Origin of the sequence: Thioclava sp. ES.031 (assembly GCF_002563775.1) — a bacterium.
Taxonomy (GTDB): Bacteria; Pseudomonadota; Alphaproteobacteria; order Rhodobacterales; family Rhodobacteraceae; genus Thioclava.
Genome location: NZ_PDJO01000001.1, coordinates 1,952,809 through 2,179,172, shown reverse-complemented (window position 1 = coordinate 2,179,172; position 226,364 = coordinate 1,952,809). Strand labels below are relative to the sequence as shown.

At 64.6% G+C, this 226,364-nt stretch carries 208 protein-coding genes and 1 tRNA gene (2 of these 209 only partly in view); 101 read left to right on the top strand and 108 right to left on the bottom strand.

What is annotated here, in order from left to right:
- A protein-coding gene (locus tag AXZ77_RS10445) for a VOC family protein (protein ID WP_098411100.1) crosses the window boundary here: on the top strand, positions 1-633 show its 3' portion. It extends 171 nt beyond the left edge of the window; only the last 633 of its 804 coding nucleotides appear in the window; its start codon lies off the left edge, out of view; its stop codon occupies positions 631-633.
- A gap of 246 nt (positions 634-879) precedes the next feature.
- On the opposite strand, the gene AXZ77_RS10440 is transcribed toward AXZ77_RS10445, so the two are convergent.
- From AXZ77_RS10440 to AXZ77_RS10430, 3 genes are all read right to left on the bottom strand, one after another.
- Positions 880-1,944, bottom strand: coding sequence for a 5-(carboxyamino)imidazole ribonucleotide synthase (locus AXZ77_RS10440; RefSeq protein WP_098411099.1), 1,065 nt, complete (start codon positions 1,942-1,944; stop codon positions 880-882).
- Positions 1,937-2,422, bottom strand: a complete 486-nt coding sequence (purE, locus tag AXZ77_RS10435; RefSeq protein WP_098411098.1) for a 5-(carboxyamino)imidazole ribonucleotide mutase — start codon at positions 2,420-2,422, stop codon at positions 1,937-1,939. The genes AXZ77_RS10440 and purE overlap by 8 nt, the downstream gene beginning before the upstream one ends.
- Positions 2,423-2,523: 101 nt before the next feature.
- Positions 2,524-2,742 carry a YdcH family protein gene (locus AXZ77_RS10430; protein ID WP_078520817.1) on the bottom strand — a complete coding sequence of 73 codons (219 nt, stop codon included), beginning with the start codon at positions 2,740-2,742 and terminating at the stop codon, positions 2,524-2,526.
- Between the two features lie 232 nt (positions 2,743-2,974).
- Here AXZ77_RS10430 and AXZ77_RS10425 point away from each other — a divergent pair, with 232 nt between their 5' ends.
- Together AXZ77_RS10425 and AXZ77_RS10420 are read left to right on the top strand one after the other, a co-directional pair.
- Entirely contained in the window at positions 2,975-3,385 is a 411-nt protein-coding gene (locus AXZ77_RS10425; RefSeq protein WP_078540722.1) for an Hsp20 family protein, read from the top strand.
- Positions 3,386-3,408: 23 nt separating this feature from the next.
- The gene (locus tag AXZ77_RS10420; RefSeq protein ID WP_078520815.1) at positions 3,409-3,636 is read left to right on the top strand and encodes a DUF1150 family protein; all 228 of its coding nucleotides are present in this window, start codon (positions 3,409-3,411) and stop codon (positions 3,634-3,636) included.
- Positions 3,637-3,669: 33 nt separating this feature from the next.
- On the opposite strand, the gene AXZ77_RS10415 is transcribed toward AXZ77_RS10420, so the two are convergent.
- The 6 genes from AXZ77_RS10415 to AXZ77_RS10390 form a co-directional block, all read right to left on the bottom strand.
- Positions 3,670-4,107, bottom strand: coding sequence for a paraquat-inducible protein A (locus tag AXZ77_RS10415; RefSeq protein WP_098411097.1), 438 nt, complete (start codon positions 4,105-4,107; stop codon positions 3,670-3,672).
- A gap of 62 nt (positions 4,108-4,169) precedes the next feature.
- Positions 4,170-4,916, bottom strand: a complete 747-nt coding sequence (locus tag AXZ77_RS10410) for an ABC transporter ATP-binding protein (protein ID WP_098411096.1) — start codon at positions 4,914-4,916, stop codon at positions 4,170-4,172.
- The gene (locus tag AXZ77_RS10405) at positions 4,913-5,704 is read right to left on the bottom strand and encodes an ABC transporter permease (RefSeq protein WP_078520812.1); all 792 of its coding nucleotides are present in this window, start codon (positions 5,702-5,704) and stop codon (positions 4,913-4,915) included. The genes AXZ77_RS10410 and AXZ77_RS10405 overlap by 4 nt, the downstream gene beginning before the upstream one ends.
- Entirely contained in the window at positions 5,701-6,750 is a 1,050-nt protein-coding gene (gene alr, locus AXZ77_RS10400) for an alanine racemase (RefSeq protein WP_098411095.1), read from the bottom strand. Before alr ends, AXZ77_RS10405 begins: the two co-directional genes overlap by 4 nt.
- A 69-nt stretch (positions 6,751-6,819) precedes the next feature.
- Positions 6,820-7,548 carry a hypothetical protein gene (locus AXZ77_RS10395; RefSeq protein ID WP_141536252.1) on the bottom strand — a complete coding sequence of 243 codons (729 nt, stop codon included), beginning with the start codon at positions 7,546-7,548 and terminating at the stop codon, positions 6,820-6,822.
- Positions 7,549-7,568: 20 nt separating this feature from the next.
- Positions 7,569-8,324 carry an RNA methyltransferase gene (locus AXZ77_RS10390; protein ID WP_078550164.1) on the bottom strand — a complete coding sequence of 252 codons (756 nt, stop codon included), beginning with the start codon at positions 8,322-8,324 and terminating at the stop codon, positions 7,569-7,571.
- 100 nt (positions 8,325-8,424) lie between these two features.
- On the opposite strand from AXZ77_RS10390, the gene AXZ77_RS10385 reads away from it, so the two are divergent.
- Positions 8,425-9,042 carry a thiamine phosphate synthase gene (locus AXZ77_RS10385; protein WP_098411093.1) on the top strand — a complete coding sequence of 206 codons (618 nt, stop codon included), beginning with the start codon at positions 8,425-8,427 and terminating at the stop codon, positions 9,040-9,042.
- Positions 9,042-9,716, top strand: coding sequence for an AAA family ATPase (locus tag AXZ77_RS10380; protein ID WP_098411092.1), 675 nt, complete (start codon positions 9,042-9,044; stop codon positions 9,714-9,716). Before AXZ77_RS10385 ends, AXZ77_RS10380 begins: the two co-directional genes overlap by 1 nt.
- 60 nt (positions 9,717-9,776) lie before the next feature.
- Here the strand turns inward: AXZ77_RS10380 and AXZ77_RS10375 are convergent, their stop codons facing one another.
- The 12 genes from AXZ77_RS10375 to AXZ77_RS10330 form a co-directional block, all read right to left on the bottom strand.
- Entirely contained in the window at positions 9,777-11,150 is a 1,374-nt protein-coding gene (locus tag AXZ77_RS10375; RefSeq protein ID WP_098411091.1) for a cytochrome P450, read from the bottom strand.
- Positions 11,147-12,424, bottom strand: coding sequence for a hypothetical protein (locus AXZ77_RS10370; RefSeq protein ID WP_098411090.1), 1,278 nt, complete (start codon positions 12,422-12,424; stop codon positions 11,147-11,149). The genes AXZ77_RS10375 and AXZ77_RS10370 overlap by 4 nt, the downstream gene beginning before the upstream one ends.
- Positions 12,425-12,480: 56 nt before the next feature.
- Positions 12,481-13,173, bottom strand: coding sequence for a M48 family metallopeptidase (locus tag AXZ77_RS10365; protein WP_083077553.1), 693 nt, complete (start codon positions 13,171-13,173; stop codon positions 12,481-12,483).
- 34 nt (positions 13,174-13,207) lie between these two features.
- The gene (locus AXZ77_RS10360) at positions 13,208-13,828 is read right to left on the bottom strand and encodes a DedA family protein (protein WP_078540758.1); all 621 of its coding nucleotides are present in this window, start codon (positions 13,826-13,828) and stop codon (positions 13,208-13,210) included.
- Positions 13,825-14,199, bottom strand: coding sequence for a hypothetical protein (locus AXZ77_RS19580; RefSeq protein WP_176536011.1), 375 nt, complete (start codon positions 14,197-14,199; stop codon positions 13,825-13,827). Before AXZ77_RS19580 ends, AXZ77_RS10360 begins: the two co-directional genes overlap by 4 nt.
- On the bottom strand, positions 14,196-15,377 hold the full coding sequence (locus AXZ77_RS10355) for a VWA domain-containing protein (protein WP_098411088.1): 1,182 nt from the start codon (positions 15,375-15,377) through the stop codon (positions 14,196-14,198). The genes AXZ77_RS19580 and AXZ77_RS10355 overlap by 4 nt, the downstream gene beginning before the upstream one ends.
- Positions 15,378-15,404: 27 nt before the next feature.
- Positions 15,405-15,572: a hypothetical protein gene (locus AXZ77_RS19575; RefSeq protein ID WP_165756950.1), complete on the bottom strand. Its 168-nt coding sequence runs from the start codon at positions 15,570-15,572 to the stop codon at positions 15,405-15,407.
- A gap of 52 nt (positions 15,573-15,624) precedes the next feature.
- A complete protein-coding gene (locus AXZ77_RS10350) occupies positions 15,625-17,115 on the bottom strand; it encodes a DUF2927 domain-containing protein (RefSeq protein ID WP_098411087.1) in 1,491 nt (496 codons plus the stop codon).
- A 374-nt stretch (positions 17,116-17,489) separates the two neighbouring features.
- The gene (locus AXZ77_RS10345; RefSeq protein ID WP_098411086.1) at positions 17,490-18,476 is read right to left on the bottom strand and encodes a methyltetrahydrofolate cobalamin methyltransferase; all 987 of its coding nucleotides are present in this window, start codon (positions 18,474-18,476) and stop codon (positions 17,490-17,492) included.
- On the bottom strand, positions 18,473-19,366 hold the full coding sequence (locus AXZ77_RS10340) for a 5,10-methylenetetrahydrofolate reductase (protein ID WP_098411085.1): 894 nt from the start codon (positions 19,364-19,366) through the stop codon (positions 18,473-18,475). Before AXZ77_RS10340 ends, AXZ77_RS10345 begins: the two co-directional genes overlap by 4 nt.
- 14 nt (positions 19,367-19,380) lie before the next feature.
- A complete protein-coding gene (locus tag AXZ77_RS10335) occupies positions 19,381-19,692 on the bottom strand; it encodes a virulence factor (protein WP_078520799.1) in 312 nt (103 codons plus the stop codon).
- Between the two features lie 221 nt (positions 19,693-19,913).
- The gene (locus tag AXZ77_RS10330; RefSeq protein WP_098411084.1) at positions 19,914-20,828 is read right to left on the bottom strand and encodes a LysR family transcriptional regulator; all 915 of its coding nucleotides are present in this window, start codon (positions 20,826-20,828) and stop codon (positions 19,914-19,916) included.
- A gap of 373 nt (positions 20,829-21,201) precedes the next feature.
- Here AXZ77_RS10330 and AXZ77_RS10325 point away from each other — a divergent pair, with 373 nt between their 5' ends.
- The 5 genes from AXZ77_RS10325 to AXZ77_RS10305 all read left to right on the top strand — a co-directional run bounded on the left by AXZ77_RS10325 (position 21,202) and on the right by AXZ77_RS10305 (position 25,959).
- The gene (locus AXZ77_RS10325; RefSeq protein WP_098411083.1) at positions 21,202-22,419 is read left to right on the top strand and encodes an ABC transporter substrate-binding protein; all 1,218 of its coding nucleotides are present in this window, start codon (positions 21,202-21,204) and stop codon (positions 22,417-22,419) included.
- 72 nt (positions 22,420-22,491) lie between these two features.
- Entirely contained in the window at positions 22,492-23,265 is a 774-nt protein-coding gene (locus AXZ77_RS10320; RefSeq protein WP_098411082.1) for an ABC transporter ATP-binding protein, read from the top strand.
- A gap of 11 nt (positions 23,266-23,276) precedes the next feature.
- On the top strand, positions 23,277-23,984 hold the full coding sequence (locus AXZ77_RS10315; protein WP_218000515.1) for an ABC transporter ATP-binding protein: 708 nt from the start codon (positions 23,277-23,279) through the stop codon (positions 23,982-23,984).
- 63 nt (positions 23,985-24,047) lie between these two features.
- Positions 24,048-24,944, top strand: coding sequence for a branched-chain amino acid ABC transporter permease (locus AXZ77_RS10310; protein ID WP_232621600.1), 897 nt, complete (start codon positions 24,048-24,050; stop codon positions 24,942-24,944).
- 94 nt (positions 24,945-25,038) lie between these two features.
- The gene (locus tag AXZ77_RS10305; protein WP_078521040.1) at positions 25,039-25,959 is read left to right on the top strand and encodes a branched-chain amino acid ABC transporter permease; all 921 of its coding nucleotides are present in this window, start codon (positions 25,039-25,041) and stop codon (positions 25,957-25,959) included.
- Positions 25,960-26,101: 142 nt separating this feature from the next.
- Here the strand turns inward: AXZ77_RS10305 and AXZ77_RS10300 are convergent, their stop codons facing one another.
- Together AXZ77_RS10300 and hpt are read right to left on the bottom strand one after the other, a co-directional pair.
- Entirely contained in the window at positions 26,102-26,284 is a 183-nt protein-coding gene (locus AXZ77_RS10300) for a hypothetical protein (protein ID WP_098411081.1), read from the bottom strand.
- Positions 26,281-26,829: a hypoxanthine phosphoribosyltransferase gene (gene hpt, locus AXZ77_RS10295; protein ID WP_078520791.1), complete on the bottom strand. Its 549-nt coding sequence runs from the start codon at positions 26,827-26,829 to the stop codon at positions 26,281-26,283. Before hpt ends, AXZ77_RS10300 begins: the two co-directional genes overlap by 4 nt.
- A gap of 84 nt (positions 26,830-26,913) precedes the next feature.
- On the opposite strand from hpt, the gene AXZ77_RS10290 reads away from it, so the two are divergent.
- A complete protein-coding gene (locus AXZ77_RS10290) occupies positions 26,914-27,372 on the top strand; it encodes a type II toxin-antitoxin system RatA family toxin (RefSeq protein WP_078520790.1) in 459 nt (152 codons plus the stop codon).
- Between the two features lie 77 nt (positions 27,373-27,449).
- On the opposite strand, the gene AXZ77_RS10285 is transcribed toward AXZ77_RS10290, so the two are convergent.
- The 4 genes from AXZ77_RS10285 to AXZ77_RS10270 all read right to left on the bottom strand — a co-directional run bounded on the left by AXZ77_RS10285 (position 27,450) and on the right by AXZ77_RS10270 (position 30,919).
- Positions 27,450-28,628: an ammonium transporter gene (locus tag AXZ77_RS10285; RefSeq protein WP_098412512.1), complete on the bottom strand. Its 1,179-nt coding sequence runs from the start codon at positions 28,626-28,628 to the stop codon at positions 27,450-27,452.
- Between the two features lie 179 nt (positions 28,629-28,807).
- Positions 28,808-29,281, bottom strand: coding sequence for a CinA family protein (locus AXZ77_RS10280; protein ID WP_098411080.1), 474 nt, complete (start codon positions 29,279-29,281; stop codon positions 28,808-28,810).
- Positions 29,278-29,787, bottom strand: coding sequence for a phosphatidylglycerophosphatase A (locus AXZ77_RS10275; protein WP_098411079.1), 510 nt, complete (start codon positions 29,785-29,787; stop codon positions 29,278-29,280). The genes AXZ77_RS10280 and AXZ77_RS10275 overlap by 4 nt, the downstream gene beginning before the upstream one ends.
- Before the next feature lie 4 nt (positions 29,788-29,791).
- The gene (locus AXZ77_RS10270) at positions 29,792-30,919 is read right to left on the bottom strand and encodes a bifunctional 2-C-methyl-D-erythritol 4-phosphate cytidylyltransferase/2-C-methyl-D-erythritol 2,4-cyclodiphosphate synthase (protein WP_098411078.1); all 1,128 of its coding nucleotides are present in this window, start codon (positions 30,917-30,919) and stop codon (positions 29,792-29,794) included.
- Positions 30,920-31,135: 216 nt separating this feature from the next.
- Between AXZ77_RS10270 and dusB the strand changes: the two genes are divergently transcribed.
- The 5 genes from dusB (at position 31,136) to AXZ77_RS10245 (ending at position 38,306) form a co-directional block, all read left to right on the top strand.
- A complete protein-coding gene (gene dusB, locus AXZ77_RS10265) occupies positions 31,136-32,116 on the top strand; it encodes a tRNA dihydrouridine synthase DusB (protein WP_255266467.1) in 981 nt (326 codons plus the stop codon).
- Positions 32,113-33,180, top strand: a complete 1,068-nt coding sequence (locus AXZ77_RS10260; RefSeq protein WP_098411076.1) for a nitrogen regulation protein NR(II) — start codon at positions 32,113-32,115, stop codon at positions 33,178-33,180. Before dusB ends, AXZ77_RS10260 begins: the two co-directional genes overlap by 4 nt.
- A gap of 3 nt (positions 33,181-33,183) precedes the next feature.
- Positions 33,184-34,554 (top strand): response regulator, encoded by a 1,371-nt coding sequence (locus tag AXZ77_RS10255; protein WP_078550200.1) that lies wholly within the window; start codon positions 33,184-33,186, stop codon positions 34,552-34,554.
- A gap of 111 nt (positions 34,555-34,665) precedes the next feature.
- The gene (locus tag AXZ77_RS10250) at positions 34,666-36,909 is read left to right on the top strand and encodes a PAS domain-containing sensor histidine kinase (RefSeq protein WP_098412511.1); all 2,244 of its coding nucleotides are present in this window, start codon (positions 34,666-34,668) and stop codon (positions 36,907-36,909) included.
- Positions 36,906-38,306, top strand: coding sequence for a sigma-54 dependent transcriptional regulator (locus AXZ77_RS10245; RefSeq protein ID WP_098411075.1), 1,401 nt, complete (start codon positions 36,906-36,908; stop codon positions 38,304-38,306). The genes AXZ77_RS10250 and AXZ77_RS10245 overlap by 4 nt, the downstream gene beginning before the upstream one ends.
- Before the next feature lie 103 nt (positions 38,307-38,409).
- Here the strand turns inward: AXZ77_RS10245 and AXZ77_RS10240 are convergent, their stop codons facing one another.
- From AXZ77_RS10240 to AXZ77_RS10215, 6 genes are all read right to left on the bottom strand, one after another.
- Positions 38,410-39,738 carry a branched-chain amino acid ABC transporter permease gene (locus tag AXZ77_RS10240; protein ID WP_098411074.1) on the bottom strand — a complete coding sequence of 443 codons (1,329 nt, stop codon included), beginning with the start codon at positions 39,736-39,738 and terminating at the stop codon, positions 38,410-38,412.
- Positions 39,735-40,742, bottom strand: a complete 1,008-nt coding sequence (locus tag AXZ77_RS10235; RefSeq protein WP_078540795.1) for a branched-chain amino acid ABC transporter permease — start codon at positions 40,740-40,742, stop codon at positions 39,735-39,737. The genes AXZ77_RS10240 and AXZ77_RS10235 overlap by 4 nt, the downstream gene beginning before the upstream one ends.
- 3 nt (positions 40,743-40,745) lie before the next feature.
- Positions 40,746-41,450, bottom strand: coding sequence for an ABC transporter ATP-binding protein (locus tag AXZ77_RS10230; protein ID WP_078540796.1), 705 nt, complete (start codon positions 41,448-41,450; stop codon positions 40,746-40,748).
- On the bottom strand, positions 41,447-42,307 hold the full coding sequence (locus AXZ77_RS10225) for an ABC transporter ATP-binding protein (protein ID WP_098411073.1): 861 nt from the start codon (positions 42,305-42,307) through the stop codon (positions 41,447-41,449). Before AXZ77_RS10225 ends, AXZ77_RS10230 begins: the two co-directional genes overlap by 4 nt.
- Before the next feature lie 104 nt (positions 42,308-42,411).
- Positions 42,412-43,596, bottom strand: a complete 1,185-nt coding sequence (locus AXZ77_RS10220) for an ABC transporter substrate-binding protein (protein ID WP_098411072.1) — start codon at positions 43,594-43,596, stop codon at positions 42,412-42,414.
- A 191-nt stretch (positions 43,597-43,787) separates the two neighbouring features.
- The gene (locus AXZ77_RS10215; RefSeq protein ID WP_098411071.1) at positions 43,788-44,816 is read right to left on the bottom strand and encodes a GlxA family transcriptional regulator; all 1,029 of its coding nucleotides are present in this window, start codon (positions 44,814-44,816) and stop codon (positions 43,788-43,790) included.
- A 222-nt stretch (positions 44,817-45,038) separates the two neighbouring features.
- Here AXZ77_RS10215 and AXZ77_RS10210 point away from each other — a divergent pair, with 222 nt between their 5' ends.
- The 3 genes from AXZ77_RS10210 (at position 45,039) to AXZ77_RS10200 (ending at position 50,569) form a co-directional block, all read left to right on the top strand.
- A complete protein-coding gene (locus AXZ77_RS10210) occupies positions 45,039-46,409 on the top strand; it encodes a class II 3-deoxy-7-phosphoheptulonate synthase (RefSeq protein ID WP_098411070.1) in 1,371 nt (456 codons plus the stop codon).
- A gap of 428 nt (positions 46,410-46,837) precedes the next feature.
- Positions 46,838-48,880, top strand: a complete 2,043-nt coding sequence (locus AXZ77_RS10205; protein ID WP_098411069.1) for an acyltransferase family protein — start codon at positions 46,838-46,840, stop codon at positions 48,878-48,880.
- Positions 48,881-48,910: 30 nt separating this feature from the next.
- Positions 48,911-50,569, top strand: coding sequence for a GMC oxidoreductase (locus AXZ77_RS10200; protein ID WP_098411068.1), 1,659 nt, complete (start codon positions 48,911-48,913; stop codon positions 50,567-50,569).
- A gap of 19 nt (positions 50,570-50,588) precedes the next feature.
- On the opposite strand, the gene AXZ77_RS10195 is transcribed toward AXZ77_RS10200, so the two are convergent.
- Positions 50,589-51,761 carry a glycosyltransferase family 1 protein gene (locus AXZ77_RS10195; RefSeq protein ID WP_098411067.1) on the bottom strand — a complete coding sequence of 391 codons (1,173 nt, stop codon included), beginning with the start codon at positions 51,759-51,761 and terminating at the stop codon, positions 50,589-50,591.
- Entirely contained in the window at positions 51,758-53,020 is a 1,263-nt protein-coding gene (locus AXZ77_RS10190) for an O-antigen ligase (protein ID WP_098411066.1), read from the bottom strand. The genes AXZ77_RS10195 and AXZ77_RS10190 overlap by 4 nt, the downstream gene beginning before the upstream one ends.
- Before the next feature lie 363 nt (positions 53,021-53,383).
- Here AXZ77_RS10190 and AXZ77_RS10185 point away from each other — a divergent pair, with 363 nt between their 5' ends.
- Positions 53,384-54,541, top strand: coding sequence for a glycosyltransferase family 4 protein (locus tag AXZ77_RS10185; RefSeq protein WP_098411065.1), 1,158 nt, complete (start codon positions 53,384-53,386; stop codon positions 54,539-54,541).
- Between the two features lie 6 nt (positions 54,542-54,547).
- Here the strand turns inward: AXZ77_RS10185 and AXZ77_RS10180 are convergent, their stop codons facing one another.
- Positions 54,548-56,011 carry a lipopolysaccharide biosynthesis protein gene (locus tag AXZ77_RS10180; protein ID WP_176536009.1) on the bottom strand — a complete coding sequence of 488 codons (1,464 nt, stop codon included), beginning with the start codon at positions 56,009-56,011 and terminating at the stop codon, positions 54,548-54,550.
- A gap of 130 nt (positions 56,012-56,141) precedes the next feature.
- Here AXZ77_RS10180 and AXZ77_RS10175 point away from each other — a divergent pair, with 130 nt between their 5' ends.
- The 3 genes from AXZ77_RS10175 (at position 56,142) to AXZ77_RS10165 (ending at position 59,478) form a co-directional block, all read left to right on the top strand.
- Positions 56,142-57,272 carry a glycosyltransferase family 2 protein gene (locus AXZ77_RS10175; protein WP_176536008.1) on the top strand — a complete coding sequence of 377 codons (1,131 nt, stop codon included), beginning with the start codon at positions 56,142-56,144 and terminating at the stop codon, positions 57,270-57,272.
- 408 nt (positions 57,273-57,680) lie between these two features.
- Positions 57,681-58,280 carry a sugar transferase gene (locus AXZ77_RS10170; protein WP_255266466.1) on the top strand — a complete coding sequence of 200 codons (600 nt, stop codon included), beginning with the start codon at positions 57,681-57,683 and terminating at the stop codon, positions 58,278-58,280.
- A 13-nt stretch (positions 58,281-58,293) separates the two neighbouring features.
- A complete protein-coding gene (locus tag AXZ77_RS10165) occupies positions 58,294-59,478 on the top strand; it encodes a polysaccharide biosynthesis/export family protein (RefSeq protein ID WP_141536251.1) in 1,185 nt (394 codons plus the stop codon).
- A gap of 52 nt (positions 59,479-59,530) precedes the next feature.
- On the opposite strand, the gene AXZ77_RS10160 is transcribed toward AXZ77_RS10165, so the two are convergent.
- Entirely contained in the window at positions 59,531-60,514 is a 984-nt protein-coding gene (locus tag AXZ77_RS10160; protein ID WP_098411061.1) for a glycosyltransferase family 2 protein, read from the bottom strand.
- 16 nt (positions 60,515-60,530) lie between these two features.
- On the bottom strand, positions 60,531-62,174 hold the full coding sequence (locus AXZ77_RS10155) for a GMC oxidoreductase (RefSeq protein WP_098411060.1): 1,644 nt from the start codon (positions 62,172-62,174) through the stop codon (positions 60,531-60,533).
- A gap of 118 nt (positions 62,175-62,292) precedes the next feature.
- Between AXZ77_RS10155 and AXZ77_RS10150 the strand changes: the two genes are divergently transcribed.
- Positions 62,293-63,213, top strand: a complete 921-nt coding sequence (locus AXZ77_RS10150; protein WP_098411059.1) for an aldo/keto reductase — start codon at positions 62,293-62,295, stop codon at positions 63,211-63,213.
- A 3-nt stretch (positions 63,214-63,216) separates the two neighbouring features.
- On the opposite strand, the gene AXZ77_RS10145 is transcribed toward AXZ77_RS10150, so the two are convergent.
- Both AXZ77_RS10145 and AXZ77_RS10140 read right to left on the bottom strand, forming a co-directional pair.
- Positions 63,217-64,113: a hypothetical protein gene (locus AXZ77_RS10145; protein WP_098411058.1), complete on the bottom strand. Its 897-nt coding sequence runs from the start codon at positions 64,111-64,113 to the stop codon at positions 63,217-63,219.
- A 182-nt stretch (positions 64,114-64,295) separates the two neighbouring features.
- Positions 64,296-65,441: a glycosyltransferase family 2 protein gene (locus AXZ77_RS10140; RefSeq protein WP_098411057.1), complete on the bottom strand. Its 1,146-nt coding sequence runs from the start codon at positions 65,439-65,441 to the stop codon at positions 64,296-64,298.
- 216 nt (positions 65,442-65,657) lie between these two features.
- On the opposite strand from AXZ77_RS10140, the gene AXZ77_RS10135 reads away from it, so the two are divergent.
- From AXZ77_RS10135 to AXZ77_RS10110, 6 genes are all read left to right on the top strand, one after another.
- The gene (locus AXZ77_RS10135) at positions 65,658-66,467 is read left to right on the top strand and encodes a family 16 glycosylhydrolase (RefSeq protein WP_176536007.1); all 810 of its coding nucleotides are present in this window, start codon (positions 65,658-65,660) and stop codon (positions 66,465-66,467) included.
- A gap of 18 nt (positions 66,468-66,485) precedes the next feature.
- Positions 66,486-67,625 carry a glycosyltransferase gene (locus tag AXZ77_RS10130; protein WP_098411055.1) on the top strand — a complete coding sequence of 380 codons (1,140 nt, stop codon included), beginning with the start codon at positions 66,486-66,488 and terminating at the stop codon, positions 67,623-67,625.
- Positions 67,626-67,640: 15 nt separating this feature from the next.
- Positions 67,641-68,645 (top strand): glycosyltransferase family 2 protein, encoded by a 1,005-nt coding sequence (locus AXZ77_RS10125; RefSeq protein WP_098411054.1) that lies wholly within the window; start codon positions 67,641-67,643, stop codon positions 68,643-68,645.
- Complete coding sequence (locus AXZ77_RS10120) at positions 68,642-69,589, top strand: glycosyltransferase family 2 protein (RefSeq protein WP_098411053.1); 948 nt, start codon at positions 68,642-68,644, stop codon at positions 69,587-69,589. Before AXZ77_RS10125 ends, AXZ77_RS10120 begins: the two co-directional genes overlap by 4 nt.
- Entirely contained in the window at positions 69,586-72,009 is a 2,424-nt protein-coding gene (locus AXZ77_RS10115) for an AAA family ATPase (protein WP_098411052.1), read from the top strand. The genes AXZ77_RS10120 and AXZ77_RS10115 overlap by 4 nt, the downstream gene beginning before the upstream one ends.
- A 113-nt stretch (positions 72,010-72,122) precedes the next feature.
- A complete protein-coding gene (locus AXZ77_RS10110; protein ID WP_098411051.1) occupies positions 72,123-72,386 on the top strand; it encodes a hypothetical protein in 264 nt (87 codons plus the stop codon).
- A gap of 53 nt (positions 72,387-72,439) precedes the next feature.
- Here the strand turns inward: AXZ77_RS10110 and AXZ77_RS10105 are convergent, their stop codons facing one another.
- The gene (locus AXZ77_RS10105; RefSeq protein ID WP_098411050.1) at positions 72,440-73,216 is read right to left on the bottom strand and encodes a PAS domain-containing protein; all 777 of its coding nucleotides are present in this window, start codon (positions 73,214-73,216) and stop codon (positions 72,440-72,442) included.
- Positions 73,217-73,390: 174 nt separating this feature from the next.
- Between AXZ77_RS10105 and AXZ77_RS10100 the strand changes: the two genes are divergently transcribed.
- From AXZ77_RS10100 to AXZ77_RS10090, 3 genes are read left to right on the top strand one after another with little or no spacing between them, the layout of a single operon-like run.
- Positions 73,391-74,326: a YicC/YloC family endoribonuclease gene (locus AXZ77_RS10100; RefSeq protein WP_255266465.1), complete on the top strand. Its 936-nt coding sequence runs from the start codon at positions 73,391-73,393 to the stop codon at positions 74,324-74,326.
- Between the two features lie 5 nt (positions 74,327-74,331).
- Positions 74,332-74,976: a guanylate kinase gene (gene gmk / locus AXZ77_RS10095; RefSeq protein ID WP_098411048.1), complete on the top strand. Its 645-nt coding sequence runs from the start codon at positions 74,332-74,334 to the stop codon at positions 74,974-74,976.
- Entirely contained in the window at positions 74,973-75,494 is a 522-nt protein-coding gene (locus tag AXZ77_RS10090; RefSeq protein WP_098411047.1) for a gamma carbonic anhydrase family protein, read from the top strand. The genes gmk and AXZ77_RS10090 overlap by 4 nt, the downstream gene beginning before the upstream one ends.
- Here the strand turns inward: AXZ77_RS10090 and AXZ77_RS10085 are convergent.
- A complete protein-coding gene (locus AXZ77_RS10085; RefSeq protein WP_098411046.1) occupies positions 75,491-75,844 on the bottom strand; it encodes a hypothetical protein in 354 nt (117 codons plus the stop codon). The two genes, AXZ77_RS10090 and AXZ77_RS10085, sit on opposite strands and share 4 nt — an antisense overlap.
- A gap of 297 nt (positions 75,845-76,141) precedes the next feature.
- Between AXZ77_RS10085 and AXZ77_RS10080 the strand changes: the two genes are divergently transcribed.
- The 5 genes from AXZ77_RS10080 (at position 76,142) to AXZ77_RS10060 (ending at position 80,760) form a co-directional block, all read left to right on the top strand.
- The gene (locus AXZ77_RS10080) at positions 76,142-77,200 is read left to right on the top strand and encodes a cell wall metabolism sensor histidine kinase WalK (protein ID WP_098411045.1); all 1,059 of its coding nucleotides are present in this window, start codon (positions 76,142-76,144) and stop codon (positions 77,198-77,200) included.
- A 131-nt stretch (positions 77,201-77,331) separates the two neighbouring features.
- Positions 77,332-78,477 carry a Ppx/GppA phosphatase family protein gene (locus AXZ77_RS10075; RefSeq protein WP_098411044.1) on the top strand — a complete coding sequence of 382 codons (1,146 nt, stop codon included), beginning with the start codon at positions 77,332-77,334 and terminating at the stop codon, positions 78,475-78,477.
- On the top strand, positions 78,477-79,211 hold the full coding sequence (locus AXZ77_RS10070) for an RlmE family RNA methyltransferase (protein WP_098412509.1): 735 nt from the start codon (positions 78,477-78,479) through the stop codon (positions 79,209-79,211). The genes AXZ77_RS10075 and AXZ77_RS10070 overlap by 1 nt, the downstream gene beginning before the upstream one ends.
- A gap of 125 nt (positions 79,212-79,336) precedes the next feature.
- Entirely contained in the window at positions 79,337-80,308 is a 972-nt protein-coding gene (locus AXZ77_RS10065; RefSeq protein WP_078520769.1) for a GAF domain-containing protein, read from the top strand.
- A gap of 209 nt (positions 80,309-80,517) precedes the next feature.
- Complete coding sequence (locus AXZ77_RS10060) at positions 80,518-80,760, top strand: hypothetical protein (protein WP_369679775.1); 243 nt, start codon at positions 80,518-80,520, stop codon at positions 80,758-80,760.
- Positions 80,761-80,902: 142 nt separating this feature from the next.
- Here AXZ77_RS10060 and AXZ77_RS10055 read toward each other — a convergent pair whose 3' ends face one another.
- The 3 genes from AXZ77_RS10055 to dctP all read right to left on the bottom strand — a co-directional run bounded on the left by AXZ77_RS10055 (position 80,903) and on the right by dctP (position 84,774).
- A complete protein-coding gene (locus tag AXZ77_RS10055) occupies positions 80,903-82,258 on the bottom strand; it encodes a TRAP transporter large permease subunit (RefSeq protein ID WP_098411042.1) in 1,356 nt (451 codons plus the stop codon).
- A gap of 3 nt (positions 82,259-82,261) precedes the next feature.
- Complete coding sequence (locus tag AXZ77_RS10050; protein WP_098411041.1) at positions 82,262-83,584, bottom strand: TRAP transporter small permease subunit; 1,323 nt, start codon at positions 83,582-83,584, stop codon at positions 82,262-82,264.
- Between the two features lie 92 nt (positions 83,585-83,676).
- Positions 83,677-84,774, bottom strand: a complete 1,098-nt coding sequence (gene dctP / locus AXZ77_RS10045) for a TRAP transporter substrate-binding protein DctP (protein ID WP_098411040.1) — start codon at positions 84,772-84,774, stop codon at positions 83,677-83,679.
- Positions 84,775-85,250: 476 nt separating this feature from the next.
- Between dctP and adh the strand changes: the two genes are divergently transcribed.
- Complete coding sequence (gene adh / locus AXZ77_RS10040) at positions 85,251-86,777, top strand: aldehyde dehydrogenase (protein WP_098411039.1); 1,527 nt, start codon at positions 85,251-85,253, stop codon at positions 86,775-86,777.
- A 104-nt stretch (positions 86,778-86,881) separates the two neighbouring features.
- On the opposite strand, the gene AXZ77_RS10035 is transcribed toward adh, so the two are convergent.
- On the bottom strand, positions 86,882-87,775 hold the full coding sequence (locus tag AXZ77_RS10035) for a helix-turn-helix domain-containing protein (protein WP_255266464.1): 894 nt from the start codon (positions 87,773-87,775) through the stop codon (positions 86,882-86,884).
- 108 nt (positions 87,776-87,883) lie between these two features.
- On the bottom strand, positions 87,884-88,768 hold the full coding sequence (gene miaA, locus AXZ77_RS10030; protein ID WP_255266463.1) for a tRNA (adenosine(37)-N6)-dimethylallyltransferase MiaA: 885 nt from the start codon (positions 88,766-88,768) through the stop codon (positions 87,884-87,886).
- Between the two features lie 118 nt (positions 88,769-88,886).
- Between miaA and pyrH the strand changes: the two genes are divergently transcribed.
- From pyrH to AXZ77_RS09965, 14 genes are all read left to right on the top strand, one after another.
- Positions 88,887-89,618: a UMP kinase gene (pyrH, locus tag AXZ77_RS10025; RefSeq protein WP_098411036.1), complete on the top strand. Its 732-nt coding sequence runs from the start codon at positions 88,887-88,889 to the stop codon at positions 89,616-89,618.
- Positions 89,619-89,707: 89 nt separating this feature from the next.
- Positions 89,708-90,271, top strand: coding sequence for a ribosome recycling factor (gene frr / locus AXZ77_RS10020; RefSeq protein WP_098411035.1), 564 nt, complete (start codon positions 89,708-89,710; stop codon positions 90,269-90,271).
- A gap of 51 nt (positions 90,272-90,322) precedes the next feature.
- The gene (gene uppS / locus AXZ77_RS10015) at positions 90,323-91,081 is read left to right on the top strand and encodes a polyprenyl diphosphate synthase (RefSeq protein WP_098411034.1); all 759 of its coding nucleotides are present in this window, start codon (positions 90,323-90,325) and stop codon (positions 91,079-91,081) included.
- Positions 91,078-91,875, top strand: a complete 798-nt coding sequence (locus AXZ77_RS10010) for a phosphatidate cytidylyltransferase (RefSeq protein WP_255266462.1) — start codon at positions 91,078-91,080, stop codon at positions 91,873-91,875. The genes uppS and AXZ77_RS10010 overlap by 4 nt, the downstream gene beginning before the upstream one ends.
- Positions 91,876-91,878: 3 nt before the next feature.
- Positions 91,879-93,057 (top strand): 1-deoxy-D-xylulose-5-phosphate reductoisomerase, encoded by a 1,179-nt coding sequence (gene dxr / locus AXZ77_RS10005; protein WP_255266461.1) that lies wholly within the window; start codon positions 91,879-91,881, stop codon positions 93,055-93,057.
- Between the two features lie 3 nt (positions 93,058-93,060).
- Positions 93,061-94,401: an RIP metalloprotease RseP gene (gene rseP / locus AXZ77_RS10000; protein ID WP_255266460.1), complete on the top strand. Its 1,341-nt coding sequence runs from the start codon at positions 93,061-93,063 to the stop codon at positions 94,399-94,401.
- A 111-nt stretch (positions 94,402-94,512) separates the two neighbouring features.
- Entirely contained in the window at positions 94,513-94,686 is a 174-nt protein-coding gene (locus AXZ77_RS19570; RefSeq protein WP_166741394.1) for a hypothetical protein, read from the top strand.
- Positions 94,687-94,975: 289 nt separating this feature from the next.
- A complete protein-coding gene (gene bamA / locus AXZ77_RS09995) occupies positions 94,976-97,228 on the top strand; it encodes an outer membrane protein assembly factor BamA (protein ID WP_098411033.1) in 2,253 nt (750 codons plus the stop codon).
- Between the two features lie 9 nt (positions 97,229-97,237).
- Positions 97,238-98,143: an OmpH family outer membrane protein gene (locus tag AXZ77_RS09990; RefSeq protein ID WP_098411032.1), complete on the top strand. Its 906-nt coding sequence runs from the start codon at positions 97,238-97,240 to the stop codon at positions 98,141-98,143.
- Between the two features lie 122 nt (positions 98,144-98,265).
- Entirely contained in the window at positions 98,266-98,727 is a 462-nt protein-coding gene (gene fabZ / locus AXZ77_RS09985; RefSeq protein ID WP_078520753.1) for a 3-hydroxyacyl-ACP dehydratase FabZ, read from the top strand.
- 4 nt (positions 98,728-98,731) lie between these two features.
- Complete coding sequence (lpxA, locus tag AXZ77_RS09980) at positions 98,732-99,529, top strand: acyl-ACP--UDP-N-acetylglucosamine O-acyltransferase (RefSeq protein WP_098411031.1); 798 nt, start codon at positions 98,732-98,734, stop codon at positions 99,527-99,529.
- The gene (locus tag AXZ77_RS09975; protein WP_098411030.1) at positions 99,526-100,341 is read left to right on the top strand and encodes an LpxI family protein; all 816 of its coding nucleotides are present in this window, start codon (positions 99,526-99,528) and stop codon (positions 100,339-100,341) included. Before lpxA ends, AXZ77_RS09975 begins: the two co-directional genes overlap by 4 nt.
- Complete coding sequence (gene lpxB / locus AXZ77_RS09970; protein WP_098411029.1) at positions 100,338-101,489, top strand: lipid-A-disaccharide synthase; 1,152 nt, start codon at positions 100,338-100,340, stop codon at positions 101,487-101,489. Before AXZ77_RS09975 ends, lpxB begins: the two co-directional genes overlap by 4 nt.
- Complete coding sequence (locus tag AXZ77_RS09965; protein ID WP_098411028.1) at positions 101,489-101,752, top strand: hypothetical protein; 264 nt, start codon at positions 101,489-101,491, stop codon at positions 101,750-101,752. The genes lpxB and AXZ77_RS09965 overlap by 1 nt, the downstream gene beginning before the upstream one ends.
- 21 nt (positions 101,753-101,773) lie before the next feature.
- Here AXZ77_RS09965 and AXZ77_RS09960 read toward each other — a convergent pair whose 3' ends face one another.
- The 4 genes from AXZ77_RS09960 to AXZ77_RS09945 all read right to left on the bottom strand — a co-directional run bounded on the left by AXZ77_RS09960 (position 101,774) and on the right by AXZ77_RS09945 (position 106,810).
- Complete coding sequence (locus AXZ77_RS09960) at positions 101,774-103,144, bottom strand: aspartate aminotransferase family protein (RefSeq protein WP_098411027.1); 1,371 nt, start codon at positions 103,142-103,144, stop codon at positions 101,774-101,776.
- Between the two features lie 47 nt (positions 103,145-103,191).
- Positions 103,192-104,667, bottom strand: a complete 1,476-nt coding sequence (locus AXZ77_RS09955) for an NAD-dependent succinate-semialdehyde dehydrogenase (RefSeq protein ID WP_098411026.1) — start codon at positions 104,665-104,667, stop codon at positions 103,192-103,194.
- 102 nt (positions 104,668-104,769) lie between these two features.
- The gene (locus tag AXZ77_RS09950) at positions 104,770-105,252 is read right to left on the bottom strand and encodes an Lrp/AsnC family transcriptional regulator (protein ID WP_075775114.1); all 483 of its coding nucleotides are present in this window, start codon (positions 105,250-105,252) and stop codon (positions 104,770-104,772) included.
- 82 nt (positions 105,253-105,334) lie between these two features.
- Positions 105,335-106,810, bottom strand: coding sequence for an MFS transporter (locus AXZ77_RS09945; RefSeq protein WP_098411025.1), 1,476 nt, complete (start codon positions 106,808-106,810; stop codon positions 105,335-105,337).
- Between the two features lie 500 nt (positions 106,811-107,310).
- Between AXZ77_RS09945 and AXZ77_RS09940 the strand changes: the two genes are divergently transcribed.
- Entirely contained in the window at positions 107,311-109,134 is a 1,824-nt protein-coding gene (locus AXZ77_RS09940) for an alpha/beta hydrolase (RefSeq protein ID WP_098411024.1), read from the top strand.
- On the opposite strand, the gene AXZ77_RS09935 is transcribed toward AXZ77_RS09940, so the two are convergent.
- Together AXZ77_RS09935 and AXZ77_RS09930 are read right to left on the bottom strand one after the other, a co-directional pair.
- Positions 109,131-110,705 (bottom strand): cisplatin damage response ATP-dependent DNA ligase, encoded by a 1,575-nt coding sequence (locus tag AXZ77_RS09935; protein ID WP_098411023.1) that lies wholly within the window; start codon positions 110,703-110,705, stop codon positions 109,131-109,133. The genes AXZ77_RS09940 and AXZ77_RS09935 overlap by 4 nt on opposite strands.
- Positions 110,702-111,703: a ligase-associated DNA damage response exonuclease gene (locus tag AXZ77_RS09930; protein ID WP_098411022.1), complete on the bottom strand. Its 1,002-nt coding sequence runs from the start codon at positions 111,701-111,703 to the stop codon at positions 110,702-110,704. Before AXZ77_RS09930 ends, AXZ77_RS09935 begins: the two co-directional genes overlap by 4 nt.
- A 171-nt stretch (positions 111,704-111,874) precedes the next feature.
- Here AXZ77_RS09930 and AXZ77_RS19565 point away from each other — a divergent pair, with 171 nt between their 5' ends.
- Positions 111,875-112,246: a phasin family protein gene (locus AXZ77_RS19565; protein ID WP_165756948.1), complete on the top strand. Its 372-nt coding sequence runs from the start codon at positions 111,875-111,877 to the stop codon at positions 112,244-112,246.
- Positions 112,247-112,376: 130 nt separating this feature from the next.
- Here the strand turns inward: AXZ77_RS19565 and mnmA are convergent, their stop codons facing one another.
- Positions 112,377-113,513 carry a tRNA 2-thiouridine(34) synthase MnmA gene (mnmA, locus tag AXZ77_RS09920; protein WP_078550271.1) on the bottom strand — a complete coding sequence of 379 codons (1,137 nt, stop codon included), beginning with the start codon at positions 113,511-113,513 and terminating at the stop codon, positions 112,377-112,379.
- 131 nt (positions 113,514-113,644) lie between these two features.
- Between mnmA and AXZ77_RS09915 the strand changes: the two genes are divergently transcribed.
- The 5 genes from AXZ77_RS09915 to AXZ77_RS19740 all read left to right on the top strand — a co-directional run bounded on the left by AXZ77_RS09915 (position 113,645) and on the right by AXZ77_RS19740 (position 119,267).
- A complete protein-coding gene (locus tag AXZ77_RS09915) occupies positions 113,645-113,923 on the top strand; it encodes a DUF1153 domain-containing protein (RefSeq protein ID WP_078520740.1) in 279 nt (92 codons plus the stop codon).
- 95 nt (positions 113,924-114,018) lie between these two features.
- Positions 114,019-114,732, top strand: coding sequence for a response regulator transcription factor CtrA (gene ctrA, locus AXZ77_RS09910; RefSeq protein WP_083076965.1), 714 nt, complete (start codon positions 114,019-114,021; stop codon positions 114,730-114,732).
- 90 nt (positions 114,733-114,822) lie between these two features.
- Positions 114,823-116,946, top strand: a complete 2,124-nt coding sequence (ligA, locus tag AXZ77_RS09905; RefSeq protein WP_098411021.1) for an NAD-dependent DNA ligase LigA — start codon at positions 114,823-114,825, stop codon at positions 116,944-116,946.
- Positions 116,943-119,033 carry an ATP-dependent DNA helicase RecG gene (recG, locus tag AXZ77_RS09900; protein WP_098412507.1) on the top strand — a complete coding sequence of 697 codons (2,091 nt, stop codon included), beginning with the start codon at positions 116,943-116,945 and terminating at the stop codon, positions 119,031-119,033. The genes ligA and recG overlap by 4 nt, the downstream gene beginning before the upstream one ends.
- A gap of 111 nt (positions 119,034-119,144) precedes the next feature.
- Positions 119,145-119,267: a hypothetical protein gene (locus AXZ77_RS19740; RefSeq protein WP_255266459.1), complete on the top strand. Its 123-nt coding sequence runs from the start codon at positions 119,145-119,147 to the stop codon at positions 119,265-119,267.
- A 168-nt stretch (positions 119,268-119,435) separates the two neighbouring features.
- Here AXZ77_RS19740 and AXZ77_RS09895 read toward each other — a convergent pair whose 3' ends face one another.
- A complete protein-coding gene (locus tag AXZ77_RS09895; RefSeq protein WP_098411020.1) occupies positions 119,436-119,864 on the bottom strand; it encodes an iron-sulfur cluster assembly scaffold protein in 429 nt (142 codons plus the stop codon).
- 61 nt (positions 119,865-119,925) lie between these two features.
- Between AXZ77_RS09895 and hisI the strand changes: the two genes are divergently transcribed.
- On the top strand, positions 119,926-120,288 hold the full coding sequence (gene hisI / locus AXZ77_RS09890) for a phosphoribosyl-AMP cyclohydrolase (protein WP_098411019.1): 363 nt from the start codon (positions 119,926-119,928) through the stop codon (positions 120,286-120,288).
- Positions 120,289-120,316: 28 nt separating this feature from the next.
- Here the strand turns inward: hisI and gluQRS are convergent, their stop codons facing one another.
- The 10 genes from gluQRS to AXZ77_RS09840 all read right to left on the bottom strand — a co-directional run bounded on the left by gluQRS (position 120,317) and on the right by AXZ77_RS09840 (position 132,299).
- Positions 120,317-121,165 carry a tRNA glutamyl-Q(34) synthetase GluQRS gene (gluQRS, locus tag AXZ77_RS09885; RefSeq protein ID WP_098411018.1) on the bottom strand — a complete coding sequence of 283 codons (849 nt, stop codon included), beginning with the start codon at positions 121,163-121,165 and terminating at the stop codon, positions 120,317-120,319.
- Between the two features lie 21 nt (positions 121,166-121,186).
- Complete coding sequence (locus AXZ77_RS09880) at positions 121,187-121,381, bottom strand: hypothetical protein (RefSeq protein WP_098411017.1); 195 nt, start codon at positions 121,379-121,381, stop codon at positions 121,187-121,189.
- On the bottom strand, positions 121,378-122,727 hold the full coding sequence (trmFO, locus tag AXZ77_RS09875) for a methylenetetrahydrofolate--tRNA-(uracil(54)-C(5))-methyltransferase (FADH(2)-oxidizing) TrmFO (protein ID WP_098411016.1): 1,350 nt from the start codon (positions 122,725-122,727) through the stop codon (positions 121,378-121,380). The genes AXZ77_RS09880 and trmFO overlap by 4 nt, the downstream gene beginning before the upstream one ends.
- Before the next feature lie 52 nt (positions 122,728-122,779).
- The gene (locus AXZ77_RS09870; protein ID WP_098411015.1) at positions 122,780-123,556 is read right to left on the bottom strand and encodes a hypothetical protein; all 777 of its coding nucleotides are present in this window, start codon (positions 123,554-123,556) and stop codon (positions 122,780-122,782) included.
- A 197-nt stretch (positions 123,557-123,753) separates the two neighbouring features.
- Positions 123,754-125,364 carry a BCCT family transporter gene (locus AXZ77_RS09865; protein ID WP_098411014.1) on the bottom strand — a complete coding sequence of 537 codons (1,611 nt, stop codon included), beginning with the start codon at positions 125,362-125,364 and terminating at the stop codon, positions 123,754-123,756.
- Between the two features lie 324 nt (positions 125,365-125,688).
- Positions 125,689-128,496 (bottom strand): DNA gyrase subunit A, encoded by a 2,808-nt coding sequence (gene gyrA / locus AXZ77_RS09860; RefSeq protein WP_098411013.1) that lies wholly within the window; start codon positions 128,494-128,496, stop codon positions 125,689-125,691.
- A gap of 148 nt (positions 128,497-128,644) precedes the next feature.
- Entirely contained in the window at positions 128,645-130,462 is a 1,818-nt protein-coding gene (typA, locus tag AXZ77_RS09855; protein ID WP_098411012.1) for a translational GTPase TypA, read from the bottom strand.
- A gap of 98 nt (positions 130,463-130,560) precedes the next feature.
- Positions 130,561-130,896 carry a multidrug efflux SMR transporter gene (locus tag AXZ77_RS09850; RefSeq protein WP_098411011.1) on the bottom strand — a complete coding sequence of 112 codons (336 nt, stop codon included), beginning with the start codon at positions 130,894-130,896 and terminating at the stop codon, positions 130,561-130,563.
- Between the two features lie 18 nt (positions 130,897-130,914).
- Complete coding sequence (locus AXZ77_RS09845) at positions 130,915-131,562, bottom strand: YitT family protein (RefSeq protein ID WP_078601379.1); 648 nt, start codon at positions 131,560-131,562, stop codon at positions 130,915-130,917.
- A 119-nt stretch (positions 131,563-131,681) separates the two neighbouring features.
- Positions 131,682-132,299, bottom strand: a complete 618-nt coding sequence (locus AXZ77_RS09840; RefSeq protein ID WP_078550287.1) for a YitT family protein — start codon at positions 132,297-132,299, stop codon at positions 131,682-131,684.
- 425 nt (positions 132,300-132,724) lie between these two features.
- Here AXZ77_RS09840 and AXZ77_RS09835 point away from each other — a divergent pair, with 425 nt between their 5' ends.
- Positions 132,725-132,946 carry a hypothetical protein gene (locus AXZ77_RS09835; RefSeq protein WP_098411010.1) on the top strand — a complete coding sequence of 74 codons (222 nt, stop codon included), beginning with the start codon at positions 132,725-132,727 and terminating at the stop codon, positions 132,944-132,946.
- Positions 132,947-133,198: 252 nt separating this feature from the next.
- Here AXZ77_RS09835 and AXZ77_RS09830 read toward each other — a convergent pair whose 3' ends face one another.
- The 6 genes from AXZ77_RS09830 to AXZ77_RS09805 form a co-directional block, all read right to left on the bottom strand.
- Positions 133,199-134,413: an NADP-dependent isocitrate dehydrogenase gene (locus AXZ77_RS09830; RefSeq protein WP_098411009.1), complete on the bottom strand. Its 1,215-nt coding sequence runs from the start codon at positions 134,411-134,413 to the stop codon at positions 133,199-133,201.
- A 129-nt stretch (positions 134,414-134,542) separates the two neighbouring features.
- Positions 134,543-136,747: an NADP-dependent isocitrate dehydrogenase gene (locus AXZ77_RS09825; RefSeq protein WP_098411008.1), complete on the bottom strand. Its 2,205-nt coding sequence runs from the start codon at positions 136,745-136,747 to the stop codon at positions 134,543-134,545.
- A gap of 149 nt (positions 136,748-136,896) precedes the next feature.
- A complete protein-coding gene (locus tag AXZ77_RS09820; protein WP_098411007.1) occupies positions 136,897-137,487 on the bottom strand; it encodes an HD family hydrolase in 591 nt (196 codons plus the stop codon).
- On the bottom strand, positions 137,484-137,921 hold the full coding sequence (locus AXZ77_RS09815) for a hypothetical protein (protein WP_078540871.1): 438 nt from the start codon (positions 137,919-137,921) through the stop codon (positions 137,484-137,486). Before AXZ77_RS09815 ends, AXZ77_RS09820 begins: the two co-directional genes overlap by 4 nt.
- The gene (locus AXZ77_RS09810; protein WP_176536006.1) at positions 137,918-138,181 is read right to left on the bottom strand and encodes a hypothetical protein; all 264 of its coding nucleotides are present in this window, start codon (positions 138,179-138,181) and stop codon (positions 137,918-137,920) included. The genes AXZ77_RS09815 and AXZ77_RS09810 overlap by 4 nt, the downstream gene beginning before the upstream one ends.
- Complete coding sequence (locus AXZ77_RS09805; RefSeq protein WP_078540872.1) at positions 138,181-138,858, bottom strand: alpha/beta hydrolase; 678 nt, start codon at positions 138,856-138,858, stop codon at positions 138,181-138,183. The genes AXZ77_RS09810 and AXZ77_RS09805 overlap by 1 nt, the downstream gene beginning before the upstream one ends.
- 255 nt (positions 138,859-139,113) lie before the next feature.
- On the opposite strand from AXZ77_RS09805, the gene AXZ77_RS09800 reads away from it, so the two are divergent.
- The 11 genes from AXZ77_RS09800 to AXZ77_RS09750 all read left to right on the top strand — a co-directional run bounded on the left by AXZ77_RS09800 (position 139,114) and on the right by AXZ77_RS09750 (position 148,805).
- Positions 139,114-139,572 (top strand): Rrf2 family transcriptional regulator, encoded by a 459-nt coding sequence (locus tag AXZ77_RS09800; protein ID WP_098411006.1) that lies wholly within the window; start codon positions 139,114-139,116, stop codon positions 139,570-139,572.
- 143 nt (positions 139,573-139,715) lie between these two features.
- Positions 139,716-140,759: a cysteine desulfurase family protein gene (locus AXZ77_RS09795; protein WP_098411005.1), complete on the top strand. Its 1,044-nt coding sequence runs from the start codon at positions 139,716-139,718 to the stop codon at positions 140,757-140,759.
- Between the two features lie 18 nt (positions 140,760-140,777).
- Complete coding sequence (sufB, locus tag AXZ77_RS09790; protein WP_078601385.1) at positions 140,778-142,298, top strand: Fe-S cluster assembly protein SufB; 1,521 nt, start codon at positions 140,778-140,780, stop codon at positions 142,296-142,298.
- Positions 142,299-142,397: 99 nt separating this feature from the next.
- Positions 142,398-142,931 (top strand): hypothetical protein, encoded by a 534-nt coding sequence (locus AXZ77_RS09785; protein ID WP_098411004.1) that lies wholly within the window; start codon positions 142,398-142,400, stop codon positions 142,929-142,931.
- A 52-nt stretch (positions 142,932-142,983) separates the two neighbouring features.
- Complete coding sequence (locus AXZ77_RS09780) at positions 142,984-143,298, top strand: heavy metal-binding domain-containing protein (protein ID WP_075774851.1); 315 nt, start codon at positions 142,984-142,986, stop codon at positions 143,296-143,298.
- Between the two features lie 9 nt (positions 143,299-143,307).
- Positions 143,308-144,081: a Fe-S cluster assembly ATPase SufC gene (sufC, locus tag AXZ77_RS09775; RefSeq protein WP_078540880.1), complete on the top strand. Its 774-nt coding sequence runs from the start codon at positions 143,308-143,310 to the stop codon at positions 144,079-144,081.
- Positions 144,081-145,358, top strand: coding sequence for a Fe-S cluster assembly protein SufD (gene sufD / locus AXZ77_RS09770; protein WP_098411003.1), 1,278 nt, complete (start codon positions 144,081-144,083; stop codon positions 145,356-145,358). Before sufC ends, sufD begins: the two co-directional genes overlap by 1 nt.
- A 9-nt stretch (positions 145,359-145,367) precedes the next feature.
- Positions 145,368-145,859, top strand: a complete 492-nt coding sequence (locus tag AXZ77_RS09765; protein ID WP_078571056.1) for a Yip1 family protein — start codon at positions 145,368-145,370, stop codon at positions 145,857-145,859.
- On the top strand, positions 145,859-146,452 hold the full coding sequence (locus tag AXZ77_RS09760; protein ID WP_158522163.1) for a YIP1 family protein: 594 nt from the start codon (positions 145,859-145,861) through the stop codon (positions 146,450-146,452). The genes AXZ77_RS09765 and AXZ77_RS09760 overlap by 1 nt, the downstream gene beginning before the upstream one ends.
- A gap of 8 nt (positions 146,453-146,460) precedes the next feature.
- A complete protein-coding gene (locus tag AXZ77_RS09755) occupies positions 146,461-147,681 on the top strand; it encodes a cysteine desulfurase (protein ID WP_098411001.1) in 1,221 nt (406 codons plus the stop codon).
- 86 nt (positions 147,682-147,767) lie between these two features.
- Entirely contained in the window at positions 147,768-148,805 is a 1,038-nt protein-coding gene (locus tag AXZ77_RS09750; protein ID WP_098411000.1) for a patatin-like phospholipase family protein, read from the top strand.
- Here the strand turns inward: AXZ77_RS09750 and AXZ77_RS09745 are convergent.
- The 5 genes from AXZ77_RS09745 to AXZ77_RS09725 form a co-directional block, all read right to left on the bottom strand.
- A complete protein-coding gene (locus AXZ77_RS09745; RefSeq protein ID WP_098410999.1) occupies positions 148,787-149,488 on the bottom strand; it encodes a DUF502 domain-containing protein in 702 nt (233 codons plus the stop codon). The two genes, AXZ77_RS09750 and AXZ77_RS09745, sit on opposite strands and share 19 nt — an antisense overlap.
- A gap of 78 nt (positions 149,489-149,566) precedes the next feature.
- Positions 149,567-150,487, bottom strand: a complete 921-nt coding sequence (locus AXZ77_RS09740; RefSeq protein WP_098410998.1) for a pseudouridine-5'-phosphate glycosidase — start codon at positions 150,485-150,487, stop codon at positions 149,567-149,569.
- Positions 150,484-151,386, bottom strand: coding sequence for a PfkB family carbohydrate kinase (locus tag AXZ77_RS09735; protein ID WP_098410997.1), 903 nt, complete (start codon positions 151,384-151,386; stop codon positions 150,484-150,486). Before AXZ77_RS09735 ends, AXZ77_RS09740 begins: the two co-directional genes overlap by 4 nt.
- Positions 151,387-151,463: 77 nt before the next feature.
- Positions 151,464-151,964 carry a disulfide bond formation protein B gene (locus AXZ77_RS09730; protein WP_255266458.1) on the bottom strand — a complete coding sequence of 167 codons (501 nt, stop codon included), beginning with the start codon at positions 151,962-151,964 and terminating at the stop codon, positions 151,464-151,466.
- 8 nt (positions 151,965-151,972) lie between these two features.
- Positions 151,973-152,551: a YqaA family protein gene (locus AXZ77_RS09725; protein WP_098410996.1), complete on the bottom strand. Its 579-nt coding sequence runs from the start codon at positions 152,549-152,551 to the stop codon at positions 151,973-151,975.
- 135 nt (positions 152,552-152,686) lie between these two features.
- On the opposite strand from AXZ77_RS09725, the gene AXZ77_RS09720 reads away from it, so the two are divergent.
- The 5 genes from AXZ77_RS09720 (at position 152,687) to AXZ77_RS09705 (ending at position 157,776) form a co-directional block, all read left to right on the top strand.
- Complete coding sequence (locus AXZ77_RS09720; protein ID WP_098410995.1) at positions 152,687-153,553, top strand: neutral zinc metallopeptidase; 867 nt, start codon at positions 152,687-152,689, stop codon at positions 153,551-153,553.
- 46 nt (positions 153,554-153,599) lie between these two features.
- Positions 153,600-153,683 (top strand) — tRNA-Leu (locus tag AXZ77_RS09715).
- Between the two features lie 12 nt (positions 153,684-153,695).
- On the top strand, positions 153,696-154,130 hold the full coding sequence (locus tag AXZ77_RS19340; RefSeq protein WP_141536249.1) for a hypothetical protein: 435 nt from the start codon (positions 153,696-153,698) through the stop codon (positions 154,128-154,130).
- Positions 154,131-154,552: 422 nt separating this feature from the next.
- The gene (locus tag AXZ77_RS09710; protein ID WP_176536005.1) at positions 154,553-156,829 is read left to right on the top strand and encodes a Hint domain-containing protein; all 2,277 of its coding nucleotides are present in this window, start codon (positions 154,553-154,555) and stop codon (positions 156,827-156,829) included.
- Between the two features lie 209 nt (positions 156,830-157,038).
- Positions 157,039-157,776 carry a Hint domain-containing protein gene (locus tag AXZ77_RS09705; RefSeq protein WP_098410994.1) on the top strand — a complete coding sequence of 246 codons (738 nt, stop codon included), beginning with the start codon at positions 157,039-157,041 and terminating at the stop codon, positions 157,774-157,776.
- A gap of 87 nt (positions 157,777-157,863) precedes the next feature.
- Here AXZ77_RS09705 and AXZ77_RS09700 read toward each other — a convergent pair whose 3' ends face one another.
- Positions 157,864-158,052, bottom strand: a complete 189-nt coding sequence (locus tag AXZ77_RS09700) for a DUF1127 domain-containing protein (protein ID WP_098410993.1) — start codon at positions 158,050-158,052, stop codon at positions 157,864-157,866.
- An 87-nt stretch (positions 158,053-158,139) separates the two neighbouring features.
- Here AXZ77_RS09700 and AXZ77_RS09695 point away from each other — a divergent pair, with 87 nt between their 5' ends.
- From AXZ77_RS09695 to AXZ77_RS09680, 4 genes are all read left to right on the top strand, one after another.
- On the top strand, positions 158,140-159,558 hold the full coding sequence (locus AXZ77_RS09695; RefSeq protein ID WP_098410992.1) for a PLP-dependent aminotransferase family protein: 1,419 nt from the start codon (positions 158,140-158,142) through the stop codon (positions 159,556-159,558).
- Between the two features lie 160 nt (positions 159,559-159,718).
- The gene (locus tag AXZ77_RS09690; protein WP_098410991.1) at positions 159,719-160,615 is read left to right on the top strand and encodes an ABC transporter permease; all 897 of its coding nucleotides are present in this window, start codon (positions 159,719-159,721) and stop codon (positions 160,613-160,615) included.
- Positions 160,616-160,622: 7 nt separating this feature from the next.
- Positions 160,623-161,432, top strand: a complete 810-nt coding sequence (locus AXZ77_RS09685; RefSeq protein WP_075774834.1) for an ABC transporter permease — start codon at positions 160,623-160,625, stop codon at positions 161,430-161,432.
- Positions 161,433-161,443: 11 nt separating this feature from the next.
- Complete coding sequence (locus AXZ77_RS09680) at positions 161,444-162,520, top strand: ABC transporter ATP-binding protein (RefSeq protein WP_098412503.1); 1,077 nt, start codon at positions 161,444-161,446, stop codon at positions 162,518-162,520.
- A gap of 81 nt (positions 162,521-162,601) precedes the next feature.
- Here AXZ77_RS09680 and AXZ77_RS09675 read toward each other — a convergent pair whose 3' ends face one another.
- Positions 162,602-163,981 (bottom strand): cytochrome-c peroxidase, encoded by a 1,380-nt coding sequence (locus AXZ77_RS09675; RefSeq protein WP_098410990.1) that lies wholly within the window; start codon positions 163,979-163,981, stop codon positions 162,602-162,604.
- A gap of 4 nt (positions 163,982-163,985) precedes the next feature.
- Entirely contained in the window at positions 163,986-165,620 is a 1,635-nt protein-coding gene (locus AXZ77_RS09670) for a phospholipase C (RefSeq protein WP_098410989.1), read from the bottom strand.
- Between the two features lie 397 nt (positions 165,621-166,017).
- On the opposite strand from AXZ77_RS09670, the gene trkA reads away from it, so the two are divergent.
- The 6 genes from trkA (at position 166,018) to tsf (ending at position 172,628) form a co-directional block, all read left to right on the top strand.
- Entirely contained in the window at positions 166,018-167,394 is a 1,377-nt protein-coding gene (gene trkA, locus AXZ77_RS09665) for a Trk system potassium transporter TrkA (RefSeq protein ID WP_098410988.1), read from the top strand.
- A 12-nt stretch (positions 167,395-167,406) separates the two neighbouring features.
- Positions 167,407-168,930, top strand: coding sequence for a TrkH family potassium uptake protein (locus tag AXZ77_RS09660; protein WP_083076861.1), 1,524 nt, complete (start codon positions 167,407-167,409; stop codon positions 168,928-168,930).
- Between the two features lie 149 nt (positions 168,931-169,079).
- Complete coding sequence (gene hfq, locus AXZ77_RS09655) at positions 169,080-169,313, top strand: RNA chaperone Hfq (protein ID WP_038060695.1); 234 nt, start codon at positions 169,080-169,082, stop codon at positions 169,311-169,313.
- Positions 169,314-169,346: 33 nt separating this feature from the next.
- Positions 169,347-170,633 carry a GTPase HflX gene (gene hflX, locus AXZ77_RS09650; RefSeq protein WP_255266457.1) on the top strand — a complete coding sequence of 429 codons (1,287 nt, stop codon included), beginning with the start codon at positions 169,347-169,349 and terminating at the stop codon, positions 170,631-170,633.
- 272 nt (positions 170,634-170,905) lie between these two features.
- Positions 170,906-171,673, top strand: a complete 768-nt coding sequence (gene rpsB, locus AXZ77_RS09645) for a 30S ribosomal protein S2 (RefSeq protein ID WP_098410987.1) — start codon at positions 170,906-170,908, stop codon at positions 171,671-171,673.
- A gap of 73 nt (positions 171,674-171,746) precedes the next feature.
- The gene (gene tsf / locus AXZ77_RS09640) at positions 171,747-172,628 is read left to right on the top strand and encodes a translation elongation factor Ts (RefSeq protein ID WP_098410986.1); all 882 of its coding nucleotides are present in this window, start codon (positions 171,747-171,749) and stop codon (positions 172,626-172,628) included.
- 86 nt (positions 172,629-172,714) lie between these two features.
- Here the strand turns inward: tsf and AXZ77_RS09635 are convergent, their stop codons facing one another.
- The 19 genes from AXZ77_RS09635 to AXZ77_RS09545 form a co-directional block, all read right to left on the bottom strand.
- On the bottom strand, positions 172,715-173,482 hold the full coding sequence (locus tag AXZ77_RS09635) for a LuxR family transcriptional regulator (protein ID WP_098410985.1): 768 nt from the start codon (positions 173,480-173,482) through the stop codon (positions 172,715-172,717).
- A 138-nt stretch (positions 173,483-173,620) separates the two neighbouring features.
- Positions 173,621-175,372, bottom strand: a complete 1,752-nt coding sequence (locus AXZ77_RS09630) for a SulP family inorganic anion transporter (RefSeq protein ID WP_098410984.1) — start codon at positions 175,370-175,372, stop codon at positions 173,621-173,623.
- A gap of 24 nt (positions 175,373-175,396) precedes the next feature.
- Complete coding sequence (locus AXZ77_RS09625) at positions 175,397-175,837, bottom strand: TIGR01244 family sulfur transferase (RefSeq protein ID WP_098410983.1); 441 nt, start codon at positions 175,835-175,837, stop codon at positions 175,397-175,399.
- A gap of 69 nt (positions 175,838-175,906) precedes the next feature.
- Positions 175,907-176,770, bottom strand: coding sequence for an MBL fold metallo-hydrolase (locus AXZ77_RS09620; protein ID WP_176536095.1), 864 nt, complete (start codon positions 176,768-176,770; stop codon positions 175,907-175,909).
- Between the two features lie 48 nt (positions 176,771-176,818).
- Complete coding sequence (locus AXZ77_RS09615; RefSeq protein WP_098410981.1) at positions 176,819-177,520, bottom strand: HAD family hydrolase; 702 nt, start codon at positions 177,518-177,520, stop codon at positions 176,819-176,821.
- Positions 177,514-178,176 (bottom strand): phosphoglycolate phosphatase, encoded by a 663-nt coding sequence (locus tag AXZ77_RS09610; RefSeq protein WP_078520689.1) that lies wholly within the window; start codon positions 178,174-178,176, stop codon positions 177,514-177,516. Before AXZ77_RS09610 ends, AXZ77_RS09615 begins: the two co-directional genes overlap by 7 nt.
- Positions 178,173-178,727, bottom strand: a complete 555-nt coding sequence (locus AXZ77_RS09605) for a thioredoxin family protein (protein ID WP_098410980.1) — start codon at positions 178,725-178,727, stop codon at positions 178,173-178,175. The genes AXZ77_RS09610 and AXZ77_RS09605 overlap by 4 nt, the downstream gene beginning before the upstream one ends.
- An 8-nt stretch (positions 178,728-178,735) precedes the next feature.
- Positions 178,736-179,692, bottom strand: coding sequence for an MBL fold metallo-hydrolase (locus AXZ77_RS09600; RefSeq protein WP_098410979.1), 957 nt, complete (start codon positions 179,690-179,692; stop codon positions 178,736-178,738).
- A gap of 2 nt (positions 179,693-179,694) precedes the next feature.
- On the bottom strand, positions 179,695-180,603 hold the full coding sequence (locus AXZ77_RS09595) for an MBL fold metallo-hydrolase (protein ID WP_098410978.1): 909 nt from the start codon (positions 180,601-180,603) through the stop codon (positions 179,695-179,697).
- 112 nt (positions 180,604-180,715) lie between these two features.
- Positions 180,716-181,417 carry a ribulose-phosphate 3-epimerase gene (gene rpe, locus AXZ77_RS09590; protein WP_098410977.1) on the bottom strand — a complete coding sequence of 234 codons (702 nt, stop codon included), beginning with the start codon at positions 181,415-181,417 and terminating at the stop codon, positions 180,716-180,718.
- A gap of 15 nt (positions 181,418-181,432) precedes the next feature.
- Positions 181,433-183,760: a nitric oxide reductase activation protein NorD gene (locus AXZ77_RS09585; protein ID WP_098410976.1), complete on the bottom strand. Its 2,328-nt coding sequence runs from the start codon at positions 183,758-183,760 to the stop codon at positions 181,433-181,435.
- A 12-nt stretch (positions 183,761-183,772) separates the two neighbouring features.
- Positions 183,773-184,609: a CbbQ/NirQ/NorQ/GpvN family protein gene (locus AXZ77_RS09580; RefSeq protein ID WP_078550355.1), complete on the bottom strand. Its 837-nt coding sequence runs from the start codon at positions 184,607-184,609 to the stop codon at positions 183,773-183,775.
- 84 nt (positions 184,610-184,693) lie between these two features.
- The gene (locus AXZ77_RS09575) at positions 184,694-185,059 is read right to left on the bottom strand and encodes a ribulose bisphosphate carboxylase small subunit (RefSeq protein ID WP_078520682.1); all 366 of its coding nucleotides are present in this window, start codon (positions 185,057-185,059) and stop codon (positions 184,694-184,696) included.
- A 41-nt stretch (positions 185,060-185,100) separates the two neighbouring features.
- Positions 185,101-186,534 carry a form I ribulose bisphosphate carboxylase large subunit gene (locus AXZ77_RS09570; protein ID WP_098410975.1) on the bottom strand — a complete coding sequence of 478 codons (1,434 nt, stop codon included), beginning with the start codon at positions 186,532-186,534 and terminating at the stop codon, positions 185,101-185,103.
- A gap of 70 nt (positions 186,535-186,604) precedes the next feature.
- Positions 186,605-187,684 carry a class II fructose-bisphosphate aldolase gene (fba, locus tag AXZ77_RS09565; RefSeq protein WP_098410974.1) on the bottom strand — a complete coding sequence of 360 codons (1,080 nt, stop codon included), beginning with the start codon at positions 187,682-187,684 and terminating at the stop codon, positions 186,605-186,607.
- Between the two features lie 58 nt (positions 187,685-187,742).
- Positions 187,743-188,744, bottom strand: a complete 1,002-nt coding sequence (gap, locus tag AXZ77_RS09560) for a type I glyceraldehyde-3-phosphate dehydrogenase (RefSeq protein WP_098410973.1) — start codon at positions 188,742-188,744, stop codon at positions 187,743-187,745.
- Positions 188,745-188,757: 13 nt separating this feature from the next.
- Positions 188,758-190,731 carry a transketolase gene (gene tkt, locus AXZ77_RS09555; protein ID WP_098412501.1) on the bottom strand — a complete coding sequence of 658 codons (1,974 nt, stop codon included), beginning with the start codon at positions 190,729-190,731 and terminating at the stop codon, positions 188,758-188,760.
- Positions 190,732-190,748: 17 nt separating this feature from the next.
- Positions 190,749-191,621, bottom strand: a complete 873-nt coding sequence (locus AXZ77_RS09550; RefSeq protein WP_098410972.1) for a phosphoribulokinase — start codon at positions 191,619-191,621, stop codon at positions 190,749-190,751.
- A gap of 3 nt (positions 191,622-191,624) precedes the next feature.
- Positions 191,625-192,620 (bottom strand): class 1 fructose-bisphosphatase, encoded by a 996-nt coding sequence (locus AXZ77_RS09545; protein ID WP_098410971.1) that lies wholly within the window; start codon positions 192,618-192,620, stop codon positions 191,625-191,627.
- Between the two features lie 101 nt (positions 192,621-192,721).
- On the opposite strand from AXZ77_RS09545, the gene cbbR reads away from it, so the two are divergent.
- The gene (cbbR, locus tag AXZ77_RS09540) at positions 192,722-193,657 is read left to right on the top strand and encodes a LysR family regulator CbbR (protein WP_255266456.1); all 936 of its coding nucleotides are present in this window, start codon (positions 192,722-192,724) and stop codon (positions 193,655-193,657) included.
- Between the two features lie 47 nt (positions 193,658-193,704).
- Positions 193,705-194,676, top strand: a complete 972-nt coding sequence (locus AXZ77_RS09535) for a quinone oxidoreductase (RefSeq protein WP_098410970.1) — start codon at positions 193,705-193,707, stop codon at positions 194,674-194,676.
- A gap of 122 nt (positions 194,677-194,798) precedes the next feature.
- Here the strand turns inward: AXZ77_RS09535 and AXZ77_RS09530 are convergent, their stop codons facing one another.
- Genes AXZ77_RS09530 through AXZ77_RS09505 form a run of 6 tightly spaced genes read right to left on the bottom strand, consistent with a single transcriptional unit; the run spans position 194,799 to position 205,768 of the window.
- Entirely contained in the window at positions 194,799-196,424 is a 1,626-nt protein-coding gene (locus tag AXZ77_RS09530) for an alpha-D-glucose phosphate-specific phosphoglucomutase (protein ID WP_098410969.1), read from the bottom strand.
- A complete protein-coding gene (gene glgX / locus AXZ77_RS09525) occupies positions 196,421-198,439 on the bottom strand; it encodes a glycogen debranching protein GlgX (RefSeq protein ID WP_098410968.1) in 2,019 nt (672 codons plus the stop codon). Before glgX ends, AXZ77_RS09530 begins: the two co-directional genes overlap by 4 nt.
- The gene (gene glgA, locus AXZ77_RS09520; protein WP_098410967.1) at positions 198,436-199,857 is read right to left on the bottom strand and encodes a glycogen synthase GlgA; all 1,422 of its coding nucleotides are present in this window, start codon (positions 199,855-199,857) and stop codon (positions 198,436-198,438) included. Before glgA ends, glgX begins: the two co-directional genes overlap by 4 nt.
- Positions 199,858-199,915: 58 nt before the next feature.
- The gene (gene glgC / locus AXZ77_RS09515; RefSeq protein WP_098410966.1) at positions 199,916-201,187 is read right to left on the bottom strand and encodes a glucose-1-phosphate adenylyltransferase; all 1,272 of its coding nucleotides are present in this window, start codon (positions 201,185-201,187) and stop codon (positions 199,916-199,918) included.
- 26 nt (positions 201,188-201,213) lie between these two features.
- Positions 201,214-203,358, bottom strand: a complete 2,145-nt coding sequence (gene glgB / locus AXZ77_RS09510) for a 1,4-alpha-glucan branching protein GlgB (protein WP_098410965.1) — start codon at positions 203,356-203,358, stop codon at positions 201,214-201,216.
- A gap of 13 nt (positions 203,359-203,371) precedes the next feature.
- A complete protein-coding gene (locus AXZ77_RS09505) occupies positions 203,372-205,768 on the bottom strand; it encodes a glycogen/starch/alpha-glucan phosphorylase (protein ID WP_218000483.1) in 2,397 nt (798 codons plus the stop codon).
- A 166-nt stretch (positions 205,769-205,934) separates the two neighbouring features.
- Between AXZ77_RS09505 and AXZ77_RS09500 the strand changes: the two genes are divergently transcribed.
- The 3 genes from AXZ77_RS09500 to AXZ77_RS09490 all read left to right on the top strand — a co-directional run bounded on the left by AXZ77_RS09500 (position 205,935) and on the right by AXZ77_RS09490 (position 212,405).
- Positions 205,935-207,521 (top strand): alpha-amylase family glycosyl hydrolase, encoded by a 1,587-nt coding sequence (locus tag AXZ77_RS09500; RefSeq protein ID WP_098410964.1) that lies wholly within the window; start codon positions 205,935-205,937, stop codon positions 207,519-207,521.
- 239 nt (positions 207,522-207,760) lie between these two features.
- The gene (gene mprF / locus AXZ77_RS09495) at positions 207,761-210,367 is read left to right on the top strand and encodes a bifunctional lysylphosphatidylglycerol flippase/synthetase MprF (RefSeq protein ID WP_098410963.1); all 2,607 of its coding nucleotides are present in this window, start codon (positions 207,761-207,763) and stop codon (positions 210,365-210,367) included.
- Between the two features lies 1 nt (position 210,368).
- Positions 210,369-212,405: a bifunctional DedA family/phosphatase PAP2 family protein gene (locus tag AXZ77_RS09490; RefSeq protein WP_098410962.1), complete on the top strand. Its 2,037-nt coding sequence runs from the start codon at positions 210,369-210,371 to the stop codon at positions 212,403-212,405.
- A 9-nt stretch (positions 212,406-212,414) separates the two neighbouring features.
- On the opposite strand, the gene AXZ77_RS09485 is transcribed toward AXZ77_RS09490, so the two are convergent.
- Both AXZ77_RS09485 and AXZ77_RS09480 read right to left on the bottom strand, forming a co-directional pair.
- The gene (locus AXZ77_RS09485; protein ID WP_078550384.1) at positions 212,415-212,771 is read right to left on the bottom strand and encodes a YigZ family protein; all 357 of its coding nucleotides are present in this window, start codon (positions 212,769-212,771) and stop codon (positions 212,415-212,417) included.
- 72 nt (positions 212,772-212,843) lie between these two features.
- Entirely contained in the window at positions 212,844-213,818 is a 975-nt protein-coding gene (locus AXZ77_RS09480) for an NAD(P)-dependent oxidoreductase (RefSeq protein WP_369679774.1), read from the bottom strand.
- Between the two features lie 48 nt (positions 213,819-213,866).
- On the opposite strand from AXZ77_RS09480, the gene AXZ77_RS09475 reads away from it, so the two are divergent.
- Positions 213,867-216,350, top strand: a complete 2,484-nt coding sequence (locus AXZ77_RS09475) for a penicillin acylase family protein (protein WP_098410960.1) — start codon at positions 213,867-213,869, stop codon at positions 216,348-216,350.
- 65 nt (positions 216,351-216,415) lie between these two features.
- Here the strand turns inward: AXZ77_RS09475 and AXZ77_RS09470 are convergent, their stop codons facing one another.
- Entirely contained in the window at positions 216,416-217,189 is a 774-nt protein-coding gene (locus AXZ77_RS09470; protein ID WP_098410959.1) for a 3-hydroxybutyrate dehydrogenase, read from the bottom strand.
- 319 nt (positions 217,190-217,508) lie between these two features.
- Here AXZ77_RS09470 and AXZ77_RS09465 point away from each other — a divergent pair, with 319 nt between their 5' ends.
- The 7 genes from AXZ77_RS09465 to AXZ77_RS09440 all read left to right on the top strand — a co-directional run bounded on the left by AXZ77_RS09465 (position 217,509) and on the right by AXZ77_RS09440 (position 224,364).
- Positions 217,509-219,335, top strand: a complete 1,827-nt coding sequence (locus AXZ77_RS09465; protein ID WP_098410958.1) for an extracellular solute-binding protein — start codon at positions 217,509-217,511, stop codon at positions 219,333-219,335.
- Entirely contained in the window at positions 219,332-219,451 is a 120-nt protein-coding gene (locus AXZ77_RS19835) for a lipoprotein (RefSeq protein ID WP_338113616.1), read from the top strand. The genes AXZ77_RS09465 and AXZ77_RS19835 overlap by 4 nt, the downstream gene beginning before the upstream one ends.
- Before the next feature lie 133 nt (positions 219,452-219,584).
- Positions 219,585-219,908, top strand: coding sequence for a hypothetical protein (locus AXZ77_RS09460; protein WP_098410957.1), 324 nt, complete (start codon positions 219,585-219,587; stop codon positions 219,906-219,908).
- A 189-nt stretch (positions 219,909-220,097) separates the two neighbouring features.
- Positions 220,098-221,618, top strand: a complete 1,521-nt coding sequence (locus AXZ77_RS09455; RefSeq protein WP_098410956.1) for a class I adenylate-forming enzyme family protein — start codon at positions 220,098-220,100, stop codon at positions 221,616-221,618.
- Positions 221,615-222,262 carry a DsbA family protein gene (locus AXZ77_RS09450; protein WP_098410955.1) on the top strand — a complete coding sequence of 216 codons (648 nt, stop codon included), beginning with the start codon at positions 221,615-221,617 and terminating at the stop codon, positions 222,260-222,262. Before AXZ77_RS09455 ends, AXZ77_RS09450 begins: the two co-directional genes overlap by 4 nt.
- Positions 222,263-222,400: 138 nt before the next feature.
- The gene (locus tag AXZ77_RS09445) at positions 222,401-223,621 is read left to right on the top strand and encodes a multidrug effflux MFS transporter (protein ID WP_098410954.1); all 1,221 of its coding nucleotides are present in this window, start codon (positions 222,401-222,403) and stop codon (positions 223,619-223,621) included.
- Positions 223,622-223,689: 68 nt separating this feature from the next.
- Positions 223,690-224,364: a class I SAM-dependent methyltransferase gene (locus AXZ77_RS09440; RefSeq protein WP_098410953.1), complete on the top strand. Its 675-nt coding sequence runs from the start codon at positions 223,690-223,692 to the stop codon at positions 224,362-224,364.
- Here AXZ77_RS09440 and mfd read toward each other — a convergent pair.
- Positions 224,336-226,364, bottom strand: the 3' portion of a protein-coding gene (gene mfd / locus AXZ77_RS09435; RefSeq protein ID WP_098410952.1) for a transcription-repair coupling factor. 1,415 nt of this gene lie beyond the right edge of the window; the window shows 2,029 of its 3,444 coding nt (coding positions 1,416-3,444); its start codon lies off the right edge, out of view; its stop codon occupies positions 224,336-224,338. The two genes, AXZ77_RS09440 and mfd, sit on opposite strands and share 29 nt — an antisense overlap.

Sequence of the window (226,364 nt, the reverse complement as noted above, 5' to 3'; positions counted from 1 at the left end):
GACGCATCGGCGCGCAAATCGAGCCGGTCGGAAGCGGGGCTGTTTCACACCGCCTTCCTGCTGCCCGAGCGGCCCGATCTGGGCGCGTGGCTGACCTACGCCGCAGAGGCTGGCATCCGGCTCGACGGGGCGTCCGATCACCTCGTGAGCGAGGCGGTCTACCTGCACGACCCCGAGGGCAACGGTATCGAGATCTACCGTGACCGCGCCCGCGAAGACTGGCCGCGCAAGGACGGGATGATCGCGATGGTGACCGATCCGATCGACCTGCGCGACGTGATGGCAGAGGCCCGTGGCCCGTGGCGCGGTGCGCCGAAAGGCACGGTGATCGGCCACGTTCACCTTCAGGTGGGCGCGCTCGATCCGGCGGAGCCGTTCTATGCCGAGACGCTCGGCGCGGATGTGATGGCGCGCTATCCGGGGGCGAACTTCCACGGCTGGGGCGGCTATCACCACCACCTCGCCACCAATGTCTGGAACAGCCGCGGGGCCAAGGCGCGTCATCAGCCCGCGACCGGTCTGGTCGAGGTGGGGCTGAAGGCTGACGCCGAACCTCTCGCCGCCTTCCGCGAGGCCTATGGCGACAGCGTGGCCGATCCGTGGGGCACGCGCTTCACATGGTCCGCGAAGTGAACGCGAGATAAGAGAAAGGCGCCGGGCGGGCTATAGAAGACCTCGCCCGGTGCGCGGCGAAGCCGCAGGGCGTGCGCCTGCCCGTTCCGGCGGGCTGGCGCATCGTCTCCCGCGCGCAACGCTCCCGCTTCGGAGGGGTTTGGCTGGCATTAAGCGCTGCCGCTCGAAGCGTCCGAGCGCCACCCCACGGGCAGGCGTGCGGTGACGACATAAGAAAAAGGCGCCCGCGATGGGCGCCTTTTTCACTTACAGGATGTGGTTCACATGGCCCATCTTGCGGCCCGGCTTCACCTCGGACTTGCCGTAGAGATGCACCTGATACCGCGCGAGCTTCGCCAGCCCCGGCACCCGGTCCATATCGTCGCCGATCAGGTTCTCCATCTCGACATCGCAATGGCGCGAGCCGTCGCCCAGCGGCCATCCGGTCACGGCGCGGATATGCTGCTCGAACTGATCGACCGCGCTGCCTGCCTGCGTCCAGTGGCCCGAATTATGCACGCGCGGGGCGATCTCGTTCACGATCAGCGCGTCGCGGGTGACGAAAAGCTCGACCCCCATCACGCCGACATAATCGAGCTTGTTCAGGATCTTGGCCGCCAGCAGAACCGCATCGGTGCGCTGGTTGTCGGTGATCGCGGCGGGCACCAGCGTGGTGCGCAGGATGCCGCCCTCATGCTTGTTCTGGCCCGGATCGTAGCAGGAGATCGCGCCATCCTCGGCGCGCGCGCCGATCACGGAGATCTCCTTGAAGAACTCCACGAAGCCTTCGAGGATCGCGGGCGCGCCCTTCATATCCTCCAGCGCGGCGGCGGCCTCTTCGGGCGCGTTGATCACCACCTGACCCTTGCCGTCATAGCCGAAGCGACGGGTTTTCAGGATCGCGGGGCAGCCGATCTCGGCAATTGCTTCCTGCAGGTCCTCGATATCGTCCACGGCGGCGAAAGGCGCGGTGGCGAGGCCCAGATCGTTGAGGAAGGCTTTCTCGACCAGACGGTCCTGACTGACGGCCAGCGCCTTGCGGTTCGGGCGGATCGGCTTGAGGCTTTCCAGCAGATCGAGCGCCGAGGTCGGCACGTTCTCGAACTCATAGGTGATGACGTCCACGGCCTCGGCGAAGGCGCGCAGCGCGGCCTCGTCCTCATAGGGCGCGGTGGTCACCGCATGGGCCACGTCGCCTGCGGGCGGGTTCGCGCCCGGCTCGAAGATATGGGTCTTGTAGCCCAGACGCGAGGCCGCGACCGAGAGCATTCGGCCCAGCTGACCGCCGCCGAGGATGCCGATCACCGATCCGTAGGGCAGGGGCTCACTCATCTTCCGGCTCCTCCTTGATCGAGGCCGAGAGCTTCTCACGCCAGTCATCGAGCCGCTTCGCCAGTTCCGCATCGGACACGGCCAAGATCCCCGCCGCCATAAGACCGGCATTGGCGGCCCCAGCCGCGCCGATCGCCATGGTCGCGACCGGGAAGCCCTTGGGCATCTGCACGATGGAATAGAGGCTGTCGACGCCCGAGAGCGCCCGGGTCTGCACCGGCACGCCGATCACCGGCACGCGCGTCTTCGAGGCCATCATGCCGGGCAGGTGCGCGGCACCGCCAGCGCCTGCGATGATGACGTGCAGCCCACGCTCCACAGCCGTCTTGCCATAGGACCAGAGCCTGTCGGGAGTGCGATGCGCCGAGACGATCTTCGCCTCGTATTCCACACCGAGTTCGTCGAGAATTTCCGCCGCCTCTTTCATCGTGGACCAGTCGGACTGGCTGCCCATGATGATTCCCACTTTCACGCTCATGACGCCCCCTTTTCAGATGGAGGGCGCACTATAGGAATCTGTGCCGTCGCGGCAAGCCCCGGAGGCGCGCAGGCGCCGATCCGATTGGTCGGAGGTCGGGTTCAGGCGATGATGTCGGGGGTGAGCTGGTCTTCGATCCGCGCGATCTCGTCTTTCAGGGCCAGCTTTTGCTTTTTCAGACGCACAAGGCGCAGCTGATCGGAATGCACCGCCTGCGTGAGCGCCAGGATCGCCTCGTCCAGATCGCGGTGTTCGCGGCGCAGCACTTCCAGTTTCACCCGCAGCACTTCTTCATGATCCATCTCGAGATGGGCGTTCATATCCGTATCGTCCGGTTCTGGTTGCGCAAAAGATCATCCGCCCGACTCGGCCTCGGCCGTCAGGTGGGAGGGTCAATATAACAGGTTTCGAACGGGTTAGGAGAAAATTTGCCGTCAGCGTAAATGGTCGGCGGGGTCTTGCAGGGGGCTTCCACGCCGCCCATATTTGAGTAGTGGGCTGCCGAAGATCGGGGCCCGAACTTGCAACGTCGCTTCATCAAGGGCTTGCCGAATGACGAAACTGAGTTTTGGCGCACATCCCTACCTGCTGGGCTTCGACCAGCTGGAACGGCTGGTGGAACGCACCGCCAAGGGATCGGATGCCTATCCGCCGTATAACATCGAACAACGCGGCGAGGATGCGTTCCGCATCACGCTCGCAGTGGCAGGCTTCCGCGAGGAAGACCTCGCGATCACGCTCGAAGACCGGGCTTTGGTGATCCGCGGCCGTCAGAGCGAAGAGGACAGCGAACGCCTGTTCCTACATCGCGGTATCGCTGCACGGGCCTTTCAGCGCAGCTTCGTGCTCGCAGAAGGGGTCGAGGTCGCAGCCGCCACGATCGAGAACGGTCTTCTGCATGTCGATCTGAACCGGGCCCCGCCCGAGACGATTGTGCAGACCATCCCGATCGAGCGGAAATGAACAGGCAGGAAAGGAAACGCGCAATGAATACGGAATATGATTTCGGCGACAATGCCGAGCATCCCATCGTCTATGTCCGCGAAGTCGCGGTCGTCGATCTGCCCGAGGAAATCCGGGCCGAGCTGGACGATGTCGATCACCTCTACGCGGTGCATGACAGCGATGGCGAACGGCTCGCGCTGGTGAAGGACCGCAAGCTGGCCTTCTCGCTCGCACGGCAGAACGATCTGGACCCGGTCTCGGTCCATTGATCGGCTGAAAGGACGCGAAAGGCGCCCGGGGGATCACCCTCGCGGCGCCTTTTTCATTTCCAGATGCGAGATCGCGAAGGAGGCCGCGACGCATCCGGTAAACAGGTAAAGTCCCCAGGCCGTCTCAAGGCGTCCGACGCCCACGCCCTTCGCCACCACGATATAGATCGCGATCAGGAAGATATCGGCCATCGCGAGTTTGCCGAGGATATTGAGCGCGGGTGTCAGTTTCGGCGAAGCGAGATCGAACTGAATCAGCGCGATCCCGATCACCTTCAGATAGGGGGCAAACAGGGCGAGGAAGCTGACGAGCAGGGCGAGGAACACATCCGTCCGCCACAACGTCTGCAATCCGCTGAGTACCGAGATTTCCTCCAGCCCGAAGAAGGGCAGAAGCCCCGCGCGCAGAAGCGGCGCGGCCCAGGCGAGGGGGAAGAGCAGCAAGAGCGCCAGATTGGCGAATTTCAGCATAGGGCCTCGCGCGACGGATATCCCTCCGGTCTAGCTGAAAGCCCCTGCAAAGTCGCCAATTTTCAGCGCAGCGTTTCGATCGGCCCTTCGGCGCGTCCGTGAATGAACTGTTGGACGTAAGGGTCGGAAGTCGCATCCATTTCCGCGATCGGGCCTTCCCAGCGAATTTTGCCCGCGTGAAGCATTGCCACGCGGTCGGCAATCGCCCGGACCGAGGTCATGTCATGGGTGATCGTCATCGCGGTCGCGCCCATCTCGGTCACGATTTCGCGGATCAGCTCGTTGATGACGCCCGCCATGATCGGGTCGAGCCCGGTCGTGGGCTCGTCGAAGAAGATGATCTCGGGCTCTGCGGCAATGGCGCGGGCAAGCCCCACGCGCTTTTGCATCCCGCCCGACAGTTCCGCCGGATACAGGTCCGCCACATCGGGCGACAGCCCCACGCGGCGCAGCTTCTCAATCGCGATCTCGCGCGCCTCCGCCTTGGGCCGCTTCAGTGCGCCGCGCAGCAGGCGGAAGGCCACGTTTTCCCAGACCGAGAAGCTGTCGAACAGCGCACCGCCCTGAAACAGCATCCCGAAGCGGGCGAGGAACGCGTCGCGCTCTCCCTCATGCACATCGACCCCGTCGAGGGTAATCTTGCCGCCGTCGGGCTCGATCAGCCCGAGGATGCATTTCAGAAGCACCGATTTGCCGGTGCCCGAGCCGCCGATGATGACGGTGGATTGCCCCGTCGGCACCACCAGATCGACGCCGCGCAGGACGTGTTTCGATCCGAAACTGCGGGTTATGGCGTCGAGGGTGATCATGCCGAGAAGAAGGCCTCCGTCAGCACGTAATTCGCGGCGAGGATCGCGACCGAGGCGGCGACCACTGCCGACTTCGTGGCCCGGCCCACGCCTTGCGCGCCGCGGCCCGAATTCATCCCGTGATAGCAGCCCATCGTGGCGACGATGAAGCCGAAGGCCGCGCCCTTCACGAGGCCCGATCCCACGTCCCAGAACTCAAGGAAATCCCATGTGTTCTTGAGATAGGTGGCCGAGTTGAAGCCGAGGCGGTTCACGCCGACCATCCAGCCGCCCATGATCCCGATCACGTCGCCCACGCCGACGAGCATCGGCACGCAAAGCGTCGCGGCCAGCACGCGCGGCACGGTGAGATATTTCATCGGGTTGGTCGAAAGCGTGGTGAGCGCGTCGATCTGCTCGGTCACTTTCATCGTGCCGATCTCGGCGGCGATGCTTGAGGCCACCCGCGCGGCCACCATCAAACCGCCCAGGACCGGGCCCAGCTCGCGGACCATGCCGATCGCGGTGATCGAGGGCACGACCTGTTCGGCCGAGAAGCGCGCGCCCCCCGCGTAGATCTGCAGCGCGAGCGCGGCGCCGGTGAACAGCGCGGTCATTCCCACGACCGGCAGCGACAGCCAGCCGATATTGAGGCAGGCAAGCCAGAATTCGCGCAGGTAGAACGGCGGGCGGAGCAGGTGGCTCAGCGTCTCGCCCACAAAGAGCGACAGCCGCCCCGTCGCCGCCATCAGCGCGAGCGTGGCCCGCCCCAGCGCGGCCAGCGGTCGGCTGAGCGCCGCTGCATTCATGCGGTGGGCTCCGCGTAATTCCGGGCGTAGCGGGGGCCGAGCGAGGTCAGGATCTCATAGCCGATCGTGCCTGCCAGATCGGCCAGCGTATCGACGCCCTGATGCGGGCCAAGCAGATCGAGCGTGTCGGGCACCGTATCGAGATCGGTCACATCGACGGTCAGCAGGTCCATCGAGACGCGGCCCCGCAGCGGACATGCCGTGTCGCCTGCGTAAAGCGCGGTGATGTTCGACAGCACGCGGTGGATCCCGTCGGCATAGCCCGCCGAGAGCGTCGCGATCTTGGTCTCGCGCTCGGCGGTCCAGGTGTTGCCGTAGCCCACGGTCTCGCCGGGCTGGACCAGGCGGGTCTGAATCACCGGCAGCGAAAGGGTCGCGACGTGGCGCGCCTCCTCGAAGGGGCGTCCGCCATAGAGCCCAATGCCGGGCCGCGTCACGTCGAAATGATAATCCGGGCCCAGCAGGATGCCGCCCGTCGCCGCGAGCGAGCGGCTCAGCCCCATGCCGTCGGTCATCCGTTTGAACTCGGCCAGCTGCTTGGCGTTCATCTCGTGGTCCGGCTCGTCGGAACAGGCGAGGTGGCTCATCACCAGCTCGATCCCGCGCTCCATCAGCTGCGGGGCGGTGGCCTGCCACTCGGCTGCCTCCATCCCGAGCCGGTTCATCCCGGTGTCGAGCTGCACGCCCACGGGGCTTTCGGGGATCGCCTGCAGATGCCGCTGCGCCTGTTCGGCGGAGTTGAGCATCGGGATCAGACGCGCGTCGCGCAGGAAACCCGCATCGCCCGCCATATGACCGCCGAGGATGAAGATCCGCGCGTCCTCGCCCAGATGCGGGCGCAGCCTTGCGCCTTCCTCGGCCAGCGCGACGAAGAAGTCCCGCGCCCCCGCCTGATACAAAGCCGGGGCCACGCGCCCTGCGCCCAAGCCGTAGCTGTCGGCTTTCACAACCGCCGCCGTGCGCGTCGCCGCGCCCGATTGCGCATCGAGAGCGCGCCAATTGCTGACCACTGCGTCGAGGTCGATATGAAGATTTGCCTGTGCCATGGCCCCTTTTTCTGCGCACACGGCCTCAGGTCAAGGGCAATCCGCGCAAGCCGCGCGCATGGCTGCGTTTCAGGGAAAGCTGCGCCCGGTTTCCAGCCGCGCGAGGATGGCCTCCGGCCCGCCCTGATGCGCCTCCCAGATCAGCACGGCGCAGGCGGCCTCGGCATAAAGCCCGTTGTCGCGCCCGGCCTGCGGCGCCCAGTCGAAAGGCGAGGAGGGCAGGTCGGCGCGCGGCAGCGCCTGACAGCGCTCGATGCCCGAGCCCGGCCCGAGATAGCGCGGATCGTTCGAGACCAGCACCGAGAGCCCCTCGTCGAACCACGCGGGCATGCGGCCGCGCACCTGACCCAACACGCCCAGCCGGGCATGGGTCTCGGTATGGGTCAGCTCATGGGCGAGGATCGTCTCGGTCAGCCCGCGCGGGGCCACGCGCACCACCGCCCAAGCCCCGAGCGAATAGGTCACTGCCGCCGCACCCCGTCCGCCCAGCCGCCGGTCGCAGGCGTCGCTCGTGCAGGCGAGAATACGGGTATGGGCTTCGCGCGTCGGGTAGAATTGGGCGACCGTATCGCGCGCCGCATCGACCGTCTCGACCAGATCGCGCCGCTCTGCGCGGCTCATCTCATGTTCGACGAAAATGCCCGGCGCGGCCCGGTCCATTCCGAAACAGCGCGGGCACAGCCCCGCCGCCAGCACCGGGTAGAACCACAACAGCGCGAGCAGACCCAAGAGCCCACCCGCCAGAACTGCCAATGCTGAGACCCGGATGACGCGCCACATGCTCTCAAGATGGCGCAAGCGGCGTCTTTGACCAAGCGTCAGTCGCGCGGGCGGAGAATTTGTCGCAGAGCGCCGTGCAGCGTCTGCACCTCCGAGCGCGTCATCGCGAAACGCGTCCACATGTTGCGCAGGTTGCGCTTCATCATCGGCGCCTTCGCGGGCGGGTGGAAGAAGCCCGCCTCCTCGAGCCGCTGCTCGAAGTGATCGCCCAGCTTCTCGACCTCGACCGCACTCGCCGGATCATGGCCCGCAAGACCGGGATCGACCGGAACCGAGTCGAGCGTGTGGCGCGAATATTCATAGGCCGACAGCAGCACCGCCTGCGCGAGGTTGAGCGAGAAGAACTCCGGGTTCACCGGCACGGTGATGATCGCGTTAGCGCGCAGGATGTCGTCATTCTCCAGCCCGGTGCGCTCGGGTCCGAAAAGCACGCCGACCTTCTGGCCCGCGACGATGCGTTTGCGCGCTTCCTCCATCGCCGCCTCGGGCGTGTAGATCGGTTTGGGCAATTCACGGCCCCGCGCGGTGGTGGCGAAGACGTAGTCGCAATCAGCCACCGCCTCGGCCACGCTGTCATAGACACCCGCGAAATCGAGCACCTGACCGGCCGCCCCCGAGGCCATCGCCACCGCTTTGGGGTTGGGCCAGCCGTCGCGCGGTTCCACCAACCGCATCTTGCGCAGCGAGAAGTTCAGCATCGCGCGCGCCGCCGCCCCGATATTCTCGCCCATCTGCGGACGCACGAGGATGAAGGCGGGCTGGGCGGGATCGGGAATTTCGGGCGTATTGGGCATGGGCGGTCCTTTCGCGCCTCTCCTAGTCGCGCAAGCTGGCACTGGCAAGGCCGCGCCGCTTGCGTTAATAGGCGGCCAAGACCCGCAAAGGAGCCTGCCCATGGCCGAAGACCGCCCGCAGATTTACCTGATCACGCCGCCCGCTTTCGACGCCGAGGAATTCGCGCCGAAACTGGCCTCGGTGCTCGACGCGCATGACATCGCCTGCATCCGCCTGTCGCTGGCCAGTCGCGACGAATACGAGATCGGTCGGATCGCCGATGCGATGCGCGAAGTGGCCCATGCCCGCGACGTGGCGCTGGTCATCGAATCCCATGTCGCTCTCGTCGAACGCCACGGGCTCGACGGGGTCCATTTCATCGATGGCGCGAAACAGATCCGCTATGGCCGCAAGGAGCTGGGTGACGATGCGATCGTCGGAAGCTACTGCGGTAATTCCCGCCATGAGGGGATGAACGCGGGCGAGGCGGGGGCCGACTATGTCTGCTTCGGCCCGATCGGCGAGACCAATCTGGGAACGGCCGAACCGGCCGAGCACGAGCTGTTCGCCTGGTGGTCCGAAGTGATCGAAGTGCCGGTGGTGGCCGAAGGTGCGCTCACCGAGGAATTGGTCACGAAATTCGCCCCCGTCACCGACTGGTTCGCCTTCGGCGACGAGGTCTGGCGCGAGGACGACCCGGCCGCAGCTCTGGGACGGTTCATCAAGGCGATGTCGTGATGCCGGATTGGCTCGGCGATAGCGACGGCCCGATGGGCGATCACGGTGCCTTCATGGAGAGCGAGCTGCAGGTGCCGCGCGCCGATCTGGCCTCGCATATCCGCCAGCTTCCGGGCGAGCGGCTGCTGATCGGGCTGGTCGGCGGCCCCGGTGCGGGCAAGTCGCATCTTGCGCATGAACTGGCCGAGGCGCTCGGGGAGCAATCGGCCATCGTCGCGATGGACGGCTTTCACCGCGACAATGACTGGCTCGACGCGCGCGGCTTGCGTAACGTGAAGGGCGCGCCCGAAACCTTTGATACTGAAGGATTTTCGCAGCTTCTTGCGCGGCTGAAATCGAGCCGTCAGGACGAGCCCGTGCCGACCTTCGACCGCGATCTGGACGCCACCGTTCCGGGCGGCGCAAGCGTGCCGGGATCGGCGAAATATCTGATCGTCGAAGGCAATTACCTGCTGCTGACGCGGCCCGGTTGGAGCGATCTCTACCCGCTCTTCGATCTCACGATCCGCATCGATTTGCCCGAAGAGGTGCTGCGCGAGCGGCTGACCCAACGCTGGCGCGATCAGGGCTGCGATCTGGCCGAGACGCGCCGCCGCGTCGAGGAAAACGACCTGCCCAATGGCCGCACCATCACGCGCGAGAGCCGCGCCGCCGATCTGGTCGTGCGCGATTGATCTCTTCGGCTTGGCCGAAATATCCCGGGGGCTGGCAGGGCCAGCGGGGGCGGAGCCCCCTCAACGCTTACAAATCCTGAGGTAAATCCCGTCCTTGCCGCGCACCGTCAGATGCGCGACGGGGACCGGTTCGCGGCGCTCGACAGCCTCGAACCGAAACGCCCGTAGCAGCATTGCCAGCACAAGCGGCCCTTCCGCCATCGCGAAGCCTGCGCCGGGGCAGACCCGCGCGCCGGAGGAGAAAGGGATATAGGCGCGCCGCTGGCAGGCCTTGCCGTTCTCGGTCTCCCAGCGGCTCGGGTCGAAGCCGTCGGGATTGTCCCAGAGCCGCTCGTGGCGATGCAGGTGCCACGGTGAGATCACCACCTGACTGCCCGGTTTGACCGCGCGCTTGCGGAAGGTTTCCGGGCAGGTCGTCTCGCGCACGAACATCGGCACGGGCGGGTAAAGCCGCATCGCCTCGCGGAAGGTCGCGCGGTTCAACTTCAGCTTGGAAAGCACGGAAAAGTCTTGGCTTTCTTCCAGCGCGCTCTCGGCCTCTTCGGCCAGCCGAACCTGCCATTCGGGATGCGTCGCCAGCAGATAGAGCGCCCATGCCAGCGCCGAGGCGGAGGTCTCGTGGCCCGCAAGAAAGAAGATCGCGACCTGATCGACCATCTCGGCGGTGTCGAAGGTCTCGCCAGTTTCGGGATCGGCGGTGGTCATGATCTTGGTCGCCAGATCGTCGGGCGCGGTGCCGGCGGCGATCCGGGCGGCGCGCTCCGTCGTCAGTCGCTCGATCAGCGCGCGGATATGGGCAGCGGTGCGCTTCGTCTCGCGGGAATGAAAGCGCGGAAACCAGCGCGGCAGCGGCAGCAGCGCACCGAGATTGACCACCGGAGAGGCGCGCTGATGGCGCTTGAAGGCGGCGAACACGGCGCTGGCGGTCGCATCCTCGATCGGGATCGAGAACAGGGTTCGGAAGATGATATCGGCGGCAACGTGAGAGGTTTCCGTTTCAATATCAATCGGTTCGGCGTCGGTCTTCACCTTCATTCGCTCGACGCAAGCCTCGCCCGCGGCCCACATCGCCGGGAAGGTCTCGCGCAGTTTTCCGCCCTCGAAGGCCGGGTCGATGATCCGGCGCTGGCGCTGCCACTGCGCGCCATTGGTGGTGAACACGCTCTCGCGCAGAAGCGGTTTCAGCCCCTCGCGGACGCGGTCGGATTTCGGGAAATCCATCGGGCGTTTGTTGAGCACCAGATCGACCAGATCGGGGTCGTTGCACATATAGGAGCGGAAGAACGGCGTGCGGAACTCGGCCATCCACGCGCGGTAGAGACGCGCGGGCTGGGCTGAGAGGATGTCGGATTTGAACAGCCGGAAATAGCGCCAGAGCGAGACGCGGTCCGGGCGCGGGGTCGGTTTCGGGGGCAGGCGGGACGGCTGGTTCATGTGACGCTCGTGAACCGGTTCGCGGGCGTCGTGATCCGGCTTTTCGACGGGGCGCGACCGTGGAAGCGCTCGGCCAGTGTCAGCGGCCCGGCGGTGACGCGGAAATAGTCGTAATCTCCGGGCCGGTCGAAGGCGCAAAGATACTGGAAATGCAGCCGGAAGAAGCGCCAGCGGAGGGTGCGCCAGCGCTCGGGGCTGAGTGTCTGGGTGAAAGCGGCGGAGATCACCAGCGGGTGGATCTGGCCCTCCGGTGCCACGCCCGACACGGCGACCGGATCGCAGAGCGCGAAGGCGCAGCCATCGCCCGGCGCGGTCACGTCGAGCCAGAACAGCTCGGGCCGAGTGGCGAGGTAGGCGAGATCGGCGCGCAGGCGGGTCGCGCGGGGCAGGTAGCTCACCATCGGGACGACCTGACCGAGCGAGAGAAAGGAGAGCGCCGGGGGCTGTCTGCCCCCCGGCCTGACGGCCTCCCCCCGAGGATATTTTTCCCAAGCCGAATTGGGGAGGCGGTTCTCGCGGATCAGGTCGGCGAGGATCGAGACGGCGAGATGGGCGCCCGAGGAATGGCCGACGATCAGTACCTCGTCCCAGTCCTCGCGCATCGTCTCTTCGATGCGGGCGGCGAACTCGGCCATGCGGGCTTCCAACTCGGGCGGGTTCGCGCCGCCCCAGCGCGCGGTGAAGGCGTAGTCATGCATCAGGTAATAGGCGAAGAGCTTGCCGTCCTTGGCCCGGAACCAGCGTAGGGTCAGGGTGAGGATCGCGGCGCCGAGGATGAGGCCTGCGAGCCCGTCGAGCGGGAAGCCGGGCAAGAGCGCCAATGCGAATGCCGCCGCCGCCCAGCCAAGGCCGATCCCGATCAGCGCCTGCACGATCAGCGCCACGATCGGATAGAGCGCGGCGATCACCGGGCCTTTGCGCAGCCGCATCAGCCGGAAGAGCGCGCCGGAGGCGACATAGGCCCAGGCGGTGCGGATCAGTTGCGCGTAGGTCGCAGGGATCGATTTGCCCATCGATGAGCGCACGATATCGGACCAGACCAGCACTTCGACATCTGCCTCGACCTCGGTGCCGTCCTGTGTGGAGGTGACATGCCAGCCATAGGGGCCGCCTGCGCGTTTCGGGGCCAGCGCGATCTCGTAGCCGGAAATGCGGGCCTGATCTGCGCCTTCCTTGCGGTAGAGCTCGCGGTAGCGGCGGGGATGAATCGGGTCGTAGCCGGGGATGTAGAACACCCGGCGCCTGTGCACCCGCGCTAGAGACCCGCTTGTCATTCACTGCCCTTCCTCGCGTGCAGACTAGCGGCCCTGCGCGGCGAAAGTAAGGAAAATCAGTGCTCTGCGCGCGACCAGCGCAGCTGGTTCGCCTCGATCGCGGCGATGCGCTTTTCGGTCTTGGGGTGGGTCAGCAGCCAGGCGGGCGTGGTCTGGCCCGCGTTCTTGGTCAACGCGTCGAGCTTGTGGAACAGCGTGACCTGCGGCTCGGTGCCGAAGCCCGCCTTGATCATCAGCGCGGAGGCAAATTCATCGGCCTCGAACTCGTCGCGCTGGCTGAGGCGGGCGGCGAGTGCGGCGGTGATCAGATTGGCGATCCACGGACCGATGAAGGGGATGAAGCGGCCAAGCACCGTCATCAGCACGGCGCGCAAGGCGTTCTGGCCCGAGAAGTCGATCATCCGGCGGCGCGAATGGCCCAAGGCGACATGGCCCAGCTCATGCGCGATTACCGAGGTCAGTTCTTCCGGGGACACCTCGCCCGCGCGATATTTGCGCATGAAGCCTTCGGTGATGAAGACGCGGCCATCGGGGGCGGCGAGGCCGTTCACCGGCTCGATCTGGTAGACATGGACCGGGATTTCCGAGACTTCGAGCGCGGCGGCGAGCCGGTCGAGATAGGGCTCCAGCTTGCTGTCGCGCAACCGGCGCGAATTCCCGTTCAGCTGGCGTTTGAGTTGCCAGGTCGAGAAATGCCACATGGCGAAGCCGTAGAGGACCAGCAGCAGGATCGGGAGAAGGCGGAACAACATGGGATGGATATGGCGGCTCGCGGGCCCGTGATCAAGCGTCGGATTGAGGGGCTTTCGGGGCGCGCTTGGCCGCGTGCCACAGCCACCAGCCGAAGGCGAAGGCGGCAGCACCCGCGCCCAGCAGCCCCAGCGCGTTGCCCGCAAGCTCGGCCGCGGCGTCCAGATTGGCTCCGAAGGTGATGCCGAGGCCCACATAGGTCGTGACCCAGACCGCTTCGCCCGCGAGATCGGCCAGAGTGAAGCGCCTATGCGCGAAGCCCGAGGCGCCGGCTGCGAGATTCACCCAAGGCCCGAGCGCGGAGAACATCCAGCGGGTGAAGAAGACGGTGACCGCGCCGCGTTTGCGCAGGGCTGCCATCGCTTTCGCGACCAGCGCGCCGCGTTTGGTGTCGGGATGGGGCAGGAAGCGCTCGGCCCGGCGGCCCAGCTGGAAGCCCACCTGATCGCCGATCACCGCGCCGGTGAAGGCCGCGCCGCCGACGGTCGCGAGGTCCAGATCGCCCGAGGCCACGAAGGCGCCGCTCGCGATCATCATCAGCGAGGAGGGGGCCGGGATCGCAAGGCAGCTCAGGAAGGTCGTGAGACCCAGCAGCCACGGCCCGTAGAGCGGCACCTGCGCGAGTAGCCAATCTGAGAGGTCGGAGAAGCTCATTGCTGTGGCTGCGCCTCTTTGTCGGCGATGGTCTTGGGCAGGCCGAGCGAGAGTTTGCGGATCAGGTCCTGCAGCGGCTCGCCCTTGGCCTTTGCGATACGTTCCAGCGTTGGGCGTCCGTTGCCGACCAAAGTGTGCCCGTCCTCGATGCCGAGGATCGCGTCGACCTCCTCGATCTCCAGATGCCAGCTGCGCGCGATATAGCCCGGCGTCATCCATTCCTCGGGGCTTTGATGCAGATGGGCTGGGTCGGACCAGTAGATCGCGCGCGAGACGAACCTTGCGCCGAAGAACAGCGACAGCGCGACCGCGAGGACGAAGCCCAGCGAGGCGATCTTGTGATGCCCCCAAAGGTAGCGCAGCCGGTTCATCCGAGCTCCTTCATTGCCGCGGTGATCCCTTCGAGGGTCAGCGGATGCATCCGACCTTCGAAGATCTCGCGAATGATCTGGATCGACTGCGTGTAGCCCCAGCCGCGTTCGGGAATCGGGTTGAGCCATGTGTGATCGGGCCATTGCTCGCGCGCACGGGTGAGCCAGACATGGCCCGCCTCGTCGTTCCAATGCTCGTTCGCGCCGCCGCGATGGGTGATCTCATAGGGGGACATCGACGCGTCGCCCACGAAAATGCATTTGTAATCGGGGCCATAGCGATGGAGCACGTCCCATGTCGGCGTCGCCTCGTTCCAGCGGCGCTTGTTCGATTTCCAGACGCCCTCGTAGAGGCAATTGTGGAAATACCAGTGCTCGAGATGCTTGAACTCGGACTTGGCCGCGGAGAATAGCTCCTCCACCAGCTGCACATGGGCGTCCATCGAGCCGCCGACATCGAGGAAGAGAACCACCTTCACCGCGTTGTGCCGCTCGGGCCGGGTTTTGACGTCGATATAGCCCGCTTCGGCCGAGGCGCGGATCGTGCCGGGCAGGTCCAGTTCCTCGTTCGCGCCATGCCGCGCCCATTGGCGCAGGCGTTTCAGCGCCACCTTGATGTTGCGGGTGCCCAGTTCCACCGTGTCGTCGAAATCGCGAAACTCGCGCTTGTCCCAGACCTTCACCGCGCGCTGGTGGCGGCTTTCCTTCTGGCCGATGCGGACGCCTTCGGGGTTGTAGCCGTAAGCGCCGAAGGGCGAGGTGCCCCCCGTTCCGATCCATTTATTGCCGCCCTGATGGCGGCCTTTCTGCTCCTCGAGCCGCTTTTTCAGCGTCTCCATCAGGTTGTCGAACCCGCCAAGCGCCTCGATCTGTGCTTTTTCTTCCTCGGTGAGATGTTTCTCCAGCTGTTTGCGCAGCCATTCCTCGGGCAGATCGACGGCATTGAGCACATCGTCCGGCGTGATCGCCTCCAGCCCCGAGAAGGCTTCGGAAAACGCCCGGTCGAACCGGTCGAGGAAGCGTTCGTCCTTCACCATCGCGGCGCGGGCGAAATAGTAGAAGCCGTCGATATCGTAGGTGCAAAGCCCCGCGGCCAGCCCTTCGAGGAAGCTCAGATATTCGCGTAAGGAGACGGGGACACCGCCGCGCCGCAGAGCATCGAAGAATGGCAGGAACATCGCCTCCCCCTAATCACGCCCAGACAGTCACGCCCAGATGCGGTTGATGATCACGGTGACGAAGAGGCCCACCAGCGCCAGCCCGATCGCATGGACGGCGGCATATTGCGCCCGGTCGAGCTTGTTGCCGCCGCGTTTGCGGGCCTTCCAGTCGCCCCAGATCAGCCCGATCACGACCCCTGCCAGAACATACATGCTGCGCCCCCTTACGGTCTTGGTCCGGGCGCGCCCGGTCCGCCTTTTGCGGTCAGTTCACGCGAGCGCCCGCATTGGCGAGGGCCGCCACCTCATCCGCGCGGCGTTTCACCGCCGCGTCAGAGCCAAAGCCATAGCGCGCCCATTGCTGCATGTCGAGACGGGCCTGATGTTCCTGCGCAGCGTCACCCAGTTGCCCATAGGCTTCGGCGCGGATCATGTAGAGCGTGGCCATCAGCGAGGCGTTCTCGGTCGACACGTCCGAGGCCAGCGCGCGGTTCACCAGCGTCACAGCCTCCTGCGCGCGGCCCGTGCCAAGCGCATAGGCCGCCAGCTGCATATCGATATGGGCGGCCTGAATTTCCGCGCCCGGTGTCGCGCGATAGATCCGGCCCGCTTTCTTGTAGGCGGCGACCGCTTTCTCGGGATCGGTCTTCATCGTCAGCCGCCCGACCGCGAACCACGCGAAGGCCGCGCGGCTATCATGCCAGCCGCGGCTCGTCGCGATCTTCGTGGCGCGTTCCGCGGCGGCGCGGCGGCGCTTGTCGCTCGCCCCGTGGCCGAGCGCGGTGGTGATCGCTTTGACATAGGCGCGCGGCGTCGGATCGGCGGGCAGGGCGTGCATCGAACCGCCCGAGGGGTGGATCTTCGACAGGATCGCGGGCAGGGCCGCGCGCACTTCGGCGGGGCTCATGCCGGTATGCAGCGCCGGATCGTAATAGGCGCGCAGGATCGTCATGTCGAACTTGGTCAGCACGGTGTGGAAATTGTCGTCGTTCCAGACCGTATCGGGCAAGCGGTAGAGATCGTTCACCGGCCCGAGCGCCTGGCTCACCTCCTCATGCAGGCAATCGCGGATTTCCTGCGGGGTGGAGTCGGCGGGGATGAACACGGTGGCGGATTGGCGCTGCGTCAGCTTGGCCCAATCGCTGGCCTCATCGGCATGCGAGTTGCGGTAATCCGTCCAGCTTTCGACATTGGGCACCACGAAACAGGCGACATTGGGAACCTCGCGGCGCATCTGTCGTTTGGGTACGAATTGCACGGAGATCGTGTTGGCATTGCCCAGCTCGGTCGAGACGTTCAGCCCCGCCTCGCGCTGCAGTCGGTGGACCAGATGACCAAGCTCGGTCTGCGCCACGGGCGGCGCGTTGCCCGCCAGCGTGATCGAGACCGGGCCTTCGAACCGGGTGAAACGCGGCAGGGCGCGACCGGATTCGAGGAAGAAGCTGAGCTCCATGAAGTCGGCGCCCAGATGGCTGTTATCGGGCAGCCGCTCAGACGGAGGGGCGTTTTTCAGCCCCGGCGCCAGATCGGGCGCGGACAGGTCGAGAAGCTGGGCCGTGCCGCGGGCCGTCGTCACTTCGGGGCCGTTGGTCGAGCAGGCGGCGAGGGCGCCCGCGATCGTCAGCGCGGCAAGCGTGCCCGCCCGTGCCGCAACACGTCCGGCGGACGCGCCTTTCAGCAGGCCTGAGCGCGGTGCCGTCCCGAGGCGCGTCGGCGCCGGAGCGGCCGCGCTGAGCGGTTTGAATGCTAAGCGCATGGCAGCGTGTGATCCCTGTTCGTTGCCGCAAAGGTACACATACGGGTTTAAGTCCGACCAGTAAATCTTTGCCTTATAATTGGAATTTTGAGCCTGCGCGCCCTGAAGCGGCGACATCCCGCCGGTCAGCTGCGCAGCTGAGGCCGCAAATCGCTGAACGAGAGGGTTTCTTTGCGCAGGGGCTCGGATTGATCACGGATCCGCGAATCGCGCCGTGATCATCGCCATTGTCGCGGATCTACGGACGTTTTGTGGCTGTTTGCGCAACAATCTCCGCTGAAAGGGCCGCGACTCCGGGCTGGAAGAAACGCGATGCGCAAAATGCGAAACGCCCGGAGCAAGCCCCGGGCGTTCGACTGTCTTCGTGGGTCGGATCAGGCGCGGCGACGGCGCCCGCCACGACGCCCACCGGCCGACGAGGTGGCCGCTGCGGCAGAGGCTTCGGCGAAGCTGATGCCGGATTCTTTCATCGCGTCGAGCGTCTTCGACAGGCGGATCCACTCCATCCCGTTCGGGTCGTGGTTCATCAGCAGGTTGGCGGCGCGGATCGCCTCCATCTCCTGATTGCGCACGGGGTTCATGATCGCCGAGGTCATGCCCGCGCCGATCGCCATCGGCAGGTAGGCCCCGTTGATCCCGTGGCGGTTCGGCAGGCCGAAGGAGATGTTCGACGCGCCGCAGGTGGTGTTCACGCCCAGCTCGTCGCGCAGGCGGTTGACCAGCGTGAAGACCTGACGGCCCGCGGAGGCCATCGCGCCCACCGGCATCACCAGCGGATCGACGACGATGTCATGCGCGGGGATGCCGAAATCGGCGGCGCGCTCGACGATCTTCTTGGCCACGGCGAAACGCACGTCCGGGTCTTCGGAAATCCCGGTGTCGTCGTTCGAGATCGCGACGACCGGCACGTTGTATTTCTTCACCAGCGGCAGAACCAGTTCCAGACGCTCTTCCTCGCCGGTGACGGAGTTCAGAAGCGGGCGGCCTTCGGCAGCTTCGAGACCCGCCTCGAGAGCCGCCGGAACCGAGCTGTCGATGCACAGCGGCACGTCGATCACGCCCTGCACGCAGTTGATCAGGTCGCGCATCAGCGAGGGTTCGACGAAGTTGTTATCCGCATAGCGCGGGTCTTCGGCCATCTTGTTCGAGAACACCGCACCCGAGTTGATGTCCAGAACCGTGGCGCCGCAGGCGACCTGCTCGAGCGCGTCTTTCTCGACGGTCGAGAAATCGCCTTGCTCCAGCTCGGCGGCCAGCTTCTTGCGGCCGGTGGGATTGATCCGCTCACCGATGACGCAGAAGGGCTCGTCAAAGCCGATCACGACGGTTTTGGTTTTGGACTCAAGGACGGTGCGGGTCATTCATGGCCTCTCTGTTCGGCGATCCAATTGGCTGTGGCGGTGATACCGCCCAGCGGGAAGAAATGCACGGCTTCGATATTCGACGGGCAATCGGCAGCCAGATCGGCCAGCAATTCGGTCGGCTCGAAGGGCATGAGCAGCTTGGTCACGTCGCGGGCGCGCTTTTGCAGCACTTTCAGCGAGGGGCCGACGCCGCAGGCGATGGCGAATTTCAGGAGCGTCTGCAGCTTCGCGGGGCCTGCGATGCCCAGATGGACCGGCATTTCGATGCCGTTGGCTTCCAGACGCGCGGCCCAGTCGCGGATCGGACCGGCCTCGAAGGCGAATTGCGTGGCGATCGCCATATCCGCATCGGTGCGGTTCGCGAAATCCTGCTTCAGCTTCAGCGCCGCCATCACCTCGGCCTCGCCGCCATTGGGGTCGATGTCGCGGTTGCCCTCGGGGTGGCCGGCGACATGGAGACGGGCGAAGCCGTCGAACGCGCCGGTTTCGATCATCTGCATCGCGCAGTGGAAGTCGCCTTTCGGCTCGGCCACGCCGCCACCCAGCAGCAGCGCCTGCTCGACGCCTGCCTCGCCACGGTAGCGCGCGACCCAGTCGTTGAGCTGCGCCTCGTCGCGGATGATGCGCGCGGGGAAGTGCGGCATCGGCTCGAAACCCTCTTCGCGCAGACGCTTGGCGGTGGCGAGCATCTCCTCGATCGGGGTGCCGTCGATATGGGCGATATAGACGCGGGAGCCCTTCGCGAACAAAGGCGCGAAGCTTTCCACCTTGGCGGCGGTGCGGGGCATCACCTCGACCGAGGCGCCCTCCAGCAGAGCCGTCATCTTGCCGTTGACCGGCGGACGGGCCGGGGTCTTGGCCTCGCGGCGGAAATTCACAAGAGCCATGCGCCTATTCTCCCTTACGCGTCGGGCTGGGTGTTCCAGCCGTCATTGGCAATCAACGCACGCAACCGCGCGTCGTCATAGTCAGAGAGAATACGCGCCAGCACGGCCTCGGCCGCCTCGGCATCGTCGCCGGGCTCTTCACCCGAAGCCACCTTGCGCCACTCGGCCAGATAGGCGTCGCTGTCGCGGGCGCCGATCTTCATGGCCGCGCGGTCGATCGCCTGCTCGAACCGTTCGGGCAGCGGTTTCTTGACGCCACGCCGTCCCTTGCCCGCAATGATCTGGGCCGGGATGTCGCGCCAATAGACCAAGGTGATCTGTGCCATGCGAATCTCTCCTCGTGGTGACAGAATTGCCCGAATGCGACGCCGGGCGCGGTGGATTTTCGACATTCCGTCGCGGCTGAGCGACGTGACGGTGACTGTGGGGCAGGTGATAGCAGCCGGGCAGGGGGCTGGGCCACCTCTGCGCATCGGAATAATCCGCGCCAAGATCATGAGCGTCGCTCAAGCGGCCAGACTCAATCAGTGGCGTCAATCGGCCCCGTTCAATCGGAGGGTGCGGTAACCTGTGGCAGGAACTCTGCGCGGTTCTTCGCGACCTCCTCGGCGATGAAGCGCATTGCGGCACGGACGCGGGCGATCTCGTGCAGGTCTTCATGGGTCACCAGCCAGAAGGTGCGGCGGATCTCGATCTCGTCGGGCAGGATCGGGACCAGCTTGGTCGAATGGCGGGCGAGGAAATCGGGCAGCACCGCGATCCCGCGTCCGGCCTCGGCGACATGCTTATGCGCGAAGAGGTTGGTCGAGGACAGGCGCGGCGTGTGATCGCCCAGCGTGACCGAGAGGTAGTCGAGTTCCGGCGTGTAGATCAGCTCGGGGATATAGCCGACCAGCGGGTGCTTCAGCAGATCCTCCTTGCGGCTGATCCCCGGATTGCGCGCGAGATAATCGGGGGAGGCGTAGAAATGCAGCGTGTATTCGGTCAGCTTGCGTGACACGAGCCGCCCCTTTTCGGGCCGCGACAGGGTGATCGCGATATCGGCCTCGCGCTTGGACAACGAGAAGAGGCGCGGCGTGGCGACCAGCTGCGCCTCCAGTTCGGGATTGGCCTTGATGAATTCCGCCAGACGCGGCGCGAGGAAGAACGCCCCGAACGCATCGGGCGCGCCGATCCGCACCGTGCCGGACAGCGCATAGAGCGTGCCCGACAATTCGTCCTGCACGCGGGCTGCGACATTCTCGATCTGCTCGGCCTTCGCCAGAAGCCGCTCGCCATGTTCCGAGAGCGCATAGCCGCGCGGGCTGCGCTCGAACAATTGCGCGCCAAGCTGGGTCTCCAGAGATTTGACCCGGCGTGATACCGTGGCATGATCGGTGCCCATCGCGCGGGCGGCGACGGTCAGGCGACCGGCCCGGGCCACCGAGAGAAAGAATCGAAGATCGTCCCAATCGAAGCTCATTGACGGTCCTTTTTGCGCTCTCGCGTCGGAAAAACGGGAGATATGGGCATTTTCGCACATGCGTTTGGCAATACGTGGCATGGTCGCGTGCATTTTCCCACCTAGCCTTTTGCACATGGCTGGTTTCTGCCTAAGGTGCGTGCACTGACGGGTAGTTTATCCAGCCAACGGGAACCGCGGCGGCGCAAGCACTTGAATGTCCGTCCGTTTCCACGCTGAATTCACTGGCGGCCGCGTTGAGGAGCAGGGACGGCCGCACGAGGAGAAACACAAGATCTTATTCCGGCAGGGACCGAACAGGCGTCCCGTCGGTGTGCTCTCATGGCGCCGCGCGCCGGGGAGCCAAATCTATCAACCAATGGGAGGAATGTTGATGAAATCAGCTATTTACGCAGGTGTGAGCGCCGCAGCGCTGAGCTTGGCCGCAGGCGGCGCGATGGCGCAGGACGCGATCTCGAACGGCTCCGTGAAAATCGGTGTGCTGGGCGATATGTCCGGCGTCTATTCGACCGGTTTCTCGGGCAAGGGCGCTGTCGACGCGGTCAAGATGGCCGTGCGCGACTTCGGCGGCGAAGTTCTCGGCAAGCCGATCGAAGTGATCTCGGCTGACCACCAGAACAAGGCGGATGTCGGTTCGGCCACCGCTCGCGAGTGGATCGACCAGGAACATGTCGACATGATCGCCGACCTGACCAACTCGGCCGTGGCGCTTGCCGTGCAGCAGCTCGCCTCCGAGAAGAAGACCATCACCTTCGCCACCGGCGCTGCCACCGCGGCCCTGACCGGCGAGAACTGCTCGAAATACGGTATCCACTACGGCTACGACACCCACGCGCTGCCGGTCGGCACCGCAACGGCCGTCGTGAAGAATGGCGGCGACAGCTGGTACTTCATCACCGCCGACTACGCCTTCGGTCACGCGCTGCAGGACAACACGTCCTCGGTCGTGGAAGATCTGGGCGGCTCGGTCGTGGGCAGCTCGGACGTGCCGCTGGCAACCACCGACTTCTCCTCCTACCTGCTGCAGGCGCAAAGCTCGGGCGCGAAGGTGATCGGTCTCGCGAATGCGGGTCAGGACACCGTCAACGCCATCAAGCAGGCGCATGAATTCGGCATCGTCGCAGGCGGCCAGCAGCTCGCTGGTATGCTCGTGCTGATCTCGGACGTGAAGTCGCTCGGCACCGACGTCGCCAAGGGCCTCCAGTTCACGAGCGGTTGGTACTGGAACATGGATGACGAGAGCCGGAAGTGGAAAGCGGAGTACGAGAAGTTCTCGGGCGGCGAAGCGCCGACCTTCGTGCACGCGGCCGACTACTCGCTGACCATGGCCTATCTCGAGGCGATCAAGGCGGCTGGCACCGACGACGCCGACAAGGTGCGTGAGCAGCTTGGCAAGATGAAGATCGACGACTTCTTCGCCAAGGGCGGCACGATCCGTCCCGACGGCCTGCTCGAGCATGACATGTATCTGCTCAAGGTGAAGGACGGCGGCGAAGATCCGTGGGACGTGGCCGATGTTGCGCGCACCATTCCGGGCAAAGAGGCCTATGCCTCGCTCGAAGCGGGCGGCTGCAAGCTGGTCAACAAGTGATCTGAACAAACCCTTGGCGCAGGGCGGCATTGCGACCGCCCTGCGCCTGCGTATCAGTCCGAAAGCGAGACCATGAGCGACGATATCATTCTCGAGGCCAAGAACCTGACCAAGAGTTTCGGCGGCTTCGTGGCCGTCAATGACGTGAACCTGCGCATCAAGCGCGGCGCGATCCACGCGATCATCGGCCCGAACGGCGCGGGTAAGACGACGATGTTCAACCTGCTGACGAAATTCATCACGCCCACATCGGGCAAGATCCTCTTCAACGACCGCGATATCACCAATCGCAAACCCGCAGAGATCGCCAATATGGGCATCGTGCGGTCGTTCCAGATTTCCGCCGTGTTCCCGCACCTGACGGCGCTGGAGAACGTGCGCCTCGCGCTGCAGCGCTCGCTGGGCGTGAGCTACCAGTTCTGGCGCTCCAAATCGGTGCTGCACGATCTCGACGCGAAAGCCATCGCGGCGCTCGATCAGGTGGGGCTGAAGGAGTTCGCCCATCTCAAGGCGGTGGAACTGCCCTACGGGCGCAAACGCGCGCTGGAGATCGCGACGACGCTGGGGCTGGAGCCGGAACTCATGCTGCTCGACGAGCCGACCCAAGGCATGGGCACCGAGGACGTGGGCGCCGTGACCGAGCTGATCGGCCGTGTCCGCGAGGGGCGCACCATCGTCATGGTGGAGCATAACCTCGGCGTCGTGGCCGAACTGGCCGACACGATCACCGTGCTGGCGCGCGGCGAAGTGCTGGCCGAAGGGCCCTATTCCGAAGTGTCGAAGAACCCGGCTGTCATGGAGGCCTATATGGGCGTCTCCGCCGACGAGCAGGAGGAGGTCGCATGAGCACCGAAACGATGACCAAACCGATGCTCAAGATCGAGAACCTGCATGCATGGTATGGCGAAAGCCACGTGCTGCACGGGATCAATCTCGAATTGGGCGAGGGGCAGCTGATCACCCTTCTGGGCCGCAACGGCGCGGGCCGGTCGACCACGCTGCGCTCGATCATGGGCATGGTCGATCGCCGCGAAGGCTCGATCAAGATCAATGGCGAGGAATATCTCAACAAGCCCACGCACAAGATCTCGCCCGATGCGCGGATCGGCTATTGCCCCGAGGAGCGTGGCATCTTCGCCTCGCTCAATGTCGAGGAAAACCTGATGCTTCCGCCGAATGTGGGCGAGGGCGGCATGTCGGTGGAGGAACTCTTCGAGATGTTCCCGAACCTCGCCAATGTCCGCAAGCGGATGGGCACGCGGCTTTCGGGCGGCGAACAGCAGATGCTGGCCATCGCGCGCATCCTGCGCACCGGCTCGCGGCTGCTGCTGCTCGACGAGATCACCGAGGGTCTTGCGCCCGTGATCGTGAAAACGCTGGGCCGCGTGATCCGCGACCTGAAATCGCGCGGCTATACGATCGTTCTGGTGGAGCAGAACTTCCGCTTCGCCGCCCCGCTCGCCGACCGCCATTACGTCATCGAACATGGCGAGGTGATCGACGTGATCGAAGCCGATCAGGTCGAAGCCTCGATGGACCGGCTGAACCATTACCTGAGCGTGTAACGAGAAACCGGGCCGGGCTCAGGCGCCCGAGACCCGACAGGGAGGACAACCCCGATGGATCCGATGATCCGACTTATTCTTGCCCAGGGGATGCTGGGCCTAAACAACGGCGTGTTCTACGCGATGCTGAGCCTCGGGCTCGCGGTTATCTTCGGCCTCTTGAACGTGGTCAATTTCGCGCATGGCGCGCTCTATATGCTTGGCGCGTTCCTCGCGCTGATCCTGTATTCCTATGTCGGTCAGTGGATCGGCATGGCGGACCTGCATATCGGCTTCTGGCCGGCGCTGATCCTCGCGCCGATCCTGGTGGCCTGTTTCGGGATGCTGATCGAGCGCTTCCTGCTGCGCAGGCTCTACAAGCTCGACCCGATCTATTCGCTGCTGCTGACCTTCGGGATCACGCTGGTGCTGCAGGGCCTGTTCATCAACTTCTTCAACGCGTCGGGCACGCCCTATCCGGGGATGCCCGAGAGCATGAAGGGCGTGACCAATCTCGGCTTCATGATGTTCCCGAAATACCGCCTCTTCGTGATCGTCTTCTCGATCGTGGTCTGTTTCGTGACCTGGTTCGTGATCGAGCGGACCCGGATCGGCGCGCGGCTGCGCGCGGGCACCGAGAACCCCGAGCTGGTGAAAGCCTTCGGGATCAACGTGCCGCTGATGGTGATGCTGACCTTCGGCTTCGGCACCGGCCTTGCGGGTCTCGCAGGCGTGCTGGCGGCGCCGATCTACTCGGTCAGCCCGCTGATGGGCGCGAACCTGATCATCGTGATCTTCGCGGTCGTCGTGATCGGCGGCATGGGCTCGATTGCGGGGGCGGTGATTACCGGCTTCTCTCTGGGGCTGATCGAGGGCGTGACCAAGGTCTTCTACGCGCCCGCCGCGAATACGGTGATCTTCCTGCTGATGGTGATCGTGCTTCTGGTGCGCCCGTCGGGCCTCTTCGGACGTCAAGGGTGAGGGTGAAGACATGAGCAATACGACAAGTACGACGAGCGACATCGGCGAATTCGAACAGGAAGACGTCAGCCCCGAGACCCATAAGCGCGGCCGCATGGTGCAGGCGGTGTTCTGGGTGGTGCTGCTGGGCTTCCTCGCAGTCGCCCCGTTCTTCCTCTACCCGGTCTTCGTGATGCAGCTGCTGTGCTTTGCGCTGTTCGCGGCGGCCTTCAACCTGCTGATCGGCTTCACCGGCCTTCTCAGCTTCGGCCATGCCGCCTTCTTCGGGGGCGCGGCCTATGTGGCGGGTCATGTGCTGAAGGTCTGGGGCTTCCCGCCGATCCTCGGCATCATCGCGGGCACGCTCGCAGCGGCTGCGATGGGCTGGGTCGTGGGCTCGCTCGCGATCCGCCGGCAGGGTATCTACTTCGCGATGATCACGCTGGCGCTCGCGCAGATCGTGTATTTCTTCGCGCTGCAAATGCCCTTCACCGGGGGCGAGGACGGGTTGCAAGGCATCCCGCGCGGCAACCTGCTGGGCATCTTCAACCTCAGCGATCCGATCACGATGTATTACTTCGTGGCGGCCGTCTTCATCGTCGGCTTCCTCGCGATCTACCGCATCGTGCATTCGCCCTTCGGGCAGGTGCTGCAGGCGATCCGCGAGAACGAGCCGCGCGCGCTGTCGCTGGGCTATAACGTCGACCGGTTCAAGCTGCTGGCCTTCGTGCTGTCGGCGGGTCTGGCGGGTCTTGCGGGCTCGACCAAGGCGCTGGTGTTCCAGTTCGCCTCGCTGACCGACGCGCATTGGCAGATGTCGGGCGAGGTGATCCTGATGACGCTTCTGGGCGGCATGGGCACGATCTTCGGCCCGGTCGTGGGCGCGTTCATCGTGGTCACGCTGCAGCACTTCCTGTCGGGCATCGGCTCGTGGGTGCAGGTCGTGATCGGCGGCACCTTCATTGCCTGCGTGCTGCTGTTCCGCCGCGGCATCGTCGGCGAGATCGCGCGTCTGCTGCGCATTTCGTCGCTGTAAAAACTGGCGTGGCGGGGGCTCTGCCCCCGCGCGTCACGGCCCGCCGCTTGCGCGTCGGGCGTTCGGCGGGGCGTCCTTCCACTGGAAGGTCGCCCTTCCCGCCTCACCCCCCGGGATATTTACGCCAAGAGGAAGAGGGGGCTCAGGGTCTGGGCGCGCGCAGGGCGCGCGGGTTCACCGTCGCCCAGTCCGGCCAATATCCCAGCTTTTCAATGACAACGATCGCGATCACGGCAAGCGCCACGATGGCCACGATCTTCACCTGCGTCATCGACGGCGGGCGACGTGCCCACCGCGCCATGCGCAGCAGCCACGTGTAATTCACGAAGCATCCTCGGTGAAACGCACCTTGCCGATGAAGGGCAGGTTGCGATTGCGCTGCGCGAAGTCGATGCCGTAGCCCACGACGAATTCATCGGGGATCTCGAAGCCGGTCCAGGTCGCGCGCACATCGACCTCGCGCCGCGACGGCTTGTCGAGCAGCGCACAGCATTCGATCCGCCCCGGTTTGCGCGCGCGCAGCATCCCCATGACGTGGTGCAGGGTGAAGCCGGTATCGACGATATCCTCGACCACCAGCACGTCGCGACCCTCGATTCCTGCCCGGAGGTCCTTGAGGATGCGCACCTCGCGCGAGCTGGTCATCGCGTCGCCGTAGCTCGAAGCCTCAAGAAAATCGACCTCCACCGGCAGGTCGATCTCGCGCACCAGATCGGCGATGAACACGAAAGAGCCGCGCAAGAGTCCCACCACGACCAGCTTGTCGGTGCCCTTGAATGTCCGGGTGATCTCGGCGGCCAATTCCTCGACCCGGGCCGCGATCTGCTTGGCCGAAATCATCTGGTCGATCACATAGGGGCGCTGCGTCATGATGTCGGGCCTCGAAACGGGTTGTAGGGCTTGAACTCGGGCTTAGCTTTAGCGCATCAAGAGGCGCAAGAAAACGGGAGAGACATGCCTAAGCATCACGAGAACCGGGTCATGCCCTATAGCGCGCAACAGATCTACGATCTGGTGGCCGATGTGGGGAGCTATCCGAAATTCCTGCCGTGGAATTCGGCAGCCCGCGTGCGCTCGCGCGAGGAACGCCCGGACGGCTCGATCCTGATGCTGGCCGATCTGGTGATCTCGTTCAAAGTGTTCCGCGAGAAGTTCGGCTCGCGCGTGGTGCTGCATCCCGATGAGCATCACATCGAGACCGAATATCTCGACGGGCCGTTCAAATACATGCACAGCCATTGGCGGATGAGCGATCGCGACGACGGCTCCTGCGAGGTCGATTTCCATGTCGATTTCGAGTTCAAGAACGCGATCCTGCAGGGCGTGATCGGGGTCGTCTTCAACGAGGCGATGCAGCGGATCGTGCGCGCCTTCGAGAAACGCGCCGAGGAATTGTACGGGCCGAAGGGCTGAGGGCATCTCGCCTCTGGTGCCACGAAAAAGGCCGCCCACAGGGGCGGCCTTTTCCATTTCGGGTCAAACCCCTGCGATCAGGAGTTCATGTCATAGGCACGCTCGCCATGGGTGGACAGGTCCAGCCCGTTGGTCTCGTGCTCGTCGCTCACCCGCAGCGGGAAGACGAGCCGCACCAGCATCGCCAGAACCCAGCTGCCCGCGACGGTGAAGACGCCGACCACGGCCAGCGCGCCAAGCTGCGCGACAAAGGAGCCATGGCCGAAGACCGCGATCATGATCGTGCCGAAGATGCCGCCCACGCCGTGGACTGCGAAGACGTCGAGGCTGTCGTCGACATGCAGCTTCTCGCGGATCAGCACGACGAATTCCTGACAGATGATCCCGGCGGCGAAGCCGATCACCAGCGCTTCGATCGGACCCACGAAGCCCGAGGCCGGGGTGATCGAGGCCAGACCCGCGATCGTGCCGGTCACGAGGCCCACCATCGAGGCGCGGCCGAACTTGATGCGCTCCCACAGCGCCCAGCTGAGCGAGGCGGCGGCGGCGGAGATATGGGTGACGGTGATCGCCATGCCGGCCACACCATCGGCGGCCAGCTCCGAACCGCCGTTGAAGCCGAACCAGCCGACCCACAGGAGCCCTGCGCCCATCGCGACCATGCCCGGGTTATGCGGCGGCGTGGTGCGCTTGGCGCGCGGGCCGATCATCAGCGCCAGCACGAGGGCCGCGAGACCCGCGGTTTCGTGCACCACGATGCCGCCCGCGAAATCCTTGGTGCCGACCGCGCCCCAGATGCCGCCATCAGCCATGATACCGCCGCCCCAGATCCAATGCGCGACGGGCGCGTAGATCAGCAGCATCCAAAGGCCGGTGAAGACCATCACGAAGCCGTAGTTGATCCGCTCCACGAAGGCGCCGACGATCAGCGCGGGGGTGATGATCGCGAAGGTCATCTGGAAGCCGAAGAAGACGATCTCGGGGATTGAGCCCGACAGCGTATCGGGCGTGATGCCCAGCAGCGCGAATTTACCCAAACCGCCCCAATAGCCATTGGCGTCCCCGAAGGCGATCGAATAGCCGAACAGCAGCCACAGCACGCTCATCAGCGCCGCGATCGAGAAACACTGCATGAAGATCGACAGCACGTTGCGCGCCCGCACGAGCCCGCCGTAAAACAGCGCCAGCCCCGGCAGCGTCATCAGCAAAACCAGCGCCGTCGCCACCATGATCCACGCGGTATCGGCCGCGTTCATCCCCGCTTCCATCTGGACAAATCCTCCTCGAAATTCCCTCTGGAGGGCAGGGGCCATAAGCACGGCGCGCAATAAAGAGACATTTGGTGCAAAACCCGCCTATTCGCGCGTCACTTTTGGAACTGCGCGAAAAATAAGCGATACGGGACGGGTATGCCCGATGCGTAGGCGAAAAAGAGTCAGGCTTGCGCCGCGGACAACAGCAGGGCGAGCGCGTGATCGCGGGCCGCTTCGCGCACCTTGTCGCGGCCGAGCGCACCGAATTCGACCGTCTCGACCCGGCTTTCGGTGCCCTCGCGGGCAAGGCCGAAACAGACGCGGCCCTCGGGTTTGAACACCGATCCACCGGGGCCCGCGATGCCGGTGATCGCGACCGCGATCTGGGCGTGGGAGTGGCTCAGCGCGCCCTCGGCCATCTCGCGCGCGACAGGCTCCGAGACCGCGCCATGGGTGTCGAGGCTTTCCGCGCTGACGCCCAGCATCTCGCGTTTGGCGTCATTGGTGTAGGTGACGAAGCCGCGCTCCACCACCGCCGAGGATCCCGGAATATCGGTGAGCGCTGCGGCGACCATGCCGCCGGTGCAGCTCTCAGCGGTCGCGACCATCAGGCCGCGCGCCTTGCAGGCATCGAGAACGTCCGACGCGCGGCTCATCCCATCATGCCCAGAAAGACGATGTGGTAGAGACCTGCGAGGATGATCGACACGATCCCGGCGAAGACCCCGGCCCAGATGTCGTCGAGCATCACGCCCGTCGCGTCATGGCGGCGATCGGCGCGACCCACGAGCCACGGCTTCCAGATGTCGAACAGCCGAAACAGCAGGAACGCCGCGACCGGGCCGGGCCAGACCATATGTAGATCGACCCCGGTGGAGAGACCTCGCTGCCAGAAGCCGAAGGCCGGGAATAGGAGCGCCACCCATTGGCCCGCCACCTCGTCGATCACGATCTCGGAGGGGTCGTCTTCGCTGTCGCCCAGCTGCGCGCGCACCGACCAGAAGCCAAGCGCGGTGACCGCAATGGTGGCGATCACCAGCGGGATGAAGCCCAGCCAATGCTCGATCGCCCAGCCGATCAGCACCGCGACCAGCGAGCCCCAGGTGCCCGGCGCGGGTTTCAGCAAGCCGACAAATCCGACCGTGTTGATGGCGCGCAGCATGGGGTTACTCCTTGATCAATGTGGCAGTGGCGATGGCGGCGATGCCTTCCTCGCGTCCGGTGAAACCCAGACGCTCCGAGGTAGTGGCCTTGACCGAGATCCGGCCCGGCTCGATCCCGATGATGCGGGCCAGAGCCTGCGCCATTTCAGCGGCATGCGGGCCGATCTTGGGGCGCTCGCAGATCAGCGTGACATCGGCATTGCCCAGACGAAAGCCCCGCGTCTCGGCCAGTTTCACCGCGTGATCGAGGAAAATCTCCGACGCGGCGCCTTTCCATTGCGGGTCCGATGGCGGGAAATGCCGCCCGATATCGCCCTCGGCCAGCGCGCCATAGATCGCATCGGTCAGCGCATGCATGCCCACATCGGCATCGGAATGACCCTTGAGCTTCTTGTCATGCGGCACCGCGACCCCGCAGAGCGTCACATGATCGCCCGGCTCGAACGCGTGCACGTCGTACCCATGGCCCAAACGGATATCCATCTTGTCTCCCAACAGTCTCTCGGCCCGGGCGAAATCCTCCGGGTAGGTGATCTTCAGATTGTCTTCCGAGCCGCGCGTGATCGCAACCGAAAGACCGGCGGCGCGGGCCACTTCCACGTCATCGGCAGCCCCGCCCGGATGAGCGCGATGGGCGCTCAGGATCGCGTCGAAATCGAAGCCCTGCGGGGTCTGCGCGCGGTAGAGCCCGCTGCGGTCCTGCGTGCCGGTGACCTGACCGTTCTCGCCGGTCCAGAGCGCATCCGACACGGGCAGGGCGGGCGCTGCCGCCTGTGCGCTGTCGAGCGCCTCGAGCACGCCATCGATCACCGCGCGGCTGACCAGCGGACGCGCGCCGTCATGGATCAGCACTTTCTCGACGCCCGAGCCCTCGAGCATTTCCAGCGCATTGCGCACCGAGGCATCGCGGCTCGCACCGCCCGCACAAAGCGCGACCTCGCCCTGAAACTGCGCGATGCCGCGTGTCATGTCTTCGGGATGCAGAACGACCACGATCCGCCCGATGCCTTTGAAAGCGGCAACGGTATGGGCCAGCACCGGCTGCCCCGCGAGGCTCTGCCATTGCTTCGGGGTTTCTCCGCCAGCGCGGGTGCCACGCCCGGCGGCGACGATGATGATGGCGTTGCTCATGGCGGCTCCCTGATCGCCCAAGGGCTTAGGCGAAGACGCGGCTCTGCGCAATCGGTGCCGCCGGACGCGATACGCTGCGGGATGTGACAACTGGCCACAGTTAAGTGATTAAAAATTAGGCGAGTGCTGATTTTCCCACCTAAAAAGGGGTGGACGCAATTGTGATTCTTTGGTCAAACGCCTAATTCGAAGGAAGACGAGTGACAGGACACCTCCGTGCCGCAGATTTTAGTTCTCGACGACATCACACTGACCCCACCGGTCTTTCTCGCGCCCATGGCCGGGATCACCGACCTTCCGTTCCGGCGGATGGTGGCGCGTTTCGGCGCGGGTCTTGTCGTGTCCGAGATGGTGGCCTCGGGAGAGATGCTGACCGCGAAACCCTCGGTGCGCGCGAAAGCACGGGTCGAGATGGGGCTGGAGCTGCCGACTTCGGTGCAGCTTGCCGGGCGCGAGCCCGGACCGATGGCGGAGGCCGCGAAGATGGTCGCCGACATGGGTGCGCGGATCATCGACATCAATATGGGCTGCCCGGCCAAGAAGGTGACGGGCGGGGCCTCGGGCTCGGCGCTAATGCGCGATCCCGATCATGCGCTGCGGCTGATCGAGGCGACAGTGGGCGCGGTCGACCTGCCGGTGACGCTGAAGATGCGGCTGGGCTGGTGCGACGATACGCATAACGCGGCCGAGATCGCGCGCCGGGCCGAGGCCGCGGGCGTGAAGATGATCGTCGTGCATGGGCGCACGCGGATGCAGTTCTACAAAGGCAGCGCCGATTGGGAAGCGATTGCCGAGACGGTCGATGCGGTCTCGATCCCGGTGATCGCCAATGGCGACGTGGTTGATGCGAATTCCGCGCGCGCAGCGCTTGCGCAATCGGGCGCGGCGGGGGTGATGATCGGTCGCGGGGCGCAGGGCGCGCCGTGGCGGCTGGCTGAAATCGGGCACGAAATCTTTGGATCGCCGAAGCCGCAGGTTCCTTATGGGAATGCGCTTTGCGATTACATTTCAGAGCATTACGAGGCGATCTTGAGTTTCTACGGACGTGATCTCGGGCTGCGTCTCGCGCGCAAACATCTGGGCTGGTATTGCGAGGCGGCGAATGCGCCGCTGCGCGCCGAGATGATGGTCAGCCAGACGCCGGAGGCGACCTTGTCGCTGATCGAGCGCGCTTTCGGGGAAAGGTGCGCCGCATGAACCTTCCGGCCCCCGGCATCATCTGGACCTCGCTTCCGACCCCGGCTTTGCTGATCGATGGCGACGATTTCGTCGACGAAGTGAACCCGGCCGCCGAACTGTTCCTTAACCTCTCCGCCAAGGCGCTGCGAGGGAAGGCGATCGGCGAAAGGCTTGCGATTTCCGCACCTTTGGAGGAAATCTTCTATCGGGTCCGGAAGAACCGCGCCTCGCTCTTCGTTAACGATGTCGAGCTGACGACGGGCGAGAAAGCCCCGGTGCAATGCAATCTGCAAGCCGCCCCCGTCGGCGAAGACCCCGACCGGGTGTTGCTGCTGATCGAGCCGCGCGAACTCGCTGATCGGCTGGGCCGCGCGAGTCTCGTGAAATCGGCGGCGCGCTCGGCCATCGGCATGGCGGAGATGCTGGCCCATGAGATCAAGAACCCGCTCGCCGGGATCGCTGGCGCGGCCCAGCTTCTGAGCATGAACTTGTCCGGCGAAGACCTTGAATTGACGGACCTAATCGTCGACGAGACGCGCCGGATCGTGAAGCTGCTCGAACAGGTCGAACAGTTCGGCAACGTCCGCGCGCCCGAGAAGAAGCCGGTCAATATCCATGACGTGCTCGACCGCGCGCGCAAATCCGCAGGCGTCGGCTTCGGTGCGCATATGACGATCAAGGAGGATTACGATCCCTCGCTGCCGCCGACGCTGGGCGATGCGGATCAATTGACTCAAGTCTTCCTGAACCTGTTGAAGAATGCCGCAGAAGCCTCTGAAGGGAATGGGAATATCAAGATCCGCACCTTCTACGAGCATAGCCTGCGTCTGCGTCGCGCCGATGGATCGGGGCAGCCGCTGCCGCTGCAGATCGAGATCATCGACGACGGCCCCGGCATCCCGCCGGAAATCTCCAACGAGATCTTCGAGCCCTTCGTTTCGGGCCGTGAAAATGGCACGGGGCTTGGCCTCGCGCTTGTCTCGAAGATCATCAATGATCACGACGGCTGGGTCACGCTCGACTCGGTCCCGGGCAAGACCCGGTTTCGCATTTCACTTCCCGTTGCGCCAAAGGAGGCCTGATCCATGGACGGCACCGTACTTGTCGCGGATGACGATCGCACAATCCGCACCGTTCTGACCCAGGCCCTGACCCGTGCGGGCTGCAAGGTTCATGCCACTGCCTCGCTCGTGACGCTGATGCGCTGGGTCGAAGAGGGCAAAGGCGATCTGGTGATCTCGGATGTGATCATGCCCGACGGAAACGGGCTCGAGGCGCTGCCGAAGATCTCCGAGGAACGCCCGGGCCTGCCGGTCATCGTGATCTCTGCGCAGAACACGATCATGACCGCGATCCAGGCGGCCGAGGCCGAGGCTTACGATTATCTGCCCAAACCGTTCGATCTGCCGGACCTGATGAAGCGCGCGCAAAAGGCGCTGGAGCAGAAGCGCCGCAGCCCGACCGCCCCGCGCGAGATCGAAGGCGGCGGCGATGCGGGCGATCTGCCTCTGGTCGGGCGGACGCCGGCGATGCAAGAGCTTTACCGGCTTGTCGCACGGGTGATGAATGCCGATCTCGCGGTGCTGATCGCGGGTGAGAGCGGAACGGGTAAGTCACTGATTGCGAAGGCCATTCACGACTTTTCCGACCGCCGGACGCTGCCCTTCGTAGTGGCGCAGGCGGGCGATCTGCAGGGCGCGGACGGCCCGGCGGCTCTGGTGGCGAAGGCCAAGGGCGGCTCGCTCGTCTTCGACGAGGTTGGCGATTACGACGACGACACGCAGGCGCGGATCGTGCGGATGCTCGACGCGCTGCCCGATCCCGCGCCGCGGATCATGGCGACGACGCAGATCGACCTCGCGGGGCTGATGGAGGCGGGCAAGTTCCGTCAGGACCTGTTCTACCGCCTCGGCGGTGTGACGCTGAACGTGCCGTCCTTACGCGAGCGGGTCGAGGATATCCCGCTTCTGGCCGAGCATTTCCTCGCCCGGGCCGAACGCGACGGGCTGGGTCTGCGCCGCTTCACGCCCGAGGCGCTGCAACTCGTGCGCGCCTATTCCTGGCCCGGCAACGTGCGCCAGCTGGAGAACACAATCCGCCGTCTCGCGGTGACCTCGCCCGAGGAAGAAATCACCCGCGCCGAGGCGGAATTCGTGCTGGGCAACCAGCCCGCGATCGAGCCGCTGCGCCAAGGCGGCGAGGGCGAGAAGCTCTCCGCCTCCATCGCGCGCCACCTGCGGCGCTATTTCGACCTTCACGGCGGGACGCTGCCGCCTCCGGGCCTTTACGACCGGATTTTGAAGGAAATGGAGGCGCCGCTGATCGAAATCGCGCTCGATGCGACCGGTGGCAATCAGGCCAGATGTGCCGATCTGCTCGGCATCAACCGCAATACGTTGCGTAAAAAGATCACCGATCTGGATATTCAGGTGACACGCCGTCGCAAACTGATGTAAACCCGCAACAGGGGCCTGTGGCTTTCCGTTCACACGGATTCGCGAGCCACGGTCTGGAATGAGGGGGCATTTGTGCAGGGCAGCACGGCATATCGCTCAGGCTGGGACCGTTTGGCGCGCTTTCGCCGCCAGAAGCGGGTGCGCAACCTGTTTACCTTCGGTCTGGTCGTGCTGGGCCCGGCGCTCGCGATTGCGACCTTTATAGTCCTCGGGCCCTTGGGACAGGGGGCGGACAGCACCGCGCTGCGCCTGATCCTGCTTGCCGATTTCGTCTATTTCCTGCTGCTCGCCGGTCTGATCCTGATGCGGCTGGTGCAGATCATCGCCGCAAGGCGTGCCCATTCCGCCGGATCGCGGCTGACCCTGCGCCTCACCGGCGTGTTCGCGGGCATCGCGCTGGTGCCGACGATCCTCGTCGCGGTCTTCGCGTTCCTCACGGTGAATATCGGTCTCGAGGGTTGGTTCTCGGATCGCGTGCGCTCGGTCGTGGGCACGTCGCTTCAGGCCGCCGAGGCCTATCAGTCCGAGCATAAGCGCGATCTGGTGCAGGACAGCCGGGCGCTCGCGAATTTCCTCAATCTGCGGCGGCAGGCCTCGACCTTCATGTCCGATGGCGAACTGCGCGAATTGCTGATCACCGGGCAGGCGGGCATCCAGCGCGGCGTGAAAGAGGCCTATGTAATCGATGGCACGGGTCGGATCGTGGCCCGCGGGGATCGCTCCTATCTCTTTGATTACGAAGAACCTTCTCCGCGCGACATCGTCGAGGCGCAGAAGGGCGAGACGGTGCTGATCGAGGATTGGCCGAACTCGGAATTGCGCGCGCTGATCCGGCTCGATGCCTTCGTGGACCGCTATCTCTATATCTCGCGCAAGGTGGATGGGCAGATCCTCGCGCTCTTGGACAAGACGCGCGAGACGGTGACGCTCTATCAGCAATTGGAAAGCGCGCGCGGTCGGGTGATCTTCGAATTCGGGCTCGTCTATTTCGGCTTCGCGCTGATTCTGATCCTCGCCGCGGTGTGGATGGGGCTGTGGTTCGCAGAACGCCTGTCGCGCCCCATCGGGCGGCTTGCCGCCGCGGCGGAGCGGGTCGGGTCGGGCGATCTGGATGCGCGGGTGATCGAAGCCGAGGGCGACGACGAGATCGCGACATTGGGCGAGGCGTTCAACCGGATGACTGGACAGTTGAAGGGCCAGCGTATGGCCCTGATCGAGAACCACCGCGAGACCGAGGAACGCCGACGGATGTTCGACTCCGTGCTGTCCTCTGTTACCTCGGGGGTGATCGGGCTGGACGCAGACGGGCGGATAGACTTCGTGAACCGGGCCGCGATGACCTTGCTGGCGCTCGATAGCACGCGTGACAATGCCCGCGACCTCTCGACCGCCGTTCCGGAATTCGTCGGGCTTTACAATCGCTTGCAGGACGGTCTTAACGAGGTCGCGCAAGAGGAGATCCGGGTCTCGCGCGGTGGGCGGCTGGAAAGTCTGCTGGTGCGCATGGCGGTGCGGCGCAACGATCTGGGCACGCCCGAGGGCTATGTGGTGGCTTTCGAGGATGTGACCGATCTGGTCTCGGCGCAGCGGATGGCGGCATGGGGCGATGTGGCGCGGCGCATCGCGCATGAGATCAAGAACCCGCTCACGCCGATCCAGCTTTCCGCCGAGCGGATCAAGCGCAAATTCGGCAAGATGACCGAGGGCGAAGATCTTGAAACGCTCAATCAGCTCACCGGCGTGATTGTGCGGCAAACCAATGACTTGCGGCGCATTGTTGATGAATTCTCGCGCTTCGCCCGGATGCCCGAGCCCGACCGCGCCGATCACGATCTGGCGCAACTCGTGCGCGACGCCGCGACCCTGCAGCAAGACAGCCTGCATGGCGCGAAACTGGTGACGGATGTCCCGACCGAGCCGGTGATCGTCGAGCTGGACGCGACGATGATTTCGCAAGCGGTGACGAACCTTGTGAAGAACGCTGGCGAAGCGATTGAATCCTATACGGAAAAAGGCAACGTGGAAGATGGCTTCGCGCCCGAGGTTCGCCTCGATATGCAGGTCGCGCCCGAGCATGTGACGATCCATATCGCGGATAACGGGATCGGCCTGCCGCCCGACCGCTCGCGGCTGTTCGAGCCTTACGTTACGACGCGCGAGAAAGGCACCGGGCTGGGCCTTCCCATCGTCAAGAAGATCATTGAGGAACATGGTGGAACGCTGACTCTGAGCGACGCGCCCGCCTTTGCAGAGGGTGCCCATCGCGGGGCGCTCGCCGAAATCAGGCTCCCACGCGCCCGAGCAGCGCTCAGAGCCATCAAGGAGAGGGGCGAAGCCCCCGGGGAAGTGACATGAGCGACATTCTGATCGTCGACGACGAGAAAGACATCCGCGAGCTGATCGCCGACATCCTGCGCGACGAAGGCTTCAAGACACGGCTCGCGGCGAATTCCAACGAGTGCATGGACGAGATCAACGCGCAGGAACCGGCGCTGATGATCCTCGATATCTGGCTGAAGGACAGCAAGATGGACGGGATCGACATCCTCAAGACGGTCAAGCGCGACAACCCGGACGTGCCGGTCATCATCATCTCGGGCCACGGCAATATCGAGATCGCGGTGGCGGCGATCAAGCAGGGCGCTTACGACTTCATCGAGAAGCCCTTCAATATCGACCAGCTGATGGTGGTGATTTCGCGCGCGATGGAGACGGCGCGGCTGCGGCGCGAGAACTCGACGCTGAAGCGCCGCGACATGTCCTCTGGCGAGATGATCGGCGACTCGGCGGCGTACCGGCGGCTGAAGGATCAGCTCGACAAGGTGACCAAGTCCAATGGCCGGGTGATGCTGACGGGCGAGCCGGGCTCGGGCAAGGAAATGGCCGCGCGCTATATCCACCAGTTCTCGACCCGCGCGGCGGGGCCGTTCATCACCGTGAATTCCGCCTCGATCGAACCCGACCGGATGGAAGAGGTGCTGTTCGGGCGCGAGACCCCCGAGCGCGGCGTCGAAAAGGGCCTTCTGGAGCAAGCCCATGGCGGGGTGATCTATTTCGACGAGGTGGCCGAGATGCCGCTCGGCACGCAGTCGAAAATCCTGCGGGTTTTGACCGAGCAGCAATTCCTGCGCGTGGGCGGGGCCGACAAGGTCCGTGTCGATCTGAGGGTGATCTCGTCGACGACCCGCGATCTGATGACGCAGATCCGCGAAGGGCATTTCCGGCAGGAGCTCTACGACCGGCTGAACGTCGTGCCGATCGAGGTGCCGCCGCTCTCGGAGCGGCGCGAGGACGTGCCGCTTCTGGCCGATCATTTCCTGCGCGGGTTCAACGAGACCCAGGGCCTGCCACTGCGGGAAATCTCGGAAGAGGCCGCGGCGCTGATGCAGACGATGGACTGGCCGGGCAATGTCCGCCAGCTGCGCAACGTGATCGAGCGGGTGCTGATCCTCGGCGAAGGCACGGGCGCGATCGAGGCGCGCGAGCTGCCCGGGCAGGAAGGCCCGGCTGACGAGGGGCGCATCGTTCTGGGCGGCGCGCTCGCCACGCTGCCTTTGCGCGAGGCGCGCGAGCTGTTCGAGCGCGAATACCTGCTCACCCAGATCAACCGCTTCGGGGGCAACATCTCGCGCACCGCGAATTTCGTCGGCATGGAGCGCTCGGCGCTGCACCGCAAACTCAAATCGCTCGGCGTCGTCACCACGAACAAGGCCGGCGCCCGCGTCGCCCAATTCGACGGCGGCGAGGAGTAACGAAAAACGCGCGCCTCCTTTTCGGGGCGCGCGTCTTGTCTTCGTTTTGGAAGAAATATCCCGGGGTGAGCCCGGAACGGGCGAGGGGCAGAGCCCCTCGTTTTTATTTCTCCGGCAAGAGCCCGCGCGGGCTGAAGCGCAGCACCATCAGCAGGATGATCCCCATCACCAGCATCCGCATATGCGGGGCCGACTGGATCAGGTGATCCTTGAAGCCGCCATCGGGGAAGGGTGCGGCCAGCGCGCCCATGATATCCGGGCCCCAGTCGCCTGCCTTGACCCAGACATACCAGATCAGCACGCCGCCGAGGATCGAGCCCCAGTTGTTGCCCGAACCACCCACGATCACCATCACGAGGATCAGGAAGGTGTAGCGCAGCGGGTTGTAGGAGGTCGGCGTCATCTGCCCGTCGAGCGAGATCATCATCGCGCCTGCAAGCCCGATCACCGCCGAGCCCAGCACGAAGATCTGCAGGTGGCGGCGGGTGACGTTCTTGCCCATTGCCGCGGCCGAGATCTCGTTGTCGCGGATCGCGCGCATCATCCGGCCCCAGGGCGATTTCAGCGACATTTCGGTCAGCCAGATCAGCGCGAGGATGACGATCACGAACAGGACGAGGAAGGCCAGCTTCACCGCGATGGTCGAGCCGAGCTGCGGGTCGAGACCCCAAGCCTGCATCTGTGCGACGAAATCGGGCGAGTTCTGCAGGTCGATCTCGTAGGGCACGGGCCAGGGGCGCGGGATGCCGTTGACGTTCAGCACGCCGCGGTCGAGCCATTGCTCGTTCTTCAGGATCGCGACGATGATCTCCGCGATGCCGAGCGTGGCAATCGCGAGGTAATCCGAGCGCAGGCCGAGGGCGGTCTTGCCGACCAGCCAGGCCGCGCCTGCGGCCAGAACCGCGCCCACGGGCCAGGAGATCAGCGTCGGAAGGCCCAGCCCGCCGAGGTTGCCCTGCGCCGAGGGGTTGATCGCCTCGATCACCTCGACCGCCGGATCGAACAGCCAGCGATAGGTGAAGAAGCCGACGACCAGCACGGCGGTCACGGCGAGGCCGCGCGTCTTGCCGCGCAGGTTGCGCCAGATCCAGACCGCCGCGAGCACCGCGACGATAGCCACGAAGAAGGCCGCCATGATGCCCGGACCGCCGCCCGAGAAGGCGCCGGGGGTGGGCGGCATGGAGATCAGCACCGGGGCGAGGCCGCCAAGCGCGAGGAAGCCCATCGCGCCCGCGTTGAACAGGCCCGCATAGCCCCATTGCATGTTCACGCCGAGCGCCATGATCGCCGACAAAAGCCCCATGTTGAGAATGCCGAGCGCCGAGTTCCAGCCCGAGGTGAAGCCCTCGAGCAGGATGAGCGCGGCCATGATGGCGAAGAAGAGGGGCGCGCGGAGACGGCTGGTCTCGCCAGCCTGACGATTGCTGCTCATACGATTTTCCCCTTGAAGAGGCCGGTCGGCTTGAAGATCAGGACGAGGATCAGGATCGTGAAGCTGACTGCGTATTTGTAATCGGTGGAGAGAAGCTGAACGAGACCGTCCGGCTCCCAGCTCGGGACCAGATAGGTCGCGACCTTCTTCCATGCGTAGGTGAGGCCCACTTCCGAGAAGGAGATCACGAAGCCGCCTGCGATCGCGCCCACCGGGTTGCCGATGCCGCCGACGATGGCCGAGGCGAAGATCGGTAGCAGAAGCTGGAAATAGGTGAAGGCTTTGAACGACTTGTCGAGCCCGTAGAGCGTGCCTGCGATGGTCGCGAGCGCACCGGTGATGATCCAGGTGACGGCCACGACCTTGTTCGGGTCGATGCCCGACAGCAGCGCCAAATCCTCGTTATCGGAAAACGCGCGCATGGATTTGCCGGTGCGCGTCTTGCCGAGGAACCAGAACAGCGCGGCCACGGTGATGATCGCGGTGACGACGGTGATCACCTGCGTCGAGCGCAGCGTCAGCGGCTCGTGCAGGCCCGTCATCTCGCGCCATTGCCGGGCGTTGATGACGAAGCGGGTGCCGTCGTCGAAATTGATCTGGTCGACGCCGATCAGGAAGCGCGTGAGCGCGTTCATCACGAACATCACGCCGACCGAGACCATGACCATCACGACGGGCGCGGCCCTGACTTTTCGGTAATATTGGTAAACGACCTTGTCCGTCCCGAGCATCAGCGCCGCGGTGACCGCGATGCCGAAGGGCAGGGCGAGAAGGGCGGTCGGCAGCGGGCCGAAGCTGATCCCCATCGCCTGAAAGCCCCAGGTGATCAGGATCACGACCCCGGTGCCGAAGGCCATCGTGTCGCCATGGGCGAAGTTGGAGAACCGCAGGATCGAGTAGATCAGCGTGACCCCGAGCGCCCCGAGCGCAAGCTGCGCGCCATAGGCGGTGGCGGGGATGATGACGTAATTGGTAACCGCGACAAGCGCGTTGATGAGTTCCATTGCTCAGCCCCCCAGGAAGGTGCGGCGGACTTCCGGGTCGGCCAGAAGGGCCTCGCCAGTGTCGGTGTATTTGTTCGCGCCTTGCACGAGGACATAGCCTTTATCCGCGATCTCAAGGGCTTGGCGGGCGTTCTGTTCGACCATCAGGATCGAGATGCCGCTGCGGGCGACCTCGATGATGCGATCGAACAGCTCGTCCATCACGATGGGCGAGACGCCCGCGGTGGGCTCGTCGAGCATCAGGAGCTTCGGCTGGGTCATCAGCGCGCGGCCCACGGCCACCTGCTGACGCTGCCCGCCCGACAGCTCGCCCGCATTCTGGCGACGCTTTTCCTTCAGGATCGGGAACAGGTCAAAGACCTGATCCATCGTGCCCCGGAAATCGTCGTCGCGGATGAAGGCGCCCATCTCAAGGTTTTCCTCGACCGTCATGGTCGGGAAGACGTTGTTCACCTGCGGAACGAAGCCCATACCTTTCTTAACGCGGTCCTGCGGCGAGAGGCCGGTAATGTCCTGCCCGTCGAGCGTGACCTTGCCTTCGCGCAGGCCGAGCATGCCGAAGACCGCCTTCATCGCGGTGGATTTACCCGCGCCGTTGGGGCCGACGATCACGGCGATCTCGCCCTTTTCGACGGTCAGCGTGCAGTCGTGCAGGATGTCGGCCTTGCCGTAGCCGCCGGTCATGTTGGAGGCGTTGAGATAGCTCATTGGGCACCCCCTTTGCCGGCTTCATCGCCCAGACCGGGCTGCGCGCCGTGATCTTCATGGGCGGCGGTCTCGGCGGTTTCCTCGGCCTTGACCTTGTTCTTCAGCCCGGTGCCCAGATAGGCCTCGATAACGGCCTCGTTTTCCATGATGTGATCGGCAGACCCCTGGGCCAGCACCTTGCCCTCGGCCATCACGATGACCGGGTCGCAGAGGCGGCCGATGAAATCCATGTCGTGTTCGATCACGCAGAAGGTGTAGCCGCGCTCTTTGTTGAGGCGCACGATGGCGTCGCCGATCGTGTTCAGAAGCGTCCGGTTCACGCCCGCGCCGACCTCGTCGAGGAAGACGATCTTGGCTTCGACCATCATCGTGCGGCCCAGCTCCAGAAGCTTCTTCTGACCGCCCGAGAGATTGCCCGCCTTCTCATCCTTGAGATGCGAAATCGTCAGGAAATCAAGAACTTCATCGGCTTTTTTTAGAAGCGCCGTTTCCTCGTCGCGGATGTGTTTTCGCCCGAACCATGTGTTCCAGAGCGTCTCGCCCGCCTGACCGGTGGGCACCATCATCAGGTTCTCGCGCACGGTGAGCGAAGGAAACTCATGCGCGATCTGGAAGGTGCGCAGCAGCCCCTTGTGGAACAGCTCGTGGGGCGCAAGCCCGGTGATGTCCTCGCCATCCATCGTGACACGGCCCGCGGTGGGTTCATGCACGCCTGCGATGACGTTGAAGAGCGTGGATTTGCCGGCGCCGTTCGGGCCGATCAGCCCGGTGATCGAGCCGGTCGCGATTTCGAGGCTCGCGCCATCGACCGCGCGGAATCCGCCGAAGGATTTGACTAGGTTTTCAACCCGGATCATAGGGTCCCCTGAGTTGTAGGCGTGTTAGCTTCACGCCGCATCTTGTTGTTTTATAATTGAAAACAGCCCGGATCGCTCCGGGCTGCCTCAGCTCTGATGACCGATTAGCGGTATTTCACCGTCTCGATCTTGTCATCCTTGATCGTGATTTCGCGGAAGGTACCCGCGGCTTCGCCATTGCCGATCAGGTTGACGGCGGTCGCGCCTTCATAGTCGACCGGCTTGCCTTCCTTGATCAGGTCGAGCGCCTTGCCCAGCTCGCCGGGATAGATCTTCTCGCCGGGGCCGTTCGCGACTTCCATGACCTTGTCCTTGTAGACTTTCGGGTCGGTGGAATCCGCCGCCTGCATCGCCAGCAGCATCAGAGCCGCCGCGTCATAGGCGCCGCCCGAATAGGCCGACGAGCCGTCGAAGCCGGCTTTCTCGGCCATGCCGAGATAGGTCTTCATGCCGTCGCCTGCCGAGTCGGGAAGCTGGCCGAAGGAGCCGTTGATTTCCGAGCCGAAATTGTCCTCAAGCGTCTGGCTGACCATGCCGTCGGGGAAGACGAACTTCTCGAAGGCGCCGGTGTCGAGCGCGCCGCGCAGGATGCCCGAGCCGCCCTGGTCGATATAGCCGACGATGACGAGCGCGTCGCCACCTGCGGAGGCGAGCGATGCGACTTCAGCGGAGTAGTCGCCCTTGCCGTCTTCGTGGGCTGCCGAGATGGTCACGGTGCCGCCCTTGGCTTTGTAGGCTTTCTCGAAGCTGTCCGCGAGACCCTTGCCGTAGTCGTTGTTGGTGTAGGTCACGGCGACGTTCTTGATGCCCTTCTCGAGGATCTCGTCGGCCATGACTTCGCCCTGACGCGCGTCCGACGGTGCGGTGCGGAAGAACAGGCCATCATCCTCGAGCGTCGAGAGTGCCGGCGAGGTCGCCGAGGGCGAGATCATCACGACGCCGTTCGGCATGGCGACGTTTTGCAGGACAGCGGTGGTCGCGCCCGAGCACATTGCGCCCATGATGCCAGCGACCTTGTCGGTGGTGACCAGCGTTTCGCCTGCCGCGGTCGCGGCTGCTGCGTCGACGCAGGTCGAGTCGCCGCGGACTGCGGTCACGGTGTCGCCACCCAGCAGCTTGCCGGAATCGGAGACTTCCTTGATCGCCATCTCGGCACCCTGCGCCATCGGCGGGGCGAGCGATTCAAGCGGACCGGTAAAGCCCAGCAGGACGCCCATCTTCACGTCATCGGCATATGCGCCAGTCGCGCCAAGCGCGATCGCAGCCGAAGCCAGAAGCAGTTTTTTCATGTGTTCACTCCCGTGTTGGAACTCGCGTTCTTGCGCGAGGTTAGTGCGCGGTTCGTCAAATGTGAAGAACCGCGAGTGGCGCGATGACGCGAAAAACCAACCGGAAGGTCAAGGCGCGCGCAACGCGACGTAACGGCAATTTGGGGTTATGTGCAAATTCGTGAAAGGTGCAGGCGCTGATTGCGCAATTTTCAGTCGAGCGCGTCTTCCGGCCCTAAATCGACGGTAGATCCGGGGGCTTCCTTTTCGCCCGCAGCGCTCGCGCCGCGTTCACGGTAAGGTGTGGTCTGGTAATGCGCGCGGTAGCATTTCGAGAAATGCGACGGGCTCGCGAAGCCGCAGGCCATGGCCACGTTGATCACGCTCATTTCCGTTTGCATCAACAGGTTACGCGCCTTTTGCAGCCGCAATTCCATGTAGTAGCGCTTCGGCGAGCGGTTGAGATAGCGGCGGAACAACCGCTCCAGCTGGCGCGCGGACATGCCCACTTCGGTGGCGAGCGTCGCGGGGCTGATCGGGTCTTCGATATTGCGCTCCATCCGGCCGATGACCTGTGCGAGCTTCGGGTGGCGCACGCCGATCCGGGTGGGAATCGACAGCCGCTGCGTGTCGCGATCCGAGCGGATCGAGGAATGGATCAGCTGATCGGCGACGGTATTGGCCAGTTCTTCGCCGTGATCGCGGGCGATCAGCCGCAGCATCAGGTCGATCGAGGCGGTGCCGCCTGCCGTCGTCACCCGGTTGCCGTCGATCACGAAGACGCCCTTGGTCAGCTCGATATCGGGGAAATCCTCGGCGAAAGCGTCGACATTCTCCCAGTGGATCGTCGCGCGCTTGCCATCGAGCAGCCCTGCGCGGGCCAGCGCATAAGAGCCGGTGCACAGGCCCCCGATAGTCGCGCCACGCCGTGCCTCGCGCCGGAGCCAGTTCAAAAGCGGCTTGGTGACCGCCTCGGCCACGTCGATGCCGCCGCAGACCAGCACCATCGTATCGCGGCCCAGTTCCTCCAGCCCGATATCGGTGCGGAAGGTCGTGCCGTTCGAACAGGTGACATCCGCGCCCGATTCCGAGGCCAGCTTCCACGTATAAAGCGTACGGCCCGAAACCTGATTGGCGAGGCGCAGCGGCTCGATCGCGCTGGCGAAGGCCATCATCGTGAACCGGTCGAGAAGCATGAAGACGACCGAACGCTGGCGCGCGTCCGGGGCGATCCGGATCATCCCCTGCGAAGGGGCTGGGCGACGGGTGGGGCGGGGATCAGGCATGTCGTCAATCCGTCATCTGTGGTGAATCACCGAAACAGGAAATTGGTGCCCGCCGCAAGAGGGGGAACTTACGGAGGGGCCCGCAGGCGTGCGGAAATGCAATTTCGGGTTTGTTTCCCTGACCCGCGCCGTCTATAAGCGGCGCCGAATGAAACGACCACGCTTTTGGAGGATCAGATGGGCAAGGGTTGGAGCAAATCGGACTGGCGCGCGAAACCGCGGGTTCAGATGCCCGACTATCCCGATCAGGGGGCGCTGAACGCTGTCGAGGCACAGCTGTCGCGGATGCCGCCGCTGGTCTTCGCGGGCGAGGTGCGCACGCTGAAGGCGGAGCTGGCGAAAGCCGCGCGCGGCGAGGCATTCCTGCTGCAGGGCGGCGATTGCGCCGAAGCCTTCGGGGAATTCTCGGCAGATAACATTCGCGACACCTTCAAGGTGATGCTGCAGATGGCGGTCGTGCTGACCTGGGGCGCGAAGGTTCCGGTCATCAAGGTCGGCCGCATGGCGGGCCAGTTCGCCAAGCCGCGTTCGGCGCCGACCGAGACCATCGAGGGCACCGAGCTGCCGAGCTACCGCGGCGACATCATCAACGGTTTCGAGTTCACCTCGGAGGCGCGTCTGCCCGATCCGAACCGGATGCTGCAGGCCTACACGCAGGCGGCGGCCTCGCTGAACCTGCTGCGCGCCTTCTCGACGGGTGGTTTCGCCGATATTCACCGCGTTCAAAGCTGGATCGCGGGCTTCACCGATGCCGACGAGGCCGAGAAATACCGTCAGGTCGCCGATCAGATTTCGGAGGCGATGGACTTCATGCGGGCCGCGGGCGTGACCTCGGAAACCGCGCATGAGCTGGGCTCGGTCGATTTCTACACCTCGCACGAGGCGCTGCTGCTGGAATATGAAGAGGCGCTCTGCCGCATCGATTCCACGACCGGCCTGCCGGTTGCGGGCACCGGCCACATGATCTGGATCGGCGACCGCACCCGTCAGCCCGACGGCGCGCATGTCGAATTCTGCCGCGGCGTGCAGAACCCGATCGGCCTGAAATGCGGCCCCACCACCACCGCGGACGACCTCAAGGTGCTGATGGAGAAGCTGAACCCGGAAAACGAGGCGGGCCGTCTGACCCTGATCGCGCGCTTCGGCGCGGGCAATGTCGGCGATCACCTGCCGCGCCTGATCCGCACGGTCGAGGCCGAGGGCGCGAATGTCGTCTGGTCCTGCGATCCGATGCACGGCAACACGATCAAATCGGCCTCGGGCTTCAAGACCCGTCCGTTCGATTCCGTGCTGCGCGAGGTGAAGGAATTCTTCGCGATCCACAAAGCCGAGGGCACGATCCCCGGCGGCGTGCATTTCGAGATGACCGGCAAGGACGTGACCGAATGCACCGGCGGCGTGCGCGCCGTGACCGATGGCGATCTGTCCTCGCGCTACCACACCGCCTGCGACCCGCGTCTGAATGCGAGCCAGTCGCTGGAACTGGCCTTCCTCGTCGCCGAGGAACTGCAGGACCGCCGCAAGCTCGCGAAAGCCGCGTCGCAATAAGCGCGCGCCGCGCTGCGGCACGTTTCAACGGATTGATTGGCCCGGACCCTTGTGTCCGGGCCTTTTTTATCTGCGTTGCGGGCGCGCCGCGATGCAGAAACCACCCATTTTGCGGGCTGAGCATTTGCCTGTTGCATGAATTTTAAACGCCCTCTCGGGAAAAGGACCTGCACGGCAAGTCCGGTTTGAAAAACCGTGGACAGGCCTGATCGACGGGTCGTTACTTGACGATGTGGGGCGCGTCCGACCCGGGCGCGGCAGCGGGGTGCAGCCTTTCGTGGGTAACGGGCTGACCCTCGCCAATAGGGCGCAAGCGGCACCAAGACCGGCGCGAATTTGAAGGGAATTAGCAGGCGTGCGCGGGGACTGCGCGACGGGTCGCTCGACGGGGCGGCAAGTCTCTCCGTGATGCGTTGTCAGGGGGTGTTATGAAATACCGTTCAGAAATCGACGGGCTGCGCGCCGTGGCCGTGATCTCGGCGATCCTGTTTCACGCGGGCGTGCCGGGGGCGCAGGCGGGCTTCATCGGGGTCGATATCTTCTTCGTGATCTCGGGTTTCCTGATCACCACGATCCTCGTGCAGGATCTTCAGAGCGACCGCTATTCCATCCTGACCTTCTACGAGCGCCGGGCGCGCCGCATTCTGCCTGCGCTTCTCGTGGTGATCCTCGCCTGTCTGCCATTTGCATGGGCCTGGATGTTCGCCGATCAGCTGCGCGATTTCGGCCAGAGCATCGTGGGGGCGGCGCTGTTCGTCTCCAACATCCTGTTCTGGAAGGAGAGCGGGTATTTCTCGCTCGGCTCCGAGATGAAGCCCCTGATGCACACCTGGTCGCTGGCGATCGAGGAGCAGTACTACATCCTCTTCCCGCCGCTTCTGGCGCTTGGCTGGCATTTCGGGCGCAAGATGATCTTCGGGATCGTGCTCGCGATCGGGGTGCTGTCGCTCGCGATTGCGCAATACTGGTCCTTCGCGTCGCCCGATGCCGGGTTCTTCCTGCTGCCGAGCCGCGCGTGGGAGCTGATGATCGGCGGCCTCGGGGCCTTCTGGATGCTGTGGCGCGCGCCGCGTGCGAATGGCTGGCTGGGGGGCGCGGGGGCTTTGATGCTCTTCGCCTCCTACTTCCTCTTCGACGCGGAAACCCCGCACCCATCCTTCACGACGCTGCTGCCCGTCGTGGGCACGCTGATGATCCTCGTCTTCGCGCGGCAGGGTACGGCGGTGGCGCGGGTACTGAGCCTGCGTCCGGTCGTGGGTATCGGCCTGATCAGCTATTCCGCCTATCTCTGGCACCAGCCGGTCTTCGCCTTCGCGCGGATGCGCTCGCTCGCCGATCCGAGCCTGTCGCTGATGCTGGCTCTGTCGGTGCTGAGCCTCGGGCTCGCCTATCTCAGCTGGCGCTACGTCGAGCAGCCGTTCCGCAGCCATCGCAAAGGTATCGTGCCGCTGCTGCCGCGCCGCTCGGTGCTGCTTTCGGCCTCGGCGGCGGCGCTTGTCGCGCTGATCGGGGTGGGGGCGACGCTGCATCTGATCCGAGGCGCGCCGTGGCGCGTGCCGCCGCAGGTGGCGACGCTGCTGGCCGCGAAGGACGACATCAACCCGCTGCGCGATCAATGCCTGCCTTGGGCCGAGACGCCCGCCGAATATAACCTGCCGCCCGATCCGGTCTGCGTGAGCGACGTGAACCCCGGCGGGCCGCTCGCGGTGCTGGTGGGCGACAGCCATGCCGATGCGCTTGCCGAACCGCTGCGCGCGGCGCTCGAGGGGCGGGGCTGGCGCTTCGCGCAGGTCACGACGGCCTATTGCGGCACCGCCCCGGGCGTCCATCGCGGCGCGCAGGACTGCAACGACGTCTTCAACAAGAACATGGCCTATCTGCGCGAAGTCCGCCCCGATCTGATCATCGCCTCGGGGCGGCTGCAGAACCTGTTCAGCGACGATTTCTTCGACAATGGCGAGGGCGGACACGAATATCCGTGGCGGCGGCCGAAACAGGTGCTTGTGGCCTCCGAGATCGGGGTCGATCCGTCGATCACCGGGCCCGCGCTGGCCGAGGCCGCGCTGCATAAGGGTGTCGAGGAGTTCCTCTCGACCGGGGCCTATGTCCTCTATGTCCATCCGGTGCCTGAGGCGGGCTGGAACGTGCCCGAGATCGCCGCGAAGCAAAGCTTCCTCGCTGGCGGCGGGTGGCCCACGGTGACGGTGAGCCGCGCATCCTACGCGGCGCGCGCGGGCCGGGCACAGGCGGTGCTCGACGCGATCGACGACCCGCATCTCTTCCATGTGCGCCCGCAGGACATCTTCTGCGACGCGACCCGCTGCACCAATGCGACCGGCGGCAAGGTCTATTACCACGACGACGACCATCTCAGCCTGACCGGCGCGCGGTTGGTGGTGGGCGCGGTCATGGCGCAATTCCCGACAATCACGGCTCAGATGACGAAACGCGTCGATCTCGTCCTGCCCTGAGCCGAGCCACATAACCCGGAGGTCCCCCGCATGGCAGTCCAACTCGCCCAGACCGACCTCGTGCAGATCGAGGACCCGACGCGCTATGATGCGATCATCGTGGGCGCGGGGGCGGCAGGCGGGCTGGCGGCGGCGCTGTTATGTGCGGCGGGGCTGGATGTGCTGTTGCTGGATGCCGGGTTCGCCGCGCCGGCAATGCGGGCGCCGATGAAAAATCTGGTCTCCTTCGGGCTGCGCAAGGTCGCGCGGCCCGGGCTGATCCGGATGTTGCCGCGCGCCGTCGTGCGTCGGGGCGAGCGGATGGTGCGCAAGGCGGGCGGGCAGCGCCAGCCGATCCAGACCCAATGCCACGCCTGGCCGACCGCGCCCGATCTCTTCGTGGATGATCTCGACAATCCCTACGCCACCGATCCCGACAAGCCGTTCCACTGGTTTCGCGTGCATGCGCTTGGCGGGCGGATGGTGGTGCCGACGCATGGGCGGCAATATCTGCGCCTCGGGCCGGACGATTTCGCGCCGCGCGACGGGCGCTCGCCCGCATGGCCGTTCGGCAGCGACGAGATCGACCCGTGGTACGAGATGGTCGAGCGGCATCTGGGGCTGTCGGGGGGCGCGACAGGCTCGCGCTGGATCCCGCCGAGCCTGCTGTCCGAGATCCGCAGCCCCGATCCGGCGGAGGCGCAGTTGATCGCAACGATCGGGGAGGCGTTTCCGGGCGCCGAGCCGATGCTGGGCCAATACGCCCCGCCGCTGCCTGCGCTGGAGATCGCCGCGGGCACGGGGCGGCTGAGCTGTCGGCAGGGCGCGGTTGTCGATCATGTCGAGATCGGTGCCGATGGCGAGATCGGGGCGGTCTGCTTCCACGACCGCGAAACCGCGAGCATCCGGCGCGCCGTTGCGCCCAAGGTGCTGCTCGCGGCCTCCACCATCGAGACGACGCGGATTTTGCTGGCCTCCGAGCGCGGCGGGAAACCCGGCGCGCTGGGGCGGGCCTCGGACGCGCTTGGGCGCAATCTGATGGATCATGTGACGGCGCAGATCGAGGGCAATGGCGCGGGGCTGGTGGGCGATCAGGCGGTGCCCGAGGTCTGGCGCTGTCTTTATCTGCCGCATTTCGAGCAGCGCCACGGTGCGCAGAACACGCCCGAGCGCGGCTTCGGCGTGCGCATCTACCGGGTGCCGAAAACCACCGGGGAGTCGCATTTCACTGCCGTCTCGGACTCCGAGATGCTGCCGCGTCGCGAGAACCGGGTCACGCTGAGTGCGCGAAAGGATGCTTTCGGGATCGCAGTGCCGCATGTCTCGATCGAGCACAGCCCCGAGGAACGCAGCATGGCCGAACGCCAGATCGCGGCCTTGCGGGACTTGGCGGCGGCCTTGGAGGTCGATGTGACGCGGCTCTCCGAGGGGCCGGGGATTCCGGGTGCGTCGATCCATGAATGCGGCACGGCGCGGATGGGAACGGCGCCCGAGAATTCCGTGGTCGACCCGCAAGGCCGGGTCTGGGAGACGCGCGGGCTCTATGTCATCGACGGCTCGGTCTTTCCTTCCGAAGGCAACCAGAACCCGACGCTCACGATCATGGCGCTGGCCGCGCGGGTCTGCGGGCGGATCGCGGGGTTCGGGCCGGATATGCGCTTGCCGGACGTGGGAGAACTGGAAGAGCTGCGCGCGGCGAAGATCGCCTGATCACAGGCGGCGGTCGCGCCTAGGACTGCGCGGCCTCCCTTGCCGCCGCGCGGCGCCGAAACCCCACCAGTTTGCGCGTCGTGACCAGCGGCGAGGCGGTCCGCATGCCGCGGCTCAACCGGCGCGCGGGCTTCGCCGCCAGCGCATCCAGCCGCGCACCGATCTGGGCTATGTCGAACTCCGCGCGGCACCACGCGCCCGCTTGCATCGCCGCCAGACGGTGCCCGTTCGGAGCCTCGCGGATGCGCGACACCACCTGCGTGACCTCCCGCGGGTGGCAATAGAGCGCGTGCGGCCCGAAGGTCGGGCGCAGCGCCGGATCGAGCACGCAGCGCAGCCCCATCATCATCGCCTCGGCCACGGTGCGCCCGAAGGCTTCGCGCCAGCGCGCCGAGTGGAAATAGGAAAACAGGTCGAGACCATCGAGGAACCCCGCCACATCCTCGGTGCCGAAGGGCAGGATGTCCCAGCCCGACACATCGACCCCGCGGCTGGCGAAGAACTCCGCCTCCGCGCCCAGAACGCGCGGATGCAGATCGCGACGCGCGGGCAGGGAGGCTGCGATATCCTCCGCCGCGTCGGGCCATTTATCCTCATGCGCGCGCCCGTGCCGCCCGATGGTCCACAGGCCCGGCTGGAGTTTCTCGCGCTTGGGCTGCCATTGGCCGGTGTCGAAACTGTTGGGCCAATCCTGCGCATGGAGCGCGAGGAAGGGCTGAAAACTGCGCAACTGCGCCCGCACCAGTCCCGAGACCGGCAGCCATTCGACGGTCTTCGGCTCGGGCAGCAGTCGCGCAATCGCCTGATCGGTGCCGAGCGGGTCATAGGCCAGCGCGCCATCGCCGAGGAAGGGCGGGTGATGGGCGACGACGAAGATCCGCTCGCTTTTCGGCAGGCGCGGCGGGCGCGGTGCGCGGCCCAGCTGTGCACGCCCGAAAATCTGCGGATTGTGCAGGAAGGTCATCGCGCTGCGGTCGGGGCTCAGCACGATATCGTCGAGATCGGCCAGCTCCAGCAGGGTCGGATTGGGGGCTTCGGTCGGCAGGTAGAAGGCACCGGCCTCGAAGAACTCGATGCCGACGCGCATGCCGCGCGCACGACACGCCAGCACATCGGTGCGGAAGGCCTGCGCCGTGCCGCCGGTGAAACGCGGGTCCATGACCAGCGTGATGTCGACAGTGCGGGCGCTCATCCGGCGAACCGATCGGAGAAACGGGCAGGGCCACCGATGGTTCGAGCAATTCCCGAACGGGGCGCGGGCGCGCGCAGCGACAGCTGGTAGCGCCGTGCCACCACGATCGCCATGAACATCAGCACCGTATCGGCGGCGAATTCGGCGAAGAACATCACCTCGCTGTTCACGAGGATCACCTCGCGCACCATGTAGCCCGCCCAGAACAGCGACTCGAAACTGGGCGAGCGGATCGCCCAGAGCACCAGAAAATAGAGTGTGTAGAGGAACAGGCCCAGCTGCATCGCGCCGCCGATTAGCCCGATCTCCACCGTGTTCGAGATGAAGGTGTTGTGGAAATGGAAGCCCACCTTGTCGGCGATCCCGAACTCCGCCCAGAGCCGTTCGGCCAGCGGGTTGCCCACCACCCAGACGCCGCGAAACCCTTCGCCCAGCAGCGGATGTTTCGCGATCTCGTCGAAGGCGGATTGCCAGAGCGTCGTGCGCCCCGTCAGGGTCAGGTCCTTGCCGGTGAGCCGGACCATCAGCTGCGAAAGCTCGTCGAAGAAGCCGGAAACCGCGATCGCGATCAGTGCGATCAACAGGACCGAACTGCCCGCGACCAGCAGCCTCTGCCACGGTCCGAGCCGGTTGAGGAACTTGATCGCCACCATCGCCGTGCAGGCGCCCATCGCGGCGAGGATCGCGCCCACGGAATCGGCCACGATCAGCAGGAATGTCCCAGCCACCAGCGCCACCACGCCGGGCAGCAGGTAGCGCCGCCCGCGCCGGTCGAGCGTGATCGCCAGACCGACGAGCATCGGGATCATCGCGAATTGCGCCAGTTGGTTCTTGGAATTGTAGAGGCCGAGCCACGCGCCCGAGCCGCTGATCCGCCCGATCCCGAACTGGCAGACCGCCAGGATCAGCCCCGTCACCAGCAGCACCCGCAGCACCGTCGTCGTCGAGAGCCGCAAGCCCGCCGCGACCGCCATGCTCGCCGTCAGGGCCAGTTGCAGCCCGTGCCGGATCGTCTGCGAGGGGTAGTTCGACCACAGGAAAGACAGCAGGCACCAGCCGATCATCACCCAGATCGCGGCGGTGGCGTAGCCTTCGTCGAGGATGCGCTGCGGCTGCCAGAAGACCAGCGCCGCCATCGCCGCCAGATAGACCAGCGCCGCCTTGGACCCCATCAGCGGAATCCAGTTCAGCGCGATCAGGCCGATCGCGAATGCGAGCGCCTCGGGCGAGAACGTGATCGTGTCGCGGCGGGAGATCATCTTGCGTCGAAACACCTCTGAGCGGGCGCGAGCCGCACCCCTTTCGCCGATCCTCGCGCGACCCGGCAGGGCGGGCCAGCGCTTTGCCGGCTCCCGGACGGGCCTTGCCCCGAGTGGCGAAACTATCGGCGGGTTTCGTGACAAGGTGATGATCTCGCGGGCAGTCGTGAAAGCCCGATTGATGCGCGCATCGGCCCGAAACCGCTCAACAGCGCGTAAGAAACAGGCGCGCGGGTGCTGCAATGCAGAAAGCGGGCGGTTTTTCTTTGCTGGCGGGGCTTGGGCGGTCCTAGCTTGAACCCTGCGGCCTGCGAGGGGTGTCAAAGGCCGCGCAATGTGCCGTGACGAGTCGATGGGGGCGTCATGACTATCAAGACAGACTCGAGGCCGCTCAAGGTGCTCGCGCCGGTGGGCTATCCGTGGGATTTCAGCGGGCCACGCCAGTCGCGCCACCGAATCGAGCGCAAGATTTTCGTGCCGTTAAACCGGATACGTTCGGAATATGACGGGGTGACGCTGTTCGATCCGGTCTCGGCGCATCGTTGCGACCTGATCCACGCCTTCAACCGTATCCCGCTCGGGCGCAAACCCTTCGTGATCGGCTTCGAATCCGACCTGCCGCGGGTCTTCGGGCGCGAGGGCTCGGGCTACGAGGCGATGCTCTATCGGATTTTGCTGTCGGATCGCTGCCGCGCGATCGTCGCGATCTCGCAATTCGCCTGCGAGAGCTTTCGCGCGACGGTCGCGAAATCCCGGCTGTCGCCCACCGATCAGGCGCGGCTCCTGGACAAGCTGGAATGTCGCTACCCGTCGCTCCACCCGGGCAAGGACGCGCATGAGGAGATCGCGCTGGAGCCGCCCTATCAGATCACCTTCGTCGGCGGGCATTTCGCGCGCAAAGGGGGATGTTCGGTCGCGCGAATGGCGGAACTGGCCCTGAAACGCGGCTTGCCGTTCCATTTCAACGTGATCTCCAGCCTCACCTGCGGCGGGTCGATCTGGAGCGACCCGGAGCGGCAGGAGGTGTTCCAGCCCTATCTCGATCTGCTCAACCTGCCCAATGTCACGCATCACGCGCGGATGCCGAACGCTCAGGTGGTCGAGCTTTTGCGCAATAGCCATGCGGCGGCGCTGCTGACCTTCTCGGACACGTTCGGCTTCTCGGCGGTGGAGGCGATGATCCACGGCACGCCGGTTCTGGCGACCGATCAGCGCGCGCTTCCCGAATTCATCGAGGATGGCGTCTCGGGGGCGCTGGTCGGGTGTCCGCGCACGCCGGGCGATGACGAATGGCGGCCCGAATGGTCGCAGCGCGGCACCGTCGACTGCGAGGCGATGTTCGTGGCCGAGACCGAGCGGATGGCGCAGGAGGGGATCGCGCGGCTCGAAGAGATGTTCGCCGATGCCGACGCCTATCGTGCGATGCGCCGCGCCGCCCATGCGCAGGCGCGGGCGCTGTTCGATCCCGAGGATGCGGCGGCCTATTGGGATGGGCTGTATGAGCGGGCCGCGGCTGGCTGAACGCGGTCAGCTTGTGCGGCTTTTGCGGAAATGATCCGCCATGCCGAGGATGTCGCGCAGGAACGCGGGCGCGCCGAGCCGCAGCAGCCCGAGATAAAGCGCGCCCCCCGCCAGCACCAATACCGGCAGCGCGATCAGCGCGGGCAAACCCAGACCGTCGAACCACAGTTTCAGCACATAGACGCCCGCGGCCATGCCCGAAGCGGCGACGAAGCTCGGCAGCAGGCGCGCGAGCATCTGGCGATGGCCAAGGCCTGCCCGGCGGTTGATCTCCATCTGGAAGGGGACCAGCAGCACGATGCTGGCCACGCTGAAGAAGAGCGCGAGCCAGAGAACCGAGCCGAGATAGACCCCCAATGCGAAGGCGGGCACCAGCACCACCAGCCGGATGATCGCCCAACGCAGGATGCGGTCGGTGCGGTTGTCGGCCATCAGCAGATCGGTCCCGTTCACCACGAAGCTCTGGGTCATGCCGGTGAAGGTGAGCACCGCGAAGGTGGGGGCGATCTCGATCCATTTCGGGCCGAGCAGCACGAGGATCAGCGGCTCGGCGGCGACCGCGAGGCCGAAGGTCATCGGAAAGACCATGAAGCCCACCGCGGTGATCAGCTTCAGGTAAAGCGCCGAGAGCCATTCGCGGTCATGCGTCACCCGCGCCATCGCCGGGTAGGCGGCAAAGGCCATGCCGCGCGCGATCACCTGCACGGGCAGCTGCATCAGCTGATAGGCGCGGCTGTAGAGGCCGACCGCATCGGTGCCGAGGAATTTGCCGACGAGGATCGTGTCGGTCTGGGTGTTGAAATAGGACACGAGGCTGGAAATCGTCAGCCGCGTCGAAAACCCCATCAGCGGCGCGATTTCTGCCCAGTGGAAACGCGGCGAGAGAGGCAGCTTCGCGAAGACGAGGATGGTCACGAATTTCGTCACCGCCAGCACGATCTGCTGCAGGATCAGCGCCCAGACGCCCGCGCCCAAAAGTGCTGCGCCTATGGTCACGACCGCCGCCACCGCGACCGAGAGGATATCGGCGATGGCGACATGGTGCAGCCGATGTTCGCGTTGCAGCCAGGCGACCGGGATCGACAGCATCACCTGAAACAGCATCGCGATGCCGATGGCACGGGCGAGGGGGGCGACGGCGGGCTCGTTATAGAAGGCGCTCAGCGGACCGGCAGTGCCGATGGCGATCAGCAGAAACCCGGTGCCGAGCAGCGCGGTCGCCCAGAACGCCGTGGACCACAGCATCTTCGAGGGATCGCGCGTGCGCACCAGCGCTGCCGAGAGGCCGACATCGCCGAACAGCAGCAGAAACCCGAACAGCGTCATCGCCATCGCCGCGAGGCCGAAACTTTCGGGGCCGAGGATGCGCGCCACGATCGGCGTGACGACGAGAATGTTCAGACCCATTCGAATGACGATCGCGACCATGTTGATCGCGGCTCCGCGTGCAGAGCTTCGGGCCAGACCCATGCGCATACCTCTCGGGGCAAGATGACCGGCGGCCCGGGTCATCGCGATCCGGGGCGGGATATTGCCTTTGACAATGTTGACTATGCAGGTGCAGAATTGTCTAGGTTTTTTCGATGATCGGAACGGTGCGGTGAGATCCAGGGTCAGTGTCATCATCCCCACCTTCAACCGCGCCGCGCTGATCGGCGAGACGATCGAAAGCCTTTTGTCCCAAGACCGTAAGCCCGACGAGATCCTCGTGATCGATGACGGGTCGAGCGATGACACGCAGCAGGTTCTGGCCGGTTACGGCGAAATGCTGCGAGTGCATCATCAAGAGAATTCCGGCAAGGCGAAGGCGCTCAATCGGGCACTGAAAATGGTCACGGGCGATCTGATCTGGATCGTCGATGACGACGATATTCTGCTGCCCCATGCCTGCGCGGCGTTGGCCGGCGCGCTCGAAGCGGACCCGCTCGCGATGTTCTGCGCGGGGCGGCATTGCGATTTCGAGCGCGATCCCGAGACGGGCGAGCATATGCTGCGCCCGGCCGGTTACATGCGCGACTCCGCCCCCGACGAGATTTTCCCGCATCTGTTGGAAGGCTGCCATATTTTCCAGCCCGGTCTGATGGTGCGCCGTGCCGCTTACGAGGCGGTGGGGGGCTTTCGCGAGGACCTGATGCGCTCGCAGGATTACGAGATGATCCTGCGTCTGTCGCGGCGTCTTCCAGGGGTGCAACTGGACCAGATCGTGTTTCACCACCGCGAACATGAGGGCGCACGGGGCGAGGCGGGAAAGGAATTCGCCGCGCAACAGAATGCCGAACGCTGGGCTGCGTTCAATCGCCGCATTTTCACCGAGATATTTGACGGTATGGCCGATCGCGAGCTGTTCGGGCCGACGCTCTGGGCGCAGATCCCCGACGCGGAGCGGCCCCGGCTGATCGAGATCGCGAAAGCCACGGTCTTTGCCCGCCAGCGGATGTGGCCCGAGGCGATGGCCCATCTGCACGCTGCGGCCAAGCTGGGCGATGCGCCGCTCTCGACCGAGGAAACCGCGCGGCTGCAACGTCTTACGCTCTCCACGCTGGGCGCGCCCGAACTGATCGAGGACCCGGCGCTGCAGGCGCAGCTGCGCGCGCTAGGGCGGCTCGGTCCCACCGGAAAACGGATGCGCGCGATCCTCAAACGCTCGATGCTCTGGCAATTGCGCCGTGCCCTGCGAGAGCGGAATTTGCCCCAAATGTGGCGAATCGCGTCCTTCTTTGTCCGCAGCTAAACTGAAGCGTTCAGCCTGTATACGCGGGATTTGACACCGATGACCCCGTCAAATCCGTTATTCGACCGCTGAATATTGCGTCAAAACTAAGGCAAGCTCCTATTTTCTGCGCCTGCATCGCCGCAGCTGCATTTTGCGACTGCAGAAAACCTCCATTCATCAAAAAAACGTTGGCCAATGTGATCGTCCGGTCAACATCATTAACCCAAAGTAAAGAACATCTCAGAACGAGACGCGATCATGAGGCAAGACAGGAAGGGCGGGCATTAAGGGGGGAAAACTGAAACATGGAGTGGGGAAATGTCCTTCAGTTCGATACGAAACTTCGATGCCAATGCTGTCGTCATCAATCCGCCGGTGCCTCTGCCTAAAGCGCCGCGTAGCTATGAGATCCCTGTGGGCGGGCGCGTGAAACGTGCTCTCGATCTTCTTATCGTCCTGGCGATCGCGCCGTTTTTCGCGCCGCTGTTCCTCGGGCTTTGCCTGATGATCAAGCTGTCCGACGGTGGTCCGCTGTTCTACGGCCATCGCCGGATCGGCTTCGGCGGGCGGGAATTCCGCTGCTGGAAGTTCCGCTCGATGGTGACAAACGGCGATGAGGTGCTCGAACGTCACCTCATGCTGAACCCGGATCAGCGCGCGATCTGGCAAGAACAGCGCAAGCTCGACGACGATCCGCGGGTGACCTCGATTGGCGCTGTGCTGCGCAAGCTCAGCCTCGACGAGCTGCCGCAGATCATGAATGTGCTGACCGGCGAGATGAGCATCGTCGGCCCGCGCCCGGTGGTCGAAGACGAGCTGGAAAACTACGGCCAGTCGCGGTTTCACTACCTCCAAAGCCGCCCCGGCGTGACCGGAATGTGGCAGGTCAGCGGGCGATCCGATGTGACCTATCGCGAGCGCGTGCGACTGGATCGCTTCTATGTGAGCAATTGGCGGCCGATGCTCGATATCTGGGTGCTGTTCATGACGATCCCGGCGGTGCTCTTTGCGAAAGGTGCGCGCTGAGGTGGTGCGCTCCATGAAACTCCGGCTGGCGCTGATACTGGGCATGGTTCTGCCCGCCAGCGCCGGCTTTTCCGAGACCATCGTCGCGGGCGACGCGCTGTCGATCCGCGTGATGGCGTGGGATCCGATCAGCGCGGTGATGCGCGAATGGGATAGCTGGCCGACCGAATATACGGTCGACGAGCAAGGTATTCTCACGATGCCCTTTCTCGGGCCGATGAAGGCCGAGACCACGACCCCGTCCGATCTGTCGGAAGAGATCGCCAATCGGCTGATCCAGCAGCTCGGCATCACCGATATGCCCGGCGTCTCTGTCGCGATTGCGCAGCGCCCGCCGGTCTATGTGTCGGGGCTGGTGCGCACGGGCGGCAAGGTCGATTTCCGCGAGGGGATGACCGCGCGCGAGGCCCTGGCGCAGGCGGGCGGTATCCCGATGGCGGGGCTGAGCGAGACGGATCCGCTGCGGGCGCGGCTGGAGGCGGAAACGCTGCTCAGCGATCTGCGGCAGAAGGAAGATACGCTCGGCGCACGTCGCGCGCGGCTGATCGCCGAGGTCGACGGGGCCGAGACGATCGACTTCCCGCCACTGCAAAACGATGCGAGCGGCGAGGTGCTGCGCGACCGCGAGCGCAAGATTTTCGAGCTCGACCGCGAAGAGACGAAGCGTAGGATCACCCTGATCGACGGGCGGCTGGAGCTTCTGAACTCCGAGATCGCGGCGCTCGAAAAGAAATCCGCCTCGCTCGAGGAGCAACAGGCTCTGGCGCAGAAGCAGACCGATGCGATGAATACGCTGGCCGACCGGGGGCTTGCCGCCAATGCGCGGCTTCTGGATGCGCAGCGGGTCGCGGCGACGGTCGAGACGCAGGCGCTCGATGTGCGCAGCGCGATCCTGAAGGCGCGACAGGACATCGCGTCCGCCGAAGCGGACCGGCTGGATGCGGTCGAAGGGGCGGCCGCGGCGCGGCTGGAAACCTTGCGACAGGTCGAGGCCGATCTGGACGAAATCCGCGGCAAGCGCGTCTTGCAGGAGCGGATCGTGGGGCTTCTGACCGCGATTGAACGGCCCGAGGATGCGCTTCAGGTGCGGGTCCATCGCAAGGGCGCAAACGACGCCGAGGTGCTGGCGATGGATGCGCCCTTGATGCCCGGCGACATTGTGGAGTTCCAACTGCTTCCGGCGCAGGTCAAAGGCTAGAAACCTAAGATATTCCAACGCGAAAGGCGGCTCATCACGGGCCGCCTTTTTCCTATTCCAGCGGCAGGAGATAACGCTGATCGGGCAGGGGCGGCGCCTCCGCCTTGCGCAGGGCCGCGAGCTTGTCGCGCGCGACCCCGCCGAGCACCGGGCCGAGGTTCGACAAGGGCCGCGCCGAATGACGCAGCGCCGCTGCAAGCCCGGCGCGCCGTTTCACGTCGAGGAAATCGCGCAGCAGATAGCGCGCCCGGATCTCCGTCAGATAGGCGCGAAACAGCGGCGCGGCTTTCGGATCGCGTGCGACCATCGGGGCCAGTTGCTCGGCGGCGCTCAGCAGGTTCCCCAGATCTTCGGCCCGGTGGCGCCCGCTGAGACTGTCGCGCCGCACCCGCGCGACGTAGCCGATATCGCGCTGCAGCCGGAACCGCGCGCCATCGAGGAACATCCGCAAATACAGATCGCAATCCTCGCCGAGCCGCAGCGCCGCGTTGTAGCGCAGCCCGTGCCGGTCGAGGAACGCGCGCGAGATCACCGGTTTCAGGAAGCCCAGCTCGCCTCGCGGCTGACCGGGCAGCGAGAGGTTGCCGCGAATGAAATCGGCCAGATCGAGCGCACGCGGCGGCTCATTGGGCGCGGCGGGCAGCTCCTCTGGCCTCAGCAGATCGGGCCGCGCCTCGGGCACGAAGACGATATTGTCGGCGACGATATCGGCCTCCGATGTCAGATCGAGCCGCCCGAAACGCCCCGGCATCAGGTAGTCGTCGGCGTCGAGCACGCTCAGATAAGGCGCGGTGCTCTCGGCAATGGCGATATTGCGCGCCGCCGCCGGGCCGATGTTGTGGCTTCGCGAGATCACGGTCAGGCGCGGATCGCCTGCTGCCGCCTCCTGCGCGGTCTGCGCCGTGGCGTCGGTGGAGGCGTCGTCGATCACGCGCAGCTCGGCGACTTCGGGCTGCGCGAGTGCCGAGCGCACCGCGTCCGCGATCGTGGCCTCGGCGTTATAGGCGGGGATGATGACGCAAATTTCGGCGCTCAACGCTCTCTCCTTGGGCTCAGGCGGTGACGGTTTCGGCGGCAGGCATATCCGCCTCGGGCGACGAGTTGCCCACGATCCGGGCGCAGGCCCGCGCGGTCAGGGCCATGATCGTCAGGGTCGGGTTTTGGTTGCCCTCGGAGGGGAAGGCCGCGCCGTCGATCACATGCAGCCCGCGCGCGTCCCAGCATTCGTTGAACGGGTCGAGCACAGAATTCTCCGGTGCCGTGCCCATCCGCGCAGAGCCGCATTCGTGGATCGCAGCGCCCGGAACGCTCGGCCCCGTCGATATGCTCGTCAGACGCACGCCGAGGATTTCCGCGAGTTCCAGCACCGCCCGACGTTGCTCGGCGGCGCGGGCCAGCTCTTCGGGGGAATGGGTGACCTCGATACGCGGGATCGCGAAGCCATAGGCGTCCTTGCGCTCCGACAGGGTGATCCGGTTCTCGCGACGCGGCAGCATCTCGGAATCCGAAACGGCGGTGAAATAGGAGATATCGCCGTGGCCGGGCGTCCGGTAAAGGCGCACGCCATAGCCGCGATCGAGGAGGCTGTCCGGGGCATCGCGCCGCTCGAAATGGGGCAGGTAGAGGCAGCGCCCGACCTCCATGTCGGCAGGTTCGCCCGGACCGATCGCATGGCCGATCCCCTCCGCCTTGATCGAGACGTGATCCATCAGATAGCGTCCGAGCGCGCCCGAGGCCGCGCCGATCCCGCCGGGTCTCTCGGTCTGCGAGGCCAGCAGGATGCGCGTGCTCTCCACCGTCGAGGCGGCGAGCAGGATATGTGGCGCGCTGATCGTCTGCCGCGAGCGGCTTTCGCGGTCGTAGAAACTGACCGAGCGAGCGCGGCCCGAGGCATCCACCTCGACATGGCTGACCACCGCGCCGCTGCGACACCACAGGTTGCCGGTCGCCGCCGCCTGATCCAGCGCGGGCATCGGCGGCGCATAACGCCCGAGCATCGTCGTCACGCCGGGATAGGCCTCGTCGAGAAGCGCCATCACATCGGCCTCCGCCGCGTCGGGCTGGCGTTCCTCGGCCAGAAGGCTGTCGGGGACGAAGGGCGTGTTTTCGCGCCCGCCCGAGAGCCCCAAACGCCGCTCGACCATCTCGTACCACGGCGTCAGCGCATCGGGCGCGAAGGGCCAGTTGGGCGAGGCCCCGTCGATCGGGGCGAAATCGGCGGGCCCGTGGCGCAGGTATTGCCGCCCATGCACCGGCACGACCATCCGCCCGCCAAGCGCGCGCACCCGGATCCAGTTGAAGGGCGCATCGGGCGCGGTCTCGTAAGGATTATCCAGATCGTCGACGAACAGATCGGGCGCGGTGGGCCAGGCGTAGCATTGGGTCTGCACCGGCTGCCGACGGCGGCCCAGATCGCGCAGGAAGCCCTCGCCGCGTTTCATCACCCGGTAGGGCAGCAGCCGCGCCATGCGCGGGGTCGCGATCCGCCGCATTGCCGCCGAGACCAGCGTGCGCATCGGCGCTTCCGCCAGCGACGGGCGATAACCCGCATCGAGCACCAGAACCTTCATCCCGGCCTCGCAAAGCAGCGCCGCCGCCAGACCGCCCGCCGCTCCGGCGCCGACTATAATCGCATCAAAAGCGCCGCGTCGTTCGACAGTTTCGAGGTTTGTTTTTGCAATTGCAGCATCAAGCATCCCGAGCCCCCCGTTTTGCTTGGTTTTCTTCCCCACATTCGCAAGTCTCGAAACAGACGGGCCGCCGCGCAAGCAATCGCGCGCAAAGGCCCTGGGGTTTTCGCAAACGAGGTAATCGGTGGGCAGGATCGGCTTCGGAACAGCGCATCTTTACGCAGGAAAAGGACGCGAGGATGCGGTCGCGCTGCTGCGGGCGGCGCTGGAGGCCGGGATCACCTGGATCGACACCGCGCCGCTCTACGGGCATGGCGCGGCGGAAGCGATCGTGGGCGAGGCGATCGCGGGGCGGCGAGATCAGGTCTTCTTGTCGAGCAAGGTGGGTATCGCACCGTCGCGGATCACACTTGGCTTCCGCGTTCACGGCAAGCTCGCCCATCTGGCGGGACGGGTGCCCGGGGGCGCGCGGATCGTGCCGCCGCCTGCACCGCGCAGCCCGCGTTTCGGGCAGTTCGGCCCGGAGCAGATCCGCGCCAGCGTCGAGGCGAGCCTGCGCGCGCTGCGGACGGACCAGCTCGATCTTCTGACTTTGCACGAATGCACGTCTGAAGTCGCAAATGACCCTGCCGTGCTGGAGGTTTTGCAAGAGCTCGTCGCGGCGGGAAAGGTGCGCGAGCTCGGCACCGCGACGCAATTCGAGACAAGCCGCGCGATTGCAGGGCAGGGGGCGGGTTTGCCTTACAGCGTTTATCAGATGCCCGCCCAAGGTTGGGAAAATCCGGTCGGTGATTTCGCCTGCCCGACGGGCGCGCAGACGGTCGCCCATTCGCTCATCGGGCGCGGGGTCGGGGCGCTCGAAGCGCGGCTTTCGCAGCCGGGCCCTGCGCGGGAGAAGGCCGTCGCGCTCGGCATCGACCCGGATGCGCCCGATCTGGGCGCACGGCTGATGGCGCATGCGGCGGGGATCGAAGGGATGCGCGCGGTACTGTTTTCCTCGACCAATCCTGCGCGGATCGCGCGGATGGCGCAGGCGACCGGGATTTCTTCAGAGGCGGCCCTTGCAGGCGCGCAGCTGATGGGTTGGGCGCAGGCCTCCTCCTGAGGGTCAGGACAAGGCGGGCCGCCCCATCGACTGCAGCTTGCCGCGCACCCGCGCCCGCAGCTTGTCGAACTTCCAGCCCGCATGGATCGCCTTGCCTTCCAGAGGCTTGAGCGGCGCACCGCGTTCCAGCATCCGGCGCGCGATCGTGTAGGTCGGATGGGCCGCGTAATCGCCGCAGAAATGGACGATCGCGGGCGAGACGTCGCGGCCCTCTTTCACGAAATGCGACCGGCCACGGATCGGGTCGATCTCGATCTCGCCGGTGGAGTTCAGCGGCGTGCGCATCAGCCCCGCCGCGTCATTGTAGAGATCGGTCGCGCCCATCTCGACCAGTGCCAGACCGATCAGCGTCTCCTCGCCCGGACCGGCCTTGTCGAAATCGAGAATGCCCAGTTCCTGCTGGCGTTCCAGCAGCAGCCGCGCGCGAGAGAAGACCTCTGCGGCATGGGGGCTTTTGCGGAAGAAATAGACCCCGCCATTGTATTTCGGAAAGACCTCGCCGCCGAGCTTATCGAGGGCTGCCCCCACATCTTCCAGCCACAGATCCTGATCGCCGCGCTTGAGATAGGTGTCGCAGACCGGGGTGAAATCCCAGTCCTGCATCGCCGCGATATGGTCGTGGAACGGGCGCACCGCGATGCAGTCGCTGTCGATGAACAGGGTCTCGGCATAGGGCGAGTAATCGTAGAGCATCGTCTTGAGCAGCGTGCCGGGCATATCGAGCCGCTCGATCCCGATCTGCGTGTCGTAGAGGTCGGTCATGCGCACCTGATCGGTCACAAGGCAGATCGGATGGCCCGGCATGTGGCGTCGCAGGGACCGCGCCAGCGCATCGGCCTGATCGAGATAGCGCTGCGCGCCGAAGGCCATGGTAATGAAGCCAACCGGTTCCTTCAGCATCCCGTGTCTCCCCGTTCGTGTCGCTGCGCCGTTTCGCATAGGCAAAGCGTGAGAGGTCGGTGGCGATTCCTGCAAGCGGCAACGCCCCGGAGGGCCGGTCGGGCGCGGTTTTGCGCGCTAACTGCCCAACCACGCGGCGATTTTGTGGAAATTGCGTATAATGCAGGTGCAGAACGGCTGGCTCAGACCTGACCGGAGGCAATCCAGCCGAACCATGCACCTGCAGCATCCTGCGGGTCGACGTGCAGCTTGTGACGCGCCATCAGCGCCGATATCTCGGCGGCCGGATCGGCGGGAGGCGCGGGCCAGCACGCGCCTGCGGGGGGCGGTTCGGGCACCACCAGTTGCGCGCCTTTTCCGGTCACGCCAAGGCTCAGGTCCCGCGCATCTCGCGGCTTGGCCTGCGGAGCCTTTGCGCGACGTCGCGCCCGCAGGCTTTCCACGAGATTGCCGAACAACCCCGGAGCCCGCGCCAGACGTATCGTCGCCGGGCCCCAGCGATGCGCTTTCAGGTCATCGACCAGCCGCTGATAACGCAGCATATGCTCCAACGCCCGCCTGCGGGTCTCGAGCGCTTCCGAGAGCGACGGCGGGCAGCGCGGGCTCAGCCGCGCCTGCGCATCGAGCATCGCTTCGAGCGCCTTGCAGGACAGCCGGTAAGACAGCGAGGCCGAATGCCTGCGATAGAGATACATCGGGTCTGGCAGCGCCATGAGACGCGCGCCGCCGATCAGCAGGCGCAGGTAGAAATCCAGATCCTCGGAGATCGAGAGGCTGGTGTCGTAGCGCAGATTACCTATGGTTTTCCGCGCGATAAGCGGTTTGAGATAGCCCAGTGGCGGCAAGGGCTTGGCCGGATCGTCGGAGGCCAGCATGTCGCGCGCGGTGACCTCGCGCGGGCAGGTCAGCTGCAAGGGCTGCAACAGCGTGCGCCCGGCGGCATTCGGCGTTTCGGAAAAGAACACCATGTCATCCGCGACCATCTGCGCATCGAGCCGGGTCGCCGCGGCCAGCAGCCGCGAAAGGCGCTGCGGATGGATCAGATCGTCGCTGTCGACGATCGCGACCCATTCGCCCTGCGCCATGTCCAGCGCCTGATTGCGCGCCGCAGCCGCCCCCCCGTTGCGTGGCATTTCGTGAAAGCGCAGCCGCCCGTCGCGGGCGGCCCAGTCGCGGGCGATCTCGGCGGAGCCATCGCTCGAGGCATCGTCGATCAGCAGCAGTTCGAGATGCGTATGATCCTGTGCCAATACGGAGGCGATGGCGCGATCCAGATAGGCCGCACCCCGGTAGTTCGCCATCACGATCGAGATCAACGGAGCAGTCATGGATTGGACATTAGGAACGGAGTCGGGCCACGCCAAGTGAGGCCGAATGCTGCGCCTGCAAAATGCATCGCCATTCGCGCATTGCCCCCTTTCGGTGCTCTATTTTTGGGCGGATGGTGAAAAACATGCGAAAAAGCGATGCGCGGGCCCGAAGGTGCTTAGCTGGAGGGGGGCCGAGGGCCACGTTTGAAGCAGATGCTGATGAAGGGGATCTGCATGTTTCGTGGGATGATCAGGCGCGGCCTCGTGGCCGGGTGCGCGCTGGCTGTGGCCATGGGGGCGACACTCGCCGCCTCGGCCGAGGACGCGGACAGCAAGGGCCTCGTGACCACGCCCTTCGAGGAAACCTTCACCCGCGTCGCGCCGTCGCGCTGGTATATCTCAGACGGCTGGAGCAATGGCGATCATCAGAACTGCACCTGGTCGCGCCGCGCCATCGGGCTTGCGCCGGAGGGCGGGGCCACGCTGAAATTCCTGCCGCTCGCGAACAGGTCGATGCCCAATCTCTGCGGCGAGATCCAGACGCAGGGCTGGTTCAGCTACGGCACGTTCGAGGCGCGCGTCCGCAGCGGCGCGGGTGCGGGGTTCAACGCCGCTTTCTTCACCTATACCGGGCCGGTCCACGATCAGCCCCATGACGAGATCGATTTCGAGATCCTGACCAAGCAGCCGGATTACGTCTGGACCAATCGTTACGTCTCTGGCGACGAGGGAGACGAGGGCGGGCGCGGCATCGACATCGCGACGCCCGGGCAGGAAGGGTTCCACGATTACGCGATCATTTGGGAGCCCGACCGGTTGCGCTGGTTCGTCGATGGAAAACTGGTGCGCGAGGCCACCGATCATATCCCGACCCATCGGATGAAGGTCTATTTCAGCCTCTGGGCGACGGAGACGCTCGACCGCTGGATGGGGCGTTACGAGACGCCTGACGAGCCGGTCGAGATGGTGGTCAAACGCTTCCGCTACACGCCGCTGGGCACGGGCTGCAGTTTCGACGGCTCGATCCTGTGCGATCTGAAGTGACGCGGGGTAGGTGGGGCGATGAAACTTCTCTATCTGGCGCATGATCTGGACGATGCCGCGATCTGGCGGCGGGTGCAGATGTTGGAAGCGGCAGGGGCCGAGGTGGTGATCGCGGGGTTCAAGCGGCTGCCCGGTGCGCCGCAGCGGCCCGCCGAAATCCTCGGTTGGACGCAGGATGGCAAACTTGCGGCGCGGGCGCTGAGCGTGGCGCGCGCCTATCCGCAGATCCGCAGGCGGGTGCGGGCGCTGGTATCGGACGGGGTGGATGTGATCCTCTCGCGCAATCTGGAAATGCTGGCGCTGGGGCGGCACGCCCGCGCGGCCTTCGCGGATAAGCCCGCGCTGGTCTACGAGTTGCTCGACATTCACCGGATCATGCTGGGCCAAGGCACCGCGTCGCGCGCATTGCGGCGGATCGAGCGCAGGCTCTTGGCCGAGACCGATCTGATCGTCACCTCCTCGGAGGCCTTCGAGAGCCAATATCTCGAACCTTATCAACACAATACGGTTCCGGTGCATCTGGTCGAGAACAAGCCGTTCCTGCCCGAGAGCCTGATCCCGCAGGGCGCGCGGCTTGCGCCGGTCACGCAGGGCCAGATCACCATCGGTTGGTTCGGCATCCTGCGCTGTCGCTGGTCACTGGAGACGCTCGACGGGCTGACGCGGCGCAATCCGGGGCGCTACAGGGTGGTGATCAGCGGGCGGCCCTCGCTCGACGTGATCCCCGATTTCCATGCGGTGATCGAGGCCAATGACGCGCTGGAGTTTCGCGGCAGCTACGCATGGCCCGACGATCTGCCCGAGATTTACGGCGCCTGCGATCTGGCGTGGTTGCTCGATCGCTTCGATCCGGGCGGAAATTCGGATTGGCTGCTGCCCAATCGCCTTTACGAGGGCGGGTTGTTCGGCGCGCCGCCGATCGGGCTGTCGCATACCCAGATCGGACGCCGGATGGCGCGCGAGGGGATCGGCCTGCAGGTCAGCGCGCCCGAGATCAGCGCGGTCGAGGATGCGCTGGCCCCGATCGGCCCCAAGGAACTCGAGGCGCTGCGCAGCGCGCTCGCGGCCCGTGAGCGCGCAAGCTGGCTGGCGAGCGCGGCGGATGGGGCGGCGATGCTGACGGCGCTGCGCGCGCCGATCCAGTCCCATGCGGCCTGAGCGAAAGGAGAGACGATGAGCGATCCGAAAGTTCTGGTGATTGTGCCCACGCTGAACGAGGCGGCCCATATCGGGGCGGTGCTCGATCAGCTGGCCCCTTTCGCGAAGACAGGCGAGGCGCTGGTCGTGGTGGTCGATGGCGGCTCGCGCGATGGCACGCAGGACATCGTCACGCAGCGGATGGCGCAGACGGATTGGCTGCGCCTGATCGACAATCCGCTGAAATATCAAAGCGCTGCGATCAATCTCGCCGTGGAGGCGTTCGGGGCGGGTTGCGACTATCTGATCCGCATCGACGCCCATTCGATCTACCCGCGGGATTATTGCGAGACGCTGATTGCGGAGGCCGAGGCGACGGGGGCGGCCTCGGTCACGGTCACGATGAACGCGGTCGGGCAGGGGCTGCTGCAAAAGGCGATCGCGGTGGCGCAGAATTCGCGTTTCGGCAATGGCAGCTCGGCCCATCGCAACCGGAGCGAGGGCGCATGGGTCGATCACGGTCATCACGCGCTGATGCGCTGCGATGCGTTCCGCGCGGTGGGCGGCTACGATCCGGGCTTCACCCATAACGAGGATGCGGAGCTCGATCATCGGCTGCGGATGGCGGGCTACCGGATCTGGCTGAGCGCGCGCACCGGGATCGATTACCTTCCGCGCCAGAACCTGCGCGGCTTGATACGGCAATATTATCTCTTCGGGCGCGGGCGGGCGCGTAACCTCGCCAAGCATCGGATGCGGCCCGCGAAGCGGCAGATGATCGTCGCGGCGCTGCTGCCCGGGCTGGCGCTGGCGGTGCTGTCGCCGCTGCATTGGGTCTTCGCGCTGCCGCTGCTGCTCTGGGCGCTGGCCTGTGTCGCGGTGGGCGTGATGCTCGCCCGCGAGACGCGCAGCCTGACCGGATTTCTGGCCGGGCCCTTGGCCGGGCTGATGCAGGCGGCATGGTCGGCAGGGTTCTGGGCGCAAAGCCTGACGGCGGGCGCCAAAGCGCAGCGCTGGACTGCGAAGGAGGGCAAGGCATGAAGACACCCCGGACCGTCATCATCGGCGTTTGCACCTATCGCCGCGCTCAGCTGCGCGACACGCTGGCCTCGCTTGCGGCACTCGCCTCCTGCCCGGATCTGACGATTCAGGTGATCGTCGCGGATAATGACGACACGCCCTCGGCGCGGCCGGTGATCGACGCGATCGGCGAGTGGTTCCCGCATCCTTTGATCTATCTGCACGCCCCGGCCCGCAATATCTCGGTCGCGCGCAATGCGATTTTGCAGGCGGCGCGGGCGCAATGCGCCGATCTGCTGGCCTTTCTCGACGATGACGAATGGGTGGAGCCCGACTGGCTGATGCGGATGGAACGGCGGATGCATGAGGCCGCGACCTCCGCCGTGGTGGGGCCGGTCCGCGCGAAGCATCTGGAGACTGCGCCGGGCTGGATGCGTCGCTCGGCGATCCATAACACGACGCCGGATGTCGATGCGCGCGGGCATGCGCATACCGGCTACACCTGCAACATGCTGATCCATCTGCGCGCGCCTGCTTTCGACGGCTTGAGCTTCGATGAAGCGCTGGGGCGCAGCGGCGGCGAGGATACGGCGTTTTTCGCGGCCTATCAGGCGCGCGGCGGCGAGATCGCCTTCGCGCCCGATGCGGTCGCGCATGAAATCGTGCCCGAGGCGCGCGCGACGATGCGCTGGCTGATGCGGCGGCGCTACCGGATGGGGCTGACCCATGGCGAGGTGGTCGCGGCCGGGCGCCCGCTGTCGGGGCGGCTCGCACAGGCGGGGCTGGCCGGGGCCAAGAGCGCAGCCTGCCTCGGTCTCATGCTTGCCGGAATTTTCTCCGAAACGGCGCGCAATAAGGCAATCCTGCGCCTGAGCCTGCATGTCGGGGTCGTTGCCGGTTGCCTTGGGGGCAAGCGCCCCGAACATTATGGCGGGGCGGCTCCTGCAGTCCGGAGGGCGGAATGACGCGAGAAGGTTTTCGATACCAGTCGGGGATGGACCCGTTGCGCGACCCGATCTCCGCGCCAACCGCGACGATCAACCTGTCGCGGGTGCTGGCCGCGCTGCGGCGCAGGCGGCGCTCGATCGCGTTCTCGGTGGCGGGCTGGCTCTGTCTGGGGATGTTCTACCTCGCGACGACGCCGCGTTATTTCGATGCCTCCTCGCAGGTGCTGCTCGACGCCAATATCGACCGCACGATCCGGCAGGTCTCCACCACCAGCGACATGAGCACCACCGACGGTGCGATGGAAAGCGCGCGGCTGGTCATCACTTCGGATGCGGTGATCTCGCGCGTGGTCGACCGGCTCGACCTGCAGAACGATCCCGCCTTCATGAGCCCGCCGCAGCCGTTGACGCGGACGATGATCCGGGGCGCGATCGACACGGTGGCGACGCCGATCCGCAAGCTGCGCGATCTGTTCGATCCGGGGATGCAGGATACCGGAGCGACCGCTGCGGACGGTCAGTCCGCGCCATCCGCTCCGACCAAGACGGTCGAGGCCCAGAACCGCGAGGCCGCCATCGATGCGCTGCGCCGGTCGATCGTGGTGTATCGGGTGGGGCGCAGTTCGGCCTTCGCGATCAATTACCGCTGGACCGACCCGAAGGTCGCCGCCGAAATCGTCAACGCGTTCGCGGATGTCTATGTCTCGGACGTGCTGAACGCCAATTACGCCGCGACCGAGCGGATGACCGAATGGATGAGCGCGCGGCTTTCGCAGCTCGAAGAGGACGCCCGCGCGGCCGGTCAGGCGGCAGAGCAATTCCGCGCCCGCAACGGGCTGGTCTCGGCTCGCGACAGCACGATCTCGCAAGATGCGGTCAGTTCGCTCAATGTCGATCTGTCCGAGGCGATTGCCGAACAGGCGCGCGCGGCGGCGCAGGTCTCGTCGCTGAAGAAAATCGTCGAGGGCGGGCGCGTCGGGCTGGTGGTCGATGACGTGCTGGTGGGCCTGCCTGCCAGCGACGATCCCGATTTCACCAAGCTGCGCACCGCGATGATGGGGGCGCTGACGAACCTCACCCGCGCCAAGCTGGTCTATGGCGACGACGCCGCACAGATTGCCGCCAGCCAGAAGCGTGTCGACAATACCGGCGATCTTCTGTTCGCTTCGCTGCGGCGGCTTCTGGGGCAGGCGCGCAGCGATCTGACGCTGGCCTCCGCCAAGGTCGACGCGCTGCAATCGAGCCTCGACAAGGCGGTGGGCGACGATGCCAAGAACGGGCCTGCGCTGGTCCGTCTGCGGGCGCTGGAGCAGCGCGCCGATACGCTTTCGGCGCTCTATCAGAGCTTCCTGAGCAAGTTTCAGGAGATCGACCAGCAAAAGAGCTTCCCGGTCTCGAATGTGCGTATCCTCAACCTCTCCGAAGTGCCGCTTTACGCTTCGGGTCCCAGCACCAAGACGATCCTGATGCTCTGCATCGTGCTGGGGCTTCTGACCGGGCTGGTGATCGCGGCGACCCGCGAATGGAGCGATCGCTTCGTGCGCACGGCAGAGCATGTGACCGAACATCTCGGGGTGCATTTCCTCGGCTACCTGCCGCGGATCGAGAAGCTGTTCGAGAAACCGCGGTTTTCGGTGCGCACGCTGACGGCGCGGCTCGAACGCGAAACCAAACCGCCGCAGCAGGGCAAGGGCAGCACGAAAGCCGCGAAGGTGATCTACGCCCCCGAGGCCACGATCTACTCGCTCAGCAACATGCGCTCGAAATATACCGAGACGCTGCGCAATATCCGGCTGGCGAGCCGCCTGTCTGCGCCGCGCGACGACAGCTGTCTGCTGGGGCTGACCTCGGCGAAACCGGGCGAGGGGAAGTCGATCACCTCGCTCAACCTCGCCGCGGTGATCGCCTCGACGGGCAATTCCGTGGTGCTGGTCGATGCCGACCCGCATCTGAGCGGGTTGAGCCGCCATCTGGGGCTGAAATCCGAGAAAGGTCTGCTGGATATCCTGACGGGCCGCTGCACCTGGGAAGACGTGCTGCTGCGGATCGGCGATACGCAGGTCGATCTGATCCCCGGCCTCGTGCCAAAAGATTTCCCGCATTCGAGCGAGATCATGGGCAGCGCCGCGTTCCACCAGATGCTCGACGCGCTCAAGGATCAGTATGATTACGTCATCCTCGACCTCGCGCCGATGGCGCCGGTGATCGATGTGCGCTCGATCCTGAAAGACCTCGACCAGCTCGTGATCGTCTCGGAATTCGGCCGCATCAGCCGCGGTCTGCTGGAACATCTGATCGACTCCGACCCGCTGATCCGCGCGAAACTTCTGGGGATCGTGCTCAACAAGGTCGATTTGACGCAGCTGAAAGCCTATGTCGACGACAGCGACACCGAGGCCCATGCGAATGATTATGAAGCCTATTACGGGCGGTCCTGACCGGATGCAGGCCGCGCCGGGGCGATCGGAGGCGCTCTAGGCCATTGTTGTCACATTCACGGTATTCGTATATTCTGAAATACCTATTCAACTTTCGAGAGTTCGTCGGCGGGATGCGTTTTTCGAATTACCTGGTCGGTCTTGTCATCTACCTGACGTTCCAAAGCGCTCTCGCTTATCTCGCCGGGCTTGGCGTCTGGTGGATTCTCGGGCTTGCTCTGGCCGCTCTCCTGCTGTCGCAAATTCTCTATCTCGGGGTCGTGGCGATGATGGCCCAGAAAGAGGCGATGCGCCGCCGCGAAAGCGATGCGTCGCATGACGACACGTCGGAACTTGGCGAGAACGGCAAATCCAAGGTCGACGCCTACAGCGAATAATCCAAGCAAGACATGGCGTTGCAGGCCGATGTTGAGAGCCTGCGCCGATCGTCTCACCCTTCCTGACGCACCACCCTGAACATCGCGCGGCGCTCGTCCGGCGTCATCTCCGCCAGATGCTCGGCGCGGGTTTTCGGGCGTGGCGTGTAGGGTGTCTGGCCCTCGGCGAAACCCGAGCTGGCGGGCATCGGTGCGGGCTGCGCGAATTGGGGCGCGGCGCGGAAATCGCGTCCGGCAGGTTTGGGCCGGGGCTCGTTCAGCGGCGGCATTTCCAGCGGCTTGATCCGGGCGCCCGTGACCGTGAAACGGCGCGGGGCGCGGCCTGCATCGTGAATGTCTTCCGCCTCGCCGGTATTGCGCAGAGGCTCTGCCACGAAACATCCCAGCACCCGCGTCACCGCCCCGAAATCGTCCGTCAGCGGCAGCATCACCAGATGGCCCGCCAACCCCGGCTTGCCGATCCCGGCCTCCGAGACCAGCTGCGCCTCGGCGATGGCGGGGCGCGCGAAGACGGCCTCGGTCAGATCGGCGATCTGCTTGCGGCCCTCGGGCGCGAAAAGCGAGGTCAGGGGCATTCCGCGCACCTCCATCCCCATCAGGTCGCAAATGTGCTGCCCTGCGAGACGAAACCGCCCCATGCCCGGCGCGACCCGTTCGAGGATGAAGGCGAATTCCAGCGCGCGGTCGATGCCGCGCGGATCGATATCGGCGCGCGCGGGCATCGGGCGGCCGGCCAGCAGCGCCTCCCAATAAGCGCGCAGCTCGTTGCCGATCCGGCGACCTTTGGCCGAGGCGGGGGATGCGGCGTTGCTGTCGGTCTCGCGATCCATTTCAATCACCCTTGCTTCGTCCCGCGCGGCACGGGCGCGGGGTGGCTGTCTCGCGCCCGGCGATCCGGCGGCTCATGCCGCCTTGCGGTTGACCGTCAGGGCGAAATCGTTACTGAACTCTTACCGGGGCCAAGTTAGGCCATTTTTTCGTCATATGGGGAAAGAAACTCTTAAATGGTTAAACCCGCTCCAGAGCCGCGCCCGGAGGGGGCGCCCGCCGCCGCAACTGTTTCGATGACCGGATTTGCCGCCGGACAGGGGAGCGGCGCGGGGCATGACTGGAGCTGGGATCTGCGCTCGGTCAATGGCAAAGGGTTCGACCTGCGGCTGCGGCTGCCCGATATCGAGGGGCTGGAGCCCGCACTGCGCAAGGCGGTCGGCGACCGGGTCGCGCGGGGCAATGTCACGCTGAACCTCAAGCTCACGCAGGCCGCAGGCAGCGCCGCGATGCGGATCGAGCCCGACGTGCTCAATGCCGCCCTTGCCGCCGTCGACAAGGTCGAGCGCGCCGCCGAGCGCAAGGGCGTGGCGCTGGCGCCGCTTAAACCGAGCGATCTGATGGCGATGCGCGGGGTGGTCGATCACTCGGGCGGCACGATCGAGGATCCCGCGGCGCTGCTAGCCGCGCTGCTGGAGAGTTTCGAGCCTGTCCTCGAGAGTTTCGTCGCGATGCGACGCGAAGAAGGCGCCCGGACCGGCGCATTGCTGGCCGCGCGCATCGACGAGATCGCCGCGCTCACCGATGAGGCTGCTGACGCCTCCGCCGCGCGCGCCCCGAAGGCTGCAGAGACGCTGAAGGCTGCGCTTGCGCGGGTGATGGAAGCCACCGAGGCCGATCCCGACCGGGTCGCGCAGGAGCTGGCCCTGATCGCGATCAAGGCCGATGTCACCGAAGAGATCGAGCGCCTGCGCGTCCATGTCGAGGCCGCCCGCGCGCTTCTGGCCGAGACCGGCCCCGTGGGGCGCAAATTCGAATTTCTGGCGCAGGAATTCGTCCGCGAGGCCAATACGCTATGCTCGAAATCGGGCGATGCGGAGTTGACGCGGATCGGTCTGGCGTTGAAATACGCGATCGACCAGCTGCGCGAGCAGATCCAGAACGTAGAGTAATTCCGATGCCCGATACCAGCCGCCGCGGCCTTCTCATCATCCTTTCTTCGCCCTCGGGCGCAGGCAAATCCACGCTGGCCAAGCGGCTGATGACCTGGGATCCGACGCTGCGCTTCTCGGTCTCGGCCACGACGCGCGATCCGCGTCCGGGCGAGAGCGACGGGGTCGAGTATTTCTTCAAGTCCCGCGCCGAGTTCGAAGCGATGGTCGATCAGGGCGACATGCTGGAACATGCCGAGGTGTTCGGCAATTTCTACGGCACGCCGAAAGGCCCCGTCGAGGCCGCGATGGGCGAGGGGCGCGATACGCTGTTCGACGTCGATTGGCAGGGCGGGCAGCAGATCCGCAACTCCTCGCTGGGCAAGGATGTGGTTTCGATCTTCATCCTGCCGCCCTCGATCGCGGCGCTGGAAGAGCGGCTGCGCAGCCGCGCGCAGGACAGCGATGCCGTGATCAACGGCCGGATGGAAAAATCGCTCGCCGAAATCAGCCATTGGTCGGAATATGACTATGTTCTGGTCAATGACGATCTCGACCGCGCCGAAGAGCAGTTGCGCACGATCCTGACCGCCGAGCGCAGCCGCCGCGACCGTCAGACCGGACTGAATGAATTCGTGCGAAAACTGAACAGGGAGTTCGAGACGAGATGATTTACGAACTGGACGGGATCGCGCCCGAAATCGCCGAAGACGCATGGGTCGCGCCGGACGCCAATCTGATCGGCAAGGTCGTGCTGGAAACTGAGGCCTCGGTCTGGTTCGGCGCCACTCTGCGCGGCGATAACGAGGAAATCCGCGTGGGTGCGGGCTCGAACCTGCAGGAGAACGTCGTCTGCCACACCGATATGGGCTTTCCGCTGGTGATCGGCGCGAATTGCACGGTCGGGCACAAGGCGATGCTGCATGGCTGCACGATCGGGGACGGCTCTCTGATCGGTATGGGGGCGACGGTGCTCAACGGCGCGAAGATCGGCAAGGGTTGCCTGATCGGCGCGGGCGCGCTGATCACCGAAGGCAAGGAAATCCCCGATGGCAGCCTCGTGATGGGCGCGCCGGGCAAGGTGGTCCGCCAGCTCGACGAGAAGGCGCTGCAGGCGCTTCTGGGTTCGGCCGCGCATTACCGCGAGAATGCCGCGCGCTTCTCGAAGGGGCTCAAAGCGATCGGCTAATTGTCACGACACTTATCCGTCGGCAGGGTGAAGATATCGAAGTCGATCTCGGGATGCGCGGCGCGCACCTCCTGCCGGATCGCGGCGATATTCGGCAGCGGGCGGGAATAGGCCCGCAGCTTGCCGGTGAACCCGAACGCGTCGAGCCGGTTTGCGAGATCGAGAATGTCGAAACGCTCCGTCAGAAGCGGGGCCAGCACCAGTTCGGGGCGTAGCTTCACCATCTTTTGAGCGGTGATCTGGTCGTATTGCAGCACCTGGATCGCCTGGCCGGAGATCTCTTTGAGCGAAGACGGCAGCTCACGCGCGGGGTCGACCAGCAGCAGGTTGCTGGTCTCAGACGCCTTCACGCATTGAAAGAGAACGGCTTGTAAAGCGAGACGGGAGCGGGGGGTCCTTGACATAGTAATAGTGCAAACCTCATCGCCCCCGCGGTGTAAGTTACTGGGCCCGGAAAGGACCCTTGAAATACACGCCAAGGTTTAACTTTTTTCCCTCCTCTCCACAAGCTATTGATTGCGAACTGCGAAGCGTGAGTTGCAAAACCACTGTGCGCTTGGACTTTTTGGGCATGGCAAGGCTTTACAGCTTGCGCCGCATCGCTCAAACCTTGCCGCGACAGCGATGGCAGGTTGGGAGGCATGGCAATGAGCCAAGGGGCGATCGGACAGGTTCTCGATGCGCTGCCGAGCGCGGTTTTGCTGATCGGGCGCGACGAGCGGATCGCGCAGGGCAACCTCGCCGCCAACCGGCTTTTCGGCACGCAGTTTCTGGGGCGTCCCTATGTGACGGTGCTGCGCCAGCCCGGCTTCGGCGCGGCGGTGAGCGCGGCGCTGCGCGGTGCGCGGCCCGACCCGGTGCGCCTGCGGCTCCATCCGACCGGTCAGGCCGAGACGATCACGCTGGTGCATTTCTCGCCGCTGCCGCCCGCACCCGAAGGCCCGCTTTCCACGAATTCGGTTCTGGCGAGTTTCGAGGACATCACGGCGCTGGAGACCGCCGAGGCGATGCGGCGCGATTTCGTGGCCAATGTCAGCCATGAGTTGCGCACGCCGCTGACCGCGTTGATGGGCTTTATCGAGACTCTGCGTTCGAGCGCGCGCGACGATGCGGCGGCGCGCGATCGGTTCCTGTCGATCATGGAGCGCGAAGCCGCGCGGATGAACCGGCTGGTGGGTGATCTTCTCTCGCTGAGCCGCGTCGAGGGCGAGGAGCGGATGCGCCCCACCGGCAAGGTCGATCTGGCGCTGGTGCTCAAGGGGGTCACGCAGACGCTTGAACCCGTCGCCGAGGCGGCACAGGTGAAGCTGATCTCCGAGGGCGAGACCGGGGCCTTGCCGGTGCAGGGCGACCCCGATCAGCTCACGCAGGTCTTCTCGAACCTCGTGGAGAACGCGATCAAATATGGCGGGCAGGGCGGCGAGGTGCGGCTGCGCGTCTCGGCGATCGCGCATGAGCCGGTGCTGCGCGGCAAAGCCTATCGCGTCGATGTGATCGACCGCGGCGAGGGGATCGACGAACAGCATCTGCCGCGCATCACCGAGCGCTTCTACCGTGTCGACACCCACCGCTCGCGCGAGAAGGGCGGCACCGGGCTGGGGCTCGCCATCGTCAAGCATATCGTGGCGCGCCACCGTGGCCGGTTCCGCGTCGACAGTAAGAAGGGCGAGGGCAGCTGCTTCACGGTGATCCTGCCCGCGGTCTGAGGGCGCGCCGGGGCGACCCGGTTGCAGCCCGCGAAAAGCGCGGAGCTTCTATCACTTCCGCGTCGCGCTCCCTTGAACCGGGAGGCGCAAACCGATAGCTTTAGAGCAACTTCAAATCGGAGGGCGTAATCATGGCGCCCAAGCGTCCCCGGTCGGCGGGCGCGCTCCCGACAGCTGCATCGCCCGCGCGGGCGGTGAAACCGGCTCAGGTCGAGTCCCCCGCGACCAAATCCGCCAAGTCCGGCGAGGGGCTATATGCCGCTCTCGACCTTGGCACCAACAGTTGCCGGATGCTGATTGCCCGTCCAAGGGGTTCTCAGTTTCAGGTCGTGGATAGCTTCTCGAAAGCCGTCCAGCTGGGCCAAGGTCTTGAAACCTATGGCCGTTTGTCGCGTAGCTCGATGTCGCGCACCGTTCAGGCATTGCAGATTTGTCGCCGCAAGATCGAAACGCACGGGGTTACCCGGATGCGGCTGGTGGCGACCGAGGCTTGTCGCCGGGCCAAGAACGCGCGCGATTTCATCCGCTATGTGCGCCGCGAGACCGGCCTGCCGCTGGAGATCATCCCGCCCGAGGAAGAGGCGCGGCTGGCCGTGATCTCCTGCGCCTCTCTGGTGTCGCCGAATTCCGAGCAGGTGCTCGTGGTCGATATCGGCGGTGGCTCGACAGAGCTGGTCTGGATCGACCTCGAAGACGTGCCGCCCGGCGACCGCGCCCGCGCGATCATGCGGCTCTCGAAAGGGTTCAACCAGCCCGACGGCCCCGATCCGGCGGCGCGGGTGGTGGACTGGATTTCGGTGCCGCTGGGCGTGGCCACGCTCAAGGACCAATTCGCCGATGTCGAGGACGATGCCGCGCGGTTTGCGCTGATGAGCTGGTTCTTCGAGGAAAAGCTTGCCGATTTCACGCCCTATGCGGCGGGCAGCCCGCAGGATGGTTTCCAGATTATCGGCACCTCGGGCACGGTGACGACGGTTGCGGCCTGCCACCTCAACCTGAAGCGCTATGACCGTAATCGGGTGGACGGACTGACCATGACCTCGGGAGAGATCGACGCGGTGATCCGCTCCTTCCTGCAGCTCGGGCCCGCCGGGCGGCGCTCCGATCCGCGGATTGGGCGCGACCGGCACACGTTGATCATGTCCGGCGCAGCAATTCTCCAGGCCCTGATGCGGGTCTGGCCCACCGACCAGATGTCCATTGCCGACCGTGGCCTGCGCGAGGGGCTCCTCTATGCGCAAATGGCCGGAGACGGCGTGTTAGAAGAGATGAAATGATGGCGAAGACACCCAGCGGCAAGAACACTTCCGGACGTGGGCAGCGCGACCTGCGCGTGCGCGTGAAGACGGCGAGGGGGCGCAAGCTCTCCTCGACCCTCTGGTTGGAGCGGCAACTGAACGATCCTTACGTGCAGCGCGCGAAAAAAGAGGGCTATCGCGGACGTGCGGCCTACAAAATCCTCGAGCTGGACGACAAGTATCGCTTCCTCGTGCCCGGCGCGCGGGTGGTCGATCTGGGCTGTGCGCCCGGCGGCTGGTGTCAGGTGGCGGTCAAGCGCGTGAACGCCTTGGGCGAGAAATCGGGCAAGAAGGTCGGCACCGTTCTGGGCGTCGATCTGCAGGAGGTCGATCCGATCGCCGGGGCCGAGATCCACGTGCTCGATTTCCTCGAAGAAGGCGCCGACGACAAGGTCAAGGAATGGCTCGGCGGGTCTGCGGATGTGGTGATGTCGGACATGGCGGCCTCGTCGTCGGGGCACCAGAACACCGATCACCTGCGCATCATCACGCTGTGCGAAGCGGCGGCGGAGTTCGCCTTCGACGTGCTCGAAGAGGGCGGCACTTTCGTCGCCAAGGTCCTCGCAGGCGGTGCGGAGCAGGGGCTGATGACGATCCTGAAGAAAAACTTCACCAAGGTCGCGAATGTGAAGCCGCCGGCCTCGCGCTCGGACAGCTCGGAGAAATTCGTGGTCGCCCAAGGATTTCGCGGGCGGCGGCACGAGGAGGACTGAGCCGCACCTGTCTCACCCCCGAGACAGGTGCCGGCCCGCTCAGCGGGAATTTACGTTGTGTAAGGTCCGAATCGGCCTAACCTGCTTGGGCTTTCATAGGCTGCGCAAGAGAGGGAGGCTTTCGCATGCCGTCACTGCATACAGGCGTTCCGCGCCAACATGCCGATATCGTGCGCGAGGTCGTCTCTTCGCCGAAATCCGCCACGCGGGCGGGCTTTGCTGCAAGCTGGCGCCGCTCGATGATCCATCACCGTATCGACCCCGAAACCGGCGGGCGCAACGAGCGCCTGACCCAGGCCGAGATGCGCGAGCGGCGCGAGCGGGCGGGCCTGATGATGCGGATCGCCTCGCCGGTGCTCGACCGGCTGTCGCGCGCGGCAGGCGATGCGGGCTGCACGGTTCTGCTGTCGGATGCGGGCGGGCTGGTGCTGGATGAGCGCCTGCGCGACGCCGATGTCGATGATTTCCATTCCTCGAACCTCGCGCCCGGCTCTGACTGGTCCGAAGGGGTCGAGGGCACCAACGGCATCGGTACCTGCGTGGCCGAGGCGCGCCCCGTCACCGTCTGGCGCGATCAGCATTTCCGCACCCGCAACACCGTGCTGACCTGCATGGGCTCGCCCATCTTCGGCGCGCAGGGCGATCTGGCGGGGGTGATCGATGTCAGCTCCGCGCGCTCGGACATGACCGAGGGCTATGCGCGCCTCGTGGCGCTGACCGTGCAGGACGCGGCGCATCGGATCGAGGCGGACCTGTTCCGCGCCTCCTATGACGGCGCGCGCATCCTCTCGACCGGCTCGGGCGAGACCGGGGCGCAGGGCGTGATGCTCCTGGCGCTCGACCGCGACGATCTGGTCGTCGGCGCGACCCGCGCCGCGCGGCGGCATCTCGGGATCGAGGCGGGGCAGATCGGCCAGCTTCCGGCGTCGGACCTTCTGGAACACGGCATCCGCAATGGGCTGGAAGAGGCGCAACGCTCCGAAATGGCCCGCGCGCTGGCCCGCAACGGCGGCAATGTCTCGGCGGCGGCGCGCGATCTCGGCATCGGCCGGGCGACGTTCTACCGCAAGGCCAAGGCGCTCAATCTCGGCGTCTGAGCGAAGACGTGAACCGGGCAGGGGCCTTTGTCGCGCTTGACGTCGACCTTAGCGAGACCACCTGATCCAAGAGGGTCATGTCACACTGTTTGTCGAAGGGCTCGATCCCGGATATTGATGTCACCGTGCCGTCGAGGTGACGAGACGTGGAGCCACAGATCGTCCGCCTTTGCCGATAAGCCCGAAGGAGGTCCGCCATCACTGCGCAAATGCTTGCTGCCCTCATCCTGTTGCCGTTCCTGTTCATCGCGATCTACGCGGGCATCCACGAGTTCCTGCGCTACAAATCGCAGGGCCGGGCGAATTACGGCCTGATCTTCGATGAGGAGACGGGAACCTCCTATGTGACCGGGATCGATGACGCCGAAGAGGGGTTCGACCCTGAAGATTTCGATCCCAACGACTACAACGATCCCGAGGTGGGCGGGGCAACCGATGAGAGCAAATCCTGAACGTTGCCGCCCCTGAGCCTCGTAGATCGGGTCGGGCTCTGATCTCTGGTGATGCGAAAATCCCGCGGCAGGTCACGCAGACAGAAAAAGCCCCGCGACACGGCGCGGGGCTTTCATTTGTCCTAGACCTGAGGTCGAGCGATCAACCGTAGACAAGTTTCGGCAGCCAGATGATGATCTCCGGGAAGAACATGCACAGCAGCAGCCCGACCACCTGCAGCGCCAGGAACGGCAGCGCCGAGCGGAAGATATCGCCCATCGGAATTTCCGGCGGCGCCACCCCGCGCAGATAGAACAGCGCATAGCCGAAGGGCGGCGACAGGAAGCTCATCTGCATGTTCACGAGGTAGAGCACCCCGAACCACAGCACGAGATCGTCGGGATCGCTCAACCCGAAGGCCTCCGCCCCGAGCGCCTTCACGATCGGCACGAAGATCGGCACGCAGAGCAGTAGGATGCCGACCCAGTCGAGGAACATCCCGAGAATGATCAGCACGAGCTGCATGATGATCAGGATACCCCACGGCCCGAGCCCGGTCGCCTGCAGCGCGTTCTGCACGAATTGCTGGCCGCCCTCGAGCACGTAGAGCCCGACGAAGATCGTCGCGCCGAACATGATCCAGATGACCATCGCCGAGGCCTTGAGCGTGGTGACCGCAGCCTCGCGGATCGTTTGCCAGTCGAGCTTGCGGTGGATCGCCGCCACGATGATTGCACCGAACGTGCCGATGCCCGCCGCTTCCACCGGGGTCGCGACGCCGGTGAAGATCACGCCCAGCACGATCACGATCAGCGAGATCGGCGCGGACATGTTGCTCATCAGACGGATCTTCTCGCGCCCCGAAATGCGCTCTTCCATCGGGATCGGCGGACCCATCTCGGGGTTGATCGCGCAGCGGATCAGCACATAGGCCACATACATGCCCGACAGAAGAAGGCCGGGAATGACCGCGCCGATGAACAGCTCGCCCACCGATTGCTCGGCCACGACCGCATAGATGATCGCAAGGATCGACGGCGGGATCAGGATGCCGAGCGTGCCGCCCGCCATGATCGAGCCCATCGCGATCTTCGCGTTGTAGCCGCGATCGAGCATCGCCGGCAGCGCGATGATCCCCATCGTCACCACGGCCGCCCCGATCACGCCCACCATCGCGGCGAGCACCGTCGAGGCGATGATCGTGGCCGCGGCCAGACCGCCGCGCACCCCGCCCAGCACCTTGTAGATGACGTCGAACATCTCGTTGATGATCCCCGCCCTCTCCAGCATTGACGCCATGAAGATGAACAAGGGGATCGCCGAAAGCTGGTAATTCGTCATCAGCGGGAAGATGCGGCTCGGCACGATATTGAGCGCGCGTTCGTCGCCCAGCACGAACAGGAAGACACAGGCCAGACCGCCCGTAACGAAGGCCAGTGGAAGCCCTGCCATCAGCAGGACGACCAGCGAGCCGAACATGATGAGTGTCAGCCACTCGATTCCAATCTCAAGTCCCATCTATCAGCCCCTGCCCATTACGATCCGCAGATCTTGTGCGAATTTCGAAATGCCCTGCAAAACAAGCAGCAGAGCGCCGATCACCATGACCCATTTCATCGGCCACAGAGGCACCTCCCATTCGTTGAAGCTGATCTCGCCCCAGCGGACATTCGCATCGGTCCACTGTGCGAAGTTCCAGTTCGCCAGCATCTCGCCGGTCGGAATTTCGCCCCGCGCCCATTGCGAGATGAGCCCGTTGCCCGTGGGCACGGCGATCGCGTCCATCGCGAAAATCCACGACGTCACCAGCAATGTGCCCGCGAAGATGAAGAAGAAGACCGAGGTCAGCAGATCGACCCACGCTTTGCGCGGTTTCGACAGCGGCGCGTAGAAGATGTCGACGCGCACATGGCTTTCGGTCAGCATCGCATAGGCGCCCGAGATCAGGTATTGCATCCCGAACATCAGATACATCGCCTCATGCGCCCAGTTGGTCGGGCTGTTGAAGACGTAGCGGCTGATGACCTCGAAATAGTAGACGAAGACCGCGATGATCGCCCAATAGCTGACGAACTCGCCCGCCTTGAGGGAGAGCCGGTCGATCCAGCCCGTCCAGCCTTGCGAGACGTGACGGGAGTCGTCTTTCATCTCCTCGTCTTCGAGCGCTTCGAGGCGCCGCTCGATCTCGCTTTCCTCCTCATGCTCGGGGAGCGTGGCATTCGCCCGCCGCACCAGCATCGGAAGCAGAAGCGCGTCGATGACGATCCCCGCGAGCAGCACCCAGAAGGCATATTTCGAGATGCTGCGCCATTTCGCGAGGACGGCGGCAGCCGCGTCCCGCTTCGGGCGCGCCTCGACGAGATCGGCCTGCGCCTGTTCGATCACGGCCTCGCCATCGGTGATCCGCTTCTCCGCGCGATCGACATTTCGCTGCGCGCGCTTCTCGGCGAAGCTGCCCTCTTCGGCGGCGGCGAGTTCCTCGCGCAGCTTCGGCAGATCGGCCTGCGCCGTGTCGACCCGTTCTTGTTCGCGCTCCAGCGAGCGCTCGGCCATGCGCACGACGTTCGACATGTCCGAGACCGTGCCGCGCGCGTCGTGACCTTGCGCATTCGCATAGAGAATGGCGATGAAGACCGGGATGAAGAGAAAGCCCAGCAGGCTTTTCACATAGAAGCGATGCAGTCCCAGCATCCCCCCGGTCACGAGAATGAAATAGCCCAAGGAGAGCGAATAGCGCCGCTCCGTCTTGCGTGGCCGGTTGGCCAGCGTGGCCGCAATGATCGGGAAGAGGATCAGCCCCGCCCAATAGGCCCAATGCGGTAGAGTGAAGTCGATACTGGGCATTGCCCACCCCCTGTTGCCGGGACACGCCCGGCCATCAGTTGAACCGGGCCCGCGCCAGCGGGCGGGCCCGTCAGACTGTCTTTGCGATCAAATCAGAGCTTCAGTTCCAGACCGTCGACCAGATCGGGCGTCACATAGCCCAGCGAGCCGGACATCATGTAATCGAGCTGGGTCTTGAAGATCCGCGCGCTGTCCTTGTCGCGATTGGCGTATTTGAACCAGATCGGGACGGCGACTTCGGTCATCAGCTCCACATCGTCCTGGCTGAGGCGCGTGACCTCGGTGCCGTCGGCCTCGAACTTGGCCCAGGCCTCCTGGTCGGCCTTCTGGATCGCCGCGTGATGCATGTCGGAATAGACGTGAGTCTCCATCTCGACGAATTGCTGCATCTGCGGGCTGAGCTTGTTCCACGCATCCATGCCGACGGTGATGTCCATGATGTCCACCGGCTGGTAGAGCGACATCATGCCGGGCGGGCCCATCGAGATGTAGCTGGTCACCTGGCTGAAGCCGAGCGCGTAGTTCACCGCGGGGCCCACATAGTCGGCCACGTCGATCGTGCCCTTCTCCAGCGCCGGGAAGATTTCCGAGCCCGGAAGCACGGTGGTCTCCGCGCCGATCTCGCCGAAGACATCGGCGACCATGCCGCCCGGAAGGCGCATCTTGCGGCCACGGAAGTCGTCGATCGAGCGGATCGGCACTTTCGAGTGGATGATGTTCGGGCCGTGATGAACGGGGCCCACGAAATACATGCCCTGCGCCGCATAAAGCTCGCGCGCCATCTCCAGCCCGCCGAGGCCGTAATAGAACACGTCGAATTCATGCGGGTTGCGCAGACCGAGCGGATAGGACGTCAGGAACACCCCCGCCGGGATGATGCCCTGCACGTAGATGGTGAACGGGTTGACCGCGTCGAGCACGCCGTTCTTCACCGCGTCGTAAAGCTGGAAATCGCCCACGACGTCATTCGCGCCGAACGGCTGGAAGGCCAGTTCGCCGCCGGTCTTTTCCTGAATCGTGGCGCACCAGTCCTTGAAGGTCTGAAGGCCGACGCCGCCCGGCCACGAGGTCTGGATCTTCCAGGTCGTGCCGTTGGCTTGGGCCGAGGCGATATGCGGCGCGGCAAGGCTGGCAGCGCCCGCCGCTGCGAGCGTACGTAACGCGTGTCTGCGAGTGGTCAGATTTTTCATGGTTCCTCCCCGTTTTGTTTGCGACCCCGACGGATGCGGGGCCGAAGTGAGAGAGAGGTCGAAAACACGCGATGGCTCTCCTCCAGATGCATCGCGGGTCCGTGATTCGGCGTGATCGCCTAGCTTCCGGCTTCTCCTCAAAAGCGGAAACTCTCTTTCCTCTCCCTGTACATGCGAGGTTTGCACGGGATTTGTCTTTTCGCAAGTATTCACGAAATTGCGTGTGTTCGTGATTTCGGTGCGGCGTCGGGCTTGATCCTTTTCAGATGTCGGCATGTCTGCCCGTCGGGATGACCGCCGCGGGCGTGGCGCCACCCCTGCAAATTCTCAATGCTGCGGCTGCACCTGTCTCAGGCGCGAGACAGATGATGCATTCCACCAGCGCAGACCGGCTATGCACAGGGCGCGCGGTTGGGCAGTCTGATCTCCATGGCGCGCAGCCCTGTCGGCTGCGTTCAAATCTGGGAGGAAGACCAATGGCCAACGACATGACGCCCGAGTTCAAAGGCGTTTCGGTGTCGCCGTTCCGCGACCGTTACGACAACTTCATCGGCGGCAAATTCGTGCCCCCGAAAAACGGCAAGTATTTCGACAACATCACGCCGATCACCGGCGGCAAGGTCTGTGAAGTCGCGCATTCCTCCGCAGAGGACATCGAAGCCGCGCTCGATGCTGCCCATGCCGCGAAAGAGGCCTGGGGCAAGACATCGGCTGCCGAGCGCTCGAACGTGCTTCTCAAGATCGCCGACCGGATCGAGGAAAATCTCGACCTGATCGCCGCCGCCGAGACCTGGGATAACGGCAAGCCGATCCGCGAGACCACGGCGGCCGACATTCCGCTCGCCGTCGACCATTTCCGCTATTTCGCGGGCGTTCTGCGCAGCCAGGAAGGCACGATGTCGGAAATCGACGCCGACACCGTCGCCTATCACTTCCACGAGCCGCTGGGCGTCGTGGGTCAGATCATCCCGTGGAACTTCTCGGTGCTGATGGCGGCGTGGAAACTTGCGCCGGCGCTGGCGGCGGGCAACTGCATCGTGCTGAAGCCAGCCGAGCAGACCCCGGCGGCGATCCTCGTGGTGATGGAAGTCATCGCCGACCTGCTGCCCGATGGCGTGCTGAATATCGTCAACGGCTATGGCGCGGAAGTCGGCGCGGCGCTTGCGAGCTCCTCGCGCATCGCCAAGATCGCCTTCACCGGCTCCACCGCGACGGGTCGCAAGATCATGCAGGCCGCGACCGAGAACCTGATCCCGGTCACGCTGGAACTGGGTGGCAAATCGCCCAACATCTTCTTCTCGGACGTGATGGCCGAGGATGACGCCTTCCTCGACAAGGCGGTCGAGGGCTTCGTGCTCTTCGCCTTCAATCAGGGCGAGGTCTGCACCTGCCCGAGCCGCGCGCTCATTCAGGAAGACATCTACGAGAAGTTCATGGAGCGCTGCATCGCTCGCGTCGAAGCCATCAAGCAGGGCGATCCCCGCGCGATGGAGACGATGGTCGGCGCGCAGGCCAGCCAGGAGCAGCATGACAAGATCATGTCCTATCTGAGCATCGGTCGCGAAGAAGGGGCCGAGGTGCTGACCGGCGGTGATGCCGCGCGCTTCAACGGCGATCTGGCGAACGGCTTCTACATCCAGCCGACGATCCTTAAGGGCCACAACAAGATGCGGGTCTTCCAGGAGGAAATCTTCGGGCCGGTGGTGTCGGTCACGACCTTCAAGGACGAGGCCGAGGCGCTCGAGATCGCGAATGACACGATGTACGGCCTTGGCGCGGGTGTCTGGACCCGTGACGGCTCGCGTGCCTATCGCTTCGGGCGCGGCATCGAGGCCGGGCGCGTCTGGGTCAACAACTACCACGCCTATCCGGCCCATGCGGCCTTTGGCGGGTATAAGCAATCGGGCATCGGGCGCGAGACCCACAAGATGATGCTCGATCACTACCAGCAGACCAAGAACATGCTGGTCAGCTACAACCCGAACAAGCTCGGGTTCTTCTGATAGGGTTTACCTCCCCAAACCCCGGGCCGCGTCTGCAAAGGCGCGGCCCTTTTTCGTTTTAAACGGTCGGGGACGATCGGGCAGGCGGCCTGTCGCGGTGCGGGTCAACTCGCGCGGCGGAAGGCGTTCGGCGTGCTGCCGGTTCCGGCCTGGAAGGCACGGGAGAAATAGCCCGGGCTGCGATAGCCCAGAAGCTGCGCGATATCCTTGATCGGAACGGGCGTGTCGCGCAGCAGGCGGCGCGCCTCGTAAAGGCGTCGCTCCTGCATCAGTTCCAGCGCCGATTTCCCGCAGGCATCGCGGCAGGCGCGCGACAGATGCGTCGGCGTCACGCCCAACTCGCGCGCGATGTCCGCGACCGGCGTTCCCGCGCGATACTCGCGCTCGACCAGAACGGCGTAGCGCGTGACCAGCCGGCGCGCGGCGCTCGGGCGGATCGCCTCGTTTGCATTGCTCGCGATCTGTCGCTCGAGCCAGACGCTCAGCAGGCCCAGATGGCTGCGCAGCGCACGGTCGGCGGCGGGGCGCGTGCTTTCGCTCTCACGCTGGATCGCCTCCAAGATCGAGCCGATCTCGCCCTGCGCGATCGCTTCGCGGATGCGCAGGTGATGGGCGGCGGGCGGCAGGGCGATATCGCTGTCGCGACCGAAGAACAGGGCCTGACCGTGGGTCTGGTTGGAAATCTCGAAACCGTGCATCACGCCCGGCGGAATGAATATCGCGTTATTGGGGCCGTAGCCGCGGGTCACGCCGCCCAGCGTGATCCGGCCTTGCCCGCGCGAGAACCACAAAAGGCAGGGCTCGGAATGGGCGCGCATCGCCTCCACCCGCCAGCGCCCACCCTTTGCCAGATGCGCGATCTGCACCAGCCGCGGCTCACTCGGGGGGGCGGGAAGGTCGGTCGCGGTCTGCGCCGGGCCGGGCGTGCCGCTTGCGCCGGGCTTCACGGTTTTGGCCTGCGACATCTGGGAGAGGGGCGGTGTCGAGAAGAGCTTCACGATGCTTTGATCCTACGCGATTTCGGCGGGAGGATAGACCGCAACGCTCTCGTGGACCAAGGAGTTTTCCACAGAAGTCCGGGTGCGCAGTTGCCGCAGGGTCACAGTCTACGCGATCTTGTGCCACGCCTTCATGCGGCCACGAAACCAAGTGCGTTGCCGCTTGGCATATTGGCGACTTGCCGCCTGTGCACGCTCTCGCGCCTCGCTCAGATCGAGCTCGCCATGCAGATGTGCGATCAGTTCCGGCGCCCCGATCGCCTTCGCCCAGAGAGCGTTCGGATCCCAGATCGGCTCCACCGCGCGGACCTCGTCGAGCGCGCCCTGTTCGAGCATCAGATCGAAGCGGCGGTCGATGCGGTCCGCCAGCCAGTCGCGATCCGGATCGATGTGAAGCGGCGCCACGGTGTCGAGCGGCAGGAGCGGTGGCGGGGTGCGGGCCTGCCACGTGGCAAGCCCCTCGCCGGTGGCGCGCAGCACCTCCCACGCGCGCTGCACCCGCATCGGGTTCTGCGCGTCGATCTTCGCGCGGGTCGCATCGTCCAGCTCGTCCAGCATCCCGGCATGACCTTCGGAGAGCCGCCGCTGATCGGCCTCGGCGCGGATTTCCGGTGGCGTTTCAGGGATTTCCGCCAGTCCTTGCGTCAGGGCGGTGAAATAGAGCCCGGTGCCGCCCACGATGATCGGGCGCGGCCCGCCTGCGTGGAACGCCTCCAGATACGGGGTGACGTCGCGCAGCCAGTGGCCGACGGAATAGTCCGCGCCGGGATCGAGATGACCGTAGAGCGCATGCGGTGCGCGGGCCTCTTCCTCGGGCGAGGGACGCGCGCTCAGCACCCGCCAGCACGACCAGACCTGCAGCGCGTCGGCATTGATCACCACGCCGCCCTCGGCCTCGGCGATCGACAGCGCCAGCGCCGATTTCCCGCTCGCCGTCGCCCCCGCGATCAGCACGGGCGTTCGCGGCGATATTTCGGGCAGGGCAGGCGGCATCGGTGGCTCTTGCAGGCTTTCTGGCGGGCTCGGGGCTCTACGCTTTCGCAAGAGGTTGAACCCCGGCTCTATTTGGATCATTTTGCGCGCCAATGACAACAGCCCATCGGAGGATCAGATGAGCACCGAGACGCATCCCGCGGCCAAATACAATCGCGTGCTACTGAAGATCTCGGGCGAGGCGTTGATGGGCGACCAAGGCTACGGCCTGCATCCGCCGACCGTCTCGCGTATAGCGCATGAGGTGAAATCGGTGCGCGATCTGGGCGTCGAGATCTGCATGGTGATCGGCGGCGGCAACATCTTCCGTGGGCTTGCGGGCTCGGCTCAGGGGATGGAGCGCACGACGGCCGACTACATGGGGATGCTCGCGACGGTGATGAACGCGCTGGCGATGCAATCCGCGCTGGAAGGCCTCGGCGTCTTCACCCGCGTGATCTCGGCGATTCCGATGGATCAGGTCTGCGAGCCCTATATCCGCCGCCGCGCGGTGCGCCACCTCGAGAAGAAGCGGGTCTGCATTTTCGCCGCCGGCACCGGCAACCCCTATTTCACGACCGACACGGCCGCCACGCTGCGCGCCAACGAGATGTCCTGCGAAGCGATCTTCAAGGGCACCAAGGTCGACGGGGTCTATGACAAGGACCCGAAGAAATTCGACGACGCCAAACGTTACGACACCGTCAGCTACGACGAAGTTCTGCAAAAGAACCTCGGCGTGATGGATGCCTCGGCGATCGCGCTCGCACGCGATAACAACAAGCCGATCATCGTCTTCTCGCTTGACGAGCCGGGTGGCTTCCGCGGCATTCTGGCAGGCGAGGGCACCTACACGAAAGTGCAGGGCTGAGCGCCGCACGACGGTCACAAATGCTAGTTTTCGCCTGCGAGCTGCGCTAAAGCTCGGCCCGAGGCTCAACAAGAACGGGGAAATACCCAATGTCCGACGATTTCGAGATCGACACCGATGACCTTGCACGCCGCATGGATGGCGCAATGAGCTCGCTCAAGCATGAATTCGCGTCGCTGCGCACGGGCCGCGCCTCGGCCTCGATGGTGGAGCCGGTTCAGGTCGAAGCCTATGGCCAGATGACCCCGATCAACCAGGTCGGCACCGTGAACGTGCCCGAGCCGCGGATGGTCACGATCAACGTCTGGGACAAGTCGATGGTCGGCAAGGTCGAGAAAGCGATCCGCGAATCCGGTCTGGGCATCAACCCGCAGACCAATGGCACGATCATCATGCTGCCGATCCCTGAGCTCAACGAAGAACGTCGCCGCGAGCTGACCAAGGTCGCCGCCCAATATGCCGAGCACGCCCGCGTCGCGATCCGCAACGTGCGCCGCGATGGCATGGACCAGATCAAGAAGGCCAAGGCCGACGGCATGTCCGAAGACGACGTGAAGATCTGGGAGAGCGAAGTTCAGGACATGACCGACGCGCATATCGCCAAGGTCGACAAGGCGCTCGAAGACAAGCAAGCCGAGATCATGCAGGTCTGAGGCATCCGCCTCAGCCCCCCTGCGTCTTGAGCGAAAAGGATCACATTGCCGATGGCCCCTAGCATTCCCGATATCGCCCAGACCCCGCAGGGGCATGACGGGGGCGCCCCCGCGCCGCTGCATGTCGCGATCATCATGGATGGCAACGGGCGGTGGGCCACCCAGCGGGGCTGGCCGCGTCTGGCCGGTCACCGCAAGGGGGCGGAGCAAATCAAGAAGGTCGTGCAGGCCGCGCCCGATCTCGGCATCCGCTACATGACGATCTACGCCTTCTCGACCGAGAACTGGAAGCGCTCGACGCAGGAAGTTCTCGGGTTGATGAAGATGTTCCGGCTGATGATCAAACGCGAGGCGGCGGAGCTGTCGCGTCAGGGCGTCGAGCTGCGTTTCATCGGCGATCGCACGCCGCTCGACCCGCTTCTGCGCGAGACGATGGACGCGATCGAGACACGCACCAAGGGCAACTCCAAGCTGACGCTGGCGGTTGCGATCAATTACGGCGGGCGCGACGAGTTGAAACGCGCAGCCCAGTCGGTTGCGCGCGATGTGGCCGCGGGCAAGTTCGCGGCCGAGGATATCGACGAGGCGATGATCTCGTCGCGGCTCGACAGCGCGGGCATGCCCGATCCCGATCTGGTGATCCGCAGCTCGGGCGAGACGCGGACCTCGAATTTCCTGCCGTGGCAGGCGGCCTATTCGGAATATGAATTCACGCCGACGCTCTGGCCCGATTTCACGCCGGACGAGCTGTCCGACATTCTCGATCGGTTTGCCGGGCGCGAGCGGCGCTTCGGCGGGGTTGCCTCGTGACGGAGACGCCGCGGTCCGGCAAATGGGGCGATCTCGTCCCGCGGCTCGCCTCCGGGCTTGCAATGGTCGCGATCGGCCTCGCTGCGATCTGGTGGGGCGGTCCGGTCTTCGCGGCGCTCTCCGTGCTCGTGACGGGTCTGATGATCTGGGAACTCACCGCGATGCTGCGCCCCGAACGCCCCGGCAAGGCGGTCGGTCTGGGTCTGGTGGCGGCGGCTGCGCTGACTTTCGTCTTGGCGATCCATGAGCCTTACGGGCTGATCTACCTGCTGATCGTGCCGATCATGGCGGCGGTGATCTGCACCGGGCGGCGCTGGCTTGGCGCGGGCTATGCGCTGGCGATCATGCTGACGGGCTATGGGCTTGTCGCGTTGCGTGAAGGGGCAGGGCTTGGCGCGATCACATGGATCGTCGCGGTGGTCGTTGTCTCTGATATCATGGGATATTTCGTCGGCCGCACGGTCGGCGGGCCGAAATTCTGGCCCAAGGTCAGCCCGAAGAAGACATGGTCGGGCACGGTCGGCGGCTGGGTCGGCGCGGCGCTCGTTGGCTTTCTCTTCGCTCAGATGGGCGGCGGGCTCGCGATGATCTGGATTTCGCCGCTTCTGGCCTTCGCAGGCCAGCTGGGCGACATCGCCGAAAGCGCGATCAAGCGCGCGACCGGCGTGAAGGACAGCTCCTCGCTGATCCCGGGCCATGGCGGCGTGCTGGACCGCTTCGACGCGCTGACCGGCGCGGTCGTGTTCCTGATGCTGATCTCGCAGGTGATGACCCTGCCGCTGACGGAAGGCTGAACGATGCGGAAGGTTTCGGTCTTCGGGGCGACCGGCTCGATCGGCGAAAGCTGCTTTGATCTGCTGATGGCACAGGGCGGGGCGGAGGCCTACGACGTGGTCGCGCTCAGCGCAGGCCGCAATGTCGCGCGACTGGCCGAGCAGGCCGTGGCGCTGAAGGCCGATCTGGCCGTGACGGCCTTCGACGAGTGTTTACCTGCGTTGCGCGATGCGCTGGCCGGGACCGGGATCGAAGTCGCTGCCGGGCCGCAGGCGCTGATCGAGGCGGCCTACCGTCCGGCCGATTGGGTTCTGTCGGGCATCGTCGGCGCGGCGGGGCTCGCGCCCGGCTTTGCAGCTCTCTCGCAAGGCGCGACGCTGGCGCTGGCCAACAAGGAATCGCTGGTGACCGCCGGGCCGCTTTTGATGGCCGAGGCGCGCGCGCATGGGGCGACGATCCTGCCGGTCGACAGCGAGCATTCGGCGATTTTCCAAGGGCTCGTAGGCGAAGACATCGCCGCGGTCGAGCGGGTGATCATCACCGCCTCGGGCGGCGCGTTTCGTGACTGGCCGATGGAGAAGCTCGCTCATGCCACCGTGGCCGAGGCCTCGGCACATCCGAACTGGGACATGGGCCAGCGGATCACGATCGACTCCGCGTCGATGTTTAACAAGGCCCTGGAAGTCATTGAGGCAAAAGAGTTCTTCGGCTTTGCGCCGGAGCAGATCGAAGTCCTCGTCCATCCGCAGAGTATCGTCCATTCGCTGGTCGGGTTCCACGATGGCGGGCTGATGGCGCATCTGGGCGTGCCCGACATGCGCCACGCGATCGGCTATGCGCTCAACTGGCCCGCGCGCAAACCTCTGCCGGTGGAGAAGCTCGATCTGGCGAAGATCGGACAGCTCGATTTCCGCACCCCGGATCTGGAGCGGTTCCCCGCGCTGCGGCTGGCGCGCGAGGTGATGGAGACGGGCGGTCTCGCGGGCACCGTGTTCAACGCCGCCAAGGAAGTCGCGCTCGATCTGTTCATCGCGGGCCGGATCGGATTTCTCGACATGGCCACGCTGGTCGAGACGGTTCTGGGCGAGATGTCGCGGGACCAGGGTCTTGGAATCGCCGCAAAAGACCTCGATATGGTTCTGAGCTGCGACGCCGAAGCGCGGGCGCGCGCGATGGCGATTTGTGAACACGGAAGGATCTGAGTTTTGGACCTGCTGCCCCAATTCGGCAATCTGCTCTATACCGTTGTGGCCTTCGTCGTCGCGCTCTCGATCATCGTCGCGGTGCATGAATACGGCCATTACATCATCGGGCGGATTTCCGGGATCAAGGCGGAGGTCTTCTCGCTCGGCTTCGGGCCGAAGCTGATCAGCCGCGTCGACAAGCATGGCACGCGCTGGCAGATCGCCGCTGTGCCGCTTGGCGGCTACGTCAAGTTTCTGGGCGATGCGAATGCGGCCTCGGCCGGGGTCGATTCCGAGGAAATGGCCCATCTGACGCCTGAGGAACGCCGCCACACGATGCATGGCGCGCCGCTTTGGGCGCGCGCGGCGACCGTGGCAGCCGGACCGGTCTTCAACTTCATCCTGTCGATCTGCGTGATCGCGGGGCTGAGCCTCTGGACGGGGCAGGCCACCGAGACGCCCGCAATCCAGACCGTCGTGGCGCTGCCCGGCGGGTCGGGCGAACTGCGGCAGGGCGATGTGATCGATGCGGTGGCGGGCAAGCCCACGCCGGATTATCAGGCGCTCTCCGATGTGGTCGATCAACTGCCCGCAGGGCCGACGCTCGATTACACCGTGACCCGCGACGGCAGCAAAATCGACGCCACGGGGCCGCAGCTTTTCCCGGCGCGGTTTGCGGGCGTTCAGCCGGGCTCTGCCGCCTATGATGCCGGGCTGCGCGCGGGCGACGTGATCACCGCGATCGACGGCAAACCGGTCTATCGTTTCGTCGATCTGCAGGACGCGGTGAAGGCGGGCGAGGGCAAGGCGGTCTCGCTCGATATCTGGCGGCCCGAGGGCGATGCGGGCAAGACCTTCTCCGTGACGTTGGCGCCGCGCCGCACCGATCTGCCGGTGGGCGACGGGCAGTTCGAGACGCGGTTCCTGATCGGGGCCACGGGTTCGTTCATGTTCGAGCCGGTGACGCAATCGGTCGGCCCGGTCGATGCGCTGGTGGGCGGTGCAAGACAGACCTGGGGCATCATCACGCAATCGGTCTCGGGCATTCAGGCGATGATCGCGCAGCGGATCTCCAGCTGTAACCTGACCGGCGCGCTGCGCATTGCCGAGACCTCGGCGGCGGCGGCGAAATCGGGCGTGCTCGATTTCATCTGGTTCATCGCGGTTCTCTCGACGGCGGTGGGCTTTTTGAACCTCTTCCCGATCCCGGTGCTCGATGGCGGGCATCTGATGTTCCACCTCTACGAGGCGATCACGGGCAAGCCGCCCTCCGATCAGCTGATGAACGTCTTCATGTCGATCGGGCTGGCGCTGGTGCTGACGCTGATGGTCTTCGGCCTCTGGAACGATCTGACCTGCTGAGTGGTGCCGTGACAGGTGTGGCTGCCGCGGTTTCGCCACAATTGCCTCGCAATGCGGTCATGAAGACAGGGTAGGACAGCTTCAGCGCAACTCGCGCGAAGGAGGCCACTCATGTCCGAGATCATCGCGCATCACTATCGCGAACTTCGCCCGTTGGTGGAAATCGTCGGGGACCGGCTGCTGTTCATCGCAGCGGTTCTGGTCGCGCTGTTCGGCGCGGCGCTGATCGGTATTCAATTGATCGACATTCTCGGCGGCGACGCTTCCAGCTTCCAGCGCATCTGAGCCGGACCGAAACGGGCCCGAAACGCCCGAAAAACCCGTTCATCATCGATCCCGGGGCCGCCTTCGCGGCCCTTTCTTTCGTGGCAAGATGATCGCGCTCCACAAAATCTCGGGTCTGAGCGGCCATCGCAGCTTTGACATCGCGTACGCCCTTCGCTACCACCCTAATCAAAGGGAAAAAGTGAACTTCCGGCGGGAGAGGGCGATGTCTATGAGCGTGCAAACTATGCTGAGACTCCATGCAACGCGAAAGGCACTGCGGGCCAGCGTAGTATTTCCAGCAGTTGCAATGAGTTGCCTTGCGGTTCCCGTGATTGCTCAGGCGCAGCAATACAGTTTCTCGCAGGTCCAGATCACCGGCAACGAGCGCGTCGACGCGGCCACGATTCTGTCCTTCGCCAGAATCGCGCGCAATCAGCCCGTGACCGACGCCGATCTGAACGCCGCTTACCAGCGCCTGACGAATTCCGGCCTGTTCGAAAAGGTTGCGATCACGCCGCAGGGCAACACGCTCAAGATCGCCGTGACCGAATACCCGACGATCAGCGTGATCAATTTCGAAGGCAACAAGATCATCAAGGACGAGCAGCTCGCCACGATCATTCAGGCGAAGCCGAACCGCGTCTATAATCCCGCTCAGATCGAAGCCGACGCCCAGCGTCTGGCGCGCGCCTATTCCGAGGATGGCCGCATGGCCGCCCGCGTCGTGCCGAAGGTCATCCGCCGCGACAATAACCGCGTCGACGTCGCCTTCGAGATCAAGGAAGGCAAGGTCACCTCGATCGAACGCGTGACCTTCACCGGCAACCGGTCCTATTCGGACCGTCGTCTGCGTCAGGTGCTCGAGACGAAACAGGCGGGGATTTTCCGCACCTTCGTGAAGAACGATACGTTCAACGCCGGCCGTATCCCGGTCGACCGTCAGAAGCTGATCGATTTCTATCAGGCGCGGGGCTACAAGAACGTGCAGGTCACCGGCGTGTCCTCGCAGATGTCGCGCCAGCGCGATGCGTTCTTCATGACCTTCAACATCATCGAAGGGCAGAAATACCACTTCAACTCGATCAGCACGAATTCCGAGATCGACGGGGTCGCGCCTGACGAGTTCGCGCCGCTCACCAGAATCCGCCAGGGCCAGACCTTCTCGCCGAAGGCGATCGAGCTGGCCGTGACCCGGATGGAGCAGCTTGCGATCAAGAAGGGCATCCAATTCGCCCGCGTCGAGCCGCGTATCACCCAAGACCCGCGCACCCAGTCGGTCAATGTCGATTTCGTGCTGGTCCGTGGCGCGCGCGTCTTCGTGCAGCGCATCGACATCGAAGGCAACACCGCGACGCTCGACCGGGTGGTCCGTCGCGAGTTCCGGACGGTCGAAGGCGACCCCTACAACCCGCGTGAGATCTCGAACGCCGCCGACCGAATCCGCGGCACCGGCTACTTCAAGTCGGTCGACGTGAACACGAAGCCGGGCTCGAGCTCCGATCAGGTCGTCGTCGACGTGAACGTCGAAGAGCAGCCCACCGGTTCGCTTGGTTTCGGCGCCTCCTATTCGAATTCGGACGGGATCGGCTTCAACGCCTCGCTGGAAGAGAAGAACTTCCTCGGCCGCGGGCAGTATCTCGGCGTGTCGCTCGGCACGACCAAGGACAATAACAGCTCGAGCTTCCGGTTCATCGAACCCGCGTTCCTCGGGCGCGACGTGGCGCTGAAGTTCTCGGCGGCCTACACGACGTCGAGCTCGGCTTCGAACACCGCTTACGACACGCGCCGCATCAGCATCGAACCCGCGCTGGAATTCCCGGTCTCCGAGCGGGGCCGGCTGGAGGTGAGCTACAAGATCGGCGAAGACACGCTGAACAACGTGCCGACCGACTCCTCGGAGATCCTGCAGCGTGAAGAGACCGACATGGGCACGCAGCGCTACAGCGGCCCGGGCCTCCGATATACCTACGACACGTCGCGCGAGCAGATCGATCCGCGCTTCACCTGGCGTTTCAACGTCGATCAGCAGTTCTGGGGCGTCGGCGGCGACGTGAAAGGCGGCCAGACCACCGCGAAAATCGTCGGGGAACGCAAGATCTTCAACGAGGAAGCCACGCTGCGCGCCTCGCTCGAAGGCGGCGCGGTCGATGCCACGGGTGGCTCGACGATCCTGCAACGCTTCTCGGGCAGCCAGATCCGCGGCTTCGAGAGCTACGGCATCGGTCCGCGTGACCTCAATGCGGGCAATACCGACGCGCTCGGCGGCAACTACTACTGGGTCGGCAAGGTCGAAGCGGAATTCCCGATCGGTCTGCCCGAGGAATACGGCATCACCGGCGGCGTGTTCTGGGATGTGGGCTCGGTCTGGGGTCTGGACGACACGACCGGGACCGGCGGCAACGAGGTCGACGACTCGATGCATATCCGCTCGGCGGTCGGCGTCTCGATCTTCTGGAAATCCGCGATCGGTCCGCTGCGTCTGAACTTCTCGCGCGCGATCAAGAAAGAAAGCTACGACAAGACCCAGAACTTCGATCTGTCGCTTTCCACGCAGTTCTAAGGGCGCGCGATGCGTCTGAGCCGCTTCACGGTATCCTTTATCGCAGCCGCGCTGGCCTTCGGGCCCGGCGCGGCTGTCGCGCAATCGGCGGGCCAGGCCGGGGATGCGCAAGTGCCTGCGCCCGGGCCGCGCGTGCAATCGAGTGCGGTTCTGACCCTCGATTGGGAGAAGCTTTACGACAATTCTCTCTGGGGCAAGCGGGTGCAATCCGAGATTCAGGCCGCGTCGAGCGCGCTGCGCAAGGAAAACGACCGGATCGCGAGCCAGCTCGAGGCGGAGGAGCGCAAGCTCACCGAGGAGCGGCTGACGATGCCCTCGGATGAGTTCCAGCAAGCCGCCGATGCCTTCGACAAGCGGGCGACCGATATTCGCAAGGCCCAGAAGGCCAAGGCCGATGCGATCCAGAGTCAGTTGAATCAGGAACATCAGACCTTCGTGCAGACGGTGGTGCCGCTGCTCGACGAGGTGCTGAAGGCGCGCGGTGCGGTCGTTGTGCTCGATTCCCGCGCGATCATCCGCGGGCTCGCGCAGGCCGATGTGACGCAGGAACTGGGCGCGCGGGTCGACAAGGAAATCGGCGACGGGGCCGGGCGGGTGACGCCTTTGGTTCCGCCGACGTCGAACGATGGCTCTGGCAACGCGTCGACGGGGGCGGGCGCTGCACCGGACGCACCTGCGCCGCCAGCGCAAACGACGCCGGCGCAACCCGCTCCAGATCAGGCTGGAAATGATGCGACGACGGATCAAAGCGGCGAAGCAGGCGTTTTCGTGGATACGACCCCGAATACCGCGCCCAAGGGCGACGGTAATTCGACGCTCGACGGGGCGACCCGCGACGCGCCCGGTCTGCCGCTTGGCCTACCGGTCGTGAATGGCACTCAGGGCACGCAAAGCGACGCCACGACGGCGCAATAGCAGGCGCGCGCTGCTTGCCAAGCGGGGCCGCGATTGCTAGCAACAATCCAAAAGCGACGATCGCGTGATGCGGCAAACTGATACCGCCGCAGGCGCATTGCGCCCAAGAACGAGGACAGCTCATGACCGAACCCGCCCCCTATACCGAAGCCGATCTGTCGCTCATCAAGCGCATCATTCCGCATCGCTATCCGTTCCTGCTGATCGACAAGGTGCGTGACATCGTCCCGAACAAAGGGGCAGTCGGCATCAAGAACGTCACCGCGAACGAGCCGCATTTCCAGGGCCATTTCCCGGAAGAGCCGATCATGCCCGGCGTCACCATCGTCGAGGCGATGGCGCAGACCTCTGCCGTGGTGGTGGGCATCTCGCTCGACGTGATCGACAAGCCGCTGCTGACCTATTTCATGGGCATCGACAAGTGCAAGTTCCGCCGCAAGGTGGTGCCGGGCGACGTGCTCGAACTGCATGTCACCGTGAAGCGCGGCGGCGGCAAGATCTGGAAATTTGAAGGCCGTGGTACGGTGAATGGTGAATTGGCCGCAGAGGCCGAGTTCACCGCCATGATGGACCTTCAGGGCTGAATGCATGAGCATTGACCCAAGTGCGCAGATTCACGCGTCCTCGGTGATCGAAGCCGGCGCGGTGATCGGTCCGGACTGCCGGATCGGCCCGTTCTGCGTGGTCGGCCCCGAGGTCGTGCTGGGCCGGGGCGTCAGCCTGCAAAGCCATGTCGTGCTGCAGGGCGCGACCGAGATCGGCGACGAGACGGAGGTCTATCCTTTCGCCTCGCTCGGCCAGATTCCGCAGGACCTGAAATTCAACGGCGAGAAGACGCGGCTGAAGATCGGCAAGCGCAACCGCATCCGCGAATATGTGACGATGAATACCGGCACCGAAGGCGGCGGCGGGCTGACCGAGATCGGCGATGACGGCCTGTTCATGTCGTCCTGCCACGTCGCGCATGACTGCAAGCTGGGCGACCGGGTCATTCTGGTGAATTCGGTCGCGGTCGCGGGGCATTGCGTGCTGGGCGATGACGTCATCGTCGGCGGCCTGTCCGGCGTGCACCAATTCGTCCGGATCGGGCGCGGCGCGATCATCGGCGCGCTGTCGATGGTGACAGCGGATGTGATCCCGCATGCGCTGGTCGCGGGACCGCGCGCGGGGCTCGAAGGGCTCAACCTCGTGGGGCTGAAGCGTCGCGGGACGTCGCGCGAGGAAATCTCCGCGCTGCGCAAGACCGTCGAGGCGCTTGGACAAGGCAGCTTCCGCGAAAGCGCGCGAACCCTCTCGGAAGAGGGCGTCGAAGGCGAATTGGCGCGCGAAGTGCTCGACTTCATCCTCGGCCCGTCCGACCGCAGCTTCCTGACGCCCGGCAAATGAGCGGGGGCACGCATACCGCGCTGATCGCCGGGGCGGGCCGTCTGCCCGCGATCCTGACCGAGGCTGCGCCGGATATTCTGGTCTGCGAAATGATCGGCGCGCCTTGCGATCTGGACGGCGAGCATCTGCGCTTCCGGATCGAGCGGCTGGTGCCGTTTCTCGACGAACTGGCCGATCGCGGGATCGAGCGGGTGGTGTTCGCGGGCGCGATGCAGCGTCCGGCGATCGATCCCGAGCAGTTCGATCCCCGTTCGGCGCAGCTGGTGCCGCGGCTCGCGATGGCGATGCAGGCGGGCGACGATGCGACGCTGCGCGCGGTGATCGAGGTCTTCGAGGAATTCGATCTGGAGGTCGTGGGTGCGCATGAGATCGCCCCCGCGCTGCTGCCCGAGGCGGGCGTGCTGTGCGGAAAACCGACTGTCGTGGACGAGGAAGATGCCGAACGCGGAGCCGAGATTGTGGCTGCGCTCGGGGCGTCGGATATCGGTCAGGGCGCGGTCGTCGGACGCGGGCTTTGCCTCGCGGTCGAGACCTTGCCGGGCACCGATGCGATGCTGGATTTCGTGCGTTACCACAAAGGTTTGCGCGGCGATCTTAAAGCGGTGAAAGGGGTCTTCTACAAGGCGCCGAAACCCGATCAGGACCGTCGTGCCGATCTGCCTGCGATCGGTGTCGATACGGTCAAGAACGCCGCCGCCGCTGGCCTGTCCGGCATCGCCTTAGAGGCGGGCGGCGTGATGCTTCTCGATCGCGACGCGGTCATCGAGGCCGCCGAGGCCGCGGGCCTCTTTCTCTGGGCGCGGGAGCCATGAGGCTCTACGTCATCGCGGGCGAGGCATCGGGCGACAAGCTCGGCGGCGCCCTGATGGCGGGGATCAACGGGCTTGCGCCGGGCGTGGACTGGTCCGGCATCGGCGGCGAGGAGATGGGCGCGCAGGGGCTCACCAGCCTGTTCCCGATGGAAGAGCTTTCGGTCATGGGGCTGATGGAGGTGCTGCCGAAATACCGCCATCTCAAACGCCGCATCGCCGAGACCGCGGATCACGTGATCGAAAGCGGCGCCGAGGCGCTGATCACCATCGACAGCCCCGATTTCTGCCTGCGCGTGGCGCGGCTGGTGAAGGAAAAGCACCCTGATCTCAAGGTGATCCACTATGTCGCGCCCTCGGTCTGGGCGTGGCGTCCGGGCCGCGCGGCGAAGATGGCGCAGGTGGTCGATCATGTGCTGGCGCTGCTGCCTTTCGAGCCGCTCTATATGGAAGCCGCCGGAATGAGCTGCGATTTCGTGGGCCATCCTGTCGTGGCCGAGCCGCGCGCGACGGGGGCCGACGCGGCGGCCTTCCGCGAGACCCATATGATCGGCGAAGATCAACCGCTGGCGCTGTGTCTGCCGGGCTCGCGGCGCGGCGAGGTCAAGCGGCTCGGGGCGCGGTTCGACGAGGCGCTGATGCAGCTGCGCGACCGCGAGCCGGGGCTGCGGGTCGTGCTGCCGACCGTGCGGGGCGTGGCGCCGATGGTGCGCGAGATGACGGCGCGCTGGCCGGTCGCGCCGATCGTGGTCGAGAATGCCGACGACAAGCGCGCGGCCTTCGCCGCCGCCGATATCGCGCTGGCGGCCTCGGGCACGGTCAGTCTGGAGCTGGCCGCGAACCGGGTGCCGATGGTGATCGCCTATGACGCGAATTTCCTGACCTGGCACGTGATCTCGCGGATGCTCAAGATCGACACGGTGACGCTGGTCAATCTGGTCTCGGAGACGCGGGTGATCCCGGAATTCCTCGGCCCCGAGTGCAAGCCGCGTGACATTTCGGCGAAGATGCTGGAATTGCTGGAAGAAGACGCGGCCCGAGACGAGCAGATGGCCGCGATGGAAGAGGTGATGCGCCGGTTGGGCGAGGGCGGCGAGCCGCCCGGCCTGCGCGCGGCGCGTTCGGTTCTGGAGTTTCTCGGGAGGGCGTGATGCGCGTCTTTTTGGTGATATCTTTGATGCTTTGGGCGGGCAGCGCCTCGGCCGAGTCGGATCCGGAGCAGCTTTTCAAACAATCCTGCGGGCGGTGTCACCGTGACGCTGAGCGGTTGACGGCGCAGCTTGGCTGGGCGCTTGGAGCGAAGACGCCAGAGGAGCGGCGCGACTGGTTCGACGATTTCATCGCCACGCACCATTCGCCCGATCCAGACAGCCGCGCGGCGATTGCCGAATGGCTGGCAGGGATCGCCTCGTAAGACGACCCTTGCCGAGGGGCCTTAGCCCAGAACCGATTTCACGGCATCGGCGGTGACTTCGACGATCTTGTCGGCCTCCGCCTCGGTGAGGCACAGCGGCGGGGCAAGGCCAAGGATGTCGCCCTGCGGCATCGCGCGCCCGATCACGCCACGCTCGACCATCGCGCCTGCGATCTTCGCGCCGATCTTGTCGGAGGCGTCGAAGAAGCTGCGGTTGTCGCGATCGGCCATGAATTCCACCGCGCAGAGCATCCCTTCGCCGCGGATATCGCCGACATTCGCGTGCTCGCCGATGGCGGCGCGCATCTGGTCATTGAGGTATTTACCCACTTTGCCAGCGTTCTCGACGAGGCCCAGCTTGTCGATCAGTTCGAGGTTCGCGACGCCGGCCGCCGCCCCGATCGGGTGCGCCGAGTAGGTCCAGCCGTGGCCGATCGGGCCGTTCTCGTCCGTGCCTTGCTCCAGCACTTTCCACATCTTGTCGCTGACAATCGTGCCCGAGAGCGGCGCATAGGCCGAGGTCAGGCCCTTCGCGATGGTGATCAGGTCGGGCTTCATACCGTAGTGATCCGAGCCGAACATGGAGCCCAGGCGTCCGAAGCCGGTCACGACCTCGTCGGCGATCAGCAGGATGTCGTATTTGTTCAGAACCTTCTGGATCGCTTCCCAATAGCCCGCGGGCGGGGGCACGATGCCGCCGGTGCCCAGAACCGGCTCGCCGATGAAGGCGGCGATGGTGTCGGGGCCTTCGCGTTCGATCAGCTGCTCCAGCTCGGACGCGCAATAGGCGGTGAAGGCCTCTTCCGACATCGCCTCATCGGGGCGGCGGTAGTAATAGGGCGCCTCGGTGTGGATCACCTGGCTCAGCGGCAGGTCGAACTTCTTGTGGAACAGCTCGAGCCCCGTCAGCGAGCCGGTCATCAGGCCCGAGCCGTGATAGCCGCGCCAGCGCGAGATGATCTTCTTCTTCTCGGGGCGGTTCAGGATGTTGTTGTAATACCAGACCAGCTTGATGTTGGTCTCGTTCGCATCCGAGCCCGACAGACCGAAATAGACCTTCGACATGTGATCGGGCGCACGGTCGAGGACCATATGCGCCAGCGTGATCGAGGCTTCGGTGCCGTGGCCGACATAGGCGTGGTAATAGGCCAGTTCCTTCGCCTGCTCGGCGATGGCCTCGGAGATTTCGGTGCGCCCGTAGCCCACGTTCACGCAGTAGAGGCCCGCAAAGGCGTCGAGCAGCTTATTGCCGTCGCGATCCTCGATGAACACGCCCTTGCCGCCGGTGACGATCCGGTTGGGGGACTCGCCGCGCGCGTGCTGGGCGAGATGCGTCGAGGGGTGGAAGAAGCTTTCGCGATCCCACTTGTCGAGTTGGTCATTGGTCAGCAATTTTCTCTCCTTCTTCTTGTCTTGGGTCGTCCGGGCGGGCGGAGCGATCAGCCCCAGTCGCGACAGACGTATTTGATTTCCATGAACTCCTCCATTCCGCGACGCGAGCCTTCGCGGCCGAGGCCGGATTGCTTCATGCCGCCGAACGGGATCGGCGCGCCGGTGACCTTGGTGCGGTTGACCGCGACCATGCCGAATTGCAGCGCGCGGGTGGCGCGGTAGATGCGTTTCGGGTTCTGGCTGTGGACGTAAGCCACCAGCCCGTATTCGGTCGCGTTGGCCTTGGCGAAGACCTCTTCTTCCGTGTCGAAGACGGTGATCGGAGCGACCGGCCCGAAGGTCTCTTCGTGCATGATCTTGGCATTGTCGGGCACGTCGGTCAGCACGGTCGGCGCGAAGAACAGCGGGCCACGATCGAGCCGCTTGCCGCCGCAGGCCAGTTTCGCGCCCTTGGCCAGCGCGTCGGCCACATGCTCTTCCTGCTTGGCCACCGCCTTTTCGTTCATCAGCGGGCCGATATCGGGATCGTCCATGCCGATGCCCACGGTGAGCGCCTGCGTGGCCTCGGTGAAGCGGCGGCAGAATTCGTCATAGACTGGACGCTCGACATAGATCCGGTTCGCGCCGAGGCAGTCCTGCCCGGAAGTCGCGAATTTCGCCTTGATGACCTCTTCGACGGCCTGATCCAGATCGGCGCCCTTGAAGACGATGACCGGGGCGTGGCCGCCCAGTTCGAGGACCAGCCGCTTCACGGTCTCCGCGGATTGGCGATAGAGCAGCCGGCCCACTTCGGTCGAGCCGGTGAAGGAGAGTGCGCGCACGCGGGTGTCGTCGCACCACGGCTCGACGATTTCCGGGGCGTGGCCGGTCAGCACGTTGAACACGCCTGCGGGCAGACCCGCGCGTTCGGCCAGTTCCGCCAGCGCCAGCGCCGAATAGGGCGTCTCATGCGAGGGGTGGGCGACCACGGTGCAGCCAGCCGCGATGGCGGCGGCGGCCTTGCGGGTCAGCATCGCGGCGGGGAAGTTCCACGGCGTGACGAGGCCCACGACGCCCACGGGTTCGAGCCACAGCTCCACCTCTGCGTCATGCAGATGAGAGGTGACGCCCTCGATATTCGGCCGCTTGGCCTCTTCGGCGTAATATTCGATGAAGCTCGCCGCGTAGTCGATCTCGCCCAAGGCTTCGCTTAGCGGCTTGCCCTGTTCGAGCACCATGATCCGCGCCAGATCGTCCTTCGCCGCGATGATCAGGTCGAACCAGCGGCGCAGAATGGCGGAGCGCTCCTGCGGCAGCGTCATCGACCAGTCGAGAAAGGCGGCTTGGGCTGCATCGACCGCCGCGCGCGACTGGCTGCGGTTGAGCGCGGTGATATCGCCCAGACGTTCGGCATTGGCGGGGTTGGTGACGGGGATGACCTCGCCCGTCTCGCCCGCGATCCAGCGGCCATTCACATAGGAAAAGCTGCGCAGCAGGCGCTTGTCGGCGATATCGGGGCGGGCGGAAATGGCGGTATCGAGCATGAGAGACCTCCTTGGTTGAGATCACTCTGCGCCCGATTTCACAGGGTAATAGTCCGAATGGACTGCGCGGGCCCCGGATTTGGGCTGAAATAGCGCCGTCCGTCAGTCCATTTGGTCTGCGAAGAGGTCGAAGGGGGGCATGGCGGCGTTCTTCACCTCTTTCGTGACGATATAGGTGAAGTAGCGCGCGATGCCGATCCGCGCGTCCAGCATCGAGTCGATCAGCCGCTGGTAGGCGTCGATGTCGCGGGTCACGATCTGCATCAGATAGTCGAAGCCGCCGCCCAAAGCCCAGCAGCCCACGACCTCGGGATGCTGATCGAGCGAGCGCTCGAATGTCTGGAAACTGGCGGCGGTGTGATCGGCCAGTTCGGCGGCCACGAACAGCGTCACATGCGGCCCGAGCTTCTTGAGGTTGAAGGTCGCGCGATAGCCCGCGATCAGCCCCGCTTTCTCCAGCTTTTTCAGCCGGTCCCAGGCAGGGGTGGGCGAGAGGTTGATCTTCTCGGCCAGCGCCGCCTTGGTGATGCGGCCCTCGCGCGCCAGAACGCGCAGAATTTCGATATCGCGGGGGTCGAGCTTGATCATGGCGCCACGCTACACCGGCTCAACGCCCTGCGCATCCCCGATTTTTTGGCCCGATCTTTAGCGCCAAGCCCGCACCGGCTCACTCGGCGGCTTCACGTTGTTCGGACCGCGGCGCGCGGAAGCGTTCCTTGGCCGAACCATAGGGTTCCACCGTCCGGCGCTTGCGGCGCAGCCCGTCGGCATCGCCCCGGCGCAGCCGCAGGAAATAGAGCGCCGAGAGCGGCCCCGTCGCGCCCGCAATCGCAAAGCCCCAGAGGAAGGCGTGGATCGGGATCATCTCGGCCCCGGTGGTGGTCGCCGCCGAGCCTGCGGTCAGCTCCAGCACCACGCCCGCCAGCGCGATGCCGAGCGCGAGCGAGACCTGACGGCTCATCGCGGTGAAGGCGGTGGCGGGGCTCATCTCGCGCGTGTCGAGATCGGCAAACCCGATGGAGTTGATCGCGGTGAAGACGACAGATTGCGCAGCGCCCCCGATCAGCAGAAGCGGGATCAGCTGCCAGTCATGGATGCTGGTCACGGTCATAAAGCCGAAGATCGTCGCCCCCCGGACCACCGCCGCCCAGATCATCACCCATTTGAAGCCGAACCGGTCGAGGATGCGCGGCACGAAGGTCCGCAAGCTGACCGCGCCCACCGCATTCAGACCCGTCAGCGCGCCCGAGACCATCACCGAGGCCCCAAGCCCCAGCTGGAAGAACAGCGGCAGCAGCAGCGAGATCGCCCCGTTCGACAGCCGGAAGATCAACCCGCCGGTGATCGAGACATCGAAGGTGCGATGCCGGAACAGCCGCAGATCGAGAAGCGGTTCCTCCGTGCTGCGCGCCCGCAGCCAGTAGAGCACCAAAAGCGCCGCGCCTGCGACGCTGAGGCCCGCGGCGGCCTGCCACGGCAGGATATGCTCGCCCAGCGCGGAAAACCCGGTCATCACCGCCGCCAACCCCACGGCGGACAGCAGGAAGCCGGGGAAATCGAACGGTTTCGCCTCGGGCGGGCCGTCGGCGGGCATGTGGCGCAGCGTCAGCCAGATCGCCAGCGCGCCCAGCGGCAGGTTCATCAGGAAGATCGAGCGCCAGCCGAGGAAGGTCGTCACCGTCGCCCCCACGAAGGGGCCCAGCGCCGGGCCGATCAGCGCGGGCAGGGTGACATAGACCATCGCGCGGGTCATCTCCTCCTTGGAGGTGTGGCGCAGCACGATCAGCCGGCCCACGGGGCTCATCATCGCAGCCCCGATGCCCTGCAGCGCGCGGGCCAGCACCAGCCCCGTAAGGCTGGTCTGGATCGCGCAGAGAAGCGAGGCCACGAGAAATACGCCCATCGCCGCGAGGAAGGTCCGCCGCGCCCCGATCCGGTCCGCGATCCAGCCCGAGATCGGCACGAAGGCCGCCAGCGCGATCAGATAGGTCGCCATCGCCATCTTCAGCGACAGCACCGGCACCGACAGGTCCCGCGCGATCACCGGGATCGCGGTGGCCAGCACGGTCGCGTCGATCAGCTCCATCAGGAGCGACAGCGCCACCGTCAGCGGAATGATGTTGTCTCGAAGCCTGCTCAACATGACCGGGCATAGCTAGCACGCGGGCGGCCGGTGTCACCCCGCGGGCGCGCGCAGGTTTGCGTGCTCTATCGCGCAACTGGGGCGGGTAAAGAAAACCCCGCCCGAGAGGGGCGGGGAGTTGGGAGTGAAGGGGCCTGCTTCCGGGCAAGAGAGACAGGAGAACCCGGAAGCAGGTCGTGCCGGAAACCCGGGCAGGGAGGGGTGGAGAGAGAAACCCGGCCTTTCCGTATGTCGCGAGGCATCGGCAGTGGACAGCGGTCCCCGGGGGGTGGCGTGTCCCGGTTTGCCATCTCGCCTATGCCCTTGCGTCTCGAGATGTGCAGGGTGAACCGATGCAGCAATGCCTCAGTTCCGATATTTCATGCGTCTCCCGCCCATGTGAGATCGGCTCTTATTTGCGTGAAGAGTTGCGGCGGCGCGAACTCTTGCGTCAGGTCAAACCGCTGTCATCGGTTTTGCGCTAGGGTCGGCGCGGAATCGCAACGCTAGGAGGCTGCGGGATGAAGGATCTGGCCGGGGACAAGACGCCGCCGCGCAAGGGCGCGGGCAAGGCTGCCGGTAAAGCTGCAAAGGCCGACACGCCTCAGGCCGAGGAGCACAGCGCGGCGCTGGCCTCGTTCGAGCGGCTCGACCGGTTGTCCCACGCGCTGAGGGGCCGGGCCGAGGGCGGGCTGTCTCCGATTTCGCTCGGCCTCGCGTTTTCCGATTGGGCGACCCATCTTGCGCTCAGCCCCGGCAAGCAGGCCGAGCTGGGCTGGAAGGCGGGGCGCAAATGGATGCACCTGTTGCGCGAGATGGCGCCGCACCGGAGCGACGATGCCGAGGCGCAGCCGCTCGAGCCGTTGCCGCAGGACCGCCGCTTCTCCGCGCCCGATTGGCAGCAGTTTCCCTATGCCCTCTATGCGCAAAGCTTCCTGCATGCCCAGCAATGGTGGCACAACGCGACGACGGACGTGCGCGGGGTCGAGGCGCGCCACGAGCAGATGATGCAGTTCTACGCGCGGCAATGGCTCGACATGGTGTCGCCCACGAATTTCATCGCGACCAATCCGCTGGTGATCGAGCGGACCTTGAAGGAAGGCGGGGTGAACCTGATGCGCGGGGCGCGCTATTGGGGCGAGGATGCGGTCAAGGTGATGACCGGCGACACCAAGCCGGAACCCACGCTGATCCCGGGAACCGATGTCGCGCTGACGCCGGGCAAGGTGGTGCTGCGCAACGATCTGATCGAATTGCTCCAATACGAGCCCAGCACGCCGAAGGTGCATTCGGTGCCGCTGCTGATCGTCCCGGCCTGGATCATGAAATATTACATCCTCGATCTGGAAGAGACGAATTCGCTGATCCGCTGGCTCGTGGGGCAGGGTTTCACCGTCTTCGCGATCTCGTGGAAGAACCCCGACGAAGGCGACCGCGATCTGGGCTTCGACGATTACCGCGAAGAGGGGGTGATGACGGCGCTCGATGCGGTCTGCGCGATCACCGGGGCGGAGAAGGTTCACGGGCTGGGCTATTGCCTTGGCGGTACGCTTCTTTCGGTCGCGGCGGCGGCGATGGCGCGCGATGGCGATGACCGGCTGGCCTCGCTGACGATGCTGGCGGCGCAGGTCGATTTCACCGAGGCCGGGGAATTGAGCCTGTTCACCAATGAAGACCAGCTCAGCCTGATCGAAGACATGATGTGGGAGGAGGGCTATCTCGACAAGACCGCGATGGCGGGCACTTTCACGATGCTCAAGTCGAAGGACCTGATCTGGTCGCAGGCGGTCCATACCTATCTGATGGGCGAGCGCGAGACAGATGGCGCGCTGGCCTCGTGGAGCCATGACGCGACGCGGATGCCCTACAAGATGCATTCGCAATATCTGCGCCGGCTGTTCCTCGACAATGATCTGGCCGAGGGGCGGATGGATACGCGTGGCACGCCGGTCTTCTTGCAAGATATCGAGACGCCGGTCTTCGCCGTCGCGACCCAGACCGATCACATCGCGCCGTGGCATTCGGTCTTCAAGCTGACATGGTCGCTGCCGGGCGCCGTCACCTTCGCGCTGGTCTCGGGCGGGCACAATACCGGGATCGTGCGTCCGCCGGGCGCGCCGCGGGCGAGCTACCGCTTGATGGAGCATCGCCCCGGCATGCTGCACCCTTCCGCGTCGGACTGGGCTGCGGAATGCGCGCCCCGCGAAGGGTCGTGGTGGGAGCCGTGGGCGAAATGGCTGCGCAAGACCGGCGACGGGCAGGAGATCGCGCCACCGCCCATGGGCAAGGGGCGCAAGTATCGTCCGCTCTGCGATGCGCCGGGCTATTATGTGCTGATCCGCTAGGGCTGGTCCAGCTCGGGCAGCATCGCGCGCAGCGTCTCGATCCGGTCGGCCTCGCCTGCGGGTTTGTCCCAGCGGATGCGCGAGATGCGCGGGAAGCGCATCGCGACGCCCGATTTGTGGCGGGTGGAGCGGTTGAGCCCCTCGAAGGCCACCTCCACCACAAGATCGGGCGACAGGGAGCGCACCGGGCCGAAGCGCTCCACGGTGTGATTGCGCACGAAACGGTCGAGCCGGCGCAGCTCCTCGTCGGTGAAACCGGAATAGGCCTTACCCACGGGCACGAGCCGGTCACCATCCCAGACGCCGAAGGTGAAATCGGAATAGAAGCCCGATCGTTTGCCATGCCCGCGTTGGGCATACAGGATCACCGCGTCGATGATGCGCGGATCGCGTTTCCACTTGAACCACGGCCCCTTGGGGCGGCCTGCCATATAGGGCGTGTCGCGACGTTTCAGCATCACGCCCTCGATCACCACCTCGGGCGGCGCTTCGCGTAAATCGGCGAGATCCTCCCAAGTGTCGAAGGGCAGCAGTTCCGAGACGTCGAAGCGGTCTGAGTTCAGACCGGCCACGAAGGCCTCCAGCCGGGTGCGACGGGTCTCGAAGGGCAGGGGGCGCAGGTCTTCCTCGCCCTCGATCTGGATGTCGTAGAGCCGTAGCGCCGCCGGATGGGAGGCCAGCATCGCCTTGCCCGGAGATTTCCGCCCCAGCCGCTTTTGCAGATCGCCGAAGGGCGCGACCTGATCGCCGCGCCGCACGATCAACTCGCCATCCAGCGCGCCCTCGAAGCCCATATGCGCGACCACATCGGGGAAAGCGCCGGAGATATCCTCGCCGGTGCGCGAATAGAGCCGCCGCTCGCCGCCCTCGGCCACGGCCTGCACCCGGATGCCGTCCCATTTCCACTCGGCGGCGAAATCCCCCGGCGGCAGATCGGTGAGCGCCTCGAGATCGGTGGGCGTCGAGAGCATCACCGGCCGGAACGGCGCAAAGCCCGCGCGTTCGGGTTTCTCGCCACCCTCGATCCAGTCGAAAAGCGGCTGATAGGGCGGCGAGAGCCCGTGCCAGATTTCCTCGATCTCTTCCAGCTCGGGCCTGCCGACCGAGGCCAGCGCCACCCGCGCAAGCCGTGCAGAAACGCCGACGCGCAGCCCCCCGGTCGCGAGTTTCAAGAGCGCATAGCGTTCCGATGGGGCCAGCCGGTCCAGCCAGCCCGCGATCAGCGGCCCGACGCGGGTTTTCGGCGTGTCCTGCAAGGTCTCGACGATCTCGACCAGATCGACGTCCTGAGCCGTGTTCTCCTGCGGCCAGATCAGCGCGATCGTCTCGGCCAGATCGCCCACGTAGTCATAGGACAACGCGAAAAGCTCGGGATCGACCCGCTCGCCCACCATGGCGCGCAACACCGCTGGCTGCGCGCGGCCCAGCTCCAGCTCTCCGGTCAGGGCCGCCAGCGCATAGCCGCGCTCGGGATCGGGCGCATGGCGCAGGTAATCGGCCAGCACGTCGAGCTTGGCATTGCGCCCCGGTGTGAAGGCGAGCCGTTCGAGAAGGACCGCGAAGGCTCTCATTCCGGCTCCTCCTCATAGCCCACGAGGTGCAGCGGGCGGGCCACGCGCCCCTCCAGTTCCGCCCAGCGCATCAGCGCCTCCTCGCGGCCATGGGTGATCCATAGCTCGGACGGGTCGATCTCGCGCACGGTGCGCGTCAGGTCCACCCAATCGATATGGTCCGAGATCACCAGCGGCAGTTCGACCCCGCGCTGGCGGGCGCGGGCGCGGATCTGCATCCAGCCCGAGGCGAAAGAGATCACCGGATCGGCGAAGCGCTGGACCCAAGGGCTGGAAAAGGCGGAAGGGGGCGCGATCACCAGCGCCTCGCGCAAGCCTCGCGCCTCGGCCTTGTCCATCGTGGCCGGGCGCAGATCGCCCAGGGGGATGCCCTGTTCGATGTGATAGTCGCAAAGCTTTTGCAGCGCGCCATGGATGTAGATCGGCGCGTCATAACCTGCCTCGCGCGCGAGCATGATCACCCGCTGCGCCTTGCCCAGCGCATAGGCACCCACCAGATGCGGCCGCTCCGGCGCGGCGCGCATCGAGGCCATCAGCTTGGCCATCTCGTCGGCCGGGTCGGGGTGCTTGAAGACCGGGAGCGCGAAGGTCGCCTCGGTGATGAACGTGTCGCAGGGCACCGGCTCGAAGGGCGCGCAGGAGGGATTGGCCACGCGGGCGTAATCGCCCGACGCCACGATCCGCTGCCCGCGATGCGTGATCGCGATCTGCGCCGAACCCAGCACATGGCCTGCCGGGTGAAAGCTGACATCCACGCCGCCTACGGAGAGCGGTCCTTCATAGGCCTGTCGCTGCCCCGCGAAATCCTCGCCGTAACGGATCGCCATGATCTCCAGCGTCTGGCGCGTGGCCAGCACATGCCCGTGGCCTGAGCGCGCGTGATCGGCATGGCCATGCGTGATCAGCGCGCGCGCCACGGGGCGACTCGGGTCGATGTAGAAATCGCCGTTCGGGCAATAGAGCCCTTCGGGGCGCGGGATCAGAAGCGGATCGGCCATCGGTCCTTCACTTACGCTAACGCTCGAAATGCATACGCGGGCGCGGGTTATCGGCCCAAATTTTCGGCATTTGCCCTGAGCCAAGCTTTTCGCGCTGCGATTGTTCCAAATCAAACGCTGTGCGCCGCACCCATGCTACGCTCGCGCCATCCAGTCACAAGGGAGGCTGACATGGCACAGAAGAAATCCGCACCCGGTATGAACATGGCTGGCTGTATGCCAGTGCCTGATATGGGGTCGGTAAGCTCGGTGATGGCACCGCAGCTCAAGATGATGGAATCGATGATCGCGCAGAATATCGAGTTGCTCGAGTTTCTGAAGACCCGCTTCGAGCGCGATCAGGAGATGGTCACCCAGTTGGCGGAGACGCCCGATCCGATGCGCGCGATGAGCCTCTGGGGCGAATTCTGGCAGCGCACGGCCAGCGATTACACCGCCGAGATGACGAAGCTCGCGACCTCGATGACGGGGATTGCGGAACGCGCGGTGCGCTCGGCCACCGAAGAGGGCGAAGCGCTCGCCAAGGCGGTCGGAAAAAAGTGACGACTCGGGCCGGCAAGCATGGGGTGAGCCTCAGCGACGTGCCGGTCTGAGTGATCCGAGGGATGGATAGGCGCGGCAAGCCTGAGGGGCTCGCCGCGCGCAGTGCTGTCTGTAGGGCCGTTTGCGGGCGTTACTTCTTGTAGATCCAGCCGCCGCCGAAGATGCGGCTGTCTTCGGGTGCGTAGAACACGCAGGCCTGACCCGGGCTGACGCCTTCCTCCGGCACGACCAGTTCGACCTCGGCCTCGGTCTCCGAGATCGGTCGGATGATCGCTTCGCGCGGCGGGCGGGTCGAGCGGACCTTGACCTTCAGATGCCATTCCTTGCGCGAGGTGAAGGGCTCGTCGCCCAGCCAGTTGATCTCGCGCACCGGGATGGTGCGGGTGGAGAGCGCCTCTTTCGGGCCGACGACGACGTGGCGGGTGTCCGGATCGAGCTTCACGACATAGAGCGGATCTTCGAGCCCGCCGATGCCAAGCCCGCGCCGCTGGCCGATCGTGTAATGGATCACGCCGCGATGCTGGCCGAGCACATTGCCCTCCATATCCACGATATCGCCGGGATCGGCTGCGCCGGGGCGCAGCTTCTCGATGACGCTCGCGTAATTCCCGTTCGGCACGAAGCAGATATCCTGACTGTCGGGCTTGTCGGCCACCGCCAGCCCGTATTTCGCCGCCAGCTCCCGCGTCGCATCCTTCGAGGGCAGGTGGCCCAGCGGGAAACGCAGGTAATCGAGCTGCTCTGGCGTGGTCGAGAACAGGAAATAGCTCTGGTCGCGGTTCGCATCGGCTGCGCAATGCAGCTCGGGTCCGGCCGCACCGTCCTTGCGCTGGATGTAATGGCCCGTCGCCATGCAATCGGCATCGAGATCCTTCGCCGTCTCCAGCAGGTCCTTGAACTTCACACGCTCGTTGCAGCGGATGCAGGGCACCGGCGTCGCGCCGCCAAGATAGGCGTCCGCGAATTCGTCGATCACCGCCTCGCGGAAGGTGTTCTCGTAATCGAGCACGTAATGCGGAAAGCCCATCTCCTCGGCCACGCGGCGCGCGTCGTGGATGTCCTGCCCGGCGCAGCATGCGCCTTTCTTGGCCAGCGCCGCGCCATGGTCGTAAAGCTGCAGCGTCACGCCCACCACGTCATAGCCTTCCTCGGCCAGTTTGGCGGCCACGACCGAGCTATCGACGCCGCCCGACATGGCGACGACGACGCGGGTGTCCGCGGGCGGTTTGGCGAAACCGAGCGAATTGAGCGGCAGATCCTTGGGCATGATGAAGCGTCCTTTAACGAGACGTGCAGCAATATAGGAAAATGCGACCCACTCTCAACCCCGCGTTTCACGCAGTGTTAAGGGCCCGCGCGCCAGTGTGGCCGGCGTGAAGAGCTTGAAGGGGTGAGCCCATGTATCTCAAGAAAGTCGATGGTCCGCGCGCGGTGACCCTCGCCGACGGCACGATCCTGACGCGCGCGGATCTGCCCTCTCCGAAAACGCGACGATGGGTGGCGAGCCGGAAAGCGGTGATCGTGCAGGCGGTCGCGCATGGGTTGATCGCCCGTGACGAGGTTCTGGAGCGTTACGCGCTCTCTGACGAAGAATTGGATCTTTGGATCGAGGGCGTCGAAAGGCACGGGATTCAAGGCCTTAAAGTCACCGCGATCCAAAAGTTGAAACAACTTTAGATTGCAACGTAACGGAAACGTGACAAGGCAACCCGGTGTTAACCATTTGGTGTAAGTCTCGACCCCGATCGAGGGATTAATGCGGAGAACCCAGGATGCGGATTTTATTGGTGGAAGACGACCCGACGACGTCGCGCAGCATCGAATTGATGCTGACGCACGCGAATCTCAACGTCTACTGCACCGATCTGGGGGAGGAGGGAATCGATCTCGCGAAGCTCTACGATTACGATCTGATCCTTCTTGACCTCAATCTTCCCGATATGAACGGGCACGAGGTGCTGCGGCAATTGCGTCTGGCCAAGATCGACACGCCGATCCTGATTCTCACCGGCGCGGACGACACCGAGAACAAGATCAAGGGATTCGGCTTCGGCGCCGATGACTACATGACCAAACCGTTTCATCGCGAGGAGCTGGTGGCGCGCATTCACGCGATCATCCGCCGCTCCAAAGGCCATGCCCAGTCGATCATCCGCACCGGCAAGATCTCGGTCAATCTCGATGCGAAGACGGTCGAGGTCGATGGCAAGCCGGTGCATCTGACCGGCAAGGAATATCAGATGCTCGAACTGCTCAGCCTCCGGAAGGGCACGACCCTGACGAAGGAGATGTTCCTCAACCACCTCTATGGCGGCATGGATGAGCCCGAATTGAAGATCATCGACGTCTTCATCTGCAAACTACGCAAGAAGCTCGCCGATGCCACCGAGGGTGAGAATTACATCGAAACCGTCTGGGGCCGCGGCTATGTGCTGCGCGATCCCGACCCGTCCGAGTTGGAGCGGCGTATCGCGATGGGTGCCTGACGTCCCGAAAGCCGATGATCTCCGTCGTCACGGCTCTTTACGCCCCCTCGGTGCTTGCCTAAACCAAGGTCAGCACGAGGGGGTCTTTTTATGTCCGAGCCAAGCCGCACCGAGATCGACGCGCTGAGCGAGGCCGAAGCCCGCGCCGAGCTGCCCGAGCTGATCGCGAAGATCGCGGCGGCCAATACTGCCTATCACACTCATGATGCGCCCGAGATTTCGGATGCGGACTATGACGCGCTCAAGCAGCGGCTCGCGGCGATCGAGGCGAAATTTCCTACGCTGAAATCGGACCAATCGCCCAGCGAACAGGTGGGCGGGCAGCTGGCCGAAGGCTTCGGCAAGATCACCCATGCCATCCGCATGATGAGCCTCGCCAACGCGTTCTCCGACGAGGACGTGACCGAATTCGACGAGAGCATCCGCAGCTTCCTCGGTCTGAAATCCGACGCACCGCTCAACTATACGGCCGAGCCGAAGATCGACGGTCTCTCGCTGTCGATCCGCTACGAACACGGCAAGCTGATCCATGCCGCCACGCGCGGCGACGGCGCGGTCGGCGAAAACGTCACCGAAAATGCCCGCACCATCGACGACATTCCGACGTCGATCACGGATGCGCCCGACGTGCTGGAAGTCCGCGGCGAGGTCTATATGAGCCATGCCGATTTCGAGGCGCTCAACACCCGCAACGAGGCCGCGGGCGAGAAACGTTTCGCCAATCCGCGCAACGCCGCTGCCGGATCGTTGCGCCAGCTCGACCCGAAAGTCACCGCCGCGCGCCCGCTGAAATTCTTCGCCTATGCCTGGGGGGAGTTGTCCGCGCCGCTGGCCGAGACCCAGATCGACGCCATCGCGCGGCTGCACGCCCTCGGCTTCCAGACCAACCCGCTGACCGAGCTGTGCGACGGCCCCGCCGACATGCTTGCCCATTACCGCGAGATCGAGGCGAAGCGGGCCGCGCTCGGCTACGATATCGACGGCGTCGTCTACAAGGTGAACGATCTCGCGCTGCAGCGGCGTCTGGGCTTCCGCTCGACCACGCCGCGTTGGGCGATCGCGCATAAATTCCCCGCCGAGCTTGCCTGGACGCAGCTCGAAGGGATCGACATTCAGGTCGGTCGCACCGGGGCGCTCTCGCCGGTCGCGCGGCTGACCCCGGTGACCGTGGGCGGCGTCGTCGTCTCGAACGCGACGCTGCATAACGAGGATTACATCGCCGGGCGCGACTCCAAGGGGGCCGAGATCCGCGGCGGCAAGGATATCCGCATCGGCGATTGGGTGCAGGTCTATCGCGCGGGCGACGTGATCCCGAAGATCGCCGATGTGGACCTCGCGCGCCGTCCCGACGATGCGGTGCCCTACGACTTCCCGACCCATTGCCCCCGCTGCGGCTCCGAGGCGATCCGCGAAGAGGGCGACGCGGTGCGCCGCTGCACGGGCGGTCTGATCTGCCCCGCGCAAGCCGTGGAAAAGCTGAAGCATTTCGTCTCCCGCGCGGCTTTCGACATCGAAGGTCTCGGCGCGAAACAGGTCGAGCAATTCTACGAGGACGGCTGGATCAAGGAGCCCGCCGACATCTTCACGCTCGAAGAGCGCTACGGTCAGGGCCTCCAGCAGCTCAAGAACCGTGAGGGCTGGGGCGAAAAATCGGCGCGCAATCTCTTTGCCGCCATCGCCGAGAAGCGCAGGATTCCGCTGCAACGCCTGATCTTCGCGCTCGGCATCCGCCACGTCGGCGAGACCAGCGCGGGGATGCTCGCCACGCATTACGGCACCTGGGAGGCGTTTGAGGCCGCGATGACGCAGGCAGACTGCGGGCAGGGGCCGGAATGGGACGATCTGATCTCGATCGACGGGGTGGGAGAGACGCTCGCGACCTCGGTCGTGACGACCTTCCAGCAAGAGGCCGAGCGCGCTTCGATCGACCGCCTCACCGCGCATCTGAGTGTCGAGGAAGCCGAGAAGCCGAAATCCGACAGCCCCGTGTCTGGCCTCACGGTCGTCTTCACCGGCACGCTGGAGAAGATGACGCGGGCCGAGGCGAAGGCGCGCGCCGAGGCGCTTGGCGCCAAGGTCTCGGGCTCGGTCAGCGCGAAGACCGACCTGCTCGTCGCAGGCCCCGGCGCGGGCTCGAAAGCCAAGAAAGCGGCCGAATTGGACATCCGCGTCATCGACGAGGATGAATGGATCGCGCTCGCGGGGGGCGCATGAGCACGCGGCCCGCAGAGCTTTTCGAGCTCTTCGCCGAGCTCGACAGCCTCGCGGGCGTCGGCCCGAAAACGGCCAAGCATTTCGAAGGGTTGGGGATCACCCGCCCGCGCGATGTGCTGTTCACCTTGCCCTATTCGGTGATCGACCGCCGCCCCGTCGCGACCGTGCAAGGCGTGCCCGCGGGTACCACCGTCACCGTCGAGGTGACCATCGGCGCCCATAGCCCCGCGCGCAAACAAGGCGCGCCGGATCGGGTTCTGTGCCATGACGCGCAGGGCGATATCACGCTGGTGTTCTTCCGCGCGCGCGGCGACTGGCTCGCGAAACAGATGCCCAACGGGGCGCGGCGGATCATTTCGGGCAAGCTCGAGATTTATGACGGGCAGGCGCAGATCGTGCATCCCGATTACATCCTGCCGCTCGAAAATGCGGGTGAGATGCCCCGGTTCGAGCCGGTCTATCCGCTCACCGCGGGCGTCACGCAAAAGCTGATGGCGAAGGCGGCGGAAGGGGCCTTGGCACGTGCGCCCGACCTGCCGGAATGGATCGACGATGCGCTCAAGCGCCGCGAGGGTTGGCCGGATTGGCAGGATGCGGTGCGAGCGGCGCATCATCCTGAAAAGATTGACGATCTTTCGTCCACCTCGCCGGCGCGCGCGCGGCTCGCTTATGACGAGCTTTTCGCCCACCAGATGACGCTCGCGCTCGCGCGGCGCCAGTCGCGGCGCAAGAAGGGCCGGGTGACGCGTGGCACGGGCAAGCTCTCGGCGCAGGTGCTGGCGAGCCTGCCGTACAAGCCGACCGGGGCGCAGACCCGCGCGATCGCCGAGATCGCGGGCGATCTTGGCTCCGAGCGGCGGATGAACCGGCTGCTGCAGGGCGATGTCGGCGCGGGCAAGACGCTGGTTGCCTTCATGGCGCTGCTGACGGCGGTCGAGGCTGGCGGGCAGGGCGTGATGATGGCGCCCACGGAAATCCTCGCGCGCCAGCATCTCGAAGGTCTGGCGCCGCTGGCCGAGGCGGCGGGCGTCCGGCTGGAGATCCTGACCGGGCGCGACAAGGGAGCGGAGCGGGCGCGCAAGCTCGCCGATCTGGCCTCGGGCGCGATCGGCATCCTCGTCGGCACCCATGCGGTTTTTCAGAAAGACGTGGAATTTCAGGATTTGCGGCTTTCCGTGATCGACGAACAGCATCGCTTCGGCGTCGCGCAGCGGATGGAGCTGGGCGCCAAGGGCCAGGCGGTCGACGTGCTGGTGATGACCGCGACGCCGATCCCGCGCTCGCTCGCGCTGGCGCAATATGGCGACATGGATGTTAGCCTTCTCGACGAGAAGCCGCCGGGCCGGACGCCGGTGAAGACCGCGTTCGTCGCGATGGAGCGGATGGGCGAGGTGGTCGAGCATCTGCGCAAGGCGGTGGCCGAGGGGCGGCAGGCCTATTGGGTCTGCCCGCTGGTCGAAGAGAGCGAGCGCGTCGATCTGAGCTCTGCGACCGACCGTTTTCTGGCGCTGCGCGCGGCGCTTGGCGACGATGTCGTGGGGCTGGTTCATGGCCAGATGCCGTCGGCCGAGAAAGACGCCGCGATGGCGGCCTTCGTGAAGGGGCAGACCCGGGTGCTGGTCGCGACGACGGTGATCGAGGTGGGCGTGAACGTGCCCAACGCCTCGATCATGGTGATCGAGCGGGCCGAGAGCTTCGGTCTCGCGCAGCTCCATCAGCTGCGCGGGCGGGTCGGGCGCGGGGCCGCGGCCTCGACCTGCCTGATGATCTACCAGACCCCGCTGAGCGAGACGGCGGAACGACGCCTGTCGATCCTGCGCGAAAGCGAGGACGGGTTCCGCATCGCCGAGGAAGACCTCGCCATGCGCGGGGCGGGCGATGTGATCGGCACGGCGCAGTCGGGCCTGCCGCGCTTCCGCGTGGCTGACCTCGAACGCCAGGCCGGGCTGATGGCGGTGGCGCAGTCGGATGCGCGCAAGCTCCTGTCCGACGATCCCGAGTTGAGCGGCCCGCGCGGACAGGCGGCGCGGGTGCTGCTGTGGCTGATGGAACAGGACCGTGCGATCCGTCTGATCGGCATCGGCTGAGCCCCGTTCGACTCACGTTCTCCCCAGTGTTCTCAAATGTTCCTAAAAAGTTCTTTACACGCGGCGTCAGTTGTGAGAACAAAGTAGCAACATAGGGAATGGAGGTGCCAGATGGCCAAGGAAATCAAGGAACTTCTCGACCGCAATCACAGCACGTTGCTGGCCGACGCCGTGGGGGGCATCGCGCTTTGCGCAAGCTTCATCATGGCGCTTTGGCTGCCGGGGCTCCTCTAAGCCCGACCTGTCTCATCGTTACTGCCTCGCGCTTTTTGGCTGCCGCACCTGTCCCAAACCTGCGGCTTCGCCTGTCCCCCAGGCCCGCCTGTCCGTAAAGCGCAACTTCAGCCGCCGCTCTTTCGAGTGGCGGCTTTTTTTATTTTGAGAGTGAGAGGGGTTAGCGGCTCAGCACTGCTCGAGCGCTTCGAGCGTCGCCTCGGGAGCGAGCAGGATCGAGCCATGCCGGTTGGGGTAGTCGCGCGCGGCTTGCAGCACCTCATATTCGCCGAAAGGCGCATCGGGGACGGGGCCGCCCTTGAGCATCTCGGCGAGCTGATCGCGCAGCTTTGCGACTTCGTCACGCGTGCGGCCCACGGCCTGCGCCCCGAAGATCGCAGCCGAGGCCTGACCCAGCGCGCAGGCATGCACGTTCTGGCTATAGCCGGTCACGCGGCCGTCCGTGCAGGTCAGCGAAACCTCGACCGTGGAGCCGCACAGCGGCGCGCGCTTGCGCACGGTCACATCGGGCTCGGGCAGCGGATCGGTGCCCGGCATATCGGCGGCAAGCGCCAGAATACGCTGCGAATAGAGCTTGATCAGATCGGTGTCGCTCATCTCTTTCCCCTTCGGCCCGTCCGGCGTAGATAGGACCTGAGCCACAGGAAGGAAAGAGCCGATGCCATTCGATCCCGCCAGCTTGACCTATGACGCCAACGGTTTGATCCCCGCGATCGCGCAGGATGCGCTCTCGGGCGATATCCTGATGATGGCATGGATGAACGCGGAAAGCGTCGCAAAGACACTTGAAACAGGGCGCGTAACCTATTGGTCGCGCTCGCGGAAATCGTTCTGGGTGAAGGGCGAGACCTCGGGCCATGTGCAGCGCCTGCGCGAGATGCGGGTCGATTGCGACCGCGATGCGCTTCTCGTGCTGGTCGAGCAGGAAGGCCCGGCTTGCCACACCAATCGCCGGTCGTGCTTCTACACCGCGATCCGCGATGGCGAAGAGGTCGAAATTCTCAAACCGATGGAAGACTGAGACCGGCCCTTCGGGGAGGATACTTTCGTCAAGAAGAAGCGGGCAGCCCGACCATGCGACGAATGTCGTCGGGGCTTGCCCCGTCCTCGCGGTATTTCGCGATGGCGCGGGCGTCGTCGCGCTTGGCGAGGCGCTTGCCATTCTCGTCACGGATTAGGTCGTGATGACAATAGGTTGGCGTGGGAAGTTCAAGTAGAGATTGAAGCAGCACATGGATCTGCGTGGCGTCGAACAGGTCGGCGCCGCGGGTGACATGGGTGATGCCCTGCGCGGCATCGTCGAGCACCACGGCGAGGTGATAGGACGTGCCCATATCGCGCCGCGCCAGCACGACATCGCCCACCTTGTCGATCAGATCGGCGCGGGAGACGTTATGCGTGCCTTTGTGCAGCTCGCAGATTTCCTCGAAACGGATATCGCGGGCGGCGCGCGTCATGTTCAGGCGCAGCGCGCTGTCCGGCAGCGGGGCACCGGGGCGGCGCGCGCCGCGCGCGCGGCAGGTGCCGGGATAGATCAGACCGTCGGGCCCATATTGCACGCCTTCCTGCGGTGCGGAGGCTGCCGCCTCGATGTCGCGCCGCGTGCAGGTGCAGGCAAAGAGAAGGTCTATTTCCCAAAGTCTTTCAAGGGTTTCGCGATAGATGTTCAAGCGGTCGGACTGGCGCAGAACCGGCCCGTCCCAAGTCAGTCCAAGCCAGCGCAGATCGTCGTAGATCTGCTCTTCCCAGTGCGGCCGCGCGCGGCTTTGGTCGATATCTTCGATCCGCAGCAGGAACTGGCCGCCCGCCTTGCGCGCCATGTCATGCGCGAAGATCGCGCTATAGGCATGGCCCAGATGCAGCGGGCCCGTTGGCGAGGGGGCGAAGCGTGTGATCATTGACGCGCGCACCCCGCCAAATCAGCTGCCCGCGCGGCGATCCGCATGCGCCTGATAGATCAGGATCCAGGCGAGCAGGATGAACATCGGATGCGTCAGCCCGCCCGAGAAGATTATCGCCGGAATCCAAATCACGAAGACGAGGATCGCAAGGAAGATGCGCCCGATCAGCAGGATCGAGAGCGGCGGCAGGAACAGGGCCAGAACGTAGTTCAAACAGTCTCTCCTTGCTGCGCCAGCCAGTCGCCGAAGACCGTCTTGGCGCGATCGGTATAGGCCTTGTAGCGGTCTTTGCGGCCACGCCGCCCGCCCTTGGCTTCGATCGGCGGAAAGAGCCCGAAATTGACGTTCATCGGTTGGAAAGTCTTGGCCTCGGCCCCGCCGGTGATGTGGGTGATCAACGCCCCCATCGCGGTTTCGGGTCCCGGCGGCGGCAGTTCGCGGCCTTGAAGTTCGGCAGCAGCCATACGACCGGCCAGCAGCCCCATCGCGGCGCTCTCGACATAGCCTTCCACGCCGGTTATCTGGCCGGCGAAGCGCAGGTTCGGGTGCGATTTCAGTCGCATCTGCGCATCGAGCAGCGTCGGCGAGTTGATGAACGTGTTCCGGTGAATGCCGCCGAGACGCGCGAACTTCGCGTCCTGCAGCCCCGGAATCATTCGGAAAACAGCGGCTTGCGCGCCATACTTCATCTTCGTTTGGAAGCCCACGATATTGTAGAGCGTGCCGAGCGCGTTGTCGCGGCGCAGCTGCACCACGGCCCAGGCCTTGGTTTGCGGGTCGTGCTCGTTGGTCAGACCGACCGGCTTCATCGGCCCGTGGCGCAGGGTTTCGCGACCGCGTTCGGCCATCACCTCGATCGGCAGGCAGCCGTCGAAATAGCCCGCGGTTTCGCCCTCGTGGAACTCGGTCTTGTCGGCCTCGAGCAGCGCGTCGATGAAGGCCTCATATTCGTCCTTCGTCATCGGGCAGTTGATATAGGCCGTGCGCTCTTCCTCGGTCTCGCCCTTGTCATAGCGCGACTGTCGCCACGCGACGGACATGTCGATCGTGTCGGCATAGACGATGGGCGCGATGGCGTCGAAGAAGGCCAGACGCTCTTCGCCGGTGGCTTGCAGGATCGCTTTGCCAAGGTTTTCCGAGGTCAGCGGGCCGGTCGCGAAGACCCACTTTCCACTTGAAGGAAGCTCCGTAACTTCTTCCTCGGTAAAGGAAATATTTTCATGGGCGCGCAGCGCCTCGGTCACGGATTGCGAAAACGCCTCGCGGTCAACGGCCAGCGCACCGCCTGCGGGCAGACGATGCTGCCGCGCCGTATCCATGATCAGCCCGTTCGCAGCGCCCATCTCCCAATGGAGCTGGCCCACGGCATTGCGCTCGTGATCGTCCGAGCGGAACGAGTTCGAGCAGACCATCTCGGCATAGTTGCCGGTCTGGTGCGCAAAGGTTTCGACCTTGGGCCGCATTTCGTGCAGCACCACGCGGATGCCGGCATTCGCCGCCTGCCAGGCTGCTTCCGAGCCCGCCATGCCACCGCCGACGATATGGAGTTCTTCTGTCATGGCCGCTCATGTAGTGGTCAAAGCGGCAAAAGGGAAGGCCGATCGCAGATGCTCAGTCCAGCGCGAAGGTGCCGCGCGCAAACAGTCCGTCGAGCGGGCGGATCGGCGCGAAGCTCTGGTTGCGCACGCCGTGGCCGCGCGGGCCGAAGCGCAGCGTGAGGCCGAGGGCGAGACGGGTCTCGTCGCGGCTGTCAGGGCGGCCGGTGAAATGGGCGCGCTCGATGCGGGTGAAGAGCGTCGTGGGGCCGTCGCCCAGCCGGTGGCGCATGCCGAGCGCGGCGGTGGTCTCGCGGGCGCTGAAGGCGAGTTCGGAGATATCTACGACGGAAAGGTCTGCGGTCAGCGTCGTGCGCGGGCTGACGTCCCACCGTCCGGCGAGGCCCGCGAAGACGTAATCATTGCTGCCGGGTTTGACGGTGCCGAGGCCGCCGCGTGCCGAGACGCTGCCGCGCGCGCCCACGGCCCAGATCGCTTCGGCGCCCGCCGCATAAGCCGTCTGGCTTGCGTGGCTGGTGTCGGAGACGGCGGCGAAGAGACCGTATTTTGCCCGCTCTGTGGGTGCCATATAGAGATGCGCTGCCAGATCGCCGCGCCAGCGCGGACCGGCATCATTTGTGCCGAGGTCGAGTTGCAGCCCATGCGCCGGGGTCAGGGCGAAATCGGCGCTCAGATAGGCGCGGGCGGCTCCGAAGTCGCCGGTGCTGTTCTCGATCGTCAGTTCGGCTCCGGTGAAGCCGAGCGCGCTTTGGGCGAGCGCGGGGCCAGCGCTGGCGGCTGCGGCGAGACAGAAAACGGCGCCCCGCAGGGCAGAGACAGGAGCGTGGCGCATGATCGGACCTCGTGACGCGGTAACTGAACAAGGCCGATCTTCGCCGGCTGCGCCTCGGGCTCATGCTCCGCTGCGGCTTTGACCTCTTGTGGCAGGCGGACGGGTCTTAAGGAAGGGTTAAACTTTCTAATGGGTTAACGGCCCGGAGCGTTTCCACTCCGGGCCGTTCGATTGGGTCTGACCTCGGAATCGCGCGATCAGAAATCGTCCAGCTTGGGCCGCTTCCCGATCGAGACGTGGTCGATATCTTCCAGCGCGAAGCCCTTTATGATCGAGGGGATCATCATCGACACGAGGATGAAAATTGGCAGGCCCACGACCGTAATGACCTGCTGCAGCGCGGTCAGGCCTGCATCGCCCGCCAGCATGATCAGCATCGCCGCGACGAGACCCTCTGCCGCGCCCCAGAAGACGCGCTGATGGACCGGGCCGGGGGTCGAGGAGCCGGTGCAGAGCATATCGACCACCAGGGACGCCGAGTCCGACGAGGTTGCGAAGAAGATCGCGACCACGATCACCGCGATGCCTTGGACGATATGGACGAAGGGGAAATGCTCGAAGAAGGCGAACATCGCGAGCGGCACGCTATCCGAGACGGCCTGCGACAATTGCCCCGCCTGATCGCCCATCGCATCGCGTGCGGCTTGGCCGATGCCGTCGAACTCCATCGCCTGCCAGCCGAAGATCGCGAACCAGATCAGAGTGAAGAGCGAGGGCGCCAGCAGCACGCCGAAGACGAATTCGCGCACCGTGCGCCCGCGCGAGATGCGCGCCACAAACAGCCCGATGAAGGGCGACCAGGTCACGGTCCAGGCCCAGTAGAACACCGTCCACGAGCCCTGCCAGCCCCAGCCGGGCGTGTCGGGGTTCTCGTTGGCCAGCATGTCGTTCCAGAAGGCCAGATGCGGCAGGTTGGTGAGATAGAGGCCGACGGTCTGCACGATCCCGCGCAGCAGGAACAGCGTCGAGCCGAAGATCAGCACGAAGACCATCAGCCCCACGGCCATGCCGATATTGATGTTCGACAGCAGCTTCACGCCCTTGTCGAGCCCTGCCACGATCGAAGTGATCGCAACGGCGGTCAGCGCGGTCAGGATCGCGATCTTGACGAAGGTCCCGTCGCCCGTGCCCAGAAGCGCGTCGAGACCGGCAGCGATCTGGCTGGAGCCGAGGCCGAGCGAGACGGCCACGCCGAACAGCGTGCCGAGGATCGAGGCGATGTCGATCGCCTTGCCGATCGGCCCGTTGATGCCTTCCTTCAGCAGCGGATAGAACACCGACGACACCCGCACCGGCAGGTCGTAACGGTGGATGAAATAAGCAAATCCCAGACCGGGCAGCGTGAAGATCGTCCAGGTATGCAGGCCGAGGTGATAGACCGCGATGGAGATCGCATCTTTCGCCGCCTCGTCGGAATAGGGCGCGACGCCCGGCAGCGGCGGCTTCGAGAAATGGCTGATCGGCTCGGCCACGCCCCAGAACATCAGCACCGTACCGATGCCGCCCGCGAACAGCATCGTGAACCATGACAGGTTGCCGTATTCCGGGCGGCTGTCCTTGGGCCCGAGCCGGATATGGCCGTGGCGCGAGATCGCGGCCCAGATCAGGAAGCCCAGCCAGACATTGACGCCGAGAATGAAGAACCAGCCGAGCTTGGCGACGATCCAAGAACGGCCCGTGGCGAACGCATCGCCAATCGGGCCGGGGAAGATGACAAGCGCGAGCACGAAGAGGATCGTGAAGCCTGCCGATACGAAGAAAATGGTCGGGTCGGTTCTCAGACCGAGCCTGTCTGCAAAGGCTTTCATGAAACTCTCCCTGTTTCCAATAGTGCAACCGCAACGGGTGGCTTCAGGGGTGGTTCCGGGAAGGCGGGGCGTTGACGGAAAGAAAATATGCAAACGGCCCGGCGCGTGGCCGGGCCGCAACATCGGATCGCGTCTGCAATCAGGAGGTGGGTCGGGAACGGAACAGCTTCGTGTTCGCGCCTTTGTCGAGCGCCATGCGCAGGCCGAAGTTCCAGACGTCAAAGCCGTTCTGTAACAAGAAAAAGCCCCCGTCCTTGCGGAGCGGGGGCTTGATTTCATTGCTTTTTGCGAAGCCGTTCGGAATTGAAAACAGCCCTCGCGGTATCAGCTTTCGCTATCCGGCGTGCCGCCGTCCTCGGACGTGTCGGGCGCATCGGTCGGCCCTTCGGCGTCGGCGTCCAGATCGTCGTCCTCGCCCTGATCGGCGATCCGCGCGACCGAGACCACGACCTCGCCCTTGGCGGTGTTGAACACACGCACGCCACCGGCAGAGCGCGAGCGGAAGGAGATGTCTTCCACCGGGCAACGGATCGACTGACCCGTCGAGGTGGCGAGCATGATCTGATCGCTCATCTCGACCGGGAAGGAGGCCACAAGCGGGCCGCCCCGCATCGCCTTGTCGATCGCCGTCACGCCCTGACCGCCGCGACCGCGGGTCGGGTAGTCATGGCTCGACGAGATCTTGCCCGAGCCTTTCGAGGTGATCGTCAGGATCAGATCCTCGGCTGCGGACATCTCGGCATAGCGTTCCATCGACAGCGGCCCCTCGGCCACGGCTTCCTCGTCCTCGTCGGGCTCGACCTCGTCCTCGGTCACGCCCGCCATCAGGCGACGTTGCTTGAGATAGGCTGCGCGCTCTTCCGAAGTGGCCTCGAAGTGGCGGATGACCGACATCGAGACGACCTCGTCATCGCCCTTCAGCTTGATGCCGCGCACGCCGACCGAGTTGCGCGAGTTGAACACGCGCACTTCCGGCACGGGGAAGCGGATCGCGCGGCCGCTGGCGGTGACCAGCATCACGTCATCGTCCTCGGAGCAGATGCGCGCGTTGATCAGGCGCATGCCTTCGTTCTCGTCCTCGAATTTCATCGCGATCTTGCCGTTGCGCATGACGTTGGTGAAATCCGACAGGCGGTTGCGGCGCACGGTGCCCTTGGAGGTCGCGAAGACCATCTGCAGGTCGTCCCATTCCGCCTCGTCGCGATCGACCGGCGTGATCGCCGCGATCGAGACGCCGGTGGGGATCGGCAGGATGTTGACGATCGCCTTGCCCTTGGACTGGCGCGAGCCGAGCGGCAGCTGCCAGCACTTCATCTTGTAGACCATGCCGCCGGTCGTGAAGAACAGAAGCTGCGTATGGGTGTTGGCGACGAACAGGGTGGTGACCGTGTCGTCATCCTTCAGCGCGCCACCCGACAGCCCCTTGCCGCCGCGCTTCTGCGAGCGGAAATCGGCGAGCGGGGTGCGCTTGATGTAGCCGCCCTGGGTGACCGTCACGACCATGTCTTCGCGCTCGATCAGGTCTTCGTCGGCCATGTCGCCGGCCCAGTCGATGATCTCGGTGCGGCGCGGCACGGCAAACAGCTCGCGCACTTCGCGCAGCTCGTCGGCGATGATCGCCATGATCCGCTCGCGCGAGGCGAGGATGGCGAGGTATTCTCGGATCTTCTCGGCCAGTTGGGCGAGTTCGTCCGTGACTTCCTTCACCCCGATCTGGGTCAGACGCTGCAGGCGCAGATCGAGGATCGCGCGGGCCTGCGTCTCGGACAGGTTATAGGTGCCGTCATCGTTGACCGGATGCAGCGGATCGTCGATCAGCTTGAGATATTCGACGATGTCATGCGCGGGCCAGCGGCGCTCCATCAGGCGGGCGCGGGCCTCTGCCGCATCGGCCGAGGAGCGGATGGTGGCGACGACCTCGTCCACGTTCGACACCGCCACGGCCAGACCGCACAAGACATGGCTGCGCTCGCGCGCCTTGCGCAGTTCGAACGCGGTGCGGCGTGCCACAACTTCTTCGCGGAAGCTGATGAAATAGCTGAGGAACTGGCGAAGCGTCAGCTGCTCGGGGCGGCCGCCGTTCAGCGCCAGCATGTTGCAGCCGAAGGAGGTCTGCATCTGCGTGAAGCGGAAAAGCTGGTTGAGCACCACATCCGGGGTCGCGTCACGCTTCAGCTCGATCACGACGCGCACACCGACGCGGTCGGATTCGTCGGCGATGTTCGAGATGCCTTCGAGCTTCTTCTCGCGCACCAGATCGGCGATCTTTTCGATCATCGCCGCCTTGTTCACCTGATAGGGAATCTCGTCCAGCACGATCGCGAAGCGGTCCTTGCGGACTTCTTCCACGCGGGTCTTCGCCCGGATGATGACCGAGCCGCGCCCTTCGAGGTAGGCCTTGCGCGCGCCGCCACGGCCCATGATCTGGCCCCCGGTGGGGAAGTCGGGGGCGGGGACGATTTCCATGATCGCCTCGTCCGACATGTCCGGGTTCTCGATCAACGCCAGCGTCGCGTCGCAGACCTCGCCGAGGTTATGCGGCGGGATATTGGTCGCCATGCCGACCGCGATACCGCCCGCGCCGTTGACCAGCATGTTCGGGAAGCGCGCCGGAAGCACCGTCGGTTCTTGTTGCTTGCCGTCGTAGTTGTCCTGGAAATCGACCGTGTCTTTCTCGATATCGGCGAGAATGTAATTGGCCGGTTTCGCCATGCGCACTTCGGTGTAGCGCATGGCAGCCGCGTTATCGCCATCCATCGAGCCGAAGTTGCCCTGACCGTCGAGCAGCGGCAGCGACATCGAGAAGGGTTGCGCCATGCGCACCAACGCGTCGTAGATCGCGGCGTCGCCATGCGGGTGATACTGACCCATCACGTCGCCGACCGGACGTGCCGATTTGCGATAGGGCTTGTCGAAGGTGTTCCCGGTCTCGTGCATCGCAAACAGGATGCGCCGGTGAACGGGCTTCAGACCATCGCGCAGATCGGGGATCGCGCGGCTCACGATCACGCTCATCGCGTAATCGAGATAGGCGGTTTTCATCTCGTCCGCGATGGACACAGTGGGGCCGAGATAAGCGGGCCGCCCGGGGCCTTCTTCTTCGGTTTCCGGCGGTTCAGGAGTGTCGGTCACGCGCGCCTCGATATTCTAGATATTGTTGTGGAACCTTATAAAGGCCGCAAGCGGCGGGTGCAATCATGGAGAAGGCCCCGGCGGGTGCGCGGGGCCTTCTTCGTGACGTCAGCTAGCGGTGATCCGGCGCGGCGCGGGCCGCAACCGATCACGCTTCGCGCGCGGCGCGCTTACGCTCGTGCGGATCGAGGTGCAGCTTGCGCAGGCGGATCGATTTCGGCGTGACCTCGACGAGTTCGTCATCGTTGATATAGGCGATGGCTTCCTCGAGCGACATCCGCGTCGGCGGGGCCAGGCGAACCGCTTCATCCGTGCCCGAGGCGCGGACGTTGGTCAGCTTCTTGCCCTTGAGCGGGTTCACTTCGAGATCGTTTTCGCGCGAATGCTCGCCGATGATCATTCCGGTATAGACCTGCTCCTGCGCGCCGATGAACAGCTTGCCGCGCTCTTCGAGGTTCCACAGCGCGTAGGCGACCGAGGTGCCGTTCTCCATCGAGATCAGCACGCCCTGACGGCGGCCGTCGATCGGGCCCTTGTAAGGGGTCCAGCCGTGGAACAGTCGGTTGAGCACGCCCGAGCCGCGCGTGTCGGTCAGGAACTCGCCCTGATAGCCGATCATGCCGCGCGAGGGGACATGGGCCACGATGCGGGTCTTTCCACCCTCGGCGGGGCGCATCTCGGCCAGCTCGCCCTTGCGGTAGCCGGTCAGCTTTTCGATCACGACGCCGGAATATTCCTCATCCACGTCGATGATGACTTCCTCGATCGGCTCCATGCGCTGGCCGTCTTCCTCGCGGAAGATCACCTTCGGACGCGAGATCGACAGTTCGAACCCTTCGCGGCGCATGTTCTCGATCAGAACGCCCATCTGGAGTTCGCCACGGCCCGAGACAACGAAAGCCTCGCCGCCGGGGGTGTCCTCGACGCGGATCGCGACGTTGGTTTCGGCTTCTTTCATCAGGCGGTCGCGAATGATGCGCGACTGCACCTTCGAGCCGTCCTTGCCGGCGAGCGGCGAGTCGTTGATGCCGAAGGTCACCGAGATCGTCGGCGGATCGATCGGCTGCGCGTCGATCGGGGTGTCGACTTCGGGCGCGCAGAGTGTGTCGGCCACGGTCGCCTTGGTCATGCCCGCGACGGTGACGATGTCGCCTGCGACGGCTTCGTCGATCGGCTGCTGCGACAGGCCACGGAAAGCGAGGATCTTGGTGCAGCGGAAGGCCTCGATGCGGTCGCCCTTGCGCGAGAGCGCCTTGAGCTGATCGCCGACTTTCAGCGTGCCCGCCTCGATGCGGCCCGTGAGGATGCGCCCGATGAACGGGTCGGCCGAGAGCGTGGTGGCCAGCATCTGGAAGGGCTCGTCGGCGCGGAATTCCTGCTTCGGCGGCTCGACATGCTTAAGGATCAGATCGAACAGCGCGTCGAGGTTCTCGCGCGGGCCGTCCAGCTCTTCGTCGCACCAGCCGCCGATGCCGGAAGCGTAGAGATGCGGGAAGTCGAGCTGCTCTTCATCGGCGTCGAGGTTCGCGAAGAGGTCGAACACCTCGTCGAGCGCGCGATCGGGCTCGGCTGCGGGCTTGTCGACCTTGTTGAGCACCACGATCGGCTTCAGGCCGAGCGCGAGCGCCTTCGAGGTCACGAATTTGGTCTGCGGCATCGGGCCTTCGGCCGCGTCCACCAGCAGCACAACACCATCCACCATCGACAGGATACGCTCCACCTCGCCGCCGAAATCGGCGTGGCCGGGGGTGTCGACGATGTTGATGCGGGTGCCTTTCCACTCGACCGAAGTGGCCTTGGCGAGAATGGTGATGCCGCGTTCGCGTTCGATGTCGTTGCTGTCCATCGCGCGTTCGGCGACGGCTTGGTTTTCACGGAAAGCGCCCGATTGGCGCAGAAGCTGGTCCACGAGCGTCGTCTTGCCGTGGTCCACGTGAGCGATGATCGCAATGTTGCGAAGGTCCATGGGAGGTCGTCCTGTTCTTGAGTTGCCCCGCCCATAAAGGAAAGATTGCCTCTCGGCTAGCCCCCAGCGCGGCAATCGCGCCGCGATGCGGCATCACGTCAGTGGAAATGCGATTTCGAGAACAGGTTGATCACGATGATCCCGATCAGAATCAGCGCGATCCCGATCAGGGCGGGCAAATCCAGCCGCTGATTGAACATCAGCCAGCCCACGCCCGCGATCAGAACCATGCCGATCCCGGACCACAGCGCATAGGTGATCCCGAGCGGCAGCACCTTCAGCACCAGCGTGAAGAAATAGAGCCCGCCGATGAAGCCCACCGCCACGCCCACCGTCGGCCAGAAACGCGTGAATTGCTGGCTCGCCTGCAGACAGGCCGAGCCGAAGGTCTCGAAGGCGACCGCGATGAGCAGGAAGAGGTAGGTGTTGAACATGCCCGGCACTTTGCCGGATCACTCGGCGATATACCAGTCGCGACGGTGGTTCATCGCAACGATGAAGTTCAGCACCAGCGCGCCCAGAAGCGAGTAGAGAACCAGAGGAGGCGCGAGGATGAAGCTCGCGATGACAAACAGGCACAGGTCATGGATCAGCTGCGTCCAGCCGGCGCGGAAGCCGAACTTGTCTTGCAGGATCACGGCGACGATGGAGACGCCGCCGAGCGAGCCCTTGTGGCGGAAGAGGCCGAGCAGGCCGACGCCTGCCGAGATGCCGAACAGCACGGCGGCCACGGCGGGGTGGATTTCCGCGACATGCAGCACGGGTTTGAGCGCCTCGGCCATCAGCGAAACGAGCGTCACGGTCACGAGGCTCTTCAGCGCAAAGCCAGCGCCGCGCGCGTAATAGGCGAAGGCGTAGAAGGGGATGTTGATCACGAAGAACACGACCCCGAAGCTGAACCCGGTGATATAGGACAGGATCAGCGCGGCGCCCGCGGTGCCCCCGGTCACGAGGCCCGCGGCGCGCAGCAGGTGGATCCCCAGCGCGGCTTGGGCGGCGGCCACGACAAGGCCCTGCAGATCCTCGAGCTTCGAGTAATGCGGACGGGTCGCCTCTTTGGCTGCGATCTGGTCGGCGGTGATATGTGCGTCAGTGGTCATGACCCAATAATAGGGCATAATAGCTGACCTACCAAATCGCTGGGCGCAGGTCGGCTTTGCATCGCGCGAAAGGGTCGGGGCAGGGTGCGCGGACCCGTTGCCCGCAGATCACGCCCGGATCAGGTGGCGATATAGCGGTCGCGGCGGTGGTTGATCAGGATGATCACGTTCAGAACCATCGCGCCCAGAAGTGACCACAGCACCTTGTCGAGCGGCAGCACGAAGAGCGCGAAGAGGAACACGCCGCAATCGAACAGAATCTGCGTGCGGCCCGCTTTGAAACCGGTCTTGTCCTGCAGATAGAGCGCCACGATCCCCACGCCGCCAAGGCTCGCGCCGTGACGGAACAGGGCCAGAAGGCCCGCGCCTGCGGTCACGCCCGCCAGCACGGCGGCTGCGCCGGGGTGGAGGATGGCGAAGCTCAGAAGATGCGGGAATATCTCGGTAAATCCGGACAGGAGCGCGACCGAGAGCACCGTCTTCACCGTGAACCGCGCGCCCATCCGGCGGAAGGCCAGCCAGTAGAAGGGCAGGTTGAGCGTGAAGAAGATCGCGCCGAAGCTCCAGCCGGTGACGTAAGACAGCACCAGCGACAGGCCCGCGATCTGACCGGTGAACAGCCCCGCGCCATGCAGCAACGACACCGACAGCGCCACCAACAAGGTGCCGGTGAGAAGCCCTTGGGTGTCCTCGGGCAGGGTGTGGCGGTGCGGGTCTTGGATACGGGTTTCGCTCATGGCGCTCAGATGCCACGCGGCAACGCCAAGCGCAAGAACTGAGGCGCATCGGCAACAGAGGTGTCCAAATACCTGCGGGTCACAGTCGCGTGAGTTGCCGCCCTGTCTGCGATCGGGCCATGTGGCGGCATTCGCATTGCCCAAGACAAGAGGAGGGCCGCCATGATGTCATATCGCCAAGCCCTCGCATCGCAGTGCGAAACCCGTATCGGTTTTTCGGGCACCACTCGCGTCGCACGACGCCAGGACTGACCCTCCCGATACGCCCCGGGGCCTAGGCCCCACTCCCGCAAACTGACCCGATTTCCGCGTCCCGACCCTGTCGCGACGCATCCTGGCCGCGCTTTTGCGGTTCCCGTCGGGTCTTCTTTCACATCAGTAGAAGAAAGGCCGGTTGCGGGCGGGGTCCCGCGCCGGGACATGACATGATCCAGACTCTCCAGCGTCCGAGCGACGCATTCACCATCGAAGCCACGATCGCCAAATTCGGCGCAGGCAAAGTTCTCCGTGCGGCGCTGTTTTCGCTGATCGCGCGTGGCGGCAAACCGCGGGCCTTCGATGCGTCGCAGCTGAGCGATCACTTGCGGAGCGATATCGGGCTGGGGCCAGCCGAGCCTCCGCCCGAGCCGTGGAGGTTCATTCGGTAAGTGAAAGGGCCGGGCGTATGATGCGCCCGGCCCATCCCAAACGGAGGGACGCGCCCGACCTCGGGTGGGCGCTGTGCCTCGTTCGTGGCTTGGTGCTTTATCGCGAAAGCCCGTAAGTCGACGGTGCCTGCGATGTCTTCGTCAATGCGCCCTCCCTTGGGGGAGGTCGGGCGCGGCCCGGGGCTGGTCACCCCGTGCCAGAAACGAAAAAGGCGGGGCTAACCCCGCCTTTCTCAACCCGTTTCGCGCGCTTTACAGAGACAGCGACTTGTTCAGGTATTCGTCGATCTTCTCGAGGAAGCCCATCGTGGTCAGCCACTTCTGATCGGGGCCGACGAGCAGTGCGAGGTCCTTGGTCATGTGACCGTCTTCGACCGCCTGCACGCAGACCTTCTCGAGCGTTTCCGCGAAAGTCTGGAGCTGCGCGTTGCCGTCCAGCTTGGCGCGGTGCTTCAGGCCACCGGTCCAGGCGAAGATCGAGGCGATGGAGTTCGTCGAGGTCTCCTTGCCCTGCTGGTGCTGGCGGTAGTGACGCGTCACCGTGCCGTGGGCAGCCTCGGCCTCGACTGTCTTGCCATCGGGCGTCATCAGGATCGAGGTCATCAGGCCCAGCGAGCCGAAGCCCTGCGCGACGGTATCCGACTGCACGTCGCCGTCGTAGTTCTTGCAGGCCCAGACATAGCCGCCCGACCATTTCAGCGAGCTCGCCACCATGTCATCGATCAGGCGGTGCTCGTACCAGATGCCCGCTTCCTTGAACTTATCGGCGAATTCTTCCTCGAAGACCTGCTGGAACAGATCCTTGAAGCGGCCGTCATAGGCCTTGAGGATCGTGTTCTTGGTCGACAGGTACACCGGCCAGCCCTTCAGCAGACCGTAGTTCAGCGAGGCCCGCGCGAAGTCGATGATCGACTTGTCGAGGTTGTACATGCCCATCACGACGCCCGCGTCGGGGGCCTTGAATACTTCCTTCTCGATCACTTCGCCATCGTCGCCCACGAATTTCAGCGTGATCGTGCCCTTGCCGGGGAAGCGGAAATCGGTGGCCTTGTACTGGTCGCCATAGGCGTGACGGCCCACGACGATCGGCTTGGTCCAGCCCGGAACGAGGCGCGGGACGTTCTTGCAGATGATCGGCTCGCGGAAGATGACGCCGCCGAGGATGTTGCGGATCGTGCCGTTGGGCGAGCGATACATGCGCTTGAGGTTGAATTCCTCCATGCGCGCCTCGTCGGGGGTGATCGTCGCGCATTTGACGCCGACGCCGTATTGCTTGATCGCCTCGGCCGCATCGACGGTAATCTGGTCGTCGGTCGCGTCACGGCTCTCGATGCCGAGATCGTAATATTTCAGGTCGATATCGAGATAGGGCAGGATCAGCTTCTGCTTGATGAAGTCCCAGATGATGCGGGTCATCTCGTCGCCGTCGAGTTCGACGACGGGGTTGTCTACCTTGATCTTGGTCATGCGCGTTCCTTCCATATGCTTTGGGCCGATGTCGCGGGTCAAACCCACGGGCCAAATTCACGGGTTCGTGTTCCGGGGAGCCGGGAATCGAAAGGGGCGGCCCGCGCCGCCCCTTCTGTCTCAGTGCTCTCAGCCGATGATGGCGTTGAGCGTTTCGCTCGGGCGCATCACCGCGGCGAGCTTTTTCGGATCGGCGTGGTAGTAGCCGCCGATATCGGCAGGCTTGCCTTGGGCGGCTGCCAGTTCGGCCACGATCTTCGCTTCGCCATCGGCCAGCGCCTTGGCGATGGGGGCGAATTCGGCGGCCAGCTCGGCGTCGCTCGATTGCGCCGCCAGCGCGTCGGCCCAGTAGCGGGCGAACCAGTAGTGGCTGTCGCGGTTGTCGGGCTCGCCGACTTTGCGCGAGGGCGAGCGGTCGTTGTCGAGGATGCCCTGCGTCGCGGTCTCAACGGTTTCACCCAGCACGCGCGCTTTCGCGTTGTCGGTCTGGTCGGCGAAGAACTTGAAGCTCTCGCCCAATGCGCAGAATTCGCCAAGCGAGTCCCAACGCAGGTGGTTTTCTTCCACCAGCTGCTGGACGTGCTTGGGCGCCGAGCCGCCCGCGCCGGTCTCGAACAGACCGCCGCCCTGCATCAGCTTCACGATCGAGAGCATCTTGGCCGAGGTGGCGAGTTCAAGGATCGGGAACAGGTCGGTCAGGTAGTCGCGCAGCACGTTGCCGGTGATCGCGATGGTGTTCTCGCCCTTGGTGATGGTCTCGAGCGAGGCGATGGTCGCCTCACGCGGGGCCATGATCTCGAACTTGTCGGCCACGCCTTTGGCCTCCAGGATCGGCTTAACGAAGGAGATCAGCTCCGCATCGTGGGCGCGGGTCTCGTCGAGCCAGAAGATCGCGCGGTAGCCGGTCGCTTTCTGACGATCGATCGCGAGGTTCACCCAGTCTTCGATCGGCGCCTTGCGGGCCGAGGCCGAACGCCAGATGTCGCCCTTCTTCACGTCATGCGAATGCAGAACCGTGCCATCGTCCAGAACCATCTTCACGGTGCCGTCGGTCGGGATCTCGAAAGTGGTCGGGTGCGAGCCGTATTCCTCGGCTTTCTGCGCCATCAGGCCGATGTTCTGAACGGTGCCCGCAGTGGCGGGGTTCAGTTTGCCGTTGGCTTTGAAATACTCGATCGTCGCATCGTAGACCGGCGCATAGGAGCTGTCCGGGATCACGCAGACGCAGTCGTGTTCCTTGTTGTCCGGACCCCAGCCTTTGCCGCCAGCGCGGATCAGCGCGGGCATTGAGGCGTCGATGATGACGTCGGAGGGCACGTGCAGGTTGGTGATGCCCTTGTCCGAGTTCACCATATACATCGGCGGACGCTGGTCGCGGACTTCCTCGATCGCGGCGAGGATTTCCGGCTCGCCTTTGACGCGCTCCAGCAGATCGCCCATGCCCGAGGCCGGATCGACGCCGAGCGACTTCATCTTGTCGCCGTATTTCTCGAAGACCGGCTTGAGCCATTCCTTCACCGCGTGGCCGAAGATGATCGGGTCGGAGACCTTCATCATCGTCGCTTTCATATGCAGCGAGAACAGGACGCCTTCGTCCTTGGTCTTCTTGATTTCCTCGGCGAGGAAGGCGTCGAGCTTGTCAGCCGACATGTAGGTCGCGTCGACCACGGTGCCTTCGGGATAGCTCACGCCGTCCTTCAGAACGGTCTCGCCGTCTGCGCCTTCCAGAACGATCTTCGCGGTGGACGCCTTCGGCAGGGTGGCCGAGACCTCGTTCGAGAAGAAATCGCCCTCCGACATGGTGGCGACGCGGGTCTTGCTGTCGGCGGTCCACTCGCCCATGCGGTGCGGGTTGTTCTGCGCGAATTTCTTCACGGCAGCGGCGGCGCGGCGATCCGAGTTGCCCTCGCGCAGCACCGGGTTCACGGCCGAGCCCTTGATCGAGTCGTATTTCGCGCGGACGGCTTTTTCCTCATCCGTCTTCGGCTCTTCGGGGTAGTCGGGCAGGGCGTAGCCCTGACCCTGCAGCTCGCGCACGGCGGCGACCAGCTGCGGCACCGAAGCCGAGATGTTCGGCAGCTTGATGACGTTGGCCTGCGCCGTCTTCACGTAATCGCCGAGCCAGGCCAGATCGTCCGACTGGCGCTGCTCTTCGCTGAGCGCTTCGGGGAAGGTGGCGAGGATACGGCCCGCGAGCGAGATATCCTTGGTGCCCACCGAAATCCCGGCCGCTTGCGCGAATTTGCGGATGATCGGCAGCAGAGATGCGCTCGCCAGTTCCGGGGCCTCGTCGACCTTGGTGTAAATGATGTCAGGAGTGTTCTTGTCGCTCATGGCACAGCCCTCTTCGGTTGAAGCCTCGGTTTGCTGCCTCTTACCCGATTCAGATGCGCTTGGCTAGACGGTATGCGATTGTATACGGAGGTTCCGTGAAATCCCCGAGGAACCCCGGCGGAATAGGGGGGGAGGGCCGGGCGCGTTCTTCAGCTGCGCGCCGCGAACCAGCCTTCGACACGCGCGCGCACCCAGTCCCATACCGCAGGCGCGCCGCGGGCGATCTTGGTGCCGATGCGCTCTTCGAGTTGCGGAAAGCTCACGTCGTACTCGATCCACGACCCGCCGCCCGACTGGTGGTTGAGCAGCACAGGCTGCACCCGGTCGAGCGATTTGGCGAAGATCGCGTCGGGGCTCTCGTTGGCCTCGAATTCGAGCCAGAGCGCCAGCATCTGTGCCCCCTGATCCTCGGGCAACAGCCCGAAGATACGTTCCGCGGCGGCGGCTTCGGCTTTCTGGATGTCTTCCGCACCATGCGCCGTGCCGCCTTTGGAATGGATCGGCACATCGCCCACGTCGATCTCGACCAGATCGTGCAGCAAAAGCATGCGGATCACCCGGTCGATCGAGACGCCTTCGGGCGCCTGCTCGGCCAGCGTCAGCGCATAGAGCGCGAGCGACCAGCTATGCTCGCCCGAGTTTTCGGGACGCGAGGCGTCATGGATCGGCGTCGCGCGGGTCACCGATTTCAGTTTCTCGGCCTCGGCGAGGAAGGCGAATTGCTGGTCGAGCCGGGTCATGTGCGTCTCCAGAGCCGGGGTAGAAGCAGAAGCAGCGCCACGAAGGCGAAGAGACCGCCGGCGCGCCAGCTCAACGCGCGGTCGGTATAGCCGGAACAGTCGAGGTTCGGCGCCGCGAAGGCGTAGAACAGGACCGTGGCGAGGATCGAGAAGACGACGATGCCCATCCCAAGAACCGGCGGGATCGCGCGGTTCGCGGCTGCGAGCAAAAGCCCGGTCCAGCCCAGCCAGAGCGGGACGACCACGATGATCATATGCATCGGGTTTGCGAGCAATTCGCCCAAGCCCCGGATCAGCGCTTCGCCGCGCGAGGACGCGCCGCTCCACTCTCCGTCGCAAATCATGTGGCTTGCATGAAAGGCTGTCGCGATGATCAGCGACAGGGCTAGGGAGAGGGCTGCTGCGAAAACGACGCGCGCGGCCCCCGGGCTCATGATCCGGTCCCGGATTCCGGTGTCTTCGCCGCTGCCTGCGCCCGCTTTTCCAATTCGACCAGCTTGCGCTCGAAGAATTCGCGGCCACGTTGCTCGGCCATATGCAGGCGACAGGCCGTGATATAGGCCTCCTGCAGCGAGGGCGACGACGTGCCGATATAGTTGCTCACCTCCATGAAGAGGCGATCGTCGTCGTATTTGCGCATCGCCTCCATCGTGTCGGTGGCGAGCTTCTCGGCCAGTTCGTCGATCAGCGCCATTAGCGCGTGCCCTCCGTCAGGCGGCGGCGGACATAGGTCTGAACCGTGTCGATCATCGGCTGCATATGGGCTTCTTCGTTCTTGAAGAAGTGATCCGCGCCTTCGATGACCTCATGGGTGATCGTGATGCCCTTCTGCTCCTGCAGCTTGGAGACCAGTTGCTCGGTCTCTTTGGGCTGCGCGATCCGGTCGTTCGTGCCGTTGATGATCAGACCCGAGGACGGGCAGGGCGCGAGGAAGGAATAGTCGTAATTGCCGGGGCCGGGCGACGAGGGGCCGGGCGGGGCAACGGAGATGAAGCCGGTGATCTCGGGGCGGCGCATCAGCAGCTGCATGCCGATCCACGCGCCGAAGGAATGGCCCGCGACCCAGCAATGCTTCGAGTTGGGGTTCATCGTCTGCAGGTAGTCCAGCGCCGAAGCCGCATCGGACAATTCGCCCACGCCCTGATCGTATTCGCCTTGGCTGCGGCCCACGCCCCGGAAGTTGAAGCGCAGAACGGTGAAGCCCATTTTGAAGAAGGCGTAATGCAGGTTGTAGACGACGCGGTTGTTCATCGTGCCGCCGAATTGCGGGTCGGGGTGCAGAATGATCGCGATCGGCGCGTCGGGTGCGGGCTGCGGGTGGTAGCGCCCCTCGAGGCGACCTTCGGGACCGGGAAAAATGACTTCGGGCATCGTCTCTCGTTTTTATTGCGCCAGCTCTGGGTTCCTTGGGCGCCTGCGCTCCTGCCTTTCTTGACGGGTCGGCGCGGCTGGCCTAGGAGAAAGCCTCCCCCGGCGCCATGCCGGGAGATCGGGCATTGGTGGAGGTAATCGGCCCTCGCGCTTGCGTCAATGCTTTAGCAATGATTCACTCCTGCGCGGGCGGTGTTTTCGAGCCGATTTTCGGCTAAATACGGGTTCGGATGGGTCTCGGGCCGAGGAGGGTGCATGAAACTGTCGACGAAAGGCCGTTACGCGATGGTCGCGCTGGTCGATCTGGCGCTGGCGGGCGAAGGCAGCCGGACCTCTCTGGCGGCGCTGTCCGAGCGTCAGGATATCTCGCTGCCCTATCTCGAGCAGCTCTTCGTGCGGCTGCGCCGGGCGGGGCTGGTGAATTCGGTGCGCGGTCCGGGTGGCGGCTATCGGCTGGCGCGCTGCCCGTCGGAAATTCGCATCTCGGAGATTTTCGAGGCCGTGGACGAGACCGTCTCGGCGATGCATGTGGGCGCTGGCGCCTCGGGCGCGATTTCGGGCTCGCGCGCGCAGTCGATGGCGAACCGCCTCTGGGAGAGCCTGTCGGCGCAGGTCTTCGTCTTCCTGCACCAGACGACGCTGGAAGATGTGGTGAAGAACCGCATGAAACCCTGTCCGGCCGTGCCGAGCCTGTTTTCGGTCGTCGACGAGTAACTCCGACCGCCGGGGCGTGATGGCCTCTCGCGGACGCTCCGCGGGGGATATTTTTGCCAAGTCGAAAGCGCGCCCTTTCTTCTGGGGCGCGGCTGCCCTATCCCCGCCGCAGCTATCCGACATTTAACCAAGCGGAGCGTATCATGGCGCGCAGCTATCTCGACTGGAACGCGACAACGCCGCTGAGATCAGAGGCCCGCGCGGCGATGATCGAAGCGATGGATGTGGTGGGCAACCCGTCATCGGTGCATTCCGAGGGGCGTGCGGCGAAGGCCCTGATGGAGCGCGCGCGGGCTCAGGTCGCGGCGGCTTTGGGGGCCGAGGGGCAGGATGTGATCTTCACCTCAGGCGCGACCGAGGCCGCGGCGCTGGCGCTTGGCGGGCGCGAGGTGCATTGCGCGGGCGTCGAGCATGACGCGATCCGCAGCTGGTGCATCGAGGATCTGCCCGTCGACCGGGCAGGGCGGATCACTGTCGCCGATCCCGTAAATTCGGCCCTGCAGCTGGCCAATTCCGAGACCGGCGTGGTGCAGGATCTGCCCGAGGGGCTGTATCTGAGCGATCTCACCCAAGGCTTCGGCAAGATCCCCTTCGCGTTCAATTGGCTAGGCACCACCTGCGGCATCGTCTCGGCGCATAAGCTGGGTGGGCCGAAGGGCGTGGGCGCGCTGATCGTGAAGCGCGGCACGGATATCGCGGCGCAGCTCAAAGGTGGTGGTCAGGAGATGGGTCGGCGGGCCGGCACGGAGAACCTGATCGGCATTGCGGGCTTCGGTGCGGCAGCCGAAGCCGCCTCGCGTGATCTTGAGGGCGGAATCTGGCGCGAGATCGAAAAACTTAGAAACATTCTAGAAAACGCCATTGCGGATCGGGCAAGCGAGACTATTTTTGTCGGGAATGAATCGCACAGGCTTCCGAACACCTCCTGCTTCATCACGCCCGGCTGGAAGGGCGAGACGCAGGTGATGCAGATGGACCTGGGCGGGTTCGCGGTTTCCGCAGGCTCCGCCTGTTCGAGCGGGAAGGTCAAAAGCTCTGCTGCGCTGGTCGCGATGGGCTTTTCGGAAACCGAAGCGGGATCGGCCTTGCGGGTCTCGCTGGGGCCGCAGAGCCGCGAAGAAGATGTCATGCGTTTCGCCGAACACTGGCTGAAATGCGAAGCGAAACACCGCGCACGGCGCGGGTAAGAGATGGGAGAGCCGGATATGGCGGGCGTTGATCAGGTGGAAGTACGTGAGGGCGTCGATCGCGAGACGGTCGAGACCGTCCAGAATATGGGCACCTACAAATACGGCTGGGACACCGATATCGAGATGGAATACGCGCCGAAAGGCGTGAACACGGATATCGTCCGCCTCATCTCGGACAAGAACAAAGAGCCCGAGTGGATGACCGAATGGCGTCTGCAGGCCTTCTCGCGCTGGGAAGATATGCCCAAGCCGAACTGGGCGCTGCTGAAGGTTCCGGAAATCGACTTTCAGGACCAGTATTACTACGCGCGCCCGAAGAGCATGGTCGAGAAGCCCAAGTCGCTCGACGAGGTCGATCCCAAGCTGCTCGCGACCTATGAGAAGCTCGGCATTCCGCTGAAGGAACAGATGATCCTCGCGGGCGTCGAAGGCGCGGAGGACATCAACCTCGAAGATCGCCAGATCGCGGTCGACGCTGTGTTCGACTCCGTCTCCGTCGGGACCACCTTCAAGGACAAGCTGGCCGAGGCGGGCGTGATCTTCTGCTCGATCTCGGAAGCGATCCAGGAACACCCGGAGCTGGTGAAGAAATATCTCGGCTCGGTCGTGCCGCAGGCGGATAACTTCTACGCCGCGCTGAATTCGGCCGTGTTCTCGGACGGCTCCTTCGTCTACGTGCCGCCGGGCGTGCGCTGCCCGATGGAACTCTCGACCTATTTCCGCATCAACGCGGAGAATACCGGGCAGTTCGAGCGCACCCTGATCATCGCCGACAAGGGCTCGTATGTGTCCTATCTCGAAGGCTGCACCGCGCCCAAGCGCGACACCGCGCAGCTGCACGCGGCCGTGGTCGAGATCATCGTCGAGGAAGACGCCGAGGTGAAATATTCCACGGTGCAGAACTGGTTCCCGGGCGATGAGGACGGCAAGGGCGGCATCTACAACTTCGTCACCAAGCGTGCCGATTGCCGCGGCGACCGCGCCAAGGTGATGTGGACGCAGGTCGAGACCGGCTCCGCGATCACGTGGAAATACCCGTCCTGCATCCTGCGCGGCAACGAGAGCCAGGGCGAGTTCTACTCGATCGCCATCGCGAATAACTGGCAGCAGGCCGATACCGGCACCAAGATGATCCATCTGGGCAAGGACACCCGCTCGCGGATCGTGTCCAAGGGCATCTCGGCCGGTCAGGCACAGAACACCTATCGCGGTCTCGTCTCGATGCACCCGAAAGCGACTGACTCGCGCAACTATACGCAATGTGACTCGCTGCTGATCGGCGACAAATGCGGCGCGCACACGGTTCCCTATATCGAGGTGAAGAACAACTCGAGCCGGGTCGAGCATGAGGCCACCACCTCGAAGGTCGATGACGACCAGCTGTTCTATTGCCGCGCCCGCGGGATGGACGAGGAAGAGGCCGTGGCGCTCGTCGTCAACGGGTTCTGCCGCGAAGTCCTTCAGGCGCTGCCGATGGAATTCGCGATGGAAGCTCAAAGCCTTGTGGCGATTTCGCTGGAGGGGAGCGTCGGGTGATCTTCACGCGCGCAAATATCGAAATTGCCGAGGATCTGCCGCATTTCGGGCATAATCCTTATGCATGTCTTAACCTGTCCAAATGGATAGGTGAGGGCCATGACGGTATCGAGCGCCAGTTTCAACGACCGCCTCGCGCGGATCGAGCAAACGCGGAAAACGGCGAAGGGCCGGATTCAGCTGCATATCGGGGATCAGGAAGCCTGGGTGGCCAACGATGCCGAGATGTTGCGTCAGGTCATCGCCAAACCGCGTCACTCGCGGTTCGCTGTGCTGAAGGTCGTGCCGGCTTTGATGGTCGGGGTCTTGGGAATGGTGATCGTGACGGCGCTCAAGATGCGCTTTCTGACGCCGGAACTCGCCGAGAAAGTGGGCTCCAACCCGGATCTGGTCCTCGTGGTTGCGGCGGTGCTGACGGCCTTCGGGCTGGGTATGGTGCTGCGGCTCGCCTCGGTGAAACTGATGGCGGTGCAATTGCTGGGCGTCGCGCTGGCCTTCGTGGGGCTGCACAATATCGCGTTCTGGGAACCGGACATGGCGGCGCTCGCCTTCACGCCCGACTGGGTGGAGCAGCAGACCGCGCAATTCGAGCCGCGCACCCTGCGCTACGCCGAGACCACCATCCGCTTCTGACCCTTCGCGCGCCCGCCGCGGCCCGCACGGGTCGCCAAACGGGAGAGCGCGCATGATCGTCACCACCACCCCCACCATCGAAGGTCGCCCGATCGCGACCTATCATGGCATCGTCGTGGGCGAAGCCATCATGGGCGCCAATGTCGTCCGCGATATCTTCGCGCAGGTCACCGATATCATCGGCGGCCGCTCCGGCGCCTACGAATCCAAATTGCAAGACGCGCGCGCCACGGCGCTCGGCGAGCTTGAAGACCGCGCCCGCGAGCTGGGCGCGAATGCCGTTGTCGGCGTCGATCTCGACTACGAGGTCGTCGGCCAATCCATGCTTATGGTGTCGGCCTCCGGCACCGCTGTAACCGTATCCTGAGGAAGAACCATGCTTGATATCAAGAACCTGCACGTCAAACTGGAAGAAGAGGACAAGCAGATCCTCAAGGGCGTCAACCTGAGCGTCGAGTCCGGCAAGGTCCATGCGATCATGGGGCCGAACGGGTCCGGTAAGTCGACGCTGTCCTATGTGCTCTCGGGCCGCGATGGCTACGAGGTCACCGAAGGCGAAGCGCATCTCAACGACACCGACCTGCTGGAGGCCGAGCCCGAAGAGCGCGCGGCGGCAGGCCTGTTCCTCGCGTTCCAGTACCCGGTGGAAATCCCCGGCGTCGGCAACATGACCTTCCTGCGCACCGCGCTCAACGCACAGCGCAAGGCGCGCGGCGAGGAGGAAATCTCCGCTGGCGACTTCCTGAAACTGGTGCGCGGCAAGGCAAAATCGCTCAAGATCGACGCGGACATGCTCAAGCGTCCGGTCAATGTCGGCTTCTCGGGCGGTGAGAAAAAGCGTAACGAAATCCTGCAGATGGCGATCCTCGAGCCGAAGATGTGCATCCTCGACGAGACCGATTCCGGCCTCGACGTCGACGCGATGCGTCTGGTGGCGGAAGGCGTGAACGCGCTGCGTGACGAGGGCCGTTCCTTCCTCGTGATCACCCACTACCAGCGCCTGCTCGACCACATCAAACCCGATGTCGTCCACATCATGGCGGATGGCCGCATCATCGAGACCGGCGGGCCGGAACTGGCCCTCGAAGTCGAGAAGAACGGCTATGCCGACCTGCTCGCGAAACACGGGATCTCGGAGGTGATGGCGTAATGTCGGCAGTCGAGAAAATGACCCCCGCCGAGACGCGGCTGGCGCGCGTTTCTCTGCCCGACGGGTTCGGGCCGCAACGCCGCGCCGCGCTGGAGCGTCTGAATGCGATGGGCCTGCCGGGCCGTCGCGACGAATACTGGCGCTGGACCAACCCGACCGATTTCATCGCGCCCGATCCGGTGCCCGCGGCGCCGTTCAGCGACGACGAGCCGGAGATTTTCGGCGATATCGACCGGCTCAAGATCGTGTTCCGCGACGGCGTGTTCGATGCCGAGGCCTCGGACGATCTGTCGATGTCCGGCGTCGAGATCCTGCGTCTGGCCGATGCGCCCGACGTGAACTGGGCCAGCAGCCTTTACGGTACGCTGGAAGCCAACGGTCAGGACCCGGTGAAGCGTCCCTTCGCGGCGCTCAACACCGCGTCCGCAACCGATGGTGTGCTGATCCGCGTGACCGGTGCCGCCGAGAAACCCGTGAGCCTGATTTACACCCATGAATCAGAGACTTCCGACCCGATCCTGCATCACCTCGTGAAGCTGGAAGAGGGCGCGGAGATCACGGTTCTGGAGAACGGCCCGGCGGGCGCGCGCTTCAACAAGCTGATGGAAGTGGACGTCGCCAAGGGCGCGAAATTCCACCACATCCGCGTGCAGGGCCGCGATCACGAGCGTCGGGCGATCACCTCGATCTTCACCCGCGTCGCGGAAGAAGGTCTGTTTAAGAGCTTCACGCTGACCTCGAACGGGGTGCTGACGCGCAATGAATGCGTGATCGACATCGTGGGCGACGACGCGAATGCCCATGTCGCGGGCGCGGCTCTTGGCGATGGCAAGACCGGCAAGTTCCACCACGACGACACTATCTTCATTACCCATGGGGCCGAGCGCGGCGAGAGCCGTCAGGTCTTCAAGAAGGTGCTGAAGAACGGCGCCGAAGGCATCTTCCAGGGTAAGATCCTCGTGAAGCCGGGCGCGCAGAAGACCGATGGCTACCAGATCAGCCAGTCGCTGCTGCTCGACGAGAACAGCCAGTTCCTCGCCAAGCCGGAACTCGAGATCTACGCCGATGACGTGCAGTGCTCGCATGGCTCGACCACCGGTGCGATCGACGAGACCGCGCTCTTCTACCTGCGTTCGCGCGGCGTGCCGGAAGAAGAAGCCACCGCGCTTCTGGTTCTGAGCTTCGTCGCCGATGCCATTGAAGAGATTGAGGAAGAGCGGTTCCGCGATGCGATCCTGACCCGGTTGGAAGGGTGGCTCGCACGCCATCGCGGCTGAGGCGTAGCGATGTCCGCCACCGACGATATCCGGCGCAGCTATCGGCGTCCGCGCGTGGTGATGCGCGAGCATCTCGCGCGCCCGGCCTCCGAGCCGCGCGCGCTGGTCTTCCTGCTTGCGGCGCTGACCGTGATCTTCATCGCGCAATGGCCGCGGCTGTCGCGGATCGCGCATGAGATGCCCGACCAGCCGATGGTCGGGCTGATGATGGGCACGGTGCTGGCGCTGCTCGCGACCGTGCCCGTCTTCTACGCGATTGCGGCACTGAGCCACCTTGTGCTGAGGCTCCTCGGCGGGCAGGGAAGCTGGTATGGTGCGCGGGTCGCGCTGTTCTGGTCGCTTCTGGCGGTCTCGCCGCTGATGCTGCTGCAAGGGCTCGTGGCGGGGTTCATCGGGCGCGGCGGGGAACTTTCGCTCGTTTCCGCGCTTGTGACCGTGGCCTTCGTCCTGCTATGGGGCGCTGCGTTGCGCGTGGTAGAATTCGAAGGAAAAACAAACTGATGCAGCCCGATCTTAAAGAATGGCTTATCCGTAGCTTCACCGATCCGAAATCGGTTGCGCGCGATTTGATCGGGCTGAATCTGAACGCCAATGCGCGGTTCATGGCGATGGTTCTGGTGGTCGTGATGACCGCAATCCTCGGCACGCTCGCGCAGCTGGTGTTCAGCTTCATCACCAAGGTGGATATCGGCACGGTGACGCCGCCGCTGACCGTGGTGGGGCTGCAGGGCGCGCTTCTGGTCTATGGTGCCTTCGCCATGTCTTTCGTCGGCCAACGCTTTGGCGGGCATGGGAAATTCCCGGATGCGCTGCTGCTTCTGACCTGGATCGAATTCGTTCTGATGATCGGTCAGATGATCCAGGTCGTGCTGATGGTCTTCTTCCCGATCTCGGCCACGCTGATGTCGGTGCTGCTGGTGGCGCTGATGTTCTACTTGCTGGTGCAGTTCACGATGGTTCTGCACGGGTTCGAAAACCCCGTGGCGACCGGCTTCGGGGTTATCCTGACCTTTCTGGGCTCGGCGATGATCGCGGGGATCGTGCTGGTGTCGACCGGCCTCGTGCAAATGCCCGCAGACCCCGCGTCACTCTGAGGTGCCCGATGTATGATATCGAAAAAATCCGCGCGGATTTCCCGATCCTGACGCGAGAAGTGAACGGCAAGCCATTGGTTTACCTCGATAACGGGGCGTCGGCGCAAAAGCCGCGCGTCGTGATCGACGCGATGACGCAGATGTATGAGCACGACTATTCCAACGTGCATCGCGGGCTCCATACGCTGTCGAATATCGCGACCGAGAAATACGAAAGCGTGCGCGGGATCGTCGCGCGCTTCCTGCATGTCGCCGATGAAGAGCAGATCGTGTTCACCACCGGCTCGACCGAGGGGATCAACCTCGTCAGCTACGCCTGGGGCGCGCCGAACCTCGAGCCGGGCGACGAGATCATCCTGTCGGTGATGGAACACCACGCCAATATCGTGCCGTGGCATTTCCTGCGCGAACGGCAGGGCGTGAAACTGGTCTGGGTGGAGCCCGAGGCCGATGGATCGCTGCCGCCCGAGAAAGTGCTGGAGGCGATCACGCCGCGCACCAAGCTGATCGCGATCACCCATATGTCGAATGTGCTGGGCACCCGGGTCGATGTGAAACCGATCGCGCAGGCCGCACGCGCACGCGGGATCGCGACTCTGGTGGATGGCTCGCAGGCGGCGGTGCATGGCCCCGTCGATGTCGACGATCTGGGCTGCGATTTCTACGTCATCACCGGACATAAGCTTTATGGGCCCAGCGGTTCCGGGGCACTCTTCATCCATCGCGACCGGATGGGTGAGATGCGTCCCTTCCTTGGCGGCGGCGATATGATCGACACCGTCACCCGCAAAACGGTGATCTACAACACGCCGCCGATGAAGTTCGAGGCGGGCACGCCCGGCATCGTGCAGCAGATCGGCATGGGCGTCGCGCTCGATTACCTGATGGGGATCGGGATGGAGAATATCGCCGAGCATGAGCGCGATCTGCGCGACTACACTGCCGAAAAACTGAACGGGCTGAACTGGCTCAACCAGCAGGGCACCGCGGCGGATAAAGGCGCGATCTTCTCGCTCACGCTGAACGGCCCAGCCCATCCACATGACATCTCGACCATCCTCGACAAGCGGGGCGTCGCGGTGCGCGCGGGGCAGCATTGCACCGGTCCGCTGATGGAATGGCTTGGGGTCACGGCGACGGCGCGCGCGTCTTTCGGGATGTACAACACCCGCGAAGAGGCCGATGCGCTGATTTCGGCGCTGGAACTCTGCCACGATCTGCTAGGCTGAATGGGCCGCGGGGCGCGGGGACTTGCTTTTGCTGCGATGCAGCATAGCTTTGCGGCAGGGAGGCAGGCAGCGAAAGGCCCGAGCCGATGAACCGCAAGAGCATTAACCTCGCATTGCAAGGTGGGGGCGCGCATGGCGCGTTCACCTGGGGCGTTCTCGACCGTTTTCTGGATGAAGAGTGGCTGGACTACGCGGCGATCTCGGGCACCTCTGCCGGGGCGCTGAACGGGGCTGCGTTCAAGGCGGGCTATGCGCGGGGCGGTCGTCAGGGCGCACGCGAGGCTCTGGACGAGCTTTGGAGTCAGGTCGCCGAAAGCGTCGATCTGCGCATCGAGCGACTGATGCCTGCGCAACTTCCCGGCACCGAGGCGTTGACGCGCTGGTTCGACGCCTTCACGCCCGCGGCTTTCATCGACGGCATGTCGCGGGTGTTCTCGCCCTATGATGCGGGGCCGTTCTACGTCAATCCGCTGAGCTCGGTGGTCGAGCGGTTTCGCTATCGCGATGTCTGCGCGAGCGAGGGGCCGCGGCTGCATGTCTCGGCCACCAATGTCCGCACCGGCAAGATCCGCGTCTTCACCGGCGACGAGATCACCGCGGATGCCATTCTCGCCTCGGCCTGCCTGCCCGAGATTTTTCAGGCGGTCGAGATCGACGATCCGAAGACGGGTCGCACCGAGGCCTATTGGGATGGCGGCTACACCGGCAATCCGCCGCTGTTTCCGCTGTTCGAACCGGCCTATCCGCGCGATGTGGTGGTGATTTCGATCAACCCGCTTTTCCGCGACGAGGTGCCGAAGACCCCTGCGCAGATCGACGAGCGGATCAACGAGATCAGCTTCAACTCCTCGCTGCTGCGCGAATTGCGGGCGATCAATTTCGTGCATCGGCTGATCCGCGAGGACCGGCTGCCCGAAGGGGCGATGAAGGACGTGCTGATCCATATGATCGCCGATGACGACGTCATGGGCGAGCTGAGCGCGAAATCGAAGATCCTGCCCGAATGGGGGATGCTCGCGAAGCTGAAACTGGCGGGCCGGGCTGCGGCGGATCGCTGGTTCGACGCCCATGCCGACAAGATCGGCAAAGAGGCGTCGACCGATCTTCAGGCCTTGTTCGACTGAAGTTTCACCTTGGTTTTCTTCGCGGGTTTCGCCTCTTTCGGCTGCGGATAGACGAGCCCTGCCGAGATGATCAGCTTCGCCGCATCCTCGACCGACATGTCGAGATAGGTCACCTGCGATTGCGGGACGAAGAGCAGGAAGCCCGAAGTCGGGTTCGGCGTCGTCGGCAGGAAGACCGAGATCAGCGGGTCGTCGTCTTCGGCCTTCGCCGCGATTTCGCCCTTCGCGGTGGAGGAGACGAAGGCGACCGCTTTCAGCCCCTCGCGCGGGTATTCGATCATGCAGGCGCGGTCGAATTTGCCTTCGGACTGGCTGAGCACCGTTTCCGCGATCTGCTTGAGGCCGTTATAGACCGTGCGCACGAAGGGCAGCCGATCGACGATGCTCTCGCCGAAGCGCAGCATCGTACGGCCGAAGAAGCCCTTGGCGAGCCAGCCGACGATGACGGTGAACACAAGGAAGATGATGACGCCGAGCCCGCGCACATTGACGCCAATATAGCGTTCGGGGCGGAGCTCTGGCGGCACAAGCGGCAGCACCCAACCATCGACCCAGCCGGCCATCGTCCACATGAGCCAGATCGTCAGGCCGATCGGCGCGACGACGATCAACCCGGTGAAGAAGGAGGCGCGCAGCGCGGCAAAGCGCGAGCGGCGGCGCGGATGGGGGTCGTCTTTGGTCATGATCTGGATGCGCCCTCTCGTGGCGATGCGTTGCCTGCTATCTAGGCAGCGCCGCCACGATGGGCAATGGGCCGCGTATCAGGCGGCCCGCGCTGTGATGATTTCGCCCGCGATTGCGGCAGCCAGACGGGCGTTGTTCAGAACGAGGGCGATATTGGCCTCGAGCGAGCGGCCTTCGGTCAGCTCGAAAATGCGCGACAGCAGGAAGGGCGTGACCGCCTTGGCCGCGATGCCCTGCGCCTCGGCCTCTTGCAGCGCCTGTTCGATCACCGGCACGATTTCCTCGCGGGCGATCTCGGCCTCTTCGGGGATCGGGTTCGCGATCAACTGACCGCCCGGCAGGCCGAGGGATGCGCGTGCGAGTTGCGATTTGGCGATTTCGGCGGCGCTGTCTGCGCGCAGCGGCGCGGGCAGGCCGGAATTGCGCGACCAGAAGGCGGGGAAGGCGTCCTGCCCGTAGGCGATGACCGGCACGCCGTGGGTCTCCAGAACTTCGAGCGTCTTCGGCAGATCGAGGATCGCCTTGGCACCCGCCGCGACCACGCTGACCGGGGTTTGCGCCAGTTCCAGAAGGTCGGCGGAGATGTCGAAACTGTCTTCCGCGCCACGATGGACGCCGCCGATCCCGCCGGTGGCGAAGACGTCGATGCCCGCGAGGTGCGCGCAGATCATCGTCGCGGCGACAGTGGTCGCGCCCGTCGCGCCTTTCGCGAGGCACACCGCCAGATCGGCGCGGCTGACCTTCATCGCGTCCTTGGTCTGCGCGAGCGCTTCGAGTTCTTCCGCCTCCAGCCCGATATGGATCTTGCCGCCCATCACCGCGATCGTGGCCGGCACCGCGCCCGCCTTGCGGATCTCGGCCTCGACCGCCTGCGCGGTCTCGAGGTTCTGCGGATAGGGCATCCCGTGGGTGATGATCGTCGATTCCAGCGCGACGACGGGGCGGTTTTCGGCTTTCGCGTCAGCGACTTCGGCGGCGAAGGTCAGAGGAGCGTTCATGTGGCGAGTTCTCCGGAAACATAGCGCGCGGCGGCGGTCAGGGCGCTCTCGAGCGCCTCCATGCGGTCCGCGCCGCGCTGTTCGGCCACGAGATGCGCGGCCATGAAAGTGTCGCCCGCGCCGGTCACGCGGGTCACGAGGACAGGGGGCGGGGCCGAGGAAATCACGTTACCCGCAGCCGCACTGCCGTCGGCGGCTGCCTTGCCGCCATCGGTCACCAGCACGCGTTGCGCCCCGCGCTCCAGCAGGGTCTCGGCGGCATGTTCAGCGCTCTCGAAACTGCCCTGGCACAGGATGCCCGCCTCTTCGAGATTGACGTAAAGCGTCGCCGCCGGATGGGTCAGCAGCGGCGTCAGCCGTTCCGCCTTGCCGGGGCTGGCGGGGGCCACGCGCAGATCGGCCTTGGCGAAAAGCGGCGAATGCGCGATCTGGCTGAGAAGCGCCTCGGTGAGATTGCCGTCGAGCGCGATGGCGCCGGTCCAGGGCTCGTTTTCCGTGCCGAGCCGCCCATCCGCGAGCGGCGCGAGGATTTTCTCGCCCGCAGCCTCCAGCGAATGTGCATACGCGATGGCCGCAATCAGCCCGTTCGCGCCTTCGATCGCCATATAACGATCAGTCGGCAGATCGTCGGAACGGTAGAGATAATTGCAATCGACGCCCAGCACCTCGGCGGATTGGATCAGGTCGTTGCCCTGACTGTCGCGCCCCAGCGCGGTCAGCACCGCAGGCTTCAGCCCATAGCGGCGCAGCGTCATCGCGATATTCATCGCTACCCCACCGGGCAGCCGTTCGATCCGCCCCGGCACGTCGGAGCCTTCATGCATATGCACCGAGGCGCGGCCGATGATGTCCCACAGGACCGAACCGATGCACAGAATATCAGGTCTGGATTCGCTCATGCGCGGTTCTTGGCGCGGTTTTCGGGGCGGAGCAAGGGGGCTTGGCCGCGCGCAGCGGCCCGGTCGATCCCCTCAGATCACAGCGCCGGGCGGCGCGATTTCAGGAAGGCCCAGAGCCAGATGCCTGCCAGCACGAGCGAGCCGACTGCGTTGAGGTTCGCCATGGTGATGCCGAAGATGTCCCACGGGATCTCGTCGCAGCGCACCAGCGGCGCCTCGTTGATCTGCTTGAGCAGGTCGGCGGCGGAAACGGTCGTATCCACGGCGCTCGAGGTGCAATCGGTGGGGCCCTCGAAGATCTTCCGCTCGACGCCCGAGTGATAGAAGCCGATGACCGAGGTGGTCAGCGCGGCCAGCATCCCCAGAAGCGCGGTCCAGCCAGGCAGGCGGAAGGCGAGGATCACGAGCCCGATGATCGCCGCGGCCAGATGCGGCCAGCGTTGCAGCAGGCACAGATGGCAGGGCGCGTAGCCGAACGCCTGAAAGACGAAGGCCCCGGCCAGCACGAAGGCGGAACCCGCGGCGGCAAGGCCTACGAGGCTGCGGAAGGAGGTCAGGGTTTGCATGCGATCTTGCATCGGGGGCCTCAGAGATATTTCAGAAGATAGAACCCGCCGATCAGCAGGATGACGAAGATGGTGAAGAGCGGGCCGAGCCAGCGCTCGATGAAGGTTTTGATCGGTTCGCCGAATTTCCACAAGAGCCCCGCCACCACGAAGAAGCGCAGCGCGCGGGCAATGAAGGAGACGCCGAGGAAGAGCGCCGGGCTCAGATTCGTGGCGCCGGCGAAGATCGTGATCACCTTATAGGGGAAGGGCGTGACGCCCGCGATCAGCACGGCCCATCCGCCCATTTCGTTGAACCGGGCCGCCAGCGTGTTGAAATCATCGGCCTTGCCGTAGAAATCCAGCACCGGCTTGCCGATCGCATCCATGAATCCATAGCCGATCAGATAGCCCAGACAGCCGCCCGCGACCGACGACAGGGTCGCCACCAGCGCGATGCGCCATGCCGCCCAGGGCCGCGCGAGGATCATCGGGATCATCAGCACGTCGGGCGGGATCGGGAAGACCGAGGCTTCGATGAAGGCGACAGCGGCGAGATACCACATCGCATGCGGGTGGCTCGCGCGGGCCATCGTCCAGTCGTAGATGCGGCGGATCATGGCGGCATCCTTTTCCTTGCTGCTCGGTTCGCTTCATCTCCTGCGCGGGCCGCAAGGTCAAGTCACGCGCGTTGCACCTTTGCTTTTCCCGGCCTCACGCTAGACTTCACATAAAAGCGAGGGAGGCATTCGCGAATGCAATGGCGAGGGCGGCGCGGCAGCCGCAATATCGAGGACCGGCGCGGCCAGCGCAGGGCAGGGGGCGGCGCGATCCGTCTGGGCGGCGGCGGTCTCGGCGTGGTCGCGATCGTCGTCGCGGCCTATTTCCTCGGGGTCGATCTGACGCCGCTTCTGAACGGCGGCGCGGGCGGCTCGGGCCCGATGGTCACGCAGTCGGGCGAGCTGAGCGAGCGCGAGAAGGCGATGGGCGATTTCGTCTCGGTGACGCTGGCCGATACCGAAGAGGTCTGGCAGGGCGTGTTCCAGTCCGATCTCGGGCGGCAATACGATCCGGCGGTGCTGGTACTCTATAGTGGGGTCACGCAATCGCCCTGCGGCAATGCGAGCGGCGCGACGGGGCCGTTCTACTGTCCGGGCGATCAGAAGATCTATCTCGATACCGCGTTTTTCGACACGCTGAGCCAGCAGCTCGGCGCGCGGGGCGATTTCGCCGCCGCCTATGTGGTCGCGCATGAGGTGGCCCATCACGTGCAGGATGAGCTTGGGATTCTCGGTAAGGTTAATGAGGTGCGCGCGCAGAGCTCCGAGGCGCAGTCCAATGCGCTTTCGGTGCGGATCGAGTTGCAGGCCGACTGCTTCTCGGGGATATGGGCGCGCCGCGCCGAGGATCAGATCGGCGCGATCGAGCCGGGCGATATCGCGGAGGCGATGAACGCCGCCGCGCAAATCGGCGACGATACGCTGCAGCGCGAGGCGGGCCGGGTTCCGATGCCCGACAGCTTCACCCATGGCAGTTCCGCCCAACGGCAACGCTGGTTCGAGCGGGGGTATCTCAGCGGCGATCTCAAGCAATGCGACACGTTTTCAACGCGTAACCTGTAAGCGTACTTGCCTCGGGCGCGGCTGCGCGCTAGAGGATTCGAACTGGGCCCGAGTGGCGGAATGGTAGACGCAGCGGATTCAAAATCCGCCGCAGCAATGCGTGTCGGTTCGAATCCGACCTCGGGCACCAGACCTTCCTAAGATGACAGATCCGCGCGCCGTCGGTGATCCGACCGGCGCGTTTTGCGCATGTCCGGCGCGGGTGTTTTCTGCGCCCGGAGCTTCTTTGTCCAAGTCAGGCGAAATTGCGGCAGAGCCCGGCATCGTGAAACGTGGTTATCAAAAGATGATTCGGAAAAATCTCGTTTCGTTCTCAGAACAAACGGGCACCAGATACCGCATTGCGGCGATCTTGAGGACAATTGGGACATATTCACGGCAGAAATATGGTCGCGATTTGGGCCTCTCCGGGAAACAAATCGATCCAGGTATTGTCGCTTATCTGAAAACAGTTTTTCGCCTTATAACATGGATCAGACAATCGCCACACAACCGGGAGTTTAAATATGGCAAAACTTTGGCAAGTTTGCTGAGCAAAATGGGAGTTCGTCTTTTGCAAAATAGAAACGCTGTTTGAAAACAGGCACTTCTCGATTCGGAGTATTGGTGCTCGTTTTTCAAGCAATCCCCCGAAATGAGGCAAGAAAACGGCAAATTCCCCTTTTCTTTGTGGCGAGCAGAAGGGCAAATTGAGGCCAAGCCCTGCTGGGGGGCTTTTGGCCATGGGGGTGGCCGAAGAGAAGAGTTGTCGAAAGAGAGCTCGCCCGGCGCTGCCAAGGGGACCGATCCATAACGGCCTCGACCTTTAGGGTAAAGGAGACGCGGAGCGATCTGCGGCGACTTTGCTGGCAGCGCCCGCGTGCGCTGACGCCGGCCAATTCTTCTCGACATTCACGTTCGGACTTCTGGTCCGGCCACGTCATGGCGCTGCCGCTTTGCGCCAAAGGGAAGACACGGCGCGGGGCCATGGAGCCAAGCGGACGCCAAGGAGAGTTGGGGATGACTTATTTCTACTATCATCACGACGACGATGATTGCGACAAGAACTCCGATCCGAACGCTGTCAACGACAGCGCGAACGTGAAGTACAACACCGCGCAGACGATTGCCGTGCTCTCGAATGACAGCGATCCCGACAGCGATCCGCTCAAGGTGACCTGGGCGAGCGATCCGGCGCATGGCTCGGTCACGGTGAATCCCGATGGCACGATCACCTACACGCCCGATCCCAACTATTCCGGCACCGACAGCTTCACCTACCAGATCTATGACGGGCAGGGCGGTTACGACACCGCGACCGTCACGATCGACGTGAGCGCGCCCGACGGCATCGTCGAAGGCACCTCCGGTAGCGATCTGATCGACGCTCATTACACCGGCGATCCCGAAGGCGACATGGTCGACAATAACGACGCGATCCTTCCGGGGGCCGCGCCGAATGACGACTACATCATCGCGGGCGACGGCAATGACACGGTCTATGCCGGTCAGGGCAACGACTCGGTCGAGGGCGGCCAGGGCAACGACCTGATCTTTGGCGAGGGTGGCAACGACACGCTCGAAGGCGGTGACGGCAACGACACGATCTATGGCGACAACGATCCCGCGGGCGGCCCGGCCTGCGATCCGGTCTCGGAGACCGTGGATTGGAGCCACTTCCAGACCGATTGCGGCGAGGTGAAGGACCAGACCGTCGATCTGGGCGAGACCAAGGTCCATTTCGACTTCCAGTCGCAGGATTACGGTGCGAAGGCGACGCTGACCACGTCGGCGCAATATACCGAAGCGGGCGAAAACTTCGACAGCTGCTCGGCGCTGCAACTCTATGGTGCGGGCGGCGATTGCGGAGACGGCGTGTCGCCGACCTCGACGACCGTTCTGACCTTCTCGTCGGACAATAGCGACTACACCGGCGAAGTTCAGGGGCTGAGCTTCCGCATCAACGATCTCGACCGCTCCGACAGCTATGACGACCATGTCGATATCGTGACGCTTTCGGCGGTGGACGCCGATGGCAACCCGGTCGACATCACGATCGACCCCGAGGGCAACCAGACCGTCACCGACAATGGCGACGGCACCTACACGATCACCGGCGGCGATCAGGATACTGGCTCTCTGAACCAGGACGACCAGATCGGCTCGGTCAAGGTCACCATTAACGACCCGACCGCGAAGCTGACCATCGCCTACTCGAATGGTGGCGATACGGATCAGGCGATCTCGATCACCGACATGACCTATGACACCTGCCCGGTGCAAGACGACCCGGGCGAGCCCGGCGATGACAGCATCATGGGCGGTCTGGGCGATGACGTGCTCTACGGCCAGCAGGGCGAGGATACGCTGGATGGCGGCGCAGGCTCGGACAATCTCGACGGCGGCGAAGGCAACGATACGCTCGATGGCGGCGCGGGGGCCGACCGCGTCTATGGCGGCGACGATCGCGACCTGTTCGTCGTCGGCTCCTCGACCGACGGGATCGGCGACACGCTGGATGGCGGCGAGGGCGGCGACGATTACGACACGCTCGATCTGCAGGGCGCGGGCCCGCTGCGCGTCCATTCGACGGTCACCGATTACGATCCGGTCTCGGGTGTCAGCACCTATGCCGGGACGGTCGATTTCCTCGACGGCAGCGGCAATGTCACCGGGACGCTCGAATTCTCCAATATGGAGGATATCATCCCCTGCTTCACGCCGGGCACGCTGATCGCGACGCCGCGCGGCGAGGTTCCGGTCGAGACGCTGCGCGAAGGCGACAAGGTCCTGACCCGCGACAACGGCATCCAGGAAGTCCGCTGGGCAGGCCGCGCCGAGATGAGCCGCGAGCGCCTGCAGCACGCGCCGCATCTCAAGCCGGTGCTGATCCGCAAGGGCTCGCTGGGTAACGATCTGCCCGAGCGCGACATGATGGTCTCGCCGAACCACCGGATGCTCGTCGCCAATGACAAGACCGCGCTCTATTTCGAAGAGCATGAGGTTCTTGTTGCGGCCAAGCATCTCGTCGCCAACCGGGGCGTCGATACGGTGGAGACGCTGGGCACCAGCTATCTGCACTTCATGTTCGACCGCCATGAAGTGCTGCTCGCCAACGGCTCCTGGACCGAAAGCTTCCAGCCCGGCGATCAGACGCTGGGCGGCATGGGCAACTCGCAGCGTCAGGAAATCTTCGAGATCTTCCCCGACCTTCAGACCGCGAAGGGCCGCGATTCCTATCACGCGGCGCGCAAGACGCTGAAGAAGCACGAAGCGAACGTGCTGCTGATGAGCTGACCCGCGCGCGCCATCGGGCCCGCGCCAGAGCGAAAATAGCGACCGCGTCCGGGGTGTCTCCGGACGCGCCGCTCGCGTGTTGTTTCCGCCAAACGAACACTGCGTTTCCGCTACCCCGCACGTAGAAGTGGCAAAACACGTTTTCGCCTTAGAGTTTTGTCGCTATCGTGTCATTCTGGATCTCGACTGTTGGGAGGCAGCAGGATCGGATGACGCGGAGCATGCGCGCAAAGGATATCGCGGAGATTTTGGCGCAATCGCCGGCCCAGGGGCTGCGATGCACCGCGATGGCGCGCACCGAGGCGTTGCGTCTGGAATTCGACAGTCATGACGAGACCGACGGTCATATCAGTGGCTATGACGCGGCGGGCGAGACGGTGTTTTCCGGCTCCATCGCGGCGTTTCGCGCGGCCATTCCCTGTGTGACACCCGAGACGCGCGTGGCGACCGAGGCCGGTGGCGTCGCGGCGGGCGATCTGCGCCCCGGCGCGCGGCTTGTGACCCGAGAGTCCGGCATTCAGGCGCTGCGCTGGGTCGGATCGCGGGTCTTCACCGCGACCGATCTCGCGCTCAATCCGCTGCTGCGCCCGGTGTGCATCCGCGCGGGCGCGCTTGGCGAAGGGCATCCCGCGCAGGATCTGCGCGTCTCGCCCAATCACCGGTTGCTCGCGCCGCTGCGCGGAAATGTCGTGATAGCACAAGAGCTTGTCGGGTTGGACGGGGTCGAGGCCGACAGGGGTGATGACGGCGTGCGCTATCTGCAGCTGCTGCTCGATGCGCCGGAGATGCTGCTTTGCGAAGGGGTGTGGGTTGAGAGTTTCCGGCCCGAGACCGCCATGCTGGCGGGCTTCGATGCGGCGCAGCGGGCGGAGTTGCTGTCGCTGCGCCCGGATCTGTCACGGCGCGATGCGGGTGCCGCACCGGCCGAGATGCAGTCCAGCGAGTGAGCTTCCATTAAACGGCAAAAAAGAGCCGGGCGCTGAGGCCCGGCCAAAAGACGATTCCGGTCAGGGGAATTGCCCGGATCGTTCGCGTCACAGGAAGCGGCGCCCTTCTTGCCGGGCAATCTCCCGGCTAACTCCGATATCTTCGAGCAGATGGTCATCGAGTTTCCCCAGCGCCATCCGCGTGCGGCGAGTTTCGAGGACGCGCGCAACGCGCGCGATCAGGCCCAGACGGCCATGACGGGCGGGAACGGGACGGGTCCGCGACAGGGTAAACATTGCGATGCCTTTCTGTATTGATACAATGTGATCTTTGTTGCTATAGAAGGGATACAATGACTCCTTTTAGGCAACCAGAGAAATATTGTGACTGATACAAGCTGGTCTCCCGAACTCGCCCATATCTCCGGCCCGAAATATCTCGCGCTGGTCCGCGCGCTGCGCGAAGGGATCCGCCGTGGCGATCTCAAGCCGGGCACAAAACTACCTACAGTCAGGGACTTGGCATGGTCTTTGGGGGTCACGCCCGGCACCGTGGCGCGGGGGTATCAGATCGCCACGCAGGAGGGGTTGCTGGAGGCCAAGGTCGGGCGCGGTACCTTTGTATCGACACAAACGCAGCGACTCGGTCCCCGCGAGCCGCTCTATCGCCATACCGGAGAGGATGTCGACGCCACCCCGGACGATCTGGTCAATCTGAGATCGCCACAATTGCCCGATGTCGGCCAGACAAAAGCGTTACAATGGGCGATGACCGAAGCCGCCCGCGACATCGGCAAGACCTATCTGCAATATCCTGGCCTGCGCCGCGACGCCTATTGCCGCGAGGCGGTGATGGACTGGTTCCCGAAAGATTGCTCGCTCGCGTCGGAGCTCAATGCCGACGATCTCGTGCTGACCCATGGCGGGCAGAACGGGATCAACCTCGTGATGCAGACCTGCCTGCGCGGTGACCGCCCCGGCGTCTATATCGAAGAGTTGGCCTATCCCGGTTTCCGGCACGCCGCACGGCTCAACCGGGCCGAGGTGCATCCGGTCGCGATCGATGCGCAGGGGATGATCCCCGATGCGCTCGACGCGGCCTGTCGCAAACATGGTGGCCAGATCGTCTGCATCACGCCCGATGCGCAGAACCCCACGGCGGGACGGATGGACGCGGCGCGCCGCGAAGCGCTGGCCGAGGTCGCGCGCCGCCACGATCTGCAGATCATCGAGGACGATTGCTACACCGCGCCGGTCACCGGTCTGCCAAGCTTCCGCGTCATCGCACCCGAGCGCAGCTGGCATGTCACCTCGCTGTCGAAGACGATCTCGGCGGGGATGCGTTTCGGCATTGTGGCCGCGCCCGAGGGCATGGGCGAGGTGGGGCGGCTGGCCGCCCAGCACAGCTTCTTCGGCCTCGCGCGTCCGATCACCGACATGGTCGCTCTCCTGTTCGAGAGCGGCGAGGCGATGCGCCTGCGTTACGCCGCGCAGGAGGAGATGGGGCGGCGGCTGCAGATGACGGTGCAATCGCTGGCGGGTCAGGATTTCAACTGGCTGCCGGGGCTGAGCTTCCTCTGGTTGAAACTGCCGATGGGCTGGCGCGGCTCCACCTTCGCGCGCATGGCCGAGATGGAAGGCGTGCTGCTGCGCTCGGCCGACGAATATGTGGTGCAGGACGGGCAGGCGCCCAACGCGGTGCGCATCGCGATGGCAGGCTCGGTGCCGGAGGAGCGCTTCCGCTCGGCTCTGCGCACGCTGACGGGGCTGCTGGAGCGGATGCCCGACGATCTGCCGGTCTGACGTTCGGTGCCAGACCCGGCACCCGGTCGCGCTGCACAAATTTACAGCACCTGCCTTGCCCTTACGCGTGCGGGGGCGGTTGCCCTCTTTTCACGCCCGCGACCTTGTGCTTTCGTGACATCCAACGACGCCCGAGACGGGTGCAAATCGGGAGAGATGGATGGCGGGTAAAGGGGAGAGCTGGCTGCGCAGCGAGTCCGCGCAGGGCTATGCGCTGATCTCGCCGCCCTTCCTCTATGCCGTTCTTTTACTGGCCGCGCCGCTGGTCACGATCCTTGCCTATTCCTTCTTCCAGGACGGCTATCTGACGGTGGTGCATAAATTCACCGTCCAGAATTACATCGCGACATGGACCGATCCCATCTTTCGCGTGATTCTGGTCCGCTCGCTCTTGGTGGCGGGGCTGGTGACGCTGGTCACGGTCGCGCTGGCCTTCCCGATTGCCTATTATCTGAGCTTCGGTCTGGCGCCGAACCGCAAGGCGCGCTGGATATTTCTGATCACGATTCCCTTCTGGACGTCCTACCTGATCCGCGTGTTCCTGTGGAAGGTGATCCTTGGCTATAACGGCGTGATCAATTCGGCGCTGGAGGGGATCGGGATCATCGGGCCGAACGGGCTGGTCGCGGATCCGCTGCAGATGCTCAATTCGGTTGGGGCGATTGCGCTGACGCTGGCCCATGCCTATGCGCCTTTCGCGATCCTGCCGATCTTCGTGAGCCTCGAGAAGATCGACCGCTCGCTGCTGGAGGCGGGGCAGGATCTGGGCGAGAGCCGCTGGCGCACCTTCCTGCGCGTGACGCTGCCCTTGGCGATGCCCGGCGTGGTGGCCGCGACCTTGATCGTCTTCATCCCGACGGTGGGCGATTACGTCACGCCCGAGCTGATCGGGGGCGGCAAGATGCCGATGGTCGCGAACCTCATTCAGGCGCAGATGCTGCCCCTGGACAACCGGCCCATGGGCTCGGCCATCGCGGTCAGTTCGCTTCTTGTGGTCGCCGCGCTGTCTCTGGTGTTCCTCTGGCTCAACCGCCGTTTCCTGAAGGCCGGAAAGTGAGCCGCGCATGAAAATCCCGTCCCTCAAGATCTACGCGATCGCTTACCTGATCTTCCTCTATGCGCCGATCTTCCTGCTGCCGCTGTTTGCCTTCAATGACGGCACGATCATCGCCTTTCCGCTGAAGGGCTTCACGACCGACTGGTTCGCGAAGATGGCCGAGAACGACACGCTGCGCCACGCGCTGTCGAATTCGCTGATCATCGCGCTGACCTCTTCCGCCGGCGCCACGATCCTCGCGGTCTTCGCCGCGCGTGCCTCGACGCGCTATCGCTTCAAGGGCAAGGGCGGGATCATGGGGCTGATCCTGCTGCCGATGGTGCTGCCCGATATCCTGATGGGGATGTCGCTGCTCTTGGTGATGCTCGAAGTGCTGAAGGTGAACCTGTCGATCGCGACGGTGATCTTGGGCCACGTGATCATCTCGCTGCCCTATGCGATCGCGGTGCTGCAAACGGCTTTCGCGACGCTGGATCAGTCGCTGGAAGAAGCGGCGGTCGATCTAGGCGAGACGCGGATGTCCACCTTCCGCCTGATCGTGCTGCCGCTGGTGATGCCGGGCATCATCTCGGCCTTCCTGATCTCCTTCACGATCTCTCTGGACGAGTTCATCGTGGCCTTCTTCCTCGCGGGCAACCAGCCCACGCTGCCCACCTATATCTTTTCCCAGCTGCGTTTCCCGTCAGCGATCCCGGTCATCATGGCGCTTGGCACCTGCCTCGTCGCGGCCTCGATCCTGCTTCTGAGCGTGGCCGAATTCTTCCGCCGGCGCGGGGTCAAACGGACCGGCGCCAAGGATACCGGAGGTTTCCTGTGACCGATAAACCGATGATCGCCTTTCAGGACGTTCATAAATATTACGGCGATTATCACGCATTGCGCGGCATCACCGCCGAGATCCGCGCGGGCGAGTTCTTCTCGCTTCTCGGTCCGTCGGGCTGTGGCAAGACCACGCTGCTGCGCACCATCGCGGGGTTCGAGGAGATTTCGGAAGGCGCGGTGCTGATCGACGGCAAGACGATGGTGGGCGTGCCGCCGAACAAGCGCCCCACGAACATGGTGTTCCAGTCCTACGCGATCTTCCCGCATCTGAGCGTGGCCGAGAATGTGGGCTTCGGCCTGCGCCGCGATCCGCGCTCGAAATCGGAGAAGGCCAAGCTGGTCGAGGAATCGCTCGAGATGGTGGGGCTTTCCGGCTACGGCGCCCGCGCGGCCCATGCGCTCTCGGGCGGGCAGCGCCAGCGCGTCGCACTGGCCCGCGCGCTGATCCTGAAGCCCAAGGTTTTGCTGCTCGACGAGCCGCTCTCCGCGCTCGACCGCAAGATACGCGAGCAGATGCAGGTCGAGCTGATCAAGCTGCAGCGCGAGGTCGGGATCACCTTCGTTCTGGTGACCCACGATCAGGAAGAGGCGCTGGTCATGTCGGACCGGATCGCGGTGATGTTCGAGGGCGAGATCGCCCAGCTTGCCGACCCCGAAGTGCTCTATGGTCGGCCCAATTCGCGGCGCGTCGCCGATTTCATCGGGGTGATGAATTTCCTGCCCGCGACAGTGACGGACGGGCCGGGCGATGCGGTCACGGCAGAGGTGGCGGGTCTTGGCCGGCTGGAGGTCGCACAAAGTCAGATCTCGAGCGCGCCCGCAGGCGATGGTGCGGCGGTGGGCTTCCGTCCGGAAACCCTAACGCTCCTTTATGAAGGTCAACAGGCCTCGGACCGCGAAGCACCCGGCACGATCGACGAGGTCGTCTATTACGGCGACATGACCTATTACGACGTGCGCCTCGACGGCACTGAAAAACCGGTCCGCATTTCGATGCGCAACGTCTTCGGGCGTCCCGTGCTGGAGGTCGGCACCCGCACCCGCGTCGCATGGTCGCCCGGGGCGCTGGTTCTGTTCCGGTGAGCGGGCAGGGGGCCTAGGCCGACCGATTTTTTCCGCCGCAGTCGCCCGCCGGATCGAAACGGCAATCAACCTTGACCCAAGTCACTCATCTGAAGGCGAGTAGCCGTCGGTGAGCGTTTGGAGGAAGGCGATGATATCCGCCTGTTCGGCCTCGGTAAGCGCGTCGCCGTCCTCGGGTGCGCGTCCGAACGGCGCATCGGTGCGGTCGATATTTCCCTGATACCGAGCGGGCAGATCGTCGAACCGCTCCACCTGATCGTCGCGTATGGGGTAGATCGCGCGCGGGTCGCTGTCGCGCTTGGCGTAAAAGCGCAGCACCTGTTTCAGGCTCGTATAGACGCCGTTGTGGAAGAATACGTGCCGGGTCGCGACGTTGCGCAGGCTCGGCGTCTTGAACATCCCGCAATTGCCGGGCTGCGCGGAAATCGCGTCGTGGCGCAGCGGGCCGCACAGGCCGAGATCGACATAATGCGGATCGGCATTGGCCGGGATCGCCGGGTTGCGCGGCACGCCGAGCGCCTCGTATTCGTAATCCGTGAATTGCGGCGGGCGACCATCGGCGGACCGCGTGTCGAGATGGCAAGCCGCACAATTGCCTTTCTTCGGATCGTCGAAGAGTGCCCGCCCGCGCGCTTCTGCGGGCGACAGCTGCGCCTCGCCTGCGAGAACGGCATCGTATTTGCTGGTATAGGGGTGAAATTCCACCGCCTCGGTCTGGTAGCGCGACAGCGCGAAGGCGGCCTCGTCGATCAGCATCTTGTCGTCGTCGCGCACGGAAGCGCCGAAGAGCTGCGCGAAACGGTCGCCGTAGCGCGCGCGCAGGGTCGCGGCGAGGGTGGCGCGGTCGGGCTCTGCCATCTCGAAATGGGTGAAGAGGACGGCCAGCGCCTGCTCTTGTAGCGTGTCCGCGCGTCCGTCCCAGAACAGACCACCGCGCGGCACCGGGCTCGCGGCTGGGGGCGCGCCAGCGGTTTTTCGCGGCGCGGGCTGTGTAGGTGCGCTTGGCCCTGCGGTCTCTTTCGCGCCCGCCCCTTGCTGTGCGACCGCGAGCGGCGCGGCTTCGCCCGCCTCCGAGGTCGGGTCGAGCACGCCGAAGGTGAAGGGCGGCGTCTGGCGCCTATAGGTAAGCGAGGGCACCGCGCGCAGCCCGGGCAGGTCGAGATGCGGCCCGCCAAGCTGCACCGCGCGGGCATTGGTGGGGGCGAAGTGATTTTTCGGGTCGTGGCAGCTCGCGCAGCTCATCTGGCCACTGGCTGACAGCGTGGGGTCGGAAAACAGCGCCTTGCCGATCGCGGCCACGGCGCTCAGATCGGCATCGCCCTGAGGGGGCGCATCCGGCGCAGGGCCGGACGCCGCTCCGACGGAGGCGGCCGAAAGGAAGGCCGCGAGCGTGATGCTCGCGGCCCCCTCTGCCGAACGGATCGTCTTGGGAGTGATCAATCGTAGGTTCGGCAATCTCATCGCCTCAGCCCTTCGGGGTGCCGGTGGCCGGGTCGAGGATCAGCTTGCCATTGGCCGCTTTCGAGAAGTCGAACATGCCGTTGAGCTTGCCCGCCTGTGCGTCGAAGGAGCCCTGGCCGATGCGCTGCCCGTTCAGCCAGTTATCCTCGATGAACTTGGTGACCGAGGATTGATCGACCAGCGTGTGATCCACTGCGTTCTTCTTTGCATAGGGCGAGATCACCAGCATCGGGATGCGGGTGCCGTAGCCGCAACGGCCCTGCGCCGGCTTGCCGTCGAGACCGGGCAGCGTCTTGTCGCTGGCGCATTTGCCGCCATTGAGCACGTCATAGCCCGCGACCGGGATGTTCGAGCCGTTCACCACCGCCATCGCGTGGTCATACCAGCCATCGGAGTCGTCATAGGTCACGACGATCGCGGTGTCCTTCCAGTCCTTCGATTTCTGCAGCGCGTTGACCGCGTTGACGATGAATTCCTGCCCGTCGAGCGGGTCGGAATAGCCCGCATGGCCATCCTGATAGGCGGACGCCTTGAGGAACGTCACCGCCGGCAGGTTGCCGTTCTTCAGCGCGGCGTAGAAATCCTTGCTGTCATATTGGTGGTTCGCGCCGCCATCGTCCGAGGTGCCGATCGCAGCGACCGAGGAGGGCCGGGTGTGATCGAGGTTCTGGGTCGATTTGTAATACTGGAAGGGCTCGTGGTGGGGGATGTAGTCCTTCGAGGTCTCGCCGGTCACCTGCGAGAGCGACGAGCGGTCGCAGCCGGTGGTGCCGTTGCCGTTCACCGCGGTCAGATCGAAACCGCCCTCGAACCAGCCCCAGGTGACGTGTTTCGCGTTCAGCAGATCGCCGATATTCTTGCCGCCCATCAGCGTCGTCGGGTATTTCGGGTTCGAGCAGACATCGCCGGTCGGGTCGAGATCCGAGATCATCGTCCAGCCGCCATTGCCGTCGGGCACGACGCGCCCCTTGTCATAGGTGCCATCGGCCGCGAGCTTGTAGCCCTTGGGCAGCACTGCGCCATTGGTCTGGCCCGAGACGAGGTTGATCGCGCCGGGCGTCGAGGGGCCGAAGGTGCTCGAGAAGGCGTTGTCGTTCATCGCGTAAGCTTGCGCGTAGTTCCACAGCGCGGTGACGGTGTTGCCGTCATAATAGCCCATCACCTGACCCTTGGTGCCGAAGGCGCCGGTGCCGCCCTTGGTGCCCTTGCCGGTATTGGCCGGGAAGGCATCCATCTTGCCACCGTGGAACGCGGCCTGCTCGGCGGTGTAGCCGTGGTTCTGGTCCGCAGTCGCGGCCTGCGTCCGGTCGAGCCGGAACGGGGCGGCGGCATTCGCGCCATTGGCGGCATTGGTCTTGTTGGGGTTGTTCTTCAGCAGACCGGCGCTTGCGAGCGTATCAGCCTTGGGCGTGTCTTTCGCGGCGGTGAATTGCGGCTCGCCCTTGGGGTTCGCGGCGTTCGGGTAGGTTGCGAAGTAGTGGTCGAAGGAGACGTTTTCCTGAAAGATCACCACGAGATGCTTGATCGGGGTGGCGGTCTGGGTGTCGGCGGCGGCGGAGGTGCCCGCTTGGGCGGTCGCGGCGGCGCAAGCCAGCGCGAGTGCGCTGACGGCACCGGTGAGGCGGAGCGTGTCGGTCATGTAAAGTCCCTCATTCAAATGGCAGCTTCCCCGTGAGTTACGGGGCGCGTGGCCTGTCGCTAGGGACGGTGTTTGGCAAATTGGTGACAGTCCCGCTCACGCGCCATCACCACTGGGTGAGACCCGCGCGGATGCACGCGGATGGGATGCAGCGTGAGCGTTCGGTGATCGGCGTAGGCTGCGGCAACGGGGGCGCTGCCCCTGTCGCCGGAGCGCGACAATCAACAGCGAAAGAGGGGGCTCTGCCCCCGCTCCCTGCGGGAGCCCCCCGGGATATTTTACCCAAGAGGAAGGGGCTTAGGTTTTCGCCGCGACATGCGCCTTGCACGTTTGCTATTTGACCACCCCCCGCAACGCGGCCTAGATAGGGGCCAAGCGAGGCGCGGAGGCATTTGCCATGAAGGTTATCATCTGCGGTGCGGGTCAGGTCGGTTGGCAGATCGCGCGCCATCTGGCGGGCGAGCGCAACGACGTCACGGTGGTCGATTCCAACCCCGAACTGGTGCGGCGCGCGGCCGATACGCTCGACGTCCAGGGCGTGGTGGGCTTCGCCTCGCATCCCGACATTCTGGAGCAGGCCGGGGCGCGCGACTGCGATCTGATGATCGCCGCGACCCATTCCGACGAGGTCAACATGGTGACCTGTCAGGTCGCCATGTCGGTCTTCGGGATCACGCGCAAGATCGCCCGCATCCGGGCGCAAAGCTATCTGCAGCCGCAATATTCCGATCTCTACCGCCGCGATCACCTGCCGATCGACGTGATCATCTCGCCTGAGCGCGAGGTGGCCGAGGCCGCGCTGCGCCGTCTGGCGGCACCCTCGACTTTCGACACGGAAAGCTTCCTCGACGAGCAGCTGCAGCTTCTGGGGATCGAGCTGGACGCCGATTGCCCGGTGCTCGACACGCCGCTGCGCCAGCTCACCGATCTGTTCTCGACGCTGCGCGCGGTCGTGGTCGGCATTCGCCGCGAGGGGCGGCTGTTCGCGCCCGAGCCGGGCGATCAGCTGTTTGCGGGCGACCAGATCTATGTCTTCGCCCATGTCGAGGACGTGAACCGGACGCTCGATATCTTCGGCAAATCCACCCAGAAGCAGGAACGCATCGTCATCATCGGCGGCGGGAATGTGGGCCTCAGCGTGGCCAAGGCGCTCGAAGCGCGGACCGAGCGGGTGCGCGCCAAGATCATCGAACGCTCGCGCGGGCAGGCCGAGAAGGCCGCCGATGCGCTGGACCGGACCATCGTGCTCAATGGCGACGGGATGAGCTCGGAACTGCTGGAGGAGGCGAATATCGCCACCGCCGATGCGGTTCTGGCGATCACCGATGACGACAAGACCAATATCCTCGTCTCGGTGCGCGCGAAACAGGCGGGCTGCCGGATGGCGATCTGTCTGATCAACGACCCGACGCTCGCGCCCTTGCTGTCGGCGCTCGATATCGACGCCTATATCAACCCGCGCGCGACCACCGTGTCCTCGATCCTGCGCCATATCCGGCATGGCCGGGTGCGCGCGATCTACTCGATCGGCGATGCCGAGGGCGAGGCGATCGAGGCGCAGGTCATGGGCACCTCGCCGATGTCGGGCAAGGCGGTGCGCGATGTCGATTTCCCCGAGGGCGTGCTGATCGGCGCGATCCGCAAGGGCGACAAGATCGTCAAACCCACCGGCAATACCCGCATCGAAGAAGGCGATATCGTGGTCCTGTTCGCGCTGACCTCCGATGTGCCCGAAGTGGAGCGCCTGTTGCAGGTCTCCATCGACTTCTTCTAAGGGCCGCTCCGCATGGAACGCATGATCAAGGCCTTGCCGCTGCCGATCCTCCTGATGGGAGTCTCGGCGCTGGCGATGTATGTGCCGGCGATCCATGCGCTTTTGACTCATCATCACCATACGGCGCGGTCCTTCTTCTATTCGGCCACGCTGTTTTTGTTCGCGACCGCGCTGATCGGCTTGGCCAACGGGTCGAACCCGCGGCCTGCGCGCGCCGGGCGGGCGAGCCTTCTGATCATGCTCGCCGCCTTCACGGTGCTGCCGCTGATGCTGGCGGTGCCGTTTTATATCGCGGTGCGCGACACCTCGTTCTTCAACAGCTGGTGGGAGATGGTTTCGGCCTTCACGACCACGGGCGGCACGCTCTACGAGCCCACCCGGCTGGTCGGGTCGGTCCATCTGTGGCGCGGGCTGGTCGCGTGGATGGGCGGGTTCTTCATCCTCGTGATGGCGATCGCGGTTCTCGCGCCGATGCGGCTGGGCGGCTTCGAGGTGTTCTTCTCGGGCGGTCCTTCCGGCGCGCCAGCCGCCGCGGCCCCGGCAGCCGATGGCGGGGCGGAGATGTCCGAGCGCATCGCCCATTACGCGGTGTCGCTTGCGCCGATCTATACCGGGCTGACGGTCCTGCTGTGGGTCTGTCTGCTGATGGCGGGGGACCGGTCGCTGACGGCGCTGATCCATGCGATGTCCACGCTGTCGACTTCGGGGATTTCGCCGGTGGGCGGGATGGCCAATGCGCGCTCCGGCATGGCCGGCGAGATGGTGATCTTCGTGTTCTTCCTGCCCGCGCTGTCGCGCAGGCTCTGGCCGGGCGGGGGCGAGCTGCGCGCCTCGCCGAAGCTGATCGACGATCCCGAGCTGCGTCTGGCCGCGGCGCTGGTGATCCTCGTGCCGCTGTTTCTCTTCATCCGCCACTGGATCGCGGCGCTGGAAGTACGCACGCCGGGCGATTTCGGCGCGATCTTCAAATCGATCTGGGGCTCGCTTTTCACCTCGCTGTCCTTCCTGACCACCACCGGCTTCGAATCGTCGGCGTGGCATGACGCGCGCGACTGGTCGGGTCTGGGCACGCCGGGGCTGATCCTCGCGGGGCTTGCGATCATCGGCGGCGGGGTCGCGACGACGGCGGGCGGCGTGCGGCTGCTGCGCGTCTACGCACTGCTGCGCCACGGCGAGCGCGAACTCGACAAGCTGATCTACCCCAATTCCATCGCGGGCGGCGGCATGATGGCGCGCAGGCTGCGCCGGGAGGGCGCCTATATCAGCTGGATCGTGTTCATGCTGTTTGCGATCTCGATCGGCGGGGTGATGATGGCGGTTTCGCTGTTCGGCCTGTCTTTCGAGCCGGCGACGATCCTGACGATCGCGGCGCTGTCGAATACGGGTCCGCTGGCGGGGATCGCGGCGGATGTGCCGCTGAGCTGGGCCCATTTGAGCGAGCCCATCAAGGCTATATTCGCCTTTGCCATGGTGCTTGGGCGGCTCGAGACGCTGGCCATTATCGCGCTCTTCAACCCCGAGTTCTGGCGCTCCTGAATCCCGGATTTGATACGCAAATTCTGGCTCAGGGCCTAACAAACTGTTTTTTGGGCTGGAATCTCCCGCTGTGCACTGCATACTTGACTCAACTGGGTGTCTTTGACGCAGACGCCCGGACGCGAGACACGAACAAGGGCAAGAACAATATGGCTGGCGATAAACAGAACCTGCAGGACGCATTCCTCAATCACGTTCGCAAAACGAAGGTTCCGGTCACGATTTTCCTGATCAACGGGGTGAAGCTGCAAGGCGTCATCACCTGGTTTGACAACTTCTGCGTGCTTCTGCGCCGCGATGGGCAATCTCAGCTTGTCTACAAGCACGCGATCTCGACGATCATGCCGGGACAGCCTATTTCGCTTTACGAAGGCGACGACTAAGCGTCGCGGCACGCGGCTTTAGCGATACATATCTTGAGCGAAACGACCTCTACCGAGACGCCCGACACGCGGGCCTACGTGATCCATCCCGACATTCCGTCGCGAGAGGGCCAACGGCACTTGCCCCAATTCGCGCTGTCCGAAGCGGTCTCGCTGGCCGCGGCCCTGCCGCATCTGGAGGTCGTGGGCGAGGAGATCGTGAAGCTGCGCAAGCCCGAGCCGGGCAAGCTGTTCGGCCAGGGTAAGCTCGCCGAGATCAAGGCGCGGCTGGAAGCGAACGAGATCGACCTTGTCTTCATCGACGGGCCGGTGACGCCCGTGCAGCAGCGTAACCTCGAGAAGGAATGGGGGGTGAAGCTCCTCGACCGGACCGGGCTGATCCTCGAGATTTTCGCCGACCGTGCGCGCACCCGGGAAGGTGTGTTGCAGGTGGAGCTGGCCGCGCTCAGTTATCAGCGCACGCGGCTGGTGCGGGCCTGGACCCACCTCGAGCGTCAGCGCGGCGGGCTCGGCTTCGTCGGCGGCCCCGGCGAGACCCAGATCGAGGCCGACCGCCGTGCCATCGACGAGCAGATCGTGCGTCTGCGCCGTCAGCTTGCGAAGGTCGTGAAGACCCGCGAGCTGCACCGCGCCGCGCGCCGCAAGGTGCCGTTCCCGATCGTGGCGCTGGTGGGCTACACCAATGCCGGGAAATCCACGCTGTTCAACCGCGTGACCGGGGCGGAAGTGCTGGCGAAAGATATGCTGTTCGCCACGCTCGACCCGACGATGCGCGGGCTGGAACTGCCCACCGGGCGCAAGGTGATCCTGTCCGACACGGTGGGTTTCATCTCGGACCTGCCGACCCAGCTTGTCGCCGCCTTCCGCGCGACGCTGGAAGAGGTGCTCGAAGCCGATCTGATCTTGCATGTCCGCGACATCTCGCATCCCGAGACCGAGGAACAGGCGGAGGATGTGAACGACATTCTCGCCAAGCTCGGCGTCGCCAAGGAAGTGCCGCTGATCGAGGTCTGGAACAAGATGGACGCGGTTCCGCCCGATCAGCGCCGCGCGCTGATGGTGCAGGAGGCGCGCGAGCCCGATCTGCAGGCGATCTCGGCGCTGACCGGGGACGGGCTCGACGCGCTTCTGGCGGCGATCGACGAAAAGCTCTCGGAAGAACGCTACCACGAGGAAATCACGCTTCGCTTCGCGGATGGGCGCAAGCGCGCATGGCTGCACGAGCAGAATGTGATCCGCGGCGAGACCCAGACTGAAGAGGGCTGGACCTTCGAGGTCGAATGGACCGGCAGCCAGCGCAACCGGTTCCGGGCACTGTAGGCTGGGTCGACCGGGGCAGGGGCGCTGCCCCTCTTCGCTGACGGGAATTCGCCCCGGGATATTTTCACCAAGCCGAAGCAGGCGCGCGCGCCTTGGTTTTCCCGGGGACGCCCGTGACCGGTAGGGGTTGCCAAGCTCGCGCGTTGGGTCTATATCGCGCGCACTTCACAGGCGGAGGCGGGCCGATGGGGGAGACATCCTCAAAGGTCCACCGGTTGGGGCATCTGCCCTGAGACCCTCCGCTCAGGCGCAAACCGGAAAAGGAATTGGACATGGCGCTTCCTGAATTCTCCCTGCGTCAGCTCTTGGAAGCTGGCGTTCACTTTGGCCACCAGACGCAGCGTTGGAACCCCCGTATGGGTCAGTACATCTATGGCGAGCGTAACGGCATCCACATCATCGATCTGACCCAGACCGTTCCGATGCTCGACCAGGCTCTGCAGGTCATCCGCGATACCGTTGCGAAAAACGGCCGCGTTCTCTTCGTCGGCACCAAGCGTCAGGCGGCTCGCCCGATCGCTGAAGCCGCTGAGAAATGCGCACAGTATTACATGAACCACCGCTGGCTCGGCGGCACGCTGACCAACTGGAAGACCGTCTCCCAGTCGATCAAGCGTCTCAACGAGATCGACGAGAAGCTCGAGCAGGGCGCTGAAGGCCTGACCAAGAAAGAGCGTCTCGGCATGGAGCGTGACCAGGCGAAGCTTCAGGCGTCGCTCGGTGGTATCCGCGAAATGGGCGGTCTGCCGGACCTCCTGTTCGTGATCGACGTGAACAAGGAAGACCTCGCCATCGCGGAAGCCAAGAAGCTCGGCATCCCGGTCGTGGCCGTGGTCGACACCAACTGCCCGCCGAACGGCGTGGATTACGTGATCCCGGGCAACGATGACGCGGCGCGCGCCATCGCGCTCTATTGCGACCTCGCTTCGCGCGCAGCTCTCGACGGCATGTCGGCCCAGATGGGCGCGGCGGGCGTCGATGTCGGTGCCCTCACCGAGACCCCGGTCGAAGAGGCGCTGGCCGAGGCCGAGGCCGAGTAAGCCACGACCGTCACCCAGATGACATGAGGGCGGGGTATCCCGCCCTCGCAGAGTTCTTGAAGGAGATCCGACCATGGCGATTACCGCCGCTCAGGTGAAGGAACTGCGCGAAGCAACCGGCGCAGGCATGATGGACGCGAAAAAAGCGCTGACCGAGACCGATGGCGACATGGACGCCGCCGTTGACTGGCTGCGCACCAAGGGCCTCGCGAAAGCCGCGAAGAAATCCGGCCGCGTCGCGGCTGAAGGTCTCGTCGCTGTCGCCGTGAACAACGGCAAGGGCGTCGCGATCGAGATGAACTCGGAAACCGACTTCGTCGCGAAGAACGCCGATTTCCAGAAGCTCGTCTCCGACATCGCGGAAGTCGCGCTGGAAACCGGTGAAGATGTCGAGGTCGTCAAGACCGCCCATCTCAACGGCAAGAAGGTCGAAGACGTGATCACCGACGCCATCGCGCGTATCGGCGAGAACATGAACCTGCGCCGCATGCACATCCTCGAAGGCGACACGCTGGTGCATTACGTGCACAACGCCGCCGCTGAAGGCATGGGCAAGATCGGTGTGCTCGTCGCGCTGAACGGCGCCGACAACGGCATCGGCAAGCAGATCGCGATGCATATCGCCGCGACCAACCCGGCCGCGCTGTCGGAAGCCGATCTCGACCCCTCGGTCCTCGAGAAGGAAAAGCAGGTTCAGATCGACATCGCACGTGAATCGGGCAAGCCCGAGCAGGTGATCGAGAAGATGATCGAAGGCCGCATGAAGAAATTCACCGCGGAAGTCACGCTGCTGAACCAGCAATTCGTCGTCAACCCCGACCTCACCGTCGGTCAGGCTGCGAAAGAAGCTGGCGTCGAAATCACCGGCTTCGTCCGGATGGAAGTCGGCGAAGGTATCGAGAAGAAAGAAGAAGATTTCGCCGCCGAAGTGGCGAAGACCGCAGCTGGCAACTAAGCCCGCGCCTCTTCTTTGAAATCGGAAAACGCCGCCCTGATCGGGGCGGCGTTTTTCGTATTCTAGCAGAGTGTTGAGCGGCGATCTTAACGTGCCGCCGCCGCATGCGAGGCGTTGAGGAAGATCTGCTTTTGCACCGAGGCTTTCATCACCGCCTGCGCGGTGGTGTCGACATCGAGCGCTTCGCGCGCAAGCCGCAGGTGTTTCTCCACCGTGGACGGTGTCAGCCCCATGATGATCGCGATATCGGCGGTCGTCTTCCCCTCGGCCACCCATTCGAGCACTTCGCGTTGCCGATCCGTCAGCGGGCGGCGCCCAGTGGAATAGGGCATGGTGGAGATGCGCAGATGCACGAGGCTGTTCATCACCATCAACTCGCGCTCGTTCTCGCGCCAGATGCGGTCGACTTCGTCCTGGCTCAATCCCGGCCGCCCCACGAGGCCGATGGCGCCGCGCGCGTAGGAGAGCGGGTCGGAAAAGCCGATCGAATAGCCCGCGATGATGCCGAAACGGTGGTTGAGTTCGATCACTTCGATCTCGCCCGGGGTCAACTCGCCCCGCATCGCGCGATCCGCGACCACCCGCCACGAGCACGCGCCGTCATTCTCGGCAGTCCATTGCACCATCGGCGCGTGGCGGTATTTCGCCTCACCGATGAAGATGTCGAGATATTCCTTTGCGTGGTTCGAAAGGATCAACAAATCGTCTTCGTGGCCAAAATTGTTTCCCTTACGGAAACTCGTGAATCCGTAGATCAAACGGTCGAACCCAAATCGTTCCATTTCGTGGCAATGACGCGTCCAGATCTCTTGAACGGATTTCGCGCGTAAGACTGCCTCGCAAAAGGATAACATCGCGTTTCACCTCACATTTCGGTAGGTCGCGTAGCTCGTTACTACTATTCCGGCGCACAACTACCCCGCGCCGGAAAATCTATCCGAATGTCTTATTTTTCGGGCGTCATGGCAACCCGCGTGGAGTGCAGAAATTCCTTAGCGATGGGTCTCGATGCGGGTCTCATGCGCACAGCCCTGAGTGGTCTCGGGGGCAAGCGTCGCGAGCGCGTCGTAATGGGTGAGGTAGATCTGCCCGGTCAGATGGGTGATCAGGTCCGAACGCGTGAGCCTGTCCATCACCGGGCCCTTCACTTCGGACAGGTGCAGCCGCACGCCCGCATCGTTCAGCTGGTCGTTCACCTCTTCCAGCGCCTCGAGCGCGGACATGTCGATATGGTTGATCGCGGGGCAGTTCAGCACGACATGCTTGATCGTCTCGTCGCTGGCGATGCGGTCGTAGATCATCTCCTCGACGAAGCGGGCATTCGGGAACCAGAGGCTCTCGTCGATGCGCAGGCTGAGGACGCCCGGCGCGCAGCTGACGCGGTGGCGCTGGATGTTGCGGAAATGCTCGGTGCCGGGAACCTGACCCAGCTCGGCCACATGCGGGCGCGAGCTGGCCCACAACCGCAGCGCGATCGAGAGGATGACGCCGAAAGCGATACCGTCCTCGACGCCCCAGATCAGCGTGACCAGCACGGTCAGCGCCATGCCGACGCCTTCGCGAGGTGCGTATTTGAACGTGCGCTTGAGCGCTTTGGTATCGACGAGCGTCAGCACCGAGACGAAGATCGTGGCCGCGAGCGTCGCTTGCGGCAGGTAATAGAGGGCCGGGGTCAGGGTGAAGGTCGCGAGCGCCACGCCGATCGCGGTGAAGGCCCCGGCGGCGGGCGTTGTGGCGCCGGCCTCGAAACTGACGACGGAGCGCGCAAACCCGCCCGTGACCGGGAAAGCGCCCGAGATCGCGGAGCCGATGGAGGCGCCGCCAAGGGCGATGAATTCCTGATCCGGATCGATGCGCTGACGCTTTTTCGCAGCCAGCGTCTGGGCGACGGAGATCGTCTCGACATAGCCGATGATCGCGATCAGCAGCGCCGGGACGAAAAGCTCTTTCCAAAGCGCGAGATCGGCGGGCGGAAGGCTCGGCGTCGGGAAGCCCAGCGGCACGGTGCCGACCACGCGGACGCCGCGCCCCTCCAGCCCGAAGAGCCAGGTGATCAGAATGGTCGCCGCCACGGCATAGACGGGGGCCGCGCGGGTCAGGATCGCCGCGAGCCGCTCGGACAGCCCCGCTTTCAGCAGCCGCGGCTTCAGTCCGCGCCGCGCCCAGAACAGGAAGACCAGCGACAGGATCGAGATCACGACCGTGTAGGCGTTGGTCTGGCCGAGATGCGCCCAAAGGCCGCCGAGAATGTCGAAGATGCCGCCGCTTTCGCCTTGGATGCCGAAGAAATGCTTCATCTGGCCCGCGGCGATCAGGATGCCGACGGCGGAGGTGAAGCCCGACAGAACCGGGTGGCTGAGAAAGGCCGTGATGAAGCCCATCCGCAGGAAGCCCATGATCACCAGCATCACGCCCGACAGGAAGGCCAGCGCCACGGCGGCGGCGATATATTCGGGTGTGCCCTGCGCCGCAACCTTGCCCACCGCGGCTGCCGTCATCAGCGAGATCACCGCGACCGGCCCCACGGCCAGAGGCCGCGAGGTGCCGAAGACCCCGTAGATCAAGAGCGGCAGCACCGAGGCGTAGAGCCCGTATTCCGGCGGCATGCCAGCCAGCAGCGAATAGGCCAGCGATTGCGGGATCAGCATGATCGTCACAATCACAGCCGCGATCAGGTCGGCCTCGAAGGTCGGGCGATCGTAGTCGCGCCCCCAGCTGAGGATCGGCAGGTAGCGTTTGAGCATCTCGGTCTTCGGATTAGGCGCGGATCAAACCTTGCCGCGGCGCGTGGCGTAGAATTTCAGCACCGGCATCAGCGAGGAATGGTCATAGCCCGCATTGGCCGCAGCCTCGATGATCTTGTCGAGATCCATCCGACCGGCCTGGCTCATGCCCCAGAGATGCGACGAACGCGTGCCCGAGCGGCAATAGCCGAAGGCGGGCTTCGGCGCGGTGTTCATGATCGCCTCGTAATCATGGACCAGATCGAAGGTCATCTCGCCGGGGTAATAGGGCAGGTAGTGATAGTTCAGCCCGTATTGCGCACAGAGCTTCGCGATATTAGCCGACAGGTATTTGTCGTCCTCGACCTCTTCGTCGGGGCGGTTCGTGATCAGCGTGCGAAAGCCCATCTCGGCGAGCTTGGCGACGTCTTCGGGCTCGATCTGCGGGGAGACGGAGAAATCGTCGGAAAGTTTGCGCGGTTCCATATTGGTCCTGTTGTCCTGCCTGTAGGGGAGAGAAGGGCGGGTCTAGCCCGCCCCTTTAGGTTTGTCTGTTCAGAGCCCGTTCACCGGGACCTTGAGATAGGTCTTGCCCTCGTCATCGGCGGGCGGCATCTGGCCTGCGCGCATGTTCACCTGCAGCGAGGGAATGATCAGCTTGGGCATCGCCAGCGTCGCGTCGCGCTCGGTGCGCATCTTGACGAACTCGGCCTCGGACTTGCCGCCGCCGATATGGATATTGCGGGCCTTTTCCTCGGCCACGCTGGTTTCCCACGCATATTCGTCGCGGCCCGGTGCTTTGTAGTCGTGGCCCACGAAGATGCGGGTCTCGTCGGGCAGCGTGAGGATCTTCTGGATCGAGGAATAGAGCGTTTCCGCCGAGCCCCCGGGGAAGTCGCAGCGCGCCGTGCCGAAATCGGGCATGAAGAGCGTATCGCCCACAAAGGCCGCATCGCCGATCACGTAGGTGAGGCAAGCGGGCGTGTGGCCCGGCGTGTGCAGAACGCGGCCCTCGAGCGCGCCCACGGTGAACGTGTCGCCTTCCTTGAAGAGCTTGTCGAACTGCGAGCCGTCGCGCTGGAATTCGGTGCCTTCGTTGAAGATCTTGCCGAAGGTGTCCTGCACGACCTGAATGCGGTCGCCGATACCGATCTTGCCGCCGACGCGCTCCTGGATATAGGGCGCGGCGGAAAGGTGGTCTGCATGGACATGGCTCTCGAGGATCCATTCCACCTCGAGCCCCTGTTCGGTCACATAGGCGATGACCTCGTCGGCGGATTTGGTATCCGTGCGACCCGAGGAATAGTCGAAATCGAGCACGCTATCGACGATGGCGCAGGATTTGCTGTCCGGATCTTTCACCACGTAAGAGACGGTGAAAGTCGCGGTGTCGAAAAACGCTTTAACGTCAGGTTTGATCATGGTGGCCTCCGTTAACCTGCCCAGCAGATATAGCCGGGGATAATCTTATGAAATTGCGGCACTCTGTCCCAGCCCTCTCGTGATCTCGGGCGGTAAGGGATGCGAGAGGTCGGGAAGAACCCACTCCGCGCTCGAGAAATCGCCCCCGTCGGTATAGGCCGAAGGGGTCACCAAGACGCGCAGCCCGGCCCCTTGCGCCGATTGTAGACCCATTTCGCTATCCTCGAAAGCGATGCAGGCCTCGGGCGGCAGATGCAACCGGTTCAGCGCCAGCTCGAACACGTCCGGCGCGGGTTTCTTGGTCTCCACCTCGTCTCCGGCTGCAATCGCGTCGAACAGGTGGTCGGGATCGGCGCCCAGCGTCGCGCGGATCAGCGCATCGACATTGGGCCGGTTCGTGGTCGTGGCGATGGCGAGCTTCATTCCAGCGTCGCGCGCATTGGCGATCAGCCGCGCCACGCCGGGGCGCAGCGGCACCTCGCCGTCGGTGATGATCTCGACATAACGCCGGGTCTTGATCTTGTGCAGATCGGCGATTTCGTCGTCAGAGGGGCCGAAACCCATGACCTCGCGGTGGCGCGCCATGCGCTCCTTGCCGCCGGTGGTCTTCAGGAGTTCGCGGTAGGTCTCCTGCGACCAGTTCCAGTCGACGCCGCGCGCCGCGAAAGTCTCGTTGAAGGCGCGGCGATGCGCTTCTTCGGTCTCGGCCAGCGTGCCGTCGACGTCGAAGATCAGCGCGCTTACCATTTCCAGCCCTCCACCAGACCAGGCAGCATCGCCCAATCCGAGAAGGCCACGTCATGGGGCACTTCGGTCAGCGGCGTCTTGCGATAGCCTTCGGAATAGATCGCGAAGGGGGCCTGCGCGTTCACCGCCGTCTCCGCATCGACCTCCGAGTCGCCGACATAGATCATCGCGCCGCCGCCAAGTGCCTGATGGCAATGGTGCAGCATCTGCGGCTCGGGCTTGCGGGTGGGCATGGAATCCCCGCCCAGCGTCAGTTCGAAATACTCCCAGAGACCGACATGGCGCAAAGCGGCCTCGGCCGGCGCGAAGGGCTTGTTGGTGCACACAGCCATCCGGCAGCCCATCTCCTTGAGCGTGTCGAGCGCGGCGATCACGTTCGGATAGGGCACGTTGCCCTCCACGTCCGTCTCGTAGCGCGCGATCAGCGCGTGCTCCACGCGGGCGAAAAGCGGCCCGTCCGGGTCTTCGCCCGAGGTTATGAGGAGTTGGCGCACGAGATTGGGCACACCCTTGCCGACGAAGCTTCGGATCATCGGCAGCGAGAGCGGCTCGAAGCCCATCTCGGTCAGAACGGCATTCGAGACGGCATGGATCGCGGGCACGGAGTCGATCAGCGTCCCGTCGAGGTCGAAGATGACGGAAGGGGCGTCGCTCATGCGGCTTTCCACTTGATCGAGCAGCCCATCGACGGGATCTGATCGCGCGGGCCTTCGCCGGTTTCCACGACCATCATCATGCCCTCGTACAGCTCGCGCTTGGCATCTGCCGCAGCGGCCTGCTTGGTCGAGGCATCGAGACGCCCGCGATATTGCAGCCCGTCCTCGGCGTTGAAGCCGAAGAAATCGGGGGTGCAGGCGGCGCCGTAAGCCTTCGCCACCGCCTGGCTTTCGTCATAGAGATAGGGGAAGGGGAAGCCCTTCTCCTCGGCCAGTTTGGCCATGTTTTCGAAGCTGTCCTGCGGGTAGTCGTCGACATCGTTGGCCGAGATCGCCACGACCCCGATCCCCGCCTTCTGCAACTCCGCCGCATCGCGCAGGATGCGGTCGAGGATCGACTGGACATAGGGGCAATGGTTGCAGATGAACATCACGAGCGTGCCCTTGGGGCCACGGATGTCGTCAAAGCTGTATTGCTTGCCATCGGTGCCGGGCAGGGTGAAGCCCGGAGCGTTCCAGCCGAAATCGCAGACGGGGGGTGTGACGGCCATGAGACCTCCTATTCGAATTCCATTTCCTCGTAGACGACGCCCGCGTTCTTCGTCGCCAGTTCCTCGAACGTGTCGAGGTTTTTGTAGGGGCTCTGATCCACGTAGTAGGCCTCGGTCAGATCGCCACCATTGTCGATATGCTCACCGATCTTGCCGCGCAGATATTTCAGGTAGCCCGTCGTGCCTCGGGTGACCTTGTCGAGATTGGTCGGATGGCCGTGGCCGGGGATGATGAAGGCAGGCTCCAGCGGCGCGAATTTGGTCTCGAAGGTCTCGATCCAGCAGCTCGTGCAGGTGCCCGAGAAGATCGGCGGCATCCGTTCGGAAAAGGCGATATCGCCCGCGATCATGAACTTCTGTTCCGGCAGCCAGACCTGCGTGTCGCCGGGGCTGTGCGCGGGGCCGAGATGCATCACTTCGATGGTCATGTCGCCCATTTCGATGACGCGCTTGTCCTCGAAGGTCTCGGTGGGCAGCTTCGGATCGGTGCCCTCGGCGGTCTCCTTGCCGTAATTTTTCAGCGCCTCGAAAGCGCCGCCCGCGTCATGCTCGAACTCGGCCGCCGCATCGACATGGGCGAGCACCGGCACACCCTGTTCGATCCAGTAATTATTGCCGAGCATCGCGTGGCCCTGACCGTTCTCGTTGATCACCAGCTTCACCGGCTGATCGGTCACCGCCTTGATCTCGTCATGCAGCGCGCGGGCGAGCTGATAGGACGCGCCGGAATTCACAACGACCACGCCATCGCCGGTGACGATGAAGCTGAGATTGTTGTTATGGCCCGAATTCTCATAGGTCGGCGGCGCGGTCGCGCCGATCGAGGTCCAGACGCCGGGGATCACCTCATAGGGTTTCGAATAGAGCACGGAGCCGGGATACATGTCCGGCACGTCCTCAGAGGCGAGCGCGGGACTCACATGAAGAAGCGCCGCCAAGGCGCTGGTCAGGATGAGTTTTTTCATACTCAGACCTCCGCGACGTAACGATAGGCGTCGCCGTCGCGCTCGACCCGGCCCAGACCGCCTTCGGGCAGGTGATAGCCGATGATCGGCAGATTGTCGGTCGCGAGCTGATCCAGCAGCGCCACGCGCGTCGTTGCACCCAGCTCCGGGTTCTGATCGGAGCCCGCCTCCATGCCCGGCGCCGCGAAGGCGAGGTAGTGGTTCACGATCGCATCGCCGATGATGAAGGCCTGCGTGTTGCCATTCTTGACGTGGAAGGACATGTGACCGGGCGTATGGCCGGGGGTCATCTGCGCCATGATGCCGGGCAGGATTTCCTCGCCATCTCCGAAGGTTGCGATCTGATCTTCAAGGATTTCGAGGCGCCGCAGCGCGCCCGCCGCGAAGGTCTTGCGACCGTCGTCGATCGTGTCGAGCGTCTCGGGATTGCGCCAGTATTCGAACTCGGCTTTGCCCATCATGTGCTGCGCATTGTAGAACAGCGGATCGTCGAAATCGTCGAGCACGCCCCAGAGGTGATCGGGGTGGCCGTGGGTGAAGACGATATGGGTCACGTCATCGGGCGCGACCTCCAGCGCATCCATCGCCTCCATCAGCTTGCCCGCGGTCGGCATGAAGTCATTGCCCGAGCCCACATCGAACAGCACCGTATTGGTGCCGTCGCGATAGAGCGTGACGTTGCAGGGCGGCTCGACCGAGTCGCCGGTGATGCCGTAGCTCTCGAGGATCGGCTTGGCGTCGGGGTTGTCGCTCACGAAGCTGAGCGGCAGGACGAGATTGCCATCGGACAGCGTGTCGAGCCGTGCCGACCCCATCTCGAGGGTCTGGGCGGCGAAGCTGAGCCGGGGAAGGGCGGTCATGGCGCCCATCGCCAGCCCTCCGCGCAGAATGGTGCGTCGCGTGAAAGTCATGCCAGTCCTCCCTTACTGGTATTCAATTCCACGAATATGACTGAGAGGTCGCCGCAGGGCAAGCGGTCAGATCACGGTTTTGCGACCGCGCCGCCCTGCGCCGATCCGGCCGTCATTGCGCCGCTTTGAGTGCGCCCTGTGCCGCCTCGCGGATCGCGCGCATATTCGCGCCATAGACCTCGGGTTTGTCGACCGAACCGCCCTTGAAGACGGCCGAGCCTGCCACGAAGCAATCCGCACCGGCCTCGACCAGCGGGCCGACCGTGGTCGGATCGACGCCGCCATCCACCTGAATGTGGATGTCCCGATCGCCAATCATTTCGCGCACTTGGCGCACCTTGTTGATGCTGGAGGGGATGAATTTCTGGCCGCCGAAGCCGGGGTTCACGCTCATCACGAGAACCATATCGACGAGGTCGAGCAGTTCCGAGATCACGTTGGCGGGCGTGCCGGGGTTTAGCGAGATGCCGCATTTCACGCCCTGCGCCTTGATCGCCTGCAGCGTGCGATGCGGGTGCGGACCGGCCTCCCAATGCGCGACGATCATGTCGGCGCCCGCTTCGGCATAGGCTTCGATGTAGGGATCGACCGGCGCGATCATCAGGTGGACGTCCATGAAGGTCTTCACATGCGGGCGGAACGCTTTCACGGCGGGCGGGCCGAAGGTGAGGTTCGGTACGAAATGCCCGTCCATCACGTCGATATGGACCCAATCGGCCCCCTGATCTTCGATGGCGCGGATCTCGGCGCCGAAATTGGCGAAATCGGCCGACAGGATCGACGGCGCGATCTTGATGGAACGGTCAAAGCTCATGGGGTCCTCCGGGGATCATTTCGTCAGTTGCGCGAACAGGGTCGGCAGTTTCTCGGGCAGGCGCTCGACCTGATCGATCACGGTGAAGTTGTTGGCCCCGAAAATGCGCGACACATAGGCGTCGGCCTCGGGGTCCAGCGTCAGACAATAGCTGTTAATGCCGATCTGCTGGAGTTCCGCAACCGCCTTCTTGGCATCCATGCGCAGATATTGCGGGTCGCGCTCGTCGATATCGGCCGGTTCGCCATCGGTGACGATCAGCAGCAGCTTATGCGCCTCGGGGCGCAGGCTCAGGTGATGCGCGGCATGGCGCATCGCGGCCCCCATCCGGGTCGAGAGCCCGCCTTTCATGCCCGCGAGGCGGCCTTTGACCTCGGAATCGAGCTTCTGCTCGAAATCCTTGAAGCGCTGATATTGCACGTCGTGGCGGCCATCCGAGGAAAAGCCGTGGATCGCGAACGGGTCGCCGATGCCCGAGATCGCCGAGGCCACGAGCGCCGAGGCCTCGCGCGTCAGCTCCAGCACGGTCTTGTCCGAGCCGCGCACGGTCTCGTTCGTGCTTTCCGACAGGTCGAGAAGGATACAGACCGCCAGATCGCGCCGGTTGATGACGTTGCGCATGGTGATCCGCATGTCGGGCTGCATCCCGATCCGCTGCATCACCATCGCATCGACGGCGGCGTTGATATCCAGCTCGTCGCCATCCTCCAGCCGCCGCTGGCGCGAGATGCCCTGCGGGCGCAGCCGGTCCACAATCTGCTTGATCCGGTGACGGATGCCGCGATGGGCGGTCAGGATCGTGTCGATCTCGTCCGGGTCACCCATCGGCGGGCGGTGTTCATAGACGGTCGACCAGGAGGGGCGCATCAGCTGCACCTTGTAATCCCACTCGCCGTAATGAAACGGATCCGAGATCGGGGCTTTGCCCTCCATCTCGTTATAGCTGACGCCCTCATCCTCGTAGGGGAACAGCTCTGACGACAGCACCCAGACCTCCTGCGCATCGTCGCCCGCGGTCTCGACATCGACCTCGTTGACGAATTCCATCAGGCCCACGCGCTTGCGCACCTGACCCTGCGCGGGTTGGTAGGCGTTCTGGTTCGACCAGTCGTAATCCGAGAGCGACCAGATGAAGCGGTTGTCGTCGCGATACGGAATTTTCAGGGATTCGAGAATGCGCAGGGACGGCACCGCGCGGCGCTGCGCCAGCAGGTTGAACAGCTCGACCCCAAGCGACCAGGAGAACATGGTCTCGCGTGCATTGCCCGCGATCTCGCCGTGGAAAGTCTCGACGAGATTGTCGATTTCCAGATCGCCGGTGCGGGTGCCGGGCGTGTTGAACGCGCGGGCCACCTTCTCCAGCAGATACATCGTCTCGTGTTCGTATTGCCCTTGAGGCGTGTCCGGCATCAGCCGGTCGAACATCGCGCGCAGCCCCGGAAAAGCCTGCGTCGCGCAATATTCGACGCGGGCATCCTCGATCATGCCGATCAGGAAAATCTGCGCAGGGTTGAGCGCTTCCTGCCCCAGCCCGTGATCTGAATAGACGATATGGGCCGCCATATGGGCGCACATCGCGCGGTAGAGATCGAGGCCGGAGGCGCCGTTGATCCCGTCCACCGCATCGGGCAGATGCAGCGCGCCGTCCTCGATGAAGGGGCGGAACCCCTCGAAGTCGGCGGCAGAGGGACGCAGGAAGAAGTCGCGGGCCCAGAAGGCGCGGAGGTAGAAGTTCAAGCGGCGCTGGCTGTCGATGAAGAGCGTGCCGCGGCGTTCCTGTTTGAGCACCGCGCGGCTGTCCTCGCTCACCAGCCCGAAGTAATCCGCCTGTTTCGGCAGGTCGCGGCGATAGGCTTCGGCCCCGAAATCCACCCAGCGGCGCAGGCCCGAGAGGGTGAGTTTGCTCAGCAGTTCTTCGAGCACGCCGAACATCGGGCGCAGACCGCGCGGCGCGCGGGCCGCCAGCCGGTGCAGCAGCGCCAGATAGCCGCGCAGCAGTTCCGGGTCGCCGAAGCGGTTGGCGGCGCCGGGCAGCGTGTCGAGCATCAGCACCAGGATCTCGCCCGAGACCATCGAGGCCAGCTTCAGCACCGCGCCCACGACATCGCGGATCACGTCCTCGCCGCATTCCTTGGCGACCTGCGGCATCTCGTCGAGATAGGAGATCAGCAGGCGCGGCCCCTTGCCGAGCGAGGTCATGGCCTTCGCGCCATCCATGTAGTCCTTCAGACCGGCAGGCGACATCATCCGCGCCGCCTCGTGGAAAAGCCCGTCGAGGGTCTCCTCCAGCTCCGGCGCGGATTTGATCAGATCGGCGGCGTAATCGTCGAGATCGACCTTCATCGGACGCGCTCCTTACGCCACCTTCGAACTGTCGGTGATCTCGGGGAAGAAGGTCTGGACGGCCGCCTGCAACGTGTCGCGCATATCCGCGTCATCGGTCAGCGGCTCCACCAGCGCCATCTGGCAGGCAGCGGGCGCGGGGATGTCCTGCGAGATCAGCTGGCCCGCATAGACCAGAAGGCGCGTCGACATGCCCTCATCGAGCCCGTGGCCCTTGAGGTTGCGCGAGCGTTCGGCCACCTGCACGAGGCGTTCGGCGGTCTTCAGGTCGATCCCGGCCTCGTGGCTCACGATCTCAGCCTCGGTCGCGGCCTGCGGGTAGTCGAAGCTCATCGCGCCGAAGCGCTGCTTGGTCGATTGCTTGAGGTCCTTCATCATCGACTGGTAGCCGGGGTTATACGAGATCACGACCTGAAAATCGGGATGCGCGTCGACCAGCTCGCCCTTCTTTTCCAGCGGCAGCTGGCGGCGGTGGTCGGTCAGCGGGTGAATGACGACGGTGGTGTCCTGTCGGGCCTCGACGACCTCGTCGAGATAGCAGATCGCGCCGATCCGCGCGGCGACGGTCAGCGGGCCGTCCTGCCACTTGGTGCCGTTGATATCCAACAGGAACCGCCCGATCAGGTCGGACGCGGTCATGTCCTCGTTGCACGCCACGGTGATCAGCGGGCGCTGCAATTTCCACGCCATATATTCGACGAAACGCGACTTGCCGCAGCCCGTGGGGCCCTTGAGCATCACCGGCATCCGCACGTCATAGGCGGCGGCATATTGCTCGATCTCGTTGCCGACGGGCCGGTAATAGGGCTCGGTCTTCACACGGAACTGGTCTGGGTCGATATCGCTCATGGGTGGCTCTCCGTCGCGCTGGAAAATCCGGAAAAATGGGGCAGGGCGGGCCGCCGCGATCGGCAGCCCGCCCCTCGTGTCAGATCAGGCAGAGGCCGACATGTCGGCGCGGTGCACCACCATCGAGGTGCCCTGCGTCTGCTTGAAGTTGTCGTAGCCCACGAGGCGGACATGGTTGCCCGGGTTCGCCTTCTTGCACATCTCGATCTCGCGGAAGATCGCATCGACATCGGTTTCCCCGAACATCGGCAGCTTCCACATATACCAGAAGTTCGACCGCATATTCTCGGGCTCGGTATGCTCGATGGCCGGGTTCCAGCCCTTCGAGACGATGTATTCCACCTGCTTGCGCAGCTCGTCGTCGTTGAGCTGGGGCAGATAGGAGAAGGTGCCCATCTTGCGGCTGTTCGGGTCCGAAATACGCGAGCCGTAATCTTGCATTTCACTCATGGTGTCAGTCCTTTCTCAGGCGTTGGTGGGAGGGGCGCGCCTTAGCGGTGCGCCACGTCCAGCTTGTCCACGGTGTCGAACTCGAACTTGATCTCTTTCCACGTCTCCATGGCGATCTTGAGTTCGGGCGAGTGCTTGGCGGCCGAGGTCATGATGTCTTTCGACTCCTTCTCGAGATCGCGGCCCTCGTTGCGTGCCTTGACGCAGGCCTCGACCGCGACGCGGTTGGCCGCAGCGCCCGCGGCATTGCCCCAGGGGTGGCCCAGCGTGCCGCCGCCGAACTGAAGGCAGCTGTCATCGCCGAAGATGTTGACCAGCGCGGGCATGTGCCACACGTGGATGCCGCCCGAAGCCACCGGGAGCACGCCCGGCATCTGACCCCAGTCCTGATCGAAGAAGATGCCGCGCGAGCGGTCTTCCTTGACGTATTTGTCGCGCATCAGGTCGATCCAGCCCAGCGTCGCCTCGCGGTCGCCTTCGAGCTTGCCGACGACGGTGCCCGAGTGCAGGTGGTCGCCGCCCAGAAGGCGCAGCATCTTCGCGAGAACGCGGAAGTTGATGCCGTGCTTGGGGTGGCGGTCGATCACGCCATGCATCGCGCGGTGCACGTGCAGCAGCATGCCGTTGTCGCGGCACCAGCGGCTCAGCGAGGCCTGCGCGGCCCAGCCCATCGTCAGGTAATCCGACATGATGATCGGCGAGCCGATCTCCTTGGCGAACTCGGCGCGCTTATACATCTCTTCGATGTTCGGCGCGGTGACGTTCAGGTAGTGGCCCTTGCGCTCGCCAGTCTCGCGCTCGGCCTTGTCGATCGCTTCCTGACAGAACTCGAAACGGTCACGCCAGCGCATGAAGGGCTGCGAGTTGATGTTCTCGTCATCCTTGGTGAAGTCGAGGCCGCCACGCAGCGCCTCATAGACGGCCCGGCCGTAGTTCTTGGCCGAGAGACCCAGCTTCGGCTTGATCGTGCAGCCGAGGAAGGGGCGACCGTATTTGTCGAGCTTGTCGCGCTCGACCTGGATGCCGTGGGGCGGGCCGTCGCAGGTGGTCACGAACCACAGCGGGAAGCGCACGTCTTCGAGACGCAGCGCACGGACGGCCTTGAAGCCGAACACATTGCCCACGAGCGAGGTGAAGACGTTGACGACCGAGCCCTCTTCGAACAGGCCCATCGGGTAGGCGATGAAAGCGTAGTAGCTCTCGTCGTCGCCCGGCACGTCCTCGATCGCATAGGCACGACCCTTGTAATAGTCGAGATCGGTCAGAAGATCGGTCCAGACGGTGGTCCAGGTGCCGGTCGAGGATTCCGCGGCGACGGCGGCTGCGGCTTCCTCACGCGGGACGCCGGCCTGCGGCGTGATCTTGAAGACGGCGAGGACGTCGCTCTCCTTGGGGGTGTAGTTCGGCTCCCAGTAGGTTTCGCGGTATTCCTTGACGCCGGCGCTGTACTTGCCGGGATTGCTTTGCTCGTTCATCGGGGTCTCCTTGTCTCCCTAAATCCGATATCTGCGGCCCCGGCTCTGGCGCGCCGGGATCGCGCTTGTGTCAGGCGGCTTTCGCCGAGGAAATCACGGGGTCGAGCGACCCATCCGCATAGCGCTTGGCCATGTCGTCGAGGTCGATCACCTTGATCTTGCTGGCATTCCCGGCGGTGCCGAAGCGCTGGAACCGGTCGAGGCAGAGCTTCTCCATCTCTTCCATCGCGGGGATCATGAATTTGCGCGGATCGAACTCGGTCGGCTTGTCTTGCGCGACCTTGCGGAACTGCGCCGTCAGCGCCATGCGGTTGTCGGTGTCGATATTCACTTTGCGCACGCCCGACTTGATGCCGCGCTCGATCTCTTCGACCGGGACGCCGTAGGTCTGGGGCATCTCGCCGCCGGACTCGTTGATCAGGTCCTGCAGATATTGCGGAACGCTGGACGAGCCGTGCATCACGAGATGGACGTTCGGGATCTTTGCATGGATCTTCTCGATCTGGCTGATCGCGAGAATGTCGCCCGTAGGCTTGCGCGAGAACTTGTAGGCGCCGTGGCTGGTGCCGCAGGCGATCGCCAGCGCGTCGACCTTGGTCAGCTTGACGAAATCGAGCGCCTCGTCGGGATCGGTCAGCAGCTGGTCATGGCTGAGTTTGCCAACCGCGCCCGAGCCGTCTTCCTCCGCCGCTTCGCCGGTTTCGAGATTGCCGAGCACGCCCAGCTCGCCCTCGACCGAAGCGCCGACCCAATGGGCCATATCGGCCACGCGCTTGGTGATCGCGACGTTGTAGTCCCAATCGGCAGGGGTCTTCATGTCTTCCTTCAGCGAGCCGTCCATCATCACGGAGGTGAAGCCGTGGCGGATCGCGGTGAGGCAGGTGGCTTCGTTATTGCCGTGGTCCTGATGCATGCACAGCGGGATATCGGGATACATCTCCGACAGCGCCTGGATCATGTGGCGCAGCATGATGTCGCCGGCATAGCTGCGCGCGCCGCGCGAGGCCTGCATGATGACGGGGGCGTCGCATTTCGCCGCCGCCTTCATGATGGCGATACCCTGTTCCATGTTGTTGATGTTGAACGCCGGCACGCCGTAGCCGTATTCCGCGGCGTGATCGAGCAATTGTCTGAGCGTAATCAATGCCATATCAGTCTTTCCTTGCGTTGTGCGCCTTAGGTTGCGGGCCTAACGGTTCGAACCGCGGTTAGAGGAGCTTTCCCATCGCGACGGCGGTGTCCGCCATGCGGTTGGAGAAGCCCCATTCGTTGTCGTACCAGCTGAGGATGCGGACCATCCGACCGTCCATCACTTTGGTCTGATCCATGTGGAAGACCGACGAGTGAGGATCGTGATTGAAGTCGCTGGAAACATTGGGTTTGTCGGTGTAGCCGAGGATGCCCTTCATCGGGCCGTCGGCCGCCTTGCGGATCGCCGCGTTGACCTCTTCGACGGTGGTATCTTTCGCGGTCTCGAAGACGAGATCGACGACCGAGACATTCGGCGTCGGCACGCGGATCGCGACACCGTCGAGCTTGCCGTTAAGCTCCGGCAGCACCAGACCCACGGCTTTCGCAGCGCCGGTTGAGGTCGGGATCATCGACAGCGCGGCGGCGCGGGCGCGATACATGTCGGAATGCATCGTATCGAGCGTCGGCTGGTCGCCGGTATAGCTGTGGATCGTCGTCATGAAGCCTTTCGAGATGCCGATCGCGTCGTTGAGCGCCTTGGCGACCGGCGAGAGGCAGTTCGTGGTGCAGGACGCGTTCGAGACGACCAGATCGTCCTTGGTCAGCGCGCCGTCGTTGACGCCGAAGACGATGGTCTTGTCGGCACCCGCGGCGGGGGCCGAGACCAGCACGCGCTTCGAGCCGTTCTCGAGGTGGAAGGCCGCTTTTTCCCGCGCGGTGAAGATACCCGTGCATTCCATCGCGATGTCCACGTCGCCCCAGGGCAGCTCCTTGGGATCGCGGATCGCGGTGACCTTGATCTTGCCGCGGCCCGCGTCGATCCAGTCCTCGCCGGTGGTGACTTCCTGCGGGAAGCGGCCGTGGACGCTGTCGAATTGCAGCAGATGGGCGTTGGTTTCGACCGGGCCCAGATCGTTGATCGCGATCACCTCGATATCGGTGCGACCCGATTCAATGATCCCGCGCAGCACGTTGCGGCCGATACGTCCAAACCCGTTGATGGCAACTTTAACCGTCATTCTCGTTAGTCCCTCAGATCAGTTCTTTTGCATCCGAAACAATCGCTTCGGACGTGATGTTGAAGTGTTTGTAGAGCGCCGGGGCAGGGGCCGAGGCCCCGAAACCGGTCATGCCCACGAAGCGGTCCTCGGGGCGCAGGAAGAGATCCCAGCCCTGACGGATCGCCGCTTCGCAGCCGACGCGCGGGGCGTCGCCCAGAACCTCGGCGCGATAGGCCGCGTCCTGTTTCTCGAAGAGCTCGAAACACGGCGCGGAGACGACCGCCGCCTTGATCCCTTGCTCGGCCAGCTGGTCGGCTGCCGCCATCGCGATCTCGACCTCGGACCCGGTGGCGATCAGCGTCACGTCGCGGGCCTCGGGGGCACGCAGCAGATAGGCGCCGCGGGCGGTGAGGTTCTCGTCCGTGTGTTCGGTGCGAACCGTCGGCAGACCCTGACGCGAGGCCACGATCATCGTCGGCGTGGCCGTCGAGGTCATGGCGATTTCCCAGGCCTCGGCGGTCTCCACCGCATCAGCCGGACGGAGGATGAGCAAGTTAGGAATGGTCCGGAGCGAGGCCAGATGCTCTACCGGCTGATGGGTGGGACCGTCCTCGCCGAGGCCGATCGAGTCATGGGTCATGACATAGCAGGTCGGCACACCCATCAGCGCCGACAAACGAATAGCGGGGCGGCAGTAATCGGCGAAGGCCATGAAGGTACCGCCATAGGGCCGCAGCCCGCCATGGAGCACGATCCCGTTCATCGCGGCGGCCATGCCGTGCTCGCGAATGCCGTAATGGATGTAATCGCCGGTGAAATCCGTGGGCGTGATCGATTTCATGCCCGAGGATTTCGTGAGGTTCGAGCCGGTCAGATCGGCCGAGCCGCCCACGGTGAAGGGCAGGGTGGCGTTGACCACTTCCAGCGCCATCTGGCTCGCCTTGCGGGTCGCGACCTTGGGCTTATCTTCCGACAGCTTGCGCTTGTAGGCGGCGATCGCAGCGGTCAGAGGGCTGGTGTCGGCTTCTTCGGCAGCGAGGAATTCGGCGCGGGCGGTTGCGGTATTCAACCGCTGTTCCCACTCCGCCCGCGCACGCGCGCCTCGCGACGCGATCCGGCCCCATTCGTCGTAAATCGCCGCAGGGATTTCGAAGGGCGGGTGATCCCAATGCAGCTGCTTGCGCGCGGCGACGATTTCCTCGTCGCCGAGCGGTGCGCCGTGGACATCGTGGCCGCCTTGCTTGTTCGGTGCGCCAAAGCCGATGATGGTGCGGCAGGCGATCATCGAGGGGCGCGGGTCCTGACGCGCAGCCTCGATCGCGTCGGCGATCTCGGTCGGCGTATGGCCGTCGCATTCAAGCACGTGCCAGCCAGCGGCGGCGAAACGCGCCTTCTGATCCATCGAGGTGGACAGATCCGTGTCACCGTCGATGGTGATCGAATTGTCGTCCCACATCACGATCAGCTTGCCGAGCTCGAGATGCCCCGCGAGGTCGATCGCCTCGTGGCTGATCCCTTCCATCAGGCAGCCGTCGCCTGCGATGACATAGGTGAAATGATCCACCAGATCAGCGCCATAACGCGCGTTCTTCATCTTCTCGGCAATCGCCATGCCCACGGCGGTCGCGATACCTTGACCGAGCGGCCCGGTGGTCACTTCGATCCCCTCGGCATGGCCGTATTCCGGGTGGCCAGCGGTGCGCGAACCCAGCTGGCGGAACGCCTTGATCTGGTCCATGCCCATGTCTTCATAGCCCAGCAGATGGTTGATCGCGTAGATCAGCATCGAGCCATGGCCCGCCGACAGAACGAAGCGATCGCGGTCGGCCCATTTCGGCGCGGTGGGATCGATATTCATGAAGCGGTTGAACAGAACGGTCGCCACATCCGCCATGCCCATCGGCATTCCGGGATGGCCCGAATTGGCCTTTTGCACCGCGTCCATCGCAAGCGCACGGATCGCATTCGCCATGCGCGTTTCTTGAGTGATCTGAATGTCTTTCATCACCTTGTTCATCCTTCTCAAGCCCGCTTCGATTCACGCACGATGCGCTCGATGAGGGGGGTGAGGATCAGCTGCATGGCCAGATCCTGACGGTTGCCGGGAATGACGATCGAGTTGGCGCGGCTCATCCAGGAGCCGTTGATCATCGAGGTGAGATAGGGGAAATCGATGCCGCGCGGGTTCTTGAAGCGGATCACCACGAGGCTTTCATCCGCCGTCGGGATCCAGCGCGCCACGAACGGGTTCGAGGTGTCGACGACTGGCACGCGCTGGAAGTTGATATCCGTTTCGGTAAATTGCGGCGTGATGCAGTTCACATAGGAATGCATGCGGCGCAGGATCACGTCGGTGACCGCTTCCGTCGTGTAGCCCCGCGAGGCGCGGTCGCGATGGATTTTCTGAATCCATTCGAGGTTGATCACCGGAACCACGCCGATCTTCAGATCCGCCAGCGCCGAGAGGTTCACCTCGTCATTAACGACGCAGCCGTGCAGGCCCTCGTAGAAAAGCAGGTCGGACTCGTCCTCGAAATCGCTCCACTCGGTGAAGTGACCGGGCGGCGTGCCCCATTTCTCTGCCTCGGCATCGTCATGGACGTAATGGCGGGTCTTGCCCTTGCCGGTCTCGCCATATTCGCGAAAGACGCGATCCAACTCCTTGAGTTCATTGGCTTCATAGGAGAAGTGGGAAAAGCCCTGATCGCCCGCGTCATAGCGCTTTTGCAGCTCTTCCTTCATGTCGGCGCGGTTGTAGCGGTGGAAGGCGTCCCCCTCGATCGAGACTGCGGAAATCCCTTCGCGACGGAAGATCTGATCGAAGGTCGATTTCACCGTCGAGGTGCCTGCACCGGAGGAACCGACGACGGAAATGATGGGGTGTTTCTTGGACATGGATTAGCTCCGGAAGAGGCCGCGGGTGTTGAAGAGCGCGTGGGCTTCATCCTGCGGCAAGTCGTGATAGGCGGCGACGCGGGCGACCTTGCTGGCCGAGCCGAATACGAAGGGCGTGCGGGCATGCAGCCGGTCGGGCGTCGCGGACATGATGGGATCGGCGCCGTCGGTGGCCTCGCCGCCGAGCTGCTCGATCAGCATCGCGATCGGCGCGCATTCGTAGATGTGGCGCAGACGGCCGCGCTCGTAGCCGTCGCGGTCGTCGCCCGGATAGAGGAAGACGCCGCCGCGCGAGATGATGCGATGGGTTTCGGCCACCAGAGAGGCGATCCAGCGCATGTTGAAATTGCGCCCGCGCGGACCTTCGGCACCGGCGACGAGATCGTCGATGAAGGCGCGGATCGGCTGCGGCCAGTGGCGATAGTTCGACGCGTTGATCGCGTATTCCGAGGTCTCGGAGGGCAGGGGCTTCGGATCGGCCACGCGGCGCCAGATGTCGCTGCCGGGCTCGAGTACCCATTGCTGCACACCTTTGCCGAAGGTCACGACCAGTGCGGTCTGCGGCCCGAAGATGATGTAGCCGCCCGCGATCTGCTCATTGGCCGGGCGCAGGAAGCTGGCATCCATGTCGTCGGCGGCCTCGAAGATCGAGAAGATCGTGCCGATCGAGACATTCACGTCGATATTCGAGGATCCGTCGAGCGGATCGATGGCAAGCGCGAGCGTGCCCTCGCCGAAATCGACCACCTCGTCTTGTTCTTCCGAGGCGTAATGGCGAACCGCACCACCGCGCAGCGCATCCATGAAGGCCTCATCCGCGATCACGTCGAGCGCTTTCTGCCCGTCGCCACCGGCGTTGGTGCCTGCGGCTTCCGCCAGATTTCCCTCAAGCCCGTTGCGCGCAATCATGCGGGCAAGCTGGGCGCCGACGCTGGTCAGGCGGGTCATGGTGTCGGCAAGATCGGCAGAAATACCGAGGCCGTCGAAACTCACGGACATCTTCTCCTCCTCCAAAGTCGATGTTCTTGTGAGCCAGACCATTGCCCGGATCGTAATTTTATGAAATTTAAATAAAGGGAATGTGCGTTAAAGGAAATTGAATGCCGATGCGGATGAACGCTGTAACGCTAAAGCAATTGCGCGCGCTTGATGCGGTGGCGCGGGGCGGGTCGCTGACCGCTGCCGGGGAGAGCCTGAACCTCACGACGCCTGCGATTCATACGCAGATCAAGGGGTTGGAGGATGCGATCGGGATGAAGCTGATCCAGCGCGCCGTCGACGGTGCGGGATCCGAGCTGACCGAGGCCGGCAAGGCGCTGCGCGAAACCGCGCTGCGGATCGAGGACAACTTGTCGCAGGCCGAGGCGACGCTGAGCGCCATTGCGCGCGGGCAGGTGGGTCGGATCACGCTCGGCGTCGTCTCGACCGGCAAATATTTCGCGCCGCGGCTGGTGAAGATGCTGCAAGACGCCCATCCCGAGATCGAGGTCGCGCTGCGCGTGGGTAACCGCTCGGCCATCATCGAGGGGATCGAGCGCGGCAGTTTCGACATCGCCGTGATGGGCCGCCCGCCGCGCCATCCGCCCGTTGTGGCCGAACCGATCGGCCAGCACCCGCATGCGCTGGTCGCACCGCTGGGCCATCCGCTGATCGCCAAGGCCGATGATCTGGAGCAGCTTTTCGGCGAGACCTTCATCTCGCGCGAGGAAGGGTCGGGGACGCGTATCCTGATGTCGCGCTGGCTCGACCGTGTCGGCGACGGGCGGCTCTATGACACGCTGGAGATGGACAGCAACGAGACGATCAAGCAGGCGGTGATGGCGGGTCTCGGCATCGCGTTTCTTAGCCTGCACACGGTGACGGACGAGCTGGAGACCGGACGCCTGGCGCTGATCCCGGCACCGGGATTGCCGCTGATGCGCCACTGGTTCCTCGTGCGCCGCGAGAGCGAACGCCCGCGCGAACTGGCGCTGCGCGTCTGGGATGAGATCGTCGAGATGAACGGCGCTTTCCTGCCGCATCCGATCCCGGATTGACGCCGGGGCCGCGCGCAGTACCTTTGCGCGGCAACAGGGAGGATATCATGGCTTATGCGATGGCAATCGCGCGCCCCGGTGGGCGCGACCAGTTCCACAAGATCGAGATCGAGGTTCCCAAACCGGGCCCCGGCGAAGTCACTTTAAGACATACCGCTATAGGATTGAATTTCATCGATGTTTACTTCCGAACGGGGCTTTATCCGTGGCCGGTGGAGAGCGATCTGATCACCGGCGGCGAAGCGGCGGGTGTGATCGAGGCGGTCGGCGATGGCGTGGATCTACAGGTCGGACAGCGCGTGGCCTATACACAGCCCAATGGCGCTTATGCGAGCCACCGGGTGATGGCTGCGAAAAACGTCGTGCCGATCCCGGACGATATTTCCGATGAGGTCGCAGCGGCGGTGATGCTCAAAGGTCTGACCGTGCATTACCTGATCCATCACTCATATCGCGTAAAGTCCGGCGACACTGTGCTTTTCCACGCGGCTGCCGGTGGCGTCGGCTCGATCGCGGGTCAATGGCTGAAGGCCAAGGGCGTTCGTGCGATCGGCACGGCTGGCGGGCCTGAGAAATGCGCGCGGGCGCTTGAGCACGGCTATGACGCGGTGATCGATTACCGGTCGGAGGATTTCGGCGCAGAGGTCAAACGGCTCACCGATGGCGCGGGCGTCGCGGCGGTCTATGACTCGGTGGGCGCGGATACGGTGATGACGTCGCTCGATGTGCTCAAGCGGTTCGGTACGCTGGTGTGCTTCGGGCAAAGCTCCGGACCGGCGGATCAGTTCAAGATCAACGATCTGGCGCGCAACTCGCTGTTCCTGACGCGTCCGACCTTGTTCCAGCACACGGATCAGCCGGGGTGGCTGCGTAACTCCGCCGCAGAACTCTTTGAGATGATTGGGAAAGGCGAGATCAAGATCGACGTGCCGCAGAGCTTTTCTCTGGAGGATGTCGCCGCAGCCCATGAGGCGCTGGAGGGCCGGAGAACGGTCGGGAGCACGGTTTTGACCCCATAATGAGCGCGAAATCGCACTCATAATTTACATAATACCGATTATCGGCATTAACGTGATGCGAAAACGGGGGGCGATTTCAGCCCCCCGGCTTTGTTTTGCGGCTGGATTTGCCGCCTACGGGATCAGGTGATGACGTCGGGTTTCTCGCGCCCCGTGCGTTCGCGGATGCCCACCAGCGCCTCCGTCGCCCGGATGATCGGTGCCAGCGCCTCTTGCGGATCATGGTCCAGCCCATCCGGTCCCGGCGCATAGCGCTCGAGATACACGCGCAGCGTCGCGCCCTCGGTGCCCGTGCCCGACAGACGCAGCACGACACGCGAGCCACCCTCGAACAGAATACGGAAACCCTGACCTTCCGCGACCGAGCCATCGACCGGATCGGTATAGGAAAACTCGTCTGAGCTTTCGAGCGTAAGCCCTTCGACCTGCGTCCCTTTCAGCTCTCCAAGGCGAGCGCGGAGATCGTCCAGCATCGCCTCTGCCTGCTCGGTCGGCAGCGCCTCGTAATCGTGGCGCGAATAGTAGTTACGGCCGTAACGCGCGAAATGATCGGCCATGATCTCGGCCACCGACATCTTGCGCACGGCAAGGATGTTGAGCCACATCAGCACCGCCCAGAGCCCGTCCTTCTCGCGCACATGGTCGGAGCCCGTGCCGAAGCTCTCCTCGCCACAGAGCGACACGCGCCCCGCATCCATCAGGTTGCCGAAGAACTTCCAGCCCGTCGGCGTCTCGTAGCAATCGAGGCCAAGCGCCTCGGCCACCCGATCCGCCGCCGCCGAGGTCGGCATCGAGCGCGCGACGCCCTTCAGCCCGTCCTTGTAACCCGGCACGAGATGCGCGTTCGCGGCCAGCACCGCGAGGCTGTCCGACGGCGAGACATAGGTGCCCGCGCCCAGGATCATGTTCCGGTCGCCATCGCCATCCGAGGCCGCGCCGAAATCCGGGGCGTTTTCGCTCATCATCTCGTCCATCAGCTCATGGGCCCAGGTCGGGTTCGGATCGGGATGCATGCCGCCGAAATCCGGCAGCGGCGTCCCATGCGTGACGGTCCCTGCCGCGGCGCCGAGGCGGTTCTCGAAAATCTCCACCGCGTAAGGTCCGGTGATGGCGCACATCGAGTCCATCCGCATCCGGAAACCCGCCTTAAAGACGTCTCGCAACACGTTGAAATCGAATATCGTTTCCATCAGATCGGCATAGGCGCTCACCGGGTCGACGACTTCGACGATCATCTCGCCCAGCGGCGTCTCGCCAAGGCTGTCCAGATCGGGATCTGCCGCATCGAGCAGATGATATTCACGGATCTCCTGCGTGCGCTTATGGATCGTCGAGGTGATCGACTCCGGCGCAGGTCCGCCGTTCGCGGAGTTGTATTTGACGCCGAAATCCTCGTCCGAGCCGCCGGGATTGTGGCTGGCAGAAAGGATGATCCCGCCATTCGCCTGTCGCTGCCGGATCAGGTTCGATGCGGCGGGCGTGGACAGCCACGCACCCTGCCCCACGATCACCCGCGCGGCCCCGTTGGCGGCCGCCATTTTCAGGATCGTGCTTGCCGCTTCGCGTCCGAAATACCGTCCGTCCCCGCCGAGAACCAAGGTCTTGCCGCGCACGCCGCCGATCGCGTCGAATGTCGATTGCACGAAATTCTCGAGGTAGCTTGGCTGCATGAAAACGCGGGTTTTCTTGCGCAGCCCCGAGGTGCCGGGTTTCTGGCCGTCGATGGGCTGGGTCGCGTGGCGGGTCATGATTTCTCCTGCACTGTGGCGCGGGTAAAGACTTGAACGGATTGTGCGGCAAGGCAAGCCTCGGGGCCGTCGATTTGTTCCGCTTCCCGCACGGGCAAGGCGGAATCGAGCGCGCGTGTCCATCTTCCGGGCGGCAATGTGATGTGCTGCTCGGGCCCTGCGTTGAGGATCACGTAGACGGCTTCGCTGCCGGCCTCGCCTGCCGGACCTTCGGCAGCGCCGCGGATTTCGACGCCGATGCAGCGCAGCTCGGGATCGTTCCAGTCATGCGGCTCAGGTTCCTCGCCAGAGGCAAGCCGCCAGATCAGATCGCGCATTCCGTCCTGCTTGCGGATCAGCGAGTGCAGATAGCGGTTTTGTCGCAGGACGCGGTGATCTTTTTTTATCTGGATCAGATGCTTGACGAAGGTTTTTAAAGTGTCGTCAGGCGCGCTCCAATCGACCCAGCCGATCTCGTTATCCTGCGCATAGGCGTTGTTATTGCCCCCCTGCGAATTGCCGATCTCGTCACCGGCCAGCAGCATCGGCACGCCCTGGCTCATCAGCAGCGTCGCAAGCAGCGCGCGTTTGCGCAGGGCCTGCGCCTCGACGCTCTCCAGCGCCTCCGAGAAATTCGCATCATGGCCATCTCTGTTTTCCTCGCCATTCGCGAGGTTCTGCTTTTCGCCATAGGAAACAAGGTCTTGCAGCGTGAAGCCGTCATGGGCGGTGATGAAATTCACCGAGGCCGTCGCGGGCCGTCCCATCTGGTCGAAGATCTCCGCCGAGCCCGCCACGCGCCGCGCCAGATCGCCCGCCATGCCCCGGTCGCCGCGCCAGAACCGGCGCGCATCGTCGCGGAAGCGGTCGTTCCATTCGGTGAACGGATGCGGGAAGCCACCGAGGTAATAGCCGCCCGGGCCGATATCCCAAGGCTCGGCGATCAGATTCACCCCTCGCAGCACCGGATCCTGCTCAATCGCGGCGAGGAACTGCGCATGCGCCTCGACGGCACCCGACGTGCCGCGCGCCAGCGTCGCGGCCAGATCGAAGCGGAAACCATCGACACCCATCTCCTCGACCCAATGGCGCAGGCAATCCATCACCAGCCGCAGACAGAGCGGGTTCGACAGGTCCAGCGTATTGCCGGTCCCGGTCTCGTCGATATAGGCGCCGTCGGGCGTCAGGCGGTAATAGCTCGCATTGTCGATCCCGCGCAGGCTCAGCATCGGCCCGATCGCGTTGCCCTCGCCCGTGTGGTTGTAGACGACGTCGAGGATCACCTCGATCCCGGCGCCATGGAAGCGCCGCACCATCTCGCGGAATTCGCCGCGCGGATCGGCACCGGAATAGCGCGGTTCCGGCGCGAAATTAGCGATCGGCTGATAGCCCCAGTAATTGCTCAGGCCCTTCTCGACGAGGAAGCGGTCGTCGAGATAGGCGCAGCTCGGCAGCAGTTCGATCGCAGTGATCCCGAGATCGGTGAGATGCGACAGGATCGGATCGGAGGCGAGCCCCGCCCAGGTGCCGCGCAGGGCTTCGGGCACATCCGGATGGGTCATCGTGAGTCCCTTGGGATGGGCCTCGTAGATCACCGTCTCCGACCAGCTATGCTGTGGCCGATCCCATTCGGGCCGCGCGATCTCGGCGACGACGGATTTCGGCGTGACGCCTGCGCTATTGCGCCGATCGGGCTTCGATTTCCCATATTGCATAGGGGCTTGCCAGGTGATCTTCGAGTCGATCTGGCGTGCATAAGGGTCGATCAGCAGCTTCGCCGGATTGAACCGATGCCCCGCCTCGGGCGCCCAGGGCCCATGCACCCGGTAGCCATAGCGCGCGCCCGGCTCGAGCCCCGCGATGAAGCCGTGCCAGGTCGGTCCGGTGCGCCCCGGCAGGTCGATCCGCTGCTCGCCAGATTTGGTGAACAGGCACAGCTCCACCCGCTCGGCATGGGCCGAGGCCAGCGCGAAGTTCACGCCGTCTTCGCAGGGCGTGGCGCCCAGCGGGTCCGCTCTGCCGGGGCTGATCTTCATCGGGCGAGAAGCGCGTCATAGAGCGCGGCGTAGCGTGCGGCCGATCCGTCCCAGCCCCAGTCGGTCTTCATCGCCCGGCGCTGCATCGCGGCCCAACCCTTAGCGTCGCCGTAAAGCACGATCAGCTTCATCAGCGCCTGCCGCAGCGCGAGATCGTCGACAGGATGGAAGACGATCCCGGTCGACGCGCCTGCGGCCTCGGTTGCGGGCGTCGCGCCCACCACCGTATCGGCGAGGCCGCCCACGGCGGAGACCACCGGCAGGCACCCATAGCGCAGCCCGTAGAGCTGGGTCAGGCCGCAGGGCTCGAAGCGCGAGGGCACCAGCACCGCATCGCCGCCTGCATACATTCGATGGCTCAGCGCCTCGTCATAACCGATCCTCACGCCCACCCGGCCGGGGTGACGCGCGGCAAGGTCGCGCATCGCGTCTTCCGCCCAGCCGTCGCCCGATCCAAGCACCGCAAGGCCGCCGCCCGCCTCGAGATAGGGGCCGAGCGCCGGAGCGATCAGGTCGATGCCCTTCTGCGGCGTCAGGCGCGAGATCAGGATCGCCAGCGGTCCCGGCACATCGAGATCAAATTCGGCCTCCAAGGCTTTGCGGTTTTTCGATTTTCCGCCGGGTTTCGTCGCCGAGAAAGACGTCACTTCCGGATCGGTCTCGGGGTTCCAGACATCCAGATCGATCCCGTTGAGAATTCCGTGCAGATCGCCCGCACGCGCCTGAATGACACCTTCCAAACCCATGCCGAACTCGCCCCGCATCAACTCGTCGGCATAGCGCGGGCTGACGGTGGTGATCGCGCTCGCCGCGACCAGCCCGGCTTTCAGCGTCGAAATATCGCCCCAGAATTCCACGCCCTCGCGGGTGAAATCCCAGGTCTGCAGCCCGAGCGCCGCCAGCTTGTCGCGGCCGAACCGGCCCTGAAACGCGATGTTGTGGATCGTCATCACTGTCGGGATGCCGGTGCCGCGCAGATACCACGGCACGAGCCCGGTCTGCCAATCGTGGCAATGCACCAGATCGGGCTGCCATTTGCCCGCACCCTCGCGTGCGATCTCGGCGGCGACGAAGCTCAGCGCGGCGAAGCGTTCGGCATTGTCGGGATAGTCGCGCCCGTCTTGCGAATACGGGCCCCCGTCCCGGTCGAACAGATGGTCGGCCTGCAGCGCCAGCACCTCCATGTCGCCGGCCTTTCCCAGCACCAGCCGCGCCGGGCCACCATAGAGGCTCTCGCTTTCCCATACCGGTTTCGGCGATTTCAGCTTTTTCAGAATCCCGCGATAGGCCGGGATCATCACCCGCATCTCCCAGCCCTGCCCTTTGAGCGCGGCCGGCAAAGCGCCCGCTACATCCGCGAGGCCGCCCGTCTTGATCAGTGGGACCGCTTCCGAGGCCACCGAGAGAACGCGTTTCATATCTTCGCTCTTTCCAAATATCCCGGGGTGCGGGGCAGCGCCCCGCTCTCTAACCCCGTTAGTCCAATGCCGCCGCGCGTTTGTCGAGCATCGTCTGCGTGATCAGCACGACGCCGCCTTCCGAGCGGCGGAACCACTTCTCGTCCTCCTCCGGGTCTTCGCCCACGACGAGCCCTTCGGGAATATACACGCCGCGATCGATCACGCATTGGCTCAGCCGCGCATGCCGCCCGATATCGACATATGGCAGCACGACGGCCTCCTCCAGGCTCGCGAAACTATGCGCGCGCACGCCGGTATAGAGGAGCGAATTGCGCACCTCCGCGCCCGAGACGATGCAGTCGCCCGAGACCAGCGAGGAGATTGCCGAGCCGCGTCTGCCATCCTCGTCATGGATGAATTTCGCGGGCGGAACGATCTCGGCATAGGTCCAGATCGGCCATTCGGTGTCGTAGAGGTCCAGCTTCGGCGTGAAATCGGTCAGGTCGATATTGGCCTGCCAGAAGGCATCCACCGTACCCACATCGCGCCAGTACGGCTCGGTCTCGAGCCCCGTCGTCACGCAGCTATCCGAGAACTTATGCGCCATCGCCTTGCCGTGTTTGACGATCTGCGGGATCAGGTCATGGCCGAAATCATGGCTCGAATTCGGGTCTTCCATGTCGCGGATCAGAAGCTCGCGCAGGAATTGCCAGTCGAAAACATAGATCCCCATCGAGGCCAGAGCGTGCTCGGGATCGCCGGGCATCCCGGGCGGATCGGCGGGCTTTTCGAGGAAATCGGTGATCTGGCCGGTCTTGTCGATATCCATCACGCCAAAGGCGGTCGCCTCCATCCGCGGCACGGTCAGACAGCCGATTGTGACATCGGCCTTGGTCTCGACATGCTGGCGCAGCATCACCTCGTAATCCATCTTGTAGATGTGGTCGCCGGCGAGGATGATAACGTATTTCACGCCGTAATCTTCAATAATATCAATGTTCTGTGCCACCGCATCGGCGGTTCCCGAATACCAGCGGCTATCGGCCACGCGTTGGCTCGCGGGCAGGATGTCGAGATATTCGTTCCGCTCCGCGCGGAAGAAATTCCAGCCGCGCTGGACGTGCCGGATCAGCGAATGCGCTTTGTATTGCGTGGCGATCGCCATCTTGCGGATGCCGGAATTGAGCGCGTTCGACAGGGCGAAGTCGATGATCCGGGTCTTGCCGCCGAAATAGACGGCCGGTTTCGCGCGCCGGTCGGTCAGTTCCTTCAGGCGGCTGCCGCGGCCGCCCGCCAGAACGAAGGCCATGGCCTGTGCGCTGAGGCGTGTGTTGGGCTGTGGTTTCATAATCCTCCCCCTCCTCTGGGCATCGCTTATGCGGGCGTGAACATCACGACTGAGAGCGGCGGCAGATAGACCTCCGCGCTCTGGGCGCAGCGGCCCTGCGCGTGGTCTTCGGCGCGGATCGCACCGAGATTGCCGCGGTTCTCGCCGCCGTAGAAACCGGAATCCGTGTTGAGAATCTCGCACCATTCGCCGCTTTGCGGCAGGCCGATGCGGTAGCTGTGCTCGACCGGGGTCAGGTTCGCGACCACCACGACCGGATCGGCTTTGGGCGCGCGGCGCTCGAAGATGAAGACCGAGGCCTCGGAATCGTCGGCGGCGATCCATTCGAACCCGTCCGGCTCGCAATCGCCCCAATGCAGCGCGGGCGTCTCGCGGTAGAGCCGGTTGAGATCGCGCACCAGTGCGCGCAGCCCGTCATGGCGCGGATCGTCGAGCAGATACCAGTCCAACTCGCGCTCATGGCTCCATTCCGACCATTGGCCGAATTCCTGCCCCATGAAGAGAAGCTTCTTGCCCGGATGCGCCCATTGGAACGCGTAGAAGGCGCGCAGGTTGGCGTATTTCTCGGGGTCGTTTCCGGGCATCTTGCCGAGCATCGAGCCCTTACCGTGCACGACCTCGTCATGGCTGATCGGCAGGATGAAATTCTCGCTGTAAATGTATGAGCTCGCAAAGGTCAGCTCGTTATGGTGGAATTTGCGATAGAGCGGATCGCGCGCGAAATAGCGCAAGCTGTCGTTCATCCAGCCCATGTTCCACTTGTAGCCGAAGCCCAACCCGTCCTCATGTACGGGGCGCGTGACACCAGGATAGGCGGTGCTTTCCTCCGCCACCGTCATGATGCCTTCCGCGCCGCCATAAGAGGCCGCGTTCATGTTCTGCAGGAACTCGATCGCTTCGAGGTTCTCGCGCCCGCCATATTTGTTGGGCACCCATTCGCCCGCAGCCCGCGAATAGTCGCGGTAGAGCATCGAGGCCACCGCATCCACGCGCAGCCCGTCGAGGTGATATTCCTCCAGCCAGAACAGCGCATTGGCGAGCAGGTAGTTTGAGACCTCGCGCCGCCCGTAATTGTAGATCAGCGTGTTCCAGTCCTGATGGAACCCCTCTTTCGGGTCGGCATGCTCGTAAAGCGCGGTGCCGTCGAAATGTCGAAGCCCGTGATCGTCGGTCGGGAAATGCCCCGGAACCCAGTCGAGGATCACACCAAGGCCCCGCCGATGCGCCGCATCCACGAATTCCGCGAATTCCTCGGGGCGGCCGTGGCGGATCGTGGGCGCGTAGAGCCCGATCGGCTGGTAGCCCCAGGAGCCGTCGAACGGGTGTTCGGTGATCGGCAACAGCTCGATATGGGTGAAGCCCATGTCGCAGACGTAATCGACCAGCTTCTCGGCCAGTTCGTGATAGGAGAGCGGCCTGCCCCCCTCGTCCCAGACCCGCATCCAACTCCCGAGATGCACCTCGTAGACCGAGATCGGCGCGTGGCGTTCCTGCGCCTCGGCGCGGGTCTGACACCATGCGCTGTCGCCGAAGCGATGCCGCCCGAGCTTGCGCACGACCGAGGCCTGCGCGGGCGGGTGCTCTGCGCCGAAACCGACCGGGTCGGCCTTGAGCGGCAACACCGTGCCCTCCGCGTCGAGCAGCTCGTATTTGTAGAGCGCGCCTGCATGGATGCCGGGAACGAAAATCTCCCACACGCCGGACGCGCCGATCCGGCGCATCTGGTGGCGGCGACCGTCCCAGAAGTTGAAATCGCCCACGACCGAGACACGGCGCGCATTGGGCGCCCAGACCGCGAAATGCACGCCTTCGACGTCCTGATGGGTGATCACATGGGCGCCGAGCTTCTCCCAGAGCCGCGTATGCGTCCCCTCCCCGATCAGGTATTCGTCGATCGCGCCGAGCACCGGCGCGAAGCCGTAAGGGTCGTCGAAATCCCATGTCGTCTGATCGTGCCGCGCGCGCAGACGGTAGGTTTTCTCGGTCCATTTGCCGGTGAAGATCCCCGGCACGACGGCTTCCAGCGCGACCTCTGTCTCGCCAAGCGCCCAGACCTCTTCTGCGCCGGGCGCGAGCGCCACGATTTCCCCGTCATGCAGCCCCAGCAGGGAAAACGGATCGGGATGTTGCGCGTGGATAAGCGCTTCGGCCTCGTCGCGGGAAAGTGTCATAGCGCTCCTTGGTTCACAGGGCCGATTGCGTGGTCCAGATCTCGTCCATGTAGCCCTTGATCGCCCGGTCGGAGGAGAAGAACCCCATCCGCGCGGTGTTCAAAACAGCCATCTTCGCCCAGCCTGCGCGATCGGCGAAGGCCGTGTCCACCTCTTTCTGGGCGCTCCGGTAGGCCTCGAAATCGGAAGCGACGAGGAAATAATCGCTATGCCACATATTATGAACAAGATCGTGATAGCGTTCTGGTTCCTCAGGAGAAAACCGTCCCTCGGCGATCATCTGCAGCACGTCCTGCAAAGGCTGGCTTGCAAGGATCGCGTGGCGCGCATGTTCGGGATCGCGGCGGCGCTCCATCACCTCGTCGGCGGTCATGCCGAAGAGGAAGAAGTTCTCCGCGCCCACCTGTTCACGAATTTCCACATTCGCGCCATCGAGCGTGCCGATGGTCAGCGCGCCGTTCAATGCGAACTTCATGTTGCCGGTGCCGGAGGCTTCCTTGCCCGCGGTCGAGATCTGCTCTGACAGGTCCGCCGCCGGGATCAGGCGCTCGGCCATGGAGACGTTGTAGTTCGGCGGATAGACGATCTTGAGACGCCCATCGACATAAGGGTCGTTATTGACCACCTCGGCCACGTCATTGATCAGCCGGATGATCTGCTTGGCCGTGTGATAGCCCGGCGCCGCCTTGCCGCCGAAGATCTTCACGCGCGGTTGGAACTCGGCCTGCGGGTTCTCGCGGATCGCGTGCCATTCGGCGATGGTCTGCAGGATGTTGAGCAGCTGGCGCTTGTATTCGTGGATGCGCTTGACCTGAATGTCGAAGATCGCATCGGGGTCGAGGGTGATCCCTTGGGTGTCGCGCACCCAATCCGCCAGATGCACCTTGTTGCGCCGTTTCGCGGCCATGAAAGCGTCGCGGAAGCTCGCATCCTCGGCGTAAGCCTCCAGCCCGCGCAGCTTGTCGAGATCGGCCTCCCAGCCATCGCCGATCGTGTCGATGATCAGATGCGACAGCTCGCCATTGGCCATGCGCAGCCAGCGGCGCGGCGTGATCCCGTTCGTCTGGTTGATGATGCGCCCCGGATGCAGCCGGTCGAGTTCAGGAAAGAGGTTGCGCTTGATCAGCTCGGTATGGAGCGCCGAGACCCCGTTGACCTTATGCGAGGTGATGAAGGCCAGCTCGCCCATCCGCACCTCCTGATGCTTCACGATGCCCACGTAATGCGCGCGTTTGGGGAATTTGCGGCGGTGCCAGCTGTCGATCTTCTCGATGATCTGCATATGGCGCGGCAGAACCGTGCCCATCAGATAGGTCGCCCAACGTTCCAGCGCCTCGGGCAGCAGCGTGTGATTGGTGTAGCCCAGACATTGCATCGTGATGTCGAGCGCGGCGTCGAACTCCATGTCATGCAGATCGGTAAGGATACGGATCAGCTCCGGCCCCGCGATCGCCGGATGCGTGTCGTTCATCTGGATCGCAACGAACTCGGGCAGTTCCTCGATCGTGTGCCCGGCGACCAGATGGCGGCGCATGATGTCCTGCAGCGCCGCAGAAGTCAGGAAATACTCCTGCTTGAGGCGCAATTCCTTGCCCGCATAGGTCGTGTCATCGGGATAGAGCACGCGGGATAGCGTGCGCGCCAGCGCCTCGGGTTCGGCGGCGGCGGCGTAATCGCCGTGGTTGAAGCGCGCGAGGTCGAACTGCTCGGTGGGCTTGGCCGACCACAGCCGCAGCGTGTTCGCCCACTTGCCCTCCCAGCCGATGATCGGCATGTCATAGGCCTCGGCCAGAACGGTCTCGCCCGGCACCCATTGCGGTTTGCCGTCCACGGTCTCGACATGGCCCTTGAAGCCGATCTCATAGGCCGCCTCAGGCCGCTCGAATTCCCACGGGTGGCGCTGCTTGAGCCAGTCCTCCGGCGTCTCGACCTGACGCCCGCCCTCGAAGCGCTGCTTGAAGAGACCGTGTTCATAGCGGATGCCGTAGCCGTAGCCGGGACAGCCCAGCGTCGCCATGCTCTCCATGTAGCACGCGGCCAACCGCCCTAGCCCGCCATTGCCGAGCGCGGCGTCGGGTTCGTTCTCGACCACGGCCTCCCAGTCCTGACCCAAGCCTTCCATCGCCTCGCGGCAGGTGGCGCGCAGACCGAGGTTGATCGCGGCATCTTCCAGCATCCGCCCGATCAGGAATTCCATCGAGAGGTAATAGACCCGCTTGCGCCCCTCTTCCCATGTCCGCCGGGTCGCTGCGAACCACGGCGCCACGACCCGGTCGCGGATCGCCAGAGACAGCGCCATGCGCCAGTCATAGACCGAGGCGTGGTCGGGATCCTTGCCCATCGAAAAAGTGATGTGGTGCAGAATTTCTTCGCGAACTGTCTCGGCACTGGGCAATTGGGTGTCTTTCAAGGGGGAGGTCTCCGGAACTCGTCAGATAGCAATTGATTGATGAGCCGCCCCCTGCTCAAGGTCAAGCGAAGGCGCAGAAACGGCCCGAGCGGCGGTTGCCGTTTGCGCTAACAATTCTATCCTTGCCGCGATAACGGGCAACAGGAAACTGAAAGAGGAGCGATTCATGGCAAAGGATTGGTGGCGCGGGGCGGTTATCTACCAGATTTATCCGCGCAGCTTTCAAGACGACTCGGGCGACGGGATCGGCGATCTGAAGGGGATCACGCGCAGGCTCGATCATGTCGCCTCGCTGGGCGTCGATGCGATCTGGCTGTCGCCGATCTTCACCTCGCCGATGGCGGATATGGGCTATGACGTCTCCGATTATCGCGGCATCGATCCGCAATTCGGCACGCTGGAGGATTTCGACGCGCTGGTGGCGCGCGCCCATGAGCTGGGCCTGAAAGTCGTGATTGATCAGGTGATCTCGCACAGCTCGGATCAGCACCCGTGGTTCAAGGACGCCAAGAAAGGCGGCGCGAAGAAGGACTGGTATGTCTGGGCCGACCCCAAGCCCGATGGCAGCCCGCCCAATAACTGGCAGGCGGTGTTCGGCGGCTCGTCGTGGGAATACGCCCCCGAACGCGGCCAGTATTACCTGCATAATTTCCTGATCGAGCAACCCGACCTGAACCTGCACAATCCCGAGGTGCAGGAAGAATTGCTCGACGTGTTCCGCTTCTGGCTGGATCGCGGCGTCGATGGCTTCCGCCTCGATACGGTGAACTACTACTTCCACGACCCCGAGCTGCGCGACAACCCGGCGATGGATCCCGATCCCGAGCGCTGGCCGCCGGTCTCGACCTACGACATGCAGGATCACGAGTTCGACAAGAACCGCCCCGAGAACATCCCCTTCCTCAAGAAGATGCGCGCCGTGATGGACGACTACGAGGCGCGCACGTTGATCGGCGAAGTGGGCGAAGCGCCGCATCGCGCCTTGGGCATCATGGAAGAATACACCCGCGGCGATGACCGTCTGCACATGGCCTACAGTTTCGACATGCTGGGGCCGAAATTCTCGCCCGCGCATTTCCGCGGCAAGATCGAGGGCTTCTTCAAGGGCGCGCCGGACGGCTGGCCGAGCTGGTCCTTCTCGAACCACGACGTGCAGCGCCACGTCACCCGTTGGGCGAAATACGGCACCGAGGGCAGCATCGCACGGCTGGCCATCGCGATGCTCGCGTCTTTCCAGGGCACGATCGGGATCTATCAGGGCGAGGAACTCGGCCAGACCGAGACCGAGATGGAATATCACGAGCTGACCGACCCGCCCGGCCTGCGTTTCTGGCCCGAGAACAAGGGGCGCGATGGTTGCCGCACGCCGATGGTCTGGGACGAGAGCGCGCATGCGGGCTTCTCCAAGGTCAAGCCGTGGCTGCCGGTGAAGCCGCCGCAAGCGGCGCGCGCCGTTGCGCTGGAAGAGGCCGATGAGGGCTCGGTGCTTGCCTATTACCGCCGAGTTCTGGCCTTCCGGAAGGAAAACCCGGTGCTGCGCGAGGGGACGTCCACCTTCCTCGACCTGCCCGATCCGGTACTCGGCTTCATCCGCGACGATGGCGCGGTGAAATTCGCCTGCTACTTTAACCTCGGCCCCGATCCGGTGACGCTCGAAGCCGAGGGCGAACTCGTCGGGCCGTGCCTCGCCGCGACGCTGGAGGACGGCACGCTGTCGCTCGGCCCGAATGGCGCGGCCTGGGTGAAGCTCTGAGGCACCATAAACGCGGCGGACAGGACCGGAACAGGATCTGCCGCCGCCTCTTGGACCCATGACGGCGTCGGGAGCGTTTGCTCTCGGCGCCGCGTGTGTTTCTGCTTTCTCTCTCTGGCCAGTCGCGCGGTCTCGGCAGATAAGGTGCGTTCGGGACGATTTCCTATGGAATTTTAACAAGGCCATAAATTCCTTCTGCGATTGTCCCGCCAGAGATAGGAAAAACGTGGAAATACAAGATGGCTCTCGCTGATCCGGCGCAACCTGCCCCACTCCAGTCGCGTGTGAAGATTCTCTGGCCGATTGCGCTCGGGCTCGTGCTGTTCCTGATGGGGCTGTGGGCGCTGCATCATCTTCTCGCGAGCATCGACGTCCATCAGGTGATCGCGCAGATCAAGGCGACGCCGTGGCCCTCGCTCGGCGCGGCTGTGGGCGCGACCGCTTTGGGCTATCTGGCGCTGGTGGGCTACGATTTCTGGGCGCTGCATTACCTTGGCAAACAGCTTCCGCTGCTCACCGTCGCACTTGGCGGGTTTCTGGGCTACGCCTTCGGCAACACGGTCGGGATCAGCGTGATCTCGGGCGGGGCCGTGCGCTACCGCATCTATTCCGCCGCAGGTCTGAACGCCTTCGAAGTCGCGGCGCTGTCGTCCTATATCGCGCTGGCGATGGGGCTTGGGCTGACGATGGTGGGCGCTCTGGCGCTCTGCGTGCATCCGGCAGCGCTCGCGGGCGTCATTTCCGCGCCGGAGGCCCTGATCCGAATGGGCGCACTGGCGGCGACGGCACTGCTTCTGGGCGGCGCCTTCTGGCTCTCTTATACCGGGCGCGCCCTGCGCATTCGCGAGCGCGAGATCGCGATGCCCGCGCCGCGCATCCTGATCGGCCAGCTCGGCGTGGCGCTGTTCGACTCGACCATGGCCGCGGGCGCGCTTTGGGTGCTGATGCCCGCGGGCACCCAGCCCTTCGCGAGTTTCGTCGCGATCTACGCCGCGGCGAGCATGGTCGGCATCCTCAGCCACGTCCCCGGCGGCGTCGGCGTGTTCGAGACGGTCGTGATCGCCGCCCTGCCCGCGGGCGTGCCCCTGGGCGAGGCGGCAGCCGGTCTTCTCGCCTTCCGCATGATCTATTTCCTGCTGCCCTTCGTGATCGCCTTCGTCGTGGTTTCGCTGAACGAGGCGCGGCTCGCAGGCGGCTGGGCCACGCGCGTCTTCGGCGAAATATCAGAGCCGATGCGCCCGGTGATCAGCGGTATCGAGGGGCTCGCCCCCCGGATCGCCGGGGTCGCGGTGCTGGGCCTCGGCTTCTGGATGGTGATCGTCGCGCTGATGCCCGTGCTGGGCCGACAGGGCGGCGAGCCGGGGCTGATCACCGCGATGCTGGCCGAGGGCGGAACGCAGCTTTGCGCGCTGGCCGGTGTCCTTCTGATCGTGCTGTCGCATGGCTTGGTGCGGCGGGTGCGGCTGGCCTATTGGCTGGTGCTCGCCGGTCTGATGTTGGGTGTGATCTCGGTGCTGGCGGCCAATCTCGACATCGACAACGCGGTGGTCCTGACGCTCGCCGCGCTGGTGCTGCTGCCATTTCGCCGTGCCTTTCATCGCCGCGCGGCCCTCACCGAAGGCGGCTACGGGCCGCTCTGGTTCGCGGTGATCACGGGGATGGTCGCGTCGGCGGCGGTGTTCTTCTTCCTCGCCTATGCGGCGCATCCCTATTCGAACGCGCTCTGGCTCGATTTCACCGCCCAATCGCCGACACCGCGGGCACTGCGAGCGGGGCTGCTGATCAGCGCTCTGCTCCTTGGCTTCCTTCTGTGGCTCACGCTGCGCCCGATGCGCCGCTTCGCGCTCTCCCCCGATCCCGAGCAGGACGCCTCGGTTGCCGAAATCCTTGCAGCCCAAGACGTGCCGCAGGGCTGGTTCGCGCTCACGGGCGACAAGAGCGTGATGTTCTCGCCCGACCGCGCGGCCTTCCTGATGTATGCGCAGCGCGGCGGGATGCGGGTCGTGCTCGGCGATCCCGTCGGCCCGCCCGAGGTGGCGCGGCAACTGGCTTGGGAGTTTCACGAACGCGCGGTGAGCGAGGGGCTCACCCCCGTGTTCTACGAGGTCTCGACGAAGAACCTGCCGCTCTGGATTGAGATGGGCTACGCGCTGCACAAGATCGGCGAGGAGGCCGTGGTCGACCTTCAGAAATTCTCGCTCACGGGGCCGAAGTTCAAGACGATGCGGGCCGAGCAGAACCGCGCCCTGCGCGACGGTTTCACGCTCGAGATCGCCGCCCCGCCCCATGCGCCCGAGCTGATCGCGACGCTGCGCGAGGTCTCCGACGCGTGGCTGGCAGGCCAAAAAGGCCGCGAGAAAGGGTTCTCCATCGGCCGTTTCGATCCGCGTTACCTCAATCATTGCGAAATCGCGCTGATCCGACGCGGCGGTGACATCCTCGGTTTCGCGAACCTTCTGGGCGGGCCGGGCGCACGGCATTTCGCGATCGACCTGATGCGGTATCGCCCGGAGGCCGCCGACGGCGTCATGCAATTCCTGTTCATCGGCCTGATCGAGGCGCTGCGCGACCGCGGCGCAACCAAACTCAGCCTTGGCCTCGCGCCACTTGCGGGCCTGCCCGATCGCGCCTCTGCGCGGCTGACCAGCCGCCTTGGCAATCTGATCTATCGTCACGGCGGAAGTTTCTATAACTTCGAGGGGTTACGTCGTTTCAAACAGAAATTCCGGCCTGAATGGCGGCCCCATTACGTCGCGCTTCCGCCCGGCACCTCCCCCTATCTCGCGCTCACCGAAATCACCCTGCTGATCTCCGGCGGCGCGCGCAATTTGCTGACAAAGGACTGAAATGCCCGATGCCCTGCCCGACCTGCTCCCCTCACTCGCCGCGCTGGGATCTGCGGGCTATTGGGTCTTCGCGGTGGCGGCGGCGCTCGAGGCGTTTCTGGTCACGGGACTCTTCCTGCCGGGCACGTTGATCGTCGTCCTCGGCGGCGTGTTGGTGCAGCAGGGGATACTCGATCTCACCGATCTGATCTGGTTTGCGGCCATCGGTTCGAGCCTCGGCGGTGAGGCGAGCTGGTGGCTCGGCCATCATGCGCGGCGCGGCCGGCTGGGGCGCTGGAATGTCGAAGGGTCGGAAAGCTGCCTGCGGGCCGCGCGTCTGATCGACCGGCGCGGGGGCGCGGCGCTCATTCTCGGGCGCTTTGAAGGGCGCTTGGCGGGGTATGTGCCCTTCGCGGCAGCGCTTGGCAAACTGGGCCCTACGCGCTTTCGGCTCTGGAACATCGTAAGCGGCTTTCCCTATGCGATCGTCTTTGTCGGGCTGGGCTATGTTTTGGGCCTCGCCCTGACCAAGGTCAGCCCGCTGATGACGCGTACCACCCTTTTCCTGCTCGGGTTTTTGCTGACGACGGCGGTCGTGATCTGGACCCTGCGGCGGCTCGACCGGGCGGTGCCGCATTTGCTGGAGATGGCAGGTGGCTTGATGGACGAGGTCGCCCGCCATCCCCGCGTCGACAGCTGGGGCGGGCGCCACCCGAAAACGGCGGCATGGATCGCGCGCAGGCTCGATCGGAGCAAGTTTTCCGGCCTGCCGCTGAGCCTTCTTGTGGTCGGCTTCCTCTACCTTGCCTCGGTGCTGGTCGGGCTGTCGTTCGACTTCCTGCAAAGCGACCCGATCGTGCAGATCGACGCGCGGCTGGCGGCGCTGATGCGGCTGTTCTGGACGCCGGGCCTCATTCAGATATTCACCTGGATCACCGCGCTCGGCGACACGCAGCTCGTGGCCGCGCTGCTGGTTCTGGCGCTTGTCTGGCTGGCGTGGCTGCGCCGGTTCGATCTGGCGGCGGGGCTCGCGGTCTCGCTCGGGCTCGATCTGATCTCGGTGATTATCCTGAAGGCGGGCTTCGGACGGCCACGGTCGATCCTGGGCTATTTCCACGAGACCTCGGGCAGTTTCCCCTCGGGCCACGCGACGCTCTCGGTCGCGTTTTTCGGGATGCTCGTCTTCATCCTCTGGCGGCTGACGCGGCTCGGGGCGTTGAGTGCGAGCTTTCTGGCGCTGCTCTTTGCCGGGCTGATCGGGTTGAGCCGCCTCTATCTGGTCGAGCATTATTTGAGCGACGTGCTCGGCGGCTGGCTTCTCGGGTCGATGTGCCTGCTGGTGGGCGTCGCGGTGGCCGAGTGGCTCTATCCGCGATGGGCCGGGGCTCCGCGTGCCCGGCCCCTCTGGCAGATCGGGGTGATCGGCGTCGTGACGCTGGCACTCGTGGGCTTCACGGCGATGCGGGTGCGCGATTATTCCAAAGCGCTGAACCCGCCGCCCGTGGCGCAGCCGCTGATCGTGATCTCGGAAGGGTCCGAGCCGCAGGCGCTGCGTGACGCGCCGCTGCGGGTGCAGACGCTTGATGCGGATCGGCAGTTTCCGCTGTCGATCGCGCTGTGGGCGTCGAATTCAGACCAGATCGCCACGGCGCTGGGTTCGATCGGCTGGCAACGCGCCGATGCGGCGACGCTGAAGACGCTGGCGGGCGCGGCCTTCGGGGCCGCGCGCGATACGATGCGCCCCGGCGCCGCGCTTGCGCCGCTGTTTTGGAGAAACGAGCCGAGCGAGCTTGGTTTCACGCGTCCCAGTGATGGCAGCGCGACCCTCAAATTGCCGCGGCTGCGGATGTGGCAGACCCGCTATACCGATGCGTCGGGCGCGCGGCTCTGGATGGGCGCGATCACCCGCGATGACGGGCTGGAGCCAAGTGATGGGTCGGGGGCGCGAGGTCTCGTTTCCGATCTCGTGGGGGCGCTGGCGAAGGGCGGCGTGGCCGAGCCTGTGGGCCAGATCTCGGGCAGGTCCGCGTCGGATATTCCGGTTCTGGCGCTGCGGTAGCGGCGCGTCTCAGCCCGCGCGCAGATCTTCGAGGTAGATCCGCACCGCTTCCTGCACATGCCGGAAACGGTCGCCGCCCAGATGCTTGCCGCCGAACCAGCGGGTGACGACGATTATGTGGTCGTAAAGCTCTTCGCGCTCGAGCATCCGCAGGATCACCATGCCCGCGCCTGCCTCGCCATCGTCGTTCTTTACCGGGGCCTCCGCCGTCAGAAGCGCCCAGGTGTTATGCGTGGCCTTGGCGTATTTCTTCTTCCGGCAGAGTTCCTTGACGAAAGCCTTGGCCTCCTCTTCCGAGGCGCAAGGTCCGCCCGAGACCGCGTATTTCGAGCCGCGGTCGCTGATGATGTTCTCGAGGATGCGCATGGCGCAGGTTTAGGGGCCAAGCGCCGAAGCGGCAAGGGCGGGCGGCGGACCGAGGCCCGCCGCCCTGCCCGCTCAGCCCAGTTTGCGCAGACGCGCGATCAGCGAGGAGGTGTCCCAGCGGCTGCCGCCCATCGCCTGCACGTCCTTGTAGAACTGATCGACCAGCGCGGTCACGGGCAACGAGGCGCCGATCTCGTCGCCGGTTTTCAGGCAGATGCCCAGATCCTTGCGCATCCAGTCCACCGCGAAGCCGAACTCGAACTCGTCCTTCGCCATGGTCTCGTAGCGGTTGGCCATCTGCCACGAGCCGGCGGCCCCTTGCGAGATCACCTCGACCACGGCGGCGATGTCGAGATCGGCCTTCTCGGCGAAGTTCAGGCTCTCGGCGAGGCCCTGCACCAGACCCGCAATCGCGATCTGGTTGCACATCTTGGTCACCTGCCCCGCGCCGCTTTCGCCCAGACGGCGGCAGATCTTGGCATAGGCGTCGATCACCGGCTCGGCCTTGTCATAGGCCGCCGCGTCGCCGCCGCACATGACCGACAGCTGACCGTTCTCGGCCCCCGCTTGCCCGCCCGAGATCGGGGCGTCGATGAATGCCACGCCGTGGCCTGCCGCCTCGCCCGCCAATTCGCGTGTCACAGCGGCCGAAACCGTGGTGTGGTCGACGAAGACCGCGCCGGTTTTCATCCCCTTGAACGCGCCATCCTTGCCGAGGCAGACCTCGCGCAGATCGTCGTCATTGCCGACACAGGACATCACGAAATCCGCGCCTTTCGCGGCTTCGCGCGGGGTCGCTTCGGCCGACCCGCCATGCTCTGAGACCCATTTCTCGGCCTTGGCGGCCGTGCGGTTATAGACCGTGACCTCATGACCCGCCGATGCGAGATGCCCCGCCATCGGATAGCCCATCACCCCAAGCCCCAGAAATGCAACTTTCGCCATCGACCTCTCCCTTGCGTGAATACGAAACCGCGCCCCGTGTAGTGCGAGCGCGTTGATTGTAGCGTCGGGCTCAACTACTAACGCGCCAACCGGGCGCGTCAACTCATGCGCCGGGAGGCGGGATTTCGGGTGAGGCGCGCAGAGGGCTCGATGTATAAGGCATTTCGATGGGGCGTTCGGCTGATCATGGCCGCGATCGTGGGTGTGGTGCTCGTCGGGGGGCTGATCTATTTCTTCGCCTCGCGCTCGCTTCCCGATTACGACGCGACCTATAAGGTCACCGGGCTCACCGCCCCGGTCGAGATCGTGCGCTCGACCGAGGACGTGCCGCATATCTTCGGCAAGGACGACCCGGATGCCTTCTTCGCACTGGGGCTCGCCCATGCGCAGGACCGGCTGTGGCAGATGACGTTGATGCGCCGCACGGTTCAGGGGCGGCTGTCGGAAGTCTTCGGGCAGGAGACGCTGAAAACCGACGAGCTGATGCGCCGGATGGGCCTGTATCAGGCGGCGGTCGACTCGGTGTCCTCGCAGGACGATTACACCAAGGCCGCGCTCGAGGCCTATGCACGTGGCGTCAACCAGTGGATCGAGATCGTCAACGAGGGCGCAATGGGGCGCGGCGCGCCGGAATTCTTCCTCTTCGACAGCAAGATCTCCTATTGGACGCCCGCGGATTCGCTTGCGATCATGAAGCTGATGGCGGTGCAGCTGTCGAACCAGCTGCAAGACGAGGTGCTGCGCGCCCGGGTGTCGCTCGTCGGTAAAGACCTCGTCCGCGACATCATGCCCGACGATCCGCAACAGGCGACCGCCGCCCTGCCCGATTACGCGAGCCTGTTCCCGACCATGCAAAAGGGCATTCAGACGGCGGAGAACGGGGCGCCGGGGGCGTTCTCTCCCTTCCCCGCTCGCGGCTCTGCCGGGGCGTCGAACGCATGGGCCGCGGGGCCTGACCGCTCGGCTGCGGGCGGCGCGCTTCTGGCCAACGATCCGCATCTGGGTCTGACGGCGCCCTCGATCTGGTATCTGGCGCGGCTGCAACTGCAATCGGGCGGCGTGATCGGCGGCACGATCCCGGGGATGCCGCTGGTGCTCTCGGGGCGCAACAAGGATCTCGGTTGGGGGCTGACCACGGCCTATGTCGACGATCAGGACCTGCATATCGAGGAAATCGATCCCGACGATCCGACGAAATACCGCACGCCCGACGGCTGGAAGCGTTTCAAGACCAAGCGCGTGATCGTCAACGTCAAGGATGCGAAGCCCGTGACACTGACGCTGCGCTGGACCGATAACGGCCCGGTGCTGCCCGGCAGTCATTTCGATCTGGCGACCGTCACGCCGCCGCATTCGGTGATGTCGCTCAGCTGGACCGCCTTCGATCCGAAGGACACGACGATGACCGGCGCGATGGACCTGATGCGGGCGCATTCGATCCCGCAGGCGCTCGACGCCGCGAAAAAGATCGTGGCGCCCGCGCAGAACATTACGTTGGCCGACAAGGACGGGGTGGCGCTGGTCACGGCCGGAAAAATCCCGCTGCGCGATCGGGCGAATGACACGCAGGGCCGGATGCCGAACGCGGGCTGGAAGCCGGAGAACCGCTGGAAAGGCTTCCTGCCCTTCAAGGACAACCCGCAATTCGTCGAGCCGAAAAGCGGCATCGTCGTGAACACCAATAACAAGACGGTGGACCGGCCCTTCCCCTATAACGTCTCGTTCCACTGGGGCGACACGCAGCGCATTCAGCGCCTGTCGAAACTGATGGGAGAGCGCGAGGTGCATTCGCGCGACAGCTTCATCTCGGCGCAGCTCGACACGGTGTCGCCTGCCGCGCGCGGTCTGCTGCCGCTGGTAGGCGCGAACCTGTGGTATACCGGCGATCCTGCACCCGCCGGCACGCCCGAGCGGATGCGTCAACGCGCGCTGGAGATGCTGGCGAGCTGGGACGGCGAGATGTCCGAACACCTCCCCGAACCGCTGATCTACGCCGCCTGGATGCGCGAATTGCAAAACCGGCTGATCCGCGACGAACTGGGCCCGCTGGCGAAGAAATTCGACCATCTGGAGCCTCTCTTCATCGAGCGCGTCTTCCGCAACACCCAAGGCGCGAGCCATTGGTGCGACATCATCCAGTCTGCCCCGAAAGAGACCTGCAGCGATATCGCGCGGCAGTCGCTCGATGCGGCGCTGTTGGATCTGTCGAAGAAATACGGGCCGAATATCGAAAGCTGGCGCTGGGGCGATGCGCATATCGCCGAGCAGGACAATCAGGTGCTGGGCAAGGTGCCGGGGCTGAAATGGTTCGTGAATATCCGGCAGTCGACCTCGGGCGGCGATTTCACCCTGATGCGCGGGCGCACCAAGGGCGGCGACGGCCCCGACCGCTTCGCCAATGTCCATGCGGCGGGCTATCGCGAAGTGCTCGATTTCGCCGATCCGGACAGTTCGGTCTTCATCATCTCGACCGGGCAGTCGGGCCATCCGCTGAGCCGCCACTATGACGACCTGTCGGAACTGTGGCGCTCGGGCGAATATATCCCGATGTCGCTCGATCCGGCGCTGGCGCGTGCGGCGGCGACGGGGATCACCCATCTGGTGCCAAAAGGCGGGTCGAAGCCGGGCAGCTAAGCGCGCTTAGCCCGCGCCTCTACTGATCCGGCGGAGCGTTGCCGCTCCGCCAGAGGTTTTTGCGATTACAGCGCGGTCCAGCCGCCATCGACCGAGATCGTCGTCCCGGTGATCTGTGCCGCCGCGTCCGAGCACAGGAACACGGCGGTGCCGCCGATCTGCTCCACGGTCGCGAAATCCTTCGAGGGCTGACGCGCGAGGATGACCTTCTCGATCACCTCTTCCTCGGTCATGTTGTATTCCTTCGCGGTGTCGGGGATCTGCGCCTCGACCAGCGGGGTCTTCACATAGCCCGGGCAGATCGCGTTGACGGTGATGTCTTCCTTCGCGGTCTCGAGTGCGGTGACCTTGGTCAGGCCCACGACGCCGTGCTTGGCCGAGACATAGGCCGATTTATAGGGCGACGCGGTCAGGCCATGCGCGGAGGCGATGTTGACCACCCGGCCCCAGCCCGCCTTACGCATCATCGGCAGCGCCACGGCCGTGGTGTGGAACGCCGAGGTCAGCATGATCGCGATGATCGCATCCCATTTCTCGACCGGGAATTCCTCGATCGGCGAGACGTGCTGGATACCCGCATTGTTCACGAGGATATCGCATTTGCCCGCCTGCTCGATCAGCGCGCGCGCCTCGGCGCCTTTCGACAGATCGGCCTTGATGTAGCGTGCGGTGACGCCGAATTCCTTCGCGATATCGGCGGCGAGCTGGTGGTCCTCGTCACGATCGGTGAAGGAGTTGATGACGACATCGGCACCGGCCCGCGCCAGTTCGCGCGCGACCCCGAGACCGATCCCGGAATTCGACCCGGTAATGACGGCGGTTTTTCCCTGAAGCGACATGTTCTCTCCTTCGGTGGCGATAAGTTACGGATTCGCCGGGATCATGCCGTGCCGCGCGTGCGAACGCCATGCTGCAAGCGCAATACCGCGTGATATCGCGGTGAGGACCTTGTTTTCATGGGGAATGACGTAAAAAAAAGACGCCCGCGCTAGGGCGGGCGTCAAGTCATGAGGCAGGTTTCATACAGGCAAGAAACCTATCGAGCAGTGCATCCCTTATAAGCAATCCTGCGCCGCTCTCCAAGGGAAAAGTTTGCGCAGTTTCAAACCTCTCGCTAGCTTGGCGCCAATAAATGCAGGCAAGGCAGGGATTGTTAACATGACGAGATCGGTGTTTTTCCATTTACTCGGCGGGGCGCTTTTCGGGCTCGCCCCTGTATTTACAGGGATCGCTGCCGCGGAGCCACAACCTGCGATTGCAATGTATGGAGAGCCTGCACTTCCGGCCGGCTTTACCCACCTGCCCTATGCCAATCCCGACGCGCCCAAGGGCGGCGAGATCAGATTTGGCGTGGCCGGCATGTTCGATTCGCTTAACCCGTGGATTCTGAACGGGCGCCCGGCGGAGGGAATCAGCCGCTATGTCGCCGAATCGCTGATGGGCCGCTCGATGGACGAGCCTTTCACGCTGTATGGCCTTCTCGCCGAATCGGTCGAGACTGACCCCGACCGTACCTGGGTGGAATTCACCCTGCGCCCCGAGGCCAAGTTCTCCGACGGCAATCCGGTGACGGTCGCGGATGTCATCTGGTCCTACAAGACGCTCGGAACCGAAGGTCATCCGCGCTACCAGAACGCCTGGTCCAAGGTCGAGACGATCGAGAAGACCGGCGAGCGCAAGGTCCGCATCACCTTCAAGCCCGAGGTGAAAGACCGCGAGATGGCGCTGATCATGGGGATGCGCCCGGTGCTCGAGAAAGCGCAGTGGGAGGGGCATAACTTCGCCTCCACCACCAATATGGCCCCGATCGGGTCCGGGCCTTACGTCGTGGGCCGCGTCGATCCCGGCAAATTCATCGAGCTCAAGCGCAACCCCGATTACTGGGGCAAGGATCTGGGCTTCAACAAGGGCCGGAACAATTTCGACACGATCCGCTATGACTATTTCGGCGATGGCGGGGTCGTGTTCGAGGCCTTCAAGGGCGGCGAGACCGACAGCTATACCGAATGGAACGCCGCCGACTGGGGCCGCAATTACAATTTCCCCGCCGTGCAATCGGGCGACGTGGTGAAATCCGAGATCCCGAACGGGCGTCCCTCGGGCATCAAGGGGCTGGTGATGAACACCCGCAACCCGGTCTTCGCGGACTGGCGGGTGCGTCAGGCGATGATCGACGCGTTCAATTTCGAATTCATCAACAAGACCATCAATGGCGGCGCGGAGCCGCGGATTTCCTCCTATTTCTCGAATTCCGAGCTGGGGATGAAGCACGGCCCCGCCGAAGGGAAAGTGAAAGCCCTGCTGGAGCCTTTCGCCGATCAGCTCCCGCCCGGCACGATCGACGGTTATACGCTGCCGAGCTCGGATGGTGGCGTGCGCAACCGCAAGAACATGCGCGCCGCGGCGAAGCTGCTGGAAGACGCGGGCTGGCAAGTCGACAGCGATGGCGTGCTCAAGAAGGACGGCAAGCCCTTCACTTTCGAGATCGTGCTGCAGCAAGGCGCGGCGGAGACCCAGAGCATCGTCGATATCTACACCGAGGCGCTCAAGAAGCTGGGCATCTTCCCGAAAGTGACCGTGATCGATGACGCGCAATATACGCAGCGCACCAATGCCTATGATTTCGACATGGCGTGGTACTGGCGCGCGCTGTCGCTGTCGCCCGGCAACGAGCAGAACCTCTATTGGGGCTCGAAAGGCGTGAAACAGCCCGGCTCGCGCAACTGGATGGGGATGAATTCCCCCGCCGCCGAGGCGATGGTCCGCGCGATGCTGGACGCCAAAAGCCACGAGGATTTCGTCGCCGCAACCCATGCGCTCGACCGAGTGTTGACTGCGGGCCGCTATGTCATCCCGATCTGGTATGCCCCGGTTGACCGCATCGCCCATATCAAGCAGCTTCACTACCCTGAGAAGACCCCGCTATACGGGGCATGGCCGGGTTTTCAACCCGATGTCTGGTGGTATCAAGAGGCAGGACAATGAAAAAACTCATCCTTCTGGCAGCAGTCGCTGCGGCATTGGCAGGCTGCAACACGGTGGCCGGCGTGGGCGACGACATCTCCGGCGGTGCGCGCTCGGTGCAGGGCTGGTTCAGGTAACCTCCCGGAACTGATCACGATATGGAACCGCGCGAGGTATCTTTGCCTTGTGCCTTGCAAAGCCCCCCGGGCGTCCCTTTCTCAGACATAGGGCCGCCCGTGAGACGAGCCGCGAAGAAAAGGATCAAAAGCGATGAAATGGCACCATATCGAGGAAAACTGGGCGGCATTTTACGAGGCGATCGTGGACAAGTGGCCCGAAGCCGACGAGGCCGAACTTGACGAGATCGACGGCGATCAGAAGGCCTTCATCCGCTATGTCGCCGAGCTGACCGAACAGGAACCGGCCGACGCGCGCGACGAAATCCGCGACTGGATGCGGGGCGAATTGCCCTCGGACGTGGTCATGGACCCGACCCATGACGGTCATTCGATTGCGCTGTCGGCGAAATATGTCGGCGAGGGCGAAGACGAATATGACGACGACGCCCGCTTCGGAGACGACGACGAAGAGTGAGCGTCGCGCGCCGTTGATCGGTCGCATGGGGCTCTGCCCCCGCGCGCGGAAGCGCGCATGACTTAGGTTGAAGGGGGCTCTGCCCCCGCGGCTCCGCCGCTCCCCGGGATATTTTCGCCAAGGCGAAGCCAGAGTGATGTCTGCGCGTTCGGGCTTGCTCGGGCGCGCGCTGCGTCCTAGCTAGGCTGCATGGATTCAGTTTACCGCACAAACCCGATCCCCGACCCGCCTGGCGCCTTCAATATGGCGGCGCATGTCTTGGCGGCTGGCACGGCGACCCCCGACAAGCTGGCGATGCAGATCGTGAAGCCCTCGGGCGCGCAGCGTTGGTCTTATGGGCGACTGATTTCGGCGGTGCTCGGTGCAGGGACGCTTTTGCTCGACGCGGGGCTGACGCCCGGCGACCGTGTGATGCTGCGGCTGGGCAACGGGCCGGAATTTCCCATCGCGTTCCTTGGCGCCATCGCCGCCGGTCTGGTTCCGGTGCCGACCTCGGCGCAGCTGACCGAGGCCGAGATTACCAAGCTCGCCGCCGATCTCGATCCGGCGGCTGTCGTGGCGGGCGACGGGATTGCCCTGCCCGATCATCCGGCGCGCGTGATCCCTGCCGACATTCTGCGCAAGGCCGAGGACGCCGCGCCCTGCGACTACGCGATGGGCGATCCGAACCGCCTCGCTTACATGATTTTCACCTCCGGCACCGGTGGTTCCGCGCGCGCGGTGATGCATGCGCATCGTGCGATCTGGGCGCGGCAGATGATGTATCGCGGCTGGTATGGCATTGGGTCGGACGACCGTCTGATGCATGCGGGCGCCTTCAACTGGACCTATACGCTCGGGACCGGGCTGATGGATCCGTGGACGCTGGGCGCGACCGCGCTGATCCCGGCGGACGGGGTCGAGCCGCGCAGTCTGCCCCTGCTGCTCAAACGGTTCGACGCGACGATCTTCGCTGCCGCCCCCGGGGTCTATCGGCAAATCCTGAAACATCACGAGACGCTGTCGCTTCCGAAGCTGCGCCATGGTCTGAGCGCGGGCGAGGCCCTGCCCGAGCCCACGCGCGCGGCCTGGAACGCGGCGACGGGCACCAAGGTCTATGAAGCGCTCGGCATGTCGGAATGCTCGACCTTCATCTCGGGCAGTCCCGATCATCCCGCGCCGCCCGGAACTTGCGGCTATCCGCAGGCGGGCCGCCATGTGGCGGTGCTGGGCGAGGATGGGCAACCGGTGCCGCGCGGCGAGCCGGGTCAGCTTGCGATCCACGAGAGCGATCCGGGGCTCTATCTGGGCTATTGGAATGCGCCCGAAGAGACGGCGGCCCGCCGGATCGGCCCGTGGTTCGTGACCGGCGACACGGTCTCGATGGGCGAAGACGGTGCGATCACCTATCTCGGGCGCGGCTATGATATGATGAATGCGGGCGGCTTCCGGGTCTCGCCGATCGAGGTCGAGGAGGTCATGCATGACTGCCCCGGCGCGGGGGATGTGGCCGCCGTCGAGATCGCGGTGAAGGCCGATGCCAGCGTCATTGCGCTGGCCTATACCGGCGAGGCGGAAGAAGACAGTTTGCGCGCGCATGCCGAGGCGCGGCTTGCACGCTACAAGCAACCCCGCCTTTACGCCCATATCGCCGCCCTGCCCCGCAACCGTAACGGCAAGGTGCTGCGCTCGGAGATCCGCACCATGCTGCAACAGGAGGTCCCCTCATGATCACGCTCGATATTTTCGCCGATCCCGTTTGCCCGTGGTGCTTCATCGGCAAGGCGCGGCTGGACCGGGCCTTGGCGCAACGTCCCAACCACCCGTTCCAGCGTGCCTGGCAACCGTTCGAACTGAACCCGACGATGCCGCCCGAGGGAATGGCGCGCGCCGATTACCTGCAGGCGAAATTCGGTCAGGACGGGGCCGCGAAGATGCATGTGCAGCTCCTAGAGATCGCCGAGGCGGAAGGCTACGATTTCCACCCCGAGCGCGTCACCCATCAGCCCAACACCCGCAACGCGCATCGCCTGCTCCATTGGGCGGGGCTGGAAGAGCGTCAGGAGGATGTGATGGAGGGGCTGCTGGCCGCGCATTGGCGCGACGGGCGCAATATCGGCGACGCGACTGTGCTGTGCGAGGTGGCGGAGGCCGCGCAGATGGACCCGCGGCTGGTGGAACGCCTTCTGGCTTCGGATGCCGACATCGACACGATCGTCGCGAAGGAAGCGCATGCGCGCGAACGTGGGATCAACGCGGTGCCCTCGGTCGTTGTCGCCAATGCGCATCTGGTGAGCGGCGCGCAACCGACCGAGCTGTGGCTGCAGGTGATCGACGAGCTGTCCGGCGCACCCTCCGACGCGACCCAGCACTGACCACTCCGTCCGGCGTCGCAGCCGCCGTCACTATCGCGTGAGCGCACAGGGGGCTGCGCGCCCGGCCCTCTGGCCAAATCGGCGCAGCTCCCTATGCTCGCGCTTCGAATAAATCCGACTTTCGGAAAGTCCCCCAGAATGTCCCAGATCTCTGACGCGCCCCGGGCGCGCACGCCTCTTTCGCTGCCCGAACTGACGGTCATGCTCGCCTCGCTGATCGCGACGATCGCCTTTTCGATCGACGGGATGCTGCCGGCGCTACCGCAGATCGCGGCCGAGTTGAGCCCCGATGCGGTCAACCGTGCGCAGCTCGTGCTGACCTCCTTCGTGCTGGGCATGGGCGTGGGCACGCTCTTCGCCGGGCCGATCTCGGATGCGCTGGGACGGCGCAAGACCATCGCGGGCGGCATCGCGATCTACATGGTCGGGGCGTTCATCGCCGCCCATGCGCAGAGCCTCGAGGCGCTGCTGGCCGCGCGGGTGCTGCAGGGGATCGGCGCTTCGGGCCCGCGGATCACCGTGATGGCGCTGGTGCGCGACCTGTTTGCCGGGCGCGAAATGGCGAAGATCACCTCTTTCATCATGATGATCTTCATCCTCGTGCCCGCGGTCGCGCCGTCGATCGGCCAACTGGTGATCGCGTTTGCGGGCTGGCGCGGCGTGTTCTGGGCCTTCATGGTCTTCGGCTGCGTCGGCGTGAGCTGGCTGTTGATCCGCCAACCCGAAACGCTCGCGCCGGAAGACCGCCGTCCGCTGAGCGTGTCGAAGCTGCGCGCCGCGGCGATGGAGGTGATCACCCATGCCGATGTGCGCCTCTATATCGTGACGATGACACTGGGCTTCGGGCAGATGTTCGGCCTGCTGTCGACCGCGCAGCAGCTTTACGCAGCCCATGGCGTGACCGACACTTTCCCGATGTGGTTCGCGATCGGCGCGCTGATGGCGGGCACGGCCACGATCTTCAACGCGCGCTACGTGATGCGGCTGGGGATGCGCAAGATCGTCAAGGGGACTTATCTGGTCCAGATCGTCGTTTCGGCGGTGATGCTGGTTCTCGTGCTTTCGGGTCTGACCGATGGCGCAAGCGGCTTCCCGTTCATCTTCCTCTATTCGGTCTCGGTCTTCGCGATGGCGGGCCTGACCTTCGGGAACCTGAACGCGCTGGCGCTGGAGCATATGGGCCATATCGCGGGCATGGCGGCCTCTATCGTGGCCGCGATCTCGACGGTCGGCGCGGTGGTGATCGCAGCCCCCGTGGGGCTGTCCTTCAACGGCACCGCGCTGCCGATGGTGATCGCGACGCTGACCTGTTCGAGCCTCGCCTGGTGGCTGATCCGCAAGACGCAGGAGACCGACTGACGGGGCTTTACGCGCGGGGGCAAAGGGCGCATACCCGCGCATCTTTCCCCGATCCCGAGTCGCTCCCGATGTCCTCGCCCTATGCCCGCCCCGGGTTCTACGATGAGGCGCTCGCCAAGGGTCGCCACCGCGACATCGTGGGCGGTCGCTGGGACGAGACAGGCCGCGCCCAGATGGCGGCGCTCATGGATCACGGGTTGCGGCCCGATCACGTGCTTCTCGATATCGGTGCGGGCGCCTTGCGGCTGGGCTGCAAGGCGGTGCCCTATCTGAAGCCGGGTCATTACTGGGGCACGGATGCCTCGCGCGCGCTGATGCTGGCGGGCTATGCGGCGGAGCTTGACGCCCGCGAGCGGCTCGATCCTGTGCAGCTAGTGGAGGATGCGGATTTCACCTTCGCCGGTGTCACCGACACGATCACCCATGCCATCGCTTTCGGCGTCTTCCCGCATCTGGAGAGCGACGCTATTGCGCGTTGTCTCGATGGGTTGCGACGCTTTTCTCAACTGGAGTGCGTGCTGCTGACGGTGTTCCTCGCCCCCGACGAGGCGATCAGCCACCGTCAGAAGGACGGCGTCGTCACCCATGCCGCGCGCGCGCCCTATCACCTCTCGGACGCCGCGCTCTACGCGATGGCGGATGCGTCAGGCTGGAGCCTCACCCGCGACGACCGGATGCTGCCGCGCGGACAGGTGATGTTCCGCGCAGAGCCGCTCAGGCCTTCGCCTTCTTCGCCTCGATAACCTTCTCGGCGAGATCGCGGGCAATTGCGAAGGCGCCCTTGATCTTGTCCTTGTCGTTCTTCCAGTCGCGGCGAATGACCAGCTTGTTGTCCTTCACCTTGGCCAGATCGCGCTGCGCGGTGAGGAATTCCACGAGGCCCTGCGGGTTCGGGAACTTGTCGTTGTGGAACTGGACGGTCGCGCCTTTCGGACCGGCATCGAGCTTGGCGATCATCGCGCGTTTGCACATCGCCTTGATCCGAACGACCAGCAGCAGCGTGTTGACCTCTTTCGGCAGTTCGCCAAAGCGGTCGATCAGCTCGGCTGCGAAGCCTTCCAGCTCGACTTTGGTGGTCAGGCTCGACAGGCGACGATAGAGGCCGAGGCGCACGTCGAGATCCGGGATGTAGCTGTCGGGGATCATCACCGGCACGCCGAGATTAATCTGCGGCGACCAGTCGCCATCCGCCGTCTCGGTCAGCTCGCCCGATTTCAGCTTCGAGATCGTCTCTTCCAGCATCGACTGGTACAGCTCGTAGCCGACCTCGCGGATATGCCCTGACTGTTCCTCGCCCAGAAGGTTGCCCGCGCCGCGCAGGTCGAGATCCTGGCTTGCAAGGTTGAACCCCGCCCCGAGACTGTCGAGCGACCCCAACAGACGCAATCGTTTCTGCGCCTGCGGCGTCAGCGGCATCCGCGGCTTCGTCGTCAGGTAGCAATAGGCCCGCGTCTTGGCGCGGCCCACACGGCCCCGGATCTGGTAGAGCTGGCTCAGGCCGAACATATCGGCGCGGTGGATCACCATCGTGTTCGCGGTCGGAATATCGAGGCCGCTTTCGACAATCGTGGTCGCCAGCAACACGTCGTATTTACCATCGTAGAAGGCGTTCATCCGGTCATCGAGTTCGCCCGCCGCCATCTGGCCGTGCGCCACGAGATATTTCACCTCCGGCACGTGAGTTTGCAGAAATTCCTCGATTTCGGGAAGATCGGAAATCCGCGGCACGACATAGAAGCTCTGCCCGCCGCGATAATGCTCGCGCAGCAGCGCCTCGCGCACGGTGACGGTGTCGAATTCGGAGACATAGGTGCGGATCGCGAGACGGTCGACGGGCGGCGTGCCGATGATCGACAAGTCGCGCACCCCGGTCAGCGAGAGTTGCAGCGTGCGCGGGATCGGCGTCGCGGTCAGCGTGAGCACATGGATTTCCGAGCGCATCTCTTTCAGGCGCTCTTTGTGCTGCACGCCGAAATGCTGCTCCTCGTCGATGACCAGCAGGCCGAGATTGGCGAATTTCACCGTCTTGGCCAGCACCGCGTGAGTGCCGATCACGATATCGACCGTGCCGTCGCGCAGCCCTTCGCGGGTCTTTGTGGCCTCCTTGGCGGAGACGAAGCGGCTGAGCGGCTTCACGTTCAGCGCGGTGCCCCGGAAGCGTTCGGCGAAGGTCTTGTAATGCTGGCGCGCGAGCAGCGTCGTCGGCGCGATCACCGCGACCTGCATGCCCGATTGCGCGGCGACGAAGGCCGCCCGCATCGCGACTTCGGTCTTGCCGAAGCCCACATCGCCCACGACAAGACGGTCCATCGGCGTGCCCGATTTAAGATCGTCCACGACATCCTCGATCGCGCTCATCTGATCGTCGGTCTCGGTATAGGGGAAGCGCGCGGCGAAGCTTTCCCACTCGTGATGCGGCGCTTCCAGAATGGGCGCGTTGCGCAGGTGGCGCTCCGCCGCGATCCGCATCAGCTTGTCGGCGATCTGGCGGATACGCTCTTTCAGCTTGGCCTTCTTGGCCTGCCACGCGCCCCCGCCGAGCTTGTCGAGCAAGCCCTCCTCATGGCCGTAACGGCTGAGCAGTTCGATATTCTCGACCGGCAGATAGAGGCGATCCCCGCCCGCATATTCCAAGAGCACGCATTCATGCGGCGCGCCAAGGGCCGTGACCGTCTCCAGACCCTTGTAGCGGCCCACCCCGTGATCGACATGCACGACCAGATCGCCGGGCGACAGCGTCGTG

Excerpts from the sequence above, each read along its gene's own strand:
- rpsB (WP_098410987.1), top strand. The coding sequence starts at position 170,906 with ATGGCGCTTCCTGAATTCTCCCTGCGTCAGCTCTTGGAAGCTGGCGTT.
- AXZ77_RS19740 (WP_255266459.1), top strand. The coding sequence starts at position 119,145 with ATGGCCAAGGAAATCAAGGAACTTCTCGACCGCAATCACAGCACGTTG.
- AXZ77_RS09475 (WP_098410960.1), top strand. The coding sequence starts at position 213,867 with ATGTATAAGGCATTTCGATGGGGCGTTCGGCTGATCATGGCCGCGATC.
- trkA (WP_098410988.1), top strand. The coding sequence starts at position 166,018 with ATGAAGGTTATCATCTGCGGTGCGGGTCAGGTCGGTTGGCAGATCGCG.
- AXZ77_RS10130 (WP_098411055.1), top strand. The coding sequence starts at position 66,486 with ATGAAACTTCTCTATCTGGCGCATGATCTGGACGATGCCGCGATCTGG.
- glgB (WP_098410965.1), bottom strand. The coding sequence starts at position 203,358 with ATGACACTTTCCCGCGACGAGGCCGAAGCGCTTATCCACGCGCAACAT.
- AXZ77_RS09485 (WP_078550384.1), bottom strand. The coding sequence starts at position 212,771 with ATGCGCATCCTCGAGAACATCATCAGCGACCGCGGCTCGAAATACGCG.
- AXZ77_RS19575 (WP_165756950.1), bottom strand. The coding sequence starts at position 15,572 with ATGTATGTTCTGGCAGGGGTCGTGATCGGGCTGATCTGGGGCGACTGG.
- AXZ77_RS10200 (WP_098411068.1), top strand. The coding sequence starts at position 48,911 with ATGGCAGTCCAACTCGCCCAGACCGACCTCGTGCAGATCGAGGACCCG.
- AXZ77_RS09615 (WP_098410981.1), bottom strand. The coding sequence starts at position 177,520 with ATGGTAAGCGCGCTGATCTTCGACGTCGACGGCACGCTGGCCGAGACC.
- glgX (WP_098410968.1), bottom strand. The coding sequence starts at position 198,439 with ATGAAGATCAGCCCCGGCAGAGCGGACCCGCTGGGCGCCACGCCCTGC.
- AXZ77_RS10245 (WP_098411075.1), top strand. The coding sequence starts at position 36,906 with ATGAGCGACATTCTGATCGTCGACGACGAGAAAGACATCCGCGAGCTG.
- AXZ77_RS09940 (WP_098411024.1), top strand. The coding sequence starts at position 107,311 with ATGAAGGATCTGGCCGGGGACAAGACGCCGCCGCGCAAGGGCGCGGGC.
- AXZ77_RS10065 (WP_078520769.1), top strand. The coding sequence starts at position 79,337 with ATGCCGTCACTGCATACAGGCGTTCCGCGCCAACATGCCGATATCGTG.
- mprF (WP_098410963.1), top strand. The coding sequence starts at position 207,761 with ATGGCTCTCGCTGATCCGGCGCAACCTGCCCCACTCCAGTCGCGTGTG.
- AXZ77_RS09745 (WP_098410999.1), bottom strand. The coding sequence starts at position 149,488 with ATGACCAAAGACGACCCCCATCCGCGCCGCCGCTCGCGCTTTGCCGCG.
- trmFO (WP_098411016.1), bottom strand. The coding sequence starts at position 122,727 with ATGACAGAAGAACTCCATATCGTCGGCGGTGGCATGGCGGGCTCGGAA.
- AXZ77_RS09780 (WP_075774851.1), top strand. The coding sequence starts at position 142,984 with ATGATCGTCACCACCACCCCCACCATCGAAGGTCGCCCGATCGCGACC.
- AXZ77_RS10180 (WP_176536009.1), bottom strand. The coding sequence starts at position 56,011 with ATGGGTCTGGCCCGAAGCTCTGCACGCGGAGCCGCGATCAACATGGTC.
- AXZ77_RS10165 (WP_141536251.1), top strand. The coding sequence starts at position 58,294 with ATGAAACTCCGGCTGGCGCTGATACTGGGCATGGTTCTGCCCGCCAGC.
- AXZ77_RS09660 (WP_083076861.1), top strand. The coding sequence starts at position 167,407 with ATGGAACGCATGATCAAGGCCTTGCCGCTGCCGATCCTCCTGATGGGA.
- gap (WP_098410973.1), bottom strand. The coding sequence starts at position 188,744 with ATGACGGTTAAAGTTGCCATCAACGGGTTTGGACGTATCGGCCGCAAC.
- AXZ77_RS10415 (WP_098411097.1), bottom strand. The coding sequence starts at position 4,107 with ATGCTGAAATTCGCCAATCTGGCGCTCTTGCTGCTCTTCCCCCTCGCC.
- bamA (WP_098411033.1), top strand. The coding sequence starts at position 94,976 with ATGAGTTGCCTTGCGGTTCCCGTGATTGCTCAGGCGCAGCAATACAGT.
- AXZ77_RS09570 (WP_098410975.1), bottom strand. The coding sequence starts at position 186,534 with ATGAACGAGCAAAGCAATCCCGGCAAGTACAGCGCCGGCGTCAAGGAA.
- AXZ77_RS09635 (WP_098410985.1), bottom strand. The coding sequence starts at position 173,482 with ATGTTATCCTTTTGCGAGGCAGTCTTACGCGCGAAATCCGTTCAAGAG.
- AXZ77_RS09455 (WP_098410956.1), top strand. The coding sequence starts at position 220,098 with ATGGATTCAGTTTACCGCACAAACCCGATCCCCGACCCGCCTGGCGCC.
- AXZ77_RS10100 (WP_255266465.1), top strand. The coding sequence starts at position 73,391 with ATGGTTAAACCCGCTCCAGAGCCGCGCCCGGAGGGGGCGCCCGCCGCC.
- AXZ77_RS10145 (WP_098411058.1), bottom strand. The coding sequence starts at position 64,113 with ATGCTGAAGGAACCGGTTGGCTTCATTACCATGGCCTTCGGCGCGCAG.
- AXZ77_RS09915 (WP_078520740.1), top strand. The coding sequence starts at position 113,645 with ATGTATCTCAAGAAAGTCGATGGTCCGCGCGCGGTGACCCTCGCCGAC.
- AXZ77_RS09765 (WP_078571056.1), top strand. The coding sequence starts at position 145,368 with ATGTCCGCCACCGACGATATCCGGCGCAGCTATCGGCGTCCGCGCGTG.
- fabZ (WP_078520753.1), top strand. The coding sequence starts at position 98,266 with ATGACCGAACCCGCCCCCTATACCGAAGCCGATCTGTCGCTCATCAAG.
- rpe (WP_098410977.1), bottom strand. The coding sequence starts at position 181,417 with ATGAGCTTTGACCGTTCCATCAAGATCGCGCCGTCGATCCTGTCGGCC.
- AXZ77_RS10230 (WP_078540796.1), bottom strand. The coding sequence starts at position 41,450 with ATGAGCTATCTCAACGCCTCCAACATGACCGGCGGCTACGGCAAGGCC.
- AXZ77_RS10335 (WP_078520799.1), bottom strand. The coding sequence starts at position 19,692 with ATGGCACAGATCACCTTGGTCTATTGGCGCGACATCCCGGCCCAGATC.
- AXZ77_RS09795 (WP_098411005.1), top strand. The coding sequence starts at position 139,716 with ATGGCGCGCAGCTATCTCGACTGGAACGCGACAACGCCGCTGAGATCA.
- AXZ77_RS10320 (WP_098411082.1), top strand. The coding sequence starts at position 22,492 with ATGAGCGACGATATCATTCTCGAGGCCAAGAACCTGACCAAGAGTTTC.
- AXZ77_RS09990 (WP_098411032.1), top strand. The coding sequence starts at position 97,238 with ATGCGTCTGAGCCGCTTCACGGTATCCTTTATCGCAGCCGCGCTGGCC.
- typA (WP_098411012.1), bottom strand. The coding sequence starts at position 130,462 with ATGGACCTTCGCAACATTGCGATCATCGCTCACGTGGACCACGGCAAG.
- AXZ77_RS09965 (WP_098411028.1), top strand. The coding sequence starts at position 101,489 with ATGCGCGTCTTTTTGGTGATATCTTTGATGCTTTGGGCGGGCAGCGCC.
- AXZ77_RS09625 (WP_098410983.1), bottom strand. The coding sequence starts at position 175,837 with ATGGAACCGCGCAAACTTTCCGACGATTTCTCCGTCTCCCCGCAGATC.
- AXZ77_RS19580 (WP_176536011.1), bottom strand. The coding sequence starts at position 14,199 with ATGAACCGGCTGCGCTACCTTTGGGGGCATCACAAGATCGCCTCGCTG.
- AXZ77_RS09785 (WP_098411004.1), top strand. The coding sequence starts at position 142,398 with ATGACGGTATCGAGCGCCAGTTTCAACGACCGCCTCGCGCGGATCGAG.
- AXZ77_RS10070 (WP_098412509.1), top strand. The coding sequence starts at position 78,477 with ATGGCGAAGACACCCAGCGGCAAGAACACTTCCGGACGTGGGCAGCGC.
- AXZ77_RS10270 (WP_098411078.1), bottom strand. The coding sequence starts at position 30,919 with ATGAGCAACGCCATCATCATCGTCGCCGCCGGGCGTGGCACCCGCGCT.
- AXZ77_RS09840 (WP_078550287.1), bottom strand. The coding sequence starts at position 132,299 with ATGAGCGAAACCCGTATCCAAGACCCGCACCGCCACACCCTGCCCGAG.
- AXZ77_RS09445 (WP_098410954.1), top strand. The coding sequence starts at position 222,401 with ATGTCCCAGATCTCTGACGCGCCCCGGGCGCGCACGCCTCTTTCGCTG.
- AXZ77_RS10280 (WP_098411080.1), bottom strand. The coding sequence starts at position 29,281 with ATGAGCCGCGCGTCGGACGTTCTCGATGCCTGCAAGGCGCGCGGCCTG.
- AXZ77_RS09500 (WP_098410964.1), top strand. The coding sequence starts at position 205,935 with ATGGCAAAGGATTGGTGGCGCGGGGCGGTTATCTACCAGATTTATCCG.
- AXZ77_RS09600 (WP_098410979.1), bottom strand. The coding sequence starts at position 179,692 with ATGAAAAAACTCATCCTGACCAGCGCCTTGGCGGCGCTTCTTCATGTG.
- AXZ77_RS10405 (WP_078520812.1), bottom strand. The coding sequence starts at position 5,704 with ATGAATGCAGCGGCGCTCAGCCGACCGCTGGCCGCGCTGGGGCGGGCC.
- AXZ77_RS10135 (WP_176536007.1), top strand. The coding sequence starts at position 65,658 with ATGTTTCGTGGGATGATCAGGCGCGGCCTCGTGGCCGGGTGCGCGCTG.
- AXZ77_RS10220 (WP_098411072.1), bottom strand. The coding sequence starts at position 43,596 with ATGAAAAAACTGCTTCTGGCTTCGGCTGCGATCGCGCTTGGCGCGACT.
- AXZ77_RS09580 (WP_078550355.1), bottom strand. The coding sequence starts at position 184,609 with ATGAGCGATATCGACCCAGACCAGTTCCGTGTGAAGACCGAGCCCTAT.
- AXZ77_RS10390 (WP_078550164.1), bottom strand. The coding sequence starts at position 8,324 with ATGCCCAATACGCCCGAAATTCCCGATCCCGCCCAGCCCGCCTTCATC.
- ligA (WP_098411021.1), top strand. The coding sequence starts at position 114,823 with ATGTCCGAGCCAAGCCGCACCGAGATCGACGCGCTGAGCGAGGCCGAA.
- AXZ77_RS10120 (WP_098411053.1), top strand. The coding sequence starts at position 68,642 with ATGAAGACACCCCGGACCGTCATCATCGGCGTTTGCACCTATCGCCGC.
- AXZ77_RS09670 (WP_098410989.1), bottom strand. The coding sequence starts at position 165,620 with ATGACCGACACGCTCCGCCTCACCGGTGCCGTCAGCGCACTCGCGCTG.
- fba (WP_098410974.1), bottom strand. The coding sequence starts at position 187,684 with ATGGCATTGATTACGCTCAGACAATTGCTCGATCACGCCGCGGAATAC.
- glgC (WP_098410966.1), bottom strand. The coding sequence starts at position 201,187 with ATGAAACCACAGCCCAACACACGCCTCAGCGCACAGGCCATGGCCTTC.
- AXZ77_RS10275 (WP_098411079.1), bottom strand. The coding sequence starts at position 29,787 with ATGCTGCGCGCCATCAACACGGTCGGATTTGTCGGCTTGCTGAAACCC.
- AXZ77_RS10425 (WP_078540722.1), top strand. The coding sequence starts at position 2,975 with ATGACGAAACTGAGTTTTGGCGCACATCCCTACCTGCTGGGCTTCGAC.
- AXZ77_RS09440 (WP_098410953.1), top strand. The coding sequence starts at position 223,690 with ATGTCCTCGCCCTATGCCCGCCCCGGGTTCTACGATGAGGCGCTCGCC.
- AXZ77_RS09470 (WP_098410959.1), bottom strand. The coding sequence starts at position 217,189 with ATGTCGCTTCAGGGAAAAACCGCCGTCATTACCGGGTCGAATTCCGGG.
- AXZ77_RS09680 (WP_098412503.1), top strand. The coding sequence starts at position 161,444 with ATGATCGCCTTTCAGGACGTTCATAAATATTACGGCGATTATCACGCA.
- AXZ77_RS10110 (WP_098411051.1), top strand. The coding sequence starts at position 72,123 with ATGCGTTTTTCGAATTACCTGGTCGGTCTTGTCATCTACCTGACGTTC.
- AXZ77_RS09725 (WP_098410996.1), bottom strand. The coding sequence starts at position 152,551 with ATGATCCGCCGCATCTACGACTGGACGATGGCCCGCGCGAGCCACCCG.
- AXZ77_RS10075 (WP_098411044.1), top strand. The coding sequence starts at position 77,332 with ATGGCGCCCAAGCGTCCCCGGTCGGCGGGCGCGCTCCCGACAGCTGCA.
- AXZ77_RS19570 (WP_166741394.1), top strand. The coding sequence starts at position 94,513 with ATGTCCGAGATCATCGCGCATCACTATCGCGAACTTCGCCCGTTGGTG.
- cbbR (WP_255266456.1), top strand. The coding sequence starts at position 192,722 with ATGCCGATGCGGATGAACGCTGTAACGCTAAAGCAATTGCGCGCGCTT.
- AXZ77_RS09705 (WP_098410994.1), top strand. The coding sequence starts at position 157,039 with ATGACGCGGAGCATGCGCGCAAAGGATATCGCGGAGATTTTGGCGCAA.
- AXZ77_RS09700 (WP_098410993.1), bottom strand. The coding sequence starts at position 158,052 with ATGTTTACCCTGTCGCGGACCCGTCCCGTTCCCGCCCGTCATGGCCGT.
- AXZ77_RS09945 (WP_098411025.1), bottom strand. The coding sequence starts at position 106,810 with ATGTTGAGCAGGCTTCGAGACAACATCATTCCGCTGACGGTGGCGCTG.
- AXZ77_RS09605 (WP_098410980.1), bottom strand. The coding sequence starts at position 178,727 with ATGGCCGTCACACCCCCCGTCTGCGATTTCGGCTGGAACGCTCCGGGC.
- ctrA (WP_083076965.1), top strand. The coding sequence starts at position 114,019 with ATGCGGATTTTATTGGTGGAAGACGACCCGACGACGTCGCGCAGCATC.
- hpt (WP_078520791.1), bottom strand. The coding sequence starts at position 26,829 with ATGACGCAGCGCCCCTATGTGATCGACCAGATGATTTCGGCCAAGCAG.
- AXZ77_RS09865 (WP_098411014.1), bottom strand. The coding sequence starts at position 125,364 with ATGAAAGCCTTTGCAGACAGGCTCGGTCTGAGAACCGACCCGACCATT.
- AXZ77_RS09735 (WP_098410997.1), bottom strand. The coding sequence starts at position 151,386 with ATGAGCGAATCCAGACCTGATATTCTGTGCATCGGTTCGGTCCTGTGG.
- AXZ77_RS10355 (WP_098411088.1), bottom strand. The coding sequence starts at position 15,377 with ATGTTCCTGCCATTCTTCGATGCTCTGCGGCGCGGCGGTGTCCCCGTC.
- hfq (WP_038060695.1), top strand. The coding sequence starts at position 169,080 with ATGGCTGGCGATAAACAGAACCTGCAGGACGCATTCCTCAATCACGTT.
- dxr (WP_255266461.1), top strand. The coding sequence starts at position 91,879 with ATGCGGAAGGTTTCGGTCTTCGGGGCGACCGGCTCGATCGGCGAAAGC.
- AXZ77_RS09585 (WP_098410976.1), bottom strand. The coding sequence starts at position 183,760 with ATGAAGGTCGATCTCGACGATTACGCCGCCGATCTGATCAAATCCGCG.
- AXZ77_RS09870 (WP_098411015.1), bottom strand. The coding sequence starts at position 123,556 with ATGCGCCACGCTCCTGTCTCTGCCCTGCGGGGCGCCGTTTTCTGTCTC.
- AXZ77_RS09730 (WP_255266458.1), bottom strand. The coding sequence starts at position 151,964 with ATGCAAGATCGCATGCAAACCCTGACCTCCTTCCGCAGCCTCGTAGGC.
- AXZ77_RS10060 (WP_369679775.1), top strand. The coding sequence starts at position 80,518 with ATGCTTGCTGCCCTCATCCTGTTGCCGTTCCTGTTCATCGCGATCTAC.
- recG (WP_098412507.1), top strand. The coding sequence starts at position 116,943 with ATGAGCACGCGGCCCGCAGAGCTTTTCGAGCTCTTCGCCGAGCTCGAC.
- AXZ77_RS10370 (WP_098411090.1), bottom strand. The coding sequence starts at position 12,424 with ATGACAAGCGGGTCTCTAGCGCGGGTGCACAGGCGCCGGGTGTTCTAC.
- AXZ77_RS09690 (WP_098410991.1), top strand. The coding sequence starts at position 159,719 with ATGGCGGGTAAAGGGGAGAGCTGGCTGCGCAGCGAGTCCGCGCAGGGC.
- AXZ77_RS10050 (WP_098411041.1), bottom strand. The coding sequence starts at position 83,584 with ATGCCCAGTATCGACTTCACTCTACCGCATTGGGCCTATTGGGCGGGG.
- AXZ77_RS19565 (WP_165756948.1), top strand. The coding sequence starts at position 111,875 with ATGGCACAGAAGAAATCCGCACCCGGTATGAACATGGCTGGCTGTATG.
- AXZ77_RS19835 (WP_338113616.1), top strand. The coding sequence starts at position 219,332 with ATGAAAAAACTCATCCTTCTGGCAGCAGTCGCTGCGGCATTGGCAGGC.
- AXZ77_RS09675 (WP_098410990.1), bottom strand. The coding sequence starts at position 163,981 with ATGAGATTGCCGAACCTACGATTGATCACTCCCAAGACGATCCGTTCG.
- AXZ77_RS10305 (WP_078521040.1), top strand. The coding sequence starts at position 25,039 with ATGGTGCAGGCGGTGTTCTGGGTGGTGCTGCTGGGCTTCCTCGCAGTC.
- AXZ77_RS10255 (WP_078550200.1), top strand. The coding sequence starts at position 33,184 with ATGGACGGCACCGTACTTGTCGCGGATGACGATCGCACAATCCGCACC.
- AXZ77_RS09530 (WP_098410969.1), bottom strand. The coding sequence starts at position 196,424 with ATGACCCGCCACGCGACCCAGCCCATCGACGGCCAGAAACCCGGCACC.
- AXZ77_RS10225 (WP_098411073.1), bottom strand. The coding sequence starts at position 42,307 with ATGATCCGGGTTGAAAACCTAGTCAAATCCTTCGGCGGATTCCGCGCG.
- tsf (WP_098410986.1), top strand. The coding sequence starts at position 171,747 with ATGGCGATTACCGCCGCTCAGGTGAAGGAACTGCGCGAAGCAACCGGC.
- AXZ77_RS10375 (WP_098411091.1), bottom strand. The coding sequence starts at position 11,150 with ATGAACCAGCCGTCCCGCCTGCCCCCGAAACCGACCCCGCGCCCGGAC.
- AXZ77_RS09755 (WP_098411001.1), top strand. The coding sequence starts at position 146,461 with ATGTATGATATCGAAAAAATCCGCGCGGATTTCCCGATCCTGACGCGA.
- lpxA (WP_098411031.1), top strand. The coding sequence starts at position 98,732 with ATGAGCATTGACCCAAGTGCGCAGATTCACGCGTCCTCGGTGATCGAA.
- AXZ77_RS09545 (WP_098410971.1), bottom strand. The coding sequence starts at position 192,620 with ATGTCCGTGAGTTTCGACGGCCTCGGTATTTCTGCCGATCTTGCCGAC.
- AXZ77_RS09935 (WP_098411023.1), bottom strand. The coding sequence starts at position 110,705 with ATGAGAGCCTTCGCGGTCCTTCTCGAACGGCTCGCCTTCACACCGGGG.
- AXZ77_RS09810 (WP_176536006.1), bottom strand. The coding sequence starts at position 138,181 with ATGGCGCTGATCGACGAACTGGCCGAGAAGCTCGCCACCGACACGATG.
- AXZ77_RS09630 (WP_098410984.1), bottom strand. The coding sequence starts at position 175,372 with ATGCTCAAACGCTACCTGCCGATCCTCAGCTGGGGGCGCGACTACGAT.
- miaA (WP_255266463.1), bottom strand. The coding sequence starts at position 88,768 with ATGCCGCCTGCCCTGCCCGAAATATCGCCGCGAACGCCCGTGCTGATC.
- AXZ77_RS10330 (WP_098411084.1), bottom strand. The coding sequence starts at position 20,828 with ATGAGCTTCGATTGGGACGATCTTCGATTCTTTCTCTCGGTGGCCCGG.
- AXZ77_RS10385 (WP_098411093.1), top strand. The coding sequence starts at position 8,425 with ATGGCCGAAGACCGCCCGCAGATTTACCTGATCACGCCGCCCGCTTTC.
- adh (WP_098411039.1), top strand. The coding sequence starts at position 85,251 with ATGGCCAACGACATGACGCCCGAGTTCAAAGGCGTTTCGGTGTCGCCG.
- AXZ77_RS10080 (WP_098411045.1), top strand. The coding sequence starts at position 76,142 with ATGAGCCAAGGGGCGATCGGACAGGTTCTCGATGCGCTGCCGAGCGCG.
- AXZ77_RS09895 (WP_098411020.1), bottom strand. The coding sequence starts at position 119,864 with ATGAGCGACACCGATCTGATCAAGCTCTATTCGCAGCGTATTCTGGCG.
- AXZ77_RS10155 (WP_098411060.1), bottom strand. The coding sequence starts at position 62,174 with ATGCTTGATGCTGCAATTGCAAAAACAAACCTCGAAACTGTCGAACGA.
- purE (WP_098411098.1), bottom strand. The coding sequence starts at position 2,422 with ATGAGCGTGAAAGTGGGAATCATCATGGGCAGCCAGTCCGACTGGTCC.
- AXZ77_RS09610 (WP_078520689.1), bottom strand. The coding sequence starts at position 178,176 with ATGAGCGACGCCCCTTCCGTCATCTTCGACCTCGACGGGACGCTGATC.
- AXZ77_RS10380 (WP_098411092.1), top strand. The coding sequence starts at position 9,042 with ATGCCGGATTGGCTCGGCGATAGCGACGGCCCGATGGGCGATCACGGT.
- gmk (WP_098411048.1), top strand. The coding sequence starts at position 74,332 with ATGCCCGATACCAGCCGCCGCGGCCTTCTCATCATCCTTTCTTCGCCC.
- mnmA (WP_078550271.1), bottom strand. The coding sequence starts at position 113,513 with ATGCCCAAGGATCTGCCGCTCAATTCGCTCGGTTTCGCCAAACCGCCC.
- AXZ77_RS10235 (WP_078540795.1), bottom strand. The coding sequence starts at position 40,742 with ATGGAACTCATCAACGCGCTTGTCGCGGTTACCAATTACGTCATCATC.
- AXZ77_RS09800 (WP_098411006.1), top strand. The coding sequence starts at position 139,114 with ATGAAACTGTCGACGAAAGGCCGTTACGCGATGGTCGCGCTGGTCGAT.
- uppS (WP_098411034.1), top strand. The coding sequence starts at position 90,323 with ATGGCCCCTAGCATTCCCGATATCGCCCAGACCCCGCAGGGGCATGAC.
- AXZ77_RS09575 (WP_078520682.1), bottom strand. The coding sequence starts at position 185,059 with ATGAGTGAAATGCAAGATTACGGCTCGCGTATTTCGGACCCGAACAGC.
- AXZ77_RS10115 (WP_098411052.1), top strand. The coding sequence starts at position 69,586 with ATGACGCGAGAAGGTTTTCGATACCAGTCGGGGATGGACCCGTTGCGC.
- dctP (WP_098411040.1), bottom strand. The coding sequence starts at position 84,774 with ATGAAAAATCTGACCACTCGCAGACACGCGTTACGTACGCTCGCAGCG.
- sufC (WP_078540880.1), top strand. The coding sequence starts at position 143,308 with ATGCTTGATATCAAGAACCTGCACGTCAAACTGGAAGAAGAGGACAAG.
- sufB (WP_078601385.1), top strand. The coding sequence starts at position 140,778 with ATGGCGGGCGTTGATCAGGTGGAAGTACGTGAGGGCGTCGATCGCGAG.
- hisI (WP_098411019.1), top strand. The coding sequence starts at position 119,926 with ATGCCATTCGATCCCGCCAGCTTGACCTATGACGCCAACGGTTTGATC.
- AXZ77_RS09740 (WP_098410998.1), bottom strand. The coding sequence starts at position 150,487 with ATGAACGCTCCTCTGACCTTCGCCGCCGAAGTCGCTGACGCGAAAGCC.
- AXZ77_RS10315 (WP_218000515.1), top strand. The coding sequence starts at position 23,277 with ATGACCAAACCGATGCTCAAGATCGAGAACCTGCATGCATGGTATGGC.
- AXZ77_RS09460 (WP_098410957.1), top strand. The coding sequence starts at position 219,585 with ATGAAATGGCACCATATCGAGGAAAACTGGGCGGCATTTTACGAGGCG.
- AXZ77_RS10310 (WP_232621600.1), top strand. The coding sequence starts at position 24,048 with ATGATCCGACTTATTCTTGCCCAGGGGATGCTGGGCCTAAACAACGGC.
- AXZ77_RS09465 (WP_098410958.1), top strand. The coding sequence starts at position 217,509 with ATGACGAGATCGGTGTTTTTCCATTTACTCGGCGGGGCGCTTTTCGGG.
- AXZ77_RS10350 (WP_098411087.1), bottom strand. The coding sequence starts at position 17,115 with ATGCGCTTAGCATTCAAACCGCTCAGCGCGGCCGCTCCGGCGCCGACG.
- AXZ77_RS09975 (WP_098411030.1), top strand. The coding sequence starts at position 99,526 with ATGAGCGGGGGCACGCATACCGCGCTGATCGCCGGGGCGGGCCGTCTG.
- AXZ77_RS10185 (WP_098411065.1), top strand. The coding sequence starts at position 53,384 with ATGACTATCAAGACAGACTCGAGGCCGCTCAAGGTGCTCGCGCCGGTG.
- AXZ77_RS09835 (WP_098411010.1), top strand. The coding sequence starts at position 132,725 with ATGATCCAGACTCTCCAGCGTCCGAGCGACGCATTCACCATCGAAGCC.
- AXZ77_RS10285 (WP_098412512.1), bottom strand. The coding sequence starts at position 28,628 with ATGAACGCGGCCGATACCGCGTGGATCATGGTGGCGACGGCGCTGGTT.
- AXZ77_RS10215 (WP_098411071.1), bottom strand. The coding sequence starts at position 44,816 with ATGATCCGGATCGCCCCGGACGCGCGCCAGCGTTCGGTCGTCTTCATG.
- AXZ77_RS09845 (WP_078601379.1), bottom strand. The coding sequence starts at position 131,562 with ATGACCACTGACGCACATATCACCGCCGACCAGATCGCAGCCAAAGAG.
- AXZ77_RS10125 (WP_098411054.1), top strand. The coding sequence starts at position 67,641 with ATGAGCGATCCGAAAGTTCTGGTGATTGTGCCCACGCTGAACGAGGCG.
- lpxB (WP_098411029.1), top strand. The coding sequence starts at position 100,338 with ATGAGGCTCTACGTCATCGCGGGCGAGGCATCGGGCGACAAGCTCGGC.
- AXZ77_RS09490 (WP_098410962.1), top strand. The coding sequence starts at position 210,369 with ATGCCCGATGCCCTGCCCGACCTGCTCCCCTCACTCGCCGCGCTGGGA.
- AXZ77_RS10430 (WP_078520817.1), bottom strand. The coding sequence starts at position 2,742 with ATGAACGCCCATCTCGAGATGGATCATGAAGAAGTGCTGCGGGTGAAA.
- AXZ77_RS10420 (WP_078520815.1), top strand. The coding sequence starts at position 3,409 with ATGAATACGGAATATGATTTCGGCGACAATGCCGAGCATCCCATCGTC.
- alr (WP_098411095.1), bottom strand. The coding sequence starts at position 6,750 with ATGGCACAGGCAAATCTTCATATCGACCTCGACGCAGTGGTCAGCAAT.
- pyrH (WP_098411036.1), top strand. The coding sequence starts at position 88,887 with ATGAGCACCGAGACGCATCCCGCGGCCAAATACAATCGCGTGCTACTG.
- glgA (WP_098410967.1), bottom strand. The coding sequence starts at position 199,857 with ATGAAACGCGTTCTCTCGGTGGCCTCGGAAGCGGTCCCACTGATCAAG.
- frr (WP_098411035.1), top strand. The coding sequence starts at position 89,708 with ATGTCCGACGATTTCGAGATCGACACCGATGACCTTGCACGCCGCATG.
- AXZ77_RS09805 (WP_078540872.1), bottom strand. The coding sequence starts at position 138,858 with ATGCCCGAAGTCATTTTTCCCGGTCCCGAAGGTCGCCTCGAGGGGCGC.
- AXZ77_RS09550 (WP_098410972.1), bottom strand. The coding sequence starts at position 191,621 with ATGTCCAAGAAACACCCCATCATTTCCGTCGTCGGTTCCTCCGGTGCA.
- AXZ77_RS10345 (WP_098411086.1), bottom strand. The coding sequence starts at position 18,476 with ATGACCCGCACCGTCCTTGAGTCCAAAACCAAAACCGTCGTGATCGGC.
- AXZ77_RS10055 (WP_098411042.1), bottom strand. The coding sequence starts at position 82,258 with ATGGGACTTGAGATTGGAATCGAGTGGCTGACACTCATCATGTTCGGC.
- AXZ77_RS09595 (WP_098410978.1), bottom strand. The coding sequence starts at position 180,603 with ATGACTTTCACGCGACGCACCATTCTGCGCGGAGGGCTGGCGATGGGC.
- AXZ77_RS10325 (WP_098411083.1), top strand. The coding sequence starts at position 21,202 with ATGAAATCAGCTATTTACGCAGGTGTGAGCGCCGCAGCGCTGAGCTTG.
- AXZ77_RS09535 (WP_098410970.1), top strand. The coding sequence starts at position 193,705 with ATGGCTTATGCGATGGCAATCGCGCGCCCCGGTGGGCGCGACCAGTTC.
- AXZ77_RS09820 (WP_098411007.1), bottom strand. The coding sequence starts at position 137,487 with ATGACCCGGCTCGACCAGCAATTCGCCTTCCTCGCCGAGGCCGAGAAA.
- AXZ77_RS10195 (WP_098411067.1), bottom strand. The coding sequence starts at position 51,761 with ATGAGCGCCCGCACTGTCGACATCACGCTGGTCATGGACCCGCGTTTC.
- AXZ77_RS10360 (WP_078540758.1), bottom strand. The coding sequence starts at position 13,828 with ATGAGCTTCTCCGACCTCTCAGATTGGCTACTCGCGCAGGTGCCGCTC.
- AXZ77_RS09760 (WP_158522163.1), top strand. The coding sequence starts at position 145,859 with ATGCAGCCCGATCTTAAAGAATGGCTTATCCGTAGCTTCACCGATCCG.
- AXZ77_RS10090 (WP_098411047.1), top strand. The coding sequence starts at position 74,973 with ATGATTTACGAACTGGACGGGATCGCGCCCGAAATCGCCGAAGACGCA.
- AXZ77_RS09710 (WP_176536005.1), top strand. The coding sequence starts at position 154,553 with ATGACTTATTTCTACTATCATCACGACGACGATGATTGCGACAAGAAC.
- AXZ77_RS10210 (WP_098411070.1), top strand. The coding sequence starts at position 45,039 with ATGGGCAAGGGTTGGAGCAAATCGGACTGGCGCGCGAAACCGCGGGTT.
- AXZ77_RS10340 (WP_098411085.1), bottom strand. The coding sequence starts at position 19,366 with ATGGCTCTTGTGAATTTCCGCCGCGAGGCCAAGACCCCGGCCCGTCCG.
- AXZ77_RS09930 (WP_098411022.1), bottom strand. The coding sequence starts at position 111,703 with ATGGCCGATCCGCTTCTGATCCCGCGCCCCGAAGGGCTCTATTGCCCG.
- AXZ77_RS10240 (WP_098411074.1), bottom strand. The coding sequence starts at position 39,738 with ATGAGCAGCAATCGTCAGGCTGGCGAGACCAGCCGTCTCCGCGCGCCC.
- AXZ77_RS09450 (WP_098410955.1), top strand. The coding sequence starts at position 221,615 with ATGATCACGCTCGATATTTTCGCCGATCCCGTTTGCCCGTGGTGCTTC.
- AXZ77_RS10410 (WP_098411096.1), bottom strand. The coding sequence starts at position 4,916 with ATGATCACCCTCGACGCCATAACCCGCAGTTTCGGATCGAAACACGTC.
- tkt (WP_098412501.1), bottom strand. The coding sequence starts at position 190,731 with ATGAAAGACATTCAGATCACTCAAGAAACGCGCATGGCGAATGCGATC.
- AXZ77_RS10290 (WP_078520790.1), top strand. The coding sequence starts at position 26,914 with ATGCCTAAGCATCACGAGAACCGGGTCATGCCCTATAGCGCGCAACAG.
- AXZ77_RS10205 (WP_098411069.1), top strand. The coding sequence starts at position 46,838 with ATGAAATACCGTTCAGAAATCGACGGGCTGCGCGCCGTGGCCGTGATC.
- AXZ77_RS09955 (WP_098411026.1), bottom strand. The coding sequence starts at position 104,667 with ATGCTCGATACCGCCATTTCCGCCCGCCCCGATATCGCCGACAAGCGC.
- AXZ77_RS09850 (WP_098411011.1), bottom strand. The coding sequence starts at position 130,896 with ATGTTCAACACCTACCTCTTCCTGCTCATCGCGGTCGCCTTCGAGACC.
- AXZ77_RS10190 (WP_098411066.1), bottom strand. The coding sequence starts at position 53,020 with ATGATCTCCCGCCGCGACACGATCACGTTCTCGCCCGAGGCGCTCGCA.
- sufD (WP_098411003.1), top strand. The coding sequence starts at position 144,081 with ATGTCGGCAGTCGAGAAAATGACCCCCGCCGAGACGCGGCTGGCGCGC.
- gluQRS (WP_098411018.1), bottom strand. The coding sequence starts at position 121,165 with ATGATCACACGCTTCGCCCCCTCGCCAACGGGCCCGCTGCATCTGGGC.
- AXZ77_RS19340 (WP_141536249.1), top strand. The coding sequence starts at position 153,696 with ATGACAGATCCGCGCGCCGTCGGTGATCCGACCGGCGCGTTTTGCGCA.
- AXZ77_RS10140 (WP_098411057.1), bottom strand. The coding sequence starts at position 65,441 with ATGACTGCTCCGTTGATCTCGATCGTGATGGCGAACTACCGGGGTGCG.
- AXZ77_RS09825 (WP_098411008.1), bottom strand. The coding sequence starts at position 136,747 with ATGAGCGACAAGAACACTCCTGACATCATTTACACCAAGGTCGACGAG.
- AXZ77_RS09685 (WP_075774834.1), top strand. The coding sequence starts at position 160,623 with ATGAAAATCCCGTCCCTCAAGATCTACGCGATCGCTTACCTGATCTTC.
- AXZ77_RS09720 (WP_098410995.1), top strand. The coding sequence starts at position 152,687 with ATGCAATGGCGAGGGCGGCGCGGCAGCCGCAATATCGAGGACCGGCGC.
- AXZ77_RS09815 (WP_078540871.1), bottom strand. The coding sequence starts at position 137,921 with ATGAGCCCGGGGGCCGCGCGCGTCGTTTTCGCAGCAGCCCTCTCCCTA.
- AXZ77_RS10440 (WP_098411099.1), bottom strand. The coding sequence starts at position 1,944 with ATGAGTGAGCCCCTGCCCTACGGATCGGTGATCGGCATCCTCGGCGGC.
- AXZ77_RS09830 (WP_098411009.1), bottom strand. The coding sequence starts at position 134,413 with ATGACCAAGATCAAGGTAGACAACCCCGTCGTCGAACTCGACGGCGAC.
- AXZ77_RS10105 (WP_098411050.1), bottom strand. The coding sequence starts at position 73,216 with ATGGATCGCGAGACCGACAGCAACGCCGCATCCCCCGCCTCGGCCAAA.
- AXZ77_RS10260 (WP_098411076.1), top strand. The coding sequence starts at position 32,113 with ATGAACCTTCCGGCCCCCGGCATCATCTGGACCTCGCTTCCGACCCCG.
- AXZ77_RS09750 (WP_098411000.1), top strand. The coding sequence starts at position 147,768 with ATGAACCGCAAGAGCATTAACCTCGCATTGCAAGGTGGGGGCGCGCAT.